Here is a 230,686-nt window from a genome sequence, read left to right as displayed (position 1 = left end):
CGGCGTGTTGCGGGCGACTTCCACCCAGACGGCGGCGAAAGCGCCGAGAATGCGGTTGCCGGAAAGCCGGAACAGCGTCAGCACGATGGCGCAGGAAAGACCGATCACCATCGACAGAATGGCGATCTGCAGCGTCACCACCGCACCGTCCAGAAGCTGCGGCAAAGCCTTCAGCGCCTGATTCCAGTGAAATGTATAGTTGAACATGGGCGTCCCGCCTTTTCAGAAACGATCAACGGCGCGATCATCTTGACCGCGCCGTTTACGAAAAGTCCTGATCAGCGATAAACGCCGTTGACGGTGAGCGAAGGAACTTCGCCGCCAACCCATTTTTCATAGAGTTCGGCGTAACGGCCGGTGCGAACCTGCTGGTTGATGAAGAGGTTCAGGTAGTTGATGAAGCCGTATTCGTCACGGTTGGTGAAGAGCGCGACATAGTCAATGTCATAGGGCGCCTTGCCGACCACGGAGATACCCGCGAACTTGCCGCCCTTGACGTTGGACTGCGCAACCGTTGAGGTGGAGACGGTGGCGTCGATCTGGCCCTGGCTGAGCGCGAGGAACACATCGGCCTGCGTCTGGTACGGACGGAATTCGCCGGTGCCCCATTCCTTGACCGTCTTTTCGAGCGCGATGGCCTCGAACGTGCCGGCAGTCGCGCCGACCGTCTTGCCCTTCATGTCCTCGAAGGACTTGATGCCCGACTTGTCGTTGGCGGTAACGGCCATTTCGAAAGCGAAGTAAGGCACGGTCATGCCGACCGTCTTGGCGCGCTCCAGCGTATCGGAGGTGGAAGCAACGCCCACATCGACGCGGCCGGACATCAGCGCGGGAATGCGCTCGGGGAACGGCGTTTCGACGATTTCAGCGGTAACGCCGAGCGCCTTGGCGAGATCGTTGCAATAATCGACATCGAAGCCGATCGGGTTGTTGGCGTCATCACGCGCGCCCATGGGCGGGAAATCGAGCACGACGGCGCAACGCAGCGTGCCGGACGAAATGATGTCGTCAAGTTTGTCGGCCTTGGCCGGCGTAATAGCGAAAGTGGCGGCCAGGAGGCCGGCGACGATGACCGATTTTTTCATTCTTTATTTGCTCCCACAATTGGTCTGCCCTTGAAGGCGCGGTCACTATTTCCCCATGGCGGCGATAAATCAACATAAAAATACAAGGAGTATACAAAAAGAATTTTTGCATGTGCGAACTGATGAGGTATCGCGGACGATTACGCAAGCCAGCGCGGGGGGAGCGGACAAGGTTGGCGAAACGTCCAGCATCCTCATTCCGTGGTTGTCACAGGAATCTGGCCAGCCCAAATCTTCGGGCTGAAAGAGGCTTTCCGACGCACAGACGCGCCGACCCGGATTTCTGTGACAAGCACAGGAATGACGGCTTAAGGTGTCTTCGCGTTTTGAGAGGGTCACCTTCTGCTCGGACTGAGCTTCATCGAAAAGACACGTTGCAATACTCACGCCTTTGTATACTTTATGTATTCAAAATGTGCGAGCCCTATCGGAGGACTATGATGAGCGACACGACCACTTTGACCATTGAGGCACTTTTCCAGCGGGTCGAGTCGATTTTTTTGAGGGCCGGGGTGAATGATGTACAGTCGGGAGCGCTGGCGCGCGTCATTACTGCCGGTGAGCGGGACGCCTGCAAGTCCCACGGCATCTACCGTATCGAAGGCGCGCTCCGCACCGTTAAGGCCGGCAAGGTGAAGCCCGACGCCATACCTGAAGTGGCTGAAGACGACGCCACGGCCATCGTCAAGGTCAATGCCCGTGGCGGCTTCGCCAACCCCGCCTTCGAACTTGGTCTGCCGGTTCTGGTGGAGCGAGCGAAACGTGCGGGCATCGCTGCACTCGTCATCAATGACTGCACGCATTTCTCGGCGCTCTGGCCGGAAGTCGAGGGCCTTACCTCGAATGGTCTCGCCGGGCTGGTCATGTGCCCGAGCTATTCCACCGTTGCGCCCACCGGCGGCAGCAAGCCGCTGCTTGGCACCAACCCCTTCGCCTTCGGCTGGCCGCGCAAGGGCACCTCGCCTTACGTCTTTGATTTCGCGACCTCGGTTGCGGCCCGAGGTGAAATAGAACTACACCGGCGGGCCGGAAAGCCCCTGCCGGAAGGCTGGGCTCTGGATGCCGACGGCAAGCCGACGACTGACCCGGAAGCGGCCCTTGCCGGCTCCATGCTTCCCTTTGGCGGCCACAAGGGATCGGCCATCGGCACGATGATCGAGCTTCTCGCCGGCATCATGATCGGCGATCTCACCAGCCCCGAAGCGCTCGAATTTCTCGGCACCACCACGCTTGCCCCGACCCATGGCGAGCTGATCGTCGCCTTCTCTCCCGAAGCCTTCGCCAAGGGGCGCCCCGGCGATCCCTTCCAGCGCGCGGAAGTGCTGTTCGACGCCATCATCGGCCAGGGCGCCCGCCTGCCCTCGGGCCGCCGCTTCACTGCACGCGCGAAGTCCGAAAGCGAAGGCATTACCCTCACCGCCGCCGAAATGGCCGGGCTCGACCGGTTGCTGGAGAAGGGGCTGGACGCGGTTTCCTGAGCGCGTTTGGATGTGGAAATAAAAAAAGCCCGCGATCGCGGGCTTTCTCATAACGACAGCGTCACTCAGCTTTCTTTGCGACTGCATAGCATCCCCGCTCCGTCACCCCGGACTAGATCCGGGGTCCAGTGCGATCAAGTCCTTGATCGCGGAAGATTCCTTTCACGGCGCAGACGCGCCGTGGCTGGATGCCGGATCTAGTCCGGCATGACGGAAAAGAGACATCAAATCTCATCACATACAAAAAAGGCCCGCAGTTGCGGGCCTTTTGTTTTTCACGTCAGCGACTGATCAAGCAGCTTTGCAGGCCTGAACCGCACCCGGCAGCTTGCTCCAGTCGGCATACCAGCTGTTGAACAGCTTGAACTGCGCCTCGACATAACCGCGCTGGCTGTCCGTCAGGGCATCGGTTTCGTTGAAGTGCAACGTGTATTCCTTGTCGCCCTTCAGCACCATCATGTGCTTGAAATAGAGAACCAGATCCGGCCCTTCATCGAAGGACGAGAGAACGGCGAGCGCCTGTTCCAGCTCCAGCGCGCGGGCGCGGGCATCGGCATCGCCCTTGGCGGCGGCCTGCGACAGCTTGCAGAGGTGGATGACTTCCTTCGGCAGGACATTGCCGATACCGGTGATGGCGCCGGTGGCGCCGCAATTGACGAAGCCGTGGAAGACGGCGGTATCGACGCCGATCATCAGGGTGACGTCGTCATCGCGGCTGGTGATGTTTTCAGCGGCGTAACGCATATCGGCCGGGCCGCCGAATTCCTTGAAGCCGACGAGGTTCTTGTGCTCGGCGCGCAGCGCGAAAAAGAGATCGGCGCGGGTGGCGAAGCCGTAATAGGGGCTGTTGTAGATGACGGCCGGGATTTCCGGGGCAGCCGAGAGGATGGCCTTGAAGTGGGCCTTCTGGGCGGCGATGACCGAACCGCGCGACAGGACGCGCGGAATGACCATCAGGCCCTTGGCGCCAACCTTCTGGGCGTGAGCGGCATGGGCAACGGCAGAGGCCGTGTTGACCGCGCCGGTGCCGACGATGACCGGAATGCCGGCTTTCACCAGGCGCTCCACGCCTTCCATGCGCTGCTCGTCCGTCAGGAGCGGCCAGTCGCCCATGGAGCCACAATAAACGACGGCCGACATGCCATCGGCAATCAGTTCCTTGCCCTTGCGAACAAGCGCATCGAAATCAGGGGTGCGATCATCCTTGCAGGGGGTCATCAAGGCGGGAATCACGCCGGAAAAAATGCTGGCCGTCATTTCAAGCTCCTAAGGGACATGTTTTTCGGGAATGGACGCACCTCCGCGCCACCCTTTCGACAAGGACATTACAATCTTGTATTTTATTTGTCGACAAGAAATCGACAAGCTACAGATTTATTTCCAGACGCTCGTTTCGCACCAGCAGTTTCTGCACCTGCCGCACGATCTGCTCGGCGTGCTCACGGGCCAGTTTCTCGGAAAGAACGGTATCACGCGCAGCGATAGCCGCGATGATCTCATCATGATCGTCGACGAAACGCTTCGGCAAACGATCGTCATAGGACTGGTAATAAAGCCGGAGGATGCGTCGTCCCTCGTCCAGCAGCCGCTTGAACAGGCTGGTAAAATAGGGATTGCGCCCGGCCTCGGCGATGGAAAGATGCAGGGCGGCATTGGTGGAAATCATCGCCAGCGCATCCTGCTCCTCCACCGCAATGGCGAATTCCGCATTATGGGCGCGGATTCCGGCCAGATCCTCCGGACGGTGATATTGCGCGGCAAGCTGCGTCGTTACCCGATACATCAACACCAGCGCATCGAAATAGGTGTGCATGTTGAGGAAATCGATATTCGACACCATGGTCGAACGGTTCGGCAACGTATCGATCAGCCCCTCGCCCGAAAGCCGCACCAGCGCCTCGCGGATCGGCGTGCGCGACATCTTGAACCTTTCGGCAAGTTGCACCTCATCGATGGGGCTGCCCGGCGGCAGAACCAGATCGAGAATCTCGTCGCGCAGCAGATCATAGACCATCTTCACGCCGGAGCCGCGCTTTCGCTCGGCAGAAGCAATTATATCCGTCATTATCACATCCCTCTTGTCGACATAAAGAGTACTATTATATTTTTTCGCGATCAACGCCGCGCAGCGCCGCAGCATCTTCGAATGGCGGAATAATTGTTCAAAAACAACAAAAAGCCGTCGCGAAAATTGCCCGCGACGGCTTTTGAACGTTCAGTTTGTGGCGTGGACGCTGTTTTTAGGGTATCGCCAACTCAAGAAGGCGATTTAATCAGGACCGCGCTCCTCAAGCCAGCATCAATTGCGCAGGCCGGTGGCAACGACCGAAATCTTGAAAGCGCCGTCTAGCGTTGGGTCGAAAGAAGCGCCCATCACCACATCGGTTTCTTCGCTGACCGCCTCGCGCACCAGCGTCATTGCCTCATCGATCTCGTAAAGCGTCAGATCGTTGCCACCGGAAATGGAAACCAATGCGCCGCGCGCTTCCTTCAGCGACGGTTCGCCGAGCAGCGGGTTGGCAATGGCTGCGGCCGCCGCTTCCGAGGCGCGCTTTTCACCCTTGGCCTGCGCCGTGCCCATCAGCGCCCGGCCGCCATTCTTCATGACATAGCGCACATCGGCGAAATCGAGATTGACCAGGCCTTCGCGCAGGATGAGATCGGTGATGCAGCGCACGCCAAGCGACAGAACCTTGTCGGCCGTCTTCAGCGCATTTTCGAAGGTCGTGCCGGCATCGGCAATGCGCAGCAGGTTCTGGTTGGGGATGACGATGACGGTATCTGCCGTGTTGAGCAGGTTGGCGAAGCCATATTCGGCAGCCCGCATGCGGCGCGCGCCTTCGAAACTGAAGGGAAGCGTCACGACACCGACGGTGAGGATGTTCTTCGCCCGGCAGGCTTCGGCGATGACGGGGGCAGCGCCCGTGCCGGTGCCGCCGCCCATACCGGCGGTGATGAAACACATGTCGTAGCCGCTCAGGTGATCCATGATCTCGTCAAGTGAATCGATCGCTGCCTGCCGGCCAACCTCGGGATCGGCGCCTGCGCCAAGCCCACCGGTCAGCTCGGAGCTGAGCTGCACGAGCCGCGGCGCGTTGGTCTTCTTCAGCGCCTGCGCATCCGTATTGGCGGCGATGAAATCGACGCCGCCGATGCCCTCGGCAATCATGTTGTTGATCGCGTTGCCGCCACCGCCACCGACGCCGACGACGGCGATATTGGGCGTGTTGCGGGCAATGGTGGCGCGCGGAGACTGGGTCATCGTCTTATTCTCTTTCTAAACTCATAGGGTCCCGCGCCGTTCTTTGACTGCGGCACGCGAATGATCGGCAAGGTTCCAGCGCTTCCTCCCCGATGGGGAAAAGAGGCTGTAACGCTTTGAATTTTCATGCCGGCCTTTCACCCCATAATGGCGAAAGAACGGTGTTCCAGGGGGCGAAAGATGCTCCACGGCGACGTTCTCCGACCCCTTCCCCGGATGAAAACCGAACCGAATCAACTGCTTCGCTCTTGTAAGGTGATAGCCGAAAAGGCACACCGTTTACACTCCATTCACTATGTTTATCTCACTTTGGAACGAGTTGCGCCGAGAAGTGTTTGCATGCCGACCGCGCTGGAGCGGCGGGAAATAAAACGGAACCGGTCCCGCCGCTCCGGGTTTAGTTGAAGCCTCGGATGATCCGCAACCGCGATTCAGTTTTCAATCCGTTGCTCTGAAACACAGAATGGAGGCAGGCATATGTTGGCAGACGTCTTGCAAAACGAACCGGGTTTCCGCACGGAACAGCCGCGTGTGCTGATCGTGGAAGACGAATTCCTCATCGCCATGGATATAGAGGATTCCATTTTGCAGGCGGAAGAAGAGGCTGATGTCATCGGTATCGCCAACCGGCTGGAAGACGCCGTGGCGCTTGGCAGCCGAGCCGATATCGCCTTCGTCGACGTCAACCTTGCCGACGGACAGACCGGCCCGGAGATCGGACGGCGGCTTTCCCAAGATCATGGCGTGGTGGTGATCTTCATGACGGCAAACCCCGAAGTCGTCGTCAATCTCGGCATCGGCGCCGGCGTGATCGCCAAACCCGTGCCGCAGGATGCCGTGGAGCAGTGCCTCGCCTATGCCCTTGCCAAACGTGCAGGCGCCCACGCCGTGACGCCCATCGGCATGATGGCTTTCGACTGAGATATTTCCTGAAGACAAGGGCAAGTTTCTGAAAACAAAAAAGCCTGCCGCGGGAGGAGGTGCGGGCAGGCTTTTTGAAAAGATGAACAGCGATATGGGAGGAGGAAAACCGCTGTCCCCGGGGCAATCCTTTGGGAGGAGGAGTAGGATCACCCGCTTTACCAAAAGGATGTGGGAGGAGGTACATCCCTTTCGATGATTGGAAGATAGCATTTTTCTGCGTATTTGACAGGCATAAGCTTGCAGTACAGATATGCATTCAATGCATGGCGATATTCATCGCCTGACGTCGAGAAAACCCCGCCCTTCGGCTGGCACTTCGACATCGCCGGATTATCTGGCGGATATTCGCGGCAGAAGCATCCCATATCCCCAAAACAAAAACGCCCGCTGAGCGGGCGTTTGTGCATTCAAAAGAGGCGATATCGCCTTGATTACCTGCCAACGGCGGCGCGGGCGACGCTGGTGATCTGGCTACGATCGATACCGAGATCGTGCAGTTCACGGGTGCTCATACGGCCGAGTTCGTTGATGGTCTGACGATATTTGCGCCAGTTATTGAAGCTGCGTGCTACGTTCATGACATTACCCTTTCTGAGGTTTAGGTGACGTCAGTAACGTTTTTCGTTCCGGCGTCCTTTGATGCCCCCTATATGCGCTTTTCGATGACGAATTAACAGGCAGAATAAGGCAATCCACCCATGCGCCAGACGCAAGGGTTCCCCATGACGCTTTGCGACGAAAAAGAAACGTGACTAAAATTCAGACGGTTCGCCGGGCCTAGAACCGCCCCCCGCCGCTCAGAACTTGTAGCGGACGCCGAATACGTTGGCGTTTGTGGCGCCTTTCATATTGCCCAGTGTTTTGCCACCGCCGGAACGGTGGTGAAGACGCCAGAAGAATTCCGTCGAAGAATCCTCGCTGAAGGACACGTTGATTTCCGGTCCCAGATAAAACAGGACATTCGCGTTGCCGTTGTCCTTGATTTCCTGTTCCCGCTCGCGGCCACGCTGCGCATCCGTGACGAGGCTGAGGCCGGCGGTAAAGCTCGGCGTGATGAACAGCCGCTCTCCGAGCCTGATCTGCTCGTAACGTGCAACCGGACCCGCCCAGACTTCACCGGTAAAGCCCTTGCCAAATCTGGCGGCGACGCCGATTTCGCCGCCGAGTTTCACGTTGCCGATGTGGTAGGGGTAGAACTGATAGCCGCCGCCCAGAATGGCATTGCGCTCATATTCCACCGGAATGAGGGCTGCACTTTTCAGCATGTCCTCTTTCGTCAGGACGCCGCCGAAACCGAATATCGCTTCGCTCGTCTCCGACGTCATATCTTCTGACGCAAGAGATGACGTTGCCGCCAGTGCAATCATGGCTGCCAGTGACAGACGTGCTGCAATATTCATTTTGCTACTCCTGAACAAAGCCCGCTTACCCAGCCGTCCTCATAGGCATATTCACGGAACGCGAACATACCGTTACCGAACACAATTAATTCAACTTGCGCGGAAACAGGCGGAATCAGCGCAGGAAACGTCTGAAACGGCGAAGCGCGAAAACGAAAAGCGCGGAGCCTATGGCCAGCAGCGCCAACAATTGCGGCCAGACCACATCCAGCCCCGCCCCCCTGAAAAGCACCGATTGCGCCAGTATGACGAAATGGGTGTTGGGTGCGAGAAGCATGATGTACTGGATGATATCAGGCATGCTTTCACGCGGCGTCATGGCACCGGAGAGCACCTGCAACGGCAGCAGGAACAGGATCAGCAGCATGCCGAATTGCGGCATGGAGCCTGCAACGGTCGCAAGGAAGATACCCATCGACGTCATGGCGAAGAGCTGTAACGCCGTTCCGAGCAGGAAGAGCAAGAGCGAGCCTTCGATTGGGATGGCGAGCAGGCCCCTGACGACGACAAACAGCGAAAAAGCAGACGCCACCAGCACGACAAGCCCCATGGACCAGACCTTGCTGAGCATGATTTCCAGCGGCGTGACCGGCATGACCAGCAGATGCTCGACCGTGCCATGCTCGCGCTCGCGAATGAGCGCGGCCCCCGTCAGCACGATCGACAGCATGGTGATGGCGGTGATGATGTTGTTGATCGACCCGAACCACGACTTGTCGAGCTCCGGGTTGAAACGGGAGCGTAGCGTCAGATCCACCGGCACCGACGTCGCACCGCGATAACGGTTGATATATTCCTGAACTTCGCTCGTTACGATGCTCTGCACATAACCTCCGCCGCTGAAAGCCTGGCTCATGCGGGTTGCGTCGATATTGAGCTGGATGGCCGGCTGTTGCCCGGCCATCAGCCGGCGCTGGAAATCCGGCGGGATGTTGAGCGCGAATGTATCGAGGCCCGCATCCATGCGCTTGTCCATTTCCGCAATTGAAATCTGCTTCGGCGGAGAGAAATAGGGCGGATAAAAAGCCGTGCTGATGCGGCCTGAAAGCGGCGACTGATCCTCGTCGACGATGGCGATAGCGGCATTGTTCAGCGTCTCCGGCAGCGCACTGGAGCCGGTGTAAATCTGCAGCGTGAAGGCGTAGACGATGAGCAACAGCAACATGCCGTCGCGCGCAAGGCCGCGCAGTTCCTTGATGCCGAGCTGGAAGATGTTGGACGAAAACAGCTTCATGACGCCTGTTTCCTCAAAAGGGCGGCGCCGGCAATGAGAAGCAGCGGAATGGCAATGAGAAGCGGCAGGAACGAGCCGGAGAGCCCGGCGAAATCCAGCCCCTTGGAGAAGGTGCCGCGCGAAATGGTCATGAAATAGGTGGCGGGATAAATGTTGCCGATAAAGGCGCCCGCCCCCTGCAGAGACGAAACGGGATCGATCATGCCCGAATATTGCGTTGCCGGAATGAGCGTCAGCAGGGCCGTGCCGAAGATCGCCGCGATCTGGCTCTTCATGAAGGACGACATGAGAAGGCCGATGGAGGTGGCGATGATGACATAGAGCAGCGCTCCCGTCGCATAGGCGAGATAACTTCCAGTGAAGGGCACCTGAAAGATGAAGATGGCGAAGGCCGTCAGAAGCAGGAAATTGAGCATGCCGAGGGCGACATAAGGAAGCTGCTTGCCGATCAGGAACTCCAGCCGCGTGGTCGGCGTCACGTATAGATTGACGATGGAGCCAAGCTCCTTTTCCCTGACGACGCTGAGCGCCGCCAGCATGGCGGGAATGAGCATGAGCAGCAGCGGAATGACCGCCGGCACCATGGCGACGAGGCTCTTGACGTCCGGATTGTATCGATAGCGCGTTTCGATGCTGAAACTGCTTTGCGTGGCCGCGCTGCCGTAAATCTCGGCGGCCTTGCGCGCCAGCCATGTCTGGTGCATGCCCTGCACGTAACCGCGAACGGTCTCCGCCCGCTGCGGCATGGCGCCGTCGATCCAGGCGCCCACCTCCACCGTCTTGCCGCGCAACACGTCGCGGCCGAAACCGGGGGGAATTTCAATGGCAAGGCTCAGTTCCCCGTCACGCATCCGCCGGTCCATATCGGCATAATCGCGGATCGGTTCCTTCTCGATGAAATAACGCGAGCCGGCAATGTCGAGCACGTAATCGCGGCTGATGGTGGAATCGTCACGGTCCAGCACCGCGAAGGTCAGGTCCTCGACATCGAGATTGATGCCGTATCCGATGACGAACATCAGGATGACACTGCCGAGCACCGCCAGCGTGCCGCGAATGGGATCCCGCTGCAACTCCAGCGCCTCACGGCGTGTATAGCTGGACATGCGCCTGAAATCGAAAAACCTCTTACGATTGGGTGCAGCATGTTGCGTCGCCGGAACCTGCGCTGCCGCGACAGGAGCGGCGGCAGGCGCCACCTTTTTCACGCCCGAAGCATCCTCGAGATAGGCGACGAAAGCCTCTTCGAGCGTTGCCGCATTGCGGCTCTTGGTAATCGCGTCAGGCGTATCGCTGATCAGTACCTTGCCGGCATGCATCAGCGAAATCCGGTCGCAGCGCTCCGCCTCGTTCATGAAATGGGTGGAGATGAAGATGGTGACATTGTCGTTGCGGGAGAGATCGGCAAGGATTTGCCAGAACCCGTCCCGCGCCACCGGGTCGACGCCGGAGGTCGGCTCGTCGAGGATGAGAATGTCGGGCGAATGGATCATCGCCACCGCCAGCGACAGCCTCTGCCGGATGCCGAGCGGCAGGTCATCCGGCAGTGTCTCCATGACCGCACCGAGATCGAAACGCTCGGCCATTTCGGCGATACGCGGCTGAATGGTTTCTTCCGGCAGCTTGAACAGGCGGGCGTGAAGATCGAGGTTCTGCCGCACCGTCAGTTCGGAATAGAGCGAGAATGCCTGGCTCATGTAGCCGACGCGGTGACGGATCGCCATGTCGCTGGCATCCACCCTGTGCCCGAAAAGCTTCGCCTCGCCTTCGCTGGCGGCCAGAAGCCCCGTCAGCATTTTCATGGTGGTGGATTTTCCGCAACCGTTCGAGCCGAGAAAGCCGAAAATCTCGCCACGCGGAATCTTGAAGCTGACATTGTCGACGGCGGTGAAATCGCCGAAACGCATGCTGAGATGCGACGCCTCGATGGCATAATCGCCCTCACCCGCCACCTTGCGCGGCGCGATATGGACTTCGTGGTAGCCTTCGCGCTTTTCTTCGGGCAGGAGCGCGATGAAGGCGGCATCGAGATTGGGTGCGGAGGTGCGCTCGAGAAGTTCGGCAGGCGAGCCGGTGGCGAGTATTTTGCCGCCATCCATGGCGACCAGCCAGTCGAAACCGGCGGCCTCTTCCATATAGGCCGTGGCGACGATAACGCTCATGCCCGGACGCCCGGCCCGGATGGAATCGATCAGTTCCCAGAATTGCCGCCGCGACAGCGGATCGACGCCGGTGGTCGGCTCATCAAGAATGAGCAGGTCGGGATCGTGGATCAGCGCGCAGCAGAGCCCCAGCTTCTGCTTCATGCCGCCGGAAAGTTTCATGGCGGGGCGGTCGGCGAAGGGCTCGAGGCCGGTACTTTTCAGCAGCTCGGCAATGCGCGCCTGCCGCTCCCTGCCGCCCTGCCCGAACAGCCTGCCGAAGAAATCGATATTTTCGAAGACGGACAGGGTGGGATAGAGGTTTTTGCCGAGACCCTGAGGCATATAGGCGATACGCGGGCAGGTATCCTCGCGGTGGCGCGGATCGGACATGTCGCCGCCCAGAACCTCCACCTTGCCTTTCTGGATGGCGCGCGCGCCGGAGACGAGCGACAACAGGCTCGATTTGCCCACACCGTCCGGCCCGATAAGCCCGATCATCCGCCCGGCGGGGATCTCGACCGATATGTCGGCCAGCGCAATGGTGCTTCCGAAGGTCAAGCGCACATCGGCCAATCGCGCAACCGGTGCTTGCCTGTCATTCGTTGCGGGGGGCGCGACCATGGTGGCCACCCTCACTTGACGAGATTGCGTTCGAGGTTTTCCGGCCAGGCGGCCTGCGGATCAAGCCGGACATAGGCCATGCCGGGCAGCCCGGTTTTGACATATTGGATATATTTCTGCAGCAGCTCCTGCGGGATTTGCGCCCTCACCCGGAATGTCAGCTTCTGGCGTTCTTCTTCGGTTTCGACCGTTTTCGGTGTGAACTGCGCGACATCGGCGACGAAGGAAACCTTGGCGGGGATGGTATATTGCGGGGCGGAATCCAATATCAGGCGCACATCCGAGCCCATGGACGTGCGGCCGGCCTCGGCCGTCGGCAGGAAGAACGTCATATAGACATCGCCGAGATCGACCAGGTTCAGAACCCGTCCACCGGCGGACAGCACCTCACCGGGCTGGGCGATCCGATATTGCACGCGGCCGTCGCGGGGCGATTTCAGCGTCGCATCGGCGATATCCGTCTCGATGCTTTCAATATCGGCCTGCGCGGCATCCACCGCCGCCTCGGCATCGACGATCTGCGCCTTGGCGGCGTTGATTGCGGCATCGGAGGCGGCAAGCGAGGCCTCGGCGGAAGCGAGCGTGGCGCGGGCGGACTGCTCGGCGGCCTCACTGTCATCGACAATCTGCTGCGAGACGGCGTTGCCGGTCAGCAGCTGTTTCGAGCGCGCATAGGTCTTGGAGGCGGAATCGAGCTGGGCCTTGCGCTGTTCCACCACCGCCAGCGCCGAGGTCTTTTCCGCCTCCCGCTGGGCGACAAGGCTGTGGGCCGTATCGATTGCTATTTTCGCACGGCGAAACTGTGCTTCCGCCTGACGTTTCCTCGCCTCCAGTTGCGCCGTATCCATCTGGGCAAGCACCTGCCCGGCCTTCACGAAATCGCCTTCACGCACCATGATGTCCTGAAGGCGACCGGCGGTTTTGGTGGAAATGTCGATCTCGACGGCCTCGATACGGCCGTTACTGGCTACGAAACCGGCGGGAAGTCCCTCACCCTTCAGCTTTGACCAGGAGAAATAGGCGACACCGGCAATAACCAGAATCACCAGACCAACGAGCAAGCCTTTTTTAGACATCCGTCTTCCCCATGAACCCTTCGAATTTCAACCCTAATACGATGAAACCGAAGAAGCCAGCCACCTTTGCGTTTAGTATTCGCACCCGACATTTCTCCTGTTGAGGGAGTGGGCCGGGGTATCGGCTGTTTAGGTGAGGGTCAGTTTTGCGGCTTTGACACAAGTCAAGTGCATGAGAGGTTTCGGGCAAAGGCTGGAAACGCCATGGGAACCATGCGCCGAAAGTGATGGGCAGCATGACATTCCCTCCGTCATGCTCGGGCCTGTCCCGAGCATCTGCTACCTATCAATTTTCGCTACGTGTTTGGATCCTCGGGACAGGCCCGAGGATGACGTCGAATATGGAGAGAGGCGCGTGTCGGTGAACTCGGCCGCAGACGAAACTCCCGCGACTTCCAATTACCGCACCCCCCGCATTCACACCGCCCGCGCCCGCTTCACCTCCACCTGCGTCCATTCCGGCAACCAGTCGCGATGGGCCAGCAGCAGATCGTCCACCAGCGACCATATCTGGTCGAGATCCAGTTCCGCCGCCGTGTGCGGGTCCATCATCGCGGCGTGGAAGATGTGCTCGCGGTTTTCGCTCATCAGCGCCCGCACCGTCAGTTCCTGCACATTGATGTTGGTGCGCATCAGCGCGGTGAGCTGCGGCGGCAACTCGCCGATATAGGTGGGCTGCACGCCGTTATGATCGACCAGGCAGGGCACTTCCGCCGCGCAATCCGATGGCAACGAGGTGATGCAGCCATTGTTGCGCTGGTTGCCGTAAATAACCGAAGGTTCGCCGGTCCAGACCGAGTTGATGATGGAGGAGGCATATTCCTTCGATTGCTTGACCTCGATCTTCTCGGCCGAACGATAGGCCGCCGCCTGCCCCTTCCAGCGCTCGATCTGCTCGATGCAGCGCTTGGGATATTCATCGAGCGGAATACCGAATTTCTCGATCAAATCCTCGCGCCCTTCCTTGATGAAATAGGGCGTATATTCGGCGAAATGCTCGGAGCTTTCGGTGACGAAATAACCGAGCCGCGTCAGCATCTCGTAACGCACCTTGTTGGGGCAGCGCGGGTTCCAGCCGGGTTTTGGCGCACGGCCTTCGCGGTAGCCGCGCACGAGGTCGGGATAAAGGTTCTTGTAGCTGCCATCCGGCTGGCGGTGTTCGAACTCCAGGAAGAACGCCATGTGGTTGATGCCGGCCGAACGGTAGCGGATTTCCTCGTAAGGAATATCGAGATCGTGGGCGAGTTCCATGGCCGTGCCCTGCACGGAATGGCAAAGGCCGACCTGCCGGATCGTCGGATATTTCTCCGCAATCGCCCAGGTGTTGATCGCCATGGGGTTCACATATTGCAGCATGATGGCGTTGGGGCAGACGGCCAGCATGTCCTCGCAGATCTTCCACAGATGCGGCACGGTGCGGAGGCCGCGCATGATGCCGCCGACGCCAAGCGTATCGGCAATGGTCTGGCGCAGGCCGTATTTACGCGGCACCTCGAAATCGGTGACCGTGCAGGGCTCATAACCGCCGATCTGGAAGGCCACGACAACGAAATCCGCACCGGCAAGCGCCTTTTTCTGGTCCGTATAGGTCTCGGCTTTCGCCTTCGCCCCCAATGTCGAAATCAGCTTGTTGACGACGATGGCGCTTTCTTCCAGCCTCTCGCGATTGATATCCATCAGCGCGATGGTGGCCCCCGAAAGGGCCGGACGCTGCAGTACGTCGCCGATGATGTTCTTCATGAACACCGTGGAGCCTGCGCCGATGAATGTGATCTTGGGATCTCTTGCCATATCTACCTCCAGCATTGGGAATTCAAGCGATTTCGAAGGCGGCCCGCACAAGCCGCTGAGTATATTCGGTTTTCGGATTGGTCAGCACATCCTCGACAGGCCCTTGCTCGACGATCTGCCCGCGCTGCATGACGATGACGCGGTGGCAGAGCGCGCGGACCACTTTCAGATCGTGCGAGATGAACAGATAGCTCAGGCCCCGCTCATCCTGCAGCTTGCGCAGGAGATCGATGATCTGCGCCTGCACGGAAAGATCGAGCGCCGAGGTCGGCTCATCGAGCAGGATGAATTCCGGCTCCAGCGCCACCGCACGGGCAATGGCGATGCGCTGGCGCTGGCCGCCGGAGAATTCATGCGGAAAACGCGAGAGGATATTGCCCGGCATGCCCGCCGCTTCCAGTGCATCACGCACCCGGTCTAGCCTCTCGGCCTTGGTTTTCCCAAGGTCGTTGATGATGAGGCCTTCCTCGATGATCTGGCCGATGGTCATGCGCGGATTGAGCGAGGCGAAGGGATCCTGAAAGACGATCTGCATACGCGAACGCAGGGGCCGCATTTCAGCGCGGGAGCGGCCATCCACCCTCTCCCCGTCAAAGATCACCTCCCCGGCAACCGGCTCGTTCAGCCGCAGCAGGGATTGGCCGAAGGTCGTCTTGCCGGAACCAGATTCACCGACAAGCCCCAACGTCTCGTGCCGATTGAGGGTGAGGCCCAGACTGTCGACGGCGATCAGTTCCTTCAGTTCGGGTTTAAACAGCCCGCCGTAACGCATCATGAAAGAGACCCGCACGCCGCTTGCCGTCAGCAGCACGCCGGAATTTTCCGGCAGCGGCTTTGCCGTGCCATGCGGTTCGGAGGCAAGCAGCTTTTTCGTATAGGGGTGCTGCGGCGCTTCGAAGAGCTTTTCCGTGGTGTTATGCTCACGCATCTCGCCATGCTGCATGACATAAACATAATCGGAAAACTGCTTCACGATCGTCAGGTCATGGGTGATGAGAACCACGGCCATGCCGCGCTTCTTCTGAAGATCGCGGATGAGGTTGAGGATCTGCGCCTGCACCGTCACATCTAGCGCGGTGGTCGGCTCGTCGGCAATCAGCACATCCGGATCGTTGGAAAGCGCCATGGCAATCATCACACGCTGCCGCTGGCCGCCGGACAGCTGGTGCGGATATTGCTTCAGCCGCGCTTCCGGCTCCGGTATCTGCACCTGCCGCAGAAGATCGAGCGCCCTCGCCTCGGCCTCTTTCCGGCTGAGTTTCGAATGAACGCGGATCGCCTCGACGATCTGGCTGCCGATCGTATAGATCGGGTTCAGCGAACTCATCGGCTCCTGAAAGATCATCGAGATGCGGTTGCCCCGCAGCGCCCGCCGCTGGCGGCTGGAAAATTTCAGAATGTCGTCGCCGTTGAAACGCACGGTCGCGGATTTCGCAACGGACGCCCGCTTCGTCAAAAGCCCCATGATCGTGCGGGCCGTGACGGATTTTCCCGAACCGGATTCGCCGACGATGGCAATCGTCTCGCCGCGATAAAGCTGGAAGGAAATGTCCTTCACCGCCTCCACCGTGCCGTGCTCCACTTTGAAGGTCACGGCAATGTTGCGGGCATCGATGATGGCGGCGTCGTTTCGGTCATCGGCATCGAAGCGGATGGCGGGCGCGTACGTGTTGTTCTGTGCAGCAGCAACCATATTACGCTCCTCTCAATAGGGATCGACGGCATCGCGCAGGCCATCGCCGAGCGCGTTGAAGGCGAAGACCGTGACCAGCACGAAACCGACCGGCGCGAGAATCCAGGGATAGGAACCGATGACGGAATAGGTCGCCGTATCCTGCAGCATCAGCCCCCAGGAGATGAGCGGCGGCTTGACCGCAAAGCCGAGGAAACCGAGGAAGGATTCGAGCAGCACGACGCTTGGAATATGCAGCGTCACGGCGACGATCACATGGCTCATCACATTCGGCAGGATGTGCTGGAAAATGATGCGCCGGTCCGTGGCCCCGACGGCAATCGCCGCCCGCACATAATCGATGCGCGCCAGCGCCAGCGTCTTGCCGCGCACCTCGCGCGACATCTGCGCCCAGCCAAGCGCCGACATGACACCGACCACGAAGACAAGGAAAACGGTAGTGGGTGCGGTTACCGGGATGAGTGAGGTCAGCGCAAGGTAAAGCGGCAATTGCGGGAAAGCGAGCACCACTTCGACAAAGCGCTGCACCCAGGCATCCAGCGGCCCGCCGAAATAGCCTGATATCAGACCGACACTGGTGCCGATGACGGTGACGATGGCGACGACGCTCAAGGCGATGGCAAGCGAGATGCGCGAGCCATAGATGGCGCGCGAGAGCACGTCGCGTCCAAACTTGTCGGTGCCGAGAAAATGCACCGGCTGGCCGTCGGTCGAGCCGAAGAAGTGACGGCTCATCGGGATAAGGCCCAGCAGCCTGTACTCCGCACCTTTGACGAAGAAGCCGAGATAGACGGGATTGTCGTAATCCGGCCCGACGATGGGTTGGAAGGTGACAGGATCAAGCTCTTCGGTTTCGGCGATGGCATAGACGCGCGGTGCAAGGCTGAAATTGCCGTCCTTGTCGGTGAAGCGCACCACCTGCGGCGGCGAGAAGCTGCCATGGGTTTCGAGCGGGTTCATCGGCGCGAAGAAATCCGCAAAGATGGCGATCAGGATCAACAGCGCCACCAACACCAGCCCGACCATGCCTGTGAAGGAGCGTCTGAGACGCCGCCAGACCAGCGCGAGATAGGTCTCGTTGCCATGGGCGGAACGGTCGGGTTTTGCTGCGGTGGCGGTTTCGGTCTTCATCTCGTCAAACGCCATCATCTCAGGCCCTCCCGAATTCGCGAACGCGTGGGTCGAGCATGGCAAGCAGCATATCGGCGATGATGTTGCCGACGATCAGCGTTGCGGCCAGCACCATCATGAAGGTCGCGGTGACATAGACGTCCCCCACCGCCATGGAGCCGACAATGGCCGGGCCGACGGTCGGCAACGCGAAGATGATCGCGGTTTCGATCTCGCCGCTCAGCATGTAAGGCAGCACCACGCCCTGATACATGACGAGCGGGTGCACGGCGTTCGGCACCGCATGGCGCATGATGACGGCGCCTTCCGAAAGACCCTTGGCGCGCGCCGTCTCGACATATTGCGCATTCAGCGTATCGAGCAGATTGCCGCGCATCACCCGCATATTATAGGCCAGCCCACCGAAGACGGCGATGGCGACCACCGGCCAGACATGGCTGACGAGATCGACAAATTTACCCCACGACCATGGCGCACCGCCATATTGCGGCGAGAAGAAGCTGCCGATCTCCGACACATCGAAATGAAACACCATGAGATAGACGAGGATCAGGGCCATCAGGAAGCGCGGGATCGTCATGCCGAGGAAGGCGATGGTTGAGAGCAGGTTGTCGACCCAGGAATATTGCCGTGTAGCCGCCCAGATGCCGAAGGCGATGCCGAGAACGGACGCGAGGATGTGGCAGACCAGCGCCAGCGCAATGGTGCGCGGCAGGCGTTCGCCAACCACATCGGCGACCGGCTTGTTGTAATAGAAGCTGTAGCCGAAATCGCCGCGGGTGACGATGCCGCCGATCCAGTTGAAATATTGAATGACGAGCGGCTTATCGAGGCCGTGCTCGATGCGATAAGCCTGAGCCTGCGCTTCCGCCTGTTCGAAGGACGCGCCGCCCTGGTTCATCAGCTGCGAGCGGATGTAGTCGGCATAATCGCCGGGCGGTGCCTGAATGATGGCGAAGGTTACCACGCTCAGGATCAACAATACCGGAATGGCGGATGCAACGCGTATCGTCAGAAATCTCAGCATCGAACGGTCTTCCTCGGTTTGGATGGGCCGTGTATCTCCGGCCGCGCTTCACGCGCGACCGGTACCGGGTTTTCTCCGGGAGGAGTTCTAGTTAATCGGTCCGCCCTCACCCGGCTTGCCGGGAAGCTGCTGCGGGAAGAGTTCGTATTTGCCCTGCTTATCCGCCGCGACCCAAAGGCGTTCGCGGATGATGGAGTCTTCAGCCCAGTTGAACATGAAGATCGGCGTGCCCTGCGGCACATTCGAGAACCGCTTGTTGACGATCAGCGCGCCGGGATATTCGGTGAGACCGATCGTATAGAGGTTCTGCGTATAGACCTTCTGATATTGCTTCATCAGTTCGGCCCGCTCGGCATTGTCCTGCGAGGAAATGAACTTGCGCACGAGATCGGCCATCTCCTTCTCGAACGGCATCAGATCGAGTTCCTTGCCTTCAGGCGAGCGGTGGTTCCAGCTGGTGCGCGGGCCGACAGGGGCAAGCTGCTCGGTATTCTGCACCACGGATGAAAGCTCGGTGGAGTTGCGGCGCACCAGCCAGTCGAACTGCCCGCCATAATGGGCAGCATCGCGCTGGTTGGAATCCAGGCTGTTGATGACGACGCGCAGGCCGAGTTTCGCCATCTGGCCGACAAGACCTTCCGCGAGGCTCTTGTCCGTCGCGTAACCGTTATTGACGAGAAGGGTAATCTCGACATTGCGGCCACCCAGCGTTTCCTTCGGGAAATTCAGGAAACCATCGCCGTCCGTATCCTTCAGGCCTATCGAGGCGAGCGCGGCCTTGGCGGCCTCGAGGTTGAAGGGGTAATAAACCGTTGAGGCGCGGTCATAGAAGCTGGTGCCCGATGAAATGCCGCCCGGATAGATCGCCGTGAACGGCCCCTTCACCAGCGAGTCGCCGACTGCCTTGCGATCGATGGCCGATGTGACGGCCTGACGGAACACCTCGTTGCGGTTCAGTTCACGAATGGCCTGCCCACGCTCATCCGGATTGCCCCAGCCATTGGCGGAGAAATTCATCTGCAGATTATAGCCGATGAGCCGCGGCCCGAAGGCAAGACGGGCCGGCGCATTGGGGTCGGCGGCGCGTTTCAGCGAGGCGACGAAATTCTCCGGCTGTTCGAGGTTGGAGAAATCGCCCGATCCTGCCACGGCCTGGACATCACGGTCGGCCCAGGTGGAAAGCTTGTAGTGCACCTCGTTGAGATAAGGCAGCTGCTGGCCCTTCTCATCCACCTTCCAGTAATAGGGATTGCGTCGCAGCACGATGATGTCATCAGGCCGATAAGCGACCGGCACCCATGCCCCCATGACCGGCATGTTCATATATTCCGGCGGGAAAGCGTTCTTGAACTGGTTATAGGTATTCTTGGAATATTTCGGATGCTGCGGTTTCAGGATATGCGACGGCCCGGGGCAGAAGCTCGGATAGGCCATGGTGTAGAGATATTGCTTGGGAAAAGCCGCCTTGAAGGTCCATTCGACGGTGTAATCATCGATCTTTTTAAGGGTCGTTCCCTCACCGAAAGCCTCGGGCGATGCGCCGCCGCCAAGCGGTGAAACATTGGGGTCGACGACCGCATCTTCCCAGTAGAACATCACGTCATCGGCATTGAAGGACTCGCCGTCCGACCATTTCGCGCCCTTGACGAGATGCATCGTCAGCTTGTGGCCATCCTCGGACCATTCCCAGCTTTTCGCCAGATTGGGCAGCGGCTCGGTATCCTTGGCATCCACCTGGAAGAGCGGTGCGGTGCGCGTCAGGCATTCGGAAAGGGCGATATCGATGCCGCCCCAGCCCTGGCTCTGGCCGGCAATATAGTTCCAGCCCTCGGGCCTGCCGCCGACCACATGGCGCATCGTATCGCCGTAAACGCCCATACCGTCGGGCATATTGCCGGTCTTGTAGACCAGCGGTTCTTCCGGCAGGCGCTCTTTCAAGGGCGGCAGCTTGCCGGTCTTTTCGAATTTCTCGCTAACCCAGTCAGGCTCGCTGTAGCTCGGCAGCGCCTTGAATTCGAGGATCGAATCGCGCGCCACATAGTTGATCTTGCCTTCGGCCGGAAATTGCGGCGGCTCCGGCGGCGTGGTGGTCTCGAAGGCATTCGCATTGAGTGCGATCATCGAAACACCGAGACCCAGTGCCGAGATGATACCGATCCTGCGTTGAAGTAACATCGTCATTCCTCCCAAATGGCAGCTCTTCGACCGCCCACCCTCTGTGATCGTTCTGGCCGTGGCGGCGAACTCCCTTCCGCCGCCCGGCCTGTTCCCATGCCTTTTCCTTCAAACAGCCTTTTTCAGCGCCGATTTTTCGGCCCGCAGTTCTTCGATGGAGCGCACATTGCGGCGGGCGGCACCGGCCCAGTCGCGGGTCTTGACCCTGGATTTCGCAAGCCGCTCCTTCGCCGCCGGCACGGCATCGGCATATTGCGGCAGCCAGCGCGCCTGCGCGACGACCATCTCGTCCACCATCTGCCAGACCTCCTCCGGTGTGGCGACGGCACCGACCAGCGGATCGTGCAGCACGGCAAGCTTCAAAAGATCGATATCGCCGCTCACCGCCGCATGCACGGACATGCGCTGCACGTTGATGGAGGCCATGCAGGTGGCTGCGCAGGCTTCCGGCAGGGTTATGCCTGAGACCATGTTGATGCCGAAACGGTCGACGAAACCGGGGGATTCGATGATGGCGTCCGCCGGCAGATTGGTGATGACGCCATTGTTCTTGACGTTGAAATGACCGCGATAGACACGCCCGGTTTCCAGCGCTTCCAGAATGTGGCTCGCATGTTCATTGGAGCGCTTGGCCGGATCGATGGGCTTGGCGGCCGAGGCGAGGAACTGCGGAAACTCGGTTTCGAACCAGTTGCGTGTTTCGGTGGAGTGGCGCAGATACCCCCCGGTTTCACCGTGGATCCAGTCGGACATGTCGATCCAGCGGGCAATCTCTTCCGGCCGCTTGCGATACCACGGCAGATATTCGGACAGATGGCCGTTGCTTTCCGTCGAATAGACGCCGAACCGCTTCAGCACGTCGATGCGCAGTTTCTCTTGCTGCGAGAAGACCGGATGCGCCTCAAAGGCCGCGACCAGCTCGTCCTTGCCGATCTTGCGACCGTTGAGCCTCAGATCGATGAACCATGTCTGGTGGTTGATGCCGGAGCAGATGTAATCCAGCTCGGACACGCTTTTCGCACCGAGAATTTCGGCGATCTGTTCGGCGCCGTGCTGAACGCCGTGGCAGAGACCGACCGTATCCACCTTGCCATATTCGATGGCCGCCCAGGTGTTCATCGCCATAGGGTTGGCGTAGTTCAGGAATTTCGCACCCGGTGCGGCGACTTCGCGGATATCCTTGCAGAAATCCAGAATGACGGGAATGTTGCGCTGACCGTAGAGAATGCCGCCGGCGCAGATCGTATCGCCCACGCACTGGTCGATGCCGTATTTCAGCGGAATGCGGATATCGTCCGCATAGGCTTCCAGCCCGCCGACCCGCACGCAGCTGATAATATATTTCGCGCCCTCCAGCGCCCGCCTGCGGTCGGTATCGGCCGTCACCTTGACGGGGAAACCATTGGCCTCGACGATCTTCTCGAGGATCGCCCTGATCATATCCAGATTGCGCTGGCTGATATCCGTCAGCGCGACTTCAATATCGCGAAACTCCGGCACACACAGGAGATCGGTGAACAGTTTTTTCGTGAAACCGACGCTGCCTGCGCCAATAATAGCGATTTTGAAACTCATAACGCCACCTCTGTTGCAAATCGAACGGGTGAAACGGGCCGCAGGATCGTAAAATGGCGTTGCAGAAAAATACCCGTAAGAATCCCGGAAAACCGGCCTTACTCCCAATTTTTCAGCAGCAATATCCCGCTGGCTGTCTCCTCGGATCGGGATTATGCGTATAATATCGGTAAGGACCAGAGAAGGATTATGCTTTCATGGGTAATTTTGTGCTGCAGGATTTGATCGATCAGGGACCCGGCATGCGAACAGTTTCGCTGCCGCGCGGCCGCCAGACGCTGCACACCATGCCGACCAGCAGCGGTTATGAAATCCGCCGCAGTGGCAATTACGACTGGGACGGGCGCAAACGCGGCCAGACGCCTTTTACCGTGCTGCAATATTGCATCGCCGGACAGGGCAACCTGCGTTACGAGAACCGCCACTATGTGGTGAGGCCGGGCGAAACCCTGCTGCTGCTCATACCGCACAATCACCGCTACTGGCTGGAAGAAGGCAAGGAGTGGGAATTCTTCTGGATTTCCATGAATGGCGAGGAAGCTCTGCGCATTCACCGCAATATCCTCTCCGTCACCGGCCCTATCCTCAAACTCCAGCCCGAGACCGTGGATCATCTTGCCGAATGCTGCTCGCGCCTCGTCAATGGCGCGGAAACGCCAGGTGCCGCCTCCGCCGTCGCTTATGAAGCGGCAATGACGCTTTATGACGATGTCTTCGGTTCTCATCCTTCTTTCGGCGGCGAATATCGCACCATGCAGCAGGTGCTGAGCTACATAGACAGCCATCTCGGCGAACGGCTTTCGGTCAGCGACCTTGCGGCGGTGGCAGGCTTGAGCCGCGCGCATTTTTCCCGCATCTTCGCGGCGAGCGAGGGCCTGTCGCCGGCGGAATTCGTGCTGCAGCGACGCCTGCGCCGGGCGGCGAAGCTTCTCACCTCAGCGGCCAACCTTCCCATCAAGGAGGTGTCGGTGCTGTGCGGTTTCGAGGATCCGAACTATTTCTCCAAGGTCTTTCGCAGGCTCTACGGCACCAATCCGAGCGAATTTCGCACCACCGGCATGTATGCGAGCGTGCGGCAAGGCTGAACGACAACACGACTTCGTTTTGACATTTTTCAGGCGATTAAGGATGGGCCTTGCGCCCTATTTGGAGACCCGCCGAGGTGAAGAGCATAATCCGGACGATCCTCGTCTTTCCGCTTCGGGCGATCATCGTTTTCGCCCTCATCCTCGACGGCATTTTCCGCCCGCTCTACCGGCCCGTCATCAGGGCCATATCCGGACTGACATTCATCAAGCGACTGGAAAGCCGGATCGCGCGATTGCCGCGTCTTGCCATTCTCTTTTGCCTTGCGGTGCCCTTCGCCATCGCCGAACCCATGAAGATCATCGGTCTCGTCCTCATTGCCCATGGCGCCGTCAAGGTGGGACTGGTTCTGACGGTCCTTGCCCATCTCGCGACATTCCTGATCGTCGAGCGTATTTATCACGCCGGCCGGGAAAAGCTCCTCACCTATCCCTGGCTCGCATGGATCATGCGCTATGTACGTTTCGTACGGTCATTTTACGATCGCTTCAAACTTGCAGCGCTGAACTGGGTCAGGCTCCGGCTTTTCGCGTCGCAGCGATGAAAAGTAAGTCGTCCCATTGGGGGCGAACCCAAAGCTCAAAAGGCGACGCGATAGGCCCTACCCGCTTCATTCCCCGCGCGGATACCGCTGGTTTTCCTCCAGCACGTTAAGGTCCATGTGGTTGCGCATATAGCGCTCGGAGGCCTTCTGCAAAGGCTGGTAATCCCAAGGGTAATAAGCGCCGTTGCGCAGCGCCTTGTAGACCACCCAACGCCGTGCCTGACTTTCCCGCACCGCCGCGTCGAAAACCGGGAGCTGCCATCGCCGGTCGATTTCAGCGGAAAGCGATGAGAGAACGTCGCTGAAAGCGGGATCGCCAGCAAGGTTCGTGCGTTCCTTGGGGTCCGCCTCGATATCATAGAGCAACGGCGGATCGGCCTCGCAGACCGATAGCTTGTAGCGGCCGTCGCGAAGGGCGACGAGCGGTGCTATCGAGCCTTCGGCGGCATATTCCATCGGCACCGGGCCACGCTCGCCAGTCCCCGCCGTCAGCGCCGCCAGATCCTCGCCATCCGTCCAGCGTTTGAGCGAGGTGATATCGAGCCCCGCCAGACCGCAGAGCGTCGGCGTGACATCGAGCGTTGAGACCGGCGTGTCGATCAGGGCCGGCTGCCAGCCGGGTGCGGCCACCATCAGAGGCACGCGGGCGGAACCTTCGAAGAAACACATCTTGAACCACAGCCCGCGCTCGCCCAGCATGTCGCCATGGTCGGACAGGAAGAGAATGATCGTGTCCTCCTCCATCCGCGTCGCCTTCAGCACGTCGAGAATTTCGCCGATCTTTTCGTCAATATAGGAGATATTGGCAAAATAACCGCGCCGTGCCCGGCGTATCTGCTCCGGTGAAATATCGAAAGCTTCATGATCGCAGGCTTCCAGCAATCGTTTCGAATGCGGATCCTGCTCGTCGAAGGCAATCGCCGATGTCTGCGGATCAAGCTCGGGGCAGTCTTCGTAGAGGTCCCAGAATTTGCGCCGCGCCACATAGGGGTCGTGCGGATGGGTGAAGCTGACCGTCAGGCACCACGGCCGGTCGTCTAGACGACGCGACAGATCGTAGAGCTTGCGGGTGGCGTGATAGGCCACCTCGTCATCATATTCCATCTGGTTGGTGATTTCGGCAACGCCTGCGCCGGTGACCGAACCGAGATTGTGATACCACCAGTCGATCCGCTCACCCGGCCTGGTATAGTCGGGTGTCCAGCCGAAATCGGCGGGATAAATATCCGTCGTCAGGCGCTCCTCGAAGCCATGCAGCTGGTCCGGGCCGACGAAATGCATCTTTCCTGAAAGGCCGGTGTAATAACCCGCCGCCCGCAGGTGGTGCGCATAGGTCGGAATATCGGAAGCAAATTCGGCGGCATTATCGTAAACCCGCGTGCGGCTTGGCAATTGCCCGGACATGAAGGAGGCGCGAGCCGGTGCGCAGAGCGGGCTTGCGGTATAGGTGTTGGCGAAGCGGACGGACCGCTTCGCCAGTGTTTTGAGATGGGGTGCGTGAAGAAAATCGGCCGGGCCATCGGGAAAAAACGTCCCGTTGAACTGGTCGGCCATCAGGATCAGGACATTGGGACGCGGCATTTCCACTTTCCGGCTTAGAGACCAAGCTTGCCTTTGACGGCGTCCGCACCCGGCTTGCCATCCAGCGTGGTAACGCCCTGCAGCCAGCCGTCCAGCGCTTTCGGATTGGCCTTCAGCCATGCAGCTGCCGCCGCCTTCGAATCCTCACCACCGAGAATGGAGCCCATCAGGCTGTTTTCCATACCGATATCGAATTTCAGGTTCTTGAACAGCGTCGCCGCATTCGGGCATTGCTGCGGCCAGCCGGTGCGGGCGAGCGTATAGACTTCCGCGCCGCCGAAATTCGGACCGAAATAGGCGTCGCCGCCAGAGAGATAGGCGATATCGATCTTCTCATTCATCGGATGCGGCGCCCAGGCGAGGAAGACCACGGCCTTCTTGTCCCTGCCCGCCCGCTCCACCTGCGCCAGCATGGCCTGCTCGCCGGATTCGACGAGCTGCCAGCCCTTCAGGCCGAAATCATTGGCGTCGATGATCTTCTGGATATTCTGGTTGGCTGGCGCACCGGGCTCGATGCCGTAAATCTTGCTTTCAAATTCATCGGCATGTTTGGCGAGATCGGCGAAATCCTTGACGCCCTTTTCCGCCATGTAAGAAGGCACTGCCAGCGTAAACTTTGCGCCTTCAAGATTCTTCGTCATCACCTCGGCTGCCTTGGCGGCGTTCAGATCGTCCACGAAGGATTTCTGCGCCGGCATCCAGTTGCCGAGGAAAACGTCGATTTCGCCATTCTTCATCGCCTGATACCCGATCGGCACCGACAGCGTCTTGACGTCAGCCTCATAACCCAGCGCATCGAGCAAAACGGAAGCGACACCGTTGGTGGCAGTAATGTCGGTCCAGCCGGGATCGCTGAGACGGATCGTCTTGCAGGCCGCGTCATCGGCCGCCTGAAGCGGGGTGGAGAAGGCCGCCACGGACAGAAAGAGACCGGCGGCGATGCGATGCAGATGAGAAATGGTTTTCATTGCGGATCCCGTTTTATCAATCCAGTTTATTGAACACCACGTTGCTTTTGCCTGTGAAGCGGGTATTTTTCGATAGTTAATATAAGGAATTTTAATGTCAGACAGGCCGCTCGATCTGGGATGGATGCGCATTTTCACCGAGGTTGCCCGCCGCGGCAGCCTGACGGCGGCTGCGGCATCCCTGCGGCTGACGCAGCCGGCCGTAAGCTATCAGATTCGCCGGCTGGAGGATGAGCTGGGCGTGGCGCTCATTCGGCGCAAACATCGCGGTATCGAACTGACGACGGAGGGCCAGCGGCTGTTCGAGATCGTCTCGCGCAATGTCGACGCCATCGACCTTCTCGCACAGCAGCTTCGCCGGACGGAGGAACGGCAGACCATCCGTCTGCACACGGACTATGCCTTCTCTTCCTTATGGCTCATCCCGCGCATGCACGGTTTTCGCGCGCTCAACCCAGACATCAACATCCAGATCGTCGCAACGCAGGACCCGCTGGGCCAGGGCAAACACGATAGCGACGTGATGATAATTTTTGGAACGCGGCAGGAGGCGGGCGACGGGGCGGTATTGCTGCTTTCGGAAAAGGTCACGCCTGTCTGCTCGCCTGCCCTGCTGGCCGAGACACCGGCACCCGCAACCGTTGCGGATTTTTCGCGGCGTAAACTCATCCACCTCGAAAACACGTCACAGGCGCATTGGTTCGACTGGGCTGCCTATTTCAAGCATTTCGGCGTGCATCGCGGTGCCGAGCATGATGGCGGCGATATCAGCTTCAACAATTACACCATGGTGGTGCAGGCAACCATTGGCGAACAGGGTTTCGCGCTCGGCTGGGCCGGACTGGTCGATCCGTTGCTTGAGGCCGGCGTGCTGGTGACGGCAGGCCCAAGCCTTGACGCACCGGGACGCGGCTACTGGCTGATGCGGCCGAAAAGCAGCGACAGCGCGGTGAGGAAACTCACCGGCTGGCTGATCGACGAGCGGCGATGACGCCGCCCGCCAGCGCTCTTGGTTCAGATCGGATAATGCAGCGGCCCGTCCTGCAGCGTGACCCAGCGTAGCTCAGTGAATTCCGCAATGCCCGCCGTACCGCCGAAGCGGCCGTAACCGGAAGCCTTGACCCCGCCGAAGGGCATCTGCGCCTCATCGTGAACGGTTGGGCCGTTGATGTGGCAAATGCCGCTTTCGATGCGGGCGGCAATCGAAAGCGCTCTTGCCTGATCCCTGCCGAAAATCGCAGCCGAAAGTCCGAACTCGGTTTCGTTGGCGATGCTCACCGCCTCATCGATGCTGCCGGCCCTGATGATCGAAACGACAGGACCGAAGCTTTCCTCCGCATAGAGCCGCATGGCGGGGGTGACGCCATCGATGGCAATCGCATCGAGCATCGTGCCGGTGCCGCCGCCACCGGCCACCTGCCGAGCGCCCTTGGAGACAGCGTCATCCACCAACGACCGAATGCGGGATGTCGCCTCCGCACTGACCAGCGAGCCGAGCGGTGTTTTGCCTTCACGCGGATCGCCGGCCGTGAGGCTCGACGCTTTCTTGGCGAAGGCCTCCACAAATGCATCGGCAACGCTGTCGAGCACGATGATGCGCTCCGTCGACATGCAGATCTGGCCCTGGTTCATATAGGCGCCGAAAGCGGCAGCCGCGACAGCCGCATCGATATCGGCATCATCAAGCACGATGAACGGCGCCTTGCCGCCCAGTTCCAGCAAAGCGGGTTTCAGATAACGGCCGGCGGTTTCGGCAATCACCCGGCCAACGCGGGTCGAGCCGGTGAAATTCACGCGTCTGACGGCGGGGTGTGCGATAAGCGTATCGACGATCTTTGCCGCATCTTCGGGCGCATTGGAGACGGCGTTGAGCACGCCCTTGGGCAGACCCGCCGAAGCGACGGCTTCAATGATCAGCGCATGGGTGCGCGGGCACAGTTCCGAGGTCTTCATGACAACCGTATTGCCGCAGGCGAGCGGCGTGGCGATGGAGCGCACGCCGAGAATGACCGGCGCGTTCCACGGCGCGATGGACAGCACGACACCGGCGGGCTGGCGCAGCGCCATCGCCATGGTTCCGGGACGGTTGGAAGGGATGACCTCTCCCTTGATCTGGGTCGTCAGGCTTGCCGCCTCCACCAGCATATCGCTTGCCAGTTTGACGTTGAAACCGGCCCAGGCATCGGTTGCGCCGATTTCTTCCTTCATCGCCTGGGTAATGTCAGGCCCGGCGGCGAGAAGCGCCTGCGCGGCAGCCAGAAGCAGGCGGCGGCGTTCACCGGGCGGCGTTGCCGACCAGACCGGGAAAGCGGCCGCCGCGGCATCGGCTGCCCGGGTGGCGTCCTCCACCGTTGCCGCCGCAGCACTCGTCGCCACATCGCCGGTGATGGGGTTGCTGCGTTCGAAACGCTTGCCGCTTGTGGCCGGGCAATGGTCGCCGCCGATGAAAAGATTGACTGTCTGCATGGTCTTCCTCCTGAATTCAGACAATGGCGGCGGTGGTGCCGCCAAGAAACGCCCGTTGCACGGCGGGATCGGCGGACAGGGCCTCAGCCGTGCCTGCCCCGACAATCCGCCCTGCTTCAAGCAAATATCCGCGATCGGCAAGTGAGAGGCTTTCGCGCACATTCTGCTCCACAATCAGAATGGAAAGGCCGCTCTTCTTGATCTCCGCCAGAGCGGCAAAAAGTTCCTGCGTAACGATGGGCGCAAGGCCAAGGCTCGGCTCGTCCAGCAGCAGATAATCGGGTGCCGACATCAGCGCGCGGCCGATGGCGACCATCTGCTGTTCGCCGCCGGACATGGTGCCGGCCAGCTGCTGCCGACGCTCGGCAAGTCGGGGAAACAGCGAAAAAATGTGCTCTCGTGTCGCCTTTTCCGCTAAGCGGGCATGGCGGGGGTTGGCCCCGAGACGGAGATTGTCCTCCACCGTCAGCGCCGCGAAAATTCCGCGTCCCTCCGGCACCAGCGCCACGCCCCGCTCTACAATCTGATGAGCGGGGACAGCGGCAAGCGACGCGCCATTGACGCGCACTTCGCCGGAGACCGGAGCCACCATGCCGCCGACCGCTTTCAGCAGCGACGACTTGCCAGCGCCATTGGCGCCGAGCAGCACCACCGTTTCGCCCTTGGCAACATTGAGCGATATGCCGTCAACCGCGAGATGTTTGCCATAGCGAATTGTCAGTGCATCTATTTCAAGCATGTGCCGCTCCTAGATAGGCGGAAATGACCTGCGGATCGTCAAGCACCGTTGCCGTCGGCCCGTCAGCGATCTTGCGACCGGCGGCCATGACCACGGAGCGCGGGCAAAGCGCGCGCACGGCGGCCATGATATGTTCCACCAGCAGGATCGTCGTACCCTCGGACGCCAGCCGCCGGATCAGCGCTATTCCTTCCTGCAGCTCCGTGGGGTTGAGGCCCGCAAGCCATTCATCGAGAAGCAGAAGCTTCGGTTCGCCCGCCAGCGCACGCGCCAGTTCAAGGCGTTTCTGGTCGATATAGGTTAGATCGCCGGCCGGTATGGTTTCCCGCCCGGCAAGGCCTATTCTTTCGAGGCAGGCGCGCGCGACCTTCTCCGCCTCGGGGCGTGAAAGCCGCTGCGGGCCGAACATGGCCGATACGGCAACGTTTTCGAGCAGGGGAAGCGAAGGCAAAAGCCGCACAAGCTGGAAGGTGCGCGCCACGCCGGCGCGTGCAATCACATCCGGTCGCCTGCCCGCAATCTCCTGCCCTTTGAGCCGGATCGATCCTTCAGTGGGCTTCAGCGCCCCGGAGATAAGGTTCATCAGCGTCGTCTTGCCGGAACCGTTAGGCCCGAGCAGCCCGACGACCTCGCCGGCCTTAATGGTGAGGCCAAGGCCGTCCACCGCCTTCAGCCCGCCGAAGGTCTTGCGGATATCGGTGATTTCGAGAACGGCGCTCATGCGGCTTTCTCCTTTTTGCGCAATTTCTCCAGCGCCGCCAGCACGCCATCCGGCAGCACGAAGACGATGAGGATGAAGAGAGCGCCGAGGATGATGGAAAAATGGTTGGGGAAATTCGCGCCCAGCCACTCGAACAGCAGGAACAGCGGCACCGCACCGAGAATGGGTCCCCAGCGGCGCGTGGCTCCGCCAAGCAGGGCCATGATGACGGTGAGGAACGATACCTGCGGATTAAACACGATGGCCGGCTCGATATAGACCCAGCGCGGGGCCTGAATGGCGCCGACAAGCGTGATGATCGTGGCGGAAAGTACGAAGAGCGTCAGCTTGGTGCGGGCGAGATTAATGCCCGCATGGGCGGCCACGACCTCGTCGTCACCGATTGCCTTCAATGCCAGTCCGAGCTTGCTGCGGTCGATGAGGATTGCCAGCAGGAGAGTGATGACAGCCAGCGCCAGCAATTGCCACAGCACATGCTGCGGCTCCAGCGGCAGGAAAATGTAACGCCCGAGCGTGCCGGTCACATTTACCTCATACCAGGTGATGAGCTGGCGGATAAGCTCGGCAAGGCCAAAGGAAAAGATCACGAAATAAATGCCGGCGACGCGCAGCGTGGAAAGCCCGACAACAAGCGCCAGCGCCGCGCCGACAAGGGCCGCGCACAGAAGCACCAGCGGCCAGGGCAAAACCTCGCTCAGCACCGCAACCGTATAGGCCCCGACACCGAAGAAGGCGACGGTGGCGAGCGAAATGTAACGCGTCGGGCCGGAGAACATCGCCCAGGCGGAGGCAAGCGTCACATAACCGAGAAGGCCGATGATGACGCCGACGCCATAGGCATCGAAGAAGAAAGGGGAAAGCGCCAGCAGCGCGGCTGCGGCAAGGCCGATGAGAAGCGGGATCATTTGCCCCTCCTTGCGAAGATGCCTTCCGGACGCCAGAGCAGCACCACGAGAAAGAGCAGATAGGTGGCGGCAAGCGTGAGGCCGGGATCGACATAAACGAGCACGAAGGTTTCCACGAGACCGAGCAGCAGGCCGGCCACCAGCGCGCCAAGCAGATTGCCGACACCGCCCATGATGACGACGACAAGCGCCTTCATGGTGAAGACCACGCCATAGGAGGCGGAAAAGGTCTGGTACATCGAAATCATCACCCCGCCTGCCACGGCGAGTGCGCCGCCAAGCGCAAAGCCGATCGAGGCCACACGGTTCACATCAATGCCAACCAGCGGCGCGGATTTGGGCGCAAGCGCCACCGCCCGCAGGTTCAGACCCCAGCGGCTGTGGGTGAGCGCCAGATAAAGCCCTCCGCCGATCGCAACCGACAGGCCGAAGGACAGCAGCCGGTTCAGCGCCACGGTCGTGCCGAAAATGTCGACGCCATCGGAGAGATAGGAATAGGAATGGTAGTTGCCGCCGAACGCCACGAGCATGATGCCCTGGATAACGAAGAGCAGCCCGAAGGTCGCCAGAATGGAATCGACTTCCAGACGGCCGGAGCCGCCCGAACGGCGCACCAGCGGCCGCATCATGACCCGGTAGATGACGAAAGACAGGGCGTAACCGAGCGGCACGATGATGAAGAGCGACCAGAGCGGCGACAGGCCATAGCTGGAAAACAGCACGAAGGTGATGAAGGCAGCCGCAATCAGCACCTCGCCATAGGCAAGGTTCATGATGCGGGCAATGCCATATTGCAGCGAAAGTCCAAGCGCGATCAGCGCATAGGTCCCTCCCAGCATCAAGCCGAAGATGAGGGTGGATAAAAACAAGGGAATGTCTCCAGTATGGAAGATGGCCAAAGCCTTCCGGCCGGGATTCACGACCCCGGCCGGCAAAGGCTCACCATTGCGGCTTCGGAATGACCGGCTTGGCCGCGCCTGCGCGGTCTGCGGGCGCAATCGCCACGAAACGGTCGCCCTGCCATTGCCCCGCCCACCAGAGCTGGCGAAGCTGGTTGTCTTCAAGCTTGACCGGGCCGATGACGGTGTCGAAGCTTCCCGTCGAAAGTTCATTTGCCACCGCCGCCTTGTCGAGGCCAACGCGTTGAACGGACTGGGCCAGCATTTCAAGGCTCGCATAGGTGATGGCGCTTGCCCAGCTGTCCGGCTTGGTGCCGATGAAGGCTTCGTGGCGTTTGAAATAATCCTCGATCTTGTCGCTGCTGCCATCGACGCCGCCGATGCTGATCACGCCCTCCTGCTTGCCATCGGAGACCTTCGGGAAGATCGGGAAAGCACCGCCGACGCCGACATAAAGAACCTTCGGGTTGAACTTCGCGGTCTGCGCCTGTTTCGTCACCGCAAAACTATCGGGCGGATAGGAAAAGGCGATGAAGCTGTCCGCACCGCTCGCCGCCGCCTCGTTCACCAACGCGGCGAAATCGGAAGTGCCAACCGGATAGGTCTTGTCATAGGCAAGCGTGAAACCCGCTTCCTTCAGCGCCGGCCGCGCGGCTTTGATGAGATCGATGCCAAAACCGTCAGCCACGGAAATCACCGCGACCTTGTCGTTGATCTGGCCCGCATCGCGCGCAGCTTTCAAAACATCGGCGAGCGCATTGGCATAGTCATGACCACCGCCCAGCATCCAGAAGCTCTTTTTCCAGCGCGCCGCGAAATCGGGCGCCTTGTCGGTAACGCCGGTCACGGCCAGCTGCGGATAACCGAAACGGTCGTAAAGCGGCGCAACGGCCAGATTGAAGCCCGTGCCCCAGGGCGGCAGGATGAAATCGACCTTGTCCTGGCTGGCCAGACGCTCGGTGAACCGCACGGCATCCTCGGCCGAGGACCGGTCGTCATATTCCACCACTTCCATCGGCAGGCGCTTGCCATCGGGCAGGGTCAGGCCACCGACATCGTTGACCTCTTTCACCCATAATTTGTAGTTCGGAATGGTGGTGATGCCAGCACCCGTGGCATTTGCACCGCTTTTCGAAACGGCATAACCGATCTTCACCGAGGTACGGTCCTGCGCAATGGCGTCACCGAAAGATACCGCCGACAAGGCAGCACCGGAGAGCAGGCAGAACAACGTTCTGCGCTTCAGATTATTCATGATGTTCCTCCCAAAGCGCCTTATCGGGGTTGCCGTTCTCCTCAAGGCTTTCCCCTGCGCTGATCAAAGTTTAGCAATGACAGCCACATATAAAATGCACTAGTGTAGCGCATTATTGTACTCTTGGAGGCCGAATGGCGCTGCATAGCCAGATTGCCGGCAATCGCGTGGAGATCACGGCGCGCACCCTCGCCTCGACGCTGCGCATCTCCGAATTCCGGCTGGAATCGGACAGCGCCCATCTGCTTCTCCTGTCCGCCGGGGAAGCGGAAATTCTCCAAGGTGAAAAGACGCTGCCCGTTGTGGCACCGGGGCTCGTCTGGCTGCCCATCGGCCCCGCCGGCCGCCTGCGGCTGACTGCCGGAAGCCGTGGATCGCTGCTGAGGACGAGCGAAATCGGGCTTGCCCATGCGATGCCCACCGGCACGAGCGCAAGCGCCGTGCGCAATATATTGCAGCGTGTTCTGACGCAGGCGCCGGCGGAGAAAGACCGGCAGGAACTTGCGGGTTATCTCGAGACCATCGCCCGCGAAAATGTCCGCGCGACAACCGGTTCGGACACGATCATCGCCAGCCTGCTCTCCGTCACCCTCATTCGCATCTGCCAGCACGCCATAGCCGATATTGCCGCAGCCGTCTCAACGCCCGGCAGCCTCACCGAGCGCTTTGTGCTGCTCGTCAGCCAGCACAAACGCGATCAATGGGGCGTGGAAGATTATGCAAGGCAACTCGGCGTCAACCGCGAACGGCTGGGATTTGCGGTGCGCAAGGCGACGGGGCTTTCGCCACAGGCCTATATTCATCGGGAGCTGCTGTCCGAAGCGCGTGACCTTCTTCTGAACTCATCGCTGCAAGTCGCTGAAATCGCGTTCCGATTAGGATTTCAGGACCCCGGCTACTTCAATCGCTTCTTCACCCGCAACGAGGGCACGTCTCCCGGCCGGTTCAGGAGAACGGCAACGCGAATGCAGAACGTGCCGCCGCCATCTTATGCGGCTTGGCCTTGACCTGACGGACGGCTGAGAATTAGGCCGCTTCCAGTTCCTTGATATTGGCAAGTTCCGCTTCCAGCCTCACAGCCGCCGCCTTAATGTCAAAGGCATTCTGCAAGTTCAGCCAATATTCCGGTGTGGTCTTGAAAAACTTTGCAAGGCGCAAGGCGGTGTCGGCGGTGATACCAAGTTTCTCTCCCGCAATTCGTTCTATGCGGGTGCGCGGAATATTGAGGTGCCTTGCAAGAGCGTAAGCCGACATGCCCAGCGGCTCAAGATAGAGTTCCCGCAGGATTTCGCCCGGATGGATCGGAGGCGATTTACTGATTGTCATGCTCGCTGGCCCTCCTTGGCCGATTTTTCATGAGCCTCTCCACGAGAATGCCAGACTAGTGATAGTCGGTTATTTCCACGCTTTCCGGCCCTGCTTCCGTCCAGACGAAGCAGATGCGCCACTGCTTGTTAATCCGGATCGAATATTGGCCCTCACGATCGCCGGACAGCTTTTCCAAACGATTGCCGGGCGGTGAGCGAAGGTCTCCTACCGTGGTCGCCGCATCCAGGATCGTGAGCAGCTGCTGGGCGCGGCGTACCAGATCGGCGGGAAAGCCCTTCTTCACAGATCCGTCGTCAATCGATGCGGTCAGCTTGTTTTTGAAAGAACGGATCATTGCTGGCCTCGTGATGTTGGTATCATAAACAGATACGCACAGAAGTCAACAGAACCGTATCTTAAAGAGATACGACTTTTGCCGCCCCCGCCACCGTTCGATGCCGCCCGATCGGCAGCATCATCGGCTTGCCCGAGGTCGGATCTTCGATGACCCGGCTTTCGATGCCGAAGACGTGGCGGACATTCTCCTCCGTCAATACGTCCTCCGGCGTGCCGAAGACATGCAGCTTCCCGTCCCTCATGGCGACGAGATGATCGGCATAACGGGCTGCGAGATTGAGATCGTGCAGCACCATGACGATGGTGGTCTCCCGGGCGTGGTTGAGATCGGTCAGAAGATCCAGCACCTCGACCTGGTGGCTAATATCGAGGAAGGTGGTCGGTTCATCCAGCAGCAATATGTCTGTCTGCTGAGCGAGCGCCATGGCGATCCAGACGCGTTGCCGCTGGCCGCCGGAAAGCTCGTCCACCGGCCGCTCGGCCAGTTCCACCGTATCGGTTGCGACAAGGGCTGCGGCGACGGCCTCGTCGTCCTGTCGCGACCAGCGGGCGAACAGGCCGTGATGCGGGTGCCGGCCACGGCTGACCAGATCGGCAACCACGATGCCCTCCGGCGCTATCGGCGATTGCGGCAAAAGGCCCATGCGCCGTGCGAGATCGCGTGAGGGAAGACGATGGATCGATTTTCCATCGAGCAGAACCTGACCGGCGCGCGGCGCAATGAGCCGCGACATGCTGCGCAGCAGGGTGGACTTGCCGCAGGCATTGGCGCCGACGATGACGGTGATCTTCCCGCGCGGAATGGTAAGATCCAGCCCGTCGATGATGAGGTTTTCGCCGTAGCCTGCCGACAGGCCGTTCACGGAAAGGGAGTGGCCGGTCATAACGAGCCTCCGCTGCGGTTGACCCGCACGATAAGGTAAATCAGATAGGGCGCACCGAGCGCGCCGGTAACGACGCCGACCGGGTAACGGCCCGGCAACAGGAACTGGCCGCAATAATCGCCCACCAGCACCAGCGCCGCCCCAATCAGCGCCGCAGGAAGGAGCAGCGAGCCATTGCTGCCGACGATGCGCGCCGCAATCGGCCCGGAGAGGAAAGCGACAAACGCGATGGGACCCGTCACCGCCGTTGCAAAGGCGATCATGCCCACGGCGGCGATGATGACGATGATGCGCGTTCGCCCTACCCTTACACCAAGCGCTGCGGCAGCGTCGTCCCCCAGTCTCAACGCTTCCAGATCGCGCGCACGGCTGAGGAGCAAGCCGCCGAAAAGGATAAGCGCGATGAGGAGCGGCAGCAGTTGCGCGATTTTCGCGCCGTTGACGCTGCCGGTCAGCCAGCGCATCGCCTCCTGCAGCGTCCATGCCGGCGCGACGGAGAGGATATAGGCGATAAAGCTTTCCAGCATGGCTGATACGCCGATGCCGACGAGGATCAGCCGCGTTCCGGCCACACCGTTGCGGAAGGACAGGAGATAGACGAGAAGCGCGACGCCAAGACCGGCGGCGACGGCGAAGACCGAGACCAGCGGCCCGTTCATCTGCAGGACGACGATGGCAAAAACGGCTGCCGCACTCGCCCCGGAACTGATGCCGATAATATCGGGGCTGGCGAGCGGGTTGCGCAGCATGATCTGGAAGGCGACGCCGCCAAGCCCGAAGCTCAGGCCTGCCAGAATCGACAGCAGCGCGCGTGGCAGGCGCAACTGCCCGACGGTGAAGGTTACGCCGGCAATGTCCTCCCCCAGTAGAACGCGAATGACATCGCCGGGCGGCGTGAAGGATTGCCCAAGCATCAGCGTCGTTGCGAAAGCGGCAATCAGAAGCGTCGACAGGGCAGCGATGACAAGGCGACGCCGGCGCTGGCGGGCGTGCCGATTGAAGACGAGATTTTCAATGACGGGAGCGTATATGGTCACAATTCGCGCACCCTCTGGCGTCTAACAATCCCGATGAAGAAAGGCGCGCCGACAAGGGCGGTGACGATGCCGACATCGAGTTCCGACGGCCGCGCCACGATGCGCCCGACAATATCGGCGGCAAGCAGCAAACACGCCCCGCCAAGCGCCGAGAACGGCACCAGCCAGCGATTGTCCACCCCGACGAGCAGACGGCAGAGATGCGGCACCACCAGCCCGACAAAACCGATCGGCCCGCAAATGGCGGTGGCTGCGCCGCAGAGCAGAATGGCGCCGAAGGAGGCTACGGCTCGGGCGACGGCAACATTCTCGCCAAGCCCGGCGGCGAGTTCGTCTCCAAGCGCCAGAGAATTCAGCTTGCGCGCCGAAAGCAGGCTGATGATGAAGCCGGCGGCCAGAAAGGGCAGCACGGTCTCGATACGCTCGAAAGTCGCCCCGCCGACGCCGCCGATCTGCCAGGAGCGGATGCCGCCGGCAATATCGCTGCGTGGCAGAACGACGGCGATGACGAGTGAGGAAAAGGCGACGGAGGTGGCGGCGCCCGCAAGTGCGAGTTTCAGCGGGGTCGCCCCGCCTCGCCCTAGCGAGCCGACAACATAAACGAAAACCGCTGATACCCCCGCCCCGGCAATTGCGACCATGATGAAGGCCTGAGCCGAGGCGATGCCGAACCATACGATGCCGATGACGACGGCGAGCGACGCCCCCATGTTCACACCGAGAATGCCGGGATCGGCAAGGGGATTGCGGGTGACACCCTGCATGATGGCCCCGGCGAGCCCGAGTGCCGCCCCGGAAAGCAGGGCAAGCAGCGTGCGCGGCAAACGTACGGCAACCGCCGCCTCTGCAACCGTCTCGACGCGGCCGCTGAGCCCGCCAACAATATCCGCAAAAGAGACGTCACGCGTGCCGATGGCGACGGACAGCGCACAAAGCAGCGCGAGAAGCGCCAGCACCGCGCCGAGCCAAGCCGTTCGCACGCGGTTGGAGCGGCCGGCGAGCAGCACGGCCGCCGCTTTGCCGGGTCCAGACGTTGTCACTGCGATTTCCCGGAGGATTTATCCGCAGCCTTTGCCAGAAGATCGGCATAGTCCTTCAACACCCACGAAATCGACAGCGGCGTTGGATTGGAGGCGGTGCCGAGCGGGTCTCGGCCCAGCATGACGATGGCATCGTTGGCAACGGCCGGCATGCGGGCGAGAAGCGGGTCGGCCCGCATGGCGTTCAGCAGCGGCTCACTGCCATAGGTCACGACGATATCGACATCGTCGAAGGCATCCACACGTTCAGCGCTGACGCCGGCGGCGAATTGCCCCGGCTTCGTGGCTTCCACAACGCTTTTCGGCGAGGCAAGCCCAAGATCGGCGAAGAACTTCACCCTGGTGTCATTGGCCGTATAGAAATTGACAACGCTGAGATTGGTGGCATCGAGATGGGTGACGAACATGGCTGATTTGCCCTTCAACTGCGGGTGGCCGGCAACGACCTGCGCGATCTCACCCTCGATGCGTTTGATGAGCGCCTCACCTTCCGCAACCATGCCAAGGCCGGCGCTGTTCAGCCGGATCATTTCGCGCCAGTCCGTCGCCCAGGGAGAAACGGGATAGGCAACGACAGGGGCGATCTGGCTCAGCGTATCGTAGTCGGACTGGCTGAGGCCTGAATAGGCGGCAAGGATGACATCCGGCTGCGTCGCCGCCACCGCCTCGAAGTCGATGCCGTCACCCTCGTCGAACAGCACGGGCTTTGCCGCGTTGAGTTCGGTAAGCCGCTTCGCCACCCATGGCAGCAGGCCATCGCCGTCATCATCGCCGAAATTGGCCGCGGCAAAACCGACGGGCACGATGCCGAGCGCCAGCGGCACCTCATGGTTGGCCCAGGCGACAGTTGCGACCCGCTGCGGTTTCTTCGCAATCGTGGTCGTGCCGAAAGCATGTTTGATGACGACGGGATAGCTGGTCGCCTCCTCCGCCGAGGCCATATTCGGCGCGATCAGCGACAGGAAAAGCACAAATACCGGCAGGAGGCAGCGAAACGGGCGAAGCATTGGCGAGCTCTCAAAAGTTCAAAAGTGGATTTGAACTCTCAGCTTCAATTGCCTCCGTCAAGCCCAGGCAAGAAATGCCGTCGCAACAGCGGTGAAATTTCCGGGGTTTTGTACAAAACCGCAAAAAGTTACAATACCGGACAAACTTTCTCAAGTTATTGGGCGCTTTGAGAGTGGGCCGTGGAAGCGGCGATCGGGGCATCAACTTCTGGAACATACCAATGAATATCGAAACCGAAGGCAGACACCGCAAAACCGCGCGACGTCGTTATCAGGACGCGACGCTGCTTGCCTGCACGGCGCTTGTCGCCACCCTGCCCGGCGCCTTGCTGGCGCAGGAAGCTGCCAACACAAACGGCAGCACGGTTCTGGAACGGATCACCATCGAAAGCGGTGACAATGACCAGAAGTCCATCGTCGCCAACCGCACGACGAGTGGCAGCAAGATGGCGACCGATATTCTCGACACACCGGCCTCGGTCTCCGTCATCACCGCCAAGGAAATGCAGCAGCGCGGGGTGCAGAGCGTGGAAGAAGCGCTGCAATATACCGCCGGTGTGACCACGGATTTTTACGGCTCCGACGACCGGTTCGACTATTTCAAGATTCGCGGTTTCGACGCCTATACCTATCGCGATGGGTTGACGCTTGGCCGTCCCTTCGGCGCGCTGCGCGAAGAAACCTATGCCTATGAGCGGGTGGAAGTGCTGAAGGGCGGCAATTCCACCACCTTTGGCGTCTCAGATCCCGGCGGCTCGGTAAATTATTCCACCAAGGTGCCGAAACGCACCCGTTTCGGTGAAGCCTATGTCACCGGCGGTTCCTATGGCCGCGCCGAAACCGGCTTCGACTTTGGCGACAACATCACCAGCGACGACACGCTGTCCTATCGCCTGACCGGCAAGCTCAGAAATGCCGATGCGGAATATGACTATTCCCGTGACGACGAGAAATTCTTCATGGGCGGCCTGACATGGCGTCCCACGGACGTCACCAGCCTTACCGTAGTTTACGATCATCTCAACAAGGATGGCGTTCCGGGCGGCGGCGGCCATCCCGTCGGCTCGCATTTCGACCGGAGCCGTTTCTTCGGCGAACCGGACTACAATTATCGCGGCACCAACCGCAATTCGCTGAGCGTGATGTTCGACCACGATTTCGGCTCCGGCCTGACGCTGAGTTCCAACGCCCGCTACAGCAAGGCGAATACCGATTTCGGTTATGCCTATATCTCGTCCACACCGACCAACGGTTCGACAATCGCCAACCGGTCCTATTTCGGCAACGACACCGAGACCGAAAACTTCCTGATCGACACGCGCCTGCAATACGATACGCGGTTTGAAAATGTCGAAAGCCGCAGCCTCGTCGGCGTCTTCTATAATGACTACACATCCGGTAGCAAAAACTACTTCGGATCGGCCCCAAGCATCAACTGGATGAACCCGGTCTATACCGGGGCACCCTCCTCGGTACCGCTCTTCTCCGACTCGCTGAAAGACGATAAGACCAAGGCGATCTATCTGCAGCAGGACCTGACTTTCTTCGACAGGCTGATCGTCAGCGCCGGCCTGCGCAACGACTGGATCGACACCGACCAGACCAACCGGCTGAACGGCACGACGGCGAGCGGCGACATCAGCGAACTGACCAAGCGTATCGGCGTATCCTACAAGGTCACCAATGAGATCGCGCCTTATATCAGTTACGCCGAGTCGGTGGTGCCGGCATCTGGTCTGACGGTAGAGCCCGAACGCGGCGAACAGATCGAACTCGGCGTGAAATATCGTCCGGACGCTTTCCCGGCCCTGTTCACCGCGTCGATCTACGATCTGAAGAAGAACAACATCACCGTCACCAGCCCGATCACCAGCCTGCCGACGACCATCGGCGAGGTGCGTGTGCGCGGTCTCGATCTCGAAGCCAAGGCGGAAGTCACGGACAATCTCAGCCTGACGGCCGCCTATTCCTATCTCGACGCGGAAATCACTGAAAACGGCACCGGCGGCAATGTTGGCAACCGGCCGCAATTCGTGCCCGAGCATCAGGCCTCGCTGTGGGTCAACTACACGCTTGCGGGCAATGACCATTTCGGCGACATGACCTTCGGTCTCGGCGGCCGCTATACCGGCGCTTATTATTTCGACAATGCCAACAAGGTCGAAACCGGAAGCAGCGTGACCGTGGATGCAGCGTTCAGCTACAAGATTCAGGAAACCGCCTCGCTGGACGTCAATGTTTCCAACATCTTCAACGAAAAACACGTCTCTTACGGCGGGTTCGGCGCTGACTTTTACAATCCCGGCCGGGCGTTTTCCGTAACCTTGCGAAAGACATGGTGAAAATCGATATTAGCAATATTTTTCAATATATTGATTTGTTTTCCTAACACACCACGTCATCCTCGGGCTTGTCCCGAGGATCTAACCACGTCCCATCTAGTCTGAAGTTGGCAGATCTTCGGGACGAGCCCGAGGATGACGTGGAGAGAGGCTGGAGGAATGCGCCAAACCGCTGAACATGGGCGGCGCAGGGCCGACCCGCTATCAAAGCAGCCGGTGCAGCCGTCGCCAGGCGGCCGGCGTGTTGCCCACGGACTGGCGGAAAGCCTTGGTCAGATGGGCCTGATCGGAAAAGCCAAGCTGAGCGGCGATATCGGCCACCGTCAGATCGCCTTCCAGCAGAAGTTTCTGTGCGGCATTGATGCGCCGCTCCAATTGCCATTGCAGCGGCGTCCTGCCGGTGGTCTGGCGAAATACGGTGGCGAACCAGCTTTCCGAAAGACCGACAATATCGGCCATCTCCGCAACCGTCATACGGTCGTCGCCACGCTTTTCGACCTGGGCAAGAAGCTTGTTCAACTGCGCCTGCGTCAGCCTGCCATTGGCCTGCTCCGGCGAAGGGCCGGGAATATCCAGCAGGCCGGCAACGATGCTGCCGACGAGGCTTTCCGCATAGACCGCATGTTTCGAGGGTTCAGCCAGCTCATCGACCAGCAGGCCGGCAAGGGTTTCCACCGAACCGATGTCCTGTATCTCGACCGGACGGCGCAGCGCCGTCATCGCCGCCGAACTGCCGACTGAGGGCGACAGGAAACGCAACAGGCGATCCTTGTGAATATGCAGATTGAGATGCGAGAACCGATGCGTGGCGCTGCTGCTCGTCCACATCGGAACGCCGGCCGGCACATAAACCGCCCGTGTCATCGGCCGCGAATGGTTGGTGAACTCGCCATTGCGGTTGGACATGCTGATGCGCGAGGAGACATCGTTGAAAAAGATCATAATGCGCGGATCGGCGGCCAGATAATAACCCTTGGCTCCCATCTGGCTTTCCGCTTCCCAGAAAGCACTGACCAGCCCGTCGAACTGGCGCCATTTCACCGGCGCAGTGACGCTAATCCCTTCCGTGTGCCAGGTCATGGAATGCCAGAAACTCAATGCGGGTACCGTCCGGTTGTCGGGTCTGGGGTGAGCGTATGGAAAGACGGGCGCACCGCGCCAGTCATCGCGCTCTGCCCCAATAACATGACTTATCAATTCATGTTAATAGCAAAGATCGTTATAAAGAGAAACATTCGCTGACGCGACGGCTCTGGAACCTCTGAGCGAAACGTCCGTTGAACTCCTGACAGGAACGCAACACGGGAGATTCATCAATGGACAGCAAAAAGGAACCGGGCAACTTTGCGGACAAGAAACGCGAAGAGAAGGGCCGTGGCGTCATCGTGGCCGGGCCGGATGCGCACGAAAACGAAAAGAGCGGCAAAGCTCCCTCGGCAAAGGCGGAAAAATCTTCATCCGGCAAACCGATTGCGGCTTCTGACCGGCGGTAGCATGCCGGATCAAGCGGTCGCTGATGCGTCCTCGCCAACCCAGACAGAAAAACACCTCCCCGATCGCTCAGGGAGGTGCATCATCATTAAACAGTCGGCCTTTGCTTACAGAAGGTCGAAACGGTCGGCGTTCATCACCTTGGTCCAGGCGGCGACGAAATCACGCACGAATTTCTCCCTGCTGTCGTCCTGTGCATAAACTTCCGCATAGGCGCGCAGGATGGAGTTCGAACCGATGACGAGGTCTACGCGGGTCGCCGTGTACTTGGCGGCTCCAGTCTTGCGGTCACGAATCTCATAGAGATTGTTGCCGGTCGGAACCCAGGAATAGGCCATGTCCGTCAGCGTCGTGAAGAAGTCCGTCGTCAGCGCGCCGGGCTTGTCGGTAAACACGCCATGCGCCGTACCGGCATAATTGGCGCCGATGACGCGCAGACCGCCGATGAGGACGGTGAGTTCCGGCGCGGTCAGGCCGAGAAGCTGCGCGCGGTCCAGAAGCAGTTCTTCGGGGCTGACGACATAGTCCTTCTTGACCCAGTTGCGGAAACCATCCGCCAGCGGCTCCAGCGGCGCAAAGCTGTCGGCATCCGTCTGCTCGGCGGAAGCATCGCCACGGCCGGCCGCGAAAGGCACGGCAATGTCGAAGCCGGCCGCTTTCGCCGCCTGCTCCACACCGTAATTGCCGGCCAGAACGATCACATCCGCAATGCTCGCGCCGGTTTCACGGGCAATCGGTTCCAGAACCGAGAGCACGCGGGAAAGACGGGCGGGCTCATTGCCTTCCCAGTCCTTCTGCGGTGCAAGGCGGATGCGCGCGCCATTGGCGCCGCCGCGCTTGTCCGAACCGCGGAAGGTGCGGGCGCTGTCCCAGGCTGTCGAGACCAGATCGGCAACGGAAAGGCCAGAAGCCGCGATCTTCGCCTTGACGGCGGCGACATCGTAGCTGGTGGAGCCTGCGGGGATGGGATCCTGCCAGATCAGGTCTTCCGCCGGAACGTCCGGGCCGAAATAACGGGACTTCGGCCCCATGTCGCGGTGGGTCAACTTGAACCATGCACGGGCGAAGACCTCGGAGAAATGGTCCTGATCGTCCTTGAACTTCAGCGAAATCTCGCGGTAGATCGGGTCGACCTTCAGGGCCATGTCGGCATCAGTCATCATCGGAATGGTGCGGATCGAGGCATCCTCGACGTCGACAGGCTTGTCTTCCTCGGCAATGGTGATCGGCGCCCATTGCGATGCACCGGCGGGGCTGTGCGTCAAAGTCCACTCATGCTTGAACAGCATATCGAAGAAACCGTTGTCCCACTTGGTCGGCTCGCTCGTCCACGCGCCCTCGATGCCGGATACCACGGTGTCGCGACCGATGCCGCGGCCCTTGGTGTTGATCCAGCCGAGACCCTGAAATTCCGGGCCTGCTGCTTCCGGATCGGGGCTGAGGTTGGCGGCGCTGCCATTGCCATGCGATTTGCCGATGGTATGGCCGCCGGCGGTGAGAGCGACGGTTTCCTCGTCATCCATGCCCATGCGGGCGAAGGTTTCGCGCATCTGCGCCGCCGTCGCCAGCGGATCGGACTTGCCGTTCACGCCTTCCGGGTTGACGTAGATGAGGCCCATCTGCACGGCAGCGAGCGGGTTTTCCAGCGTCGCGGGCTTGGTCACGTCGCCGTAACGGCCGTCGCTCGGCGCCAGCCATTCCTTTTCATCACCCCAATAGGTGTCCTTTTCCGGAGCCCAAATATCTTCGCGGCCGAAAGCGAAGCCGAAGGTCTTCAGACCGGCGACGTCATAGGCAATGGTGCCGGCGAGCGCGATCAGGTCTGCCCAGGAAATCTTGTTGCCGTATTTCTTTTTTATCGGCCACAGGAGGCGGCGGCCCTTGTCGGTGTTGACGTTGTCCGGCCAGGAATTGAGCGGCGCAAAACGCTGGTTGCCGGTATTGGCGCCGCCGCGGCCGTCAGTCACACGGTAGGAACCCGCGGCATGCCAGGTAACGCGCGCCATCATGCCCACATAGCTGCCCCAGTCCGCCGGCCACCAGTCCTGGCTGTCGGTCATAAGTGCACGCAGATCGGCCTTCAACGCTTCGACATCGAGCGTATTCAGGGCTTCGCGATAGTTGAAGGAGGTGCCGAGCGGATTGGTCTTGGTGTCGTGCTGGTGCAGGATGTCGAGGTTCAGCGCATTCGGCCACCATTCGGTCACCGATTTACCCGAGGCCGTGTTGCCTCCATGCATGACAGGACACTTGCCAGCCGGTTTTGAAGTTGCGTCCATTTCGCCCTCCGATGGGTTTAACAATTAAACGAAATAATCAATTCGACACGTGCAGCGCTGAGAGCCAGAGCCAGCGGCAGGTCATGGGAAAACCGTGCAGCGACGCTGGTGATCTCTCACAGCTACAGCTTCTTTCTGTCATGAAGATGACTAACAGCCGGGTTCCATAATTTCCAATTGTATATTCTAAAGGCTGCGATATGCTGAGCTTATGATTGCGCTCTCCATGAAACATCTCCGTTATTTCGACGCTCTGGCCAAGATCGGCCATTTCGGTCGGGCGGCGGAGGCGTGCGCGATTTCCCAACCTGCACTATCTTTGCAGATCCGGGAACTGGAGGAATTGATCGGTGCGCCGCTCGTCGAACGCGGCAGCCGCCAGATCAGGCTGACCGCGCTTGGCGAGGAATTTGCGGAACGCACCCGGGCCATCCTGCGTTCGGTGGACGAGTTGCAGGATCTGGCGCGTGCGGGGCACGGCCCTCTCAGCGGTCGCCTGCGCATCGGTGTCATTCCCACCGTCGCGCCCTATCTTTTGCCGCAGGTGATCAAGACGCTGACCCGGCATTATCCCGGACTGGAAGCACGCCCGCGCGAGGCGGTGACACAGAAGCTCATCGAAGACCTTCTCGAAGCCCGGCTCGACATGGCGATCGTCGCCCTGCCCGTCTCGGAACCGGCGCTGGAGGAGGTTCCGCTGTTTTCGGAGGAATTCATTCTGGTGCGGCCGATGGAGGATGCGGGCATGCCGGTGCCGAGCGCCGACAAGCTGGGCGAAATGCGCCTGCTGCTGCTGGAAGAAGGCCATTGCTTCCGCAACCAGGCGCTTTCCTTCTGCAGCACGACCAATGCGCCGCCGCGCGTGCTGATGGAAGGCTCCTCGCTCTCCACCCTCGTGCAGATGGTCGGCGCCGGCATCGGCGTCACACTCATTCCGCAGATGGCCGTCGATATGGAGACACGGCAATCCACCGTCTCGGTGTTCCGGCTGGCGGAACCGCGCCCGTCGCGCACCATCGGCATGGTGTGGCGCAAGAGCAATCCGCTCTCGGCGCAGTTCAGCCATATCGCCGAAATCGTCCGCGAATGCGGCCTTCAGAAACTCGGCCAGTCTTGAAGACGACAGACACATCAATATCAGGAAAGCGAATGTGAGCAGGCCGAATTACCGCGATATCGCCCGCCTCGCAGGCGTTGGAACCGCCACGGTCGAGCGGGTGCTAAACGGGCGCGGCGGCGTTCGTGCCGAACTCGTGGAAAAGGTCGTTCTTGCCGCACGCACACTGGATTATCCGCGCACCCTGCCGGAGACCCACCGAGGCCTCTTGCGCATAGAAGTGCTGATGGTACGCCCGGACACCACCTTTTACCGGCGGCTTTCCAAGGCCTTCGAAAGAATTGCGGCAACGCTCGACCCTCTCGTCGTTGTCCACCGCAGCTTCGCCGAAGAGATGAAGCCGGACGAGCTGGCGAGCCGCATCACCGCCGCCGCAGAGGCGCGCGCGGGCCTTATCCTCGCCAGTCCGAGCAGCCCGGCGGTTAGCGCCGCCGTCGAGGCGGCGGTGGCGCGCGGCGTGCCGGTCGTGCATGTCGTCACGCGCGCTTCGGCGGAAAAGGGCGAATTCATCGGCATCGACAATGGCGCGGCGGGACGGACGGCGGCGCATTTCATCACCCGCATGGCACGCCAGCCCGGCCCGGTCATCGCGCTCTGCCATCCGATCTATCAGGTCCACCGCGACCGTATCGGTGGCTTTTCCGATTACTTCCGAGATCGTCCCGGTGAACATCGCTTCGAATGGCTGGGCTTTACCCGCGACGACGAATATTACGGCGCCGAGGCCCTGCGCATGGCGCTCGATCTCTATCCCGACATGGCCGGACTCTATAATGCCGGCGGCGCGAATGCCGCCCTGATCGACGTTCTTCGCCGGCATCCGCGCGGCAGCGAGATATTCTTCGTCGGCCATGAATTGACCGATTATACCCGCAAGGCGCTGAATGACGGCATCATGGATATCGTGCTCGATCAGGCCCCCGAGGCGCAGGCCCGCCGGGCGCTGGATCTCGTCCTTCGCCGGATCGGTCTCACCGATATCGAACCCGATAACGCGCCCATTCGCTCCGTCACCATCACCGCCGAAAGCCTTTGATCTGATTTGATCAAGGAAGGCTTCGGCGTTCGCCGCCCACCCTGCTAATTTCTCTTCAAGGAGGAAAGCCGCAGAGCGCGAGAAGTGCCGGCGGCCATGGCGTGCAGACGCCCTTCTTCATCGTGAAAACTTGCGCGGGCGCATCGAGAGCGATCGTCCGAAGGAGAGCGCTATGGACGATCTGAAATATGGAACGCGTAACAAGCGCGGCGACTGGGCGCCCCACCAGCCGGTGGAAACAGCACCGCTCTTTGCCTTTCCGCCGCGCCTCGTGGCGCTTTTAAAGTGGCTGCCGCATTATTTTTTTCCGTGGAATGCGATCTTCGCGCTTTCTGCAGTCGGCTACTGGGCCTTTGTCATTCCGCCCGTCGAAACCATGGCCACGCTTGGCTTCGGCTGGATCGCCTGGCTTTATGCGGTCAATGCGGTCTGCGTCTTTCTCTTCTACGGCGGTTTCGAACTCCATCTCTATATTCTGAAGCGGCAGGAAAACCGCTTCAAATATAACGGCAAATTTCCCGCCGAACAGAAGAGCAAGGCCTTCTGGTTCGAGAGCCAGAACCTCGACAACATCCTGCGCACCTTCCTTTCCGGCGTGACGATCTGGACCGCCATCGAAGTGGCGATGTTGTGGGCCTATGCCAATGGTTATGCGCCATGGCTCAGCTTTGCCGAAAATCCATGGACGCTCGCAGCCGTGGCGCTCGTTGTGCCGATCATCCACGAATTTCACTTCTTCTGCATTCACCGGCTCATCCACACGCCGCTGCTTTATAAATGGGTGCATTCCGTCCACCACAATTCGGTGAACCCGTCGCCCTGGTCGTCGCTATCCATGCATCCGGTCGAGCATCTGCTTTATTTCGGCACCGCCTTTTATCACCTGGTCCTGCCGTCCAACCCGGTCCTCATGCTTTACCAGCTGCATTATGCGGGTTTCGGCGCGATCCCCGGCCATGTCGGCTTCGACAAGGTCGAGATCGGCGAGGACAAGCTGGTCGATAGCCATGCCTATGCGCATTACCTCCACCACAAATATTTCGAGGTGAATTACGGCGACGCCCTCATCCCGCTCGATAGGTGGTTCGGCACCTGGCACGACGGCTCGGCGGAGGGAGAAGCCCGCATGCAGGAACGCTATCGCAAACGCAAAGAAAAACTCGCGGCCCGCAAGGCGCGCAACACCATCGGGGAGGCAGCCGAATGAACTGGGTTTCAGCCTGCAAACTGGAAGACATCGAACAGGAAGGCGCGATCCGCTTCGACCACGCCGGACGCACCTATGCGATCTACCGCGGTCCGGATGACAGCGTTTATTGCACAGCCGGCCTCTGCACCCATGAGGCCATCCATCTCGCCGAAGGGCTGGTGATGGATTTCGAGGTGGAATGTCCCAAGCATTCCGGCGCCTTCGATTATCGCACCGGCGAGGCGCTGCGGCTGCCCGCCTGCGAAAACCTGAAGACCTATCCGGCGCAGGTGGTGGACGGCGAAGTACGCATCACCATCGGCTAGGCCGGGCTTTCGAGCAGGCCCGAAAGGGCCTCCGGAATGCACCCGGGCGGCCCGGCGCCCCAAGGGAGGACAAACATGAAATCCATCTGTACCATGGCCGCTGTGGCGGTCCTTTTCGCCGGCACGGCATCGGCCGAGACCATCGGCGTTTCAATGCAGAGCTTCGACAATAATTTCCAGACCCTGCTGCGCGAAGGGCTTGGCGCCCGGGCATCGGAGATCGACGGCGTCAAGATCCAGGTCGAGGACGCGCAGGCCGATATTTCCAAGCAGCTCAACCAGGTCAATAATTTCATCGCCGCAAACGTCGACGCGATCATCGTGACGCTGGCAGACACCTCGGCCGCTCCCGGCATCAGCGATGCCGCAGCCAAGGCTGGCATTCCGCTGGTCTACCTCAATCTCGAACCGGACAATGTCGCCAAACTGCCGGAAAAGCAGGCCTATGTCGGCTCACGGGAAACCGATGCGGGGCGGCTGGCCGGCGAAGCGGCCTGTTCGCTGCTCAAGGAGAAGGGAAAGGCCGCCGACGCGCAGGCCTATATATTGATGGGCGATCTTGCCCATCAGGCCTCACGCGACCGCACCTCGTCCTTCAAGCAGGCGCTCACATCCGGCGACTGCAAGGCCGTCACCATCGCCGACGAGCAATCGGCCGCCTGGACACGGACAACCGCCATGGACATGACGACCAACTGGATCACCGCCGGCCGGCCCATCGACGTCGTCTTCGCCAATAATGACGAGATGGCGATCGGCGCGGTTCAGGCGCTGAAGGCGGCCAGCGTTTCGATGGACGATGTGATCGTCATCGGCATCGACGCCACGCCGGACGGTCTCGCCTCCATGGCCGCTGACGATCTCGACGCCACGGTGTTCCAGAACGCCAAGGGGCAATCGACAAGCGCGCTCGATGCCGCCGTCGCCCTGATACGCGGCACGCCGGTCGACAAACAGGTCATGGTTCCGTTCGAACTGGTGACGCGGAAGAACATGACCGACTACGCCAGCCGAAACTGATCCTCCCCCAGCCGGTGCACCCTGAAAAGCGCGCCGGTCCCTTCTTACGGAGATACCATGGACGCAATTGTCATCATCGGCGCCGGCGAGGCGGGCACACGTGCCGCCTTTGCGCTGCGCGAAGCGGGCTTTGCAGGCAACGTCACGCTGGTCGGCACGGAGCCGCACCCACCCTATGAACGGCCCCCGCTCTCCAAACCGCTCGAAGGTGCGGTGCGGATGAAACCCATCTGCGGCGACGGAGCACTGGAGGCTGCCCGCATCTCCTATCGTCAGGGCGTATCGGCGACCCGGATCGATGTGAAAGACCGTCTTGTGACACTTGATGACGGGTGGACGCTCGGCTATGACAGGCTGCTGCTTGCAACCGGGGCACAGCCGCGAAAATTAACATGCCCCGGCGCGGGGCTGGCGCTGGATTTCCGCACCCACGCGGATGCGCAGGCGATTTTCTCCCGCACAAATAGCGGCGCCCGGATTGCGATCATCGGCGGCGGGCTGATCGGAATGGAACTTGCGGCGGTTCTGCGCGGCAAGGGGCTTGCGGTCAACATTATCGAGGCCGCAACACGGCCGCTCGGCCGTGCGGTTCCCCCGCGTTTTGCCGAAAGGATACACAAGCGCCATCTCGAAGAGGGCGTGAATTTCCATCTGGGAAAGGGCGTTTCGGAAATCACGCCGGAAGCAGTTTTGCTTACCGAAGGCGCGCGCGTACCGGCCGATATAGTCGTCTCCGCCATCGGCGTCCTGCCCAATGTCGCATTGGCGCAAACGGCTGGGCTTGCGATCGGAAACGGCATTCTGACCGATGCTTTCCTGCGCACCAGCGATCCCCATATCTTCGCGGCGGGCGATTGCGCGGCCGTCTCGCAAGCCGCCGGCGGACATATCCGGTTTGAAAGCTGGCGCAATGCCCGCAGCCAGGCGGAGGTCGCAGCGCATAACATTCTTGGCGCAAACGAGGCCTTCGCCGCCCTGCCCTGGTTCTGGTCGGATCAATATGATCTCGGCCTTCAGGTCGCGGGCCTGCCGCAGCCGGAGCATCAGAGCGTCACCCGACCGCTGGGCGATGGCGAACTGGAATTCTACCTTCAGGACGGCCGCCTTGTCGCCGCCGCCGGGCTGGGCGTCGGCAACAGCGTCGCCAGAGACATCAAACTGGCCGAGATGCTGATCGTCGCCGGCATCAATCCCGATCCGTCGGCTCTTGCCGACCCCGGCGTCAATCTCAAATCATTGCTGAAAAGCGCACGGGCGGCCTGATGCAGAAGCTGCTCGTCTTTCAATCGCTGTGGGCCATGGAAAGGCTCTCCGGCGACAGCCATGAACCAGGTCTTGAGGAAAACATAGCCCGGATCGCCGCAGCCGGTTTCGATGGCGTCAGCGCGCATTATACCGACCGTGCAGATGTGTTGCGTCTCAACAGCGCGATCCGTGGCACGGGCCTTCGGATTGAAGGTGTCTGCTTTCCGCGCAGTATCGAGGATCTGCGCCACACGTTGGCGCTGGCGCAGGAGTTTCCCGTCAGCCATATCGATCTGCAGGCGGATATCCGTCCGCGCCGGGTGGAAGATTGCCTGCCGCTTCTCGACGGCTGGATGCGGCTTGCCGAAGAGGCGGGCGTTCCCGTCTTCATCGAAACCCATCGCAACCGGATGACCAGCGATCTCCTGTTCACGCTCGACCTTCTGGAACGGCGGCCCGAACTGCCGCTGCTGGCCGATCTGTCCCACTATCTCGTTGCCCGCGAATTCGCCTTTCCAGTCGAAGATGAAAGCCAGCGGCAGATCCGCCGCATCCTTCGCAATGCGCAGGCCTTTCACGGACGGATCGGCTCCTGCGAGCAAATCCAGATCGAGATTTCCTTCGCCCATCACCGCCCATGGGTCGATCTGTTTCTGAACTGGTGGGACTATGGATTCCGCCACTGGCGATCGCTTGCGCCAGATAATGGTGAGCTGGTCTTCACCTGTGAACTCGGCCCCAGCCCCTATGCCATCACCGGCCGGGACGGCAGCGATTCCACCGACAGATGGGTGGAATCGCTGCAACTCAAGACGATGGCGCAGACACTATGGGCGCAAACCGCTCATTCTGCGAGCGGGATCGCGACCGTCTCCGATATCAACCGCTGATCTTATCGCGACGCGGCCTTTGCGGATCTGTCGGTCCATTCGGGTGGCGCACCGAACTTGTCGGCCACCATGCCCTGCAGGCCGCGCGACCGGCCATAGGCATCGCATTCGACATATTTCGGTTTTCCACCCAGGGCGGACCGGATTCGATGGCCGGAGGGGATAGAGAGGTTCAGCCCGTCCGAGACCTTGCCTGTCACCAGAATGCGCGAGAAGTAGTTGGAGAAATCGGCGGCAAGCTCGTAGGCATCCCCGATTTCCGAGACGCGGGCGTTGCCCGTGATGGAATTCGCTCCCTTGGACCAGACGGCCGCAGCGCGCTGGACGCCGGTGCTGTCCACCGCCTCCGCCTCGACGGCGAGGCCGCCAAGCCCGAATGGAAGACGCGGCACGCTGACCGGCAGGACGAAGCCGCTGCCGAGCGTCACGGCCGTCGATACCCCGGCCATGGTCTTATCGGTCGGCACCAGATCGGTGATGACCGTGCGCACCGTCATGTCCGCCGGCTGGCCCAGCGCGGCAATCCGGTATTTATCGCTGAGCGCCACGCAGATGGCGCGATCCAGCGCATTCGAAACAAGGACACGGTCCTTTTCCAATGTGACCCGTGACGAGGCCGCAAAGGAGAAGGTGGTCGGCACGATGGCGACGGTCTTGACGCCGGCCAGTCCGTTGGCGTCCACGAAGGTGCGCGATTTGGTGAACTTGCCCTTGACCGGGCTGAGTTGCGCATAAGAGGTCAGCGTACCGCCTTCCTTGAGCGGCACGGACGTGCAGCCGGACATGATGATGGCAAAGGGCAAGGTGGCGAAGGCGACGCCGCGACTGCGGGAGGCCCTGTCGCCGGAAGCCCGGGCAAACAGACTGCACTGTTGTTTCACTGCACGTACTCCAGTTGGCATGGTTGATCCTGTGCCCCACACGGTACGACAGCGAAAATTGCGGCAACATTACAATTGCCCGCCCCTGAAAGCGCGCGCAACGCAGGATCAGAAACGTAACCGGAAGGTGCTTCCGAAGGCGCTGCTGTCCAGAAAGATTCGCCCGTTATGGTTGGCGACGATCTGCTTGACGAGGCTGAGGCCAAGGCCGGCCCCGGTGCTGCGCGGTGTAACGCGATAAAAGGGCTCGAAAATCCGCTCCCGCTGATCTTCGGCTATCCCCTGTCCCTCATCGGAAACCGCGATCTCGCCACTGGCGAGAATCGAGACGTGGATCATCCCCCTGTTCCCGCCATGGTCGATGGCGTTGCGCACGATGTTGCTGATGGCGCGCGGCAGCGTGAACGGGTTGCCCAGTATTTCATATCGCGCGACCTGCGTTTCGAAGGAGATATCGTAGCCCGCCGCAAGCGCGAGCGGCGCGAGATCGGCAACGACAGTGCGCGCCGTCTCGACGAGGTCCAGCGTTTCGCGCCGGTCGTTCACCTGATCGTTTCTTTCGAAGGCGAGAAGCTGCTCCGTGGTTTCCCCAAGCCGCGCGACATCCTCCATCAGGCGTTGCTGCTGCGGCCCCGGCAGGCCCTCTATCCGGGTCTGCATGATCGCAATCGGCGTTCTCAGCTCATGCGCCGCATCGATGAGAAAACGCTGCCGCGCCCGAAATTGCTCTTCAAGCCGTTCGAGGATGCCGTTGAAGGCAAGGATCAGGGGTACCACCTCCCGCGGCACATCCTCGACCGGAAGCTTCGAGCCCGGCCGGCGCGGATCGATCTCGGGAGCCTTTTTGACGACGGAATTGAGGCCGGCAAGCGCCTCGCGCACGATGCGGGGAACCGAGAAGAACACGGCAGGCAAGATGACAGCCAGGAGGGGAACGTAAATCTTGTAGGTTCCGGCAAGGAGCGCCAAAAACTGCCCCCTCATATGCGTGGTTCCGCCGAACATGACCCTGACGGAACCCCACTTCGTCTCCATGCTTTCAACCAGGGCGACCTCGGAGACGCCCTTTCCGCCGCGAATATCGGCATCCGTCAGCAAATGCAGATACGGCGACAATTCCTCATAAACGGCAGGCACGGCGCCATAGCTCGCCACCCGCCCGTCCAGCGTGGAAGCCACGAACCAGAGCGTTGAGTTCTCCGCCTTCAGGGCCTGCAATGCCGGGCCATTGGTAACGACCAGTCCTTTTTGCGGATCGAGGGAAAGCGATTCATCAAGTGTTGCCGACAGGTCGTCCCAGAGGGCAATATTGGGCGAAAGCATCGTCATGCCGTAAAAGCAGAGACCGATGATGACCACGGCAATCATGGCGGAGACGACGACGCTGAGCTGCCAGCTCAGTTTCCACCACAAGGACGAGTTGGAGGTGCCCTGCGCTTTCATGCCTCTTCCTTCAACAGATAACCGATGCCGCGAATATTATGGACGCCAACGCCTGCGGAGGCATCGAACAGGCGTTTTCGCAGCCGCGATATATGCGCGTCGAGCGCATTGGACTGGATCTCTTCCTCGTAATTGTAGACGGCCGCCTCAAGCGTGGAACGCAGCACGGATTTGCCCTTGCGCTTTGCCAGCGCAACGAGAATCGCAAGCTCGCGCCTTGGCAGATCGAAGGGAGCGGAATTGATCGTGACGCTGAGATGGAGCGGATCGATAACGATGCGGCCGGCTGTGATTTCGGCCGGCGCAAGATTTGCCGGCCGTCTCAGAACCGCACGCACCCGCGCCAGCAGCTCACCGACGAGAAACGGCTTGCCGAGATAGTCGTCGGCGCCGCCATCCAGTCCGGCGATGCGGTCTTCCGGTTCGTTCAATGCCGTCAACAGTATGATCGGCGTGTCAATGCCGGCGTGGCGCAGCTGCGGAATGAAGGCAAGTCCCTCCCCGTCCGGCAGGCGGCGATCAAGCAGGATGGCGTCATAGACGTGCTGGCGCGTCAGCTCCATCGCATCGCCGAGCCACATCGTATGGTCGATGACGATGCCCTGCCTGCCGAGCGTCGCCGTCAGCGCATCCGCCATTGCCTTTTCGTCTTCGATCAACAGGAGTCTCATGCGTCACCGTCCCTTCGCATTCCCTTGTCTGCCAGAAAGGTTGCGGCAGTATTGCGGCAAAGAAGACACCTGAGCATTTCCAACCCCGTGCATGTCCGTTTCCACTCCGAAAAGGCATGAAATCAGGGCGATGGAACATCAGACCCTGCTGTTTAAGCAGCTGCGTTCGCAAGGGTAATGCTGCTGCAATTATGGACACCTATCCAGATGCCATACGCCTCAAGAGAGGCAATGTAACCGCCTGAGCGGCGGTACCGGTATGGAAAGGATTTCAGCATGTGGGTGAAGAGAACCATCAAGGCGGGGATCGCGCTTGCAGGTTGCGTTCTCGTTGTCACCGCTCTCGATCCGGCGCGCGGCAGTGTCGATGCGAATGAGCGTGTCAAAGGCATCGTGAACGGGCTCGTCGAGACTGCCGCGATGAGCCCGGCAGGCACTCCGTTCGAACTGACGGCGACCGAAACGGCGAAGATCGGCACGCGCCCGATGGTGGAGCGGCTTGGCATCAGCGGCGAACTTCAGCCCATCACCCGTGTGGTGATCCGCGCCCGTGAAGCCGGCAAGATCGTCGAGATGAATGTCCGCGACGGAGACGCGGTACAGGCGGGCGAGCTGCTCGTGCGTTTCGAAACCGACGAGCTGCAATCGACGCTTTTGCTGCGGCAGAGCGACCGGGATGCGGCCGAGGCCGAGCTGATGCTGGCAATGCAGGCCCTGACGAGAACCGAACAGCTTGCGCTGAAAAACATCGCTTCGGCAGAACAGCTCGACAAGGCGAAAAGCGATGTGGCGGTGAAGACGGCAAGGCTCCAGAGCCTCTCGGCGCAGGCGGATATTGCACGCCTCGCCCTTCGCAATGCCGAAATCCGCGCGCCCTTCGGCGGCACCGTCACCCGGCGGCTTGCCGAGGCGGGATCGCGTGTCGGTGCGGATGGCGAGCTTCTCACGCTGGTCGATACCAGCGTGCTGGAGGCGAAGGTTCTTGTCGCGACGCGCGATGTTCCGCGCGTCGCCCTCGGCCAGACGGCGGAACTGGAAATTGACGGCCTTGGCGGCCAGATCGTCAAAGGCACGGTCGACCGCATCAGCCCGGTTGCCGAAGACGGCACCCGCTTCATCGCCGTCTATCTGCGGCTTGCCAATCGTGACGGCCGGCTGTGGGGCGGAATGTTCGCCAGCGGATCGATTCTGCTGCGCGAGAAAAACGATGCGCTCGTCGTTCCCGCCATCGCGCTGCGCAAGGATGAGGCCGGTTATCATGTGCTCAAGGTGCAGGACGGCCATCTTCGCCGCCAGACAGTCACGGTGGGAGCGCGCTGGAACGGCGGCAACCTGATCGAGATTGCCGCCGGGTTGAAGGATGGCGAGACCATCCTGACCGCGCCGCTTCCACAATTGCGGTCCGATATGGCCGTCACCGTCGACAAGGCAGGCTGAAATGTTCTTGACCCGCATATCCGTTACCCATCCCGTTTTCGCCACCATGATGATGGTGGCGCTTCTGGTTATGGGCGCCTTCTCCCTGCAACGGCTTGGGCTGGACCAATATCCCAATGTCGACGTTCCCGTGGTGGTGGTCGTCACCTCTTATCCCGGCGCGACGCCGGAGACGGTGGAAACCGAGGTGACACGCCCGGTCGAGGATGCGCTGAACGCCATTGGCGGTCTCGATGAGGTCACCTCCACCTCTTATGAGGGGCGCTCCGTCGTCGTCGCGAAATTCAAGCTCGAGGTCCGCAGTTCAGCCGCCGCGCAGGAGGTGCGCGACAAGATCGCCGCCATCGAGGCGAATTTTCCCGAAGACGCCAAAAAGCCCGTCATATCGAGGTTCGACCCCGCCGCCGAGCCGATCCTGTCGGTGGCGATCAGTTCGACATCGCTCGATGTGCCCGCCCTCACCAGCCTTGCCGACCAGAAGGTGGTGCGGCAGTTGACGACGGTTGCCGGCGTCGGCCAGGCAACGCTGGTCGGCGCGCGCAAACGGCAGATCGATGTGACAATCGACGAGACGCGCATGCGCGCCCTTGGAATCGGCATCAACGAGGTGGTGAATGCGCTGCGCACCGGCAACAGCAACAGCCCGGCCGGAAGCGTCGTCGATCCCGTCTCCGAACGCACGATCCAGGTGCAGGGGCGTATCGAGAAACCGCAGGCGCTGCTGGATATGGTCGTGGCAAGGCGCGGCGGCGCGGCCATTGCGCTTCGCGATGTCGCAACGCTTTCCGAAGGGGCAGCCGATGCCGAAAACCGCGCCCTCTATAATGGCCAGACGGCGCTGGCGATCGACATCGTCAAGGTTCAGGACGCCAATACGGTTCAGGTCGCAACAGATGTGAGGAAGCGCCTCGATGCGCTCAATGCCGAGCTTGCCCCGCAGAACGTGCAATTGCGCATCGTCACGGATGCGTCGATACCCATCCGCGAATCCGTCAATCAGGTACAGACGACGCTGATCGAAGGTGCGGCGCTCGCCGTCGTCATCGTCTTCCTGTTCCTCAATTCCTGGCGCAGCACGGTGATTACCGGGCTGACATTGCCGATAGCAATCATCGGCACGCTCGCGGTGATCCATGTCCTCGGCTTCACGCTCAATACGCTCAGCCTGCTGGCGCTGACGCTTTCCATCGGCATTCTGGTGGATGACGCCATCGTGGTGCGCGAAAACATCACCCGCCATCTTCACATGGGTAAATCGCATCTGCGTGCGGCCCTCGACGGCACCAATGAAATCGGGCTTGCGGTAATCGCAACAACGGCGACAATCGTGGCAGTTTTCCTGCCGGTCGCCTTCATGGACGGCATTGTCGGCCGGTTTTTCTACGAATTCGGCGTCACCGTTTCCGCCGCCGTCCTGATCTCGCTCTTCGTCGCCTTCACGCTCGACCCGATGCTGTCCAGCGTCTGGTACGATCCGGACGCCCAGCCCGATGCGAAGCGCGGGCCCGTGGGCCGCCTGATCGCCCGTTTCGACCACGGCTTCGAATGGATGGCCGGGCAATATCGCCGTGCAATCGGCTGGACCCTGCGGCATCGGCTCGTCACCCTGCTTGTCACGTCGGGCATCTTTATCGGCAGCCTGTTCATGGTGCCGCTGGTCGGCACGGAATTCGTTCCGAATGCCGATGAGGGCCGCTTTCAGGTCAATATTACCGCGCCGGTCGGCTCTTCGCTGGACTATACGACAACGAAGGTGCGGCAGGTCGAAAAGGCGCTGAAGGAATTTCCGGAAGTCGAGACGCTCTATTCCACCGTCAATACCGGCGGCGCCGCCGGAAAACATCGCGCCGCCATATTGGTGGGGCTGGTGCCGCTCGATATGCGGAGCCGAACCCCGCTCTCCCTTGCCGAACCGGTTCGCAAACGCCTGTCAGCCATACCCGGCATAGAGGTCACGATCCTGCAGAATGGCCTTGGCGGCGGCGAAAGCCCGGTGCAGCTCAGCATCCTCGGCGACGACCGGGCGGTCCTCGAAAAAATCGCCACCGGTCTGGTCGAAGACATGAAGAAAATCCCCGGACTCGTGGATGTGACCTCCAGCGCCAAGGATGTGACTTCCATTCTTTCGGTCCGCCTGAAGCCTGCGGCGGCGAGCGATCTCGGCATTGCCCGCTCCGATCTTGCCGCAGCGCTTTCCCCCCTCATCGGCGGCGAGGATGTGTCGAAATGGACGGATGCGGACGGCAACAGCTACGATATCGTCATCCGCCTGCCCGTCGAGCGGCGGTCCGATGCTGCAGGTCTCGGTGAATTGATGATCGCAACCGGCCGCACGGCCGCGAACGGCGCGCCGCTGATGGTGCGTCTCGATCAGGTCGCCGATATCGGCATCATGCCGGCCCCCGCCGAAATCCGCCGTATCGACAATCGCCGCGAAATACTGGTTTCGGCCAATATCGCCGGCCGCACGCTTGGCGAGGTGACGGAGACGTTGCAGGGCCTGACCGCCGGTCTTGACCTGCCGAACGGCTATCGCATCCGCTTCGGCGGTGACGCCGAAACCATGCAGGAGACCATCGGCCACATGGCCACGGCGCTTACCATGGCCGTCATCTTCATCTATATCGTGCTCGCCTCGCAATTCGGCAGTTTCATGCAACCGCTCGCCATCATGGCGTCCCTGCCGCTTTCGCTTGTCGGCGTCCTCATCGGGCTGATGGTGGCCGGCAGCACGATCAACATGTTCTCGCTGATCGGCTTCATCATGCTGATGGGCCTCGTGACCAAAAACGGCATCCTGCTGGTCGATTTCGCCAATCGCGAGCGGCGGCGTGGGCTTTCGCTGAACGAGGCGCTGGAAAATGCCGGCGTCATCCGCTTCCGCCCGATCATCATGACGACGCTTGCGATGATCTTCGGCATGATCCCGCTTGGTCTCGCCGTCGGCGGCGGTGGCGCGCAGCGTGCGCCGATGGCTCATGCGGTGGTTGGCGGCCTCATCAGTTCCACGCTGCTGACCCTGATCGTGGTGCCGACCATCCTGTCCTATATAGACAGCATCGTCAGGCGTTTTGCCCGCCTGTTGCCGAAAGCGCCGGATGAAACGGGGCATTCGAACCATCAGGCGGAACCTTCCCAAAAGCAGCCGGCCTGAAAAGGCCGGTTTTGCATCTATGGGGCTGCCGTCACCTCAGCAGGAGAATGGCGGCTGGCCCCGCCAGAAGCACGGCGAGGACGATGATGGGATGGAGATAACGCAATAAAAAGCGGAGAGCGGAACGACATGGTTTCATGCAACGGCACCTGACGACAATCATCAGGCAAGGTTGGAGAGGGCCCATTGCGGCGGCATTACAGTCCTGGGCACAGGAGCGGATGCCGGACGGGTGCGGTTACGGCCTCTCGCTGCCCTGACGCTTCTTTTTGCCCTTCGGACGAAAATCGACAAGAAGCGACTTCAGTTCGATATCGCGAACGCGCCTTGCCGCCTCATCCGGGCGCACCCATTCCAGCAGGCGTTCACCGCGTTCCTTGAAACTGGTTTCCGCCTCCGTCACCTCTATCTGGAACACATCGACCATGCAGGGAACGACATCGCCATTGTCTAGCATCTTGAGATAGGTATAGCGGCCAACCGCATTCTTTTTCACCCGGCCCCGCACGCCGGCCTCCTCCCACGCCTCGATTGCCGCCGCCTCGTGCGGCTTCTTGCGTTTCATCGGCCAGCCGCGCGGAATGATCCAGCGTCCGCTGGTACGAGACGTGACGAGGAGGATTTCAACATCCTCGCCATTGCCGGTATAACGGAAGCAGAGCGCGGCATATTGCTGCCGGAAAGCGCCTGTGAAGAGCTTTTCCGGAACCGCAGCAAGCTGCTGGAGCAATGTCAGTGCACGAGCCGGGCGGGTTTTCCGGCTTTTCTTGGTGGGTTTCATATCCGTTGATAGTGCTGATTTTCCGGGTTGCATCAATGCCCCGCGTGCATTTATGACAGTTTTATGACAATCACCCCACACAACTAATAAAGCGCCATTGAGGGCCAATTCGCATGATGAGTATTTTTCGCAAGCTGATGCCGCGCGAGGACCGTTTCTTCGACATGTTCAGCAAACATTCCGAAACCGTCATCAAAGCGGCCGAGGCCCTTGACCAACTATTGAGCGGCATCGACGTCGAGAAGAACTGCGACCTCATCGTCGCCCTTGAACACCAGGCGGACGACATCACCCGCGAGGTGCTGCTCGCCGTCAGGCGCAGCTTCATCACCCCCTTCGACCGCGGCGACATCAAGGATCTCATCCAGTCGATGGATGACGCCATCGACATGATGCACAAGACCGTCAAGACCATCCGTCTTTTCGAGCAAACGGAATTCGATCCGCTCATGAAGGAAATGGGGCATGAGATCGTGCGCGCAGCCGGCCTCATCGCGGAAGCCATTCCGCTTCTCAACAAGGTCGGCACGAATGCGCAGCGCCTGTCATCCATCGCCGAAGAGGTGACCCGCGTTGAAGGCCGCTCCGACGAACTTCACGATCTGGGTCTCAAGGACCTCTTCCGCCGCCACGGCGCAAGCGGCAATGCCATGGCCTATATGATCGGCAGCGAGATCTACGGCGAACTCGAAAAGGTCGTCGACCGCTTCGAGGATGTGGCCAACGAGATCAGCGGCATCGTTATCGAGAACGTCTGATGGATGTCGCACTTGCCCTGCCGCTGCTAATCGGCCTTATCGCCATCGCGCTGTTCTTCGATTTTCTGAACGGCCTGCACGATGCCGCCAATTCCATCGCCACCATCGTCTCCACCCGTGTGCTGCGCCCGCAATATGCGGTCGCCTGGGCGGCCTTCTTCAATTTCATCGCCTTCCTGTTCTTCGGCCTGCATGTGGCCGAAACGCTCGGCACCGGCATCATCGATCCGGCCATCGTATCGCCGCAGGTGATCTTCGCGGCGCTGATCGGCGCCATCGTCTGGAACATCGTCACCTGGATTTTCGGCATTCCCTCCAGCTCGTCGCACGCGCTGATCGGCGGGCTCGTCGGTGCGGGATTTGCGAAGGTGGGTTTCAATTCCATCGTCTGGTCGGGCCTGCTGAAGACCGTCGGCGCCATCTTCATGTCGCCAGCCATCGGCTTCTTCCTCGCCCTGCTTCTGGTGCTCACCGTCTCCTGGCTGTTCGTGCGGCAGACGCCCTTTGCCGTGGACCGCACGTTCCGCGTGATGCAGTTCATCTCCGCCTCGCTTTATTCGCTGGGACACGGCGGCAACGACGCGCAGAAGACCATGGGCATCATTGCCGTGCTGCTCTTCAGCCAGGGACATCTGGGCGAGAGCTTCTACGTGCCCTTCTGGGTGGTGATTTCCTGCCAGTCGGCCATGGCGCTCGGCACGCTGTTCGGCGGCTGGCGCATCGTCCATACGATGGGATCGAAGATCACCCGGCTGAACCCGATGCAGGGTTTCTGCGCCGAAACCGGCGGTGCGCTGACGCTGTTCGGTGCAACATGGCTCGGCATTCCGGTCTCCACCACCCACACGATCACCGGCGCCATCGTCGGTGTCGGCGCTGCCCGCCGCGTCTCGGCGGTGCGCTGGGGCCTTGCCGGCAATATCGTCATCGCCTGGATCGTGACCATGCCGGCGGCTGCGCTGATCTCCGCCGCGGTTTACGGGCTGACGTCGCTGTTCGGCTGACGCTCCATCCCTGCCCCGATTTGCCGCTCCTCCCGGAACAAAAGCCACCCCGTGGCTGTTGTTCCGGGGGACCAATGCGGATTGCGGACATGGCACGGCAGGTTTTCTGGAAGGGTTATCTCAAGCTGTCGCTGGTGACGGCCTCCGTCTCGCTGACACCCGCGACGACGGAAGGCAACAAATACACCTTCCACATCCTCAATCGCAAAACCGGCAATCGCGTCGAAAGCCGTTATGTCGACAGCATCACCCACCGACCGGTCGCCGCCAAAAACCAGGTAAAAGGTTTTCCCCGCGCCGAGGACGATTACATTATTCTGGAGGATGACGAGATCGATGCGGTAGCGCTGGAAAGCACCCGCACGATCGATATCAAGACCTTCGTGCCAAAAGGATCGATCGACTGGATCTGGTACGACCGTCCGCATTTTCTGCGCCCGGAAGACAAGATCGGCACCGAAGCCTTCAGCGTCATTCGCGAAGCCATGAAGGTGAACGATGTTTTCGGTATTGCGCGCCTCGTAATCTACCGTCGCGAAAGGGCTGTGCTCCTCGAACCGTCGGGGAAAGGCATCATCCTGTGGACGCTGCATTATGGCGAAGAGGTGCGCGAAAGCATTGACGCGCTGGAGCCGAAGATGAAAATCGACCGGCCGCTGCTGGACGCCATGGAAAAACGCATCGGCAAACAGGTGACGGGTTGGAAACCGGCTTTGGTGCAGGACCCCATTCAGAAGAAGATCAAGTCCCTGCTTAAGACCAAGGGCGACGAGGTCTCCTCCTCGAAAAAGAAAACCGGCACGAAGGCCCGCACCGGCGGCAATGTCATCAACATCATGGATGCCCTGAAGAAAAGCCTTGCTTCCGAAAAGAGAAGCTGAGGCTCGACGCCTTCAGCGGGCCTTTTTCGGAAGCGGCTCGGCAGCGGCAAAAAATCCATCCCAAGGGTCTTTTTTCAGCGCGGAAAGACGCGCGCCGATATTGTTGACGGTGAAATGGGCCGGGCCGATCTCGGCAGTGAGTTCCGACCATTCGAGCGGTGCTGAAATGGCGGCGCCCGGCCGGGCACGTGTCGAATAGGCCGCAACCGCCGTATTGCCCCTGCCATTGCGCAGATAGTCGATAAAAATGCGGCCTTGCCGTTTCGCCTTGGTGGCGACGGAGAGATATTTTTCCGGCTCGGCCTTCGACATATCCGCCGCCATGGCCTTGGCGAAGGCCTTGACCGGAGCCCAGCCCGCCTGCGGCTTCAAGGGTGCGACGACATGCAGGCCCTTGCCGCCGGAGGTCTTGACGAAAGCGGCAAGCCCGGCTTCTTCGAAACGCCGCTTCAGCTCCAGCGCCGCTTCGATCACCTCTTCCCACGCCACATCCTCGCCGGGGTCGATATCCATGGTGATCATGTCCGGCTTTTCCCAATTGGCGGTGGTCGCGCCCCATGGGTGGATTTCGAGCGCGGCGGATTGCACGAGCGCCATCAAGCCATCGAAATCGGTGATGCGGATCAGCGGTTCTCCGCCCTTGTCCTTGGGATCCTTGATTTGCTCGACGGCCTTGTTGATGCCGCGCCAGGCGTGTTTCTGGAAAAATCGCTGCCCCTCTATGCCCTCCGGGCAGCGCAACAATGCCAGCGGCCTGTTAACGACAAAGGGCGCCATGTGCCGCCAGACCTGCGCATAATAGTCGGCAAGCCCCTCCTTCGTCACGCCGTCCTCCGGCCAATAAAGCCGGTCCGGATGGGTGAACTTGATCTTCGATTGCGGCGCCTGGGTATCGGACACGGCCTTCTCCTCGCGTTCGATTTCTGCTGCGGGCTTATCTTCGTGCAACCCCCGGAAGGAGGCGTGACGCAGATTGCCATCTCCAGACCATGCACGAAACTCCACTTCCGCCACCAGTTCCGGCTTGACGAAATGAAGATCGCGGCGGGCAAGCGCGGTGAGTTTCTCACCGAACGGGCTTTCTTTGCGCTCAAGCGGCTTCAGGCGGCCAAGCAGCATCTCCGCCACTTCACCCGTATAACCTGTCCCGACACGGCCGACATGGCGCAGCTTGCCATTTTCATAAACGCCAAGCGCCAGCGATCCGATGGCATGGTCGGATGTGGAAGAGACGGTATACCCCCCGATGACGAATTCCTGTCGCATCGAGCATTTGGATTTTACCCATTCGCCCTTGCGGCCCGAAACATATTTGCTGTTCCTGACTTTGGAAATGACACCCTCGAGGCTGAGCCGACAGGCATGGTCCAGAACAAGCGCGCCGCTTTCCTCAAAATGCTGGCTGTAACGCAGATGGGGGTCACCCGCTGGCAGCAACTTTTCGAGCAGCGCCTTTCGTTCGCTCAATGCCGCACCGCGCAGATCGCTGCCATCGAGATAAAGAAGGTCGAAGGCATAAAATACGAAGCGGTCGCTGCGCCCTTCGCTCAGATCCTGCTGCAAGGCGGAGAAATCGGAGGCCCCGCTGTCGCGTTCGACGACGATTTCGCCATCGATCAACACCGTTTCCACCGGCAGCGCCCTGAGCGCTCCTGTCACGGCCCGGCCGAATTTCTCCGTCCAGTCCAGCCCGCTGCGGGTCAGCAATTGAATCTTGCCCCGATCGACGCGCGCCTGCAGACGATAGCCGTCGAATTTGATTTCATGCAGCCAGCGATCTCCGTTGGGCGGTTTCGGCTTGAGCGTGGCGAGCGCCGGCGGCACGAAAGATGGCATGGCCAGTTTGCGTGCGCCTTTAGGCAGCGCATGCGCCTGTTTCCTGCCGGAGGCAGAAGCCACGGTCTTTTTCGATACCGTTTTGGAGTTCCATGTATCCTTCGGTTTGGCTGCAACTTCCGCGACACTGCGCCCGGTCTTTACGGATTCCGGCCGTTCTTCGAGAATATCCGCGCCGCCCTTATGCCTCGCCTCCTCGTCATCGCCTTTGATAAGCAGCCAGTTCTCCCGGCTTTCTCCGGGCTTTCCGTGCATGCGTACCAGATGCCATCGGCCTTTGAGCTTTTCGCCGTCCAGTTCGAATTCCAGATGGCCTTTGCGATAACCTTTCCGGGCGTCGCCGATCGGATGCCAGGTGCCGCGATCCCAGACGATCACGGTGCCGCCGCCATATTGTCCTTTCGGGATGACGCCCTCGAAATCGCCATAGCTGAGCGGATGGTCCTCGACATGCACGGCAAGCCGCTTGTCCTCAGGATCGAGGCTCGGCCCGCGCGTCACCGCCCAGCTTTTCAGCACACCGTCCATTTCCAGCCGAAAATCATAATGCAGACGGCGGGCATCGTGTTTCTGTATCACGAAGCTAGAGCCCTGCTGTTCGGCCGTCGTCCCTTTGGGCTCCGGCGTCTTGTCGAAACTGCGCTTGGCGTTATAGGTCTGCAATCCCATGGATCAGCTCGCTTTCCGCGGTGCCTTCCGGCCCGCTGCCGTCGCCCTTTTTCTGCCGCCCGCTTCGGCCCCCGCGCTGCGACGCAGGGCCTCCTTGAGATCAATGATATTGTCTTCCTTGCGCGGCGGCGGCCTGGCGATTTCCCGGCCTTCGATCTTGGCTTTCACGAGTTCTGCGAGTGCGTCATTATACCGATCGCTATAGTCTGCCGGGTCAAATGTGCCCGCACGCTTTTCGATGATGTGACCGGCCAGCTCCAGCATTTCCTCATCGAACTCGATATCGGGGATCGACTTGAAGATGGATGTCTGCGAACGGACCTCGTAGCTGAAATTCAGCGTCGTAGCGACGAGAGCCTTACCGCTCGGACGGATCAGCAGGACACGGTTGCGGCGGAAAAGCACCGCTTCGCCGAGAGCTGCGACATTCTCGTCGTCCATTGCCCTGGCAAGAAGCGTCAGCGCCTCTTCGCCGTCCTCCCCGCTCGGCGCGAGATAATAGGACTTGTCGAAATAAAGCTTGTCGATCTCGTCACAGGGCAGGAAGTGCCTGATGCGGATGACCTTGTCGCTTTCCGGCATCAGCTTCGCAATCTCGTCTCCCTCGATGACGATATGGTCGCCATTGTCGAGTTCGTATCCCTTGACCTGATCTTCGCGAAGAACCGCCTCGCCGGTGTCGCTGTCGACATATTGCCGCTCGACGCGGTGGCCGGTCTTGCGGTTGACGATATTGAAGGAGATTTTCTCCGCCGAGGTCAGTGCGGAATAAAGGCCGACTTCGCAGTTGAAATCGGCAAAGCTCAGATGGCCCCTCCAGCTCGCTCTCCGGTTCATGTCCGTCGTCCCTCGTCATCGCTGCGGGAGGACATGTCTCCGCGTCGGCCCTCGGCCAGAATGCACTCGATGGCGGGCACATCCGCCTCCGCCAGAACCGGCACCGGGTCGGACGCCATAGCTTCCAGCACCTCCGGCGACAGCCCGCCATTGCGGATAACCCATTCCATGGCCTCACGGGTCTGCCGCTCCGCTTTCAACTGCGCATAAAGCGCCAGTATCAGCCGGTCGCGAACATCGAAGCTCTTCAAACTTCTGTCTGAACGTTCTGCCTGCCGTTTCATCTCGAAATCCTCAAAGGCCCATCCGGCATTGGCGGACATCGCCTCAGGCAATGCCCCTGCCGCCGGTCACGCCATAAACCTCGCCATTGATGAAGCTTGCATCCTGCGATGCCAGCAGCACATAGACGGGCGCCAGTTCCACCGGCTGTCCGGGGCGGCCGAAATCGCTGTCCTTACCGAAATTCTTCACCTTCTCGTCCGGCTGGCCGCCGCTCGGCTGAAGAACCGTCCAGAACGGGCCGGGAGCGACGGAATTGGCGCGCACACCCTTTTCGATAAGCTGCTTTGCAAGCGCTTTCGTATAGGCGACGATGCCGGCTTTGGTGGTGGCGTAGTCCAGCAGGATGGCGGAGGGCTCATAGGCCTGTATCGACGCCGTGGTGATTACCGACGACCCCGGCTTGAGGTGGGGAACGGCCGCCTGCGCAATCCAGTGCAGGGCATAAAGATTGGTCTTCATGGTGCGGTCGAAATCGTCGGTCGACAGTTCCTCTATATCGTCGCGATATTGCTGCCTTGCCGCGTTGATAACCAGAATATCCAGCCCATCGAGATCACCAGCCGCTTTCTCGACCAGTTCGCGGCACCAGACCTCGTCGGTAATATCACCGGGCAGCGCGACCGCCACGCGGCCTTCCGCCTCAATGAGCGCCACGACTTCCTCCGCGTCGGATTCTTCTTCCGGAAGATAGGAGATCGCCACATCCGCGCCTTCCCTTGCAAAAGCGATGGCGACCGCACGGCCAATGCCTGAATCGCCGCCGGTTATCAGCGCCTTGCGCCCTGCAAGCTTGCCGGTGCCCTTGTAGCTTTTTTCGCCATGATCGGGGAAAGGCGTCATATTCGTTACCAGACCCGGCATTTCCTGGGTTGGGGTCGAAAAAGGCGGGCGCGGATACTGGCTGCGCGGGTCCTGTGGCTCGAGGCGGTCTGTCATCGCGGTCTCTCCCATAGATAGGTGTCCATCCGTGGCGCATTCGCTGACACAGCAGGCATATCGCCCGGTCGGGCTGACAGCGGCATGGACGCGCCACACGCTAACCTAACGATCTGCCTTGGCTCTCGTTCCATCGGACATGGGAAAGGAGGGCGACGACACCATTGTGCCGCCGCATCTCTTATCAAACGGAATGTTTCTTCCGTGTGGTGGCGCTGACGACCTGGGCGGGCGCGGCATCCGGTTTGCCGAAGAGATAGCCCTGCGCCTGCGCGCAACCCTCATCGACCACCATGCGGTATTGCGCATCCGTTTCAATTCCCTCCGCCGTCACCGGCAGATCGAGGCTGCGGCCGAGGCCGATTACCGCGCGCACGATGGCGCGGGCGTTGTCATCGTCGCTCATGGCGGCGATGAAGCTGCGGTCGATCTTGATCTTGTCGAAGGGGAAGCTCTGCAGGTTGCTGAGCGAGGAATAACCGGTCCCGAAATCGTCCATGACGATGGCGACGCCGAGCGCCTTCAACTGGTTGAGGATGATCAATGTCGCCTTTCGGTCCTTCAGAAGCGCGGCTTCGGTGATTTCCAGTTCCAGCCGGTTGGGCGAAAGTCCGGTCTGCATCAGCACGGTGCAGACGACATGGCCGAGATTGGCCAGCGAAAACTGCAATGGCGAAACGTTCACCGCGATCTTCAGGTGCGGTGCCCAGCCGGCCGCCTGACGGCAGGCCTCGCGCAGCACCCATTCGCCGAGCGAGATGATGATACCGCTCTCTTCGGCAATCGGAATGAAGACATCCGGCGGCACCACGCCCCGTGTCGGGTGCTGCCAGCGCACCAGCGCCTCGTAACCCACGACCTGGCCGCATTCGACTGACAGCACCGGCTGATAATTCAACAGCAACTCGTTGCGATTGATGGCAAGCCGCAGATCCGTTTCGAGCTGGCGGCGTTCGCGCGCCTCCTGGTCCATCACCGGGTCGTAGAAGGCCAATATGCCTCGCCCGCCCATCTTGGCGCGGTAGAGCGCCAGATCGGCGGCGTGCATGATGCTTTCATCATCCTTCCCGTCCCGCGGGAAGACGGCGATGCCTATGCTGACGCCAACGGAGGTCGGATCGTTGGCAACATTCATCTTCAGTGCAAACATGCCAAGGATCGTCTCGGCGAGCAGGCGCGCCTCTTCCGCCCTGGTGTGCCGGGTAGTCAGGATGACGAATTCATCGCCGCCGAGACGGGCGACAACATCCCCTGCCCTTGCGCATTCATCGAGAATGGCGGCGACCTTTTTCAGGACGCGATCCCCCTCGGCATGGCCGAATATGTCGTTGACCGCCTTGAACCGGTCGAGGTCGAGCGCCAGCAGCGCGAATTCGTCCTCCTCGTCGCAATGCTCGATCTGCTGGTGAAGACGGGTTTGAAACATGGTGCGGTTGGAAAGGCCCGTCAGGACGTCGTGGCGGGCGAGATATTCGATTTCCCGCTGCGCTTCGCGCTTTTCCGTCAGGTCGCGAATGGCCATCACCTCGCAGGGGCGGCCGCGATATTCGATCGTTCGTACGCCGAGTTCGAATATCTGCGCCTGCCCGGCGCGCTCGTGCACCGCCTCCACCGGTGCATGGCGCGGCAGATAGACGGGTTGTCCGTCGATGGCCTTGAAGAGATCGTCGGGGTTTTGTCCGACCAGCGACGCTTCTTCCCGGCCCAGAAGGCCGGCAAAACGGGTGTTAAGCTCCACGATCCGCCCATCGCGAACGACGGCGAGACCATCGAGCGTCGCATCCACAAGACCCTTGAGATCGACAAGGTAACGATCCACAAGAGCAGCGGCGGCGGTGGTGGACAGGATCAGGAACGTGACGCCGGAAATGGCGCAGATCATGATCAGCCGGGCGACATTGTCGGGATCAGGCCCCGATACGGACGGATCCGGCGAAAGCACCGTGGCCGACATGGCCGTGAAATGCAGCGCGCAGATCGCGAAAATCGCCGATCCGGCCGGCGCGGCGATGCGCTGCCAGGAGCCGAGGCGGCGAAAAAGGAAAAAGGCGAGGAGAAAAAACGCCCAGGCAACCGCAAAACCGCCCAGCACCGGCCCCCACCGATAGCTGATCGTGGCGGCGACATCCATTCCCGCCATGCCGACGAAATGCATGACGGCAACCGACAGCGTGACCAGCGTGCCGACGATCGCCGGGCTGTAAGCGGCCTGCGAACGGCTGGTGAGCGCCAGCCAGAAACCGAAAACTGCAAGAACCGCCGAAAACGCCGTCAAGGCGAAATCATAACCGATCGGCACCGCGCCCTTATAGGCGAGCATGGCGACGAAATGCGTGGCCCAGACGCTGAGCCCTCCGGCAAAGGCGGCAACCAGCACCCAATAGGGCTTGCGGCCAGCCGGACTTTCCTCCGCACGCAATAAAAGATGAAAAAAAGCAAACATGCCAAGCAGGCAGATAACAGCCGCAAGAAGCACGACCGCCCGGTCGTGTTGTACGACAACGCATTCCAGAACCGTGAACATGACGCACTCTCCCAGCCTCTGAAGAACCGCTCACGGTGGCACTATGGGAGTGGTTTATTTATAAATCTCTAATGCAACTATTGATAAATGGAACGATCTGTCCTGCAACGTACAGAAAGGAACGGGCCGCACGCGGCAGCCCGTAACTTTTTCGCGCGCGGCCCGGCCGGGACTATAGGAAAAGCCGTTTATTTCCAGCTTCGATAATCGGCTGCGGTGCATCCGAAAGGCGCCGGGCCATCGGAGAAACGCTCCTGCAGACGGGCGCATCCCCACTCGTTAATTGCTGCGGGCATCATGTTGTTGAGGTCCATGCCGGGCGAGTTGAACTGCGACGGGGCGCTGGTGACGTACCACAGCCAGTAACCGATAACCGCGACGACGATGACGGCCACGATGGCAACGAAAGTCCCCAGTCTGCGCAGGAGGTTCGGCCCTTTCGCACTCGTCGCACCCGGAGCCGAGGCGCCCTCCGGTGTCTGGTTCGCGAGCATCGGGGCAAGCGATGCGAGGGCCTCCGCCCTTTCCTGCTCCGATAGCTCGATCCGCTCCAGCCGGTCGTCGAGCAGAACCGGCAGCGCGGTCTTGCCGTGCCAGACTGCCAGCGCAACATCGTGTTTTCCGTTATGGCCAACGACGACCGGAATTCGCCCCCTCTCCAGATGGGTGAAGGACTGCCGCTTGGTCTTGTCTTCTCTGACCGTATCGGCATAGGTGACAAAGAGACGGCTGCGCTTTTCGGCAACCGCCGTCAGCGCCACCGGAATGACGGTCAACGGTGCGGGTTTGCGCAGCTGCAGGCGAACCCGCAGGACCCGGATAAGCGTGAACAGCATCGCCAAACTGCCGAAGCCGAGCAGGGCAACGAACACCCCAAGTGTGATGATGCGGTTCCAGAGCATGTCGAGGCCCAGCGAAATCGTAGCGAGTTCCGGGTTCTTCGCGGAGATGACCAGTCCGGTTTCATAATCGCCGGAATGGAAATCGACGAACATGACCTCGACATCCTTCTTGTAGCTCACGCCCGCATGGTCATAGGAAAGATCCGCCTCACAGGTCGTGAAGATCGCCTTGCGCGTCTTGCAGCTACCGCTGATATCGCCGTTTTCAATCTCCAGCGGATCTTTGCTGATCTGATAGTCGCGCAATATGCCCGGACCTTCGGCGACGAGCATGACGGCCGTGATGACCAGAAGCACCGGAATGGAAAAATAATAGGCTGCCGGCACTGAAATGACGCCACGTTTGAGGCTCAGCGGCCGAGACGGAAGTTTTATCTGTGCAAGGTTCATGGTCATCAACGCATTCTTCGGGAGGTGGGTGAGCGGAGTTCACGACTCTCGCCCGATGGAAGGAATAGTCAACGGTCGGTCTAAACCGATGAAGTCCTTGAGAAAACCCCCTGAAATTACTGGATGGCGTGCGACAACCACCTGCTGCGACTAGTTTCGTTTCCGCGAAGAGCCGGAGGAGCGTCATGGAGGACGCTTTCAGGGGTACGGACCTAACCGCCAATAAAAAAACGGGCGGTAAAACCGCCCGTCGCAGGTTCCAAAGACTATAGTTTGCCCTTAGTCCTTCGTAACTTTTTCCAGCCGGGTCGTCTGGCTGGGATGACCCACATAATCCTTCACGCGCGCATTCAGCACGATCGGCTCAAACCTCTCGAACATCGGCAGCACCGCCGGCTTCTGGGCGACGAACATTTCCTGCATCTGGGTGTAGATTTCTCCACGCTTCTTGGCGTCCGGCTCCAGCGAAGCCTTTGCCGTGAGCGCCGTCAGTTCCGGAATGTCCCATGCCGAGCGCCAGACGAAATTGCCGGCGTTGTTGGCGGCCAGCGAATTGTCGGGGTTGCTGGAGAATTGCTCCATCGAGCCCAGCACATTCGGCATGTAGGCGCCGGTCTGCGGAATGAGCAGATCGAAATCCCGCGCGCGGTGGGCGGCAATCACGTCCGAACCGTTACCCTGCTGGATATTGACCTTGATGCCGATCTGGCTGAGTGAGGCCTGGATCGCGGTGGCGAGATCGATACGCGGCGTTTGCGCAATCGTCTTCAGATTAAGCGTGAAGCCGTTCTCATAACCGGCCTCCTTGAGGAGCGCCTTTGCCTTCTCCACATCGAGCTTCCAGTCCGGGCTCGGAATGGCGTATTCGAAGTTTTCCGGCACCGGCACCGTGCGCGCCCGGCCATAGGGGCCCATGATAGTCTTTTCCATGCCCTTGTAGTCGATGCCATAGGCAATCGCTTCGCGGACCTTGGGGTTGGACAAAGGTTCCTTGCCGGCATTCATGGACAGGACGTAAAAGCCGCCCGTCGGCACGCGCTGGATCTGGAAGCCTTCCTTGTTGTTGAAGGTTGCAAGGTCGGCAGCCGTCAGCGCACTGGCGATGTCGATATCGCCACGCTCCAGCATCAGGCGCTCCACCTGGCTTTCCGGCACATGCCGCACGATGACGCGGCGCATTTTCGGGCTACCGGCCACATAATTCTTGTTGGCCTCGAGAATAATGATTTCATTCGGTGACCAGCGATTGAGCGTAAAGGGACCGGAACCGGCGGAATTGGTTCTCAGCCAGCCATTGCCCCAGTCGCCACTGCTTTCATGCGACTTGAGTTCCTTGCTGTCGACGACGCTGGCGATGACCATGGCCAGACGGTAAAGAAGCAGCTCGGACGTCGTTTCGCCGGAAAGATCGATGCGTACCGTTTTTTCATCAGGCGCGCTCACCAGCTTGTCGACATTATCGGCATTATAACCAACGCGCTTGAGGTTGGCTGCGGCCGCCTGGTTCATCTTCAACAGCCGGCTGAGCGAATAGACGACATCTGCCGAGGTTACCGGATTGCCCGAGGCGAAATTGGCCTCGCGAAGATGGAAGGTGATGCCTTTGTCATCTATCTCCCAGCGCTCGGCAAGCTGCGGTGAAACCTTGCCCGAACCATCGACCGAAATCAGACGGTCATAGAGGTTGGACATGATTTCGTTGGCTTTTCCTTCGGTGGCCTGATGCGGATCAAGCGACAGCACCTGAGCCAGCGAGGTTCCGATGACAAGCTGGTCATTCGGTGTTTTGGCCACGGCCGGCGCTGCCTGCACCAGCATGGCGCCAAGGGCCGTGGTGAGTGCGAGACGGATCAATGATTTTCTCATACCTGCTCCTCCTACAGATCGGTAATTCACGTTTGGGAAAAAGCCCGCGACGCAGCGGGGCGTCGCGGGCCAGAACGGTCAAAGATGTTTGTTATCAAGCGCTTCTATCAGCGCGGCGATGTAGCCGTAGCAGAAGGCGAAAGCGACACCGACGGCATCGCGCCCGGCAATCGTCGGCACATGGTCTGGCATGATCATGTAGCGATAGCCGAGTTCGTGATAGAGTTTCAGCGAACGCACCATGTCCATGTCGCCCTCATCGGGGAATGTCTCCATGAAGGAGAGTTTGCCGCCGCTGATATTGCGGAAATGGACGTTGAAGATCTTGTCGCGGCTACCGAACCACCTGATGATGTCATCGATCTCCTCGCGCGGATTGTCGAGCATTTCGCCGATCGACCCCTGGCAGAAATTCAGGCCGTGATAGGGGCTCTCGCGCATCTGCACGAATTTCTTCAGCCCTTCGACCGTGCCGAGAACGCGGGTGACGCCCCTGTAGCCCGGCGGTGTATAGGGGTCATGCGGATGGCATGCCAGGCGCACACGGTTGCTTTCGGCCACCGGCACCACACGCTCGAGGAAGTAATCGATGCGTTCCCAGTTCTCGTCTTCGGAAAGAACGCCCGCGAGACCCGGCGCTGCATCATGGTCCGCCTTGTCCCAGCGCCAGGCTTCATTGAGCGAGCCGCCGCGGCCGCGCTCCATTTCTGTGCGCGGAATGCCGATGAGGTTGAGATTGTATTTCGCGGCAGGGATTCCGGCCCTGGCGATATTCTCTATCATCGTGCAGACTGCATCGATCTGCCGGTCGCGATCAGGGCCGGCAAGCAGGATATCGGGATACGATGCCTGTTCGATGGGCCGCGAAGGCAGCGGCAATTGCACCATGTCGAGAACGAGGCCAAAGCTTTCGACCTTGTCACGGTGGCGCTCAAAGTCCTCGAAAGTCCAGCTCGCGGGCTTTCCGGGCGGATCCGCGTTGATATTTTTGACGCCGAGCTGCGCCCAAACCTTAAAATCCTCGTCATCGCGCGCAGCAACCTGGGTGCCGACATACATCGATTCTCTCCTCTCTCCATGCAAGTCATCATATGACATCGCATGAAATAAGATGAGTGTCGAGATGCTATTGCGCTTCTGACAGCAACCTGTATCGGCGCTGGCTCGCAAGCATATGTTCGCGCATGGCTTTTCGTGCCGCTTCCGGATCCTGCTCGACGATGGCGCGCAGAATTGCCTCGTGCTCGGCCTGCACTTTGCGAAGATAATTCGCGTCACCGGTTTCCGGCAGCGTCGGGAACTGCCCGCGCGGGATCGAGCGCGAACCGAACTGACGCAGAGCCTCCAGATAGAAGCGGTTATTCGTGGCGATCGCGATGGCCGTGTGAAACTCGTAATCGGCATCGACGGTGGTTTCACGCGCATCGATGGCCCGGGCCATTTTCCGGTGCGCCGCAGAGATTGCGGCCTCCTGCTGGGCGGTGCGGCGATAGGCGGCGATTGCCGCTGCCTCCCCTTCCGTCGCAAGCCGGAACTCCAGCATTTCCAGCGTTTCCGCAATGGTTCCGACTTCGGATTGCGTCAGTTTCACGCCAGCCCATTCACTGGCATTGCTGACGAAAACCCCCTTGCCCTGGATGGGAACGACATAGCCGGCGGAACGCAAATCCGCGATCGCCTCGCGAACCACGGTGCGGCTCACGCCGTAGCTGCGCTCAAGCTCCGGTTCGGTGGGAAGTTGATCACCGTTTTTCAGTTTTCCACTGCGAATTTCTGCGCTGAGATTATCGATGATCTGTTGTGCCCGCCTCTCCCGCGGCCTCGTTTTGTCGCCCATCATGCCACTCTTCCCTCTTGCAGAATACGAATCCCTTCGCTACTCATATTATGACATAGCCGCACGTCATATGTTTTCATGTTAGCTCAGGGAGGAGTTGGGATGAAGTACCATCAAGAGTTTTTGCAAAGGAGAATTGCGCGTCTGCGGCGAGCAGCGTGCAAAGGCTCCACTGCCGACAGCGTTCTCACATGGAAGTGCGGCCAGCAATGACGGAAATCTCACTGCGCGGGCTTGGACATCGTTTTCTGCAACTGATCGTCAGCCTCTTCATCCTGCTCTGCATCACCTTCATCATCGGCCGGGTCATGCCGACCGATCCGGTCGGGGCAATCGTCGGCGAACTTGCCGACCCCAAGGCCTATGAGGCCATGCGAGCGCGGCTGGGGCTCGACCTGCCGCTATACCAGCAATTCTTCATCTATCTGCGCGGGCTGCTGCATGGCGATTTCGGCATTGCGATCCTGACCGGAAACCCCGTTACCCGCGATCTGGCGCAGGCTTTCCCCGCCACCTTCGAACTCGCCACGCTGGCGATCATCATCTCGACGGTCGTCGGCGTCCCACTCGGTCTCGCCGCCGCCCTCTTCCGCGACACCTTCATCGACAAGTTCGCGCGCGTTTTTGCGCTGGTGGGACATTCGATACCGGTCTTCTGGTTCGGCATCGTCGGGCTGGTGATTTTCTACGCGAACCTCAACCTTGTCGCCGGCCCCGGCCGGGTCGATGTCTTTTACGAAGGCCTCGTTGAGCCGAAGACGGGATTGATGCTCGTCGACACCCTCCTTGCGGGCGAGACGGAAATCTTCTGGAACGCGCTTGGACACATCATCCTGCCGGCGATCATCCTCGCCTATATGGCCATGGCCTATATTACCCGCATGACGAGAGCCTTTACCCTCGAACAGCTCAGCCAGGATTATGTCATCGCCGCAAGGGCCAAGGGTGTCAGCCCCGCACGCACCATCACCCGCCATGTGCTGCCCAACATCGCCGTGCAGCTCATCACCGTGCTGGCGATCTCCTATGGCAACCTGCTGGAAGGCGCCGTGGTCACGGAGATCGTCTTCTCCTGGCCCGGCATCGGCCAATACATGACGAATGCACTGCTCATCGGCGACATGAATGCGATTCTGGCCGCCACAATCGTCATCGGCTTCATTTTCATGTTGCTCAACTTCCTCGCCGATCTGGCCTACACCACGCTCGATCCCCGTACACGGGAGGCCGCACGATGACCGATATCGCGCACAACAATACCGTTGATCGTCCCAGCGCCCTGTCGCGCATCTCGACCACCACCGCGCGGACACTTCGGAAGCTCGCGGACGAACCGCTTGGAATGTTCGGCTTCGCCATTCTGGCCATTCTGGTTCTGGTCGCCATTTTCGCACCGCTCATTGCGCCTTACGATCCTGCGCGCCAGGCTCTGGAAAACGCGCTTCAGCCTCCCAGCTGGACACATCTGGCCGGAACCGACGAATTCGGCCGCGATATTTTCAGCCGGCTCGTATACGGCACCCGCATCACCATCCAGACGGTACTGTCGGTCTCGGTCATCGTCGGTCCTATCGGCCTTGCCATTGGCGTGATGGCCGGTTTCTTCGGCGGACGAACCGACGCGATCCTGATGCGCGCGACCGATATCGTCCTGTCCTTCCCCTCGCTCGTGCTGGCGCTTGCCTTTGCGGCCGCCATGGGCGCCGGCCTCGGCACGGCGATCATTGCGATCTCGTTGACGGCATGGCCGCCGATTGCGCGTCTTGCCCGTGCGGAAGCGCTTGTCGTGCGCAATACCGACTACGTCGCCGCCGCCCGCCTCTATGGCGCCTCGCCGCTGCGCATCCTGTTTCTGTACATTGCGCCGATGTGCATTCCCTCGGTCATCGTTCGCCTGACGCTGAACATGGCCGGCATCATCCTGACGGCCGCTTCACTCGGCTTCCTTGGTCTCGGAGCCCAGCCGCCGCTGCCGGAATGGGGCGCGATGATCTCCAGCGGCCGCAAGTTCATGCTCGACTACTGGTGGGTCGCCGTCATGCCCGGTATCGCCATCCTGCTGACGAGCCTTGCCTTCAACATCGCCGGCGATACGCTGCGCGACCTTCTGGATCCGCGTCATGCCCGTTCCTGATAGCTCCCCCATCCTTTCGGTCCGCGACCTCAATGTCCGTTTCGGCCGCAACACCATTCCAGCCGTGTCCAACGTCAATTTCGATGTCGGGCGCGAAAGGGTCGGCATCGTCGGTGAGTCCGGCTCGGGAAAATCCACCACCGGCCGGGCCGCCATGCGGCTCCTGCCGAAAAGCGCCACGGTGACGGCGGAGCGGATGGATTTCCTGTCCGAGCCGCTGCTCGAAAAATCCGAGCGGCAGATGGGCGCAATCCGCGGCAGCGACATGGCGCTTATCATGCAGGACCCGCGTTATTCGCTGAACCCGGTGCTGCCCATCGGAAAGCAGGTGGCGGAGGCCGCCGAACTGCATCTGGCGCTGACCGGAAAGGCAGCGAGAGGTGCAGCACGGGACATGTTGCTGCGCGTGCGCATCAACGATCCCGACCGCGTGATGGCGCTTTATCCGCACCAGATATCGGGCGGCATGGGACAGCGCGTGATGATCGCCATGATGCTGCTCGCAAAGCCCAAGCTGGTCATTGCCGACGAACCGACCTCGGCCCTCGATGTCAGCGTCCGCAAGGATGTGCTTTTGCTTCTGGACGAGATGGTGCGGGAGAATAATTCCGGCCTGATCCTCATCAGCCATGACATCCGCATGGTCGCGGCCTTCTGCGAGCGCGTGCTGGTCATGTATGGCGGGCGCGTCGTGGAAACGCTGACGAAGCTGGAGGATGCGCAACATCCCTATACGCGGGGCCTGATCGCGGCGATGCCCGATCCCCGCAATCCGGTGCGGCGTCTCAAGGTGCTGGACCGTCAGGCCATCGATGCGGAGGTGATGCGATGATCACGGTAGACAAGCTCGACGTCGTCTATGGCGCAAAGGAAAACCGCAATCACGTCGTGCGCGGCGTCAGCCTCACGGTCAACAGGGGTGAAACGCTCGGCATCGTCGGTGAGAGCGGCTGCGGCAAGTCGACCTTGCTGCGGTCGCTGGCGGGGCTGGAGGCTGGCTGGACCGGCTCCATCAGCTTTAACGGCAAACCGGTCGGCAAGACCCGCAGTCGCGACGAACTGAAACTGGCGCAGATGGTGTTTCAGGACCCCTACGGTTCGCTGCACCCGCGCCACCGCATCGGCCGGGCTCTCGCCGAACCGATCCGCGCCATGGGACTTGGCGATGGCTGGTCGAAAGTGCCTGCCGCCCTGCAACAGGTTGGCCTGCCCCCACATTTCGCCGAGCGCTTCCCGCATGAACTTTCCGGTGGCCAGCGCCAGCGCGTGGCAATCGCCCGCGCGCTGATCCTCGAACCGCCGATCCTGCTGCTCGACGAGCCGACATCCGCGCTCGACGTCTCCATCCAGGCGGAAATCCTGAACCTGCTTGCCGACCAGCGCGAAGAACGCGACCTCACCTTCGTTCTCGTCAGCCACGACCTCGCGGTCATTGCCCATATGTGCGACCGTGTGCTGGTCATGCAGAACGGCGATTTTGTCGATGAGCTGACCAAGGCCGACCTTGAAGCGGGCGTTACCCATTCGGCCTATTCAGGCGAGCTGTTCGAAAGCAGTTTCCTGTAACGATCACCCATAACGCTCACACCGGGCGGCCATCCACGGCCGCCCGCCTTCTCCCGTGGCGCAATTTCGGCGATTTCGCCTGCCCGGCAGCGGCCAATCGCCGACAGGGGACGAGCGACCTTTTGGGCCGATAAATCTCACCACCGACTGCGCGCAAACCACCGGAACAATGCGTTCAGCATTTGTTCTGGATTGCTGTTTGAGTCTTTGCTAATCATTGCAACGACAGGGCAGACAATGGCCGGACATTCCGACGACTGCCACCTCTGAACAAGGTTCTCACCCGTGGGGACAGGCAGGTTATCTAAGGATTGCTGGCATGGCGGTTGCCTATCTGGAAAAGCTCAACGAACAGCAACGCAGGGCGGTGGAGCATGGCGTTGGGCTGGCGGAAGGGCACACGGCCGGACCGCTGCTGATCATCGCCGGGGCCGGTTCGGGCAAGACCAATACGCTCGCCCACCGTGTTGCGCATCTGATCGTGAATGGCGCCGATCCCCGCCGCATTCTGCTGATGACGTTTTCCAGACGTGCCGCCACGGAAATGTCGCGGCGGGTCGAGCGTATCTGCAAACACGTTATCGGGGCGAATTCGGCAATCATGACAGACGCGCTGGCCTGGTCCGGCACGTTTCACGGCATCGGCGCGCGCCTGTTGCGCATCTATGCCGAGCAGATCGGGCTCAACATCGATTTCACCATCCACGACCGCGAGGATAGCGCCGACCTGATGAACCTCGCCCGGCACGAGCTGGGTTTTTCCAAAACCGAAAGCCGCTTTCCAACAAAGGGTACGTGTCTTGCGATCTATTCGCGCGTGGTGAATTCCCAGACGCCGCTCAAGGAGATATTGCGCCAGCATTATCCCTGGGTCGCCAACTGGGAGAGTGAACTGAAAGAGCTGTTTGCAGCCTATGTCGAGGCCAAGCAGGTCCAGAACGTGCTCGATTACGACGATCTTCTGCTCTACTGGGCCCAGATGGTCAGCGACCCCGTTCTTGCGGACGATATCGGCAACCGCTTCGACCATGTGATGGTCGACGAATATCAGGATACCAACCGGCTTCAGGCTTCGGTGCTGATGGCGCTCAAACCCGGTGGCCGCGGGTTGACCGTGGTGGGTGACGATGCGCAGTCGATCTATTCCTTCCGGGCGGCGACGGTGCGAAACATCCTCGATTTTCCGGCTTCCTTCAGCCCTGCTGCCGACATCATCACGCTTGACCGCAACTATCGCTCGACGCAGCCAATCCTTGCGGCCGCCAACGGCGTCATCGATCTGGCGCGCGAGCGGTTCACCAAGAACCTCTGGACCGAGCGGCAGTCGCTGGAGCGCCCGAAACTCGTGACGGTGAAGGACGAGACCGAACAGGCGAATTTCATCATCGACCAGATCCTCGCCAACCGCGAAACCGGCATGACGCTGAAACAGCAGGCCGTGCTGTTTCGCACCTCCAGCCATAGCGGCCCGCTCGAGGTGGAACTGACCCGCCGCAACATCCCCTTCGTCAAATTCGGCGGCCTGAAATTCCTGGACAGCGCCCATGTGAAGGACATGCTGGCCGTGCTGCGCTTCGCACAGAACCCGCGCGACCGCGTCGCCGGTTTTCGCTTGCTACAGATGCTGCCCGGCATCGGCCCGAAGAAGGCCGGCAATATTCTCGATGCGATTGCGAAAGACCCCGAACCGCTGCTTGCCCTTGCCGAAATTCCGCCGCCGCCGAAGACCGGCGACGACTGGACGACCTTCACGCAAATGCTGGTGGGCCTGCTACAGGCGCCGAACGACTGGCCGGGCCAGATCGGGCAGGCGCGACTGTGGTACGAACCGCATCTGGAACGCATCCATGAGGATGCGGACACCCGCAAGGCCGATTTGCTCCAGCTCGAGCAGATCGCCGGCGGCTACCCCTCACGCGAGCGCTTTCTGACCGAGCTGACGCTCGATCCGCCCGACGCCATCAGCGATCAGGCCGGCGTGCCGCTGCTTGACGAGGATTATCTCAGCCTCTCCACCATCCATTCGGCAAAAGGCCAGGAATGGCGCTCCGTCTTCATTCTGAATGTGGTCGACGGCTGCATTCCCTCTGATCTCGGGGTCGGCACCACGCAGGAACTGGAGGAAGAACGCCGGCTGCTTTATGTCGCCATGACGCGCGCCAAGGACAGCCTGTCGCTGATCACGCCGCAACGTTTCTTCACCGGCGGGCAGAACCAGCAGGGCGACCGGCATGTTTACGCCGCAAGAACCCGCTTCATCCCGGCGACATTGCTGCAATTCTTTGAAACGGCAACCTGGCCACTGGTGTCGGCCGCCGCTTCCGAGCGCAGCGCGCAGCAGATCCGCATCGATGTGGGTGCGCGGATGCGCGCCATGTGGAAGTAAAAGCGGGGCGCTCACCCCGCTCTCATGACTGGCGATGTCAGAACTTCACGCTGGCCGTCAGGCTGACATTGAAGGGCTCGCCTACGGCATTGGCATAGCTGGTGGAGCCGATGGACGAGGTATAATAGGTCTTGTCGAAGATGTTCTTCAGATTGAGCTGCAGCGTCACCGGCTTTTCGAACTGAAGCGTGTAGGTGGCGAAGGCGTCGAAGACCGCATAGCCCGGCAGATTATAGGAATTGTCGTTGATGCCGGCGCGCTCACCCACCGCCCGCACACCGCCGCCGACGCGCAGCGTATTGCCGTTCGGACCGACCTCGCCGACATCATAGGCAAGGAAGAGCGAGCCGGTGTGGCGCGCCACATTCGGCAGGCGCTTGCCGGCATAGATGGGATCTTCGAGCACGAGCGCATCCGTATAGGCATAGCTTGCGATGACATCGAGATCGTCGGTCAGGCTGCCGGCAATATCGACCTCCACACCGCGCGAACGGACGAGGCCGGCGGCCTTCACCGTGGAGACGCCGCCGACATCTTCCGAATAGGCGACATTGCGCTTGCGGGCATTGAACAGGGCGATATTGGCGTTCAGCCCGGCGAAAAGATCGAACTTCGCGCCCACTTCATAAGAAACGCCCTCTTCCGGATCGAGCCCGCCATAATAGGCGCCGATGGATGATTGCGGACGGAAGGTCTTGGCCACATTGGCATAGAGCGAGGCATTCGGAGTGAGCTTGTAGACGAGGCCGGCATTGGGAATGAGCTCGCCGCCATCCTTCTCGGTATTGACGACGAAGGGACGGCCCTTGCCGGCATAGATGTCGTAATACTGGTAACGCAAACCGCCGACCGCGATCCATTGATCGTTAAGGTGCAGGGCGTCCTGCATATAGATCGAGGCGGTGGAGAGCTGTTCCGTCTGGTCGCTGTCGACCGCCCTTACCGTGGTGCAGACCGGCAGGCGGCCATAAACCGGATTGTTGATGTTGAAATTCGTGGAATTCGCGCATCGCAGCATGTCGGTGCGCAGGGTATCGCTGTAATCGTAAGACGCGCCGAACAGCAGATCGTTGCGCAGCCCACCGATTTCCGCCTCGCCCGTCAGATCCGCTCGCAGCGCGTGATTGTAAATCGTCGAATATTGCGTCGCATCGGCCCGTCGCGTCACCTGCCCGGTGCGGGAATTATAACCCATCACGCGCGCCTGATTGTCCGAATATTCGTTGCGGCTATAGGCGTAATTCAGCGACAGCTTCCAGTCATCGGAGAGTTGGCGGTCTATGGCGATGCTCGCCAGATCGGATTTGCCGTCGGTGATGTTATAGGCTTCATCGAGGCGCAGGCGGCGGCTGACATTGATCGCCTTGCCGGTCGCCGGATTGAAGATCGTGCCGCGATCGAACGGCACGCTGTAGTCCTCATGCATATAGGAAACCGTAATATCGGTGTCCTCGCCGCTCCATTTTAGCGAAGGCGCGATCAGCCAGTTCTTCTTCTCACCGAAATTACGCCAGTAATCGCTGTTTTCGCCCTCGCCGATCAGGCGATAGGAAAAATCCGTACCCGCAATCGGGCCGGTCACATCGAAACCGCCTGATGTGCCATACTTGCCCGCCCCATAAGCGGAAAAGCGCGAATAGGCCTGCGCCGTGAACGTGTCTTCCGGCTTCTTCGTCACGACATTCACCATGCCGCCGGGATCGAGGATACCATAAAGTGTGGAGGCAGGTCCCTTCAGAACTTCCACCCGCTCGACCGTATCGTTGAAGGAATGCGGCAGCGCCGTCTTCAACCCGTTGACGAGGATGGACCCGTCGCGATTATCGCCGAAACCACGGCGGATGACGGCATCCTGCGTGCCGCCGAGCGTATTTGCCTGGGTGACGCCGCTGACATTGGCCAGCGCATCGTCCAGCGAGCGCGCCTGCTGGTCGCGCAGCACCTCAGCCGTCACCACATTGACCGATTGCGGAATATCGAGGAGCGGCGTTTCGGTGCGCGTCGCCGTGCCCGTCGTCACCGGCTGATAACCGCGCGCACCTTTTTTGACATCCGCATTGACGGTTATGGTTTCGAGCACCGTCGTTCCATCAGCATTTTTCTTCGGCGTCGCACTCTCCTGCGCGAAAGCAGGCAGGGCGACCCCGGCCAGAAGAAACGCCAGTAGCGCCCGCAAGCGCACCCCAATGATCGTCGAACCGTCATGCATCTGTCTTGTCCCCGGCTGTCCCAAATCGTCATCGCGACGATACACCGCTCTTTCAATTGATGAATGTAGTAGTCAACTTTATTTCCGCTTCAGCGGGGCAAAACGTCGGTACCGAAGGGTGCATTCGCGCTTCCTGGCGTGTCATTTCAGCCTATGACAGCCGCTTTTTGTTCAAATCGACCGGCAAAAACCGCTTTTTCGAACGCAATATACTTGACTACTACAGTCATCAATAATTCTGGTGGCAACGCATTCAGACGGTGACGAATTTGAACGACGGCATGAGACCCATAAGCACGGATACAGGCCTTGCGGCGCAGGCAATCGAGCTTGCCTATGGCGACACGCCGGTGCTTGCGGACATGTCCATCAATGTCACGCCGAACCGCTTCACCGTTCTGCTTGGCCCGAACGGTTCTGGAAAATCCACGCTTCTCTGCGCGCTTGCCCGCCTGCACCGGCCCGCACGGGGCCATATTCTTCTCAACGGCAGCGATATCTTCCGCCACCCCACCAAGGAGGTGGCGAAGAAGCTCGGCATGCTGGCGCAGCAGAACCATACGCCGGAGGGGCTTTCGGTTTTCGATCTCGTCTCCCGCGGCCGTTACCCGCATCAGGGATTTCTGAAGCAATGGAGCGAGGAAGACGCCCGCGCAGTGGAAGAGGCGCTTTCGGTGACTGGAATGTCCGAGCTGGCGGAAAGAGCAGTCGACAGCCTTTCCGGCGGCCAACGCCAGCGCGCCTGGATCGCCATGGCGCTGGCCCAGCAGACGGATATAATTCTTCTCGACGAACCGACGACCTTTCTCGATCTGCACCACCAGATAGAGGTGCTGGACATGCTGGCCGGCCTCGTCACCCGCCACAACCGTACGATCGTGGCGGTGCTCCACGACATCAATCTTGCCCTGCAATATGCCGATCACCTGATTTTTCTGAAGGACGGGCGGCTGCGGCACCGGCTGGAAACGGCAGCGGCGTGCGATGCCGGCATCATTGCCGATGTCTTCGACATAGCAGTTGCCCAGCTCACGCATCCGGTCACGGCACGGCCGGTATTTCTTCCCCTGCCCGGACGGGCCGGCGCGGCATGAACCTTACCGGCACCAGCAGCGGAAGCACCCTTGCCCTTAGAGAGCGAGCCTATGGCCGCACACTTGCGGCAGCGCTTCTCCTGCTGCTCACCATGCTGCTTCTGGTGCTGGCGCATATAGCCACCGGCCCGCGCCCCATTGCGCCGCACGTTCTGCAAGACCTGATATTCGCTTATGACGCCCGCAATTTCGACCAGCAGGTTTTGATGCGCCTGCGCCTGCCGCGTTTGCTGGCTGCGATGCAGGCCGGGGCCTGCCTTGGAACAGCGGGGCTTCTGCTGCAAACCCTGCTTCGAAATCCGCTCGGCGAGCCGCATATTCTGGGGTTGAATGCCGGGGCAAGCCTTGCCGTCGTTCTGGCGACAGTGATGCCGCTCGGGCTGATCGCAACGCCGCTGTTCCGCCCATTGCTGGCGGCGACGGGTGCGGGCATCAGCTTCTCGCTCGTGCTTCTCCTTGCTTCCGCCGGGCGGCAGGGGCTGACACCGGCAAAACTCGTCTTTTGCGGCATTGCGCTTTCCACGCTTGCCGGAACCCTCACCTCCGCCATCCTCATTCTCAATGAAGAAACATTGCAGCAGATGCGTTTCTGGCTGGTGGGCGATACGGCCGGCGTTTCGATCACAACCATCGCCGCCGCCCTGCCCGCGGCCGCGATCGCGCTTATCCTCGCTTTCGCCGCCGCTCCCCGGCTCGATCTTCTGGGGCTGGGCGAGAGCGCTGCCGCAGCGCTCGGTGTGCCGGTCCGTTCGACGCGGATTCTGGCGCTTGTCTCCATATCGCTGTTCTGCGGCGCGGCCATCGCCGTCGTCGGTCCCATCGGCTTCGTCGGTCTGGTGGTGCCGCCGCTCGTCGCGCGCCTGAAAACGGGGCGGCTTCTGCTTGCCATACCCATCGCTGCACTCGGCGGCGCGGTTCTGTTGATCGCCGCCGATCTCGCCGCCCGCCTCATTCTCCTGCCGAAAGAGCTGCCCACCGGCGCAATGACCGGCCTTGTCGGCGCGCCGGTGTTTCTCTGGCTGGTGCGCAGGGTGCTGAAATGAACCGCTACCGGGTTCTCCGACTGGGGCGCTTTTCCGTCCGCGTCATGCCGTCGCGGCTCGCCATTCTGCTGGCGCTTTTCCTCTGCCTCATGCTTGTCGCCCTGTGGTCGCTCAGCGCCGGCAGCCAGCATATCCCCGCCGCCGCCCTGTGGTCGCTTGTCACCGCAACCAACACCGATCCCGCCATGACCGACGCGGTCGTGGTTCTCGACTTCCGGCTCTCGCGTCTAGCGATTGCGATGGTGGCCGGCGCCATGCTCGGCATTGCCGGCGCCATCATGCAGGCCACGACCCGCAACGGCCTTGCCGATCCCGGCCTGCTCGGCGTGCGCGAAGGCGCATCCCTTGCCGTGCTGGGTTGCCTGTTCCTGCTGCCTTCCCTGCCGGTCATGTTGCGCCCCGTTGCGGGCATTGCCGGCGGCATGGCAAGTGCCGCAATCGTTCTGACGCTCTCCGGCGCAACCTCGCGCCTGCGCTTCGTTCTGACCGGTATCGGATTTTCATGGTTTTTATCAGCTTTGCTTCTTATCCTCATGGCATCGCTCGATATTCGCAATTTGCAGACAGCGATGATCTGGATGGCCGGCAACTTGCAGGGCGCAAGCTGGACCGCCGTTTCAATCCTCTCCGTCATCCTCGTCATCGCCCTTGGCCTTTTGCTCCTGACGGCGCGCGCCGCCGACGTGCAGGCGCTCGGCGATCATGCGGCGACGGCGCTTGGCGTCCATGGCCGTCTCCTTTCGGTGCTTCATGTCACGCTTGCCGTCACCCTCACCGCATCCTGCGTTTCCTTCACCGGCAGCATCGGTTTTGTCGGCCTGATCGGTCCGCATATCGCCCGGCTTCTGTTGCCCGGTAGCTCCTGTCCCGGGCTTGTCTTGGGCGCAGGCCTGACAGGCGCAACTCTGGTCGCAGCGTCCGACACCATCGCCCGAACCGCCTTTTCACCACTGGAGCTGCCGACCGGCCTCGTTCTTTCCGCCGTCGGCGCACCCACGCTGCTTGCTCTTCTCTGGTTTCACCGGCATCGCCTATAGGTCCCCCATGCGCAAAACACTTCTCGCCCTTCTCCCGGCCGCCGCTTTTCTCCTCGGCACAGTCACCGCTCAAGCCGAGGAGACCAGCCGAAGCTTTACCGACGACCTCGGCCGCAGCGTTTCCATTCCGGCAAAGCCGAAACGTATCGTGACGCTGCACGATATCGACCTCACCATTCCGCTGATCGAGCTGGGCGTGACGCCTGTGGGCAGCCATGGCCGCATGGGGGCGGACGGCAAACCCTATCTGCGCTCCAGCGCCATTCTGACCGGTGTTGATTTCGACAATAGCGACATCGCCTATATCGGCTCCATCAATGCCGATCTGGAGGCGATTATCGCCCTCAAGCCCGATCTCATCCTGACCGAACCTGATCGCGCCACTCCCGTTGAAAAACTGACGCAGATCGCACCCACCGTCGCCATCGACAATACCAAAGACGGCGCACCGCATATTTACAAAGTGCTGGCCGAGCTGACGGGCACGCAGGCGCGTCTTGCCGTGCTGGACCGGCGCTATCGGGCACAGATCGAGGCGCTGAAGGCATCTGTCGATACCGGCGCCATTACCGTTTCGGTGTTCCAGCCGCTCAACGGCAAGATCAGCGTCTACCACACCTATCGCGCGCTCGGGCGGGTGCTGCGGGATGCGGGGTTTCGTTTCCCCGCCATCATCGACGCCATTCCGGATGGCGACCGTATCGAGATCAGCGCCGAACGCCTGCCGGAACTCGATGCCGATATCATCTTCGATCCCTATCGCTCCGATACCGGCGCTTCGCCGCAGGCGGAAATCGACATGATGGAAGCCGTGATGCCGGGCTTCTGCAATTTTCTTGAGGCCTGCCGCAACGGTCGGTACATCCTCCTGCCGCGCGAAGAAGCGATTTCCAACTCCTATGCCGCACTCAGCCTCATGGTCTCCGCCGTCCAGTCCCATTTGACGGTGCGGCCAGCGCAGGAAAAGTGACAGCAACCACCACTACGGACAAAAGCGCTTGCCTGCCGGCGTGGCGCGCTGCTAATTCGTGAAGAAGAGTAGAAAACTCAGCTTCACGGAAGAACCCATGCCGGCTGGCGAAACGCAGACATCAAGGCTTCGGCGCACCGACCGTTTCGGAGAGCAGCTGCGCAAGCGCCGCGACCGCCTGTCGCCGGGCCTGCTTGCAGTTGCCGAATATATTGACGGCCACCGCCATGCGGTTCTCGCCAAATCGGCGCTGGAAATCGGCTTCGAGACCAATACATCCGATGCGACCGTCATCCGCGCCATACAGGCGCTTGGCTTCCAGGGGCTGGTCGATCTCAAGGAAACGCTGGAGGCCTATCTGGGCGTGACGGATTCGCCCGTCGAAAAAATGGCGGCGACGACAAAATCCATATCGGGCAACTGCGATGCGGCAATAGATTTCGTGCTCGACAATCAGAAAAACACGCTGGAGATGCTTTCAAGCGCAGAAAACCGCGAAGCCATGGCGGCGGCCGTGCGGCTTCTCTCGCAAGCACGCGGCATCGGCGTGCTCGGCATCGGAGCCTCCGGCATCATCGCCACCTATGCCGCAAGGCTATTCCAGCGCTCGGGCGTCCATTCCTATGCGCTCAACGCCACCGGCATCGCGCTTGCAGAGCAGTTGCTCGAGCTTGAAAACGGCCACGTCCTCATCATGCTCCTGCACGGCCGCGCCCACCGCGAAGCGCAGACCGCCATAGCCGAGGCAGGCCGCCTCGACATCCCAATCATCATGCTGCTCGGCCAAGAAGACAGCGTGCTGAAAAAACACGCCAACGCCAGCCTCTTCCTGCCCCGCGCCAAAAACGAAGGCGTGGCGCTCCACGCCCCCACCTTCATCGCCATGGAAACCATGGCCCTTGCCCTCTCCGCCGCCTGCCCCGAGCGAAGCCTTGAGACGCTGGAGCGACTGGTGGAGCTGCGGGCGTCGATCAGGCCGCATAAGCGGGTTTAAATTACAACGACACTGTCAAGCTCAGAATGTCGATGTACCGTTAAGTCGGTACCCTTATTTTGTTGCTATCTTGAATTGTCTTAAGTATCTCTGATGCAACGTTTCGCCATGTTCGCATTTGCGGCTTAAATTCAGCAATCTTGGCTTTCAGAGAAGCGTATTCACCCGGCTCCAACAAGAGTTTGCGAACCAGACACGCCAATTCCTCAGGTTTTTCCGGGTCGAAGTAAAGCGCGAGCGTTCCACCTGCCTCCCGCAAGGCAGGTACGTCCGCGGCAAACGCCGGCGTCCCGCACCATAGAGCCTCACTGATCGGCAGACCCCATCCTTCCATCCTGCTCGGCAAGACCAAGCCGTAGGCATTTTCGTACAGTAAGCGTAATTCCGCCTGATTAGGATTAAGCACGAAGTGAAATTTGTCGGCTATTGGCCGGAACTTCTCTTGCTTTAAAAATTTTTCAACCCTTTTCCGCCTCGCGCCAGCTAACACCAGTGCGGGCGGAATAACACCTGATTCCTGCAATTCCAGCATGGCCTCAACAACGCACTCCAAGTTTTTGCGGCCATTGTAAATGCCGACACCCAGCAGATAGCGATCTTGAGGTGGCTTCTTGTTGATCGGCTCAACTGTCTCACGAAGCTCGTTGCAAAGCGGTACAGCCACCACATCGGGTACTGGCGGCAATGTGCCAACATCTGAAAAATGCGCTACCTCCCGCGCCGTAAATTCAGAATTTGTCAAAATCAGTGCGGATGCCCCGATAGCGACCTTGTTATCGTGAATGAAATTCCGCGGAAATGAAAACTGATTCCGATGTGTGAAATCATGCAACGGAATCATATCATGGAGCATCGGAATAAAGATGGCTTTTTCACCGCGTTGGTTCAATGCCATGAGGTAGTCGGACATGATTTTCGGCCTCCCTAGCGAGACCAGAATCTGTCCGTCCAGGTCGACCTCTCGGACGGCCCCCGCCGGAATGGTTGCCCAGCGTTTGCGATTGCGATGCTCAACTATTGTGCGCACAACACCGTAGAACAGAGACTTTAGAAAATTCGTGTCGAAAAGGTTCTGCCGCAGGCGCACAGGGGTCGCGCTTGAAGGAACGTTTGGATCCAGAACACCCGTTGGCGATGCGTCACCGGTGCGCGGAAACACTTCAAAAAAACGACGATGCAACGGTGAGTAGATGACATATCTTACGGATTTATCCAGCAAGGTCAGCTCATAAGCGACCTCCATCACGGTTCTTGCAATTCCGTAATATTTGAATTTCACTCCTGAATTCAGGAACAGTTCCGACAGATCAAAAAAAACTTGGGGCATTTACCGTCCTGCCTGACGGACGTATCCGTCATAAAAAACATTGGATTGCAAAAGCTTACGGGCTTATATGCCGCGCCATTGTCGATCGCCCACCACTTAGTTCGGGATATAGATTTTGAACAGCGCACTTGTCAACGGCAAGAACCTTCGGGCTGTGCAAAACTAGATGTTTCACACCAACAACCAATCCAAGAACTACTCACATCTAGTGCCCAGCAAAACCAGTGTCCTTGGGCACCACCACCGGAGGGAGATTGACACTTGACGATCACCCATTTAAGTGCACTACACCAATTTCGGATTAGACGTGCCTCGGCATTTGGAACCGGTGTTAAGCTTTGAGTTTTCTGAATATGAAACTTGGGCGTATCATATATGAGCGTTACACAGAACATCACGCCGCTGATTTGGGTTTGTTTGCCTGACGTGATAACACTCGCCAACTGCAGTTTTTGCACCAATTAGGAATATCGCTGTGATCGGATCATTTTTGTCGCAAAACGACAAGAAGCTGCTGGTACGACTGTTCAAAGAGAACTTCAAGAAGCATGTTGGCTGGTACTCCATGGCAATCGCGGCCATGGTTGTCGTTGCCGCGACGACATCTCTTAGCGCCTGGATCATGCGCGATATCGTTAACAGCGTTTACCTGAAGCGTGGCTTCGATGTCGTTCTTGAGATTGCGTTCGCGGTCGCCGCGATCTTCATCGTCAAGGGGCTCGCCACCTTCGTGCAGAGCTATTATCTAAGCAAGGCTGGTAATAGCATCGTAGCGGAGCAACAGCGCAAGATTTACGACCGGCTTCTGAAACAGGGGGTTTCTTTTTTTCAGAACTTGCCGTCCTCCGAGCTACTCATTCGAGTCACCTATAACGCTCAGGCTGCGCGTAGCGTCATCGACACGATCGTAACGTCGTTTGTCCGCGATCTCTTTTCGCTTATCGGACTCATAATCGTGATGTTTGCCCAGAACTTTCTTCTGAGTGCGATCTCAATGATTATCGGTCCTCTTGCGATTTTCAGTGTTCGCCTTGTTCTGCGGCGCGTCCGCAAAATCATGGAGGCGGAACTTGCCTCGTTGGGTGAAATCGTTAATGTCGTGCAGGAGACCAGCATAGGCGTGCGCGTTATCAAGGCGTTCTCGCTCGAGAAACTGATGCGCCAACGCATGGACAAAGCGGTATCGGATGTCGAGCATCGCGCAAATGGCATAGCGAAACTTGAAGCGGCGACAAGCCCGATCATGGAGACGCTCTCTGGCCTGGCGATTGCAGTTGTCATCGCCGTTTCCGGCTACACAGTCCTTGAAAAAGGCGGTTCTCCGGGCGACTTGATGGCCTTCATCACTGCCCTGCTACTTGCTTATGAACCGGCAAAGCGTCTTGCACGCATGCGCGTCCAGATCGAAAGTGGCATGATCGGTGTGCGTATGATGTTTGAGGTTCTCGATGCTCCACTGACTTTAAGCGAGAAAAGCGACGCCGCACCGCTGCCAAAAGCAAGCGGCGATGTGGAGTTGAAAAACGTTGGCTTCGAATACGTTTCCGGTCAGCCCGTTTTGAAAGACGTCAGTGTCCTTTTCGAAGGTGGAAAGATGACGGCACTCGTTGGGCCTTCAGGAAGCGGCAAATCCACAATTATAAATCTGATTATGCGCCTTTATGACCCGCAAAATGGGTTGGTTGAGATCAACGGCATGGATTTGCGCGACGTGTCCTTCGCCAGTCTGCGGGAGCATGTATCCTATGTGGGTCAGGAAACATTCCTGTTTTCCGGCACTGTAAAGCACAATATTTCCGTCGGTCGTGACAACGCTACGGAAGAGGAAATCGTTGCTGCGGCCAAGGCCGCCAATGCACACGACTTTATCATGAAGATGCCCGAGGGTTACGATACCAAGCTTGGTGAAAACGGCTCCGGTCTGTCCGGCGGTCAGCGGCAGCGCGTCGCGATCGCGCGAGCCATGCTTAGAAACGCGGATATTTTGATCCTTGACGAGGCGACAAGTGCCCTGGATTCCGAGTCCGAAGCGCTTGTCCGAGATGCTCTGGAGCGCCTCACGCTCAACAAGACATCAATCGTCATCGCTCATCGTCTTTCCACTATTAACAGGGCAGACAAGATCGTCGTTATGGACAATGGCGAAGTTGTAGAACAAGGTAGCCGCCGTGAACTGCTCTCGGCGGATGGCCTCTATAAGCGCCTGCACAGCATTCAGTTCGATGCGGATGTAGCTTAAACTTAGCAGATCTATAAGGCCGCGTTGGAAAGGTTTTGTTGTGAAGGAACACTCTCGAAAGATCACGCCGGTTCTTCTGGCCGGCGGCGCTGGTTCGCGGCTTTGGCCCGTATCGCGCGATCAGTTGCCCAAGCAGTTTCAGCCGCTGGTCGGCAATCTTTCGACCTATCAGCAGACGCTGCAGCGGGTGGGCGACAAGAGCCTTTATGCCGAGCCGCTGGTGATCACCAATGAGGATTTCCGGTTCTTCGCCCGCCGTCAGGCCGAAGAGATCGATCTGCCGGCAACCGTGGTGCTGGAGCCCGCCCGCCGCGACAGCGCCGCCGCCATGGCCGCCGCTGCCGTGCTGGCCGAGCGCCGCGAGCCCGGATGCCTGGTGCTGGCGCTTGCCGCCGACCATGTGGTGCTCGATGCCGACAAGTTTTCAGAGGCCGTGAAACTCGGCGCAAAAGCCGCCGATCAGGGCAATATCGTCGTCTTCGGCCTGGTGCCGACCGAACCGCGCACCTCCTACGGTTATATCAAGCCGGGTGATGCGATCGATGGCGAAAAAGACCTCAGCACCGTCGACGCCTTCGTGGAAAAGCCGGATATGAAGACGGCGATCTCCTATCTGGAAAAGGGTTATCTCTGGAATTCCGGCAATTTCCTGTTCCGCTCCGATGTGATGATCGCCGAACTGAAGGCCTTCGCCCCGGAGATTCTTGCGGCGGTGACGCAGGCGGTCGAGCAATATGAAAGCGACCTCGGCTTCGTGCGCCTGCATCAGGCAAGCTTCGAGGCTTCCCCGAAAAACTCCATCGACTATGCCGTGATCGAGAAGACCAGACGCATGGCGGTGGTGCATGGCCATTTCCGCTGGTCGGATATCGGCAGCTGGGATGCGATCTGGGAAATTGCCGGCAAGCGCGGCAACGACAATGCGCTGGAAGGCAACGGCGTCTTCATCGATTCCGAAGGCTGCCTCATCCATTCGACGCAATTGCTGACGACGGTGGTTGGCGCGAAGGACATGGTGGTGGTGGCCACCAAGGATGCGGTTCTGGTGGTGCCGAAAAACCGGGTGCAGGATGTGAAGGGTCTGGTGGAGACGCTGAAGGACGGCGAGCACGCACCGCAGACGCAAAGCCACAAGCGCGTCTATCGCCCCTGGGGTTATATCGAACACATGTATGTGGACGAGCGTTACCGGGTGGGCCATATCACGGTCGATCCCGGCCACCGCATCTCGTTCCAGAAACATTATCACCGCTCGGAACACTGGATCGTCGTCAAGGGCACGGCGACGGTGACGATCGGCGAAGAGACGAAGTTGCTGACGGAGAACCAGTCGGTCTATATCCCGATCGGCCAGCCGCACCGGCTTGCCAATGAGGGGCAGATCCCGCTCGAACTGGTCGAAATCCAGACCGGAGCCTATATCGGCGAGGATGATGTCATCCGCATCGAGGACGATTATAAAAGGAAGTGACGAGCGGATATGCTGCGGATAAAAGCGGCGATCTGGATTTCCCCTCCCCGATAAATCAGCGCCCTTCTGGCAGAACGATCTTCTGCGCCCTCTACCCTCTGGGGGGCGGCGTAAGCGCCGCGTCAAGTTCACGTAGCCAGGCATCTGCCGATGCGTCCGAAGGCATGCGCCAGTCGCCACGCGGAGACAACGAGCCACCGGAGCTCGTTTTCGGACCATTCGGAACTGCGCTACGCTTGAACTGGCTCGTTTGAAAAAAGCGCCTTATGAAGACTCTCAGCCACGACCTGATGGTTTCCAGGTCATAATCCCGTCGGTCAGTATCCGCGAAGTCGGATGGCCAGTTACCCATTTTGACATCCCTCCAGGCGTGCCACGCAAGAAAGGCAATCTTGGACGGCCTCATTCCATATCGTACCGTGTAAAAGAGATTAAAGTCCTGGAGCGCATAGGGCCCGACGAAATCTTCAGTCTTCTGACTTGGTGCATCTGCATCACCTGGCACCAATTCTGGGCTGATTTCGGTCGACAATATATTCCGAAGAACTTCGGAAGCTTCCTCACCGTAAAGACCGCGCGCCGCCACCCATCGAATAAGATGTTGAATAAGGGTTTTGGGAACCGAGCAATTGACATTGTAGTGACTCATATGATCACCCACGCCATATGTTGCCCACCCGAGAGCAAGCTCGGAGAGATCACCCGTGCCAAGGACAATTGCGTTGTGCCGATTTGCCAGCCGGAAAAGAAGCGAGGTCCGGGCTCCCGCCTGAACATTTTCAAAGGTGATATCGTAAATTTTTTCACCTTCGGCGGCAGGATGACCGATATCTCTCAACATCTGCATCGAAGCTGGACCTACGTCGATTTCATCCGCCGTCACTCCCAAAGCCCGCATCAAGCGCCATGCATTCGATTTCGTGGTGTTGGTTGTCGCGAAAGCTGGGAGGGTCCAGGCAAGAACATTGGAGCGAGGTAGCTTCAACAAATCCATGGCGTGGAGCGCAACCAGAAGGGCGTGAGAACTATCCAATCCACCGGAAACGCCTATAACCACGCGTTCGATCCCACTGGCCTTCAAACGACGGGCAAGGCCTTGAGACTGTATCTGAAAAGCTTCCTCGCAGAGAGCATCAAGCTGACTTTTGTCATCTGGAACGAAAGGAAAGCGGGCAATTTTTCGCTGCAAGCCAATATCGTTTGCGGAGGGCTGAAGATGAAAACCAATATGCCGATAATCTTTTGGTGCAAGATCGCGCCGATTCGCGACAAGGCTACCATTCCGCAACCTTTCCGCTGCGAGAAGTTCAAGGTCGATATCCGTGACGATCATGCCGGCGCTGGTAGAAAAACGCTCAGATTCTGCCAAAAGAGTTCCAGCTTCATAGACCATTGCATGGCCGTCCCAAGCGAGGTCGGTGGTTGATTCACCAAATCCTGCCGCGGAATAGAGATATGCGGCATTGCAGCGAGCGGATTGCACGCGGCATAACGCGTGACGTTCGGCGGACTTGCCGATAATTGCATTGGAAGCTGAAAGGTTTGCAATAACAGTGGCGCCCGCAAGGGCAGCGAGGGACGAAGGTGGCGTCGGCACCCAGACGTCCTCGCAAATCTCAATCGCCAGCACGAAATTCTCTATATCCTGCGCAGCAAACAAGAGGTCCGTTCCGATCGGAACCGTCGTCCCCAAAAGCTCAATCGTCGCACCTCCTTCAACGATTGCGCCTGATGCGAAGTGCCTTGCCTCATAAAATTCGCGATAATTCGGCAGATAGGTTTTAGGGACGATACCCAAAAGACGACCGCGGTGCACCACGACCGCGCAATTAAGAAGGTGTCCCTGCCAGCGCACCGGCATTCCTACCAGAATCAGAGGTGTGAGCGTCTCGGTGCGCTTTCGCAGCAGTTCGAGAGCTGCTTCCGCCTCATCAAGCAGCGTTTGCTGATGCAGCAGATCATCAATCGAATAACCGGTCAAGCCGAGCTCGGGGAGGACAAGAAGACCAACCGACTGTTCGTCTGCTGCCTCCAATAGCGGTATCGTGGCTGCAGCATTCGCCAGAGGCGAAGCGGGCGAGACCAGATGCGAAGCAACGGCACAACGAAGAAAGCCCTGCGCGTAAGCCGAAGAGAAAGTCGTTGGTGTCACCTGTTTATTACGCGTCATCGTGTTCACTTGCATTCATGCCACCATCAGCAACCACTCCAATGAGAAGCCAGGAGGGGCGCACCCAAAATAAGGAAGAAAAACGCGGACGCCATTGTTTCCAATTCAGCAAAACCGCTTCGACGACGCCCTGCGCAGCACTTTGCTCCGCCAGGATCGAAGGATCCGGACAAAAATCATGCCACATGACAAGCCCACCGGGCCGAACCACCTGCAAGGCCTTTTCAGTGTCGTTGGCCACGACATCAGCCGTGTGACCGCCGTCGATCAGGGCGGTGTCGAAGAAATCGCTATCGAAAGCCGAGGTATCAAACTCTCTGCTGTCGATCAGTAGCTGCGTGACCCGTGAAGCCAGTCCTGCTTCGCGATAAAGGCGTCCAATTCGATTTCCACCATCCGTAACGCCCGATGCGTCTGAATACAAAGAACGCCCCTCGGCATCCTTTTCCCCTTCGGGAAGATTGAGTGTCCACACGTGTGCTTCGGAATGCTGTAAGCAAAGCCGCGCACCAAACCCCTCCCAGGTTCCAAATTCGAGGTGATGCTTTGGGCGAAAGGCGCGGTAGAGTTGCTGCAACACCTTCGCATCATGCACTTCCATGCGAAACTGCGTGAGCGGCATGTTAACGAGGTTTATCGGAGCGCGGAACGAGCAATCCAAACCGAGGCGTTCTCCCAACATATGAGCGTCAACGATTTCGAGCTTGTCTTCAGGCACATCGAAACTCGATGACGGGAAACCCTTGGCGGCCTCACTCAAGGCGATCTCTTTTTGTAAAGGATTCATCGAAGGCGACGGTGTCGCGTTGCGTCGAGCTTCGGCTTGCAGCACAACTGGCTCACTGAAACGTACTCTTGCCACGCCAGGCAGCGTAGGACCCTTTCTGATAACAATACCGCGCAGGTCCTCAACGTTATCAAGAGCTATAGCAATGGTCGCTTCCCCACCTGGGAGCACAAAAGCTTCCGATCCGATGAGTTCTGAAAAACCTTCTCTTACGCAAAGAACTCCAATATCTGCTCCGGACACGCCGACCGACAGGCGCACGATTGCCGGCCCTTCACAAACTGGTTGCACTTTCCAGATCAGGCCATAACCCCAGGCAGGTGCATCAATAATCAGATCACCAGTTTCCTCATCCACAACACCCGCGCCAGTCGACTCGAACGTAGCAGCAACGTCAGCCGCTGATGCAGCCGTCGCGACAAGAACCGGCGAAACATAGACAGGTTCCCGTTCATGTATAAGCCTCAGACCATCAACTGCAACGGGTACGCCTTCAGGACGACGCAAGAGGAAATTTTCGCCATCCATCACGAGAGCCTCGTGATAGCCGACTGATGCCAACCACTCGAGTGCTTGCGAGACGCTCTGCTTTCTTTCCGCCAACGCGTGGTTGAGTTCTACAAGAACCCAAGGGTTAAATTTATCGAGTGTCTGAAGAGACCCTTTCAACACTTCGAGATCGAAACTGTCGACATCAACCTTGAGAAGATCAAGCCTGTCCCACTCCAGACGCTGCATTTCCGCGTCCACTGTAGAGAAAGGAAACTCCTCTACCTCCGCGGGACTGCCCCATACGCGGAATATCGCATCTCGACGGTTCCCTTCCGTCTCTCCCATAGCGATCTGCCGGACTTCGACATTTGAAATCCCATTAAGCTCGAGATTATGCCTGAGCATCCGATGTGTTTCGGTCGGCTCGAACGCGACGACAAAACCTTCCGGCGCACAACGGCCAAAAAGGGCGGAGTAATAACCGATATTGCCCCCGACATCAAAAATCCGCCAATCGCGACCGATATTGCGGACACACCACCGTTTTGTCTGCATCTCACAATAGGGATAGTAGCCTCGCATATGCGCGTAATAGGATCCGAGACGAATTGGCTCCGCCTCGGGAACCATCGTCCAGATCGGAGCCAGATCGAGCTGGATAGCAGGGGCCGAAGCTTCAACATCCAGACCCGGTTGAGATTCGGCGGGGTGTTGCTGTTCAAAATCCGAAGTGTGCTCGGGTCGCGAGCCAGACGGCGAGCTGAGGAAGGATTGTACAATGTCCCTGATCGATCGCCGCATTTATTTCCTCCACTGTCATAACTTTGAGATCAAAAGTTTCAAGATCGTCATGATCAGCGACGCCTACAGGACGACAACCCGTCAGGGCAAAAAGATGCGCGCGCCCGCAGCCCTGATTTCCGCTGACTGTATAACTGCCAAAGCCAATTGCCTGCTCCGCAACATAACCAGTCTCTTCTCGCAGCTCTCGTAGCATAGCCCCGACGGCATCTTCACCGGGCTCCACATGGCCAGCCGGAAAGGTCATGGAATAACAACGCGCGCCGTGCTTATATTGCCACAACGTTAAAATACTGCCGTCCGCCAGAATGGGCACGGCTATCGAATAATCAGGCAAGTGAACTTGGTGATAGTCGTCGACAATGCGGCCATCCGGTAGCGATACAGCCTCGACTGAGAGCGTTACGAAGGGAGACACATAGAGCTCCCTCCGATTTTTGACGGACCAGGCGTTATTCATTGCTGTTTCCGCACCCCGAATTGTCAAACGACTTTCAAAGAGTTCGCGTCAATCTTACTCAGACTCAAATGGGCTTAGCAGTTATCAGCAAATGCCATCCCAAACTCTGCTCAAGCGCACGGAACAATTCCGGCGGCATAGTTTCAAACCAAGGTTGCCGCACATATTCATACTTGACATATTGTTCAATCTGGTAGGGGAAAATGTGGTCCTGCCGAATTTCGGTTGCTTCAAAGCAGCCAGAGAGAAGCTCTTGAACGTCGCGCTCATCGTACGTAAAAGCAATCGGGCACCCTGACTGTGCTTCCGGTTGATCGAGACCAGCTTCAATCATAGCAGCCTTCCAAGACCGCTTTGCATAAAGCATTATCCTCAACTCACCATCCGGCTTGATAACTTTTCGGATTTGCTCGATTACACCTCGCGGATTGGGTGTATGATGAATAACACCAAAAGAGTATACCAGATCGAAATTGTCCTCTGGAAAACCTTCCGTGAGCGATTCCGCATTCAATTGCTGCAAACTTCCGGTTTGTCCAAACACTTCAAACCGTGTCTTGGCGATAGAAAGGCTGGCTTCCGAAAGCTCGATACCAGAGTATATCGCACCGCTACGTGCAAAGTTGACTGCATCAGTACCGATGCCACACCCAACTTCCAGTACCTTCTTGCCATTCCAAAGCGAGAATTCTGCAAATCCGGGAATGTGTGGTTCAACAAAGTACTTCCGGGCTTCTACTTCATCGAAATATTCTCTCGTGCCCACTTCGAGTTTTGAATGTCGAACATTGCAAGGGCGACGATTCCAGTACTCTTTTACGTCATCAATGGTTGCATGGTCGGTCACAGGTGAATCCTTTTATTGAATGATGATAGCAGTTCAGTTACTTAGGTGTGTTTCAACCAGGCTACGCATCAGCAAGTCGAACCCTTTTTACAGTTACACGTTCGAGGGCGACGTTGGATTTTCCTACTGAGTGAAGACGCACTTCAATAGGAAGAGACAAATCTCGCGCCGCAATTTGAAGCGGTAGCGAGATAATTTTTCTAGGGCCAAACAATTTGATTTTTACGACTTCGGTCGTTCTTTCGCCCTGCATAATTTCTAGGTGCAGCTTCGATGTTGGAGAGTGGTTCCAACTTCTACTAAGACTTATATCAACTCTATAATTACCGGGCATCAAATTAGCATAAGGCCCATAAAATATATGTCCGCTAGCACCCGTTGAACGAATTATATTCCCATCTTTCTTCCCAGCAGAACCCGGGAACATTTCGGTAGTCCAATCCTGAGAGTCGACAAATGCTGACCTAAGCAAATAACCGTGCCGCAGCCTAGCAGAAAAAGGCGTTCTGCTGCAGCCAACGAAGCGCTGCATAAGCGATTCGAAACTATTATGAATCGCATTCACGCCGATAATTCGGCGCGGTTCTTTATTTCCTTCCAAGTGATCCCGCTCGTTTGTCACGACGGTATAAAATTGCTCCATCAACGCAGCCGCTGCGTCGCCCTCTACTTTTTTCGGGAGCCCAAAGTTGATTATAAAAGTGTCTGCTTGACCGATAGCTTCCCCATCGTCTTGCCAGTGAGACACATCAGTCAGAAATCCCAAATGTCGCCAACAGCTCGTGAAGAGGTCGTATATCCTATCCTTGGGGCCAAGCCAGACGAGATTAGTATTTCTCGGAGCATTCGCAAATAGATCAACAAGAAATGGAAGTACATGCTCCGGCGTTCCAAGTTCCAGATCGTAAGATTCCGGTCGATATCTTGCTTCAATTAACCCCTTCAGAGGCTGATCGATAGCTTTGCCAAGCGCCTGACGATACGCCATATTCACGGTGTCAGTCAGCCTGATCTCTTCCAGATCAATGCCAGCGAGGCCCCAAGTTTCTGATTGATCCGGTATCTCCTGCTGCTGGAGATTGTGGTAAAAATCGTCAGCACTATTTTCAACGCTCTTGTGTGCATGAGCAGGAGTGGTCTGACGGGTGTGATCACAATGATAGCCAAGAACGAAAGGTAAAGCGTCCTCAATCTTGCCATGGCGCATAACGAGACGCTTTGAAATATTCGCGTCCACATGCCAACCCAAGAGCATCCTTTCGTCGAAACCGTGGATGGAAAAAAGGTCGTCCCGCTTTATCAGCTGAAAATCACCGGGAGCGTCGTAGAGGATGGAGTCCATCCCGTACACAACCTCATTCAAATAAAATTTTTCTCCCGCCTCGCGGGTTTCAGCTATAACCCCGGCCGGATCAAGCCGGTCGAAGCTCTCCCATAGTGTTTCAGGTATCTCGAAACGCGGCGCGCAGTAAAACCCGTCCTTCAGCGCTGCCAACTGCTCCGAGAGGGATTGCGACCCCCGCGGAACGAATATCATGTCCGTGTTGGTCGACAATATCCAGCGATTTGCAGGATTGGACCGTCTGACGGCAGCGTTGCGCGAAATGGGTTCAAGGGCCTTCAGATGCGTACGTGATGCGAAAAGCTGATTGTGAAGACTGGGCCTTATGCGGATAATCCGCAAAAGGCGCTTCGCACGATCCGTCAGCGTGTCACAGATCGCCTCCGGGAAGGTAGGGAAATCGTCCGGCGTGTTGTAATCTACGAAAAGAATTTCATCATTTTCATCAGTTAACACTTCCGCCATGCAATTCAGGCTGAGAGCAGCCCGCTTGTGGAGATTATAGCCGTAGCTGTCGTTCCTTCCGTAGAGGACGATCGATATCATGGCATTACCCGGTTGTGTTTCGCCGCTGCGGCATCTAAGAGCCAATCCCCCATACCGGGCCTGATCAGCGTTATTGCGGCTGAGAGCTTTGCGGCGTCAACGACGCGCCACGGGTCAATGACCGCCTTGGGCCCTGCTGCCGCGATATCGAGATTGCGATAGGCTTTCCACGGCGTCACAATGGCGACCACATCTGCTCCCGCCATGGCGCTTTCCGCATCCATCTTGATCACAATGCCGTCGGCAATTTGATCCGGAAGGCTGACAAGCGCTTGCGGATCCGTAATCCGCACACGATAACCTATGCTAATCAGCTTGTGGGCGAGCGCCAGTCCCTGGCTTTCCTCAATCACCGGCGTTTCCGGCTTATAGGAGAGGCCGAGAATGGCAACCTGCGCCCCTGGATCAGCCGATGCCGATATGGCCCGAACAAGTCGTTCGGTCTGATGATCATTGATTACATCCGTCGCTTCTGCGAGATCCGTACGTGCACCCAGGCTGCGTCCAAGTGCAGCAAATGCCTTATTATCACGCGGGAAACAAGGACCACCATAACCGATGGCTCCCTTGATGTATTTCTTTCCTATACGGCTATCTGCACCGAGAGCATCCGTCACCACGTCTGCATCTGCACCATCGAGATGGTCGCACATGTCTGCGATCATGTTCGCATAGCTGATTTTGGTGGTTACGTAGGTGTTGACGGCGATCTTGCAAAGTTCCGCATTGACCCAGTTCATGCGCTGGAATTCGGGACCGCTCTCCGTCGAGCCACGGTAGACGCTCTCGAGCATATCCCCGGCCTTGGGGTCGCTTTCGCCAATGAGAATCATGTCTGGATAAAGCATGTCGCGAACGACGGTACCGAGCGCGATGAACTCCGGATTATAACACAAGCCGAGATCCGAACCCACTGTGCGACCCGATGCACGTTCAAGCGTTTGCCTCAGAACACCGCCCGTAGAACCAGGCATAACAGTGGAAGTGACAACCACGTTGTGATAACCGATCTTGTCATGCAATGCAGCGCCGATGCTCTCAAGAGCGGAGATCACATAATCATTGCGGAAAAATCGGTCCGGCCCACTTGGCGTCGGTACGATGATGAAAGTGACATCCGACGAAAGCACTGCCTCCCGCATGTCAGTCGTTGCCCGAATGCGCTCACCATGCTCGGTGATCAACTCCTGCAGCTGCGGCTCGGGAACTGGTGCTACACCACGATTGATTGAATCCACGAATGCGGAATTCAAATCCATACCAATGACGTCAAAGCCCTTTTTGGCAAAAACGGCGAGCATGGGCGCACCAAGTTTGCCCAGGCCTATAACGGAGAGTTTCGGCTTCATCTTCATATCTCGCTACGGATCGGGCCGTTGGCCGTCACTTGTTTTTTCCACGCGCAAGCTCGGCCTGGCGCGCAATCCAGGGATAGGTGCGGGCCAGGCCCTGCTCAAGCGTAAGGCTTGGCTCCCATCCCAACTTCTCCCGAATGAGGTCATTATGGGAATTGCGCCCACGTACACCTTGCGGGCCAGGGATATTGCGAATTTCGAGATTCTTGTTGGCAACCCGCATCGTAATCCGGGCAAGTTCATTGATCGAAACCATTTCTTCCGAGCCAATATTCACCGGCCCAGCGAAAGTTTCGCATCGAGTCAGCCGCAGAGTCGCCTCGAGGCACTCATCAACGAAGAGGAACGACCGTGTCTGTAGGCCGTCACCCCAAATTTCGATTGCACCGCCGGATTCAGCCTCTGCGACCTTGCGGCAGAGCGCGGCCGGCGCCTTCTCGCGTCCTCCGACCCAGGATCCTTCCGGACCGAAGATATTATGATAACGCGCGACACGGCATTCCATGCCATGGTTGCGGTTGTAAGCGAGATAAAGACGCTCGGAAAACAGTTTTTCCCAGCCATATTCGCTGTCCGGATTTGCCGGATAAGCGCTGTCTTCCCGCGTTACTGGAGCATTCGGGTCCGTCTGATTATGTTCGGGATACATGCAGGCCGAGGAACTGTAAAAGACCCGCTTTATATTGCGGCGAAAACAGGCATCCAGGACGTTGAGATTGATGGTAGCCGAATTATGCATGATATCGGCATCGTTCTCGCCCGTAAAAATATACCCCGCGCCGCCCATATCGGCAGCAAGCTGGTATACTTCGTCAAATCTGCGATCGATCACCGCACGACAATTGGATTGCTCCCGAAGGTCTGCGATGACGAAATCGTCAGCCTCCGTTGCGGCATATTCCGGGTATTTGAGGTCAACCCCCCTCACCCAAAAACCTTCGCGTTTCAGGCGCTTGACCAGATGTGCGCCGATAAATCCACCTGCTCCGCAGACGAGTGCCGTTTTCATGTGTCTCTTCCCAACAAGAAAAATCCGCAATTATGCGCCCGCAGGAGCTATCAGATTATGTTGGAAGTTTTCAATAGGTTTCGGATTATTTTCGATCTTTTCAGAATGTTTCTGCGTTAACCGGCCATCAATTGATTGCGCGATCCCGCCCTATGCGGTAGGACGCCCCGAGCAGAAAAAACGGCGCCCCACGGCATCCAAGGTCGCATAAATGCACGATAGCGCCCTCTTCTATCGGGACCCGCTGCAAAAAATGTGCTACAAAAGAGCGATGAACCGTTGAATTTCGACACTCGAAAAATTCTCGTCGTTGACCTAGACGGAACCCTTCTCCGAACTGACATGCTATACGAGAACTTCTGGTCGGCTTTTGGCTCGGATTGGCGGTGTCTTTTCAGCGCGATCTCGGCATTGCCGCGTGGGCGTGCCCACTTGAAACGTCACCTAGCATGTGCGGCAACGGTCGATGCCCGTTTCCTTCCTTACAACACGAAGGTACTGGCCTATATCAAAAAATGGCGACGTGCAGGCGGGCGCACCGCTCTTGTCACCGCTTCTGACCAACAAATTGCACAAGGGATAGCCGACCACCTGGGTATCTTTGATGAGGTTCACGGCTCTGACGGCAAGCGAAATCTGAAAGGCGCCACGAAAGCTGCATTTTTGGAAGAACGTTTCGGTGAAACAGGCTTCTTCTATATGGGGGACACTGCTGCTGATTTTCCCGTCTGGGAACGCGCAGAAAAAGCGATCACGGTGGATGTACCTAGGAAAGTACGCACAAAAGTCGAGGCCCTTTGCGACACAGTGGAGCATCTCCAAAGCGAGAAAGAGATTATTAGGCCTTACATCAAGGCCCTCAGGCCTCATCAGTGGTTAAAGAATCTCCTCGTAGTTGTTCCAATGCTTGCCGCGCATCAGCTCGATGGGCCGACAATTGCTTCCTCGACAGCGGCTTTTGTGTGCTTTAGCCTTATAGCTTCCGGCGTGTATATCTTGAACGACTTGCTTGATCTTTCTGCAGATAGAGCACACCCGCGAAAACGAAACCGACCGTTTGCCGCAGGCACCGTTCCCATCGCACATGGAACCTTGATGGCGGGAGCGCTTGTAGGTTTCGGTTCTTTTCTCGCAATTTTTATAGGCTTGAAATTTCTGGCAGTCATGATCGGCTATTATTTGTTGACGACCGCTTATTCGCTCCACCTTAAGCGATTGATTGTTGTTGATATCTGCATGCTTGCCGCACTTTATACGATAAGGATCTTTGCCGGTTCTGTAGCAACGTCGATTGGCATCTCAATCTGGCTGCTGGCGTTTTCTGTTTTCTTCTTCTTGTCGCTAGCCGCTATCAAAAGGCAGGCCGAGTTAATCGACAGCGCAGCGCGGGGCGATCTGAAACCGAGTGGCAGAGGCTATCACGTCGATGATTTGCCTATAATCTCAATGATAGCGATTGCTGCTGGTTACGTGTCCGTGCTCGTGATGACGCTCTATGTCAATTCTCCCGCCGTAGTGCGGTTGTATGCCTGTCCGGAGGCGCTGTGGGGTGTCTGTGCGATACTGCTCTATTGGATCACTCGCGCCGTGATGATGGCACACCGAGGCTTGATGCATGACGATCCAGTGGTCTACGCAGCTAAAGACGGCACCAGTCAAATATGCGCAGCGATAATATTGGCCTTCACGCTGGGAGGTGCATTGTTATGACACTCGGCATCCTGACTCTCAGATATGCGATATTTGCCGTTATCGCCATTTTCTCAAACCTTGCAACGCAACGGATTGTTCTTCAGGCTGGAACTACAGAAATCCATTTTTTTGCAGCAATCGGAATGGGAACGATCGTAGGTCTTGTTATAAAATATGCGCTCGACAAGCATTGGATATTTTACGATCAAAATATGGGATTGAAGAACAACAGCCGAAAATTCACGCTTTACACAGTGATGGGGTTTCTTACTACTCTAATATTCTGGGGGGCTGAAACGGTTTTTTGGCTAGTCTGGCAAACCAATTTCATGCGCGAAGTCGGAGCTATTATGGGATTAATCTTGGGATACATTATTAAGTACAATCTCGACAAGCGTTTTGTCTTCAATGACAAAAACAAAGAAATCGGACTATGAAAATATCCGGCTGGGGTCGATACCCGTTGATAGAGACCCGGCTTTATTTTCCGCGCGATGTGGAAACGCTGCGCGGCTTGCTGAATTCCAAGCACAGCGTAATAGCGCGAGGGAATGGCCGTGCCTATGGCGATAGCGCGATTAATCCGTTCAGCACCATTTCAATGAAGTATTTTAATCGCATGCTTTCTTTCGAAACCCGGACTGGTCAACTTGTGGCCGAGGCCGGAGTGTTGCTGAGCGACGTGATCAAGACATTTCTACCGAGGGGTTGGTTCCCCATGGTGACGCCAGGAACCAAATTCGTTACCTTGGGGGGCATGATCGCCGCTGACGTCCACGGCAAAAACCACCACAAAGAAGGCAGCTTTCGAACGTGTGTCGATTGGATAGATGTCCTAGACGCGAATGGAGAGATTATCCGATGTTCCCGGGATATGAATATTGACCTCTTCGAACACACTTTGGGCGGCATGGGGCTAACCGGGATCATTCTGCGCGCAGCGCTGCGCCTCCGACACGTCGAAACATCGTGGATAAGGCAAACAACCGTGCCTGCTCAGAACCTGGGGGCGGCAATGGAAGTCTTCGAAAAACACAAGGATGCCACTTATTCAGTCGCCTGGATCGATTGCCTTGGGCGCGGAAAGAATTTGGGACGGTCCCTGATTATGTTGGGTGAACATGCGTCGATATCAGACCTCCCTGCGGAGCATGCGAGCAAACCATTCGCGCAACCGCAGAAACGTCAAATCAAATTACCTATCACTTTGCCATCCGGCATATTGAATCGAGTAAGTGTAAGTCTATTCAACCAATTTTACTATAAAAATGGAGCCAGAAAGAACGGCGATCACCTTGTCGATTGCGATTCATATTTTTATCCCCTAGATGCGGTACTTGGCTGGAATCAAATCTATGGTCGGAGCGGCTTCGCGCAGTTTCAATGCGTACTGCCTCTTGATTCTTCCGAAAAAGGTATTTGCGCCCTGCTTGACGCAATTTCCGTTGCCGGAGCCGGCTCTTTCCTCGCCGTTCTCAAGAGACTTGGTCCGCAAAACAGCAAGTTTTCCTTTCCCATGGAAGGTTACACCCTTGCCCTCGATTTCCCGATATCCCGGAAAAATCTTCGTTTGCTGCACCGTCTGGATGACATCACCGTTGAAAATGGCGGGCGTTTCTATCTGGCAAAAGACAGCCGTATGTCGGCCCAAACACTACACACCTCGGATGCACGCGTAGAAAAATTCGTACAGAATAGGGATGAGAATGGCTGGAGAAACCGCTTTATTTCATCTCAGGCAGAAAGGCTCTCCATATGACGAAACCGTCTGTACTCATTATTGGTGCTCGGTCGGATATTGGCAACGCTGTAGCTCATAAATTTGCCGCAAAGGGATATGCTATCCAACTGGCAGCACGTAATGCCGAAAGTCTCGACACTGAGAAACGCGATATCGAACTTCGTTACGGTGTTGGGGTCACGTTGCATGAGTTTGACGCACTTTCCATAGAAACCCATCAAGAATTCCTAAACAACCTTCCCCAATTGCCTGAAATTGCGATATCTACCATCGGGCTGATGGGGCACCAGAAAGAAAGCGAAGCCGATCCCATCACTGCAAGCCATATTATGCGCAGTAACTATGAGGGCCCGGCTAGCATCTTGGCCCTTCTTGCCAACCGCTTCGAACAACGTGCTTCGGGTACGCTGGTCGGGATTAGTTCTGTTGCTGGGGAGCGGGGTCGCGCAACTAATTATATCTACGGCTCCGCTAAAGCTGCTTTCACCGCATTTCTTTCAGGCTTGCGCAATCGCCTAGCCAATCGCGGCGTCCATGTGGTTACAGTTTTACCGGGATTTGTTGCGACCAAAATGACAGAGGGGATGGATTTGCCAGCGGTCCTGACAGCCAGTCCAAATGAGGTCGCAGTTGCGATAGAGCGCGCCGTTCTGCGCAAAAGAAACATCGTCTACGTACGTCCTGTTTGGCGGCTGATCATGTTAATCATCCGCAATATCCCCGAGCGTCTTTTTAAAAAGATGAAGATATAAAGATCATATATTCATACGTTTATTCGCGAAGATAACACACCTGATCGCAATCAGGTCAATACCGGCGCAGCCCTTACATAGCAATTAAGACATCGTCGCTGGAACGGCGACGGAGAAACAACCAATGGGAATGATTTGGCAGACAACTGAACCGACAGCGCCTAAGAGCGCGCCAGTAATGGAAAGCATGGCTGCGGTCTTCTCCTTTCTGGCGCCGTTTCTAGCTGGTTTCAGCTTTGTAATGAACCATTTCTATGTGTCAGGTGGCTATCTACACGATAGCGGTTGGTTCGCCGCGTTGATGTGGCACCCACAAGATTTTAACCTCACCAATCCATCTGTTATCGACAACAATTCTTTCTACAGCACGCATCTGTCGCCAGTACTTTACGCCATCGGTCTGCTTAGCTTTTTCTGGCCTTGGGGACCGATAACATGGTTTGGCAGCTTTCAGGGCGTGATTCTCGGTGGCAATGGCCTGATGGCGTGGATTGTTCTGGGCAGAATATCATATTTTGTGGGAAAACCGCTTTGGCGAGCTCTTCTGGCGCTGGCTTTCGCCTTCAACGGTTTAGCCATGTTTATTCTGGCATATCCGCATATCGAGGGGTTGGGCGCACTAATGGCCTGCGCGTGTCTCGCCGCCTTCTTTAGCGGCAAGCGGCAGTTGGCGGCACTGTTTTTGCTGCTAGCGCTATCGGTGCGCGAAGATATGGGTTTCCATATCGTTGCACCGCTCGGGCTTTTGTGGGTATGGACCATGTGGAACAACCGCCGTGTGACAGCAGGAAGCGATATACTGACGTTACTACTGCCGGCGTTCAGTCTGTCGCTGGCAGCCGTGCTGATCCGCAACTCGCAATTCCCTGCCGATGGCGCATTTACCCGCATTTACACTGGTACGCCACCTTACGCGCACCTGACGTGGTCACTGATGCAGGAGCGGATTGCCATCTTGTTTACACAGCGGCTCTATCTAGTGCAGCCTGCGGTAATTGCTTTGCTGGCAACGATCGCCTGGCGTAATCCCATACCTCTTTTCGGTTACGTGGCCTATATTCCATGGTCGCTTCTCAACTTCACTGCATTGAGTGATGCTGCTGGCCAAATGGACGTCTATTACCCCTTTCCCTTTCAAATCGCCATTTTCTGGTTTCTGTGGTGGAGCGGAACAGCGCGAATATCAGACCTTACGGCACCCATTACGCTTCGGCAGCAGGCAAGCATAAAGATATTGGTTCCGCTATTTTTGATAGCCGGTATTGCCATAAGCTTTCCCTGGAGTACCCTTCTCCCGGCTTGGGATGGCAAAGCAGTAAGAGCCACAGATAGCGCAGCGGATAACATCGAGCGAAACCGTCCTCTCTTGGGGCGCATCAAGGTCGATCCGGCAATGCTTTCGCTACGGCCACGTGCATTTTTGCAGGAAGACGACCTTGATAATCCAAATAGTGACAACAACCCACCCGAAACTCTAATTTGGCATACTAACAGTATCAGCATCGCCAAAATACGCCACCAGTTGGTAAACTTTGAAGCCGAAACGCTGTATTGGATTGCCGGAACGCAATTCTATCTCGCCTCACATCTGCCGCGTCAGCAACTGGAAAGTACTGGTCTATCATTGCAGCCCGTGATGGACAGCAACCTGTTACCGCTAATGAAAACGCGTTATGGTCCAGTGAAAGACCCCATTCTCGATCTGGCCGGGACTGGAAGAAAACATAAGTTGTATGGCCCCGGAATGGTGCTGTCACCAGGCGAATACCGTATTGAAATGGATGCGCTAATTTTCGATGAGCGCGCCGACGAGGCGGTAGTCGAGGTATACAGTACAACAACCGGCCTCGTCACCTCAGCGCCCCTGCTGCGCGGGCCACACGGCCATCCCACCACGACCCGCCTCGAATTCACAATCGGGCAGCAGGATCAGGGCAGCTGGGAATTTCGAATTGCCGGTAATAATTTATACGGCATTCGAGTTACTGGCGTCCGGCTCCGCTCCGCAGGTCAAGGCGGAAAAACCTGATCGTTGAACCACCGTTGTATGCATATTCAATATATAGGTGCACACGGCCTGCCACCCGTAATATTTTCAGTTTTCAGCATCTTCAAGTCTACTAAGTACAGATAAAAGCAAGTCCGTAGATCTCTCCCAATTGAATTGGTCCCGAATTTCGCTCGCTATTCGGCTTCGGACACTCATGTCCGGTGGGAAGTTAGCCAATTGATACATGGCATTCGCCCAATCCTGCGGTTTATCCGGCTCACAAAAAACCACCATACCAGGCAGCAATTCTGTCATGGCAGGTCTCGCACTACATATGCAGGGAACTTCAAGCCTCAACGCCTCTAAGGGAGGCAAACCAAAACCTTCATATAAACTGGGGAAAAGCAGCCCTTTGGATCGCTTCAATACTCTAGCCAACTGTCCGTCCGTCAGGCGACCGATCGGATGTATTCTATCTCCGCTATCAGAGGCCAACTCCGCGGAAAATCCCTTCGGAGATTTTCCGACAACGACCAGATGATAATCCCTGACATCCCTGAAACCCATCGCCTTAATTACGACGTCAATATTTTTGTGGTAATCGTTAGAACCTATACAGACGAAGTATGGAGCATCAGGCGTAAGCAAATCCACACTCTCGTCTTCATGCCAGTCCAAAATATCAACACCATTATAAACGACGTGTATTTTTTCCTCAGGAATACCAATAATTCGTGAAATATCTTTCGAACTGCTTTCGCTAACTGTCACGATGACATCAGCGCTTCTAATCGTATGGACGTATCTTTGTTTCCATTCGCTAATAGTTGATTTTTGAAATATGCTCTCAAATAGCAAAGGAATAACGTCGTGCACCATAACGACGGATCGAGAAGGTAACTCGGTTGGGCACCAGTGGACAGACGAGAAAAAATGAATAGGTTTTTCGCAAACCGGCCTAACATCGAACGTTGAGAGTGCCTCTCGCTTTATTAATTCCTTCAATATTTCACGAGCAACTCTACCAACACCTCGCCTGTCAACGAAAGTCGCAGTACTATACTGAATATTAAGTCCCTGAACACATAAGGGAAAATATTCAGGACTATCGAGAGCTTCAGGTGACCTCGAGACCGTTCCTTGCTTTGGAAAGCGCTTCCGTATCGCTCTTCGTATCATGCGCTCGGGATTAAGCGAACGAAGCGTCGCCCTAAAACCACTGTCGCTTTTCACTTTTCCATCGCCGATTCGGACACCATTCGATTGTGCCGATATAACGTTATTTGCAACACGGTTAACTACCTCCTGGGCATATTTTGAAGCCAACAGGTGGTTGAGTTCTTTAGCAGTTTTTAGCTCATCCTCGTGGTTCAGAAGATCAAGGGCCATTATTTGCCTTTCGAAAGAGTGACCATAATTTTTGTGCCCCCAGTATTGTCTTTTTAGCTGATCGACAGCGTAAAATCGCTATCCCATTTAAAGCCTGAGAATAAAATGAAAACCCAATTCAAAAATCACATTTCTGCTATTCCTCTACGGCTATGGGCATCATCTCCACCCACTGACCGCCAGCACGGCCTCTGCCTCATATATGGCGCAGACGATGTGATAAAACGTGCTTGCCGGCGCCGGTTCGTCGAGCATCGGCCTGTCGGCCGGCCATTTGTCGAACCACAGGCCCTTGACCGGCGTGTCGAGGAAAGGCTGCAGCGCGCCGATGGCGCTGAGACCGGAGGCGAGGTAACGCTGACGCTCCTCACCGCCCGTGACGCTCGCAAGCCGCACCGAAGCCTTCAGCCATTCCGTCTGCGGCCATAGCCGCGCCAGCCCGTCATGCACCGAGAAATCGTCGTAGAGGCTCATGATCGCCACCTTGCGGCGCGGGCATATGCCGTGTTCTTCGCCGATCTCGAACAGGCGTTTTGCCTTGCCGATCGCTTCATCATTCCCGCGCAGGCTGCCCCAGCGCACCAGAAGCCAGGCCCATTCGAACTGGTGCCCCGGTTCCATGATCCGGCCTTTGTCGCTGTCATGCGGTGTCCAGTCATGGGCGAAGAATTCGCGCAAGCCGCCATTGCCGCCATCGATGAAGCGGTTAAGCGCAAGATCGGCGATCTCGTCGGCCAGCGCCGACCACGGGCCGTCCGGGTCCTGCACCTCCCAGGCCAGCATCGCCTCGAAGAGATGCATGTGCGGATTGGAGCAGAGCGGCGTGCGCGGCGGGTTCGCTTCCTCGAAGCCGGCGACCGGATGTCTGTAGTCGCGTTCGAGGATGGCAAGGATATCGAGCGCCCGGCCGCGCATCTCGTCCCGGCGCTCGGGAAGGCTTGCAGCCGCCTGTGCGGCGGCAAACAGCGCAAAGGCCTGATTGTAGAGATCGAAGGAGGGATCGATCAGCCGGCCCGTCTGGTCGGCAAGGTTGCCATAAAGGCCGTTTTCAAGGCGGTAGACCTTCTCGAACCAGGAAAGCCCGTGCAGGAGCGCGTCTTTCCAAGGTCCCTGCCAGCCGTGCTGGCCGGCGGCGGCGAAACAATAGGCCTGACGCGGCTGCACGCGGGCGCGGCGGTCATCGGAAAAAACCGGTTTCGCATCCTGGCCAAGACGTTCGTAAAAGCCGCCATCAGGCCGGGCCGAACCCGCCTCCCACCACAGGGGCAAGGCGTCCTCATCCAGCCATTTGCGTAATCTTCCGATCTCTTCGGCAAGCGTCTGCGCGATGCTCGGAAATTGCAATGTCATGCGTCAACTCTCTGTTCTACGTCGTGGTACGGACGAATACGCTAAGGAAACCCAGAAGCAAACGCTTGAATTTATGTTTTGTGACGCTGTCAACCATAAACACTATTCATTTGCTCTCCCATTAACCCCGCACAATGCCCCTCGCCCGCACATGCTTAAAGTCGGCGATGTTGTCAAACCCGGCATTGATGGCCTTGGCAGTGAGCGCCAAATCGTGACAACATTTTGGCGTTCGAGAACAACGGGGACCATGGACGCAATGGTGGCAATCGAAAAACTGGCGAAAAGCTTCATCACAGCGAGCCGCGAGGGGGCGAAGATTTCTCTGGCGGCGGTGCAGGCGGAGGGTCTCATTCCTGCTACGCTTGGAGAGGCTATGGCGGTCCAGCGGGCTTTTGCTGAAAGTTGGGCAGAACCGGTTGCCGGCTGGAAACTGGCGATCCGCGCGGATGGCGAGGCCATTGGGGCGCCCATGTTCGATTGTGTGCGGGTCGGTGAAGCCAATGCCGCTTCTTTTCCCCATGACGGCACCGAAGGCATCGAGGTCGAGATCTGCTTTACGCTTTCGGCGGATATTCCCGCGGCGGCGGCGGGACCGCTGACCAGGGAGGACCTCATAGGATTTATCGACAAGGTCCACCTTGGTGCTGAACTTCTCCGCTACAGGCTAGTGGAGAAAAATCAGGTGCCGTTTCCGCTTTTTCTCGCGGATCGCCTCGCCAACCACGGCTTCGTCATTGGCCCGGAAGTCGATAAGCACATCGTGGATGTCTTTGCCGGAAATGGCGAGAACCTGCCGCAGCTCACCGTCACCGAGGGGTCGGTATCGCTGTTCGATGCCGGGGTAAAACATCCGAATGGCGATCCGCTCGCGCCGCTGGTCGCCTTTGCCAATGCGGCATTCAACACCGGCGAAATGCTCAAGGCGGGCAATGTCGTAACGACGGGCAGCCTTTGCGGCGCGATACCGAGCACACTTGCCGGCGAAACGCATATTGTGCTGAAATCGGTTGGCGCCTTCACGCTGTCCGGTCCGAGACCATAGGCGTCCGGTCCGCCGGACGCTCTTTTTTTTCAGCCTCCTGCCGTCTTCATCCCCGCCGCGACTTCCGATGCCATCGGAAGGTCATTTCACCCGCCCGTGCTCGCCGAGAAAATCGAGCAGGGCCCGGATGCGGGCGGGAAGCGGCCCGCGCTGGCCGACATAAACGGCATGAAACATCTCCGTCTCACCCGTATCGAGGTGATCGAGCACGGAGACAAGCCGGCCGGCGGCGATATCCTCCCGCAGGGTGAAGGCGGCAAGGCGAACCAGCCCGACACCGGCAAGGGCAAGACGGCGAAGGCCCTCGCCGTCGCTCACCTGCACGCGCCCCGTCGCCGGAATGACGACGGTCTTTCCGGCATCCCGCAACGGCCATCCATCGACTGACCGGGCGTAACCGAATCCGAGCCGATTGTGATGTTCCAGATCTGCCATGGTTTGCGGCACGCCGCAGCGCTCCAGATAATCCGGGGCGGCAGCAATGATCATCCGTGTCTCACCGAGTTTCCGGGCAACGAGAGTTGAGCTTTTGAGCGGCCCGGCGCGCACCGCGACGTCCATACGTTCCGCAAGAAGGTCAACCACCATATCCGTCTGGACGATATCGAGTGTGATGCCCGGATGAAGCGCCAGAAACCGCGGCAGGATGGGCGCAAGAATATGCGCTGCATAAGAAGCGCTGGTGTTGATCCGCACGCGGCCGACAGGCTGCTCCCCCTCACCGGCGGCGCGTTCGGCCTCTTCGAGATCGGCGAGGATGCGGGTGGCCCTTTCATAGAAGGCGCAGCCCTCGGGCGTGATCTGAAGCTGTCGGGTGGAACGGTTGAGCAGGCGCGCGCCCAGGCGGCTTTCCAGCCGTGCGATCAGCTTGCTCACCGCCGAAGGCGTCATGTTCGCCGCCGCGGCCGCGCGGGAAAAACCGCCGAGTTCGACGACCCGCACGAAGATTTCCATCTCCCCTGCCCGGTTGATCTCCAGTCGCGCCATGATGACTTCATCTCACAAGTGATAGTATTTTCGGCATTCTATTTCATTGAAGAGCGAGCGTCTATCTTCAGACAGCGATTGAAACGCATCGCAATCTTCATCTGCCAGATCATGACGGGATGGACAGAGCGCGGCGCTGCCAGAGCCCCGCCCGCGACCATTTCGAAGCAACAAAGGAACGCCCCATGGAATATCGCCATCTCGGCCAATCCGGCCTGAAAGTGCCGGTCTTGAGTTTCGGCACCGGAACCTTCGGCGGCGCAGGCCCGCTCTTCAGCAACTGGGGCAATTCAGACGCCACCGAAGCCCGGCGCCTGATCGATATTTGCCTGGAAGCCGGCGTCAACCTGTTCGATACCGCAGATGTCTATTCCAATGGCGCATCGGAGGAAGTGCTCGGCGAAGCCCTCAAGGGAAGGCGCGACAGTGTTCTGATCTCAACCAAAACCAGCCTGCCGATGGGCGACGGGCCGAACGAGGCGGGCTCGTCCCGCTTCCGGCTGCTGCGCGTGGTGGATGACGCCCTGCGCCGACTAAAGACTGACTATATCGACATCCTGCAACTCCATGCCTTCGATGCCTTTACACCGGTCGAGGAAGTGCTGTCGACGCTCGATACGCTCGTCCGCTCCGGCAAGGTGAGATATACCGGCGTCTCGAATTTTTCAGGCTGGCAGATCATGAAATCGCTTGCCGTCGCGGATCGATATGGCTGGCCGCGTTATGTGGTCAATCAGGTCTATTATTCCCTGATCGGCCGGGATTACGAGTGGGATCTGATGCCGCTCGGCGCGGATCAGGGTCTTGGCGCAATGGTCTGGAGCCCGCTTGGCTGGGGGCGGTTGACGGGAAAAATCCGCCGCGGCACACCGCTGCCTGAAGGTAGCCGCCTGCATGAGACCGCCAGCTTCGGCCCGCCGGTTAATGATGAACATCTCTACCGCGTCATCGATGCGCTCGACGCTGTTGCGGAAGAAACCGGCAGGACGGTGCCGCAGGTCGCCCTCAACTGGCTGCTCAGACGCCCGACTGTTTCCACGGTCATCATCGGCGCGCGCAATGAGGAACAGCTTCGCCAGAACCTCGATGCCGTGGGATGGGAACTGACGTCCGCACAGGTAGCGAAGCTGGACGAGGCCAGCGAGACGACTGCTCCCTACCCGCATTTCCCGTATCAGCGCCAGGAGGGCTTTGCCCGGCTTAATCCACCGGCCGTAGCGCGTCAGACTATGCCGTTCTAAGGCAGGATCAGGCCGCCAGCAGTTCAGGCGGCCTGACAGATGATGGGGAGATTCAGCCCGCTTCGTTGGCGGAGCCTGCGTCCACCCGGCCCGAAAACCAGTTCGCCAGGATTGCACCGGAAATATTGTGCCAGACGCTGAAAATGGCGCTTGGAACCGCGGCGAGAGGCGAGAAATAGGCCGTTGCAAGTGCCGCGCCAAGGCCCGAATTCTGCATGCCGACCTCGATCGCAATGGCCTTGCGTTTGGCAAGCGACAGGCCCGTTGCCTTTGCCGCGAGGTAGCCGAGGAGATAACCTAGCCCGTTATGCAGGACGACAACGGCAAAAATCATCAGTCCGGATTGGGCGATGGACGCCTTGGATCCTCCCACCACCGCCGAAACGATGAGGACGATGCCGATGACGCTTACCAGCGGCAATGCCGGAACGGCGGTCTTGACGAGACCGGGCAGCAGCTTCTGCAGGGCGGCGCCGAGAGCGAGCGGAACCAGAACGACCTTGACGATGCTGAGGAACATGGCCCAGCCATCAACCGGCAGGAACTGGCTCGCAAACAGCCAGACGAGGAACGGCGTCACCAGCGGCGCGGCAAGCGTGGTGACCGAGGTGCAGGCAACGGACAAGGCGACATCGCCCTTGGAGAGATAGGTCATGACATTGGATGATGTGCCGCCCGGGCAGCAGCCGACCAGAATCACGCCGGCAGCGACTTCCGGCGGCATGGGAATAATGCGGGTGAGCAGCACCGCCAGAAGCGGCATTATGAGAAACTGGCCGAGCACGCCTATCGTCACATCGAACGGCCTTTTTACGACCTCCCTGAAGTCATCGACCGAAAGTGTGAGGCCCATGCCGAACATGATGATCGACAGAAGCGTGACGATCCAAGGCGCAATCTGCTTGAACGTATCCGGAAAAAAGAAGCCGAGCACGGCGAACAGGATGACCCAGGCGGCAAAGGTCTTGCCTACAAAAGCCGAAACGGCTGCCAGTGTTTTCATTTCCATACTCCCAAGATGATCATGAAACCCCGTCTAGACTCCTATGGTGCCCTGTCAAGGTCATTACTCCGTTGTTAGAGCGATCGAAAACGATCCATCGGCCGCGATACCGCCGTCGCCGCAGGGCTGCAATTTGGACGAAGGCTCATCTATCCGCTTCTCGTTGCTCCTAAGATATCCAAGGGCCTGCGATACAAGGTCCGATGCAGATGCCGGACTGCCTTTTCATCACGCTTCCCGTTAGACCGGGTCGAACATACCCATGAACTCCGGATCGGCGAAGTAGACAAGCTTTTCAGCAAAAACCGGTCGTTGTCCGGCAAGGAACAGCAGCTGTCCTTTTGCGGGCATATTGCGCACCTCATCAGGGGTGAGCAGCGGCCGGCCGGTATGCTGTTGGCTATAAGAGATCCCGGTCTTATCGGAATCGAGCGCTCTCGCCATAGTCTGGAACACGACCGTTTCCTGTCCGAGCAAATCAGAGATTAGACGGGCGCTGTCATGATCGTTGACGCCGAAGACCTGCAGCACGCCGGCGTTTGACAGGAAGGTTCCAGCGCGGTGACCGTATGTGGCACGCAGCTGATGGACGTCCTGGAGGATGGGCCAAAGCTGGACACCATAGCCTGCCATCAGACCCATCGCGCGTTCGACTGGTGCCAAATGCCCAAGGGATGCAAACTCATCGAGCAGATAAAGAACCGGTGTCGCCGGCTTTGTCCGATCGCGAGCCATTTCGAGCAGGCTTTGCGAGACAAGCAGGCGCAGCCAGCGCGAATAGGTCGAGAGGCGGTCAGGCGGAAGAACGAGGAACACCGTTACGTTATTGCGCTTGAGATCGGCAAACCGGAAATCCGAACGGCTGAGCACTGCCGTCATGCGCGGTGAATCAAGAAAATGCGTATGGCGTTGAGCCGCGGACAGAACGCCTGCGGCTTCGCGATCGGATTTTCCGAGGTGGCGGTTTGCGGCACGAGCGACAAGACCGCTTGCCGCATCGCTTTCCTGCATACGCTTGAGCAGTGCTGCGAAGTGTTCAGGAGCAAGGGTAAGATAGTCTCGAAGTGTGGCGAGGTGCCTGCGTCTCAAAGGCTCCGCTGCGACGATCTTGAGCAGCAATCCGGCAATAAGAGCTTTTGCTTCCTCGTTCCAATGCGCCTCTCCAGCCATTCCCGGTTCATCGAACACGAGAGCGTCGGCAAGGGTACTGGCGTCTTCCGCGACATCGAGGCTGAGGGGATCGAGCATAACCAAGGGGTTGAAGGCTGCCGAGGGTCTCCCGGTGACACCAAAAGGATCGAGCACGTAAACCGGACCGAACTTCTGGCGCGCACGGCCGGTGATCCTTGCATTCTCGCCTTTTGGATCGACGCAGATCACGGAACGGTCGGCGGTCAACAGATTTGGGATGATCGTGCCGATACCCTTGCCGGTACGCGTCGGCGCCATTGTGAGGAGATGGGCTGGACCGTCATAGCGCAGAGGCTTTGCCGTTTTCGTATCACGACCGATCAGGAGGCCGGAGCCGGATGCGGTGAGAGCGGCTATCTCCTTGTCGGTCGCAAAGCGGGCGGAGCCGTGGGTATCATCGTCACTTTCCCCGAAATGCAAAATCAGCGCGCTGGTGATGAACCGGAAGGTGATGACGGCAAGCGCCAGCAAGGTGACGAAATCGGGGAGGATGTAGACAAGCGAGCCGCGCCCGAAACCCGTTTGCTCGAGGAAATGACGGCCACCCATGCCCATCATAAACGTGACGATGAAAAGGATGACGACAAATCCGAGAAGCGGTTTCCAGATCCGGAACGGCATGGCGATCAATGCCAGAACTGCCCAAAGCGGATCACGTGCGGCGGCTCGCATCATGTTTTTGAATGCGTCCCGGACAAGTCGCAATCGGTTCATGGAGCACCCTGCCCGCTGTCGCCACACTCTCCTGTGCTCGGCAGCCCTGGTTCGATCAGATCGGCAAAGAGCGCCTTGTCATTGTCGCGTGTCAGAAAACCCGGCAGTTCGCGGCGCAGCCATTCACCAAGCTGCTGCTTAAAATCCTGATCATTCGAGGTCTCCAGGTGATGCAGAACGAGCGACCCTATCAAGACCTTGCGGCGCGTATCGTTGTTGCGCTCGGTTTTTGAAAGCCGTGCCTTGAGCGCGGACCGTTGCGCCTCCAGTTCAGCCAGGCGCTGTGCGATGGTTTTCCTTGCCACGATTATTCCTTTCGATTGCGGCCGCACCGGAACTGCCGCTGTCGACCACGGCTTCGCTCCTGAAAGGCAGACCAGTTTCTATGAGGAGATCGACATAGCGATTGTAAGAGGAGGTTGGACCCTGTGGTTCATGACGCTGCGGTGGCTGCTCCATGAGCTCAAGATTATTCTGCCACCAGTGAAGCTTAGTCGCTAGCGTTCGCGGCCCGTTCCAGCCTGGCAATATGTTCCTTGCAGACCGTGTTGACGAGATCGTAGAGGATGGACGTTCTGGCAGTCAGCCAGGTCAGAGCCTCCTCGGTGATTTCGTAATGGTCGGAATAGCGGGCCTTCACATAGGCTTCGTTCAGCGTATTGAACCACGACTGATAACGATGATGATCCCGCGGCCAGGCCTCGGCAAGACGGATATCCTGCCCCTCTGCCAGCCCTCGCAAAAACTTCAGATTGTGGCTCGCAGGGCTATAGTTGGTAAGGGTCAAAAGCAGAGTGGAATAGGCCTGTTCTATGGATTGGTGCAGCATGAAAGCTGTCTCTTTCCAATCACCATCTTTCAGCCCGTACAGGACGTGCTTGACGAAGAATTCAGCAGTGCGAGAGCGAGCCGAAAAATGCTTTTTGGCAACCTCATGTGCCTGTTGCATCGTAAGGCTTTTGGGCTCAGCGAGTTCTCTGTCATCAAGCTCGTAAAGAGCTATGCCATCCCGTCGGATATCGCTGAAGAAGTATTGCCCTTCCTGCAGGAAATTGCTGATCTCGCGAGCGCCATGGACAATGAGGCTCACGGGCGTCTCAATCTCCTTGTCCCACATCAGCCGGTCTGTCGCCTTGTCCCAGTATTTGGGATCGGCAAGTTCCTTGTTGCTGACGATGACGAGAATGTCGAAATCCGAGCGATAACCTTTCGACGTATGCGGTTCATCCACCCAGGTGCCACGCGCGTAAGAACCAAACAAAATGATTTTGAAAATCTGTCCATCTTTCTTGGCGTCAGACTTCGAGCGCTCCACCAGATCAGCAAACTCTTCCTGAATAATTCCGACGACACGCGCGAGTTCGCGTTGCTTTCGTTCCGGCAAATGTTCAAGGCTGGTCTTCATGTCTGCTCCGTTTCTGGACGGTATCCTCTATGGGCCATTGTAAACTTCTTTGAAACTCCGATTTTTGGCAGCCGCCAATCGAATGCCTGTCTTACCGGACTATCCACTGCGCGTTGCCTGCGCCCGCTTCTGTTTGTCGAGCCGCCTGCAATGGTTTCTTCCGCTCGCCCAGCTTCCCTTGTCCCTCGTCCGTTGTGCGGTCAGCCGGCGCTCGCCCTTCCTAATTGATGTGTTTATTTCTCCTATTCAAACACGAGCAATGACCGATTGGCGACTACTACTTTTAGTAGTCGCAATGCCCATTCGATGTTGCTAGCGTCGCCACCGGTAAACAGACAAGGGCGCACTTACGACTTGCACCGCAGTTGAGCGCTGAATTTCCCCGTTTGCGGATCGGAGATTTCGTTTGGCGATTTATCATCTCAGCACCAAACCGGTCTCGCGCTCATCCGGCCGCAGCGCTGTGGCATCTGCCGCCTATCGTTGCGCGATTCTTCTCACCAATCACCGCGATGGTCTCGTGCATGATTTTACCCGGAAAGAAGGAGTGGAGCACATCGAGATCGTGCTGCCGGAAGGTCTTTCTGCCGATTGGGCCTTGGATCGTTCGGCTTTGTGGAACGCTGCCGAGTTTGCAGAAAAGCGCAAGGATGCCCGCGTTGCCCGCGAATTCGAAATCGCGCTTCCGCGTGAGCTTTCGCCAGAGGGGCGACTGAAGGCTGCACGCGCCTTTGCCCAGGATCTGGCAAACCGCTATGGCGCGGCAGTGGATTTTGCCATCCATTCGCCAGGCGAGCATGGTGACATCCGGAACTACCATGCGCATGTGCTGATGACGACGCGACAGGTTGGCAGAACCCGCCTTGGCGAGAAAACTTTTCTGGAGCACAAGAACGCACGGCTGTTGGCAAACGGTATGGCGACGACCGACATGCAGCTTCAAGATATCAGGCAGTCATGGGAAGGCATCGCCATCCGTCAGCTTCAACGCGAAGGCCTGGACGTTCGCATCGATCATCGCTCCCTTGCTCAGCGCGGTCTTGAGTTGTCGCCGACCGGGCATATGGGCGTGCATGCCTCGCAGATGGAACGGCGAGGCATGGCCGTCGAGCGCGGCCGGCTGGATGACAAGGCAGCACGGCGAAATGCCGAACTGATCCGCCAAAAACCGGAACAGGTTTTGTTGCTGATCAGCAATGAAAAGAGCGTGTTCGATCGACACGATATCGCCAGGACCCTGCATCGCTATATTAACGATGACGCCCAAACGTTCCGAAACGCTTTTGCGGCTGTTATGGCATCACCAGCGCTCGTCGAGCTTCAGGCTGAGCGCATCGATCCTGAAACAGGTGACGTTTCCAATGCGCGCTATTCGACCCAGGAGATGATCGACCTGGAACTCGCGATGGCGCGGTCGGCCAAGCGGTTGCATCAGGCACATTGCCATCGGGTTGATCCCCGCCATGTCGAGCGCGCAATGGAAAGGCAGGATAGCTCTCTTCGGAAAAGCTCCGGCGGAATGGTGGCTGCGAGCGATCCACCAGCAGGATTGTCGGACGAACAGCGTCATGCGATCAAACATGTTACGGGCCCTAAAGGCATCGCGGCTGTGGTCGGGTTCGCTGGTGCGGGAAAGTCCACCATGCTGGCAGCCGCCCGTGAGGCGTGGGAGGCTCAAGGTTATCAGGTCCATGGTGCGGCGCTTGCCGGAAAGGCAGCCGAGGGTCTTGAGGAAAGTTCCGGAATTCAAAGCCGCACCCTGGCGTCATGGACTTACAGCTGGAACCACGGCCGGGGCATGATCGGCAGCAGCGACGTGTTCGTCATCGACGAGGCCGGCATGGTAGGAAGCCGGCAGCTTGCCCGGTTCATCGGCGAGGCTGAAGAGCGCGGTGCAAAGATCGTTCTTGTCGGCGACCACGAGCAGCTCCAGGCAATCGGCGCGGGTGCACCCTTCAGGGCGATTGCCGAGCAGATTGGCCATGTCGAACTTTCCGACATTCGCCGCCAGCGCCATGATTGGCAGAGACAGGCATCGGTTGCCTTTGCGACCCATAAGACGGCCGAGGGCCTCGCCGCCTACCGGGATCACGGCGACATTCACTTTGCGGAAAGCCGCGACGCGGCAATGGCAAAGATCGTGCGTGATTATGTTGCCGACAGTGAGAAGCGTGCCGATGGCACCCGGGTTGCCATGGCGCATCGCCGTGCCGATGTGCGCGCCCTCAATGCCGCCATCCGTTCCGAACTTCAAAGCAGACAAAGGCTGAAGCGCAGCCCCGGGCTGAGCGCCGGCCCGGACCGTGGGGATGGTGAGGACCGTGGGAAAAGTGAGGACGGTGGAGAACTCACGTTCCAGACCAATAACGGCAAACGCGCCTTCGCCGCCGGTGACCGGATCATATTCCTCGAAAACAACCGCGACCTCCGCGTGAAAAACGGCATGCTTGGCACGGTCGAGCATGTCGAAAAGGGCAAGATCATCGCCCGGCTCGATGGTCGAAGCGGCGATAGCGTCAGCATTCTGACGGACAGCTACCAGGCGATCGACCATGGCTATGCAACGACCATCCATAAAAACCAGGGCGCGACGGTCGATCGCGCCTTTGTGCTGGCGTCCCGCACCATGGACCGGCATCTGACCTATGTTGCCATGACCAGGCATCGCGACAGCGTGCAGCTCTATGCCGACAGCCAGGAGTTCACCAAGGCCGGCCGGCTGGTTGATCACGGCGTTGCGCCCTATGAACACAATCCGCAGTCACGCGAGAGCTATTTTGTGACGCTGGAGAATGACAAGGGCGAGCGGCATACAGTGTGGGGCGTTGATCTCAAGCGGGCCCTGCAGGAGGCGTCACCACAGATCGGGGACAGGATCGGACTACAGCATGAAGGCGCCACGCCTGTCACGCTTCCGGACGGTACGCAGGCCGAGCGCAATGCATGGCGCGTCGTTACGGGTGATGAACTGGCCTACCAGCAGCTGACAAGCCGCCTGTCGCGTTCCGGCGCGAAGGAAACCACGCTGGACTATGTCAGGGACTTTGCCGAGCGGCGGGGTATCGCGGAGCAGCTCGGGGTCAAAAGCGAGATTGAACTTGCTTCCGGCCGTGATGAGCGTCAAGAGCTCTTGTCCCGCGCGGCCCATCCGGTGCGGGAGCAGCAGGACCGGCCATCAGAGCGTCAGCGGGTTTACGAGGAACGTGCCGGCGATCTGGTCGGCCCTGTTCGCCGCGAAGATCGTCGCAATCCGTTCGCCCGAAAACTTGATGGCGATCGGCAGGGCGACCGGACGGAAGACAATAAAGGATATCGCCGCATCCGGTGGTCCGATCTCATGTCGCAAGACGGCGCCATCCCTGCCCCAACAGAAGCCGCAGGCCAGCAAAATTCTCTGGAACCGGGTAAGCGAGCTCCGCTGGTGCCAGCCATCACCCGATACAAACGCAGCATCGAAGAGGTGGCGCAGCAAAGGGCGATGTCCGTTATCGATCAACAATTCGATACAGTGGAATCTCTCATGCGACACGTATTCCGTGATCCGGTCGAGGTCGCCGCGAGACTGCGCACCGCGATGACTGAGAAGGAAGGCAACGGCAATATCATGGCGAAGGCCATGGCCGCGCAGCCAGAACGCTTCGGGGAGCTACGCGGCAAGTCAGGTCTGTTCGGAAACAACGGGGAGCGGAAAGAGGCGCTGCACTATGCCAGGTCTCTCTCTGCCCATATCGGCTATGTCTCCGAGGCGTGGAAGCGCCGGCTTGGAGAAGAACGGAATAGCGAACAATGGCAGCGCGAAAAGCGTGACGTGATCGAGGTGCCCGGCCTCACGCCCCGCGGTGCCGAAATCCTTGCGAAGATGGAGAAGATGCCGGTCGAGAGGCGAAGCAAGTTCATCAAAGAGCTGCGATCGTTACCTGAGGGCCGAGCCGCGCTCGATGAGGCAAAGCTGGTGGCCGAAGCGCTCACCCAGCGGTTCGGAAGCTCCGATCCTCGCAGGATTGCCGAAGAGCTTGCAGCACGCCCGGAGTTCGCAAGGCAGGCCGAGCAGATCCAGACAATCGCCCGCATGGTGCATCGAACACGCCATGCAGAACTCAGCCATGACCACGCGCTGAGACGGCAGCTCAATCGGTCTCGCGGGCTTGGATTGAGCCGATAGTAGGGGCACGGAACGATCGCTGATTTGTCGGGCTTACGGCGTCGAGCCTTTGGCCTACCTGCTGCTCTCAGGCCGTGAAGCTACAAGGCCTGAACGGCCTCAGCTTGTCGCTTACATTCTGGATATCATCTTCATTAGATTAAATGCCTGCCCCTCTAGCCGATGGAACGGCTCAGTGCCAGCCGCACACCTGCGCCTACCTCTTCAGGTGAGCTGTCTGCGGACAAGTGTACATAGTCTTTCTCTCGCCGAAGGGTTGGACCGAACCCGTCGCCCCGCTCGCGCTTTGTAGGACGAATCGTCATCTCGCCGGCCTTGACCTCGACATCGCAGTGCAGCATGCCTTTAAATAGCGCGCTTTTGGTCTTGTAGCCATAAGTCTGCATTAAATCCGCCACCCAGGCGGCGTAGCGCTCCTCAATTTTTGAGTTTTTTGATAATTCAATATCTTCGTCGGGATGGACAAGCCTGCTCTTGGCCAAAGCTGACAATACGACAGAACCTATTTCAAAATCGCTTGTGTCAGGTGGCAAACGACAACGTAAACCCTTTGGGTCAGCGATAAGAAGCCGCCAGCCCGACATTGTGTTTACCGCTATGAACCTCTGGTTCATGAAAACACCACATGCTTGGCGTTTCTCTGGATCTTTGATCATTTGATACCTGTTAGGTCGTGTTGACAAAGTTACATCAGGCGCTTGTGATCTCCGATGACGGAGATATGCTCAGGGAATGATGACTTCTCCTTGTCCTGTCTACCTTTTCAGAAGCGCAGGTTTCGCCCCATCCGGCGATACAGTGGTCAGCGTTGCGCCGCTGGATTGCGTTGTCGCAGTTTACGGTAACGGAGGTGTCATTGGCGAAGGTGGCCTGTCTTCGGCCTTTGGCGGGGCGGCAGTCTTCAAGAACGATGCGTCCGGAGATTGCTTCGTCGGCGTATGGGGAGCACGCAACGCCTCACGTTTCCGCAAGGAGCTTCGGGCTCATATGCAGATTGCGGTTCACAAGGAAGCGCCAGACGCGCGGCTTTCTTTCTGGGGAGCGGAGAAAGAGCGCCCTAAGCCTGTGCGCAAATGAAGGGCAACCAGAGTTTGGCTGAGGCCAACGCCAGGAAGCCAGCAAACGACATCCTCGTCTTGTCATAGCGCGTAGCGATGCGCCTGAACTGCTTCAGCTTATTGAACATGCGCTCGATGCGGTTCCGGTCTTTGTATGCAACGTAATCGCAAGGAGGTGAGCGCTTCCGCGTCGAGCGCGATGGGATGACAGGACGAGTGCCATGCAGCAGGAGTTCTTCGCGAATTGCATCCGCATTATATCCCTTGTCCGCCAGCATTTTGCGCGGTCTGCTGACGGGAATAGCAAGAAGTTGGGGAACGGCCTTGTAATCTGATGCCTCACCGCCGGTCAGGACAAAGCCGAGAGGGCGTCCCTGACCGTCTGCTCGGGCGTGTATTTTTGTCGTAAAGCCGCCGCGTGAATCGACCAAAAGCCTCCTTATCAGTCCCCCTTTTGCGCCAGCAGCCTGCGAATGACCGCGAACGGTCGTGCTGTCGATCATATGCTGCCAGTCGTCGGTTAAGCCAAGCTCCACAAGGGTCTCAAGCAGAGCGTCCCAGACGCCTTGCTCAGCCCACCGTTGGAAACGGACATAGACAGAGTTCCATTTGCCGTAACGTTCGTGCGTGTCGCGCCACGGGCAACCAACGCGCAGGACATGCATCATCCCGTTCAAAAAGCGCCGATTATCGTGAGCGGGCCGCGATTTGCGTCCCCGTTCTCTGGGTAGGAACGGCTCGATTACACGCCATTCCTCGTCACTCAAATCGCCTCGCGCCAATACTGCCTCCTAAAAAGCAGTCTTGAATCACGCTTCAGCCGATTTGGAATCCACTTTGTCAACACGACCTAGCGTGGATAAGTTTTAATGTCCGGTCGAAAATGGAGGCTGTTCAGATTTATCAAAATTATCTATATAAAAATTGAGCATCTCCAGAAGCTTTATTACTTCCGAATTTTCGCCTCCAATTCTTGTCTCGAATTCAAATGCACCTATGCCATTCAGCACTTCATTTAAGGAAGACGACAGAATAGTTAATTCTTTTCTACTAAATTCGATGCTGATTTTAGCGTTCTTAATTGGCGTTTCCGAAGGGTTCATTGTCCTTACCTCATGTTGTCAAAATACAATTTTCCGTTCTTTGGTTGAAAAATAGTCCCACCGTCTCCTGCTTTGGGGTTGTGTATAATTACCGATTGATACTCGTCGTTCCAGTATGCCGTTCTACCACCACCCAATGCCTTTACATCTGAAGGTTTCCTCATTGTTTCGCTGATAAAGTCGGCAAGTTGCGCCCTAGTTCGTATGCCCATACCAGCCAGTTCGCCTTTTTCAAGTATATGCTTTTGGAATGCGTGACCATCAGCAATTTGTTTCGAAACAATTTCGATTTCTTTGCTGCTGAGCGAGCCGCCTGCCTTGATACCCACGACTCCAATGATTGCTGCGGTAGTGACCCCGACGAGGAGTTTGAGGTCTTTGGTATCCTCAAAGGAAAGACCGTGTTTGGCAGCAATGTCGGCAATCGCCCGCTCGCTGGCCTCCTTGCCCAACGTGCCGGCTGCCGCAAGCGGCTCGAACGCTGCCTTGTATTCCTTGTAGCCTTCCTCACCGAGCGTCAGCCTTATCGTGACATCCCGGATGAACGAGGCCGACATACCGATCGCCTGGAAACCCGCGACCAGCTGTTCGTCCGAACCAACCTTGCGTAACTGTGCCGCAAGTATTTTGACGCTGCCCGGCAGTTCACCCTTGCCAGCCGCACCGGTCACATATTTCTCGGTATAGGTCTCCATCAGCGTCGCCAGCATCTGTATGCAGGCTTCACGCTCATTCGCCGTCAGTTCAGCGATCTCCTTGCCGTTTTTGTCGAACAGGACGCATCCAGATGCATAGGCCGGCGTGAACAAAAGATCGAGGAGATTGAAGCCTTGCCGGCCCGCGCAGGTCGCAAGCGCTGCGATATCGAGTGTGCCGGAATCCAGCGCTTTGGCGACTTTACGGGCTGTCGCCAATTCATCCGGCGTCAGATCACCGGAAGCCGCAAGCTTCGTCCCCAGTGCCTCGAAGGCGTCGCCAAGAGCCTTGCCGACGACGTTGATCCCCTCTGCCGCAGCCTTCAGGCTGTTGGTTGAAAGATAGAAATCGATGCCGACATGTTTGTCCTTTGTGATCTCATGAGCCTTGCCCGGATCACGGTTGAGTTCGGAGAGAGGATTTGTTTCACCGTCGTGCTCAAGTGCCGCCTGCTGGTCGGGATTGCGAACGACGATGTCCCCAGGGCCGACGGTGGCGCGGACGCTCTGGCGGGTATCATCGAGCTGATAGCTGCCTTCGAGCGTGCTGTTGCCGACCGGATTGGCATCGGTTCCTTTGCCGCCGGTGAGATCGAGGCCGAGATTGGCGCTGAAGCCCTCATACTGCTTCTGGCCCTCGAAGTTCTCATGGGTAAGCGTGCCTGTGTCGAGAGTGAGATCGCCCGAGCCGGAGACGATCTTGCCGGCACCGAGATGGGTATTGCCGCCGACGGTGACATTCATCGTGTCCGCGGAAACGAGACCAGACTGCTCGGAAACCCAGTTCGTCGACCCGGACCCCGCACCGCCACCGATCTGAATACCGGAGATGAGGCTCTTCCCCCCGCCGAGGCTAAAGCCGCCAGAGGTGGATTTGTTCGTGGTCTCGCCGGTATCGGGAACGGAGACGATGGTGAGATCGCCGCCGATGTCGGCCGTCACTGTCTCACCGGCAACGAGCGCACCGGCGAGCGTCGTGTTGTTGCCGGACTGGATGACGATGTCGCCGGTACCGCTGACGTGGCTGTTGATCTGGGTAGTTCCGTTGGCGTTCGCCTTGGCCGTGGACGCACTGGCGCCGCCTGTCAGCCCGACGCCGACGCCACCCGACAGGCTGACGCCGCCGCCAATGCCGATACTGGCGCCGGCGGACGTGCTGCTGGACGACGAACTCCGCGTCGCCTCGGCGCTTTTAAGGGTAATATCATTGCCGGCCGAAAGCGTGATATCGCCGGCCTTGTCGTCGGCGCTGTCGACCGGCAGGCCATAAGCATCATAGCCGGCCGAGATTTGCACGCCATGGCCGGTGATATCGCCGGATGCGGCTTCGATCGTTACCGAGCGGCCGGCATTGATTTCGGTGAGAACGGGAACAGAGCCCGTCCCCGCCGCCTTGTCTTTTGTATAGGTGAAGCCGGCGGTGAGCGAGGCCGAAGCGACATTGCCGTTGACGACAGTGTCGAGCGCATCATAGGCCTTGAGCGATGCAAAGGCAGCATTGGCGGCAGAATAGCCGTCGTTGATGGTCGTAAGCTTCTGCGCCGCGTTGCCGACGCTGTCGGCAGCGCTGACCAGCGAGGTCGAGACTGATAGCGTCACGCCGGCAAACATCTCCTCATGCATGTGTTCGTAGTTGGACTTGTCCTGCGCCGAGAGAAGGTTGACGTTACGGTCTGCGAGGATGGCAACATCACGCTCTGCGGACACCTCAGCCGCCTGCAGGTTAGCATCACGACCTGCTGATATCGTGAGGTCACGACCGGCAAACAGGATGGATCTGGCGTTAGTCTCTGATGACTGGCTGGTCTGATCGACCGACTTGCCGTAGCCGATACCGATCGATGCGCTGCCGTTGCCAGATTTCACCTGAATGCCGAAGCCCGAGCGTTTTTCCTTCTCCTGCGATGAGGCACTTTCAGCCCCGGGAGTGATATTGACGTCGCGGGCTGCCTCCAGCGCGATGTCGCGGCCGGCCATGATGGAAGAGCCGATCACATTGACGTCGTTTTCGCGCGCCGTAAGAGTGACATCGGTTCCAGCGCTCAGCCCGGAGCCAACGTTAAGACCGGACGATTGGCTCCTTTCTTTCTGCTCCTTGCCCCATAGCGAGAGGAAACCACCGCCGGAACCGGCGAACAGACCGGACTTCTTGCTCGAGCTTTCCAGCGCATGCTGTTCCTCGGCCCCGATGATGGCGACGCTGTCGCCCGCAACGCCGATCGCATCGCCTGCCGTCACATTCGAGCCGGCGATGACAGCGTTGCCGCCAGCATCCAGCTTGATATTGCCGGACGCGGAAAGCTCGGAGCCGACTGTGGCTTCATCATAGTTGTACTGCGTCGAGCTCTTTTTCGAGAGAAAGCCCTTGGATGAGGAGCTCTGCTCGAACTCCGCCGTATTCTTGCCCGACGCGATCAGCAGATCGCCGCCCGCGCTGACATTGATATCGGCTTTGTCGGTCTCGTCGCCGGCAGTCACCTTCGAGGCGGAGACGACGGTATCTCCACCTGAGATGATGGACACGCCCTTCCCACTGCTAACCGATGATCCGACGACGGTCTGCGTTTCCGTGTGGCTCGTCGTCTGTTTGCTTCCGCCGAACAGACCGCCCTTTTTCCTGTAGGTGTAATCTATCGTGGTGGTGTCGATGGCCTCAGCGATTGTCACATCGCCGGTCGCTTTCAGACCGACCGTTCCATCAGCGGCAATCGTGCTGCCGATGACGTTGAGGTTACCACCTGCATTGGCTGAGACCGATCCGCCCGCGGTGATCTCGGAGCCCTGACTTGTGGTTCTGACAACTGTCGTAGAACTCCGCTTGTCGCGCAAAGTGCTGGTCGTTGACCGTTCGGTGACGGAGATATTGATGTCTCCATTCGACGTCAGGCCGAGATTGCCGCCGGCCGTCACCTTCGCATTGGCGAGCAGAATGCTCTCGTTACCCTTCAGCGAGGCATTGCCACCCGCCGTGAAGGTGCCGCCGATTGCCGCGATCGACGAACCGAAAACGCTAAGATCACCAGTCGATGCAATCATCCCTGATGTTGCAAGCAGGCCGGTATCGATCGTCACCTGATTGCCCGCGATCAGCGCGCCCGCAGAATTCAATCTTTCCCTGTCATTGGCGGCGAGATGCAGTACCGGCGCAAGAACGGTCGTACCGTTCACCGTCTGCCACTCATAAACGACGACGGATTCGGTGAGGCTGGCGATCTCTTCAGCCGTCAGCGGTTGGCCGAACTGGCGCTGGCTCGCTCCCAGATAGGCGGCTCCGTTATCAAGCAGCTGCTTTATCTGGGTAATCGAATCCTGCCCCGTAAAACCGGAGCCTGTCGCCAGCCTGAGCTGCTGCTCAATATATTGGTTCTCGAAATAGGCGTCACCAAGGAACTGGACCTGGCGATCCGGCTGGTAGCCAATGCGGCCAAGGAAATAGCTGGAACCGTAGAATTTCGAGACGTCGAGGAAGGCGGCGCGGGTTTCATAGAGAAAGCTCTGGCCAGGAATGGTGCCGCCAAAACCGCCGGACTGTGGGGTGGCGACGCCGCCAAGCGTGAACAGCGCACCGCTTGCCGTCATACTGGACAGCAATGCGGTCGGATTGTTCGAAGGCGCAGGCGCTGCAACGGCAACACGGTCGGCGATCGTTCCGGCCGAAGCCGTATTGTTGACGGCAGCAAAGCCGGTGATACCAAGTGCTCCGCCCGAGCGGATTGCCGCTGGAACCCCACCGATCGCCTCTACGCTTTCCACGGTTCGTCCGGGGCCGATATCCTTTGACGCATCCCGCGTTCCAAACGGGCTGGGGCCAGGCATGGAAACCTGATATGAGAATTCATGGCCTCCGGTATCGCCGCTGTCCCGCCTTTCTTCCCACTGGAAGATGACATCAGGATAATATTGGCAACCCGAGCTTTGATTGCAGTTGACCGACGTCGTGCGCTGCAGCTGCAAGCCGAGATTTGTCAGCGTGCCTGTGCCAACTAGCGTCATGCCGGAGCCGGCTTCAATGTTGCTATAGGCATTGGTAAGATCCACGGTATCGACAAAAAGCGTATTACCCGCCTTGATTGTCGCCGCGGGGCTTCCAGCCGATGTGAGGCGGTCCTCGGTCACATCACGATAGACATGGCGAATGGGGGCACCAATGACGAACTGCTTATCAGCAAAAGAGACGGAAGATGAACAATCTCCACACAGGCGTGCATAATAAGTGTCATAAGCCGACACGAGTGCGTTTGAGATTTGCTGGCTCGTATAGGTCGGAGCCACGCTTTTCTCGTTACGCAGATTTGCCGTCAGGATCGAGATATTGCGACCAGAGGAAATCAGACCTGAACTGTTGACCGTAGCAGCATTGCGCGCGCCAGAAGCACTTCCAGCAATTGTGAGGTCACGACCTGCGACAATCGCCCCCTGATCATTGGCCAGCACGCCGCCCACGAAAAGTGCCGCGTCGTTACCGGCATAGATGAGCCCCGTGGCGGTGTTGGTCAGGTTGCCGGCGATATTGAGTGTAAGATCATTGCCAGCAGCCAACTGACCGGAGTTGCCAAGTTGTGAAAGCGACAGCGTCAGATCATGGGCCGCCAGAATATTGGTAGCGCCATTCGCAGCAAGGCTACCTGCTGTGATCGCGATGTCACCTGACCCCTGAACGGAACGAGCTGTGCTGCTCGCGGTGACAGCATTGAGCCGCGCACCGGTCAGATCTGTCGTTCCAGATGAGGTGAGATCAATGCCACCTGACGTCAGCGTGCTGTTGGTGAGATTGATATTATTGGCATTGATGTAGAGCGTGCCGGATGTGGCAAGTCTGCTCCGGTTATTGGAAAGGTCGGCATTTTGCTGCCTGATCCTGATGTCGCCGCCGGCGGCCGTGCGTTTATCGAAGCTGATGACACCATTTGTCGAAGACAGCAAAACGTCTCCGTTTGCCTCCAGACTGTCATAGCGGATGTCACTGCCAGCCGAAGCCTGCAAATTCCCTTCTGCAAGCACGAGCCCGGAAATCCCCAGATCAAGGCCGGAGAGCAGAGCCAAATCACCTTTCGAAAGGAGTGAGCCCGCCGTGATCGCTCCTGAGGCCGCCGTAAGTGACATCGCCGCGCCAGACTGGGCCGTGCCGCTGATGGCAATGGAGCCAGCCCCCGACCATAGCGAAACCGGTCCGGCAGCCGACGCGTCGGCCAAGGCAATACGCCCGTCTGCCAGAAGGTTGAGTGCGCCACTCGCCCCGAGAGTACCGGCGACATCGATGAAGCCTGCTCCGCCATTGATCAGGATATCCTCTTCTGCACCGATAGAAGCGACCCTGGCGTCCTTCCCCGCCTTAACCGACACTGATTTTTTCGAGGTCAGACGACCGGCCGAAACACTCCCCTTCGAAGAGATGCTGACGCCGTTATTGCCGGAGGTATTGCCGATCGAAATTTTACCGTCTGCCGACAGCGAAAGCTCCCCGGCATTGGCCGCCATGTCGCCGCGCATGCGAACGCCGGCACCTTTTTCCGTGACAACCATCTTGATGCGGCCGGCCTGCATGGCCCCGAGTGCTGAACCATCGATTGCGTATTCAGGTGTTCCGGAGGTGGCATCGAGCGCTGTTGCCTCCCCGGTGGCATAATCGAACTTGCTCTTGCCGGCGGTCAGGCGCAGATCCTCACCGTAGATCGTTCCGTCGATCTGGATGGTACGGGACACGACATCGAACAGACTGACTGCACCATCACCAAGCGCAAAATTCCCACCCCCAGGGCCGAAAGTGACATCCCCTGCGTTGACCGTGAATCCATTGAGACGTCCATCGGTGCCGATGTCAGGTACACCCGTCGTCAGCGTGGCTCGTGGCGTGTTGATGAAACCGCAGCCGTCGCAGGTGATCCCGTTCGGATTGGCAATGATGACATCGGCCCTGCCACCGAACACTTCGGTTGGACCGAGAAGCGAACTGCGGTTTTGCGACGTGACCTCATTGAGGATGACCGTGGCGGAACCTTTGCCTTGAAGGTTTGGATTGCCGGGTGTCACGCCACCCAGTTTCGACGTACCGATCTCACCATTGAAGTTGTTGAGAATGACCCCCGGTGTGCCGACGTTGAAGTTGTTGTATTTGTTGTGCGACAGACCTTGGCTGTTGGGTCCGACGATATCAATGAGCGGCACTCCGTTCGGAGCAGCCCCTATCCCGGGGCGATTTGCCAAAGATCCTCCAACTTCCGGCGATATGTCCTGTGCGTGAAGAAGCGCTGGCTGAAGCAGGAGCGTAAAACTGACAACGGTGGCAATGATTTTTTGAGCCAGCGTCCCAGCACCAGCGAGCAACGCGAGGTCGATTGTCTTGCGTGGAAGACGCTTAAACTGTGATGTCATTGTTGCTCGCCTCTCGTGGCAGACGGAATTTGGGGCTTAGCGGTCTTTTCTGCTCGTGTCGGCCGGGGATGGCTTGCTGTCGAGTTTCTTGTAGACATCTGCCAGCTTCGATTGCGGAGCTGGGCATTTTTTGCTTCTGGCAATCTCGGCAAGGACCTGATTGCGGTTACGCAAGGCGTCGATCTCCAGTTTTTCCGGCGATTTCGGATCCATGAAAAAAAGGGCCGGCCAGAACAGAAGAACACCTGTCGCACCAAGGATCACGTTTTTACCCTGCGCGTCGGATCGTTCTTTCACCGTCGCCAGCACCTGCCGCTCGTTGGCCTCGAACTCGCGCTTTATGCCGGCGCAGTCGAAAGCACTGTCGGCCGGGTTGGTCGAAGACACCGGATGTGCCGCCCGGCCACCGCAACCGGAAACGACAATGGCTGTCGCCACCATGGCGGAGACGAGAGATAATTTAGGGGTGCGAAAAGAAGAGTTGATCATAATATTCTCTTTTGAAGCCTACCAGCGTGCCGTCACGCTGGCGAAAATGAGATTTCCGCGCCCGCCATTGACGCTGCTGGAAAATGCCTGGGAGTAGCCAAAATCGGCGCTGATGTTTCCCCCCACGAGTTTTGCACCAACGGTCCAGCTCGCGAGGTGGCCGTCGGGGATATCGAAGCGATGCTGCGAGAACACCCGGCCGTAATCGAGACCGAGGTAGGGGCGTAGCTCGCCCAGAACGGGCGCAAGAATGGTGCCCTCCCATGGCATTGTCCGCCAGGTCAATTCGTTGCGGCTGAAAAACCCGTTATTGCCGAATATGACGCCTTCCCTCAGGCCGCGTGCGTTGCTGGGGCCACCAAGGCCGATCTGTTCTGCGCCAAACATGTTATCGGGCGAATATTGGGCATTGAGGAGCGTGGTTAACTCGAACCGCTGGCCAGCCGCCTCGAACGGCCGCGTCGCGCTGACGGTCGTGTTGAGTTTCAGGAACCGAGGATCGGCCGTGCCGGCTCCGGGCTCTCCGGCCTCCACCGCGTCAAAGAGATCGAGACCCTTATCAAGGGCAAAATCGAGGGCGATGACGCCACCCAGTATTCTTTGTGAACGCGACAAGCCCAGAGTGCCTATGGTGTATCGGCGGCTTCCGACCTCAATCCGGTTACCGAGAAGGAAGTTGTCGGTCTGCTTGTAGGTGAGACCGCCTCTGAGGGTCGTGATGGAGTCCTTGTCGCGCAGAATGACGCGGTCGATGCCAAATCCAACCTGACCGGAATTACCGGAGGTTTCGATAGACCCGAAATTGCCGGGGATGGCGCTGTCATATTCGTACCAGGAACCATTCGCCGAAAACGTCCAGTAGCCATAGGGTACGCTTGTATTGACCGAATAACTGTTACTGCGCCCGCGACCGTCATCATCCCAGGGGTAGTCCGGGCCGCTACGCCCATAAGATAGCCCCAACTGATCATTGAGACCCAAGAGGTCATCGAAACCCAGGGAAATATTGCTTTGGGAGTAGCCGGTGCTTTGCTGGCCGAGACTATTATTGGAAATGCTCACGTACCAGGGTTTGCCCGGCTTGTTCTCGACGTTGAGAATGGATGTACCATCCGTTTTTCCCGGCAACATCGAAGTCTTGGCGTTATTGGACGACAGACGGTTGATCTGGTCCAGCCCCTGCTCAACATCACGAATGTTGGCAACCTTTCCTTTCATGCCGGGAAAGGCCGTGGCGAATGAACCGTTCTGCTCGGCCGGTTGACCATTGAGGTAGATATCCGCGATCGTGCCTTCGACAACGACCAATCTCAGCAATCCTGTTCCGGCAATATCCTGCGGCGGAACATAGGCGCGTGACGTCACGAACCCCTTGTCTAGATAGATGTCAGTGATGGCCTTGAGGAGGGAGGTGATGTCGGCAACGCCGACGCAACGATCGTTGAAAGGCCGCGTCAGTGTTCCAAGCGTAGCGGCAGACAGATTCGCCGCACCTTCGATCTCCACACGGGAGATATCGAAGCATAAATCATCGGGCTTCGCGTCGCCTCGCGGTGCCTCGCCCTCACGGCCAATGACACTATCAGGGGTTATCTGTTTCAGGTTTTCAAGCCGCTGCAACTGCTGTTGCTGATCCTGTTGGCGGGAAAAATCATCGGCGGGCGACTGGGCACTTGCCGGTTCTGCCGCGAGCAGTCCCGCCAAAAGCAGGGTGGTGACGGCCCATTTGGAACTGTTGGGCGCGGCCCTCGAATTACCCAAGGTATTCCGCTCTGCCTGGATAGCGATCGGGGAATAAGCGGAAACTCGAACCGCCATCACAATTGCGAGACAAAAATCAGGAGGAAGTGGCGATCGGAAACCAGTAATGAAAGCAGCGAGGGGCATGTTTAGGAGGCCTGCATTTGAAATGAAGTTGGTCGCGGCAATGCCGCTCATGCTTCACTGTGCAGCCGTCCTTGCTGTCGATCCCTACCGGGTTAATAGATCAGATCATCTGATCCAAGAAGCGTTAAAGTAGTATATTTTATTACGAAACGATAGTCGTAAGTCATTTGCTCAAAGAGCCGCGCACGTCAAAAATTCACGTAATAATCAATCCTACCAACGTCATGGCAAGATTATCATTTTTCATCCGTGATTTTTCACGACAATCCGCCGAATTTCCCCGCTATGGATCCTTTGATTCAAATAACAACCAGAAGTTATTGCAATACGTATCACCCTGCAAGCCCCTCACAGGTACCAAAGTTAAGGAAAACTAAAATTGCTTCGCAGCCGGCGACATATTTGGGCAATGAGATGGCTCGATCTCGATCGCCGAATTCGGAGTTCATCCAGTGGTCAACCATTGCGGTTGCGGACTAACAAAGGGAATGTTTTAGCCTCACTCACCCCCGGTCCGAGCATTGCGGAGCGCAAACGTCTTCAGGTTCGGGCGGGCTCCCACAATTCCACGGGATTGCCTTCCAGGTCGTGTATCCGGCGAAACGTCCAACCTCCGAATCCCATTCGGCCCGAGTTTCAACCTCTACACCTTCGTCCGTGAGCTTCGCGATGAGGGCATCGAGATCATCCATTGCTGTTCAGCACTGTCGAAATAATCGCTGTCTCTGGCGAAAGGCCCAAAAATCGTCATTCCGGCGTCCTGCTGCCATACCGATTTATGCAGATTGTCGATGCCGAGATGTTTCTTATACCATTCAACCAGGTCAGGGACATCTGCTGCTCTGAAGAATACGCCACCAATTCCAACGGCTCGGCCATGAATTCCTCCCGCTTTGCGAGAACGGACGCAATGTTGCGCCGCCGCGGCGGCAATATCAGGCAGGACCATTGATTACGCCGGTCTCAAATCGCGAAAGGTGAGCTTTGGCACTCCGAAACATTCATCCGTTACTCCGACTGGCGCGCACGACACAGCGCGAAAAAACCGCTTGACCTGAACCATGGTTGAGGTCCTAGAAGTACTGTCACCTTGTTTTCGCAAGGCTCTTTCCATGCTCTTGAGCGAACAGTTGACAAAGGATACCCCATGGCTTTCCAGCTTCCCGACCTCCCCTATGCCCATGATGCGCTCGCCCCCTCGGGCATGTCAGAGGAGACGCTGAAGTTCCATCACGATCTTCACCACAAGGCCTATGTCGATAATCTCAACAAGGCGATCGTCGGCACCGAATGGGAAAACAGGAGCCTCGAAGAGGTCGTTCGGGGCACCTATGAGAAGGGTGCGGTGGCGCAATCCGGCATATTCAACAATGCCTCCCAGCACTGGAACCACAATCTCTTCTGGGAAATCATGGGGCCGGAAAATCATGCGATCCCCAAGGTGCTGGAAGATGCGCTGACGCAGTCCTTCGGCTCGGTCGCGCTGTTCAAGCAGAATTTCGCCCTCTCCGGCGCCTCCCAGTTCGGTTCGGGTTGGGCATGGCTGGTGGTGGATACCGACGGTTCGCTGAAGATCACCCGCACTGAAAACGGGGTCAATCCGCTGTGCTTCGGGCAGAAGGCGCTTCTTGGCTGCGATGTCTGGGAACACAGCTATTACATCGATTTCCGCAACAAGCGCCCCGCTTACCTCGAAAACTTCCTCGACAATCTGGTGAACTGGCAGGCGGTCGCCGCCCGCCTTTGATTTGAGCCCCACCGATCCGGCCGGTCCCGCTGCCCTGGGCGGCCGGCCGGATCAGGCGCAGCCGGACAGCCGCCGTCCGGCTGCAACTCTCTTCGAGCGTCTCAATGCCCTATGTCGTCACCGAAAACTGCATCGCCTGCAAATACATGGACTGCGTGGAAGTCTGTCCGGTCGAATGTTTCTATGAAGGCGAGAACATGCTCGTCATTCACCCCGATCAATGTATCGACTGCGGGATTTGCGAGGCCGAATGTCCCGCCGCCGCGATCCGGCCGGATACCGAAGCGGGGCTGCATGTCTGGCTCGACCTCAATCGCCACTATTCCGGTATCTGGCCGCGCGTGCACGAGAAAAAGTCACCGCCTGACAATGCCGACATCATGAATGGCGCTGCAGCGAAGATGTCCATTTTTTCGAAAAATCCGGGAGCGGGCGGTTAGCTCGGCACATCATGTCTCATAATCTCAGGCTGATTGATGGTGGTGTGGTCAATCACGCGCATGTTCCGCCGAAAGCTTGCGCCTCTCCGATGATCTCTCCGCGTGAATTCAAGGATTCAATGGCCGGCCTAACCTTCACCGTGGCGGTGGCCGCTGCCTGCCACGCCGGAGAGCGGGTTGGACGCACAATCACCTCCTTCATGCCGCTCAGCGCAGAACCGCCGCTTCTGATGATCTCCATCGACGCCAGCAGTCGCATGGTCGATCTCATCGCAGCGAGCCGACGCTTCTCCGTTGCGGCACTGGCTAGAGGACAGGAGGAGGTTGCCGATGTCTTTGCGGGCAAAGGAAATCACCCGGACCGGTTCAGCGTTGGGGACTGGGATGCCTGGCCGTCAGGAAGCCCCAGACTTGCCGATGCGCTTCTGTCCATGGACTGCGAACTTGTCGGTTCCATCGATGCCGCAGACCATATACTGTTCGTGGGCGCCATAACCGAAGCAATATCGGATCGGCTGCGCAAAGCCCTGCTCTGGAGCGAACGCGCCTATACCGGCACGGATCAACGTCACTCCCTCTAGATGGTCGGAAAAGGCTCCTGCCGTCGCCGTGACCTGCACGGCTGAAGAAAATCCGCGCAGTCAGTGCCTGTCGCTGTTCGCACGGGCAAAGCTGCCCGGAGCGACACCCGTTCTCCTGCGGAAAGCGGTGCTGAATGCGCTGGCGGATTCATAACCGATCTCATCCGCAATATCGTCGAGCGACTTCCGCCCGCGCATCAGCGCGTCCCTGGCAAGCGCCATCCGCCAGCGGGCCAGATATTCAACCGGCGCGCAGCCGAGCATTTCATGAAAACGCGCCGCGAAGGCCGAGCGCGACATGCCGGCGATGCCGGCAAGTTCGGCGACAGTCCAGTTCGCGCGGATATTGGCGTGCATGGCGGACAATGCGCGCGCAAGCCCCGGCAGACGCATTCCCTTCACCAGTCCCGCCGGAATTGCCTCGTTGGCCGCATTCGGCCGACGCAGCACTTCGACCAGCAAAACCTCCAGCATACGCCGGATGATCAGTTCTTTGCCCGCATCCTCGCGCGTGCATTCTTCCGCCAGCAACTCGATCAGACGCGCCAGCCGGGATGCTCCGCCCTCTTCCTTTTTGACTCATGTATTTAAACCCAATCTGTGAACGGCCGCGAACAAATGCATTCACAAATTGCAAAACTGTGATTTTCTCCGTTTTGCGCGCAAAATACCATTTCCAAGTGCAGAACGACAGGGAAAAAATGGGAAAAGGGACTTCCCGGAACGACATAGCTCATGCTCTCATATTCCAAACCGAACTCGACCGGTCACCGCGAGTACACGGTTCAACGAACACTGGACTTCTACGGGACCATCCGAACTTATCGTTTTGAAACTGACGGAAAACGAGAGATCCGTCTCGATGAGGGGATTACCCTAAGCGTAAGCAACAACATCCTTATTTATACCCAGATCGGTGGCCCCATTGGTTTCTCAGGCGAAATATCAGCGCTGAGGGTAAAATACGGCCTGACTGATAACTATCGTGACCTGAATTTGTCGGCCGAGTTGGACAAGAAAATGTGGCTCGTCGATACGCAAAATGATGGCGGCGTGATTTCCTATAGCGTCAACAACCTGAAACAATTGCCCCACGTGCCGGGAAGTCAGAGGGCAGCACCGAGAGAGCAACTGATTGCGTCACCTTTGAAGGGACCAGGTATTTTGGTCGCTTCTGGATCACTGGTTCACAATGTAGCGGCGCGCTCAGATGATTCTTCCGATGTCGATGTTCAACAGGAAGACGAAGACATGCCAAGAGCGATGGCTTTGTGCCCGCAAGGCCAACCCTGCCACTGGTCTATTAATTGTGGCATGACCGTCGATTGCTTTTGTGTTCCCAGTGGTAGGCCATATGGAAAGTTTGCTTATTTTGAGTGCTGAATTGCAGGAGCGACCCGTGCAAGCTACCCGACTTCTGCCGAAGGATCAGGCTCCGCCGTTAAGAGTAGGTGGCCCCGCCGCCGTTCTGACAAAATTCGATCGATTGAGCTTCGTAGTTTTGTGGAATCTTGACTGCGGCGGATGCCTTCCTATCGTCCAGGAACTCGCTGAGATCGGTGCTGAACATAACGTGCCGTGTCACGGTGTCGCGGTAATGGTACGGGATACGAACGCTTGCGCATTGGCTATCGAGCAAGGGGCGTCAAAAGCGATACTTGCCTTGGAACAACCCGGCTCGCAGAGTTCGGCGTTATTCCGAGGGTTGGTCACGAGGACGTGGCTGGAGGCGAGTGGACAAGGCGGCCTACCCGCGGGTTTTGTGATCGACAGCTCGAACTCAATTATCTGGATGGGAGACCCGAACGATCTAAAAGCGGATCTTCCATCCATCTTCGACGGAAGCTGGAATGTCGATGCCGCGAGGGAACGATGGGCATCACGGGTGGCCACCAGCGATGTCAGAAAGCTCCAATTGGGCCGGGATCTGTTTGACAGACTTGCCTTCGGAGATTTTAACGAGGCGCTTGAAATCATCGAAATTATGGAACGTGAGCTGCCATCCGTCTCGGGTGAAACTGATTTTTGTATTTTCAAACTGACGGCATTGATCGGATTGGACTACGATACCGCAACAGAATTTTACGAGGATTGTTCGGCACAGTTTATCGGAAACGTCCAAGCTCAAGCCGGATTGGCGAGTTGCATTTTCGCCCGGATGCCATCCAATAAAAAAGCCCTGTCCATTGCGATTTCGCGACTGACGGCCACAGAGGCGACTTTGCAAAACAACACCGATGGCCGTCTCGAAACGGACTATCTTCGTATCACGCTCAGTTTGACGCTGGCAGACGCGCATAAACGGTATGGTTCGAATGAAGCAGAGGATTACTTCGACCGCGCGTTGGTTATGTCGCAGACTGAAAAGGTCCCAGAGCGCGTTCGTTTGAGGATCGCCAATGAAATAGAGAGAATTCAGAATATCAATGTTTGACGTTTGGGCATATGATCCGAAACAAAAACCAAACCGTTTTTGAGCGCGCAAATTGGACACGAAAACTTATTATTCAAGCCGGTGGTTTTCCATTTTTGGAGCGGCAATTTTACTTCCTATGACATGGGTCCTATTCTCTATTTCGACGTTGAGTCATATTTCAGGTGTCTTCTTCGGTCTGCTGTCTTTGATGTTTGCTTGGTTCTCGACGATTTACCTTTCTAGCATATTCAGACGCTCCAAGGTCACCCTCGCGCCAGAAGGGTTCACGGTTCGGCGCGTGTTAAGCAAGCCTGTTTTTGTCGCGTGGCAGGATGTGAAGTCAGTTCATACCATATATATTCGGGGTTTCTTTCCAGTCGTTACATGGCATCCCAAGCGAAAGCCCGAACGGTCACCTGTGTTGAGTTTTTTATTCGATGGTCGAGCGTTCCCGGTCCGCTCAGGGTTTTATGCAAACTCTTTTCTCAAAGAGTTAGAGAAGTTTCACGAGGCTTATGGTGGCCCACACGGCCAAGCGCTCGGAGACCATTAATTCGATACGTGCTGGACATTCGACAGAGCGACGTTCTTGGTCGGGCAGACGCGCCAAATCCTCGTCCAGTTTGCTCAGCCGTATTCATCCATCGAGGTTGATTTTCGTCCTGTTGGTTTGTCCAAATCAGGAGCGTAGCGTATAAAAAGCTTTCCGAGGAGAAGAACCGTGGATTTGTTGAACACGCCGCCTTTGTCAGCTAGTTGAGTGTCATGGAGGTTCGGTTGCCGGCGTTATCATACTGGTAGATCCCGGAGTTGCCCGTAGGATTGGCGTCTCCTCGAATTCCGCCGACGCTGTCGTATGTATAAGTTATCGTTCCCGGTGTCGCAGCTTCGGCGAGTTTAGGCGTAGGTAGAAAAAGATAGCTCACAGCCGCAGTCACGACCGCTGCCGTGCACGTAAGGTAGGGCAAATATTGCCGGATCACTGAGGCACGGTGGGTCATGCGAACTCCTGAAGTTAGCGGGGAACTCTCGCAAATATTGCCATTTGAGATCAGGCATCGATCATAGTCCGGAAATGTGTGAAATTCAATCCATCCGTGTAGTCGCTAACTTAATATTCTTTTCTCTAAATACGCGCCACACGATTTGTCTGGCGGATTCGGAAAAATTATATTTTAAATCAATTAGTTGCTGCGAGACTTCGAGTAATTTTTGAATATTTCTTGATCCTGTGTTTTAGCTCAAAGAATATTGAATTCGCGGCCTCAAAATAAAAAATCAACTAAGGATTGACAACGCTTCCGTCATCAGACACCGTATGATCATGTACTAATGAACTTTGGGGGATAGTACATGACACTCCATGCTAAAGCACGAGCCATGCTTGTCGCCGTCACGTTGACGGGGGCATGCACTGCATCCGCACAACAGGCATCAATTCCCGATCAACCGTTAATCGGCAACCTGAAGATGCCGTCGATGACGCCGGAGCAGGCCGAAGAGGTTCTCAAATCTCGAAAACTGCCCCCAATTGACCCAGTGCCTGTCGCGGCTCAGTCGCGAACGGGCAATCAGCCGCTCATGAAATTTAATATCAAAGCTATACTTGGGCATGAGTTGCCGGAAGGCGATACGACGCCACACGGCATGAAGCGCGCCGATTTCGCTATTGCTTCACCCGACGCGCCAGCGCTGGAAAGCAAACTGCGCAACGATGCGCTAGGCCCTGACATTATCATGCGCCCCCTGCCTGCAGGGACCGCCGTTGAGGAAAAGCCTCCGGTAATCGGGCTGCCCTAACCAATTCGTTCCGATCCCGCAGACTTATCAACACTCAAGATCATCAGACCTGTCTAACTCAACGTTGGAGTTCCGGCGATGCGAAGCTGTGCCTTTTCATGCGGAAGATTAATGCTCGCGTTCGTATTGGCCATTACCTCTTTCGTGACAGCGTTCCTGATCCCGACAGAACCAGTCCGGGCGGCTCCCGGCGTCGTCACGCTAAGTTGCACGCCACCGGCAGCCGATCCCGAAATCGCGGAACTGGCCCGGGCGTTGAATTACAACTTAAGTCAAATCTACGAGTACATTTACTACAACATCGAGTTCTCGCCGACCTTTGGGCTCAAAAAAGGGGCATTACAAACACTTCTCGACAAGCGGGGAAACAATGCGGACCAGAACCAGCTGTTCGTGACGCTTTTGCGTCAGTCCTGCATCACGGCAAACTTCCGTTATGGCAATGCCAATCTTTCCGGAGCAGCAGTTTCGAATCTGCTCGGCGTCGATGATGACGCGGCATTGATTGATCAGGCGCTCGGAAACGGATCTATTCCCAATTGCATCCGCATGACGGTTGGCGGCGCATGTGTGACATCGGGACTCAACCCGGCACAGGTCACGCTTACGATGCTGAACACGGAAGCGACCGTGGGCACGACAACGTACAGACTTGATCCATCATTCAAGTCTTTCCAGTACTATCAGCCGATAGATGTCGCGGCGGCGATGGGTTACGACCGTTCGGCGTTTCTGACTGCGGCGACAGCCGGATCTTCGACCGTCTCGGGCTTGCCTGCAGGTGTCACCTCGCTCAAGAACGTCAACAAGACGAATATCAGTACTCAACTGAACACATACGCAGCTACGCTCGCCAGCTATATCGGGACCAATCACGCTGCCGCATCAATGGCCGAAATCTTCGGCGGCCGCGTTATCACAAATACCAACTATGGCTCGACATTCGACCCGCTGACCTCGACGTGCAGCGAGATATCAGCATGCGGACCAGCGACGAATTCACTCCGCACTGCAATCACGGTCGCAATCTCGGACAATGGTACGAGCCCGACGGTTACGAAGACCTACTTCACCGATGAAATCGCTGGCAAAAGGCTAACGCTAACCTACAGTTCGTCCAAACAACCGATCCTGAAACTCGACGGAACAACAGTGGGCACCGGCACCGCGACGGCTGCAACGTCCCAAACCATTACCTTCACCGTCTCGATGCCATATGCCACCCTGTTCAACAATTACAGCGTCACGGGAAGAGTGTCCGTCGGTACCACTTATGCATATGTTCTGGTGCTCTCGGCCGGTGAGATCGGTCGAGACGCAGTGACGCGTTTTCAGAGAAAGGTTTCAGCGGCGGTAGCGAGTGGTGCGGCATCCACATCCGAGGAGGTAATGGGCGGAAACCTTGCGACCATTAGCGCAGCTTTCTTTGCGCAAGCCTATGAGAGCTCGAGGGTGGCCGACACCTTGTTCAACATCGCAAGAACTGCCCATGCTGATATGGGTATCGTCGGCTGGAACAGCGGCGCGTATATCGATATTCGTGCGAGCCTTGGAAGTTCCAACAAGAAGAAGGCGAGCGTGTCCGATGCGACATGGGCTGGCCTTTTTTATGCTGCCGCAACGCGTATTGCCACGCTTGAATCCTCCACGGTTAAACAGATGCAGTCCGTCGAAGCGGTATCGACGCCGCGTATGTTCGACTACACGAATGGAGCCGGCGCGGGCTTCATTGAGGCAAACGACTCGAACTGGCTTTCGGTTGTCAGACCGCTCCTCAGCGGATGGGCGACTGCCGATCTAAACAACATCGACGCGTTCTTCGCAGCACCGAGCAGCGGGGTGAGGACGCTCGTAATTCCGCAAAATGGCTCCCGAACCGTCAACGCGTGGGTCGGGAATGGCTACTACCAGAAGGAAGAGGTGTATTCGGGCAGCACTTATGTCTCAAGTGCGTATTCAGCGAGGATCGCAGGCGGCTATAAAGGAGGTTACTCTTCTGTACAGACGTCTTTGCGAAACTCCTTTGCTGCGAGCGCATTGACAAACCAGACACAATTCCGGCCGCCGTCGTCTTTAGATCCGATAGATCTTCGTTCGGGGAGTTTCTATTATGACCACGATGATATTTTCGTGGGCTCGCGCGCCTTTCCTTTCGGGCTGACAGTGTCACGGAACTATGACTCTGGTCGCCGCACTAGCAAAACAGCCCTGGGATATGGCTGGCGACACAATTTCATGCTTTCTGCTTACAGAGACAGCGATCCGTACGAAGCTTTTGGAGATCGCAACCCGCTGGCCGCGGTGACGACGGTTGCAGCATCCTACGTCATCGGTGACGTGCATAGCTCTACAGCCACGCCTGAGATAACCCGCGCTGTCACGGCTTCGCTAGCTGCCAGCTGGCTGATGGATCAGTTGGTTGAAAATGCCGTTACCGTTGAGACCAATGAAGGAACACGACGGTTTGTGCGAATTCCAACCGCGTCTGGAACGTTCACCTATGTTCCCCCACCCGGCGACGGTTCGACATTGACTCTGCCCGCGACAGGTAATGCGGCTGTCATCACTGATAAAAACGGCATCGTCACAACCTTTGATACAGATGGCTTTATCGCTTCGTGGAAGGACAAGAACAACAACACAGTCACTTTCACCTATGCGGGATCGGGGGCGAGCAAGAGGCTATCCACCGTCGCAAACGGCATGGGTCGCACGCTGACTTTCAGCTACAACAGCTCAAATCAACTGACGGGAATTACCGACGGAACGCGAACAGTAAACTATACCTACGATTCTGCCGGAAATCTGGCCACGTTCAAGAACGCCCTAACCGCCACGACGACCTATGATTATACCGCCGGTCTTGGGCTTCTCACCAAGGTCTTCAACCCGGCATTTCCGGCATCGCCCTTCGTTACCAATGCTTATGATCCATCCGGCAAAATCCTCACCCAGACCGATGCGCTCAATAACGTCTGGTATTATATGTTTGCCAATGGTTTCCGGGGGCAGGAGGTCGATCCCCTCGGGAATACCCGGGCCCTGTACTATGACCGAAATGGAAACCTTACCGACGACATCGATCAAGCCGGGGGCCATTACATCTACAAATATGATGGCGTTGGCAGGCGCATTCGCACAATCCGGCCGCTCGGGAACTATACGAGCTACACATATGATACGAAATCAAACATCCTGAACCAGACAAAAACGCCGATTCCTGGCTCACTAGACCCACTGACCGGGCTGCCAATGGCTCCGATAACCGAGAGCTGGACTTACACGGCTCTCTCAAAGCCCGATACCTATACAGACCCACGCGGCGGTGTGACGACCTACACCTATGACAGCAATGGCAATCAACTCACCGTCACTCAGCCTGCCGTCTCCAAGCCCGGTGTTTCCGGCACAGTTCAACCTGTGACAACGACGACATACAACGCGCGTGGTCTGCCGTTGACGATCACCGATCCCGAAAGCCGGGTGACCGCCTTCACCTACAACACGACGAACTTCAACCTGCTGACGAAGGTGGAGGATTCCGGGACTGGCCGACTGAACCTGACAACGACCTATACCTATGACACGGTTGGCAACCAGATCACCGTAAAGGACGCGAAGAACAACACGACGACCAATGGTTACGACAATGAAAGACGGCTCACCCAGATCACCCCACCGTCTCCATTCGCGGCGAGCCTGACGCAGTATGTCTATGACACGAATGGAAACAGAACGGATGTAAAGCAGGCAACGGGTATTTCCGGAAGCCCTTGGCTCACCACGACGACCGCATACAATGCCGCGAACAAGCCAACAGTCGTCACCAAACCCGATAGTAGTACGTCGACGACGGCCTATGACGTGGTTGGTCGTGTTTCAACAGTCACGTCATCGTCCGGACGACAAGTGTTGACGGCCTACGATGCCGTGTCACGCATTACACAAATTACCGATCAGGTTTCTGGAGCGCTCGACCCGTCGATTACTGCCAACCTCGGACCGGTCGTGCGAGAAACACGAACATACTTTCAGGGTGGATTGCTTGCGACTCTGAAAGACGGCAAAAACAACACGCTGACCTATCAGTATGATGGCTTCGAGCGGCAGGCGCGGATAAATTATCCCGATATCGCAACCGTTCCGGCTGACTACGAATTCCTTGTCTATGACAAGGCCGACAACCTGCTTGCCTTCCAGCGTCGCGGTGGCTCCCAGATCTGGTACACATATGACGCTTTGAACAGACGATTGAGCAAGGCACCGACAAGCGCGGCCACCATAAGCTATGGATATGACTATAGTGGGCGCATGCTTGCAGCGACGAACGGATCGAGTTCGAGTTCGTCTCTGACATTCGGCTATGATACAGCAGGGCGGCAAACCAGCGAAGTGAGTGGTCTCTTCAGCACCAGTTCGTTTGTTTTGGATGCCAACGGAAATCGAACAAGATTGACTTTGCCCACCTCGGTCGGTACCGCCAACGTTTTCTCGTATGAGTTCGATAATCTGAACCGATTGACGAATGTCTATAACGGCACGGTATCTGCGGCCAATCGTGTCGTCGGTTACACTTACGATACGGTCGGCCGGCGCTCTGCCTCTTCATATGGGCCGAGTTCGGCTCCGGTAAGCTCGACGTCCGCGACCTTTAACGCCGTCAGCCTTCCCGCAACTATCAATTATACATGGAATGGTTCGACGCTTGGTCTTACCTACGCGTACAATGCGGATCAGCAGCGGAAAAGTCTGACGGCGACCGACGACACGTTCTTACCGTCCGGGCTTGCGGCGCTGACAAAATCTTACACGTCGAATGTTCTCAACCAGTATAGCGTCGTATCGGGAACAACCCACACATATGACTCACGCGGCAATCTGACGTCCGACGGCACATGGACTTTCGGTTACAATACTGAAAATCAGTTGGCGACCGCGACCGGTTCCGGCCAGACCATAACCTTCGCTTACGACGCCCTCGGTCGACGCTTCCTGAAACATGTGACCGTCGGTTCCACGACAACGACGACAGGCTGGCTTTCTGTCGGGGATCAGGAAATGGCCGAATATTCCGGCGTTGGCACGATCTCTATCAATCGGCGTTTTGCCTATGGGGTGGGGCTGGATGAGCCCATCGCCAGCTTCAGCACATCAAACGTTCCAACCTACCAATTTAGCGACGCGCTCGGATCGGTGATCGCGCTGACAAACTCCGCGGGTCAGGTCGTTGAGAAGCACGCTTATACAGCCTATGGTATTGAGAAAGTAACCGGCACGAACACTGCTGCTTACCGATTTGCGGGACGGCGGTTGGATCTGGAGACCGGGATCTACTACAATCGTGCGCGGTTTTATTCACCTACGCTTGGGCGATTCCTACAACCGGATCCGATTGGAACTGATGATGACGTTAATCTATATATTTATGTTAAGAATGATCCTGTCAACTTGGTGGATCCCCTTGGATTAAGCGCGGCAAGCTACGACGTTGCAGCCGAGTTTGGGCATGGATCAAGGCATGTTAATCCGGCAATAGTCCCGGGCCTGCAGAGTGCGATCAGTAGAGCGCTCCCACAGACAATGCCGATGGGGATATATGGTGTGGGCGTGATATACTATGGAGGTCAACCGTATGAATTTAGGTATTACGGCCTCGGTAGTTACGTAAATGTTGGAACGTACTTTCCCATTGTGAGATGAGGTAGGGCACTTGTATGTCACGGGACTTGAGCGACGAAGAAAAAAAGCTTTTGCGCACGTTGGTTGGAGAGCGACCGCCGTTTGCCGTAGAATTTGAAAAACAGTTGGAGGGCTGTCTCGCCGATGAAGTGGAGGATGGAGGGTTAGAACTCAAACCCGTTAGAGGCAATAGAATTAAAACTCATGACACTGTCCTTGGAAGTGGCTCGATCTATGATGTTGACGGCGTGCCAGTAATATTTGATCTGCTTCAGTACGATGGATACATTGCTAAATTACTCATTGAAAAAGCAGATTCCAGTCAAATTAAGAGCGTTTTAGATTACCAACAGGTTATGGCACTAGGATATGGAAGAGGGATCACTTTGGAGCGGTAGTCTCATCAACAAAGAAGCAATGAAGGCTGCCATTTTGCAAGGGCATGTTCAACTTGGACCTGAAAAACCCGTAAGCTATCTTCCGCTCAACACGATTGAAAATATGTTGGGGTTAACTGTCGACCGGTACCGAGAAATGCTTCGGGCAGGAGGCAACGAAAGCATGCTATTCGAGGATCAGCAATGCGCGATAAACTCGGGTGCGGTTTACGGTTATAACGTTCCGGCATTGGGAGTACTGCTCAGGCAGTTTAATTCAATACTGATTGCAAATGGCTGGCCGGATGCGCCGGAGCAATTCGTCGAAAAAATTGCACGCAACTGGGTTGAAGACGTTGACGCCCCTCTTCTCTTAATAATCCGCGCCGCATTTGGAGACAACGGAGATTAAACGCGCGACTTTGTGCGTAATGAGCGAATGGCACTGGGATCACTCAGGCCGCTAACGACCGGGAGATAGAAAAAGACGCATATAATCACCATTAAAAATCGCGTTCGCAAAAAAGCTGGACCGTATCGACGTGAGCATTCCTTCCAACGCAACTGAGGGGGCCCGGCTTAGCGGCGCTTGTAGAGAACGAGCTGTACAAATACTTCGCAGGCACAGTCCTCGTATTCCGCTCACGCAAGGTGGATCGCCCGAAGCTGATCTATGGGAAGATAGCGGACCGGTGATAGCCTACAGCACTTCTCGTTTCCGAATCGAACTCTCAAAGGAGATGGAACTGGCTTATGTCCACTGAATCAAGCGACGTCTCAATTGCTGAGCCATCATCCTTATAAACTTCCAACTCATGGAGCTTACCCTCTACGACATGCAGAAGGACATTCACGGCAGGACGATAATCCACACCTTCCGCATCAAAGTAATATCCCTCCGTGGGAAGCCGCTGTTGTAAATTGGCGAGTGGGCCGGACACCCTAAACAGGAGGCTACCTTCTGCGTCTATAGCTGACACTCTCGCTGTTTCCAGCTGACTGCGTAGAGCTTCCGCTACAAGAAACCCTTTTTGCCAGTAACAGCTCAATGAGCTGACGTTCGCTATTGGTCAGATCACGCCACGCCTGAGCGCTTTTGAAGCGACCCCATGTCGGCAATCCGCACGATCTTCGACACCAATAGTTTCGGTGGTCCCTATGACGCAGGGGATAATCCCGCAGATGCGAAAGCGCCGATCAGGCACCATCATCAACGTCACATCCAGCGCCACGCTCGCCTCCTTCCCGCTCGCCGCCGCCTACAGGCCAATCCTCGAAGGCTTCGCCAAACGGGCCATGACGACCAGCGAAGGCGATGTTGCCGAAGCGATCTGGAGCGCCGTCCTTGACCTATCCGGCCAGCTTCGTTTTCCCGCAGGTCCTGACGCAATTGCGCTGTCTCGGGTGAACTGACGATCGATAGCGGCCTGACCGGACATTGCTCGGTTGCGGCGTTTCAGCCGGCGATATGCAGATGGCAGATGTTTCAGCACATCTGCCATCGACTTTACCAAAGGTCACGCAGGTTCCGCCAGCACTCTTCCCGTAATCTCAGGCCACAACCCCTCCGTCACCGCCATCAATGCCGGCGTTGCGGCGGCGACCCACGGGATGCCGCTACCGGGGCGTATTCCGATACGGACATCGAGACCCGCTTCCCTTGCGAGAACGACGCCGCCGGCGATATCCCACATGGTGGTCAGCTTCTGCAGATGGCCGTCGAAGATGCCGCGTGCGGCAAAGGCAAGGCCGATCGATGTCGAGCGGATGGATTCCACTACCCAGCCCGCATGCCGAAGCCCGACGTTGAGGGCCGCCACCTCCGCGGCATCGGCAGCGGCGCTGTCTCCGAGCGACATGACCTGCACATCCTCGAAAGGCACGTGGCGGGCAAGCGGTTTGCCGTTGAGCATCAGCCCGGTCCCATCAGCCGCCGCGTAGATATCCCCGAAGACCGGGATCGCGACAATGCCGAGTTCCGGCCGGCCACTGCGCACGAAACCGAGCGAAATGCCCCAGAGCGGCGAGCCGCGCAGGAAATTGGCGGTGCCGTCGATGGGATCGATGATCCAGTAGGCATCATCGGCCACACCGCCCATTTCTTCGCCCAGCACGGCTTCGCCCGGAAACGCCGCGGCCAGCCGCTCGCGGATGAGTCTTTCGACCGTAGTGTCGGCTTCCGAGACAAAGTCCTGAAAACCCTTCGTCCGGGTGACGATGGCATCGCGCGCCTCGAAAAAGCGAAGGGCAAGGCCCATCGCCTCCTCGATGATGGCAACTGCGCCTTCAAGACGTTCGCTCATCGTGCCCACGCTCTGCCTGTCACACCCGCACCCGCGTTCAACCAGCCGGTGAAGGCTTCCACCTCATCCGTCTGGATCGCACCGACGCCGGCCTCGGCGAGAGCGCCCCACACGGCTTCTGGGTCTGCCAGTGCGCGCGTGTCGTTGAAATCGAGGCAATGGGAGACGTCGAGCGTGTTGATCCAGAGACGGATATTCTGGCGCTCCATCTCGGCACGACCTTCGGCCAGATCGGCTATATCGGTGAATTTCACCTCGATCATCGGCGCACGCAACGCCTCGATACGGCGCAAATCTTCGGCGAACTTGCCCTTCCGCACCGGGAACATCGGCATATGCGGGATCTTGCCAAACCAGTCGGCATCCAGCACCTCGAAACGGCCCGCTTCGGGATCGATATCTGTCTTGACCAGCACCTGATCCTCGACGCCAAGCCGCAGCACGGTTTCCATGACCTGCGGCAGATCGCGGGTGAATTTCGTGTCGATATTGACGGTGATCCTGCCGCGCGCCTCTTCCAGCAATTCTTCCAGCGTCGGCACGCATTCATCGGTCACGTCAGCCGCATCGCCGCCCGCACCGGCCTTCAGCTTCGCTGCGCGGACCACCTCGAACGACAGCGCGCTCACGGTTCCCTTGCCCGTCGTGGTGCGGTCGAGCGTTTCGTCATGAATGACGACCAGCCGGCCATCGGCCGTCGCCTGTGTGTCGATTTCGATCATCTCGACGCCGGCCGCGACCGCAGCGCGGACGGAGGCAAGCGAGTTTTCGGCAGTGGCCGTCCAGAAACCGCGATGGGCGATGGTCAGGATGGCCGGATTGTCGCGCGAGCAGAGTGCGAGCACATTGCAGGGATTGGAGGTCTTTCGGGAGGTGGCAAGGGTCTGGTGCATGGTTTTCACTTTCGGACGTTGCAATTACCGGGTTTGGCTGCCCGGATCAGATTTTTCCCATGCCCGCCGCCATCAGATCGTCGCGCAGGATGCGGCCGGCGATGATGAAAACGACGAGTGCGGGAAGAAGCAGGATAAAAGAGACGATGGCGGCGAGCGGCAGCTGCATCGAATAGGGATCGAGATACATGTAGAGCTTGATCGGCAGGGTCTCGACGACAGGCGCGCCGACGATGAAGGACTTGTCGAATTCCTCGAAGCTGCCGATGAACGACATTAGCCCGCCGGCCAAAAGCCCGGGCACCGCAAGCGGCAATATGATGTGAATGACGATGCCGACTGTGCCCGCGCCGAGCGAGCGCGCGGCATGGATGAGATCGTCGGGAATGGTCTCCAGCGCCGCTGTCATCAGCCGGATCATCAGCGGCAGGGTGCCGACGATCTGCACGAGAATGACCCCCGTTACCGAATAGGCGAGACCGAAAAGCAGGAATACCTGACCGATGCCAACGGCGACGACGAGCCCGGGAATGATGATCGGCGCCAGAATGAAGATTTCCACCAGCCGTTTCAGCCGGAAGGGAAAACGCGCCATGGCCCAGGCGGTGGGCAAGGCGATGGCCGCAGTCAGGAAGGTGACGACGATGGCGATGAGGATGCTGTTGACCGCAGCGCGGATGAGGCTGCCATCGCTCAGGATGCTCGCCCAGCGCGCCGTGGTGTAATCCTTCGGCACGATGAGCGGTGGCGACCAGCCGTCGGCAATGCTCCAGAGAAACATCAGCGCCAGCGGCACGGCGATGGCGAGCGTCAGCGCGCCATACAGCCCGATCGAGACAAAAATCCGGTCCTCGGGCGTGAAGGCGCGGCGGCGGGGAGTGATGGCGGGGTCGATGGTGATAACACTCATCATGCGTCTCCTCGGTTTTGCCCGGGGCCGATGCGGGATGTGAGGGAATAATAAAGAATAAGCACGCAGACCGCGAAGAGGCTCAGCACCATGCCCATGGCATAGACCTGGTTGAAACGTCCCTGGTTGAATTCCTTGACCATCAGCACCGAAAGCGGCCGAGCCGTCGGCGGACCGACGATGTCGGGGATGGCGTAAGAGCCCATGGAACCGATGAAGGTCAGAAGAATGGCGGCGGTGATGCCCGGCATGGCGAGCGGCACTTCCACGAAGAAGAATGTCTTCAACCGCGAAGCGCCAAGCGTGCGCGAGGCGTAACGTATATCCTCGGGAATGGCGGCAAAGGCGCTGGTGATGATCAGCGTCATGAAGGGTATCTGCTTCCAGACGCTGGCGAGGATGACGCCGACGCCCCAGTCGTCGCGTACGAGCTTGGGCAGTTCGAGCCCGAGCGGCGCGACCAACCGGTCGAGGAACCCGCCCCTTTCGAAAACGACGATCACCATCAGGCCGACGATGATGCCCGGCACCGCCATCGGCAGCTTGTAAAGGCCGCTGAACAGTTTTCGCCCGAGAAAGCTCTTGCGTATCAGAAGCGCCAGCGGCACCGAGGCCGCAAGCGAGACGATGACAGGCATGACGCCGTAATAGATGGAGGTCGTAAGACCACGGATCATCGACGCGCGGGTGAAAATCCGCTCATAGAACATCAGCGTGAAACTGCCATCCTCCTGCCTGAAGCTGCCGATCAGCGCCGACAGCAGCGGCCCGCCGAAGAAGACCAGAAGATACCCAACGCCCGGCAAAAGCAGGAATAGAAGCTGGGCCCGCTTGTTTCGAAGGAGCCCGGCCATCATGCCGCCTCCCCCGCCATCCTGTCATCGAGAAGATGGACCGAACCGGGAAATTGCAGGGCCACCCTTTGCCCGGCGTCGATCAGGGTTTCCGCGCCGGACTGGCTGACCCTTATCTGGCGGCCGCCGATCTCGACCGTATAGAGCGCATTGGCGCCCATGAAGGAAACAGCGGAAACCGTGCCCTCACCGGCCTGATCGGCACGGATCTGGATATTTTCCGGACGAACGGAAATCTGGACATTGCCGGCGGCAACCCGATCAAGCGTCACGGACTGGCCCCAGGGCAATTGCGCCTGCTGGCCCTCAGCGGAGACCGGCAAAAGATTGGTTTGGCCGAGGAAGCCGGCGGTAAAGGCGTGTTTGGGTGAGCGGTAAAGCTCGAGCGGCGTGCCGATCTCAACCACCCGACCGGCATTCATGACGACGATCCGGTCCGACATCGCCATGGCTTCGGCCTGATCATGCGTCACATAAAGGCTGGTGGCGCCGATGCGGCGGTGAAGCTCGGTCAGCTCATGGCGCAGCGTATCGCGAAGTTTGGCATCGAGATTGGAAAGCGGCTCGTCGAACAGAAGCAGGCTCGGCTGCATGACAATGGCGCGCGCCAGCGCCACCCGCTGCTGCTGGCCGCCGGACAATTGCCGGGGCATGCGATCCACCAGACCGGTGAGATTGCAGATATCAAGCGCATGGGCGATGCGGCGGACCCGCTCATCCTTCGCGACCTTCTTCATCTTCAGCCCGAAGCCGAGATTTTTGGCGACCGACATATGCGGGAAAAGCGCATAGGACTGGAACACCATGGCGATATCGCGCGCTTCCGGCGGCGCCTGATCGATGCGCTTGCCGCCGAGCCGGATTTCACCGCCCGAAGGTTGACTGATACCGGTGAGGATGCGCAAAAGCGTGGACTTGCCGCAACCCGAGGGCCCAAGAATGGTGACGAATTCGCCCCGCTCGACGGCGATCGACACGGGATGAAGCGCCCGGCTCGCCCCGTAGTCCTTGCAGATATTGCTGATCTCAAGTTCGCTCATGGCGAGCCTCCCTCATATTTTTGACCAAGGCTATCCGGACCGTGCAGCCACTTGCGGCACACGATCCGGCAATCCTTGTCGCGTTACTGGTTGAGGACTTTTTCATCGAGCGCTTCGGCAAGCGCTGTCGACATGTCCCAGAAAGCCGGCAGCGACAGGCGCGGATAGACGCTCTGGGGCAGCACATGCTCCTGCACAGCCTTCGGCATCAAATCGTTGGTGACATCGGCGCGTGGAGAACGGGAGGCCTTGTTTTCCAGCTTCCAGAGCTGGAATTCCTTACTCATGGCCATATCGATCAGCAGCAGCGCCGAAGCGACATTGTTGGCGTTGGCCGGCACGAACATGGCGTCCCCAGAGCCAACCTGGCCCTTTTCCAGAAGCGTGACGCGGAAACTGTCGGGCAATTGCTTGGTGCCGAGGAAGCTCATGACCTGATCCTCCCAGACGGTGCCCATGTAAAGCTGCTGATTGTTGATGAGGTTGAGCGTATCGGCATTGCCATTGGTCAGCTCAGCCACGGCCAGAAGACGGCGGTAATAGTCCCAGACAGGCGTAAGGCACTCGGACTCCATCGCCCAGTCTTCGGCCTGCTGCAGCGTCTGGTTATAGTCGGTCAGCTGCTTGCGGCAGTCGCCGGTGAGATAATTGAGAGCCACCGAATAGATAAAACCGCCGCCCGAGCCGCCCTTGGCCGGCAGGGTGACGCCAAGCCGCTTGGGGTTCTTTTCAGCCCAGATGAGAAGATCCTCGAAGCTTTTCGGCACATCCTCGGCCTTCACGAAGGCGGAATCGTAACCTATTGCGGTCTGGTTGAGATGCACCAGCGGGAAGCTGCCGCCATGCGCCTTGCCGAAGACGGTTTCGGCCAGTTCCGGATTGTAGTTGGCCATGTTCGGCAGGATTTTCGTCAGCGCAATATTGCCGACAACACCCTTGGCAGAGAGCAGCGGATAGCTGCCGCCACCGGCGAAATAAGCGTCGACGGGCGAATCCTGCCCTGCCGCGTGCACCGCGATCAGCTGCTGGTTCGCCTGATCGCCCTTCACGTCGCTATAGGCGACCTTGATACCGTATTTGGCTTCGAAACGGGTGATCAGTTCCTTCCACGTATCGGCAAAACTGCCGGCGAAATTATACATCGTCACCGAGCCCTCGGCTTTGGCGGCGGGAACGACGATGTCGTAGAAATTGTCGCGCGTGACCTTCGAAAGATCGAAGTCGAGGTTTTTCATATTGCTGTCAGCGGAAAGGCACGGCGCTGCCGTCGTCGCCAGCGCAAGCGTGGCGATCGCAAGAAATTTCATGCGCATTGAATGGTTCCTCCTGGGGACCCGTTGTAGACCGGCCCCTTATTAATACACTCTAAGTGTAATATTTGTGACAGTCCAGTGAAAAATGCTGTCGCAAACCAATGCCCCGTGTTGCCGCTGCCCCGCACAGCCGTTATCCAAGGCCATGACAACAGATCAGACGCCGCACCAGACCTTCGATCGCCAGCCGCTTGCCAGCGAGAATGAGCGTCTCATTCTGGATATCGTGCGCCGCCATGGGCCCATCGCCCGCGCATCGATCACCGGTCACACGAACCTGACGCAGCAATCCGTGCATCGGCTGATCGAAGGTCTGCTGGAGCGCGGGCTTCTGCGAACCGGCGCGCCGCTCAAGGGCACGCGCGGCCAGCCGAGCCCCACCATCGAACTGGTGCCGGAAGCGGCCTATTCGCTTGGCATTTCCATCAACACCGACTCCGTGGTGATCTGTATCGCCGATCTTCGCTGCGACGTGATCGTCGAGGAAAAACTGAAGATGCTTCCGGAGGACCGGGAGGAGACGCTTGTCGCTTTGTCTCTGGCCCTCGACAGGCTGCTCTCGGAACATCGCATCCCGCGCGAGCGCCTGCTTGGCCTCGGCTTTTCAATGTCCGGCTTCTTCGTGTCTGAGGACCGCGCCTTCAATGCGCCGGAGCCCCTGCGCGACTGGTCGCTGATGGACCTGAAGCCGATCCTTGAGAAACGGTTCCGCCTGCCGGTCTGGCTGGAGAACAACGCCACCACCGGGGCGATCGGAGAAAGCCTTCGCGGTGTCGGCTCCTGGTGCCAGACCTTTGCCTATCTGTCGTTCAATTACGGTTTCGGCGGCGGGTTGATCCTCAGTGGCCAGCCGTTTCACGGCTTTCATGGCAATGCCGGCGAATTCAGCGGCATATACAGCCCGGATGAATCGCCCAAACGCCCGGCCCTGCAATATCTGATCACCACCTTGCAGAAAAACGGGGTCGATATCCATTCCATCGAGGCGCTTCACCAGCGGTTCGACCCCGCATGGCCGGGCGTCGAGGAGTGGCTCACCGAGACGATGCCGCAGGTGGACAGGCTGGTGGCGAGCCTGATAGCGGTTCTCGATCCGCAGGCTATCGTCTTTGGCGGGCAATTGCCGCGTGCGCTTGGCCGGATGATGATCGAACGCACGCACATGCCCTCCCGGCGCGAACATCGTTACGGTGTCGGCCCAAAGGAGGCGAAGCTGGTTCTCGGCGAGGCTAAGGGCGATCCCTCGGCTCTCGGCGCGGCGCTGTTGCCGCTCAGGGTGCGTTATTTCCTGTAACTCAGCCCAAGCGGCCTGATGTAATCCCGCAACAATCATCACGGAAACGTGAGCCTGATTTCGCCCCCGGTTTTTTACTGGTTGGCAGCTTGCATCCGAAGGCGATAAATATGATTAGAAATATCATGTTTATCGCGACATGACGCAGCATATCCGCCTGCTTCATGCGCCAGGCCAATACGTCACCGGGTCGATTGATGAGCAAAGCCCTGTTACAGGTTCTCGATGCCGAGGAGGAAAGCCGCCTGATGCGGTTTTTCCGTCGGCGCCTGCAGAACCGGGAAGACGCTGCCGACGCCATGCAGGAAACCGTGCTGCGGGCGCTGGAGGTTTCTCATGCGACGCTGATCGACAATCCTCAGGCCTATCTCTTCCAGATCGCCCGGTCCGTCGCCCGCCTGACAGCCATTCGCCAGTCGCGTGAGCGGCCGTTATTCGCACCTTACGAAGCGGGCTTTGCCGTTGCCTGCGAAGAGCCGGGGCAGGAGCGGATCGTCGCCGGGCGGCAGCACCTTATTTTAATGGCGCGGGCCATCGAGGCACTGCCCAAGCGTTGCCAGCAGGTCTTCGTGCTCAGCCGCCTGCATGGCCATTCCAACGGCGAAATCGCCGCCCTTCTCGGCATTTCCCGCAACATGGTGGAAAAACACATCATCAAGGCGCTGCTGCACTGCCGTCAGGTCCGCGCGCACATAAAAATGTAGACCGGCATCAGGTGTTCGCATCCTTTTTCACTCTATAAGGGAAAAGGACCACATCTCAGCACGCAACAAACGGCAGATCAGGACATGAACAAGCGCCCGGACGGTCTGAAGGATAACGGCTTGACCGATGACGGTCTGGCCGAAGAGGCCGCGCTGTGGGTGGCGCGCATGCAATCGGCAGACGCGACAGAAGCAGAGCGCGAGGCGTTTCATGTCTGGCTGCGGGCCGATGCCGCCCATGCCAGCGCCTATGAGGACATGCGGAGCCTCTGGGGTGAGCTTGGCGATATCGAGCTTGCGCCGGTCGAGCAGCGAAAACGGCGCGGACCTCGCCGGGCAATGCTGGCGGGTGTTGCCGGTCTCTGCCTCATCGGGCTTGCAGCGCTGTTTGCGGAGAAAAGCGGATTGAAGGATCGCTGGCAGGCGGATTATTACACCGAAATCGGCGAAACACGCCTGCTTTCGCTGGAAGACGGCAGCCGCATCAGCCTGAACACCGACACGGCGATTGCGGTTCATTATTCGCAAAAGGAACGGCGTATCACCCTTCTTCGCGGCGAAGCCTATTTCGATGTCGCCAAAAACCCGGAGCGGCCTTTCATTGTCGAGGATGGAGCGCTGACAGCAAAAGCGCTCGGCACCCATTATTCGGTGCGCACCGGCAATGGCGCGCTGCCGCAGGAGGTGCAGGTGGAGGAAGGCCGGGTGGAAGTGACCACAGGCGCCGAGATCGCCGTGCTGACGCCCGGAGAGGCCGTGACCCTTGGTGGCGACGGCAGGCTGGTGCGCGCCCGCAAGGATGTCGCCAACAGCATGGCCTGGCGCGAAGGCAAGCTCGTCTTTTCCGGCCAGCCGCTGCGCGAGGTTCTCGATATTCTCTCGCAATATCGCCGGGGCCGCATCGTCATCCTCGATGAGGCGGCGGCGAGGCAGCACGTCTCCGGCATCTTCGACCTCAAGGACACGGATCAGGCGCTCACCATTCTCGAAGAAAGCCTTCCCGTTTCGGTATCGCGGCTTTCCGGAATGCTGGTTTTCGTCCGCTCCCGATAAAATAACTTTTTTCGCAGATCCGACGTCAGGAGTCGGCCCGCCTTTTCACTCTAGGCAATCAGGACCCGTTTAAGCGGGGGGCATGAGATCACGAGTGAGAGGGAATGACATGAATTTGGGCAAGCAGGCACGCGGCTGGTTCTGGCTGACGACGACGGCGATCATCGGGGGTATCGTCGCCGCAGGTCCGGGCGCCACGACCGCCAGCGCGCAGACAACGCCCGTCGCAAGCGGCGCACCCGCCACCGTCACCGTCTCCATTCCCGCAGGGCCGCTGGAAAACGCCATTCTCAGCTTCGGCCGCCAGGCCAATCTGCGCATGGTCTACCCCTCCGCGATCACCAGGGGCCGCAGCACGGCCGGCGTCAAGGGCACGCTCAGCGTATCGGCGGCCGTCAGCGGGCTTCTGGCCGGATCGGGACTGAACTACGCATTGGCTGGCGGCAACACCGTCCGCATTTTCGATCCCGCCAGCCAGACCGGCGAAAGCGGCGGTTCGGCTGCCGCCGGCAGCACCCTGCTTGCGCCGATCACCGTGCAGGGCACCGGCCTTGAAGGCGCCAGGGGCATCATCGAGAGCAATGGCTATGTCGGCAAATCCGGCCGCACCGCCACCAAGACCGATACGCCGGTTGCCGAAACCGCCCAGTCGATCACCACCGTCAGCCGCAAGCAGCTCGATGACCTGAAGCCGCAGAACCTCTCGGAAGCGCTGAACTACACGCCCGGCGCGCGCATCGGCCAATATGGCGCGGAGCCGCGCTTCGACGCCTTCAAGGTGCGCGGCACCGATCTCAGCACCACCGGCATCTTCCGCGACGGCCTGCGGCAGGTCAGCAGCCAGAACGGCAGCGCCCGGCTTGAGCCCTATGGCGTGGAAGCGGTTTCCATCCTGCGCGGTCCCGCCGCCTCCATCTATGGTGCCAGCAGTTCCGGCGGCATTGTCGATATCATCTCGAAACGCCCGACCGAAGAGACGCTGCGCGAGGTGGAGCTGCAATATGGCTCCTTCGGCCGCGTTCAGGGCGCTTTCGATCTTTCCGGCGCCGTCGATGACGAAAAGACCATGCTTTACCGCCTGACCGGGGTGGCCCGCGACGGCCGCAACGAAATCAGCGCCATCAAGGACGACCGGCTGTTCATCGCGCCGGCCTTCACCTTCCAGCCGGATGCCGGCACCAAGCTGACGCTGCTCGGCGAATATATGGACAGCACCACCGGCGGCACCTGGGGATACATCAACAATTACGGCAGCGACGGCAAGTCGATCGGCGCGACGCCGGTTTATGGCGGCGATTCCCGTTTTAATGATTTCGAGCAGAAACAATGGCGTATCGGCTATGAGTTCGAGCATGAAATCAACGACAACGTCACCTTCTACAGCAAGGCGCGTTATTCGGCCCTTTCGGCCGACCAGCAATGGGTCTTCGCCAACTATCCCGGCATCACCATCGAAGACAATGAAGGCGTCTCCGCCGACAATTACCTGAAGACAGAATTCGACACAGGCCCGGCGAAACATACGCTGCTGACCGGTATCGACGTCAGCCACATGTCCTACACCTCGAAACAGGGCAATGGCACCAGCCCCTTCACCGACACCTTCACCTATGTGCCTGATGTGTCGCTGATACTGAAGCAGAGGATGAACACGCTCGGGATCTATGCGCAGGATCAGGTCGAAATCGACCGCTGGCGCCTGACGGCCGGCATTCGTCACGACTGGCTGGACACCGAATATCAGGCCCAGACCGTCGGAGGCGCAACGGCTCCCACCTATGACGGCGATGAAACCAAGACGACCGGCCGCGCCAGCCTCGGTTATGTCTTTGACAGCGGTGTGATGCCCTATGCCAGCTACGGCACCTCCTTCGTCGCCAATCCGGGCGTCATCATCACCACCGGCACGGTAACGGGTCAGGCGCAGCCGACTGTCGGCAAGCAATATGAACTCGGCGTGAAATATGCCCTGCCGCAATATAACGCCCTGCTGAGCGCCGCCTTCTTCAATCTCGATCAGGACAATGCGACGGTCTACGAGACCTCGTCCGGCATCAACCTGCTGCGCCAGCTCGACCTGCGCTCGCGCGGCGTGGAACTCGAAGCCACGGCCTCGCTCGACAATGGCTGGAGCCTCATCGGCTCCTATTCCTATAACGACGTTGAAATCACCAAACTGACGTCGGAAACGGTGGGCAAGCAGCTCAATTCCTCGCCCTATCACACCTTCTCGCTGTGGGCCGATTACGAGTTCCAGAGCGGCGCGCTCGAAGGCCTCGGCATCGGCGCGGGGCTGCGTTATGTCGGATCGAGCTTCGGCGACAACCAGCACACGCCCATTCTCGACAATGAGGCCCGCACCTTCGTCGATGCATCGCTGCGCTACGATCTCGGCAAGGCCCTGCCCTCGCTGGAAGGCGTGAAACTGCAGATCAACGCCACCAACCTTCTCGACGAGGTGAAACAGGTCTGCACCACGGGCTTCTGCTATTATGACGAAGGCCGCAAGGTCGTCGGCAGCATCCGGTATCGCTTCTGATGCTGCAGCAGAACCCTGCCACAACCAAGCCGTCGCCGGCCGCCGTCTTCGTGGCGGTCGGCGGGCTTTATGTCGGCCAGAGCGTGATTGGCGGGCTGACCTTTCTCGGCCTGCCGGCGGTGCTCAGAACCGCCGGGCTGCCGCTGGACCAGATCGGCCTGCTTTATCTCGTCGTTCTGCCCTGGGCGCTGAAATTCCTCTGGTCGCCGCATGTGGAGCGTTACCGGCTGCCGCCCGTCGGCAGGAACCGGTCGCGGGTGATCGTCGGCACGGGCATCGCCGCCTGCGCCTGCGGCCTCGCTGTTCTTGCTTTCACCGGCCCGTCGCCGGTTTCCGTCGCAATCGCCATCCTGTCGGTAATAGCGCTGGTGACGGCGACCGTCGACATCGCCTGCGACGGCTACGCGGTCGAAACGCTGGCGGAAGAGCATCATGGATGGGGCAATGCCGCACAGGTGGGCGGCTCCTATCTCGGCTCCGCCATCGGCGCCGGCCTGTTTCTGGTGCTGGTGGAGCGCGCCGGCTGGACGAGCGCCACGCTGGTCATGGCCGCGCTCGTCATCCTGCTCGCGCTCCCCTTCCTCTTCGGCCCGGCGGCAAGAACGGTTACGCAAACACGGGACCACCTGCCATCGATCAAAAACGCGCTCAAGCGACGGGAAGTCCGCACCGGCCTTCTGGTCGCGGCCGTTTATGTCGCCGCGCAGAAATGGGGTCTGGCAATGCTCGGCCCGTTTCTGGTCGATTACGGTTTCGATCTCGCCACCATCGGCGCGCTGAATGGCGTGGGCAGCATGATCGTCGGTTTCGCCGGCGCGCTGCTCGGCGGCACGCTGGTACGCCTCTACGGGGCGTCACGAATCCTGCTCATCGCCATCTTCGTGCAGACGGCGCTGTTGTGCCTTTTCGCCTATTTCAGCGTTCATCGCGATATTTCGCAATGGGTCGTCATGGCGGTTGCGGTGGCTAGCTCGTCGGGCATCATGTCCATCGGCTTCGTCGCGCTTTACGCCTGCTTCATGGGCTGGTCCGACCCCCGCCAAGCCGGGGTCGATTTCACCCTGTTCCAGTGCATGGATGGCGTTGTCGGCATGATCGGCGGGCTGGGCGCAGGCGCGATCGCCGAAAAATTCGGCTATCAGGCCTCCTTCATCATTGCCGCCATCGTTTCAGTGCTCGCCGCACCGGTCATCTTCCTGCTGATGCGGCGGCAGGACTCTTGAACCGAACCTCCGGGCGCGGCGGCTTCAACCGCGCCCGGCAGGCCTCTTGCATCGCCCTATTCCACCACCACAGACAGCGCCGAACCGGTATAGACCGGCCGCAGCTTCACATTGCCCGCATCTATCGAGGTAAAGGTTCCGGTCAAGCCGTTGGCGGAGATCACGTCGAACCGCGTGCCGGCGGCCGGCGCGCCGCCATCGAAAGCGAGCTTCAGCGTCGCGCCGTCCAGCACCGCATTGCCCTTGATCCGAAGCGCAGCCTTCTGCGGGTCGACCGCCAGCGTGCCGCCCGACTGCGCATAGTCGCCGCCGATGACAATATCCGTCTCTCCGCCGAGCGAAAGCGTGCCGCCGCTGACCAGCACGCCGCCGGTTCCAAGCGCATCGGCGGACGACGCCACCAGCGTTCCCTCCCTGAGAATGGTGCCGCCGCCATAACTGTTATGGCCGCCAAGCGTCAGCGCTCCGCTGCCGGATTTGACGAGACGCCCTGCCCCGGCAATATCGTTCGTCCATCTGTCCGCCGCATTGAACCCGCCGGCGGCAGCGTCCATCGTCACCTCGACATCGCCGTCAAACGCGCCGTAACCGCCGGCGGCAGCGACCAGATTGATGCGGCCCCAGCCATTGCTGTCATCCAGCAGCGGATAACCGGCCTCGATGCCGGTGGAAAACAGCACGGCCCGGCGCTGGGCGGCATCGAGATAGGGCAAACGTGTCTCCAGCAGGACTTCCGCCCCCTTCGGCACCACCATCGGCGCATCGCCTGCGGCCCTGTCGCGGCTGAAGGAATAGGTCATGCGCCTGCGATAATCCGCCCCGTTCTTCGTCGCATCGGCAAATTGGTCGACATCCGGCTTTACGCCATGGGCGAAATCGATGAGCGACTGGCCCTGCGGCAGGCGTTTTGCGAAATAGGCCTGCAAGGCCGCATGCGCGGCCTTCTTCACCTCGGCATTTTTCGGGTCCTGCAACATGGCGGCGGCCATGGCGGTTGCGGTGATACGGCCGCCGATCACGTCGAGCGGCGAATGCATGCCGGCGACGATGCGGCTCTCGCCGAGTTCGGAGGCAGCCGTCAGCAATTCGGAAAAGCGCTCCGGCACCGCATAGGCATAGGCGATGGCGGCCAGATAGGCGGCATTGGTGTGCCCGCTCGGAAAACCGCCATCCTTGCCGCGCCCGCGATTTTCCCGCGCATATTTCAGCGCCGGCACGATGACGCCCGGATCGCTGTCATGGCTTTCGAAGCTGCGGTCGCCAATCGTCTCCTTGCCGGTCTCGATCACTTCGCCTTTGTCGTTCATGCGCCAGGGCCGAGGTGAGGAATAGAAATACTTCGCCGGCGACGTCGTGCCCTCCGGGCCGCGGATCACCTTCATGAAGGCGACGAAATCCTTCAACTCGCTATCGGCTGCACCCGCCTCGGTGCCCTTGTCGTCTTCCTTGCGGGTGATAACCTCGTTCGGGTCGAAATCCGTAAGCGTATGATTGATCGTCGTCGTCGCGCCCGCCCCTTCGCGATACCAGGCGGCAAGCGGCCCCATGCCGTCGATGACGCTGTAACCCTGCGAACGGCGATCATTCATATAGGCTTCGAAAGCGGCAGCGCGCGTGCGGTTTTCACCCGTCACGGACAGCACGTAACGCATGTTTTCCTGCCAGACGGTGGGATCGACTATCTTCACATGGCTGAAATCCGCCGGACCATCGCCATTGGCGCCGCCATCCGCCCATTTTTCATCGCCAAGCGTCCAGATGCGGTTGAAACCGGTGAGGATTTCAATGATCGGGTTGTCCCGGTCATCATAAGCGCGAACCGCCTCGCCCTTCTCGTTCTTGCCGGTCTGGTTGCGATAATTGTCGGCAAGCGGCAGCGGATATGTTGCCGCCGGTTCCGGCACCGTTATGGCATAACCCTCACCTGCCGGCCCGGTGCGATCGAACGCCTGCGCGCCCGGAACCAGAACCAGCAATGCGACGGAGGCGAGCAGGCTCGAGCGTGCGGAAAAGAAAGACGACATCTTCAGTCTGGCCATGACGAATCCTATGATTTTCAGCGAGTGACGCGTGACGAAAAGAGGCGGCGCGGCGTTCCGCGCGCCTCATCGTCAGGTTTAAACGGAGCGTATTTCAGTTTTTCGATGGGCCGCCGGGAACGGCTCCCTGCGGCAGTTCCTCCAGCGAAAATGCGCCGTCTTCGGAAAGAAACGGCGCGATATGCCCGGAGCGCCACTCCGGGCATATCCTTCGAGAACTTCATCATTCCGCCGGAGGCGGACGGTCGGGCCGTTATTTCTTGACCGCGACAGCCTCGTTGATCTTGGCGACGTCATCCTCCAGAACCTTGTAGGTCTGGTCGAGCGTCAACTCGCCGACGATGAGCTGGCTCATGCGCTGCACGATCTGCTGATACATGGCGCTGCCGCCCTTGGCGCGTTCGAACTCACGGGCGGCCTGCGGCACGTTCTTCTTGTTGTCGAGGAAGACCTTCATCGCCGCCTTGGCGTCTTCGCTCTTCAGCTTGTATTGCGGATCGACGATCTCCGCGCCGGTCAGGATGACGTAGTTCTCGGCGATTTCCCGCTGCACCTTTTCAGAGCCGAGGAATTCGATGAAGTGAGCCACATCTTCGGGATATTTGGTGCGCTTGAAGCCGACAATGGCGGTGCCGCCGGGCATGGCGTAGCATCCGGCCTCGCCGCAGGGCGCATTGATCGCCGTCCATTCGAAACTGTCGCCGATCTTGTTCTGGAACGGATTGACCATCCAGTTGCCGGCCAGATAGGTCACGACATTGCCGTTGACGAACTCGTCACCCATGTTCTTGTACTGCGAACCGCCGGCCGCACCCCACATTTCCTTGGGGAAGCTGCCATTCTGCGTCCATGAATAGATATCGGCGATGTATTTTTTCGCCGCATCGTCAGGGAAGCTGAACTTGCCGTCCTTCACATAGGTCGCGCCATAAGCGAAGGCGCCGCCGGAGAAGCGGTGGCCGGAACGGTCCATGGTGAAGGGAATCTGCACTCCCGTCGCCTTGGCGACACGGGCGGAAGCCTCAACGATCTCGCTGAATTTCGCGGTCGGGCCGGGCAAGGGTTCGCCCGCCTGCTCGAACAGCGTCTTGTTGACGAAGGGCAGGTTCAGCGTCTGCGACGCCATGTAACCGTTGATCGACTGCGGATCGTTGACATTCGGCAGGCGGAGCTGGTTGAGGCTGGAACCGTGCAGCTTCGCGAAGGCTTCCGCATCCTTCATATAGGGGCGCATGTCGAGATAATAGGGCGCAAGCTGCCAGTCGGTGATCTTGGCGATATCAGGACCTTCGCCCACCGCCAGCTGCACCGGCAGCTGCTTGGAAACCGCGTCATAACCCGAAGACACGAAATTGATCTTCACACCCGGATTGGCCGTCTCGAACTCCTTGCTGAGTTCCGACATGCGCTGCACATAACCCTGGTCGTCATCCGTAAAAAGGAAAGTAATCGTGCGGGTCTCGGCCTGGGCCGTCGCAAGACCGGCGACAGAGGCTACCACAAGGGCGCTGACGCCCGAAAACAATTTCATCATGCTCATCCTCCCAATGAAAATATTTTCATAAATCGAACGGAAGCTCCTCTGCTTAATTCGATTTATAATGTTTTGCGGCTTGACAGAATAAACGTCAAGCTGTTTGTTTTATAGAAATCGCACAAATCGACGCAGAAAAGCGAAAACCGGTTTGTGAAAATAATTTCATAAAGATCGACGGGAGGCGATCCATTATGACGGATGGACCATTTGCGGCGAACGCGTCGCAGCCGACATATACCGTCGCAAACGGCGAAACGGTGACCGCCTGGATCGTCTCCGATCTGGTGGAGACGTCGTTCCCCGGCACCGCAGCCCCCGCCGAAGACCGTGTGAACTATCGCTTCATCAACGGTTTCGTGGATGTGGGCGACCTGCCCTGCCGCAAGGCCTTCCAGCAGACCATGATCGGCCGCGATATCGCACCCGATACCAGCTGGCCGGTATCGCACCTCAATCTGCCGGGCTCCAATCGCCGTGTCGAATTCACGGGCTTCTGGCATGTTCCCACCCATGTGCAGCGCTGGCTGAAGGGCACCTTCCGCAGCGAGGTTGCAAGACAGGCGCATTTTCGACTGCGCACCTGCGGCGGCGTCCGCATCTGGGTAGGCGGCGTCGAACAGGTCCGTTTCGAACCTTTCATCCGCAATGTCGAAAGCAGCCGTGACATCACGCTCGATCTCGCAGCCGGCGATAACGAAGTGCTGCTGCTCTGCGAGGATCTGGCGGAACGCGACATCATCTGGTTCTTCGAGCTTGAGGTCGTCGACGCCGTGCCGCTGACCGTCGTGCTGCCCGTGCCGCTCGACCGAGAAGAGACGAAGCGTCTCGCCGCGCTGGTGCGCGATGTTCGCCCGGCGCGGGACGTGTTTTCCGGCACGGCCCTCGAACTGGTCTTCGGGGCGGCACCCGCAAACGACCTGCCGGTGCACATCGCCGTCAAAAGCCATGGGCATGAGCGCGCTTCGCTTGCGGAAGTCGACACCGTGCTGAAGGCCGGGCAATCCTCGCTGACGGTCCCCGAAACGACAGGCATTTCGGACGGATATCACGGTGTCAAAATCACCATGGGTTCGGGAGCGGGAACGGTAACCCGCGTCATCGACGCGGCTTTCATGCATGACATAGCGCCGGAAGCATCCAATGGTGATATCAACGGGCGAAAAAAGGCCGCCCTGTCCTTCAGCGCCCGTTTCGGTGCCTGGCGCATCGGCCGCGCGCTGGCGATGGTCGCCACCGGCAGCGACGATATCGAGACGATCGTCGGGATCGTCGATGCGACGCTGCATTCCATCGATCGGCGGGAAGACTGCTCCGATTTCGTGATGATCCCACTTCTGTGGCTGGTGCGCGCCTATGGCGACCGCCTGCCGGCCGAGATGCGGGCGCGGATCGATGCCTCGATCCTCGGCTATCGCTACTGGGTGGACGAACCAGGCAATGACGTCATGTGGTTCTGGAGCGAGAACCATGTTCTCTGCTTCCACACCAGCCAGTTATTGGCTGGCGAATATCTGCCGGATGCCGTCTTCACCGCCTCCGGCCGCACCGGCAGAGAACAGGCGGCGCTGGCGGCAGACCGGCTGGAGCGCTGGTTCGACAGCGTCGAGGCACATGGCCTCGCCGAGTGGAACTCCGCTGCCTACTATCCGGTGGATTTCATCGGCCTTCTCGCCATCGAACATTGGGCGGGACCAGAGCTTGCCGCCCGCGCGCGCCACCAGATCGATCTCATCTTCGAAATGATCGCGTTGCACACGCTCGGCGGCGTTCCCTCCGGTTCGCAAGGGCGGGCTTATGACAAGGAGCTGCGCGCCGGGCCGCTGACGGAACTGGCGCCCTTTGCGCAGGTCGCCTTCGGTCAGGGCTGGCTGAACAATGGCGTTGCCTCGCTGCCGATGTTCTGCTGCGGCGATTACCTGCCACCGGCGCATCTCGCCGCCCTTTCACAGCTGGAGGCAGGCCGCATGGTCGAGGCGCGTTATGCGCAGGGTCTGGAGCCCGGCAAGCTCGTGCTCTTCAAGAACGAGGCCGCCCAGCTTTCCACCGTTGTCGATCACAAGACCGGCCGCAAGGGCCATCAGCAGCACGTCATGGACATCAAGCTTGCCGGCCACCCGATGGCGCGGCTCTGGGTCAATCATCCGGGCGAAGACGATCCGTGGGGCACCCAGCGCCCCTCCTATTGGGCGGGAAGCGGCATCCTGCCGCGCGTGGCGCAACATCGCGATCTGGCGATGTTGATCTTCGATACGCAGGATCACCGCAACGACTGGACCCATGCCTATCTCGGCCGCGACGGGCTGGAGGAGGTGCTGGTGGAGGGCAACTGGCTCATCACCCGCTCGGGCCGAGGCTTTGCCGCGCTTTATGCGACGAACGGGCTTCAGCCCATCGCTGCCGGCGCCACCGCCAATCGCGAGATCAGATCGCCCGGCCGCCGCGCCGGCTGGGTCGGCATCATCGGCTGCGGGAATGTCGAGGAGTTTGCCCGTTTTCGGGAAAAAATCCTCGCCACGCAGATCAGCTTCGATGCCGAAAGCCGGCTGCTCTCGGTCACGCCGCCAGGCGGAGCTGAGCTTACCCTGACCTGGGACGGCGCATTCACCATTGGCGGGCAGGCCATGGCCTTCGACCACGACCAGCCGCAACCAAAAATCACCTTCGACAGTGCCGACCCCGCATCGGGCGGCGCGGCACAACCATTCTACTCCTAAGCGGAATTGACAGATGAACCAGCCAAGCATGGAAAAAGACACTCTCAGGACGACGATCGACAATGTCGCCGCCGCCTTCAGCCGCCTCAAGGGCATTCAGGAAGGTCTGGTCAGCGGCAGTTCCGATGGCAAGATCCAGTTCGATGAGTGGGACTGGGAAGTGGGCGTCGGCCTTTACGGTTTCCTGCGCCGGGCGCTTGCCGCCAACGACCGGAAGGCGCTTGACGACCTCGTGACATGGTATGGCTGGCAGATCGAACGAGGCCTGCCGCCGCGCCAGATCAACAGTTCCGCTCCGATGCTGCCGCTTGTCATCCTCACCGAACATGTCGACCGGCCGGATTTCCGGGCGCTGGTGGAAGACTGGGCCGACTGGCTGGTGCATCAACTGCCGAAAACCGAAGATGGCGGCTTTCAGCATGTCGTCAAGGAGCGGCTGAATGAGGGCGAACTCTGGGACGACACGCTGTTCATGGCATGTCTGTTCCTCGCCCGCGCCGGCGTCGTCTGCAAACGTCAGGACTGGATCGACGAGGCGGTCTACCAGTTCATGATCCATACGCGCTATCTCTCGGACCCCGTCACCGGGCTCTGGTATCACGGCTGGACCTTCAACGGACGCCATAATTTCGCTGACGCCTTCTGGGCACGCGGTAATTCCTGGATCACCGTCGCCATTCCCGAACTCTTCGAACTGGTGCCGACGCTTGGCGAAAAGGACAGGCGTTTCCTCGCCAATGTGCTGGCAAGCCAGGTGCGGTCGCTCAGGCAATATCAGCGCGAGGACGGTATGTTCCACACGCTGCTCGATGACCCGACCTCGCCGGTCGAGACATCGGCGACGGCCGGCATCGCCTATGGCATTCTGCGCGGCATCGAGGCCGGCATTCTCGGCGAAGAAAATCGCCCGCATGCGGAACGCGCGCTGAAGGCTGTGCTTGGCAATATCGACGATGAAGGCGTCGTCCACGGCGTTTCCGACGGCACGCCGATGGGCCACGATCTCGACTTCTACCGCCGCATTCCCAATCTGCCCACGCCCTACGGGCAGGCACTGACGATGCTGCTCCTGATCGACGTTTTTCTGAAAAGGCCAAAGGCATCGTGAGCATCATGAACATCAGTCAGGACATCACAGTCGCGGCAGGTGGCCTCGATGCCACGGCAGCCATCCAGCAGGCTATCGACACCGTTTCAGCCGCAGGCGGCGGGCGCGTGTCTCTCTCGGCCGGGCGTCACGTCAGCGCCGGCCTCAATCTCAAAAGCGGCGTGGAACTGCACCTTGCCGAAGATGCGGTGCTTGCCCCCGTTTCCGATTACGACGCCTATGCCCTCACCCGGGTTTCGGTGATTGCCGAAGATTCCGATCGCGGCATGATCATTGCCAGGGGCGCGCATGACATCGCCGTCACCGGCCCCGGCCGTATCGAGGCTGGCGGTGAAAACTTCATCGTTGGCGACGACAAGGCCATGGGCACCTATGTCCCGGCAAAAAAACGCCCACGCGTGATGGTGCTGGAAAGCTGCCGCAACGTGCGCCTTGAAAACCTTTCCGTCAGTGGTTCGCCGATGTGGACGCTGCATATGGTCGATTGCGAAGACCTTCATTTCCGCAATCTTCGCATCGAAAACGACCGCCGCCTGCCGAATACCGACGGCATTGTGCTCGATGCCTGCCGGCGCGCCCTGATCGAGGATTGCTTCATCTCGACTGCCGATGACGGCATCTGCCTGAAAACCAGCGCCGGGCCGGATGGCAAAGCTGTCGGCGCCTGCGCCGATATCACCGTTCGCCGCTGCACCGTTTCCAGCATGAGCTGCGCGCTGAAGCTCGGCACGGAATCCTTCGGCGATTTCACCGATGTCGCGTTCGAGGATTGCAAAATCGTCCAGTCCAATCGCGGCGTCGGCCTGTTCTCCCGCGATGGCGGCGCAATGCGCAACATCCGCTTTTCAAGGATCGAGACCGAATGCCACGAAACGCCGGGCGGCTTCTGGGGTTCGGGTGAGGCTGTCACCGTCACCGTCGTCGACCGCCGCCCCGAGCGTCAGGCCGGCAGCGTCGACAATCTGGTTGTGGAAGACTTGAGCGGCTCGATGGAAGGCGCGATCAACCTCGTCGCCACATCGAAGGCCGGCATTCACAATGTCCGGCTGGAGCGCATCACGCTGTCGCAGCAGCCGGGCAAGCTCGGCACCGGCCTGCAATACGATCTGCGCCCCACAAATGCGGATATTGCGCCAAGCCCCCATGCCGCCGGCCGCGCCAATGCCTGGACGCAGGATGCTGAGGGCAGGATCGTCGGAATGGAGGATTATCCCGGCGGAATGCCTGCGGTCTATCTTGCCGGCGTGGAAGGATTTGCGGCGCGCGATGTCGCTATTAAAAGAACGACGCCCTTGCCCGAGGGCTGGAACAGCCAAGAGATCGTCGCGACGACGAACTTGCCCGAAGGGAGCAGGTGATGGGAAGTCTGAAACTCGAAAACCTCAACAAGGCGTTCGGCGCCGTTCATGTGCTGCATGACATCGATCTCCAGATCGAGAACGGCGAGTTCGTCGTTTTCGTCGGCCCTTCGGGCTGCGGAAAATCGACGCTGCTGCGCATCATCGCCGGTCTCGAGGATGTCACCTCCGGCACCATCGGCATTGGCGGGCGCGATGTCAGCGCGCTGTCTCCGGCCGAGCGCAAGATCGCCATGGTCTTCCAGTCCTACGCGCTTTATCCGCATATGAGCGTGCGCAAGAACCTTGCCTTCGGCCTGGAAAACCTGCGTTTCAAGCGGGCGGAAATCGAAAGCCGCATCAACGAGGCGGCGCGCATGCTCGCCATCGAGCCCTATCTCGACCGCAAGCCGAAACAGCTTTCCGGCGGTCAACGCCAGCGCGTCGCCATCGGTCGCGCCATCGTGCGCGAGCCGGATATTTTCCTGTTCGATGAGCCGCTATCGAACCTCGACGCGGCGCTGCGCGTGCAGACGCGCGCCGAAATCACCCGCCTGCACCGCGATATCAAGACGACGATGATCTATGTTACCCACGATCAGGTGGAAGCCATGACCATGGCCGACAAGATCGTGGTGCTGCGCGCTGGGCGCATCGAGCAGGTGGGCAGCCCTCTCGAGCTTTTCGACAATCCGCGCAATCTCTTCGTCGCCGGGTTCCTCGGCTCGCCGCGCATGAACATCCTCAAGGGCACCATCACCAAGGGCAGCGACGGCAGCATCGCCATCGACGCCGGCTACGGTGTGTCCCTGCCCTGCCTCGTCGATCCGGCAGCCGTCAGCTCCGGGCAGGCGGTTCTCGCGGGCATTCGCCCCTCGCATTTCACCATCTCCGACAATGCCGGCTTGCCCTTCGAGGTGCAGTATCACGAAAGCCTCGGCACCGAGACCTATCTCTACGGCAATCTTCAAGGCGAGAAAGAACAGATCATCGTGCATCAGGCGGGCCATTTCGCCCCCGCTTCCGGCTCGGTGCTGAAGATCATGCCCGCACGGGAAAAGGTGCATGTCTTCGATCCCACCACCGAACTGGCGTTGCCGCGCCGCGACAGCGAAGGGAGAGGTTAGCATGGCCAATCCGAAGCTTGCGAGACTGTCCGACCGTGCGCTCGATGCCGTGATGGCGATTGTCGAAGTGCCGCTCAACTTCATCGAGCGGCTGATCGGCAAAAGGCGCATGCCCTATATTTTCCTGATGCCGAACCTCGTTCTCTTCGGCATCTTCACCTTCCTGCCGATTGCCATTGCCGTCGGTTACGCCTTTACCGGCGGCACCGAACTCCTCATTACCGACCGCCCCTTCGTCGGGCTGGAAAATTTCGGCAAGCTGCTGGATTGCCAGAGCTACATGGACCCCGGAAGCTGCCGGGAATCGCTGTTCTGGACGGCCATCTGGAACACTTTGTGGTTCGTCGGTTTCAACGTCATCGCCACGCTGCTGGTCGCGCTCATCACCGCCCTCATCCTCAACCGGGCGATTGCCGCGCGCGGTTTCTTCCGCGCCATGTTTTTTTACCCGGTCCTGCTGTCGCCCGTCGTCATCGGCCTCATCTGGAAATGGTTCCTCGACCGCAACGGCCTGCTCAACGCCTTTTTCCAGATGCTCGGCGTGCCGCCGGAAATCTTCCTGCTGGATGTCGGCTGGTCGCGTTTCTTCGTTGTGGTGGTCTCGGTCTGGTTCCATATGGGCTTTTATACGCTGATCCTGCTCGCCGGCCTTCAGGCCATCCCGAAGGACCTCTATGAAGCCGCCGCCATCGATGCCGCATCGCCCCGGCGCACCCTGCTGCGCATCACCCTGCCGCTGCTTGGGCCCAACCTGCTCGTCGTGCTCATCCTGCTTATGATCCGCTCGGTGCAAATATTTGACGAGGCATGGGTTCTGACCAATGGCGGCGGGCCGGGCACGGCCAATACATTCGTGGTGCAATATATCTACCAGATGGCCTTCGGCAGCGATCTGAGGCTCTTCGGCCTTGCATCCGCCGCATCGGTTCTGATGGGCCTTGTGCTTCTCGCGCTGACGCTCGTGCAATTGCGCCTCGGCAAAAAGATGGAGTCCTGACCATGTCCAACGCCGTCTCCTTTCTCACGCGCACCCGCCGCCCCGGCCGGATCGGCCTTACCGATATCCTGTCATGGGTCTGGCTCATCGGCGGCACGCTCGCCGTCCTCATCCCGGTCGTCTGGGCCGCCATGTCATCGCTGAAACCGGAAGCCGAAATCACCCGGTTTCCGCCGAGCCTCCTGCCGCGCGCCGCCGTGCAGGTGGACGTGCAGGGTTACGACAAACCTCTCAGCCTCTGGAAAGCCCCCATCGACGGCATGGAGCGGGAAATGGCCATGGTCCGCCGCATCGGCCTGAAAGCCCAGATGGTCGATCCCGCCAATCCCGGCCCACCCGTCAGCGTCGACACGCGGGAAATAACGCCTGTCCAGAAACTGACTATCGCGACGGAGAACTTTACCGATCCGCTGACCCGCTTCAGCTTCCTGACCTTCCTCAAGAACTCGGTCTTCGTCACCTTCGTCGCAACCGTCCTGACGCTGATCGTCAACGCCATGGCCGCCTTTGCCCTCTCCAAATACCGCTTCCGCGGCGAGAAGGCGATCTTCGTGCTGATCATCTCCACCCTGATGATCCCGCTCACCGTCGTCATGGTGCCGGCCTATCTCGTCATCGTCGGCGTCGGCCTCGTCGACAATCTCTGGGGTGTCATCATCCCGACGGTTGCGACGCCGACCGGCGTGTTCCTGCTGCGGCAATATATGCTGACCATCCCGGACGAGCTGATCGAGGCAGCCCGCGTCGATGCGGCAAGCGAATTCCGCATCTTCTGGCGCATCATCCTGCCGCTGACGGCGCCGGCGCTTGCGGTTCTCGCCATCTTCTCGGTGCTCTGGCGCTGGAACGACTTCCTCTGGCCGCTGATCGTTCTCAGCAGCCGCGAGAACTTCACGCTGCAGGTTGGGCTGAACGCCTTCCAGGGCGAGTTCTCGGTGCAATGGCACTATATCCTCGCCATGACCTTCCTCAGCCTGGCGCCTGTTACCGTCGTTTTCCTGTTCCTGCAGCGTTACATCACGACAGGCATTGCCGGCACGGGGATGAAATAAGGAGAGTACGAGCGTTGCGGTGAGACAGCAGGCCGTCACGATTGGAATGTTAAAGCCCCTCCACTCGTCATTCCGGCCTTGAGCCGGGATCCAGCCGTCGCGCGTCTGCGCGGCGAAAGGACTCTTTTCAGCCCAAAGACTTGGGCTGGCTGGATTCCGGCTCCAGGCCGGAATGACGGGAGAATTAATCCTCTGGAGTTTGTTCAGCGGTCAACAAATGACGACACTCCAACACCCTACTTCGGCGGCGACGCTATGCTGCCCCTTAACACCAGTCGACAACCGAGTTCCAGCCGGTGCGCCGGGCGCGTGGGATCGGCCGCCACAAGCCGCTGTTCCAGCAGCGCAAGCGCCGCGCCGCCCAGCCTGTCGGCGGGCAACTGGATGGTGCTGAGCGGCGGCGCACTGAAGGCCGCCGGCATGATATCGTCAAACCCCAAGACCGAAACATCGTCCGGCACCCGGATTCCGGCCTCCGTCAGGGCCTTCAGACAGCCAAGCGCCAGATTATCGGCGGCGCAGAAGATCGCCGTGGCGTTTCTGAGCGGCCGCTGTTCGGTCAGCAGGCGGCGGATGGCGGCCTCACCCCATTCCGGCTCGTAGCTCTCCACCTCGATGACCATATCGGCGGGAACAGTGAGGCCTGCCGCGAGATACGCGTCGCTATAGCCATCGTAACGGCGGCGGATCGTCGTGCGCCCTTTCCAGGTGATGTGCAGAATATTGCGATGCCCGAGGGAGAGCAGATGTTCGATACCGAGCCGCGCACCAAAACGGTTCTCGGCGGTCACCGTATCGACGATCATGGCCGGGTCCTCGCCATTGATCAGCACCACCGGCCGCGCAAGCGCAGACAGCGCCTCGACCAGTTGCGGCCTGTCATCGTTCAGGATCACGATACCGTCGACATTGTCGGCATCCGCCGCCGCCGCAACCGCAACCGGGTCGAGCCTGCTCGTTGTGCTGACATAGGGAACGATGCGAATGCCGCGCCGCTCGCATTCACGCCTGAAGCCGTTCAGCATCGTCCAGCTGACCATGTTGAGATCGCTCTGCGGTGCGGCATCATTGGTCATGGCCAGAAGCACGACGCGCAAAGTGGCGATCGTCGCCTTCTGTCGCCGGTTTTCGAGATAACCGAGCGTGCGTGCCGCCTCCAGCACCCGCTCGCGAACCTGCGTGGTCAAGGGTGCGGTGCCGTTGATGGCGTGCGAAGCCGTGCTCAGCGAAACATTCGCCTCCCGCGCCACGTCCTTAAGCGTCGTTTTCCTGTCTATTTTCATAAAGGGGAAATTCAACCACTCTACTTCGGACGGTGCGGGCAGAAAGCCTGCCTCACGCAGTCGATCTGAAGAATACCCGTGCCTGTTTGCTGCTCTCTCGTCGCTCGAAGACTACAGCATCATCCGTAAATGCGGAATTGATTTCTCTGGGTTTTTAATCCCCCGCAAGAAACGCCGCCCGCAGCGAACCGCGGGCGGCGAGGCGGTCAGAGCGCCTGGGAGATATGGTCGATGCTGCTCTTTACGGCAGCGGCCGGATCCTTCAGCTCGTGCACTTCCGTCGCAAAGGGTTCGAAGCTGTAAGGTCCCTTGTAACCGGCCGCCTCAAGCGTCCTGATCTGGGCTATATTCTCCAGCCGGTCGTCGCCATCCACCAGAACGCGGTGGGCGTCGAGCATGTCGGCTACGGAGACGGCAGGATCGATCACGCCGGAAATGTGGACCAGCCCCGTTCGCTCCGGGAAGAACTCCGTCTCGCCCGCAAGGTGATGGTGGAAGGTGTCGTGCACCAGCCTGTAGACATCGCCGCCACCGGCCGCATCGATGGCCCTGATCGCTTCGGCCTTGGTGCGCAGCGACGAGACCGGGAAACCGAGCGGCTCGACGAAACCGATCAGGCCGCGTTCCTCAAGGATCGGCTTCATGGCCTTCAGCGCCGTGACGAGATCGTCAAAGGACACCGGCGTACCGTCGTTGAGCGGGCACATCACCAGCGCTTTCGCGCCGCTCGCCGCCGCATAATCGGCCATGGTAACGGCCCGCGCAGGCAGGTCGCCCGACCAGACGTTGAAGGGATAAAGCGCATTGATCGAGATGATCGTCACGCCGGCCTTTTCGGCCGCCGCCTTCACGGCCGCCGGCTCAACCGTGCCGACGATGTTCGGCAGATCGTTGCGGATTTCGACTTCGGTAAGGCCAAGTTCGCGGGCTGTCGCGAAGAATGCCTCAAGGGAGAGCTTCGGCGCGGTGATGTGGTTGATGGCAAAACGCATGAAAGACCTCACTGATAAAGGGCGGGACGGGTGGGAAGCTTGATTTCAACGGCTGCCCCGTCCGTTTCCTGCGCGGCCACGCAGGCGTCGGAGGTGATGGCGGCCACGTAGCCGTCCCAGGCGTTGGGTCCCGATGCCGTGCCCTTCGCCGCCGCATGGATGAAGTCCTGCAATTCCACATCGTAGCTGGCGATGAAGCGGTCTTTCCAGTCGGTGAGGATATCGTTCTGCAGCTTGGCGCCGAGGCGGGTCTGCACCGACATCGGCTCCGGCAGGCTGGCAATGCCGTCCTCGCCCACCACCTGGCACTGGATATCATAGCCATAATGGCAATTGACGAAGATTTCGACGTCGATGATCGTGCCCTTCTCCGTCTCCAGAATGACGATCTGCGGGTCCTTCAGCCGCGCATGGCTTCTGGCCGCCGAACGGGGAAAGAGAACCCGTGCCGAAACATAGTCATCGTCAAGCAGCCAGCGCAGCACGTCGATCTCATGGATCATCGTGTCATGGATCGCCATCGGGGTGACATATTGCTCCGGAACCGCCGGGTTGCGGTGGGCGGCGTGCACCATGATCGGCGCGCCGATCCTGCTATCGACGGCCTGTTTCAGCGCCACGTAACCGGCATCATATCGGCGCATGAAGCCCACCTGAACCAGCCGTTTGCCATGCGCCACCTCGGCGTCGACGATGCGTCTTGCGCCTTCCGCCGTTGTCGCCAGCGGTTTTTCGCAAAAGCATGGCTTGCCGGCGGCGATTGCCGCCAGCACATATTGCTCATGCGTGGCACCCCATGAGGTGACGAGCACGGCATCCACATCCGGCGATGCGATCAGCTCTTCACCGGTGGCGAAAACGACGGCATCCGGGGCGATGTCGTTCTTGACCGCCTCGGCCGAGGCGCGGTTGACGTCGCTCAGCGCAACGATCTTCGCGCCGCCCAGAACCTTGTTGATACGGCGGGCGTGATCACGCCCGATTGCGCCGGTGCCGACGACACCAATTCTGACAGTCATTTGAAAAACCTCATTTCCAGTACTTGGCGACGTATCGCCGGGTTTCGCTGAGCATGAACCGCGCGCTTTCATCGACACGATCTTCCCAGGCAAACACGCAGTTCGAAAGCACGCCGTCGAATTTCATGTCGGCGAGCGTCGCAAAGAAGGTCTCCCAGTCGATCTCGCCCTGGCCGAAATCGGTATGCTGGTGCACCCTGACCTTGGAACCGGGGGGATTGACGATGTAACGCAACTGCGACGACTTGTTGTGGTCATAGGTATCGGCAAGGCGCACATGCACCAGATGGCCCTCGGTCGCACGCAGGTTAGCCACCATGTCCGGCCCGTAAAAGAACGTGTGCGGCGCGATGAAGGAGGCCTTTACCGCCTTGGAATTGATGGTCTTGATGATGTCGATGGCAGGGGCGATCTCCTCGATCCAGTCTTCGGGATGGGCCTCCAGCGACAGCACCAGACCTTCCCGTTCGAGGATCGGCACCAGAATATCCATGGCGCGGAAGAACTGCGCTTCGCAGGTTTCCGGGCGATGCAGGCCGGAGCGGTCGTTGAGGCTGCGATCCGGCGAGCCGCCGCGGCCGAATTCCGAAACGAACATCGGGCATTCCATCTCGACGGCTATCTCGATGGCGCGTTTCCAGTTGTCGATCGCCACCTCCCATTCGTCCGGATAGGGGCTTGCCCAGCGATACATGGGCTGCAGCGTCGCAAGGCCGACACCATGGTCCTTCAGCGCCTTTTTGAATTCGGCGACGCGTTCGGGATAGACCTTCGGCCGGGTCCACCAGGAGAAGAAATCCGGGCGGGGTGAAAGTTCGACGTAATCATAGCCGAGTTCGGCAACCTTGCGGCAGGTCTCGGCCAGCGAGAGGTGTCGGAACATGTGGGGGTCGAGCGTATGTTTCATGGCTGTTTCCAGTGGAGTGATAGACGGACCGGGGCCGAAGCCCCCGCTTATTTGGCGTAGGCGGTCATGTTTTCCGGGGTGACGAGTTCGAAGGGCACCCAAAGCGTCTTCTCAGTGCTTTGCCCGGCAGCGGCCTTCACCGCCGTCTGAACCGAGACCTCGCCCTGCTTCGTCGCATTCTGGTAGACGGTAATATCGAGATCGCCGGCCTGCATGGCGGCAAGGCCGTCCGGCGTGGCGTCGATACCGGCGATGACGACATCCTTCATGGAAACGCCCGCCGCCTTCAGCGCCTGCGCTGCGCCGATCGCCATTTCATCATTGTTGGCAATGACGGCATCGAACTGGATGCCCGCCGTCAGCCAGGAGGAAACGAGGTCCTGCGCCTGCGTGCGGCTCCAGTTCGCCGTCTGCTTTTCGAGGATTTCGATCTTGCAGTCCGGCCGGGCAAACACCGTTTCCACATCCTTGGTGCGCACCAGCGCCGCATGGTTTTCCAGAGGTCCCATCAGCACCACGGCCTTGCCCTTGCCGCCCATCAGCTTGCAGGCGGCTTCCGCCTCCATGGTGCCGGAATCGAGTTCATTGGAACCGACGAAGGCCGTGCCGTCAGGCAGGCCGGTTTCCAGTTCTGCCGGCGGGTGATTGACATAAACGAGCGGGATTTTTGCGGCGGATGCGGCTTTGGTGATCGCCGAGGTGGCATCGCCATCGACCGCGTTGACGATGATCGCATCGACACCGTTGGCGATGAAGTTCTGCACCTGATTGAGCTGTTTCGAAGGATCGAGCTGGGCGTCCTCCACCAGAAGCTCGATGTTCTTGTCACGCCCGGCCTCAGCCCTGATGCCGTTCAGCAAAATCGTCAGGAACGGATTGTCGAACGATGTCATGGAGACCGCAACACGGGTCTCGGCAAGGGCAGGCGTTGCGAAAATGCAGAGCGCAGTCGCCATCAACAGGTTTTTCAAAGTCTTTCCTCCCGCGGAAAATCTCCGCTGGTTCAATCGCACTGATATCGCTGAAGCCGGAATATCCTCCCCCCGCCTCCAGCGTCTTCGGTCTGTCACGTCATTCTCAGGCCCGAACGGGTCTCAGTTCTTGGCCTGATAGTCCTTGAGGTTTGCGGGTGTGACCAGTTCGAAGGGTACGAAAACCTTCTTGTCCACCGCATCCCCCTTTGCCAGTTTCAGCGCCGTATCAACCGCGCCCTTGCCCTGACCGGCGGCATTCTGGAAAACGCTCACATCCAGCTCGCCCGCCGCCATGGCGGCCAGCGCGTCCTGCGTGGCGTCGATGCCGGCGATGATGACGTCATCCATCGACCGGCCGGCCGCCTTCAGCGACTGTATCGCGCCGATGGCCATTTCGTCATTGTTGGAAATCACCGCATCGAACTGCACCCCGGCCGAAAGCCAGTTGGTCATCAGGTCCGAGCCTTGAGTGCGCGACCAGTTGGCGGATTGTTCCTCGACAAGCTTGATGAAGCTGCAATCGGGCGTCGCCACCACGTCCTTGATATCCTGCGTGCGCATGCGGGCCGCCTGGTTGGAAAGCTCGCCCATCATCACCACCGCCTTCGCTTCCGCCTTGCCGGCCACCTTCAGCAGTCGGCAGACTTCCTGCGTCTGCAGGGTGCCGGACTGCTTTTCATCGGAGGCAACGAAGGCCTGTTTTTCCGGCAGGCTGTCGAGGTTGACCGGCTGGCGGTTGACATAAACGAGCGGAATGCCGGCGGCAGCGGCAGCCTGCGAAAGCGCCACGGTCGCATCCGTATCCACCGGGTTGACGATGATGGCGTCGACGCCGGCGGCGACGAAGTTCTGCACCTGGCTCAACTGCTTGCCGACATCGTTCTGCGCATCCTCGATCTGCAGCGAAACGCCGTTCATGCCCTTGGAATAATCGATCATGCCGTTGCGCAGCACGGTCAGGAAATTATCGTCGAACAGGGCCATCGAAACGCCGATGGTTTCCGCCGAGGCGGTCGTCGCCAGCATGGTGGCGAGCGCTGCAATCGCGAAATGTCTTTTCATGTCGTTCTCCTCCAAAACCCTTGAAAAGAACCGGCTGCACGGTTCAGCGCCCTTCGCGCCGCCACCGTTTTCCGGCAAAAAATACCCGTCGCCGCGAAGACAAGTCCGCAGCCTGAAGCAATCCGAAACATCGTTATTATCGTGGATCAGCCTCCTGCCCGCTCCACACGCAGGCAAGATTTCCCAGTCCCGGCCCGGCGTCAACGGGTCAGCGGCAATCGAAACCATCAAGGCTGATAGAAAGAGACGCGGAATTTATGATAGAATCTATCAAACCATCAAAGGCTTTCAGGAACCCACAGATGGGCGGGTACAAACCGCTGTCCCGGCGTTTCCGCCATGCCGTGTTCAATGCTGTGAACCATGGTGGCGATGAGGTCCGCGCATAACTCACGGAGCGGCGTCTGGAATATGCCACTGATACGCTTTTCCAGCAGCGCCTGACGGGATTCGGGCGTCAGTTCATTCACAAGACAGACGATGGCCTCCTGCCGGTTTTCCTGCTGCAGGGCCTCGATGACGCCTTCCATGCCGCCGCCGATGCAATAGATGCCGACCAGATCCTTGTGCTTGGCGATGGTGTCCATCACCAGCTCATAGGTTAGCCGCCGGGTTTCCAGCGTGATCAGCGCATCCATCACCTCGAATTCCGGCGCATATTCCCGCATATAGCTGCGAAAGCCGGTTTCACGCAGCGAATGACCGTGAAAACGGTGGCCGCCGAGCAGCAAAAGCACCTTACCCCTGCTACGCGCCAGCCGCGAGATCATCCAGGCCGCCGTGCGCCCGACTTTCATGTTGTTGGCGCCGAGATAAGCTTCCCGCACCCCCTGCGCGAAATCCGAAAGCAGCGAAAATGTCGGAATGCCCTTCGCCTTCAGGGCCTCGACGGCGGCGGTGACATCGTGATGGTCCGGCCCCGTGGCCGCCACGGCCTGCACGCGGCCCTTCATCCCCGTCAGAAGGGCCGCAAGCTCGCTCGGCTCGCCCGACTGGGCGAATTCGATGCGCAGATTGAGATGGCGATCCCGGACGTTGCGCGCCGCAAGCTCCAGCTCGTCGGCGAAGGTCTGGTAGAAGGCGTGCCGCTCCTTGCGCAGGATGATGCCGAGACTATAGGACGGCAGATCGGCCAGCATGCGCTGGCGAATGATGTTGGTGGCGTGAAAACCGATCTTCTCCGCCGCTTCGAACACCCGCCGCGCGGTTTCCTCCCGCACCGGCAGTCGGCCGTTCAGCACGCGGTCGACGGTGGCGACGCTGACGCCGGCGGCTGTCGCAACATCTGTGATGGTCGGACGTTTCATGCGGGCACCCCGTAGACGGAAAGATTCCTGTCATATCTCGCAAAACATGTCACGGATCATGATGGAATCCAACATGTGCAGAGGGATAAGAGCGTGGAGTACTTTATCAGGGAATAATCGACCGGGAGCCGCATCGCAGGGCCGGCTTGCTTGGCCCAGCACGCCTCCTCCCCTCATCTCTGTGCTTGTCACAGAGATCCAGCCAGCCCAAGTCCTTGGGCTGAAAGGAGTCCTTCCGCCGCGCAGACGCGCGTCGGCTGGATTCCTGTGACAAGCACAGGAATGAGGGGGGCTGGGATGTGTCAGAGCGAAAAAATCACCTGCCGAGTAACCTGAATGGCAACTGTCACACGTAAGGAAGCTGCGGCAGCGGGCATTCGTACCGTTTTACGGCGGCATTAGCACCGTTATCACGATGCTGAAGCCGCTATCCCGTCAGACCCGCTCCAGCGCCACGGCGATACCCTGCCCGACGCCGATGCACATGGTGGCGAGCGCAAGACGCTTGCCGGTCAGCGAAAGTTCGAGCGCCGCCGTGCCGGCAATGCGCGCGCCGGACATGCCGAGCGGATGACCGAGCGCGATGGCGCCGCCATTGGCATTCACCCGCGCATCGTCATCCGCAATGCCGAGCTGCCTCAGCGTCGCAAGGCCCTGGCTGGCGAAAGCCTCATTCAGCTCGATCACGTCCAGCTGCTCCTGCTTCAGCCCGAGCCGGGCCAGCAGCTTCGCGGAGGCCGGGGCCGGGCCGATGCCCATGACACGCGGCGGCACGCCGGCGGCGGCACCGCCAAGAATACGGGCAATCGGCGTCAGCCCGTATTTCTTCGCGGCTTCCGCCGATGCGACGATGAGTGCGGCCGCGCCGTCATTGACGCCTGACGCATTGCCCGCCGTCACCGTCGCGCCCTCGCGCCTGTTGACCGGCTTCAGCTTCGCCAGCGCTTCAAGGCTGGTCGCGCGCGGATGCTCATCCTTCGAGACCACCAGCGGATCGCCCTTGCGCTGCGGGATGGTCACGGACACGATTTCCCTGTCGAGGCGACCATTGGCCTGCGCGTCAGCCGCCTTCTGCTGGCTGCGAACGGCGAAGGCGTCCTGATCCTCACGGGAGACCTGATAGTCAATGGCGACGTTATCGCCGGTCTCCGGCATGGAATCGACGCCATATTGCGCCTTCATCAGCGGGTTGACGAAACGCCAGCCGATGGTGGTGTCGTAGATTTCGGCATTGCGCGAAAAGGCGCTCTCCGCCTTCGGCAGAACGAAAGGCGCGCGACTCATGCTTTCGACGCCGCCGGCGATCATCAATTCCGCCTCGCCCGATTTCACGGCGCGGGCGGCTGCGATGAGAGCATCCATGCCCGAACCGCACAGCCGGTTGATCGTCGTTCCGGTCACCGAAACCGGCAGGCCGGCGAGCAGCAGCGACATGCGTGCGACGTTGCGGTTATCCTCGCCCGCCTGATTGGCGCAACCGAAGATCACATCCTCGACCGCTTCCCAGTCGACGGACGGGTTGCGCTCGACAAGCGCCTTCAGCGGCACCGCGCCGAGATCGTCGGCCCGCACCGAAGAAAGCGCGCCGCCGAAGCGGCCGATGGGCGTGCGGATATAGTCGCAGATGAATGCGTCGGTCATCGGTTTTTCCTCAAAGTTCCGGAGCGACGAGATCGGCGACCTCGCCATCGACCGCCAAAGGCGCGCCGGTCATGGCCTGCAATTCATCGAAGGTCATCGCCGGCAGTTTTTCACGCAGCACGAAACGGCCATCCACCACGTCGATGACAGCATGGCTGGTATAAATGCGGGTGATGCAACCGACGCCGGTCAACGGAAAGGCGCATTTTTCAACGAGCTTCGGTTCGCCGTTCTTGGTCACATGTTCGGTGATGACGAAGACCTGCTTGGCGCCATGCACCAGATCCATAGCGCCGCCGACGGCCGGCACGCCCTTGGAGCCAACGCGCCAATTGGCGAGATCGCCATTCTGCGCCACCTGATAGGCTCCGAGGATCGCCACATCCAGATGCCCGCCGCGCACCATGGCGAAGCTGTCGGCATGGTGGAAGAAGGCCGCACCAGGCTTCAGCGTCACAGCCTTCTTGCCGGCATTGATGAGGTTCCAGTCCTCTTCGCCTTCCGGCGGCGCTTCGCCGAAATTCAGGATGCCGTTTTCGGTATGGAAGATCGCCTGACGGCCGGGCGGCTGGTAGCGCGCCACCATTTCGGGAAAGCCGATGCCGAGGTTGACGTAAGCGCCGTCCTCGATGTCCTGCGCCGCACGCCATGCGATCTGGGCGTTGGAAAGCTTGATATCTTCGCGGGTGTCGATGGTCTGGGTCATGCGTAGGCTACTCCGGCGCGAATGAGGACTTCTTCCTGTTGCGGATCGGGGATTTCCACGACGCCGTTCACGAAAATGCCTGGCGTGACGACATGCTCCGGATCAATCTCGCCGGCTTCGACGATCTTCGAGACCTGCGCGATGGTGGTCTTTGCGGCCATGCACATCAGCGGGTTAAAATTGCGGCCCGCCTTGTTGTAGGTGAGGTTGCCATAGGTGTCGCCAAGCTCCGCCTTGACGATGGCGAAATCCGCCTTCAGCCAGCGTTCCTGCACGTAAGACCGCCCGTCGAATTCGGCAATCACCTTGCCTTGCGCCAGTTCCGTGCCGAAGCCGGTGGGGGTGTAGAAGGCCGGAATGCCCGCGCCGCCGGCGCGGATGCGCTCGGCAAGCGTGCCCTGCGGCACCAGTTCCAGCTCGATTTCGCCGGCCAGATACCGGTCGGTGAAAGCGCGCGGATCGGAAGAGCGCGGGAAAGAGCAGATCATCTTTTTGACCATGCCGGCGTCGATCATCGCGGCAATGCCGATGCGGCCGTTGCCGGCATTGTTGTTGATGACCGTCAGGTTCTTCGGGCCCTTGTCGATCAGCGCATGGATCAGCTCGATGGGCGCGCCAGAGCCGCCGAAACCGCCGATCATGATCGTCGCACCGTCACCGATGCCGGAAAGCGCATCTCCAGCGCTCTTGATTGTCTTGTCCATTAAAACCTCCATCCAGCCGGACGGATGGAACCCGCAAGGCTGCCTGACCGTGAGGTAAATCCGAAACCGGCTCGACGGCAAGGGTTTTGTGCGCTATATGATTTTTGTTCGTATATCGCACAAATGGAGCCGCGACATGGCTGTCAGCGAAAGAGACATGATGGGCGGTCTCGCCAAGGGATTGCGGGTGATCGAGGCCTTCAGCGCCGAGCGGCCGCGCCTGTCGATTTCCGATGCTGCCGAGATTGCCGGGCTGGACCGCGCCACGACGCGGCGCTGTCTGCTGACGCTTTCGGAACTCGGTTATGCCGCTTATGACGGCAAGTTCTTTACCGTGACGCCGAAGGTGCTGCGGCTTGGCACCGGCTGTCTGGCCACCATGCCGCTGCCGCGCATCGTGCAGCCGCTGCTCGACCGCCTTTCCGAAGAGATCGGACAGAGCACCTCCGTTTCCATTCTGGATGAGACCGAGATCGTTTATGTCGCCCGCGCCGCCCAGCAGCGGGTGATGTCGATTGCGCTGATGCCGGGTTCGCGCCTGCCCGCCTATTGCACCTCCATGGGCCGCGTTCTTCTTTCGGCGCAGACAGCCGAGCAGCAGCGCGACATTCTCGAAGCCTCCCGGCTGGTGGCGCGCACGGAAAAGACGATCACCAGAATGGACGCCCTGCTCGCCGAAATCGAGGCCACCGGCCATCGCGGTTATGCGCTGATCGATCAGGAGGTCGAGATCGGCCTTCGCTCCATCGCGGTGCCGCTGAAAACCATACGCGGGCAGACGGTGGCCGCCCTCAATGTCGGGCTTGCCGCCTCGGTCGCCTCGATGGAGGACCTCGTGGAGCGATACCTGCCCGCGCTTCTTGCCGTTCAGCGGGAACTGGCAAGAATGCTGGTCTGAAGCGGCACCTGCCGCGCCCCGGAATCCCCCATTTTCCGCTGCTCCGCCAGCCGCCAGGCGCGCGGGGTCATGCCGGTCTCGCGCTTGAAGAACCGGTTGAAATAAGCCGGATCGGCAAAGCCCAGCCCCTCCGCAATCATCTGCACGCTGGAAACGGTAAAGATCAGCTCCTGCTGGGCGATCTCGATCTGACGCTTAGCGATCAGCCGCTGCAGGCTGAGGCCGGAAACGGAACGAACCAGACGATTGAGGTGCGTCTCGGAAAGACCGAGCTTCTTCGCATAAAACTCCGCCTTTTGCGGCTCGCGAATATGGCGTGCAATCAGTGACAGCAAAAATTCGAAACGCTGTTCCGCAAGACCTTCTCCGGTTCCTTCCAGCAGCGGCCGCGCCGCCCGCGCCAGAAGCGCCGTCACGATTGCCAACTGACCTTCGATGATGGCATCCCGGCCTGTCTCGCGTGTTTCATATTCTGCGGAAATCTGTTCGAACCCGCTGCGCAGGCGTTCGCCATCGGCAAAATCCCGCAGCGGCAACAGGACAGGCCGGTGGAAATTCCGCAGCAACAGCGCCTGCACCGATGCCGGCAGGGCGCCCGGCAGCACGGTAACGATCACCCCGCCAATATCGCGCGAAAACCGGAAGCCATGTTCGAACCCCGGCGGCACGACAATGGCGACCGGCGGGCGGATCGCCTCGATGCGACCATCCAGCAGCGCATCGCCCTCGCCGCCCCAAATGTACAAGATTTGCTGAAAGGCAGCGTGACGGTGCAGGCCGATTTCAAAGCGGTGCAGGCTGCTTCTGGAAAAAAGCGTCTCGCAATGAAAGCGAAAATCAGTGCCTTGCACCGCTTCTTCGCCATACAAACCCTCACTTGCAGCAAGCCGCATGTTCCTTCGCTCCTCCGCACAATGGTCGGATTGTGCAATTTGCCGATCAGAAAGTCCATTGAGCTTGCCGCATCCCTTGGTCAATTTCTTGATAGGAGACAAGTTCGGGAGGAAACAAATGCGCACCCAGGTCGTCATCATCGGCTCCGGCCCCTCGGGGCTTCTGCTTGGCCAGCTTCTGGCCAGAGAAGGCGTCGAGACCGTCATTCTCGACCGGGTCAGCAAGGATTACATTCTCGGCCGTGTCCGCGCCGGCGTGCTGGAAAAAGGCACGGTGCAGCTCATGGAAAAGGTCGGCGCGGATAAACGCCTGCGCCGGGAAGGCCTGCCGCATGACGGATTTTCGCTGACCTTCGACGGCCGCGACCACCGTATCGATCTCTTCGACCTGACCGGCGGCAGCCATGTGATGGTTTATGGCCAGACCGAGGTGACCCATGACATGATGGATGTCCGCGAAGCGGCAAACCTTGTGACCATCTACGATGCCGGCAATGTCGAACCGCATGATTTCGATGGCGCAAGCCCCTATGTCACCTATCAGAAAGACGGCGTAACCCACCGGATCGATTGCGATTTCATCGCCGGCTGCGACGGCTTCCACGGGGTGAGCCGCAAATCGGTGCCGCAGGGCGCGATCAAGGAATTCGAGAAGGTCTATCCTTTCGGCTGGCTCGGCATTCTGGCCGAGGTGCCGCCCGTCAACCATGAACTCATCTATGCCAACCACCCCCGCGGTTTTGCGCTCTGTTCCATGCGCTCGCACACCCGCAGCCGTTATTACATTCAATGTTCGCTTGATGACCGGCCGGAGGACTGGAGCGACGAGCGTTTCTGGGACGAAATCCGCCGTCGTCTGCCGGAAAACCATGCGGATGTGATGGTAACCGGCCCGTCCTTTGAAAAATCCATCGCGCCGCTCCGGTCCTTCGTCTGTGAACCGATGCGGTTCGGAAGGCTGTTTCTGGCCGGAGACGCCGCCCACATCGTGCCGCCGACGGGCGCCAAGGGTCTCAACCTTGCGGCCAGCGATGTGCATTATCTGAGCGAGGCGCTGATCGAATTTTATCGCGAGAAGTCCGAGGCCGGCATCGACGGCTATTCGCAGAAGGCGCTTTCCCGCGTCTGGAAGGCCGTGCGCTTCTCCTGGTGGATGACGACGATGATGCATCGTTTTCCCGATACCGGAGATTTCGGCCAGCGCATTCAGGAGGCGGAGCTGGACTACCTCGTGCAATCGCGCGCCGCTTCCACCGCGCTTGCGGAGAATTATGTGGGGCTTCCTTATTAGGGGCTGCCCCAGACACGCGGCTTTTATCTCTACCGTTTCCACACCCGTCACCCCGGACCTGATCCGGGGTCCAGCGCGATCAAGTCATTGATCGCAAAAGACTCTTTTCACGGCGCAGAACGCGTCGCGGCTGGATTCCGGCTCAAGGCCGGAATGACGAAGGAGAGGTTCTCAGACTTTTCCGACCCCCACCCTCATCTCAAGAACCGGCCTCCGGCCTACCATCCAGCAACTCGCCCGCCGCCTCGCGAATAGCCTGCATCAGCAGCGAAAGCGGCAGCGAGGGCTGCGTATCGGCCCTCACCGTCAGCCCCACCGGGCCACTGGTATCGCCGGTCTCGACGGGCAGGATCGCCAGAATACCATCCGCCACATCGGCCGCCACCACGCCTTCCGAGATGATCCAGATCGCATCGCTGGTGCGCAGGAAGGCGCGGCCGAAGGCGTCGGACACGGTTTCGATGCGGATCGGCAGGGCCGGCACGCCGTTGGCGATCAGGAACTGCTCGACGACGGGGCCGATGACGGATTGCCGTGTCGGCATCAGCACCGGATATTCATGCAGGTGATCGAACACCGAAAGGCCGGGCGACAGCAGCGGGTGGTCGGCGCGCACCACGAAGCGCACCTTTTCCGAATAGAGATGCTCGAAGGAAAAGCCCGCCATTTTCTGCGGTGCAGCCAGACGGCCGACAACAAGATCGAGATCGCCGACGCGCAACTGCTCCAGCAGCACGGCGTTTTCGCCCGTCACGATCTTCACCGGGCTGCCGGTTTTTTCGGCCAGAAAACCGGCCATCGCCTTCGGCATGATGCGAACAGATACCGTGGGCAGAGCGCCGACCCGCACCGGCGGACCGGCGCGCGCCGCCTCCTGCGATACCGAATCGACCGCCTGCCTGAGCGCCGTCATCGTCGCGCCTGCATGGCGCAGAAAGACCTCGCCATAACGGCTGATGCGGATGCCGCGCCCTTCCCGGTCGAACAGCGACACGCCGAGAATATCTTCCAGTTCACGGATCGTCTTCGTCACCGCCGGCTGGCTGACATGCAGGATTTCCGCAGCCCGAATGACGCTTTTCTGCCGCGCCACCTCCACGAAAGTCTGCAGGTGGCGGAACTTGATACGCTGATCGACCATCGCTCATATAATCCACAGGTTATGATTTTCATCGATAATGTCATTTTACTTAACCGGAACCCGCTTGCAATATCCCCGGCAGGAGGAGCACATCATGCATTTTCTGCGCTGCGGCGAGACCGTGATCCATTACCGCGTCAGGGGATTGGACACAGGCAAGCCGATCATCGCCTTCATCAATTCGCTCGGCACCGATTTCCGCATCTGGGATGCGGTCACCGAAGCACTCGGCGATGATTATGCCTATGTGCTGCACGACAAGCGCGGCCACGGGCTCTCGGATGTCGGGCACGCTCCCTATTCCATCGACGATCATGCCGGCGATCTGATCGCACTCCTCGATCATCTTGGCGTGAAGAGCGCGATCATCTGGGGCCTGTCGGTGGGCGGCCTGATTGCGCAGGGGCTTTATGCCCGCCGTCCCGATCTCGTCCGCGCTCTGGTGCTCAGCAACACCGCCCACAGGATCGGCACGGCCGAGATGTGGAACGCCCGCATCGACAAGATCGCCGCGGACGGCCTCGTCTCGCTGGTGGACCCCGTCATGGAGCGCTGGTTCACACCCGCCTTTCGCCAGCCAGACAATGCCGCCTATGCCGGCGCGCGCAACATGCTCTCGCAACAGCCGGAAGCCGGCTATAGTGGCACCTGCGCCGCCATCCGCGATGCGGATTTTACCGAAAAGGCCGGGCGCGTCGCCGTGCCGACGCTTTGCGTGGCGGGCGATCAGGATGGCTCCACCCCACCGGAACTGGTGCAGTCGCTGGCGGATCTCATGCCCGCAAGCCGTCTCGTCACCATCGCCGGCTGCGGCCACATTCCCTGCCTTGAACAACCGCTCGCCTACGCACAGGCAGCCTCCATTTTTCTCAAGACCTTGCCGGAGCATTGACCGATGGCGGACCATATCGACAAGAACGAACGTTTCGAACAGGGCATGAAAACCCGCCGCTCCGTGCTCGGCGACGCCCATGTGGACCGGGCGCAGACCATGACGTCCGGTTTCGACCAGCCTTTCCAGCAGCTCATCACCGAAGCCGCCTGGGGCACGGTGTGGTCCGGCAACCACTGGACGAAGCGCGAGCGCTCGATGGTCACCATCGCCCTGCTCGCCGCACTCGGGCAGGACGAAGAGCTGGCCATGCATGTGCGCGCCACCGCCAATACCGGCGCCACCGAGGCGGATATTCGCGAGGCGCTGCTGCATGTGGCGATCTATGCCGGCGTGCCCGCCGCCAACCACGCTTTCAAAATCGCCAAGCTTGCCCTGGCCAGCATGAAAGTCGATAGTTCCCCTGATAATTCTGGCACTGATAATTCTGGCGATGAGGAGGAGACGAAATGAGCAACCAGCCGCCGGAAACCGGACCGTTCTTCGCACGCAACCGCGATATTCATCCGCTCGCCTATGCGCCCGGCTACAAGACCTCGATCCTGCGCTCGCCGCAGCGTGCGCTGATTTCGCTGGAAGGCACCAAGAGCGAAATCACCGGCCCGGTCTTCGGCCATGGCATGCTGAACCCGCTGGATAACGACCTCATCCTCAACTATGCCCGCCCCGGCGAAATGCCGGTCGGGCCGCGCATTCTGGTGCACGGCCGGGTGCTGGACGAGCGCGGCCGCGGCGTGGATGGCGCGCTGGTGGAATTCTGGCAGGCCAATGCCGGCGGCCGTTACCGCCACAAGAAGGAAAGCTACCTCGCCGCCATCGATCCGAATTTCGGCGGCGTCGGCCGCACGATCACGGATGAGAACGGCTATTACTGGTTCAAGACCATCCAGCCCGGCGCTTATCCCTGGCCGAACGGCGTCAATGACTGGCGGCCGGCCCATATCCATTTCTCGGTCTTCGGCCACGGGTTCGCCCAGCGGCTCATCACCCAGATGTATTTCGAAGGCGACCCGCTGATCTGGAAATGTCCGATCGTCAAGACCATTCCGGATGAGGATGCGATCAGAAGACTGATCGCGCCGCTGGACATGAATGCGACGCTGCCGATGGACATGCTGGCCTACAAGTTCGATATCGTTCTACGCGGCCGCCGCTCGACCATTTTCGAAAACCGCATGGAGGGCAACTGACCATGGTTCAGCCGCTCAACTATCTCAAGGAAACCGCCTCGCAGACGGCGGGCCCCTACGTGCATATAGGCTGCACGCCGAATTTCGTCGGCATCGAGGGCGTGTTCGAGAAGGATCTCGGTTCCGGTCCGCTTTATAACGACAAGGCCCGGGGCGAACGCATCAGCGTGCGCGGCACGGTTTATGACGGCGCCGGAATGGCGCTGAAGGACGCGCTGATCGAAATCTGGCAGGCCGATACCGACGGTTATTACAACAGCCCCAGCGAAACGCGGGGCAGGGCAGATCCGAATTTCATCGGCTGGGGCCGCTCGCCCGGCGACATGGATACGGGCGAATTCGTCTTCGAAACCATAAAGCCGGGCAAGGTGCCGTTCCGCGACGGCCGGCCGATGGCGCCGCATATCACCTTCTGGATCGTCGCACGCGGCATCAATATCGGCCTGCAGACCCGCATGTATTTCCCGGAAGAACAGGAGGCCAATGCCGCCGACCCGGTTCTTGCCCGCATCGAGCAGAAAAGCCGCATCGCCACGCTTGTCGCCAAAAAAGAGGAAGGCAACGTCTATCGTTTCGATATCCGCCTTCAGGGCGAAGGCGAAACCGTGTTTTTCGATATCTGACGCATATCGCGCAAAAGTGTGCAGCGGTTTTGCGCGATATGCGCAAAAGAAAGCGAGACGGAAGATGAGCCTTTCCCCCTTCGAGCATCCGTTTTTGTCAGGCCTCTTCGGCGACAGCGAGATCGTCGAGCTGTTTTCGGCAAGAGCGGATATCGACGCCATGGTCCGTTTCGAGACGGGGCTGGCGCAGGCGGAAGCGCAGGCCGGCATCATTCCCGAGGATGCGGCGGAAGCAATCGTTTCGCGGCTTTCGGACTTTGCCGCCGATATGACCGCGCTTCGCCATGGCGTCGCGAAGGACGGCGTCGTGGTTCCCGAACTCATCCGGCAGATGCGCGCGGCGGTCGCCGGCCAGGCGGCGGACAGGGTGCATTTCGGCGCCACCAGCCAGGATGTCATCGATACGAGCCTGATGCTGCGGCTGAAGGCTGCGGCGGAAATCATCTCCGCCCGGCTCGGCCGCCTGATCGATACGCTGGGAGACCTTGCCTCCCGCGACGGCCACAACCCGCTGACGGGCTATACCCGCATGCAGGCCGCCATCGGCATCACCGTCGCCGACCGGGCGGCGAGCTGGACTGCGCCGCTGGAACGCCACCTGCTGCGGCTCGAAAGTTTTACGCAGAGCGGCTTCGCCCTGCAATTCGGCGGGGCGGCCGGTACGCTGGAAAAGCTTGGCGACAATGCCGCAGCGGTGCGTACCGATCTCGCAAAACGGCTCGGCCTTGCCGACAGGCCGCAATGGCAGAGCCAGCGCGACGGCATCGCCGAATTCGCCAATCTGCTCTCGCTGATCACCGGCGCGCTCGGCAAGTTCGGGCAGGATATCGCGCTGATGGCCGAGCTCGGTGCGGAAATCCGCCTCTCCGGCGGCGGCGGCTCCTCGGCCATGCCGCACAAACAGAACCCGGTCAATGCCGAAACGCTGGTGACGCTCGCACGCTTCAATGCCGTGCAGATATCCGCCCTGCACCAGTCGCTCGTGCACGAACAGGAAAGATCCGGCGCGGGCTGGATGCTGGAATGGCTGTCGCTGCCGCAAATGGTGACGGCAACGGGCGCCTCGCTGCTGATCGCCGAGCGATTGGCCGAGCAGATAGACAGGCTGGGCACAGGCGAAAACTAGAGCATTTCCAGGAAAAGTGGAACCCGGTTTTCCGTCCGGAAATGCGTCAAAACAAAGAGGTGGAGTGTTTTCGCGGTTCGAAGAAAAGCGAAAAAACTCCAGCCGCAGGGCCGGTCGATTTCGTGCGCAGACAGGGTTTTCGGGCACTGCCGAACGGCGGGCCGGAAGCAGCATGACGACGCGTGGAAAGCGCTTGCGCTTTTCCGCATTAGTCATTGATAAAAAAGACTTTATTCAGAAATCCAAAAAATGAAAAAACAGCACGAAAGCTGCTTTTTAACCGGACATGCCGCTTGACACAAAAATGAACTAACTGGTACAAACATTAAGATTAACAGCCTGCCGCCGACAGGGGTTTTGAAGCCTGCGGCGGCAGTGAACGACAAATGGAGGGCTTTGGCGCCGCAAGGTTTCCAAAGCGATGCGGACAAGGCGAAACGCCTGTCCGGACCCGAACGGGTTGGGAGGAAGAATGTCTTACAGTCTCGATTTTTCGGCGGTCATAGAGCGCCTGCCCGAGCTGCTTTTAGCCTGTCTGGCGACGATCGGCCTTGCGATTGCCGGCATGTCGCTCGCCACCGTCATCGGCGTTCTGGGCGTCGTCGCCCGCCGCTCGCGGTTCAAGCTGCTGCGCGGCCTCGTCATCGGTTTTGTGGAAACAATCCGCAACACGCCGTTTCTGGTGCAGATATTCTTCATCTTCTTCGCCCTGCCGCAGATCGGCATCAAGCTCAACCCGACGGTAACGGCCATCATTGCGCTGGCTCTGAACGGCGGCGCCTATGCGATTGAAATCATTCGCGGCGGGGTCGATTCCATTCCCAAGGGCCAGGTCGAGGCGGGGCTTGCGCTCGGCCTTCACCGCGCGCAGATTTTCCGGCACATCATCCTGAAGCCGGCGCTGCGGGCGGTCTATCCCTCGCTCACCAGCCAGTTCATCATGCTGACGCTGACCACCTCGGTCTGCACCTCGATCGCCGCTTACGAGCTGACCTCGGTGGCACAGAAAATCGAGGCGGATACCTTCCGGTCCTTCGAGGTCTATTTCTCGATCACGCTGCTTTATCTGGTCATTTCCTCGCTGATGATGGGCATTTTCTCGCTCATCTCCCGCGCATCCTTCAGCTATCCGGTCAAGTGAGGAAAAGACAATGGCATCCATCGGTCCCAACGAACTCTTCTTCCTGCTGCAAGGCCTGAAATGGACGCTTGCGCTGACCATCATCGGCTTTATCGGCGGCGGCGTCTTCGGCCTTTGCGTGGCGCTTGCCCGCGTCGCGGACAGCCCGGCGATCCAGCGCGTCAGCACCGGTTACATCGCCGTCTTTCAGGGCACGCCGCTCCTGATGCAGCTTTTCGTGGTCTATTACGGCGTGGCGCTTGCGGGCCTCAATGTCGATGCCTGGATTGCGGTCGCCATCGCTTTTACGCTGCATGCCAGCGCCTTCCTCGGCGAAATCTGGCGCGGCGGCATCCAGGCGGTGCCGAAAGGCCAGACGGAAGCCGCGAATGCGCTCGGCCTGCATTACATCTCGCGCATGAAGGACGTGGTTCTGCCGCAGGCCTTCAAGATTTCGCTGCCGGCCACCATCGGTTTCCTCGTGCAGCTCATCAAGGGCACCTCGCTTGCGGCCATTGTCGGCTTCGTCGAGCTGTCGCGCGCCGGCCAGATCGTCTCCAACCAGACGTTCCGCCCACTCACCGTCTTCGCCCTCGTCGGCGTCATCTATTTCCTGATCTGCTGGCCGCTTTCCCTGTGGGGCGCCAGCGTTGAAAAGCGGCTGCAGACCGCAACCCGCTAAGTCCATGAAGATCTCATCAGCTTTGTAAGGAGGAGCAAAAGATGAAAACCACCAGCATGAAATTCTCTCGCCGCGCCCTGCTCGCGCTTGCCGCGGCAACGGTTGCCCTGCCCTTCGTCGCACCGGTCGATGCTTTCGCCGGCACGGTGGAAGAGGCCAAGGCCAAGGGCAAGGTCGTCATCGGCATTCAGGGTGACAACTCGCCGTGGGGCTTCGTCAATTCCAGCGGTGTGCAGGATGGCCTGGATGCCGATATCGGCAAGGCCTTTGCCGATTATCTCGGCGTCAAGGTTGAGTTCGTACCGCTCGCCGTGGCCAACCGCATTCCCGCTTTGCTGACCGGCAAGGTCGACCTCTTGTTCGCAACCATGGGCATGACGGCCGAACGCGCCAAGACCATTCAATATTCCAAGCCCTATGCCGGCAACGTGCTTTCCGTCTACGGCCCCAAGGACAAGAAGATCGGCGGTTATGACGATCTGACCGGCATCGCCGTCGGCGTTCCGAAGTCCAGCGCCATGGATACGGCAATCACCGCCGGCGCCGGTTCCAAGGCCAATATCCTGCGCTTCGACGATGACGCTGCCAATATTCAGGCGCTGATCTCCGGCCAGGTCGAGGTTGTCGGTGGCAACCAGTTCTACGGCGACCGCCTGAACAAGGCTGCCGAAGGTAAATACGAGCCGAAATTCGATCTGACGACGCTTTACAACGGCGCCGGCACCCGCCCCGGCGAAAAGGACTGGAACGAAACCGTCAACGCCTTCCTCGACAAGATCAAGTCCGACGGCCAGCTCGCCAAGATCTACGACAAGTGGATGAAGCGCGAAGTCCCGGCCTTCCCGGACAGCCTGCCCGACATCCCGTTCACCGTGAAGTAACGGCGGGTTCCGTCTGGATTTGGGAGGAGGAAACAATGAGAATCTTGAAAACCCTGACGGGTTGGCGAGCAACCCTTGCGGCGGGACTGGCGGCAGCTTTGCTGCCGGTTCTGACGCCGGTGGCGGCAGATGCGAGAACGCTTGACGAGGCAAAAGCCAGCGGCAAGGTCGTGATCGGTATCCAGGGCGATAATGCGCCCTGGGGTTTCATCAATTCCACCGGCGTTCAGGAGGGTTACGACGCCGATCTTGCAAGGGGATTTGCGGATTATCTGGGGCTGAAGGTGGAATTCGTGCCGCTTGCCGTCGCCAACCGCATCCCTTCGCTTCGCACCGGCAAGGTCGATGCGCTGTTCGCATCGATGGGAATGACGCCGGAGCGGGCGAAGAACGTGCAATATGCGCAGCCCTACGCGCATAATGTCATGTCGGTCTATGCCACCAAGGACAAGAAGATCGCCGGTTTCGACGATCTGACCGGAATGACCGTCGGCGCACCGAAATCCAGCCCGATGGATACGGCTTTGACCGCAGGAGCTGGCACCAAGGCGAATATCCTTCGCTTCGATGACGACGCCGCCACCATTCAGGCGATCCTGTCGGGCCAGATCGAGGCGATCGGTGGTAACCAGTTCTATGGCGACCGTCTCGCGGCTGCCGGCGGCAAGGACTACGAGGTGAAGTTCGACCTCGTGACCCTTTACAACAGCGCTGCCACACGCCCCGGCGAAAAGGACTGGAACGAAGCGCTGAACGCCTATCTGGACAAGATCAAGGCCAATGGCGACCTCGAAAAAGTCTACGCCAAATGGATGAAGCGCCCGGTACCGCAGTTCCCGGCTTCGCTTCCCGACATTCCCTACACCGTCAACTAACACTGCTGCCAAAGCATGAAGGAAAGTTCCATGCCGCAATCCGCCGCTCAGGCTCCGCTGATCGCCCTTGAAGGGGTGGGAAAGTGGTATGGAGCCTTCCACGCGCTTAAAAACGTCAACATGACGGTTCGCAAGGGCGAAAAAATCGTTCTTTGCGGGCCGTCCGGTTCGGGCAAATCCACGCTCATCCGCTGTATCAACCATCTGGAAGAAATCCAGGAGGGCAAGATCACGGTTGAGGGAACGACGCTGTCGGATTCCAGCCGCGCCATCGATGCGGTTCGCCGCGAAGTGGGCATGGTGTTCCAGAGCTTCAATCTCTTCCCGCACAAGACCATCATGGAAAACTGCACGCTCGCACCCATGCGGGTGAAGGGCCTGTCGAAAGCCGATGCGGAGGCGACGGCGCGCAAATATCTGGAGCGCGTGCGCATTCTCAACCAGGCAGACAAGTACCCGGCCCAGCTTTCCGGCGGCCAGCAGCAGCGTGCGGCCATCGCCCGGGCGCTGTGCATGGAGCCGAAGGCCATGCTGTTCGATGAGCCGACCTCGGCGCTCGACCCGGAAATGGTGAAGGAAGTGCTCGACACCATGATCGGCCTTGCCCGCGACGGCATGACGATGATCTGCGTGACCCATGAAATGGGCTTTGCACGGCAGGTGGCCGACCGGGTGATCTTCATGTCGGAAGGCGAGATCATCGAGGAAGGCCCGCCGGAGGAATTCTTCCGCGATCCCAAGCACCAGCGCACGCGCACGTTCCTCGGCGAAATTCTCGCCCATCACTGAGGTTCGCGCGCTCTTAAGACAGGCGGGGATAATCCCGCCTCTCCCACACCGTCCGATGAGCGACACGTGATCATGACAGAGAAAACATCCTTCAAGGTCGGCCTGATAGGCGCCGATATACAGCTTTCCAAATCGCCCGCGCTGCACATGCGCGAAGGGGCGGCTCACGGCCTCGATTATTCCTACGAGCTGGTGGATGTCACCGCCCGCAAGCTGCCGCCGAGCGCCCTTCCCGACCTGCTGGATGAGCTGGAAGCGCGCGGTTTTTCCGGCACCAACATCACCCATCCCTTCAAGCAGGCCGTTATTCCGCATCTGCATAAACTATCGGACGATGCCCGCATGCTGGGCGCGGTCAATACGGTCGTCTTCCGGGACGGACGCCGCATCGGCCACAACACCGACTGGTACGGCTTTTACGAAAGCTTCGTGCGCGGCCTGCCGGATGCGCGGCGTGACCGGGCGCTTCTGGTCGGCGCGGGTGGCGCTGGCGTTGCGGTGGCCCATGCCGCATTGAAGCTCGATATCGCCCGTCTCGACATTTTCGACCGGGATTTCCCAAGAGCGGAGCAACTGGCCCGGGAACTCAATGCCCGCTTCGGCGAGGGCCGCGCGCTTGCCGTCAAAGACCCCGCCGCCTCCCTGCCCTTTGCCGATGGCCTGATCCATGCCACGCCGATGGGCATGCCGGCCCATCCCGGCATGCCGGTTCCGGCCGATCTCATCGAACGGCGGCACTGGGTGGCCGATATCGTCTATATGCCGCTTGTCACCGAGCTATTGGCAACGGCGGCGAAAAAGGGCTGTCGCACCCTGCCCGGCGGCGGCATGACGGTGTTTCAGGCTGTTGGCGCATTCCGCCTCTTCTGCGGCCGCGAGCCGGATGCCGGGCGCATGACGGCGCATTTCACCGAGCTTTGTATGGCGGAGGGCGTCGCATGAGCCTTTTCACTGTTCTGAACGGTCCCAACCTCAACCTGCTCGGCCAGCGCCAGCCGGAAATCTATGGTTATGAAACGCTCGCCGATATCGAGGTCAATTGCCGTGGGATCACTGATGCCGCCGGCCACGAGCTGTTTTTTGCCCAGAGCAACCGGGAATATGAGCTGATCGACTGGATTCACGAAGCCCGCGGCAAGTCCGCGGGCATTGTCATCAATCCCGGCGCCTTTACTCACACCTCGGTCGCGATCCTCGATGCGCTCAATGCCTTCGAGGGGCCGGTGATCGAGGTGCATATTTCCAACATCCACAAACGCGAGGTTTTCCGGCACCACTCCTATATCTCGACCCGCGCCGAAGGCGTGATCGCCGGCCTCGGCATCGATGGTTATGAGGTGGCGCTGCGCCACCTCATCAATCGCCTCTCCCGATCCGCGTAATATGCTCGGGCATCAATACATAGCGCAGCAACATCTCCGCCACATGCGCAGACAGCGCTTCCTGGCCGGCCTCGCTAAAAAGCGTGTCGCCAAAATTGAACGAAAAAGTCTCCGTGTTCGAGACGTTATAAAAAGACAAAGCACTGATCTGCCAATGCAGTTCAAGAGCGTCCAGTCCGGGCCGAAACACGCCGGCATCCTGCCCGCGCTTCAATATTCGGCGCATGATTTCAATGGCCGGTCGGTTGACGTTGCGGATCGCTTCGGAAACCCTGATATGCCTGCCGTGGTGAATGTTTTCCGTCATCACCATCCGGACGAAAGCGGGATTGCGGCGGTGGTGCTCGAAGGTAAACCGACAGAGCTTCTCAAGTGCGGCGACCGGCTCGAGATCATCCAGCTCAAGACTGCCTTCGCCGCCGCGCACCTGCGCATAGGCTTCCTCCAGCACGCGTTTGTAAAGGCCTTCCTTGTCGCCGAAATAATAATAGATCATGCGCTTGGACGTACGCGTGCGCGCCGCAATCTCATCGATGCGGGCGCCAGACAGGCCATTCTGCGAAAATTCCTCCATCGCGACGGAAAGAATATCCCGGCGCACCCCTTCCGGATCGCGCTTCGCCTGCCGGGTATCGCGGGTGCCTTTGGAGGTCGTGCTTTTGCTCATGCTTCATTCCCTGGACGGGGCTGGCTTCTGGCTGCGTCCCCTTTATTAACCAATCAGTACATAAGGCTGGAAAGGAAGGCAATATGGCGAGCTATGACACAATAAGACACGGCATGCCAATGCGCACATCCATTGCAACCGTATCGATCAGCGGCGAATTCCCCGAAAAGCTGGCGGCCATCGCCAAAGCGGGCTTTTCGGGCGTTGAGATTTTCGAAAACGATTTTTTGACCTACGACGCCTCGCCGCGCGAGGTGAAGGCCTTGGCCGCCGATCACGGGCTGGATATCACCCTTTTCCAGCCGTTTCGCGATTTCGAGGGCATGCCGGAGCCGCACCGGAGCCGCGCTTTTGAAAGGGCCGAGCGCAAATTCGACATCATGGGCGAACTCGGCACCGACCTGATGCTGATCTGCTCGAATGTCTCACCGGTCTCGCTCGGCGGCATCGACCGCGCCGCCGCCGATTTCCATCAGCTCGGCGAGCTTGCGGCAAAACATGGCGTGCGCGTCGGTTACGAGGCGCTGGCCTGGGGTCGCCATATCAGCGATCACCGCGACGCCTGGGAGGTGGTGCGCCGCGCCGATCACGCCAATGTCGGCATCATCCTCGATAGTTTCCACACGCTGTCGCGCAAGATCGACCCCAATTCGATCCGCTCCATTCCCGGCGACAAAATCTTCATCGTGCAGCTTGCCGATGCGCCGCTGATCGACATGGACCTGCTCTACTGGAGCCGCCACTTCCGCAACATGCCGGGCGAAGGCGATCTGCCGGTGGTGGATTTCATGCGCGCCGTGGCCGCAACCGGCTATAGCGGCCCGCTGTCGCTCGAAATCTTCAACGACCAGTTCCGCGGCGGCTCGGCCCGGCTGCTGGCCGAAGACGGCCACCGCTCGCTCATCAACCTCATGGACCAGGTGCGCCGTCTCGAACCCGACATCCGCATCGATGTGCCCGCCATGCCGGAACGGGTGGAGACGGAAGGCGTGGAATTCGTCGAATTCACCACAGCACCGGAAGAAAAACCCAATCTGGAAGCCCTTCTCGCCACGCTCGGCTTTGAAAACACCGCCCGGCACCGCAATCGCGATGTCGATCTTTATACGCAGGGCGATATTCGCATCGTCATCAATACCAGCGATGGCGGCGACAGTTTCGCGGGAGCCTCCTATTCCATCCACGGCACCAATGCCTATGCCTTCGGGCTGAAGGTGGATAATGCCGGGGCGGCCCTTGCCCGAGCGGAAGCGCTCGGCGCGCCCACATTCGCCGAGCCGCGCAAGTCAGGCGAAGTCGCCGTTCCCGCCATTCAGGGCGTGGGCAACGGCGTCATCTACTTCCTCGACGGCTCACCGGAGCTTTCCTCCATCTGGGACAATGAATTCGTGCCCACGGAAGGCCGAACGCCGGAAGGCGACGCCGGTCTCAGGCGGATCGATCATCTTGCGCAAACAACGCATTACGATGAAATGCTGACCTGGCTTTTATTCTACACCTCGCTGTTTGCGACGCGGCGCACACCGATGGTCGATGTGGTCGATCCGGGTGGGCTGGTGCGCAGCCAGGCGATTGAAAGCGTGCCCTCGCCGCATTTCCGCCTGACCATGAACGGTGCGGACAATCGCAAGACTTTCGCCGGCAAATTTCTGGCCGAGGGCTTCGGCACCAGCATCCAGCACATCGCGTTTGCCACCGACGATATCTTCGCCACCGCAAAAGCCTTGCAGGCGCGCGGTTTCCACGCCCTGCCGATCTCGCGCAATTATTACGACGATCTGGAAGCCCGTTTCGGGCTGGAGCCGGAGTTTTCGGACGCGCTCAGGGCCGCGAGCATTCTTTATGACCGCGACGACAATGGCGAATATTTCCAGATCTACAGCCGCACCTTCGGCGAGGGTTTCTTCTTCGAAATCATCGAAAGGCGCGGAGCCTATGGCGGTTATGGCGCGATGAACGCCCCCTTCCGCATCGCCGCACAAAGACGGCTTGCGCCGCCGGTCGGCATGCCGAAGGAATAACTCCCGGCGCCGAAATACGATCGGGGAAATCTAATCAGGCCGCAGCCAGCAGGAATGCCGCTGCAGCCTGTTTTCATTCACGCCAATGTCGTTATCTCATAGTCGCGTGGAATGGCGGAGGTCGCCGTGAACCACTCGGACGCCCGCGTCCGCTGCTGATGGAAATCGAAGGCGGCACGGTCGGCGAAAAGCTCCTCCACCTGCCAGATCAGGGGATCGTCTGTCTCGGACACCTCGAAGGAAAGACAGCCGGGTTCCGCTCTGGTCAGACGCAGATGTTCGGGAAGGTGGCGTCGCACCAGTTCGACATCATCCTTGGACAAGCACCGTAAAAAGCCCCTCAGCCTGACTGCACCTGCCTTGTTGTTCATGCCCGGCATTCCCATTCCTCATCGTTCTTCTCAAAGGTTTTTAGCGACAATAATCGTGGAATACACGCATCATTGCGAAGCATTCTTCAGGAATCCGCGCTCAAAATCGGTGCAGCTGCGCATTTGTAGAGCAGTACACAAAAATTGTTCAACACTCTGGACATGATTGTTCGGTTTTGTTAGCTTTTTCGCAAAACAAGGGTGGGGAATTAGAGTTACATGCGCATCGTCGAATCTGCGGCCAACGCAAATCATCCGGCCGGTACCGATGAGGTTGCCTGCGGCGCTTCGGTGACATCGAATGTGCCGTGTCCGCGGGCGACGGCCAATGCGCATTTTGCCGACAAAGCGGCCTGAAGACATGCAGTTCTTCGCGACATTCCCGTCCCTGCCCATGGCGTCGCCCAGCACGCGCCTGCCCGAGACATTTTCCCCTTCCTCATTTTCACATGGCCGCGCCAGCTTTGCCGCGCAGGCCACGCCGGAGACGCTGACATGACTGCCGCACCCGCAAACGCCCTCCTCTCGGTCGAAGGCCTGAGCGTCGAGTTCGGCAATAGCCGCGTCGTGGACGATATCTCCTTCAGCGTCGAGCCCGGCCGCACGGTCGCGGTCGTCGGCGAATCCGGATCGGGAAAATCGGTCACCTCGCTTTCCACCATGCGCCTTGCCGACATGATGGGCGCGACCTACCCCACCGGCAAAATCCTGTTTGAAGGCAAGGACTTGCTGAAGGCGTCTCAGAAAGAGATGCGCGCGATCCGCGGCAAGGAGATCGCCATGATCTTCCAGGAGCCGATGACCTCGCTCAACCCCGTCTTCACCATCGGCGACCAGATCTGCGAAGTGCTTGTGCTGCATGAAAAGATGGGCAAGCAGGCAGCGATGGCGGAAGCACAGAAGCTGCTCGAAATGGTGCGCCTGCCCGATGCGGCCGAACTTCTGAAACGGTATCCGCACCAGCTTTCCGGCGGCATGCGCCAGCGCGTGATGATCGCCATGGCGCTCGCCTGCCGGCCGAAGCTTTTGATCGCCGACGAACCGACGACGGCGCTTGACGTCACCATTCAGGCGCAGATCCTCAACATCATGCGCGACCTGCAGAAGAAGCTCGGCATGGGCATGGTCTTCATCACCCATGACATGGGCGTGGTGGCGGAAATGGCCGATGACGTCGTCGTCATGTGGAAGGGCAAGAAGGTCGAGGAAGGTCCGGTCAAGGATATCTTCGCCAATCCGCAGCACCCTTACACGCGCGCCCTGCTTTCCGCCGTTCCGCGCCTCGGCAGCATGGAAGGCGAAGAGTTTCCCAAGCGCCTGCCGCTCACCGTGTTGCAGGACGGCCAGCCGGTCGTGGTCGGTGAGGAGCGCGTGCAAAACACCGCGAAATATGACGCCAAGCCGCTTTTGTCGGTCAAGGACCTGTTCGTGCGTTTCGATATCCGCAAGAACCTGTTCGGCAAGGCGACGCACCGTTGCAGCGCCGTGCAGAAGGTGAGCTTCGATATTCACGCCGGCGAAACGCTGGCGCTGGTGGGCGAATCCGGTTCCGGCAAATCCACCATCGGCCGCACCATCCAGCAATTGCAGACGGCCATCTCGGGCGAAATTGCCTTCAATGGTCGCAGCTATTCGCAGATGTCGGCGGCGGAGCGTTTCCGCATGCGCCAGGAAGTGCAATATATCTTCCAAGACCCCTTCGCCTCGCTCGATCCGCGCAAGACGGTCGGTTTTTCGATTGCCGAGCCGATCAACACCCATGGTTTGATCAACGATCAGAAGGCCGTAAAGCGGCGTGTGGATGAATTGCTGGAGCGTGTGGGCCTCAGCTCCGAACATGCCGCGCGTTATCCGCACGAGTTTTCGGGCGGCCAGCGCCAGCGTGTCTGCATTGCGCGTGCGCTGGCTTCCGATCCGAAGCTCATCATCGCGGACGAGGCGCTCTCGGCGCTCGATGTCTCCATTCAGGCGCAGATCATCAATCTGTTCATGGATTTGCAGGCCGAGCGTGGCCTCGCTTATCTCTTCATCAGCCATGACATGGCGGTGGTGGAAAAGATGAGCCACCGCGTCGCCGTGCTTTATCTCGGCCAGATCATGGAAATGGGCAGCCGCCGGCAGGTGTTCGAAACGCCGACGCATGATTATACCCGCCGCCTGCTTTCGGCCGTGCCGGTCGCCGATCCGACCATCGAGCGCCGCATCGCCATGATCGAGGGCGAAATACCCAATCCCGTGCGCCGTGTCGGCGATGAGCCGGCCATTCTCGCCCATGAGGAAATCAATCCGGGCCACTTCATCGCGAAGAGCGCCTGAATAACAACCAGACCCACAACCATCTGAAGAGGAACAGGTAGATGACAATGATCAAGAAGGGGATGACGACAACGTTCGTCGCACTTGCCATGGCCGCCACGGCCTTTATCGCCGCACCGGCTTTCGCCGCCGGCAAGATGACCATTTCCAGCCCGCAGGACCCGGGTAGCTGGGATCCGATCGACACTTTCCTCGTGCAATGGGCGGCGGTCGCCACCAACATCTTCGATGGCCTCACCTATCGCGGCCCGGACCTGAAGGTCGTGCCCGGCCTTGCCGAATCCTGGGAAGAGCTGGATGAAGGCAAGCGCATCCGCTTCAAGCTGCGCCAGAACGTCAAGTTCCACAATGGCGAACCCTTCAACGCCGCCGCCGTCAAGTTCACCTTCGAGCGCCTTCTCGGCGAACAGGGCGCCAAGGGACCGCAGCGCTCCAACTATGTCGCCATCGAAAGCGTCGATGTCATCGACGATTACACCGTCGACATGAAGCTGAAGGCGCCGGATCCGGTGCTGCTGACCAAGCTTGCCGGTTATGGCGGCATGATCGTTCCGCCTGCCTACATCAAGGAAAAGGGCGAGGACAATTTCAACCTCAACCCAGTCGGCACCGGCGCATTCAAATTCGTTTCCTACGCGCCGAAGACCAATATCAAGCTGGAAGCCAACCCCGATTACTGGGGCGGTGCGCCAAAACTTTCCGAGCTTGAATATCGCTTCATCGCCGAGCCGGCGACCGCCGTCGCCGAATTGCAGGCCGGCCGCGTCGATCTCGTCATTCCGCCCACCATCCCGATCGGCATGATCCCGGTCATCGAAGGCGATTCCAAGCTTGAGATCGTCAGCGTTCCCGGCCCGACGGTCGACGCGCTGCGTTTCAACACCCGTGACGGCATTACCGCCGATCCGAAGGTGCGCAAGGCGATCATCATGGCCGTCGACCGCGGCACCATCGTCAAGTCGATCCTCGCCGGTCAGGCATCGGAAATCGCAAGCTTCCAGAGCGCGCTGTCCTTCGGTTACGATCCGGAACTGAAGCCGCTGCCTTACGATCCGGAAGGCGCGAAAAAGCTGCTTGCGGAAGCCGGCGTCAAGGCAGGCGCGGCGCTGCAGATCGATATCCGCGGCAATGACGCGACGATGAACGAGGTGGCGCAGGTCATTTCCAGCTACCTCTCCATGGTCGGCATCACCGCCACCATCAAGCCTTACGAAACCAACGTTCTGCTGAACGACATCATCCCGCAGGGCAAGACCGGCGCGATGTTCCAGCAGAAATGGGGCGGCTGGACCTTCGATTACGACAACACGGCCTATTCCATGTATCACTCGGGTGAAAAGTGGAACCCTTACGACAAGGACGAAAAGCTCGACAAGCTGCTTGAATCCCAGCGTCCGCTGACCGACCGTGCCGAGCGCGAAAAGATTCTCAAGGAAATCGGCAGCTATACCGCCGACCGCGCGCTGGAAATTCCGCTTTACAACACGAATGCCATTTACGGCATCAACAAGCGGGTCAAGGGCTTCGTCGCACCGCCGGATAACCGCCTGAAGCTGACCGACGTCACCGTCGAATAAGCTGGTTGATCCTCTCATAAGTCGCCTTGCCCGCCACGCGCGGGCAAGGCAGAACTTCTCTTCAAGGTAAAAAACGTGGCCGGTTTCCTCATCAAGCGATTGCTGCAGGCGATTTTTGTCGTCATCGCCATCACCCTTCTCGTTTCTTTCGCCATTCGCCTCACCGGCGATCCCGCTGTCACGATGTTTCAGGGCGGTGGCAGCATGACGGAAGACGATCTGGCGCGCATTCGCGCAGCACTCGGCACCGACCGGCCGTTCTTCGTGCAATATTTCAGCTTCCTGAAGGGCCTCGTGACGCTCGATTTCGGCCGCAGCTTCACCGGCAGCACGCCGGTCTCGCGCCTCATCGCCGATGCCCTGCCCGCCACGCTGCTCTTGGCCTTCATCTCCATGGCAGTGTCGATTGCGCTTTCCATCCCGCTCGGCATCAAGGCGGCGACCTCGCGCGGCAAGGCGGCCGATCAGGTGATCCGCATCTTCTCGCTCATCGGCCTGTCCTTCCCGAATTTCTGGCTCGCCACCATGCTGGTGCTCTTATTCTCCATCACGCTCGGCTGGCTGCCGCCAAGCGGCATGGGCGGTTTTGCCAGCTACATCATGCCCGCCGTCACCATGGGTGTCATCCTGACGGCAACCAATGTCCGCCTTGTGCGAACGGCCATGCTCGATACGCTGCGCTCGCAATATGTCATGGTGGCGCGCGCCAAGGGCCTCAGCGAAAACAAGGTTCTCTACAAACACGCGCTGCGCAACTGCGCCATTCCGCTCATCACCTATTTTGGCCTGCAATTCGGCGGGCTGCTCGGCGGCATCGTCGTCATTGAGCGCGTCTTCAACTGGCCGGGCCTCGGCACGCTGGCCTTCGATGCGGTCGGCGCGCGTGATTATCCCGTGCTTCAGGCCGTCATCACCGTGCTGTCGCTGATGATCGTCGGCATCAACCTTCTGGTCGATATCGCCTATGGGCTTGTCGATCCGCGCATCCGCACGGAGTAAGTGACGATGGCTGCCAAAACCTCGCGTCTCGCGCGCTTCACCAATCTCGAATTCATCCTCGGCGCGTTCCTCACGACGGTCATCTGCCTTGCCGTCGTCTTTTCCGACGTGCTGTTTCCCGGCGGCGCGGACAAGATCGACCTGATGGCGCGCCTTGCCAAGCCCTTCGCCAATGCCGCCCATCCGCTCGGCACCGATCCGCTGGGTCGTGATGTGCTCGCCCGTGTCGTCGCCGGCGGCAAGATTTCGCTGCTGGTCGGTTTCACGTCGGTCATCGGCGCGGTCATCTTCGGCGTCGCGGTCGGCCTGGTCGCCGGTTATTATCGCGGCTTCTGGGATATGCTGGTCATGCGCTTTGCCGATATCCAGCTCGCCATGCCCTTCATTCTGCTCGCCATCACCTTCATCGCCATTGTCGGCGGCAGCCTCACCAACACCATCATCCTGCTGATCGTGTCGCAATGGGTGCAATATGCCCGCCTCGTGCGCGGCTCGGTGCTGACGCTGCGAGAGCGGGAATTCATCCTTTCCGCCCGCGCCATCGGCGTAAAGGACTGGCGCATCATTCTCCAGCACCTGCTGCCGAACCTCATCGGCCCGGTCATCGTGCTGATGACGCTCAATGTCGCCAACAACATCCTGCTTGAAAGCAGCCTCACCTTCCTCGGCCTCGGTGTCGATCCGACCATTCCGAGCTGGGGCGGCATGCTGGCGGATGGACGGACCTACTTGCAAACGGCATGGTGGGTCAGCGTCTTCCCGGGTCTTGCTATCCTTCTGACGGTGCTTGGCCTCAACCTTCTCGGCGACTGGCTGCGCGACAGCCTCGACCCCACCGGCAGAACCTCGAGGTAACAGCGATGAGCCAGATTTTCGACCAGACTTTCGAACGCACGCTGGATGCGCTTCTCGCCAATGCCGAGCCCGGCCAGTCCTTCGAGGCATGGAGCTTCGATGATGCCAAAAGCCGCCGCGAAGCCGAAAACCGGCTGAAGAAAAAAGGCGTCAGCGCCCGCATCCGCAGCGCCTACAAGCCGCTTCTCTTCACCTTTCTGGAAGAGATCAATCTGGATGGCGTCGACACCATAGAGGTGCGTTACCCGGTGCACACCAACGCGCCCGCCAATCGTTTCCGGCTGGAAGCCTATCCGCTGGCGGCTCTGGTGGGCGATGCGAAGATCGACTTCGTCGCCCGAAAAGATGACGCCTTCCATTATGATGTTACCCTGAACCGCAACGGCAAGAAGGAAACCCTGAAGATTCTGGCGCCAAACCGGGTGCACACCGATATCGTCGGCGAAACCAATGTTTCACCCACGGGCTGGTTCCGGCTTGCCGGCGACGCTGTGGGTGAACGGCTGGAAACGGATTACGAACGGCTTTTCGAAGCGGCGATCCATGCCGTCGCCAACCATGGCTGGGGCGATGAAGAGCCCTATTTCGAGGAACTGAACATCCACGTCGCGCATCCGGCCGAAGATCTGCCGCTCTCCCTCGGCGATGAGGTCGTCAGCCTGCGCGAAGCCCTGCATGAGGATTTCTATTTCTCGCTTTTGGAGTTCTTCCAGAAGAAATCCGGCCGGCCGCTGGGTGACCGGGGCCTGAAGCCCGGCCAGATCGTACCGGAAATCGTGAAAAGCGAAGGTGAAGTCTCCGTCCGCATCGAGGCCCGCACGCTCACCACCGCTTTTCTCGATGGCCGTGAACAGCAGATCGATACGGCCAGCGAACCGGTTGCGGCAGGCCAGCTCGCGAAGCTGCTTGAAGAAATCGGCGGCGAGGCCTTCGAGGCCCGCTCCCGTTCCGGCCGCATTCTTGCCGCCCGTTATGTCGCCGGCAGCGATGCCGCGGTGATGATCAGCGGCGGCCAGCATCCCAACGAGACGACAGGCATCGTCGGCGCCATCCGCGCCGCGCGCAAACTCGCAGAGCGCAAGGGCGCACATTTCACCATTTCTCCGCTGGAAAATCCGGATGGTTACGCCCTGCATCAGCGGTTGAGAGCCGACAATCCGCGCCACATGCATCACGCGGCGCGTTACACGGCGCTCGGCGACGATCTCGAATATCGCACGCGGGAGAATTCGGGTGTCCATCTCAACGAGAAGGCAATCCGTTTCAGGGCGCAGGAAATGAGCGGCGCCAGCCTGCATGTGAACCTGCACGGTTATCCATCGCATGAATGGACCCGGCCGCTTTCCGGCTATGTCCCGCGCAATTTCGCCATGTGGACGCTGCCGAAGGGTTTCTTCCTCATCATCCGCCACCATGCGGACTGGGAAAGGCAGGCCGAAGCCCTGCTCGACCGGGTGACGCGCCATCTCGGCGCCATTCCCGGCCTGCTCGATTACAACAACCGACAGATCGCTCTTTATGAAATCCACGCCGGCGAAACCGGTTTCCGCATCATCAACAGCTTCCCGTGCCTGTCCTCCGTCGACGACCGCCACACCGTGCCGATGACGCTGATCACCGAATATCCCGATGAGACGATCTACGGCAACGACTTCATCACCGGCCACACCGCACAGATGGAAACGGTTCTCTCCGCCTATGATGCCTGGCAGGAGATTCTTGTCGGGGAAGTGGCCTGATATTGCAGGCCGCCCTCGATGGGCGGCCTATTTTCCTGCCGTGCCGGCGAGTTTTTGGTCCCGCTGCTTCTGCAAAAGCCTCTTGCCCTTGCTCAGAATATGCAGATTAGCGGCATCAAGCTTGTTGTACCCGGCCTGAATAATATCGAGATCAGCAACGTGACCGATTGCTGCCAGCTCATGCATCACGTCGCCAATAGCGACATCGACACTCGGCTTTTGCAGGTTGACCACATCCTCCACCGCAGCATGCATGCCTTGCGCGTCTCCGCCCATGACGTGATACAGCGCCAGCGCCTTGCGAAGAAATGCTTCACGGCGCTCGATCTTATTGTTGAGTATACTTTCGCCAACGCGATCTCGCATCAACTCAACAACTCTATTTTGATATTCGCCCATCAGACACCAAATAAAGTTCACAATATGCTTCGCGAGGCTACAAACAATCCCCTTAGAACTGGTTAAGGCACGAGGCTTGCGCGGGTATGACCGTCATTTTCGAAACATGTCACAAAAGCTGGTTTTCATGAGGAAGCATTTCGATACCACGTGCCGCGAAAACACCGGTCGTGATGGCTGCGGCGGCGCTATACATTGAGAATCACGGGATGATCACTATTGTGCGATCTTACATGAGACAAACCCGGCGAGACGGGTATTGATAACCGTCAGGTTATTTATCACCCCCCTTATTTCATTTTACTTTGGCCACCGCACTCATCAATCTGGCAGTCTGGATCGGTGGATGGGAGCCACGGGTCAATTGGGAGGAAATCATGAAATTACGGATCACCGCCGCCATCGCGGCCATCTGCTTCAGTACTGCCGCTTATGCCGATACGATCAAGGTGGGCGTGGTCGGTCCGTTCTCCGGCCCCTTCGCGCTGCAGGGCAAGAACTTCAAGGCCGGCATCGATGCCTGGTTCGCCCTTCACGGCAACAAGGTCGGCGACGATACGGTCGAGGTCGTCTATCGCGATGTGCCGCAGGCCGATCCGGCGCAGTCCAAGGCGCTGGCGCAGGAGCTGGTGGTCAAGGAAGGCGTGCAATATCTCGCCGGCTTCTATTTCACCCCCGACGCCATGGCCGTCACGCCTTTGCTGAAGCAGGGCAATGTGCCGATGGTTATCATGAATGCCGCCACATCGGCCATCGTGACGAAAAGCCCCTATGTGGTGCGCACCTCGTTCACCACCTGGCAAACCTCCACCCCCATCGCCAAGGTGGCCTTTGATGGCGGCGTGAAGAAGGTCATCTCGCTGGTCAGCGATTATGGTCCGGGCGTCGATGCCGAAAATGCCTTCAAGGCGGCCTTCACCGCCGCCGGCGGCGAGGTTGTCGAAAGCATCCGCATGCCGCTTTCCACCAATGATTTCAGCCCGATCATGCAGCGCGTGAAGGATTCCGGCGCGCAAGGCGTTTTCGCCTTCCTGCCGTCGGGCCCGACCACGCTCGGCTTCGTCAAGGCGTTCAACGATAACGGCCTGAAATCCGCAGGCGTCAAGCTCTTCGCGCCGGGCGATCTGACGCAGGAATCCGACCTGCCGGCGCTCGGCGAAGCCGCGCTCGGCATGCAGACGACCTTCCATTACGCCGTCTCGCATGATTCGCCTGAGAACAAGACCTTCGTGGAGGCCGCCGCCAAGGCCATCGGCAATCCGAAGGAACTCTCCTTCCCTTCCGTCGGCGCCTTTGACGGCATGTATGTCATCAGCAAGATGATCGAGGCCACCGGCGGCAAACAGGATGCGGAAAAGGCGGTGGACGCGGTGAAGGGTCTTTCCTGGACAAGCCCGCGCGGCCCTGTCAGCATCGATCCGGAAAGCCGCCACATCACGCAGAACATCTATCTGCGCGAAGTGGCCAAGGGCGATAACGGCAATTATTACAACAAGGAAGTCCAGACCTTCGAAAAACAGGGCGATCCGGGCCTCGCCGCCGCGAAGTAACCGGCGACACGGGCCTCGCCGCCACAAAATAACGGCAGTTTGTAAAGACTTTCCGGGCCGCCCGTCGCGGCCCGGTTCCGGCCCGGATGGGTATTGCAGCACCGGGAGGAGCTTTTCAGCATGCAGACGGTCTTCAGCATCCTTGTCGATGCGCTTGCCTATGGCATGGTCCTGTTCATCATCTCCATCGGCCTTTCGGTGACGATGGGGCTGATGCGGGTGGTCAATCTGGCGCATGGCGCCTTCGCCATGATCGGCGGTTATCTCGCCTCCTATGCCGCCCATGGCCTCGGTCTCGGTTATGCCGTGGCGATCCTCGTCGCCATCGTCGGCACCATCGTCATCGCCATACCGCTTGAGCGTTTTCTCTATCGCCGCATCTATGGCGCGCCGGAGCTGACGCAGGTGTTGATGACCATCGGCATCACGTTCTGCATCATCGGCATCGCCAATTTCGTCTTCGGGCCGACGCTGAAGACCATTCCCCTGCCGCAGCAGCTGGCCGGCCCCACCGATCTTGGCTTCCGCACCATCGCCACGCATCGCATCTTCGCCATTGCCTGCGGTCTCGCCGTGGCCGGCGCGCTGTGGTTCACCTTCGAAAAGACCGCCTTCGGCATCAAGCTGCGCGCTGCTGTCGATAATGCCGCCATGGCGGCCGCACTCGGCGTTCGCACCGAGGTTATCTATGCCGTCAGCTTCGCCATCGCCGTCGGCCTTGCCGCCATGGGCGGCGTCATCGGCGCGGAATTGCTGCCGGTCGAACCCTATTATGCGCTGCGCTACATGGTGACCTTCCTCGTGGTGGTCTCGGTCGGCGGCGCGGGCTCCATTCCCGGCGCGCTGATCGCCTGTCTGCTGCTCGGCGCCATCGATACGACCGGGCGTTACCTCGCGCCGGAATATGGCGAATTCTTCTTTTACCTGGCGGTCATCGTGATCATCACGCTGTTCCCGCGCGGCCTTCTCGGAAGGGCGAAATGAGATGGCGGTGCTCATGAACGACGTGACTGAAACGGCAGAAATCCCGAAGGCGCGCTCGCCGCTGCGCACGCTTGCGGGACCGCTCCTCATCATTATCGCCGCCATTGCCGGTTATTACCTGTTTCCGGATAATCTGGCGCTTCTGACCCGCATCATCGCTATTGCTCTCCTGGTGCTGTCGATCGATCTCGTCACCGGCTATTGCGGCGTCGCCACGCTTGGCCATGCCGCGCTCTTCGGTGCGGGCGCCTATGCCGCCGGCATCGCCGCCGCCCATTTCGAGATCACCGATCCGCTGCTGATGACCGTGATCGGCGCGGCTGCGGGCGGCGTCGCCGGGCTGGTCTCCGGCACGGTTCTCTTGCGTGCCCACGGCCTGCCGCAGCTCGTTCTTTCCATCGCCGTCATCCACCTGTTCCATGAGGCGGCCAACAAGGCATCCGGCTGGACGGGCGGCAGCGACGGTCTTGCCGGCGTCTCCCCAGACGCGCTGTTCGGCACCTTCGAATTCGATCTTTTCGGCCGCACCGCCTATATTTATGGCGTCTGTCTGCTGCTCGTCGTCTTCCTCGCCCTCAGGGTCGTGGTCAACTCGCCCTTTGGCATGTTGTGCCGTGGCGTCAAGCAGGACAGCATCCGCATTCAGGCCATGGGCGGCGCCGTCAACGGCACGATTTTGAAGATGTTCGTCATATCGGGCATCGTCGCCGGCATTGGCGGTGCGCTCAACGCCATTTCCACCCAGGTCGTCGGCCTCGACAGCCTCAGCTTCACGCTTTCTGCCGAAGCACTGGTCATGCTGGTGCTCGGCGGCGCGGGCTCGCTTTACGGCGCGCTGATCGGCACCGTCACCTTCATGTGGTTCGAAGATGTCGTTTCCGCCGCCAATCCGTTCCACTGGCTCACCATTGTCGGCCTGCTGCTGATTGCCGTCGTGCTTTTTGCGCCGCGCGGGCTTTATGGCGCGGGTGAACAGATCATTGCGCGCATCCGTGGAGGTCGCAAATGAGCGCCATTTTCGAAGTCTCCGGCCTCAAGAAGAATTTCGGCGGCCTCGTCGTCACCAACAATGTCTCGCTGTCGCTTTCGCCGGGAGACCGCACGGTGCTGATCGGCCCGAATGGTGCCGGCAAGACCACCTTCGTCAATCTCGTCACCGGCAATATCAAGCCCTCGGCCGGCACGGTGCGCATTGCTGGCGAAGACGTGACCGGCCTCAGCGCCAGCCAGCGGGTGAAGCGCGGCCTCGTGCGGTCCTTCCAGGTCACAAGGCTGTTTCAGGACATGACCCCGGAGGAACACGTAGCGCTTGCCATTCTCCAGCGCGAAGGCAAGACTGGCCGGATTTTCGGCCGTTACCGCGCCATGCCTGCGGTGATGAGCGAAGCCCGCGACATTCTCGGCACGCTTGGCCTTCTCGCACTTGCCGAAACAAAGGTGCGCGAAATCGCCTATGGCCAGCAGCGGCTGATCGAGATCGCGCTTGCCATGGCGCTTCGCCCGAAAATCCTGCTGCTGGACGAACCGGCCGCCGGCGTGCCTTCCACGGAAACCGCGCGTATCGAACAGGCGCTCGACCGGCTGCCGGCCGATCTCGCCATATTGATGATCGAGCACGACATGGATCTGGTCTTCCGTTTCGCCAAACGCGTCGTCGTTCTGGCGGCCGGCGCCGTCATCTTCGACGGTTCGCCGGAAGACGTCACCAGCAATGCGGAAGTCCGCCAAGCCTATCTGGGAAGTTACGCCGATGCCCGCAGCGCCGCTTGAAATCGTCAACCTCACCGCCGGTTATGGCCCCACCCGCGTCATCGAGGGCCTGTCTCTTTCCGTGCCGTCGGGCTCGCGTTTCGCCGTGCTCGGCCGCAACGGCGTCGGCAAGACCAGCCTCTTCGCCACGCTGGCCGGCCAGACGAAACGCTTTGCCGGCGATATCCGCATCGGCGGGCAGGACATCGCCGCTTTGCCAAGCGCTGCCCGCGCCAAAGCCGGCCTCGGCTACGTGCCGCAGACCCGCGATGTGTTTCCCACCCTCACCGTCGAGGAAAACCTGTTCGTCGGCCTCAAGACCCGGCCGAAATCGGCCATCGAGGAAGCCTACACGCTGTTTCCGCGCCTGAAGGAGCGCCGCCGCAATCTCGGCTCGCAACTTTCCGGCGGCGAACAGCAAATGCTCTCCACCGCCCGCACGATTCTCGGCCAACCGCGCGTGCTGCTTCTCGACGAACCGCTGGAAGGCCTCGCCCCCGTCATCTGCGAGGAGCTGATGGCCGCCTTCTCCAAACTGGCGCAATCGGGTGAAATGACCATTCTCCTCGTCGAACAGCGCATCCAGATGGCCATCGACTTCGCCGACCACGCCATCATCATGGAACGCGGCCGCATCGTCTGGGAGGGGCCATCCAGCGACCTTGCGGAAAACCCGGATATTATCGATACGCATCTTGGCGTTGGCGGGTTGCATTGAGTCCCCACCACCACCCTCATTCCTATGCTTGTCACAGGAATCCAGCCAGCCCAAGTCCTGGGGCTGGAACGAGTCTCTCGCCGCGCAGACGCGCGTCGGCTGGATCCCTGTGACAAGCACAGGGATGAGGTGAGTGTGTGGTGACCGTCAATGGTTGATCATAGTGCGTGGGTCACAGGCCATGCAAATGAGCGGATATATCATCCCACTCCGGGTTCATGCTTTCGATCAGATTGAGCTTCCATTGCCGCGGCCATTTCTTGATTGTTTTTTCGCGCGTAATAGCGCTCGTCAACAGGTCGTATTCCTCGAACCACACGAGCATCTTCACGCCATATCGCGAAGTAAAGCCGGGTGTTAGTTCATTCTGATGTTCGAAAATCCTGTTCGGCAAATCCTTCGTCACACCAGTATAGAGCGTGCCGTTTCGTTTGGATGCTAAAATATAAACGTAACCCTTCATGTAAATGAACGTGCATCTTTCTCGATTACTTCACAAGGGAAAACCCGCGCTCCCCTCATTCCTGTGCTCGTCACAGGAATCCAGTCAGCCCAAGTCCTTGGGCTGGAAGGAATCCCCTCGCCGCGCGGACGCGCGGCGGCTGGATCCCTGTGACATCCTCGGGCTTGTTCCGGGGAACAGGGATGAGGAGAGTATGCTGGCCATTACTGCCCCAAATGCCGTCCATCACTCATACCTTAAAAAACCCAATGGAATAAAAATTCCACTGCAGTTAAAGTGCACACGATTTCAGTCTGCACAAAGGAACGACAATGACGGCAATCGAGGCGCCAGAATCCGTAAAGGCTTTTGAGGAGCGGCTGCTCCAGGTCGCGGAGGGTTTGCCGAAACGATTGCGGCAATGCGCCGATTATGTCGCCTCCAATCAGGATCGCATCGCCGTTTCCACCGTCGCTGAAATGGCGGAAGGGGCTGGCGTGCAGCCCTCGGCCTTCATGCGTTTTTGCCAGATCATGGGCTTTTCCGGCTTTTCGGAAATGCAGCGGCTGTTCCGCGATTCCTATGTCGGCGGCTGGCCGGATTATGCCACGCGGCTCGACCATCTGCGGGAGAAGGGCGATGAAAGCGCATCCGGCCTGCTTGCCGAATTCGTAGAGGCCGGCCGTTCCTCACTGGAAATGCTGCTGAAATCGGTCGATACCCGCCAGCTTGACGAGGCGGTTTCGGCGCTGGCGAAGGCGCGCACCGTGCATATCATCGGTCTGCGGCGGTCCTTCCCAATTGCCAGCTATCTCGCTTACGCCTTCGAGAAGATGAAGGTGCCGGCGGTTCTGCACAGTGCGGTCGGCGGGCTCGGCAATATCAGCGCCATTTCCCGTGACGATGCGCTGATAGCGATCACCTTTTCTCCCTATTCCGCAGAAACGCTGGAGCTGGCGGAAAACGCCCGCGCCAACGGTATTCCGGTCGTCGCCCTTTCCGATTCCGCCGTCAATCCGCTGCGCAAATCCGGCGCGACGCTGCTGACCGTCACCGAGATCGATTTCGGCGCGTTCCGCTCGCTTTCCGCCACGCTCTGTCTGGCCATTACGCTGGCCGTGGCTGTGGGAACTCGCAAAACAGCCTGAATATTTTTATTGAAAACGGAAAAAATAGAATTTATGATCCAAATCCATGAAACGGGCATTCCATAATCGTCCGTCTCGTGACGAACGAAAATGAGCGGAGGAGGCTCATCGGAGCGGGATGGCGAAAGATGCGGGCGATCGTCGCCTGAATGCTGCTCCAGACATGTGAGGCAGACCGTACCGAGGTGCGGTGCTAAGGAGGAACCTTTTGAAAAAACTTGATCTCATCACGATCGGGCGCTCGTCTGTCGATCTGTACGGCTCGCAGGTCGGCGGCCGTCTGGAGGACATGGCCTCCTTTGCCAAATATATCGGCGGCTCTCCCACCAATATCGCAGCCGGCGCTGCCCGCCTCGGGCTCAACAGCGCCGTCATCACCCGCGTTGGTGATGAGCATATGGGCCGCTTCATCCGCGAACAGCTGGTGCGCGAAGGCGTCGACGTGCGCGGCGTAAAGACCGATCCGGAGCGGCTGACGGCGCTGGTGCTGCTCGGCATTCGCGACCAGAACCAGTTCCCGCTGATCTTCTATCGCGAAAACTGCGCCGACATGGCGCTCAGCGAAGACGATATCGATCCCGCCTTCATTGCCGAAGCCGGCTGCGTCTGCGCCACCGGCACGCATCTGTCGCATCCGAAGACGGAAGCGGCCGTGCTGAAGGCGCTGAAACTCGCCCGCGAAAATGGCGCGAAGACCGCGCTCGATATCGATTACCGCCCCAATCTCTGGGGTGTGGCCGGCCATGGCGATGGCGAGAGCCGTTTCGTCGAATCACAGAAGGTCACCGCCAAGCTGCAATCCACCCTGCATCTCTTCGACCTCATCGTCGGTACGGAAGAGGAATTCCACATTGCCGGCGGCTCCACCGATACGCTGACGGCGCTGAACGCCGTGCGCAAGGTCTCGAATGCGACGCTGGTGTGCAAGCGCGGGCCGATGGGTGCTTCGGTTTTCGCCGGTGAAATTCCTTCCAGTCTCGATGATGGCGAAACTGGCGAGGGTTTCCCGATCGAGGTCTTCAATGTTCTCGGTGCGGGCGATGGCTTCATGGCCGGGCTGTTCCGTGGCTGGCTGCGCGGCGAAGACTGGCCGACAACGCTGAAATACGCCAATGCCTGCGGCGCTTTCGCCGTTTCCCGCCATGGCTGCACGCCCGCCTATCCGAGCTGGGAAGAACTGCAATATTTCTTCAAGGCCGGGATTCGCAACAGGGCGCTGCGCAAGGACGAGGCGCTGGAACAGGTGCACTGGTCGACCAACCGCAAGGGCGACTGGGACACGATGCGCGTCTTCGCCTTCGACCACCGCATGCAGCTGGAAGCCATCGCCGACGAGCTTGGCGTGAAGCACGAGCAGATCGGCGCTTTCAAGAAACTCTGCCTTCAGGCCGCGCAGCAGGTTGCCGGCGACAGGCCGGGTTACGGTATTCTCTGCGACGGCCGCCTCGGCCGTGACGCCCTGTTTGCCGCCAGCGGCTCGGGCCTGTGGATCGGCCGCCCGGTGGAATGGCCGGGTTCGCGCCCGCTGACGCTGGAACCCGATCTCGGCAAGGATTTTGGCGGGCTTTCGGAATGGCCGCTTGAAAATGTCGTCAAGGTTCTGTGTTTCTATCATCCCGACGATACGGATGAGATGCGCGCCACGCAGGAAGAGACGGTCATGCGCCTGTTCCAGGCGACACGCCGCAACCGGCTGGAAATGCTGCTGGAGGTCATTCCCTCCAAGGTCGGCCCGACCGACGATTTGACCGCCGCCCGCATCATCGAGCGCTTTTACGAGATCGGGGTCTATCCCGACTGGTGGAAGCTGGAGCCGATGAAGACCCGTGCTGCGTGGAAAAACGCCTGCGACGCGGTGCATCGCAACGATCCTTACGTGCGGGGCATCGTCGTTCTCGGTCTCGACGCACCGCAAAGCGAACTGGAGGAGAGCTTCCGCCTTGCCGCCGGTTTCGATCTGGTCAAAGGTTTCGCCGTCGGCCGCACGATTTTCGCGGATGCCGCCCGCAGCTGGCTCGGTGGCAAGATGACCGATGAGGAAGCGGTAAAGGATATGGCGCAGCGCTATACCAGCCTGTGCCGCATATGGGATGAGGCGCGCGCCAAAAAGGGAGAGGCAGCGTGAAGACAATCAGATTGACGGCTGCGCAGGCCATGGTTCGTTACCTGGCAGCGCAGATGAATGAACACGGCGAAACCTATATCGCCGGCATGTGGGCCATTTTCGGCCATGGCAATGTCGCCGGCATCGGCGAGGCGCTTTATGGCATCCGCGACGAACTGCCGACCTATCGCGGCCAGAACGAGCAATCCATGGCCCATGCGGCCATTGCCTATTCGAAGCAGCTGCGCCGCAGACGCGCCATGGCGGTCACCTCCTCCATCGGCCCGGGTGCCGCCAATATGGTAACGGCGGCTGCCCTTGCGCATGTCAACCGCCTGCCCGTGCTGTTGATCCCCGGCGACGTCTTCGCCAATCGCGGCCCGGACCCGGTGCTGCAGCAGCTGGAAGATTTCGGCGACGGCACGATGACGGTGAATGACTGCTTCCGCCCTGTCAGCCGTTATTTCGACCGCATCATGCGGCCGGAACAGTTGCTGACAGCGCTTCCCCGCGCCATGCGCACCATGACGGACCCGGCCGATTGCGGCCCGGTCACGCTCGCCTTCTGCCAGGATGTGCAGGCGGAAGCCTATGATTACCCCGAGAGTTTCTTCGAAAAGCGTGTCTGGCGTCAGCGCCGTCCCGAGCCCGACGTGGTGGAATTCGATGAAGCCGTCGCTACGCTCAAGGCGGCGAAGAACCCGATTATCGTCGCCGGCGGCGGCGTGCATTTTGCCGGCGCGACCGAAACGCTGAAGCGCTTTGCCGAAACCCACTCCATTCCCGTCGTCGAAACGCAGGCCGGCAAATCGGCATTGGCCTGGGATCACGATCTCAATTTCGGTCCCGTCGGCGTCACCGGTGCGGAAAGCGCCAATATCATCAGCGAAAAGGCCGATCTCGTTTTCGGCGTCGGCACCCGTTTTCAGGATTTCACCACCGGCTCCTGGGCGCTGTTCAAGAACCCGAACCGCAAAATCCTGGCGCTTAACGTTCAGCCCTATGACAGCGCCAAGCACGATGCGATCAGCCTGACGGCGGATGCGAAGATCGGACTAGAGAAATTGTCGGCCGCCCTCGGCAGCCACCGTTTTGCAGCGCCGGATGCCGGTCTCAAGGCGGCATGGTTTAAAAAGGCCGATGCCGATACGGCGGCGCCGGGCGAGGACAATGCCAACAGCCTGCCCACCGACATGCAGGTCATCGGCGCGGTGCAGCGCCAGTCGCGTGACAATACCGTCGTCATGTGCGCCGCAGGCACCATGCCGGGCGAGCTTCACCAGCTGTGGAAATCCAAGCTGCCGCTCTCCTATCACATGGAATACGGCTTCTCCTGCATGGGTTATGAAGTGGCCGGCGGCCTCGGCATCAAGATGGCGGAACCGGACCGGGACGTGATCGTCATGGTCGGCGACGGCTCCTACATGATGATGAATTCCGAGCTTGCGACATCGGTTGCCATGGGCGTCAAAATCACGCTCGTCATCACCGACAACAGAGGTTACGGCTGCATCAACCGCCTGCAGATGGAAACCGGCGGCGCGGAGTTCAACAATCTCTACGCCCACACCAACGTCAACCCGATCGCCATCGATTTCGTGGCCCATGCCGGCTCGATGGGGGCGGATGCACGCAAGGTTTCCACCATTACCGAGCTGGAAGAGGCGCTTGCCGCGGCCCGCGCCTCCAGCCGCACCACCGTCATCGTCATCGATACCGACCCTTACCCGACGCCGCAGGCCGGCGGTCACTGGTGGGATGTCGCGGTGCCTGAAGTTTCCGACCGCGCCGAAATCGGCCCGGCCCGCGTCCGTTATGAAAACCATGTCAAGGAAAGACAGTAAGATGATCCGTTACGGAACCAACCCGATTGCCTGGTCCAACGACGACGACCGCACGCTGGGCGCGCATATCAGCCTCGAACAATGCCTCGATGAAACCGCCAGGATCGGTTTCGACGGCATCGAGAAGGGCCACAAGTTCCCGACTGAGCCGGAGGGCCTGAAGGGCGTGCTTTCGCCGCGCGGCCTCTCCTTCGTCTCCGGCTGGCATTCGCTGAACCTTCTGACCGATGACATCGAATCCGAAAAGAAGGCGATGCAGCCGGCGCTTGACCTGCTGAAAGCCATGGGCTCGAAGGTCATCATCGTCTGCGAGACCTCCAATGCCATCCATGGCGATGACAACAAGGCGCTGGTCGACCGTCCGCGCCTTGCGGCCGAGGACTGGGCGAAATTCGGCGCGGGCGTCGAGGCGCTGGCCGCCTTTGCCGCAGAACAGGGTATCACCCTCGTTTATCACCACCACATGGGAACGGTGGTCGAGAGCGAAGAGGAAATCGATCTCCTGATGAAGCATACCGGCCCGAAGACGCATCTGCTGCTCGATACCGGCCATTGCCTGTTCGGCGGCGGCGATCCCGTGCGCGTCGCCCAGAAATACATGGGTCGCGTCGGCCATATCCATGCCAAGAACGTGCGCCCTGCCATTGCCGATCAGGTTCGGGGTGAGCGGCTCTCCTTCCTCGAAGGCGTGCGCCGCGGCGTGTTCACCGTTCCCGGCGACAGCGAAGGCGGCGTGAACTTCCCGCCGGTGCTGAAGGTCGCGGCCGAGCATGGTTATAGCGGCTGGCTGGTGATCGAGGCCGAACAGGACCCTGACGTGCGCAACCCCTTCGAATATCAGAGCCTCGGGCTGAAATCGCTGAAGGCTTTTGCGCGCGAAGCGGGGCTGGACAAGGCTCAGGCTGCTTGAGCTGAGCGGAGGGCATTCGTCCATACGTCCTAGAATCGTATGTTCCGGTGCAACCCCTCCTCCCTCATTCCTGTGCTTGTCACAGGAATCCAGCCGACGCGCGTCGGCGCGGCGGAAAGACTCCTCTCAGCCCAAGGACTTGGGCTGGCTGGATCCCTGTGACGAGCACAGGGATGAGGGAAACGCGGGAATAGCCGCCCGATAAATTGAACGACTGACCAAAAAGGAACACCACCATGACCTCACTTCTGCGCAAGCCGGTCGCGACCAGCGGCAAGGTGCACGATATCACGCCCCAAAGCGCGGATTGGGGTTATGTCGGTTTCGGCCTTTACCGCCTGAAGCCGGGCGAGACGGCGGCGGAAAACACCGGCGATACGGAAGTCATCCTCGTGCTGGTCGAAGGCAAGGCGACGATTTCCGCAGGCGGTAAGGAATTCGGTGAACTCGGCGACCGCATGAATGTGTTCGAACGCAAGCCGCCGCATTGCGTCTACGTCCCCGCAGGTTCCGAATGGTCGCTGACCGCCACGAGTGATTGCACCGTCGGCGTCTGCACCGCACCCGGCGAAAAAGGCAGCCGCGAGGCGCAGCAGATCGGTCCCAATGGCGTGCAGCTGACGGAGCGTGGCAAGGGCGCCAATACGCGTTACATCTTCCCCATCGCCATGGAAGAACGCGATGTGGCCGACAGCCTGCTGGTAACGGAAGTCTTCACGCCATCCGGCAACTGGTCGTCCTATCCGCCGCACCGGCATGATGAGGATAACTATCCCGATATGACCTATCTGGAGGAGACCTATTATCATCGCCTCAACCCGGCGCAGGGTTTCGGTTTCCAGCGCGTCTTCACTGAGGACGGTTCGCTGGACGAAACCATGGCGGTGTCGGACGGCGATGTCGTGCTGGTGCCCAAGGGCCACCACCCCTGCGGCGCGCCCTATGGTTATGAGATGTATTATCTGAACGTGATGGCCGGGCCGATGCGCAAATGGCGCTTCAAGAACCACCCGGATCACGACTGGATTTTCAAGCGGGATAATCCGTAAGGCATTTCAGGCAAACACCGCCGCCTCCTCATCCCTGTGCCTGTCACAGGGATCCAGCCAGCCCAAGTCCTTGGGCTGAAAGGAGTCTTTCCGTCGCGCAGACGCGCGTCGGCTGGATTCCTGTGACAAGCACAGGAATGAGGGGTCTGCGGAGGTATATCTCGACTCTACGTTGGAGCTGAACCAACGCATCCAAACAATTGAATTAATTCAAATAATCTCGGGAGGAGAATACCATGGCCGCTCTTGGCGTGGGCCTTATCGGCACCGGTTACATGGGCAAATGCCACGCGCTGGCGTGGAACAATGTCACCAGCGTCTTCGGCGATGTGGAACGCCCCCGCCTCGTGACGCTCGCGGAAGTAAACCACGAGCTTGCCGCGAAGAAAGCCGCCGAGTTCGGTTTTGCCCGCTCGACAGGCAACTGGCGCGACCTGCTTTCCGATCCCGAGATCGACGTCATCTCGGTCACCACGCCCAACGCCTTCCACCCGGAAATGGCGATTGCCGCCCTTGAGGCCGGCAAACATGTCTGGTGTGAAAAGCCGATGGCGCCCGCCTTTGCAGATGCGGTGAAGATGCGCGATGCGGCGCGGCGTTCCGGCAAGGCAGCGGCGATGGGCTACAACTACATTCAGAACCCCGTCATCCGCCATATCCGCCGCCTGATCGACGAAGGCGCCATCGGCAGGGTCTATCACGTCCGCGCAGAAATGGACGAGGACTTCATGGCGGATGCCACCCAGCCCTTCTACTGGAAGAGCGAAGCTTCCTCCGGTTATGGCGCGCTGGACGATTTCGCCGTGCACCCGCTGTCGCTGCTCTTCGCCCTTTTCGGTCATGCCGAAAGCGCCATCACCGACATGGTGAAGCCTTACGAAACCCGGCCGCTTGCCGGCGGCGGCGACCGCGCCGTCGAGACACATGACCTCGCCAGCGTGCTGCTGAAACTCGAAGGCGGCATTTCCGCCGTGCTCATCGCCAACCGCTCCGCCTGGGGGCGCAAAGGCCGCATCGCCATCCAGATCTACGGCTCCACCGGCTCGATCCTGTTCGATCAGGAGCGGATGAACGAGTTCCAGCTTTACACCACGGATGGACGCCCGGAAGAACAGGGTTTCCGAACCATCCTCACTGCGCCGCACCACAAGCCCTATGACCGCTTCATCCCCGCCCCCGGCCACGGCCTCGGCTTCAACGATCTGAAGGTGATCGAATGCCGGGAACTGATCGCGGCTACCGAGGGGAAAAAGGCCCATATCATCGATTTCGAGGAAGGGCTGAAGATCGAGCGCAGCATTCACGCCATGGCCCGGTCGTTTGCCGAAGGGCGATGGGTGGGAAGCTCGGAGATTGCGGAATAGATGAAAGCAGTCGTGGGGTGGCGGCAAGGCCGCCCCACTCCACGTCATCTACCGAGGGGTTGGCGATAACTTTGCCGCCCCCGCGGCGTCATCCTCGGGCTTGACCCGAGGATCCATGGTTAGGCTGGGTTGTGGATCCTCGGGTCAAGCCCGAGGATGACGAAAGAGAGGGTAGAGCCTTCGTTCTAGTCTAGACGTCGAAGGCTGCTGTTCGCAGCCCTCGCCCCTTCCCCAAAGCCTCACCCCTTAACCGGCGTTTCCGGCACCGGCGTCAGCACCTTGCCGTCCCTGAACCAGCCGAGAATATTGTCAGCCACCAGATCGGCCATGGCGTTGCGCGTCGGAACCGAGGCGGAGGCGACATGCGGCAGCAGGGAGACATTCGGCAGCGACAGGAAGGCTTCCGGCACCTTCGGCTCGGCATAGAACACATCGAGACCGGCAGCGCCCACAGCACCGCTCTTAAGCGCCTGCAAAAGCGCATCCTCATCGACGCTGGAACCGCGCCCGACATTGATGAACACGCCCTGCGGCCCAAGCGCGGAGAGGATTTCCGCATTGATCGCCTTGTGCGTTTCCGGCGTGCCCGGCACGATGCAGATGAGGATATCGACGGCTTCCGCCATCTCCTTCAGCGAGCCGTAATAGGTGTAGGAGAGGCCATCCCGCTTGCTGCGGGTGTGGTATCCGATCCCCACCTTGAAAGGCTCCAGCCGCTTGGCGATTTCCTGCCCGATGCGGCCCATGCCAAAGAGACCCACCTTGCGGCCGCGCAGCGAAAACGGCGATAGCGCGAACGGGCCTTCACCAACCCATTTGCCGTCGCGAAGCCAGGTCTCGGCCTGATAAAGACGGCGCACGGTGTTGATCAAAAGCGCAATCGTCGTATCGGCCACCTCGTCGTTCAGCACGTCAGGCGTATTCGTCACTACAATGCCGCGCGTTGCGGCATGTTTGGCATCGACGCCGTCATAACCCACGCCGAAATTGGCGATGATCTCGAGCTTCGGCAGCGCATCGATCCACTTTGCGTTGACGACGCCGGAAACGGCGATGGCATTGACGCGCTCGGCCACACCATCAGGCAGAACCGGCTCGGCACCGGCAGGCACGGCCACGATCTCGACCTTGCCTTCGAGGCGTTCGAGAACGCGTGGGTTTATCTTGCCGGGAACGAGAACGACGGCCTTTTTGTCAGACATGAGCGGATATTCCTCCTGATAACATTCCGATAGCCGGAGCAGGTTGCAGGCGAACCTTTCGCCATCCCGCTCCTCTGGGCGGCGATCTTTTCAAACAACGGCGGCCGTGAAAAGGGCAATAAGGGGATGCTATGGGGGCAGACGGAAGTTTCATGCCGATTTTTTGCGGCGCCCCTCACCGTCATGCCGGACTTGATCCGGCATCCAGCCAGCCCAAGTCTTTGGGCTGAGAGAGTCTTTTTCACCGCGTAGACACGCGGTGGCTGGATTCCGGCTCAAGGCCGGAATGACGGAAAGGTGCAATGCACAGAATGCGCACCATTTCCCATCGTCGGAAGCCTCACACCCGCGGCCGCACCGGCCCGGTCGATTGCCGGATGCGCATTTCCGGCTTGATGAGGTGAATGCCGTCAGGCTCGTGGCTGCCCGCCAGCCTGTCCAGCAATGCGCGGGCCGCCAAGCGCCCCACCTCGGCCTGACCGTTGGAAACGGTGGTCAGCGCCGGCGTGGCGATGGCCGCCTCTTCCAGATCGTCGTAGCCGGTGACGGAAATATCGACGCCCGGCACCAGACCGGCGCGGGAAATGCCGTTCATGAGACCGATCGCAACGAGATCGTTCCAGCAGACGGCGGCTGTCGGCTTCTGCGGCAGGGAGAGGAAATGCACCGCCGCCTCGAAACCGCCCTGCTTGGAGCGCGGGCCGGGAATGCGCAGGTTCGGATCGACCTCGATGCCGGCCTTGCGCAGCGCATTGACATAACCCTGATAACGGTCACGGCCCGTCGATGTCTGGTCGGTGCCGCCAACCATGGCGATGGTGCGGTGGCCGAGGCTGATCAGGTGATTGGTGGCCAGCGAAATGCCGTAGCTGTCGTCGCCGCGATAGGTCGGCATGTCGACGCCATCCATGGAACGGGCCACCAGAATGGCGGGCATGCCGTTTTCCTCGGCCAGCGTCATATCCTCTATCGGCGTGCCGATGGCCGGCGACATGATGATGCCGTCGGAACCGAGTTGCAGCAGCGTTTCGATGAAGGTGCGCTGTTTTTCTACCGAATCGTAATGGTTGGAAAGAATGAAGGTCTGGCGGCTGCGGTCCAGCTCGCTTTCAATGGCTTTCAGAATTTCCCCGTAAAACGGGTTCATCACATCATGGAACACCACGCCGACGATGCCGGAACGCGAGGTGCGCAGGCTGGCGGCGCGGCGGTTATAGATATAACCCAGCGCCCGCGCCTGTTCCTTGATCTTGTCCCGCGTATCGGCAGCGACCAGCGGGCTGTCGCGCAATGCAAGAGAAATGGTGGCGGTCGAAAGACCGAGGCTTTCGGCAATCGTGGACAGTTTGACCTTTTGGGCCACGGCATTCCTCCCCAAACGCGTGTCAATGACGGATGGCTCCGTTTAAATTGCAATTAAACAATTTAAACAAAATCCGCAACCCGTTTAAGAAATACCCACAAAACAGATGGTTCTTTTAAAAATTTCAGCAAAAATTATTGAAGATTGGCGTCTATCGCCTTCAAGAGTTTAACGATGTTGCGCACATCCTTGGCCGAAAGCCCCTCGACGGCTCTTGCGCCGCAATTGGCGATGGAAACATTGATGTGTTCGACGCTTTTCAGACCCGCTTCCGTCAGCTTCACCAGCGTCACGCGGCCATCCTCGTCGTCGCCGCTGCGTTCCACGAAGCCCTGGGCTTCCATGCGGCCGATAGTGCGCGTCATGGTCGGCGCCTTGACGCCGAGTTTCTGGGCGATCTGCCCCGGCGTGAGGCTGCCTTCCTGCGCCAGCGCCAGGATAACGCCGTCTTGGCCCGCATAAAGCCCGCTTTCGGCAAGGCTGTGGCTCAGCGCCGTGCGCATGGAGCGGGCCGCCTGGGTGATGGATTGCGCCAGTTCCTCGGGGTTGAAATTCTCATCCCGTTTTTTGGCGTCCTTTACCTTCTTGCCGCCCTTTTCCTTCTTGGCGCTTTTGTCCTTATGCCCGGTTTTGTCCTTGCTCATATGCGAGTGCCTTTTACCCTGTGGCGGAACCGATATATGTTGCTGGAAATCCTTAACGAATGCACGCGCGGACTGCCATATGCCAAACTCATACACGCATTATCACGACGAAAACGTAACAGACCCGCATCTTCGCGCAACAGCTGCAATTTCCGTGCTGCCGCTCGGCGCGCATGAACAGCATGGGCCGCACCTGCCGTTCGAGACCGATACGCTGATTGCCGAAGGCATCGCCGCCCGTCTCGCCGCCGCCCTGCCCGCCCACCTGCCCGTCTCCTTCCTGCCGGTGGAACCGGTCGGCTATTCCATCGAACACATGAATGTGCCGGGCACGAAAACGCTGCGTTACGATGAGGCCATCGAGCGCTGGCTCGGCATCGCCGAGGCGGAATATAAAAAGGGCGTGCGCAAATTCGTGATGCTGAACGCCCATGGCGGCAATTCACCGCTGATGACCGTCGTCGCCACCGAGGCCCGCGCCCGTCTCGGCATGCTGGCGGTCGCCACAAGCTGGACCCGTTTCGGCGTGCCGGCGGATATTGTGAAGCCGGAAGCCAAGGCGGTCGACATCCATGGCGGCGATATCGAAACATCGGTCATGCTGGCGCTTCATCCTGAACGGGTGGCGATGCAGAAGGCCGCAAACTTTCCCTCCCGCCAGAGCGATTTCGCCAGCCGCTTCAAACACCTGCGCGCCTATGGCCCACATGCCTTCGGCTGGCTGATGAGCGATCTGAACCCCGATGGCGTTGCCGGAAACGCCGCCGCTGCCACCGCGCAAAAGGGCGAAAGGCTGATTTCCCACGCCGTAAAAGGCCTTGTCGAACTGCTTGAAGATATCCACGCTTTTGACATAACGTTATTTCATAACAAAATTTGAGTGCCATGGCCGAATTCGGCCAAAATCTCTTTGAACTGCCAGGACGTCGCGCCTATATGGACGACGACACATCTTCCTGAGGCCTGACGGCCTCTCTCCACGCGGGGTTTTCCATGACCGAAACAGCTATAGCCAAGCCCATTCCAGTCACCGTCCTGACGGGATATCTCGGCGCCGGCAAAACGACGCTTCTCAACCGCATTCTCTCCGAAAACCACGGCAAGAAATACGCTGTCATCGTCAATGAATTCGGCGAGATCGGCATCGACAACGATCTGATCGTCGAGTCCGATGAAGAAATCTACGAAATGAACAATGGCTGCGTGTGCTGCACGGTGCGCGGCGACCTGATCCGCGTCGTGGAAGGCCTGATGCGCCGCCCCGGCCGTTTCGATGGCATCATCGTCGAGACGACAGGTCTTGCCGACCCGGTTCCCGTCGCCCAGACCTTCTTCATGGATGACGACGTGCGCGCCAAGACCGAGCTTGACGCCGTCGTTGCCCTGGTTGACGCCAAGCACCTGCCGCTGCGCCTGAAGGACAGCCGCGAGGCCGAAGACCAGATCGCCTTTGCCGATGTCGTCATCGTCAACAAGACCGATCTCGTTTCGCCGGAGGAAGTCGCTCGCATCGAGGATATCGTGCGCGCCATCAATCCTTCCGCCCGCATCTACAAGACGACGCGTTCAGGCGTCGATCTCGCCCGGGTTCTCGACCAGGGCGCCTTCAATCTGGAACGCGCGCTCGAAAACGATCCCCATTTCCTCGAGCATGGCCATGAGGATCATGTCTGCGGCCCTGATTGCGACCACAATCACGATCACGGCCACCATCATCACGACCATGACCACGATCACGGGCATCATCACCACGATCATGACCATGGCCACGATCATCACCACCATGGCGCGGTTTCGCCGATCCACGACGTGACGGTGCAGTCGGTCTCGCTGCGCGGCGGCGAGATGAACCCCGAGCGGTTCTTCCCGTGGATCCAGAAGGTCACCCAGACCGACGGCCCGAACATCCTGCGCCTCAAGGGCATCATCGCCTTCAAGGGCGATGCGGAACGTTACGTGGTGCAGGGCGTGCACATGATCATCGAGGGCGACCACCAGCGCCCGTGGAAGGAAGACGAAAAACGCGAAAGCCGCCTCGTCTTCATCGGCCGCGAACTGGACCGCGAGAAGCTGGAAAAGAGCTTCAACGCCTGCCTCGCGACGGCCTGATCGCTCTCCCTCTTTCACCCCGGCCCTGAGCCGGGGTGTCACGTTTCCTTCCCTCATCTCTGTGCTTGTCACAGAGATCCAGCCAGCCCAAGTCCTTGGGCTGAAGGAACTTTTCTCGCCGCGCAGACGCGCGTCGGCTGGATTCCTGTGACAAGCACAGGAATGAGGTTGAAGGGATGTAAAGCGGTTCCGCTTTTGCCGGAAATGCTCTAGAACCATGCCAGCCAGCGGGAATGACACCCCCGCCCATCCGACACAGATACGAAAGACCGATGCCCCATGCCGACTGTTGCCCCGCTTGATATCGAAGGCCACGTGGTCTCGACCCATTTTCTCGGCGACATTCCCCTGTTTGCCACCGCCGCCGGCACCATTCACCGGCTGGATGGCGGCGAGAAGGTGACTGAGGCGCATGACGGACTTCTGACCTGCGTGCGCGATCCCTATAGCGCCACGCTGCTTTCCGGCGGCGAAGACGGCCGTGTGCTGCGCATCGGCCATGACGGCAGCATCGGCGAAATCGCCAATGTGCCGCGCAAATGGGTGGGCGTCGTTGCCGGCGGGCCGCAGAAGGCTGTCGCTTATGGCGTCGGCAAGTCCAGCTTCGTGCGGCTGTCGGACGGCACGGTCAAGGAATTCAAGGAAGAGCGCACGGTGGAGGCCATCGCCTTCGCGCCCAAGGGCCTGCGCATTGCGGTGGCCCGTTATAACGGTGTGACGCTGCACTGGGTGGCGACCGCCGGCGATCCCGTCGATCTGGAATGGAAGGGTGCGCATACCGGCGTCACCTTCTCGCCCGACGGCAAGTTCCTCGTCACCACCATGCAGGAAAACGCCTTGCACGGCTGGAAGATGGAGGCCACCAAGGGCGGCATGGAAGCCCGCCACATGCGCATGACGGGTTATCCCGCCAAGGTCAAATCCGTCTCCTGGTCGGCAAAGGGCAAATGGCTCGCCTCTTCCGGCGCGCCGGCCGCCATCGTCTGGCCGTTTGCCGGCAAGGACGGCCCGATGGGCAAGGCCCCGGAAGAACTCGGCAGCCGCGCCAACATCATGGTCACCAATGTCGCCTTCCATCCGGTGGAAGATGTGCTCGCCATCGGCTTCATCGACGGCATGATC

190 protein-coding genes and 3 pseudogenes (2 of these 193 only partly in view) are annotated in these 230,686 nt (G+C 59.3%); 96 read left to right on the top strand and 97 right to left on the bottom strand.

What is annotated here, in order from left to right:
* Both ACQZ60_RS16690 and ACQZ60_RS16685 read right to left on the bottom strand, forming a co-directional pair.
* On the bottom strand, positions 1 to 207 hold the 5' portion of the coding sequence (locus ACQZ60_RS16690; protein ID WP_078053901.1) for an amino acid ABC transporter permease. It extends 459 nt beyond the left edge of the window; only the first 207 of its 666 coding nucleotides appear in the window; its start codon is at positions 205 to 207; the stop codon falls past the left edge of the window.
* 71 nt (positions 208 to 278) lie between these two features.
* Complete coding sequence (locus tag ACQZ60_RS16685) at positions 279 to 1,085, bottom strand: ABC transporter substrate-binding protein (RefSeq protein ID WP_003521709.1); 807 nt, start codon at positions 1,083 to 1,085, stop codon at positions 279 to 281.
* Positions 1,086 to 1,525: 440 nt separating this feature from the next.
* Between ACQZ60_RS16685 and ACQZ60_RS16680 the strand changes: the two genes are divergently transcribed.
* Positions 1,526 to 2,563: an Ldh family oxidoreductase gene (locus ACQZ60_RS16680; protein WP_448735665.1), complete on the top strand. Its 1,038-nt coding sequence runs from the start codon at positions 1,526 to 1,528 to the stop codon at positions 2,561 to 2,563.
* 291 nt (positions 2,564 to 2,854) lie between these two features.
* Here the strand turns inward: ACQZ60_RS16680 and ACQZ60_RS16675 are convergent, their stop codons facing one another.
* The 3 genes from ACQZ60_RS16675 to ftsZ all read right to left on the bottom strand — a co-directional run bounded on the left by ACQZ60_RS16675 (position 2,855) and on the right by ftsZ (position 5,825).
* Positions 2,855 to 3,820: a dihydrodipicolinate synthase family protein gene (locus ACQZ60_RS16675; protein WP_003521712.1), complete on the bottom strand. Its 966-nt coding sequence runs from the start codon at positions 3,818 to 3,820 to the stop codon at positions 2,855 to 2,857.
* Between the two features lie 109 nt (positions 3,821 to 3,929).
* Positions 3,930 to 4,628 carry a GntR family transcriptional regulator gene (locus ACQZ60_RS16670; protein WP_031234148.1) on the bottom strand — a complete coding sequence of 233 codons (699 nt, stop codon included), beginning with the start codon at positions 4,626 to 4,628 and terminating at the stop codon, positions 3,930 to 3,932.
* 234 nt (positions 4,629 to 4,862) lie between these two features.
* Positions 4,863 to 5,825: a cell division protein FtsZ gene (gene ftsZ / locus ACQZ60_RS16665; protein ID WP_003521714.1), complete on the bottom strand. Its 963-nt coding sequence runs from the start codon at positions 5,823 to 5,825 to the stop codon at positions 4,863 to 4,865.
* A 477-nt stretch (positions 5,826 to 6,302) separates the two neighbouring features.
* Here ftsZ and ACQZ60_RS16660 point away from each other — a divergent pair, with 477 nt between their 5' ends.
* A complete protein-coding gene (locus ACQZ60_RS16660) occupies positions 6,303 to 6,746 on the top strand; it encodes a response regulator (protein WP_065657684.1) in 444 nt (147 codons plus the stop codon).
* A 434-nt stretch (positions 6,747 to 7,180) separates the two neighbouring features.
* Here ACQZ60_RS16660 and ACQZ60_RS16655 read toward each other — a convergent pair whose 3' ends face one another.
* From ACQZ60_RS16655 to melA (ACQZ60_RS16605), 11 genes are all read right to left on the bottom strand, one after another.
* Complete coding sequence (locus ACQZ60_RS16655; RefSeq protein ID WP_003521716.1) at positions 7,181 to 7,327, bottom strand: DUF1127 domain-containing protein; 147 nt, start codon at positions 7,325 to 7,327, stop codon at positions 7,181 to 7,183.
* A 219-nt stretch (positions 7,328 to 7,546) separates the two neighbouring features.
* Positions 7,547 to 8,149 carry a hypothetical protein gene (locus ACQZ60_RS16650; protein WP_448735664.1) on the bottom strand — a complete coding sequence of 201 codons (603 nt, stop codon included), beginning with the start codon at positions 8,147 to 8,149 and terminating at the stop codon, positions 7,547 to 7,549.
* A 115-nt stretch (positions 8,150 to 8,264) separates the two neighbouring features.
* On the bottom strand, positions 8,265 to 9,383 hold the full coding sequence (locus ACQZ60_RS16645) for an ABC transporter permease (protein ID WP_059756311.1): 1,119 nt from the start codon (positions 9,381 to 9,383) through the stop codon (positions 8,265 to 8,267).
* On the bottom strand, positions 9,380 to 12,148 hold the full coding sequence (gene rbbA / locus ACQZ60_RS16640; protein WP_448735663.1) for a ribosome-associated ATPase/putative transporter RbbA: 2,769 nt from the start codon (positions 12,146 to 12,148) through the stop codon (positions 9,380 to 9,382). The genes ACQZ60_RS16645 and rbbA overlap by 4 nt, the downstream gene beginning before the upstream one ends.
* 11 nt (positions 12,149 to 12,159) lie before the next feature.
* Entirely contained in the window at positions 12,160 to 13,224 is a 1,065-nt protein-coding gene (locus tag ACQZ60_RS16635) for an HlyD family secretion protein (RefSeq protein WP_448735662.1), read from the bottom strand.
* A 417-nt stretch (positions 13,225 to 13,641) separates the two neighbouring features.
* On the bottom strand, positions 13,642 to 15,015 hold the full coding sequence (melA, locus tag ACQZ60_RS16630) for an alpha-glucosidase/alpha-galactosidase (protein ID WP_080853436.1): 1,374 nt from the start codon (positions 15,013 to 15,015) through the stop codon (positions 13,642 to 13,644).
* 22 nt (positions 15,016 to 15,037) lie between these two features.
* Complete coding sequence (locus tag ACQZ60_RS16625) at positions 15,038 to 16,708, bottom strand: ABC transporter ATP-binding protein (RefSeq protein WP_448735661.1); 1,671 nt, start codon at positions 16,706 to 16,708, stop codon at positions 15,038 to 15,040.
* A 12-nt stretch (positions 16,709 to 16,720) separates the two neighbouring features.
* The gene (locus tag ACQZ60_RS16620) at positions 16,721 to 17,857 is read right to left on the bottom strand and encodes an ABC transporter permease (RefSeq protein WP_448735660.1); all 1,137 of its coding nucleotides are present in this window, start codon (positions 17,855 to 17,857) and stop codon (positions 16,721 to 16,723) included.
* A 1-nt stretch (position 17,858) separates the two neighbouring features.
* Positions 17,859 to 18,866 (bottom strand): ABC transporter permease, encoded by a 1,008-nt coding sequence (locus tag ACQZ60_RS16615; protein ID WP_078053910.1) that lies wholly within the window; start codon positions 18,864 to 18,866, stop codon positions 17,859 to 17,861.
* An 87-nt stretch (positions 18,867 to 18,953) separates the two neighbouring features.
* On the bottom strand, positions 18,954 to 21,041 hold the full coding sequence (locus ACQZ60_RS16610) for an ABC transporter substrate-binding protein (RefSeq protein ID WP_065657676.1): 2,088 nt from the start codon (positions 21,039 to 21,041) through the stop codon (positions 18,954 to 18,956).
* 108 nt (positions 21,042 to 21,149) lie between these two features.
* Complete coding sequence (gene melA, locus ACQZ60_RS16605) at positions 21,150 to 22,616, bottom strand: alpha-glucosidase/alpha-galactosidase (RefSeq protein ID WP_020811642.1); 1,467 nt, start codon at positions 22,614 to 22,616, stop codon at positions 21,150 to 21,152.
* Positions 22,617 to 22,813: 197 nt separating this feature from the next.
* Between melA (ACQZ60_RS16605) and ACQZ60_RS16600 the strand changes: the two genes are divergently transcribed.
* Together ACQZ60_RS16600 and ACQZ60_RS16595 are read left to right on the top strand one after the other, a co-directional pair.
* A complete protein-coding gene (locus tag ACQZ60_RS16600) occupies positions 22,814 to 23,701 on the top strand; it encodes an AraC family transcriptional regulator (RefSeq protein ID WP_080858040.1) in 888 nt (295 codons plus the stop codon).
* Positions 23,702 to 23,778: 77 nt separating this feature from the next.
* Entirely contained in the window at positions 23,779 to 24,246 is a 468-nt protein-coding gene (locus ACQZ60_RS16595; protein ID WP_448735659.1) for a hypothetical protein, read from the top strand.
* Between the two features lie 66 nt (positions 24,247 to 24,312).
* On the opposite strand, the gene betC is transcribed toward ACQZ60_RS16595, so the two are convergent.
* A complete protein-coding gene (gene betC / locus ACQZ60_RS16590; RefSeq protein WP_448735658.1) occupies positions 24,313 to 25,827 on the bottom strand; it encodes a choline-sulfatase in 1,515 nt (504 codons plus the stop codon).
* Between the two features lie 14 nt (positions 25,828 to 25,841).
* A complete protein-coding gene (gene choX, locus ACQZ60_RS16585; protein WP_142846082.1) occupies positions 25,842 to 26,795 on the bottom strand; it encodes a choline ABC transporter substrate-binding protein in 954 nt (317 codons plus the stop codon).
* 94 nt (positions 26,796 to 26,889) lie between these two features.
* On the opposite strand from choX, the gene ACQZ60_RS16580 reads away from it, so the two are divergent.
* Positions 26,890 to 27,786 (top strand): choline sulfate utilization transcriptional regulator, encoded by an 897-nt coding sequence (locus ACQZ60_RS16580; protein ID WP_448735657.1) that lies wholly within the window; start codon positions 26,890 to 26,892, stop codon positions 27,784 to 27,786.
* Between the two features lie 23 nt (positions 27,787 to 27,809).
* Here the strand turns inward: ACQZ60_RS16580 and ACQZ60_RS16575 are convergent, their stop codons facing one another.
* The 6 genes from ACQZ60_RS16575 to ACQZ60_RS16550 form a co-directional block, all read right to left on the bottom strand.
* Positions 27,810 to 29,261, bottom strand: coding sequence for an aldehyde dehydrogenase (locus tag ACQZ60_RS16575; protein ID WP_448735656.1), 1,452 nt, complete (start codon positions 29,259 to 29,261; stop codon positions 27,810 to 27,812).
* Between the two features lie 16 nt (positions 29,262 to 29,277).
* Entirely contained in the window at positions 29,278 to 30,000 is a 723-nt protein-coding gene (locus ACQZ60_RS16570) for an ABC transporter ATP-binding protein (RefSeq protein ID WP_080858034.1), read from the bottom strand.
* Positions 29,993 to 30,721: an ABC transporter ATP-binding protein gene (locus tag ACQZ60_RS16565; RefSeq protein WP_448735655.1), complete on the bottom strand. Its 729-nt coding sequence runs from the start codon at positions 30,719 to 30,721 to the stop codon at positions 29,993 to 29,995. Before ACQZ60_RS16565 ends, ACQZ60_RS16570 begins: the two co-directional genes overlap by 8 nt.
* A complete protein-coding gene (locus ACQZ60_RS16560; protein WP_448735654.1) occupies positions 30,718 to 31,626 on the bottom strand; it encodes a branched-chain amino acid ABC transporter permease in 909 nt (302 codons plus the stop codon). Before ACQZ60_RS16560 ends, ACQZ60_RS16565 begins: the two co-directional genes overlap by 4 nt.
* Positions 31,623 to 32,495 carry a branched-chain amino acid ABC transporter permease gene (locus ACQZ60_RS16555; RefSeq protein WP_020811624.1) on the bottom strand — a complete coding sequence of 291 codons (873 nt, stop codon included), beginning with the start codon at positions 32,493 to 32,495 and terminating at the stop codon, positions 31,623 to 31,625. The genes ACQZ60_RS16560 and ACQZ60_RS16555 overlap by 4 nt, the downstream gene beginning before the upstream one ends.
* A gap of 70 nt (positions 32,496 to 32,565) precedes the next feature.
* The gene (locus ACQZ60_RS16550; protein ID WP_448735653.1) at positions 32,566 to 33,780 is read right to left on the bottom strand and encodes an amino acid ABC transporter substrate-binding protein; all 1,215 of its coding nucleotides are present in this window, start codon (positions 33,778 to 33,780) and stop codon (positions 32,566 to 32,568) included.
* 134 nt (positions 33,781 to 33,914) lie between these two features.
* Here ACQZ60_RS16550 and ACQZ60_RS16545 point away from each other — a divergent pair, with 134 nt between their 5' ends.
* Entirely contained in the window at positions 33,915 to 34,787 is an 873-nt protein-coding gene (locus ACQZ60_RS16545) for a helix-turn-helix transcriptional regulator (RefSeq protein WP_448735652.1), read from the top strand.
* A 19-nt stretch (positions 34,788 to 34,806) separates the two neighbouring features.
* Here ACQZ60_RS16545 and ACQZ60_RS16540 read toward each other — a convergent pair whose 3' ends face one another.
* From ACQZ60_RS16540 to ACQZ60_RS16515, 6 genes are all read right to left on the bottom strand, one after another.
* Positions 34,807 to 35,106, bottom strand: coding sequence for a HigA family addiction module antitoxin (locus ACQZ60_RS16540; protein WP_209788714.1), 300 nt, complete (start codon positions 35,104 to 35,106; stop codon positions 34,807 to 34,809).
* 55 nt (positions 35,107 to 35,161) lie between these two features.
* Positions 35,162 to 35,443: a type II toxin-antitoxin system RelE/ParE family toxin gene (locus tag ACQZ60_RS16535; RefSeq protein ID WP_035264269.1), complete on the bottom strand. Its 282-nt coding sequence runs from the start codon at positions 35,441 to 35,443 to the stop codon at positions 35,162 to 35,164.
* A 61-nt stretch (positions 35,444 to 35,504) separates the two neighbouring features.
* Positions 35,505 to 36,329 carry an ABC transporter ATP-binding protein gene (locus tag ACQZ60_RS16530; protein WP_448735651.1) on the bottom strand — a complete coding sequence of 275 codons (825 nt, stop codon included), beginning with the start codon at positions 36,327 to 36,329 and terminating at the stop codon, positions 35,505 to 35,507.
* The gene (locus ACQZ60_RS16525; RefSeq protein ID WP_448735650.1) at positions 36,326 to 37,366 is read right to left on the bottom strand and encodes a FecCD family ABC transporter permease; all 1,041 of its coding nucleotides are present in this window, start codon (positions 37,364 to 37,366) and stop codon (positions 36,326 to 36,328) included. The genes ACQZ60_RS16530 and ACQZ60_RS16525 overlap by 4 nt, the downstream gene beginning before the upstream one ends.
* Entirely contained in the window at positions 37,363 to 38,406 is a 1,044-nt protein-coding gene (locus ACQZ60_RS16520) for a FecCD family ABC transporter permease (RefSeq protein WP_448735649.1), read from the bottom strand. Before ACQZ60_RS16520 ends, ACQZ60_RS16525 begins: the two co-directional genes overlap by 4 nt.
* On the bottom strand, positions 38,403 to 39,413 hold the full coding sequence (locus ACQZ60_RS16515) for an iron-siderophore ABC transporter substrate-binding protein (protein WP_375021669.1): 1,011 nt from the start codon (positions 39,411 to 39,413) through the stop codon (positions 38,403 to 38,405). Before ACQZ60_RS16515 ends, ACQZ60_RS16520 begins: the two co-directional genes overlap by 4 nt.
* A 221-nt stretch (positions 39,414 to 39,634) precedes the next feature.
* Here ACQZ60_RS16515 and ACQZ60_RS16510 point away from each other — a divergent pair, with 221 nt between their 5' ends.
* The gene (locus tag ACQZ60_RS16510; protein ID WP_448735648.1) at positions 39,635 to 41,755 is read left to right on the top strand and encodes a TonB-dependent siderophore receptor; all 2,121 of its coding nucleotides are present in this window, start codon (positions 39,635 to 39,637) and stop codon (positions 41,753 to 41,755) included.
* A 204-nt stretch (positions 41,756 to 41,959) separates the two neighbouring features.
* Here the strand turns inward: ACQZ60_RS16510 and ACQZ60_RS16505 are convergent, their stop codons facing one another.
* Positions 41,960 to 42,853: a helix-turn-helix domain-containing protein gene (locus tag ACQZ60_RS16505; RefSeq protein ID WP_448735647.1), complete on the bottom strand. Its 894-nt coding sequence runs from the start codon at positions 42,851 to 42,853 to the stop codon at positions 41,960 to 41,962.
* A 218-nt stretch (positions 42,854 to 43,071) separates the two neighbouring features.
* On the opposite strand from ACQZ60_RS16505, the gene ACQZ60_RS16500 reads away from it, so the two are divergent.
* Positions 43,072 to 43,248, top strand: a complete 177-nt coding sequence (locus ACQZ60_RS16500; RefSeq protein ID WP_174000681.1) for a hypothetical protein — start codon at positions 43,072 to 43,074, stop codon at positions 43,246 to 43,248.
* A 105-nt stretch (positions 43,249 to 43,353) separates the two neighbouring features.
* Here ACQZ60_RS16500 and katG read toward each other — a convergent pair whose 3' ends face one another.
* A complete protein-coding gene (gene katG / locus ACQZ60_RS16495) occupies positions 43,354 to 45,525 on the bottom strand; it encodes a catalase/peroxidase HPI (RefSeq protein WP_174040587.1) in 2,172 nt (723 codons plus the stop codon).
* 211 nt (positions 45,526 to 45,736) lie between these two features.
* Here katG and ACQZ60_RS16490 point away from each other — a divergent pair, with 211 nt between their 5' ends.
* The 7 genes from ACQZ60_RS16490 (at position 45,737) to ACQZ60_RS16460 (ending at position 52,348) form a co-directional block, all read left to right on the top strand.
* On the top strand, positions 45,737 to 46,642 hold the full coding sequence (locus ACQZ60_RS16490; protein ID WP_174040585.1) for a hydrogen peroxide-inducible genes activator: 906 nt from the start codon (positions 45,737 to 45,739) through the stop codon (positions 46,640 to 46,642).
* Between the two features lie 34 nt (positions 46,643 to 46,676).
* On the top strand, positions 46,677 to 47,678 hold the full coding sequence (locus ACQZ60_RS16485; protein ID WP_448735646.1) for a LacI family DNA-binding transcriptional regulator: 1,002 nt from the start codon (positions 46,677 to 46,679) through the stop codon (positions 47,676 to 47,678).
* A 172-nt stretch (positions 47,679 to 47,850) separates the two neighbouring features.
* Positions 47,851 to 48,885, top strand: coding sequence for a sterol desaturase family protein (locus tag ACQZ60_RS16480; RefSeq protein WP_174000675.1), 1,035 nt, complete (start codon positions 47,851 to 47,853; stop codon positions 48,883 to 48,885).
* Positions 48,882 to 49,193, top strand: a complete 312-nt coding sequence (locus ACQZ60_RS16475; protein WP_020809312.1) for a MocE family 2Fe-2S type ferredoxin — start codon at positions 48,882 to 48,884, stop codon at positions 49,191 to 49,193. The genes ACQZ60_RS16480 and ACQZ60_RS16475 overlap by 4 nt, the downstream gene beginning before the upstream one ends.
* Positions 49,194 to 49,268: 75 nt before the next feature.
* The gene (locus ACQZ60_RS16470; RefSeq protein WP_174040582.1) at positions 49,269 to 50,213 is read left to right on the top strand and encodes a substrate-binding domain-containing protein; all 945 of its coding nucleotides are present in this window, start codon (positions 49,269 to 49,271) and stop codon (positions 50,211 to 50,213) included.
* A 57-nt stretch (positions 50,214 to 50,270) separates the two neighbouring features.
* Positions 50,271 to 51,476 carry an NAD(P)/FAD-dependent oxidoreductase gene (locus ACQZ60_RS16465; protein ID WP_448735645.1) on the top strand — a complete coding sequence of 402 codons (1,206 nt, stop codon included), beginning with the start codon at positions 50,271 to 50,273 and terminating at the stop codon, positions 51,474 to 51,476.
* Positions 51,476 to 52,348, top strand: a complete 873-nt coding sequence (locus tag ACQZ60_RS16460) for a sugar phosphate isomerase/epimerase family protein (RefSeq protein WP_448735644.1) — start codon at positions 51,476 to 51,478, stop codon at positions 52,346 to 52,348. The genes ACQZ60_RS16465 and ACQZ60_RS16460 overlap by 1 nt, the downstream gene beginning before the upstream one ends.
* A 2-nt stretch (positions 52,349 to 52,350) precedes the next feature.
* Here ACQZ60_RS16460 and ACQZ60_RS16455 read toward each other — a convergent pair whose 3' ends face one another.
* The 3 genes from ACQZ60_RS16455 to ACQZ60_RS16445 form a co-directional block, all read right to left on the bottom strand.
* On the bottom strand, positions 52,351 to 53,229 hold the full coding sequence (locus tag ACQZ60_RS16455; RefSeq protein ID WP_448735643.1) for a DUF3313 domain-containing protein: 879 nt from the start codon (positions 53,227 to 53,229) through the stop codon (positions 52,351 to 52,353).
* A gap of 108 nt (positions 53,230 to 53,337) precedes the next feature.
* Positions 53,338 to 54,672: a sensor histidine kinase gene (locus ACQZ60_RS16450; protein WP_448735642.1), complete on the bottom strand. Its 1,335-nt coding sequence runs from the start codon at positions 54,670 to 54,672 to the stop codon at positions 53,338 to 53,340.
* On the bottom strand, positions 54,669 to 55,343 hold the full coding sequence (locus ACQZ60_RS16445; RefSeq protein ID WP_125146890.1) for a response regulator transcription factor: 675 nt from the start codon (positions 55,341 to 55,343) through the stop codon (positions 54,669 to 54,671). The genes ACQZ60_RS16450 and ACQZ60_RS16445 overlap by 4 nt, the downstream gene beginning before the upstream one ends.
* Positions 55,344 to 55,619: 276 nt before the next feature.
* Between ACQZ60_RS16445 and ACQZ60_RS16440 the strand changes: the two genes are divergently transcribed.
* Positions 55,620 to 56,780, top strand: coding sequence for an efflux RND transporter periplasmic adaptor subunit (locus ACQZ60_RS16440; RefSeq protein WP_448735641.1), 1,161 nt, complete (start codon positions 55,620 to 55,622; stop codon positions 56,778 to 56,780).
* A gap of 1 nt (position 56,781) precedes the next feature.
* Positions 56,782 to 59,934, top strand: coding sequence for an efflux RND transporter permease subunit (locus ACQZ60_RS16435; RefSeq protein ID WP_448735640.1), 3,153 nt, complete (start codon positions 56,782 to 56,784; stop codon positions 59,932 to 59,934).
* A gap of 238 nt (positions 59,935 to 60,172) precedes the next feature.
* Here the strand turns inward: ACQZ60_RS16435 and ACQZ60_RS16430 are convergent, their stop codons facing one another.
* Positions 60,173 to 60,715, bottom strand: a complete 543-nt coding sequence (locus ACQZ60_RS16430; protein ID WP_448735639.1) for an NUDIX hydrolase — start codon at positions 60,713 to 60,715, stop codon at positions 60,173 to 60,175.
* Between the two features lie 113 nt (positions 60,716 to 60,828).
* Between ACQZ60_RS16430 and ACQZ60_RS16425 the strand changes: the two genes are divergently transcribed.
* From ACQZ60_RS16425 to ku (ACQZ60_RS16415), 3 genes are all read left to right on the top strand, one after another.
* Positions 60,829 to 61,473 carry a DUF47 domain-containing protein gene (locus ACQZ60_RS16425; RefSeq protein ID WP_065657646.1) on the top strand — a complete coding sequence of 215 codons (645 nt, stop codon included), beginning with the start codon at positions 60,829 to 60,831 and terminating at the stop codon, positions 61,471 to 61,473.
* Positions 61,473 to 62,477 carry an inorganic phosphate transporter gene (locus tag ACQZ60_RS16420; RefSeq protein WP_003521775.1) on the top strand — a complete coding sequence of 335 codons (1,005 nt, stop codon included), beginning with the start codon at positions 61,473 to 61,475 and terminating at the stop codon, positions 62,475 to 62,477. Before ACQZ60_RS16425 ends, ACQZ60_RS16420 begins: the two co-directional genes overlap by 1 nt.
* An 89-nt stretch (positions 62,478 to 62,566) precedes the next feature.
* Complete coding sequence (gene ku, locus ACQZ60_RS16415; RefSeq protein WP_448735638.1) at positions 62,567 to 63,358, top strand: non-homologous end joining protein Ku; 792 nt, start codon at positions 62,567 to 62,569, stop codon at positions 63,356 to 63,358.
* A 12-nt stretch (positions 63,359 to 63,370) separates the two neighbouring features.
* Here the strand turns inward: ku (ACQZ60_RS16415) and ligD are convergent, their stop codons facing one another.
* From ligD to ACQZ60_RS16370, 9 genes are all read right to left on the bottom strand, one after another.
* On the bottom strand, positions 63,371 to 65,863 hold the full coding sequence (gene ligD, locus ACQZ60_RS16410) for a DNA ligase D (protein ID WP_448735637.1): 2,493 nt from the start codon (positions 65,861 to 65,863) through the stop codon (positions 63,371 to 63,373).
* 3 nt (positions 65,864 to 65,866) lie between these two features.
* Positions 65,867 to 66,700, bottom strand: a complete 834-nt coding sequence (ku, locus tag ACQZ60_RS16405; RefSeq protein ID WP_448735636.1) for a non-homologous end joining protein Ku — start codon at positions 66,698 to 66,700, stop codon at positions 65,867 to 65,869.
* Positions 66,697 to 66,984: a hypothetical protein gene (locus ACQZ60_RS16400; RefSeq protein ID WP_448735635.1), complete on the bottom strand. Its 288-nt coding sequence runs from the start codon at positions 66,982 to 66,984 to the stop codon at positions 66,697 to 66,699. Before ACQZ60_RS16400 ends, ku (ACQZ60_RS16405) begins: the two co-directional genes overlap by 4 nt.
* A 43-nt stretch (positions 66,985 to 67,027) precedes the next feature.
* The gene (locus tag ACQZ60_RS16395; RefSeq protein ID WP_448735634.1) at positions 67,028 to 67,921 is read right to left on the bottom strand and encodes an SDR family oxidoreductase; all 894 of its coding nucleotides are present in this window, start codon (positions 67,919 to 67,921) and stop codon (positions 67,028 to 67,030) included.
* A 184-nt stretch (positions 67,922 to 68,105) separates the two neighbouring features.
* Complete coding sequence (locus ACQZ60_RS16390) at positions 68,106 to 70,445, bottom strand: bifunctional diguanylate cyclase/phosphodiesterase (protein WP_448735633.1); 2,340 nt, start codon at positions 70,443 to 70,445, stop codon at positions 68,106 to 68,108.
* Between the two features lie 188 nt (positions 70,446 to 70,633).
* Positions 70,634 to 71,737: a hypothetical protein gene (locus ACQZ60_RS16385; protein WP_443406568.1), complete on the bottom strand. Its 1,104-nt coding sequence runs from the start codon at positions 71,735 to 71,737 to the stop codon at positions 70,634 to 70,636.
* Between the two features lie 279 nt (positions 71,738 to 72,016).
* A complete protein-coding gene (locus tag ACQZ60_RS16380) occupies positions 72,017 to 73,555 on the bottom strand; it encodes an ABC transporter substrate-binding protein (RefSeq protein WP_223215586.1) in 1,539 nt (512 codons plus the stop codon).
* 126 nt (positions 73,556 to 73,681) lie between these two features.
* Complete coding sequence (locus ACQZ60_RS16375; RefSeq protein WP_003521785.1) at positions 73,682 to 74,662, bottom strand: mannonate dehydratase; 981 nt, start codon at positions 74,660 to 74,662, stop codon at positions 73,682 to 73,684.
* A 67-nt stretch (positions 74,663 to 74,729) separates the two neighbouring features.
* Positions 74,730 to 75,443: a FadR/GntR family transcriptional regulator gene (locus tag ACQZ60_RS16370; RefSeq protein ID WP_080858006.1), complete on the bottom strand. Its 714-nt coding sequence runs from the start codon at positions 75,441 to 75,443 to the stop codon at positions 74,730 to 74,732.
* A gap of 206 nt (positions 75,444 to 75,649) precedes the next feature.
* Between ACQZ60_RS16370 and ACQZ60_RS16365 the strand changes: the two genes are divergently transcribed.
* The 5 genes from ACQZ60_RS16365 to ACQZ60_RS16345 all read left to right on the top strand — a co-directional run bounded on the left by ACQZ60_RS16365 (position 75,650) and on the right by ACQZ60_RS16345 (position 81,526).
* A complete protein-coding gene (locus ACQZ60_RS16365) occupies positions 75,650 to 76,678 on the top strand; it encodes an ABC transporter permease (protein WP_448735632.1) in 1,029 nt (342 codons plus the stop codon).
* Entirely contained in the window at positions 76,675 to 77,574 is a 900-nt protein-coding gene (locus ACQZ60_RS16360; RefSeq protein WP_020809292.1) for an ABC transporter permease, read from the top strand. The genes ACQZ60_RS16365 and ACQZ60_RS16360 overlap by 4 nt, the downstream gene beginning before the upstream one ends.
* Positions 77,561 to 78,406, top strand: a complete 846-nt coding sequence (locus ACQZ60_RS16355) for an ABC transporter ATP-binding protein (RefSeq protein WP_020809291.1) — start codon at positions 77,561 to 77,563, stop codon at positions 78,404 to 78,406. The genes ACQZ60_RS16360 and ACQZ60_RS16355 overlap by 14 nt, the downstream gene beginning before the upstream one ends.
* Entirely contained in the window at positions 78,403 to 79,140 is a 738-nt protein-coding gene (locus tag ACQZ60_RS16350; protein WP_078053560.1) for an ABC transporter ATP-binding protein, read from the top strand. The genes ACQZ60_RS16355 and ACQZ60_RS16350 overlap by 4 nt, the downstream gene beginning before the upstream one ends.
* 319 nt (positions 79,141 to 79,459) lie before the next feature.
* Entirely contained in the window at positions 79,460 to 81,526 is a 2,067-nt protein-coding gene (locus ACQZ60_RS16345; protein ID WP_448735631.1) for an ATP-dependent helicase, read from the top strand.
* Between the two features lie 37 nt (positions 81,527 to 81,563).
* Here the strand turns inward: ACQZ60_RS16345 and ACQZ60_RS16340 are convergent, their stop codons facing one another.
* The gene (locus tag ACQZ60_RS16340; RefSeq protein ID WP_448735630.1) at positions 81,564 to 83,735 is read right to left on the bottom strand and encodes a TonB-dependent siderophore receptor; all 2,172 of its coding nucleotides are present in this window, start codon (positions 83,733 to 83,735) and stop codon (positions 81,564 to 81,566) included.
* A 281-nt stretch (positions 83,736 to 84,016) separates the two neighbouring features.
* Between ACQZ60_RS16340 and ACQZ60_RS16335 the strand changes: the two genes are divergently transcribed.
* The 5 genes from ACQZ60_RS16335 to ACQZ60_RS16315 all read left to right on the top strand — a co-directional run bounded on the left by ACQZ60_RS16335 (position 84,017) and on the right by ACQZ60_RS16315 (position 88,873).
* A complete protein-coding gene (locus ACQZ60_RS16335; RefSeq protein WP_448735629.1) occupies positions 84,017 to 84,829 on the top strand; it encodes an ABC transporter ATP-binding protein in 813 nt (270 codons plus the stop codon).
* Positions 84,826 to 85,872, top strand: coding sequence for a FecCD family ABC transporter permease (locus ACQZ60_RS16330; protein WP_448735628.1), 1,047 nt, complete (start codon positions 84,826 to 84,828; stop codon positions 85,870 to 85,872). Before ACQZ60_RS16335 ends, ACQZ60_RS16330 begins: the two co-directional genes overlap by 4 nt.
* Positions 85,869 to 86,909 (top strand): FecCD family ABC transporter permease, encoded by a 1,041-nt coding sequence (locus ACQZ60_RS16325; RefSeq protein ID WP_448735627.1) that lies wholly within the window; start codon positions 85,869 to 85,871, stop codon positions 86,907 to 86,909. The genes ACQZ60_RS16330 and ACQZ60_RS16325 overlap by 4 nt, the downstream gene beginning before the upstream one ends.
* Positions 86,910 to 86,916: 7 nt before the next feature.
* A complete protein-coding gene (locus ACQZ60_RS16320; protein WP_080858000.1) occupies positions 86,917 to 87,879 on the top strand; it encodes an ABC transporter substrate-binding protein in 963 nt (320 codons plus the stop codon).
* A 97-nt stretch (positions 87,880 to 87,976) separates the two neighbouring features.
* Positions 87,977 to 88,873 carry a MurR/RpiR family transcriptional regulator gene (locus ACQZ60_RS16315; RefSeq protein ID WP_448735626.1) on the top strand — a complete coding sequence of 299 codons (897 nt, stop codon included), beginning with the start codon at positions 87,977 to 87,979 and terminating at the stop codon, positions 88,871 to 88,873.
* A gap of 40 nt (positions 88,874 to 88,913) precedes the next feature.
* Here the strand turns inward: ACQZ60_RS16315 and ACQZ60_RS16310 are convergent, their stop codons facing one another.
* On the bottom strand, positions 88,914 to 90,200 hold the full coding sequence (locus tag ACQZ60_RS16310; protein WP_448735625.1) for a glycosyltransferase: 1,287 nt from the start codon (positions 90,198 to 90,200) through the stop codon (positions 88,914 to 88,916).
* A 475-nt stretch (positions 90,201 to 90,675) separates the two neighbouring features.
* On the opposite strand from ACQZ60_RS16310, the gene ACQZ60_RS16305 reads away from it, so the two are divergent.
* Both ACQZ60_RS16305 and ACQZ60_RS16300 read left to right on the top strand, forming a co-directional pair.
* On the top strand, positions 90,676 to 92,439 hold the full coding sequence (locus ACQZ60_RS16305; RefSeq protein ID WP_174000638.1) for an ABC transporter ATP-binding protein: 1,764 nt from the start codon (positions 90,676 to 90,678) through the stop codon (positions 92,437 to 92,439).
* Positions 92,440 to 92,479: 40 nt separating this feature from the next.
* Positions 92,480 to 93,910 carry a mannose-1-phosphate guanylyltransferase/mannose-6-phosphate isomerase gene (locus tag ACQZ60_RS16300; RefSeq protein WP_448735624.1) on the top strand — a complete coding sequence of 477 codons (1,431 nt, stop codon included), beginning with the start codon at positions 92,480 to 92,482 and terminating at the stop codon, positions 93,908 to 93,910.
* 91 nt (positions 93,911 to 94,001) lie between these two features.
* Here the strand turns inward: ACQZ60_RS16300 and ACQZ60_RS16295 are convergent, their stop codons facing one another.
* The 7 genes from ACQZ60_RS16295 to ACQZ60_RS16265 form a co-directional block, all read right to left on the bottom strand.
* Complete coding sequence (locus tag ACQZ60_RS16295; protein WP_187772256.1) at positions 94,002 to 96,095, bottom strand: NAD(+) synthase; 2,094 nt, start codon at positions 96,093 to 96,095, stop codon at positions 94,002 to 94,004.
* Entirely contained in the window at positions 96,070 to 98,160 is a 2,091-nt protein-coding gene (locus ACQZ60_RS16290; protein ID WP_448735623.1) for a class I SAM-dependent methyltransferase, read from the bottom strand. The genes ACQZ60_RS16295 and ACQZ60_RS16290 overlap by 26 nt, the downstream gene beginning before the upstream one ends.
* Positions 98,078 to 98,620, bottom strand: coding sequence for an NUDIX hydrolase (locus tag ACQZ60_RS16285; protein WP_149148198.1), 543 nt, complete (start codon positions 98,618 to 98,620; stop codon positions 98,078 to 98,080). The genes ACQZ60_RS16290 and ACQZ60_RS16285 overlap by 83 nt, the downstream gene beginning before the upstream one ends.
* Positions 98,621 to 98,684: 64 nt before the next feature.
* Positions 98,685 to 99,467, bottom strand: a complete 783-nt coding sequence (locus tag ACQZ60_RS16280; protein ID WP_246669695.1) for a class I SAM-dependent methyltransferase — start codon at positions 99,465 to 99,467, stop codon at positions 98,685 to 98,687.
* 61 nt (positions 99,468 to 99,528) lie between these two features.
* Positions 99,529 to 101,355: a hypothetical protein gene (locus ACQZ60_RS16275; protein ID WP_448735622.1), complete on the bottom strand. Its 1,827-nt coding sequence runs from the start codon at positions 101,353 to 101,355 to the stop codon at positions 99,529 to 99,531.
* Entirely contained in the window at positions 101,352 to 102,704 is a 1,353-nt protein-coding gene (locus ACQZ60_RS16270; protein WP_448735621.1) for a UDP-glucose dehydrogenase family protein, read from the bottom strand. The genes ACQZ60_RS16275 and ACQZ60_RS16270 overlap by 4 nt, the downstream gene beginning before the upstream one ends.
* Before the next feature lie 34 nt (positions 102,705 to 102,738).
* On the bottom strand, positions 102,739 to 103,719 hold the full coding sequence (locus tag ACQZ60_RS16265) for an NAD-dependent epimerase/dehydratase family protein (protein WP_174000623.1): 981 nt from the start codon (positions 103,717 to 103,719) through the stop codon (positions 102,739 to 102,741).
* A 279-nt stretch (positions 103,720 to 103,998) separates the two neighbouring features.
* Here ACQZ60_RS16265 and ACQZ60_RS16260 point away from each other — a divergent pair, with 279 nt between their 5' ends.
* The 5 genes from ACQZ60_RS16260 (at position 103,999) to ACQZ60_RS16240 (ending at position 109,933) form a co-directional block, all read left to right on the top strand.
* Entirely contained in the window at positions 103,999 to 105,429 is a 1,431-nt protein-coding gene (locus ACQZ60_RS16260) for a UbiA family prenyltransferase (protein WP_448735620.1), read from the top strand.
* Positions 105,426 to 105,848 (top strand): GtrA family protein, encoded by a 423-nt coding sequence (locus ACQZ60_RS16255; RefSeq protein WP_448735619.1) that lies wholly within the window; start codon positions 105,426 to 105,428, stop codon positions 105,846 to 105,848. Before ACQZ60_RS16260 ends, ACQZ60_RS16255 begins: the two co-directional genes overlap by 4 nt.
* The gene (locus ACQZ60_RS16250; protein ID WP_448735618.1) at positions 105,845 to 107,170 is read left to right on the top strand and encodes an FAD-binding protein; all 1,326 of its coding nucleotides are present in this window, start codon (positions 105,845 to 105,847) and stop codon (positions 107,168 to 107,170) included. Before ACQZ60_RS16255 ends, ACQZ60_RS16250 begins: the two co-directional genes overlap by 4 nt.
* Positions 107,167 to 107,904: an SDR family oxidoreductase gene (locus ACQZ60_RS16245; protein WP_448735617.1), complete on the top strand. Its 738-nt coding sequence runs from the start codon at positions 107,167 to 107,169 to the stop codon at positions 107,902 to 107,904. The genes ACQZ60_RS16250 and ACQZ60_RS16245 overlap by 4 nt, the downstream gene beginning before the upstream one ends.
* Before the next feature lie 124 nt (positions 107,905 to 108,028).
* Positions 108,029 to 109,933, top strand: coding sequence for a hypothetical protein (locus ACQZ60_RS16240; protein WP_448735616.1), 1,905 nt, complete (start codon positions 108,029 to 108,031; stop codon positions 109,931 to 109,933).
* A gap of 66 nt (positions 109,934 to 109,999) precedes the next feature.
* On the opposite strand, the gene ACQZ60_RS16235 is transcribed toward ACQZ60_RS16240, so the two are convergent.
* Both ACQZ60_RS16235 and ACQZ60_RS16230 read right to left on the bottom strand, forming a co-directional pair.
* Complete coding sequence (locus tag ACQZ60_RS16235; protein WP_448735615.1) at positions 110,000 to 111,283, bottom strand: glycosyltransferase family 4 protein; 1,284 nt, start codon at positions 111,281 to 111,283, stop codon at positions 110,000 to 110,002.
* A gap of 159 nt (positions 111,284 to 111,442) precedes the next feature.
* Positions 111,443 to 112,633, bottom strand: coding sequence for an AGE family epimerase/isomerase (locus ACQZ60_RS16230; protein WP_448735614.1), 1,191 nt, complete (start codon positions 112,631 to 112,633; stop codon positions 111,443 to 111,445).
* A 259-nt stretch (positions 112,634 to 112,892) separates the two neighbouring features.
* Between ACQZ60_RS16230 and ACQZ60_RS16225 the strand changes: the two genes are divergently transcribed.
* Positions 112,893 to 113,678, top strand: coding sequence for a 2-keto-4-pentenoate hydratase (locus ACQZ60_RS16225; RefSeq protein WP_448735767.1), 786 nt, complete (start codon positions 112,893 to 112,895; stop codon positions 113,676 to 113,678).
* An 81-nt stretch (positions 113,679 to 113,759) separates the two neighbouring features.
* Here ACQZ60_RS16225 and ACQZ60_RS16220 read toward each other — a convergent pair whose 3' ends face one another.
* Complete coding sequence (locus ACQZ60_RS16220; RefSeq protein WP_448735613.1) at positions 113,760 to 114,665, bottom strand: LysR family transcriptional regulator; 906 nt, start codon at positions 114,663 to 114,665, stop codon at positions 113,760 to 113,762.
* Positions 114,666 to 114,850: 185 nt separating this feature from the next.
* Between ACQZ60_RS16220 and ACQZ60_RS16215 the strand changes: the two genes are divergently transcribed.
* Positions 114,851 to 115,906, top strand: coding sequence for an aldo/keto reductase (locus ACQZ60_RS16215; protein WP_448735612.1), 1,056 nt, complete (start codon positions 114,851 to 114,853; stop codon positions 115,904 to 115,906).
* Positions 115,907 to 115,958: 52 nt separating this feature from the next.
* Here ACQZ60_RS16215 and ACQZ60_RS16210 read toward each other — a convergent pair whose 3' ends face one another.
* The 4 genes from ACQZ60_RS16210 to ACQZ60_RS16195 all read right to left on the bottom strand — a co-directional run bounded on the left by ACQZ60_RS16210 (position 115,959) and on the right by ACQZ60_RS16195 (position 120,219).
* On the bottom strand, positions 115,959 to 116,909 hold the full coding sequence (locus tag ACQZ60_RS16210; protein WP_127757195.1) for a bile acid:sodium symporter family protein: 951 nt from the start codon (positions 116,907 to 116,909) through the stop codon (positions 115,959 to 115,961).
* Positions 116,910 to 117,149: 240 nt separating this feature from the next.
* Complete coding sequence (locus ACQZ60_RS16205; RefSeq protein WP_448735611.1) at positions 117,150 to 118,814, bottom strand: type IV secretory system conjugative DNA transfer family protein; 1,665 nt, start codon at positions 118,812 to 118,814, stop codon at positions 117,150 to 117,152.
* Positions 118,811 to 119,119, bottom strand: a complete 309-nt coding sequence (locus tag ACQZ60_RS16200; protein ID WP_448735610.1) for a mobilization protein — start codon at positions 119,117 to 119,119, stop codon at positions 118,811 to 118,813. Before ACQZ60_RS16200 ends, ACQZ60_RS16205 begins: the two co-directional genes overlap by 4 nt.
* Positions 119,120 to 119,304: 185 nt before the next feature.
* The gene (locus ACQZ60_RS16195) at positions 119,305 to 120,219 is read right to left on the bottom strand and encodes a nucleotidyltransferase and HEPN domain-containing protein (RefSeq protein ID WP_448735609.1); all 915 of its coding nucleotides are present in this window, start codon (positions 120,217 to 120,219) and stop codon (positions 119,305 to 119,307) included.
* Between the two features lie 406 nt (positions 120,220 to 120,625).
* Here ACQZ60_RS16195 and traA point away from each other — a divergent pair, with 406 nt between their 5' ends.
* Entirely contained in the window at positions 120,626 to 124,381 is a 3,756-nt protein-coding gene (gene traA / locus ACQZ60_RS16190; RefSeq protein WP_448735608.1) for a Ti-type conjugative transfer relaxase TraA, read from the top strand.
* Between the two features lie 155 nt (positions 124,382 to 124,536).
* On the opposite strand, the gene ACQZ60_RS16185 is transcribed toward traA, so the two are convergent.
* The 7 genes and pseudogenes from ACQZ60_RS16185 to ACQZ60_RS16155 form a co-directional block, all read right to left on the bottom strand.
* Complete coding sequence (locus ACQZ60_RS16185) at positions 124,537 to 125,037, bottom strand: contact-dependent growth inhibition system immunity protein (protein WP_121490448.1); 501 nt, start codon at positions 125,035 to 125,037, stop codon at positions 124,537 to 124,539.
* Positions 125,038 to 125,438: 401 nt separating this feature from the next.
* The gene (locus ACQZ60_RS16180; RefSeq protein WP_448735607.1) at positions 125,439 to 126,221 is read right to left on the bottom strand and encodes an IS5 family transposase; all 783 of its coding nucleotides are present in this window, start codon (positions 126,219 to 126,221) and stop codon (positions 125,439 to 125,441) included.
* An 84-nt stretch (positions 126,222 to 126,305) separates the two neighbouring features.
* The gene (locus tag ACQZ60_RS16175) at positions 126,306 to 126,542 is read right to left on the bottom strand and encodes a hypothetical protein (RefSeq protein ID WP_155246237.1); all 237 of its coding nucleotides are present in this window, start codon (positions 126,540 to 126,542) and stop codon (positions 126,306 to 126,308) included.
* Positions 126,543 to 126,547: 5 nt separating this feature from the next.
* Positions 126,548 to 133,609, bottom strand: a complete 7,062-nt coding sequence (locus tag ACQZ60_RS16170) for a hemagglutinin repeat-containing protein (RefSeq protein WP_448735606.1) — start codon at positions 133,607 to 133,609, stop codon at positions 126,548 to 126,550.
* A gap of 36 nt (positions 133,610 to 133,645) precedes the next feature.
* Positions 133,646 to 134,050 carry a hypothetical protein gene (locus ACQZ60_RS16165; RefSeq protein ID WP_374997074.1) on the bottom strand — a complete coding sequence of 135 codons (405 nt, stop codon included), beginning with the start codon at positions 134,048 to 134,050 and terminating at the stop codon, positions 133,646 to 133,648.
* Between the two features lie 66 nt (positions 134,051 to 134,116).
* Complete coding sequence (locus ACQZ60_RS16160) at positions 134,117 to 136,036, bottom strand: ShlB/FhaC/HecB family hemolysin secretion/activation protein (protein ID WP_080857965.1); 1,920 nt, start codon at positions 136,034 to 136,036, stop codon at positions 134,117 to 134,119.
* A gap of 489 nt (positions 136,037 to 136,525) precedes the next feature.
* Positions 136,526 to 136,868, bottom strand: a pseudogene (locus ACQZ60_RS16155) (VOC family protein).
* Positions 136,869 to 137,132: 264 nt separating this feature from the next.
* On the opposite strand from ACQZ60_RS16155, the gene ACQZ60_RS16150 reads away from it, so the two are divergent.
* The 3 genes from ACQZ60_RS16150 (at position 137,133) to ACQZ60_RS16140 (ending at position 138,753) form a co-directional block, all read left to right on the top strand.
* Positions 137,133 to 137,732: a superoxide dismutase gene (locus ACQZ60_RS16150; protein ID WP_080857964.1), complete on the top strand. Its 600-nt coding sequence runs from the start codon at positions 137,133 to 137,135 to the stop codon at positions 137,730 to 137,732.
* A gap of 104 nt (positions 137,733 to 137,836) precedes the next feature.
* Positions 137,837 to 138,172: a ferredoxin FdxA gene (fdxA, locus tag ACQZ60_RS16145; RefSeq protein ID WP_080857963.1), complete on the top strand. Its 336-nt coding sequence runs from the start codon at positions 137,837 to 137,839 to the stop codon at positions 138,170 to 138,172.
* Between the two features lie 11 nt (positions 138,173 to 138,183).
* On the top strand, positions 138,184 to 138,753 hold the full coding sequence (locus ACQZ60_RS16140) for a flavin reductase family protein (RefSeq protein WP_162934234.1): 570 nt from the start codon (positions 138,184 to 138,186) through the stop codon (positions 138,751 to 138,753).
* Positions 138,754 to 138,813: 60 nt separating this feature from the next.
* Here the strand turns inward: ACQZ60_RS16140 and ACQZ60_RS16135 are convergent.
* Positions 138,814 to 139,320 (bottom strand): annotated as a pseudogene (locus tag ACQZ60_RS16135) (helix-turn-helix domain-containing protein); the annotation flags it as partial.
* A gap of 168 nt (positions 139,321 to 139,488) precedes the next feature.
* Between ACQZ60_RS16135 and ACQZ60_RS16130 the strand changes: the two are divergent.
* From ACQZ60_RS16130 to ACQZ60_RS16105, 6 genes are all read left to right on the top strand, one after another.
* A complete protein-coding gene (locus ACQZ60_RS16130; RefSeq protein WP_080857962.1) occupies positions 139,489 to 140,136 on the top strand; it encodes a hypothetical protein in 648 nt (215 codons plus the stop codon).
* Positions 140,108 to 141,187 carry a hypothetical protein gene (locus tag ACQZ60_RS16125; protein ID WP_162934233.1) on the top strand — a complete coding sequence of 360 codons (1,080 nt, stop codon included), beginning with the start codon at positions 140,108 to 140,110 and terminating at the stop codon, positions 141,185 to 141,187. Before ACQZ60_RS16130 ends, ACQZ60_RS16125 begins: the two co-directional genes overlap by 29 nt.
* A 1,335-nt stretch (positions 141,188 to 142,522) precedes the next feature.
* Positions 142,523 to 142,969, top strand: a complete 447-nt coding sequence (locus tag ACQZ60_RS16120) for a hypothetical protein (RefSeq protein WP_162934232.1) — start codon at positions 142,523 to 142,525, stop codon at positions 142,967 to 142,969.
* Between the two features lie 111 nt (positions 142,970 to 143,080).
* Positions 143,081 to 148,669 carry an RHS repeat-associated core domain-containing protein gene (locus ACQZ60_RS16115; protein WP_174013886.1) on the top strand — a complete coding sequence of 1,863 codons (5,589 nt, stop codon included), beginning with the start codon at positions 143,081 to 143,083 and terminating at the stop codon, positions 148,667 to 148,669.
* A gap of 26 nt (positions 148,670 to 148,695) precedes the next feature.
* Positions 148,696 to 149,046, top strand: a complete 351-nt coding sequence (locus ACQZ60_RS16110) for a DUF6984 family protein (RefSeq protein ID WP_125146017.1) — start codon at positions 148,696 to 148,698, stop codon at positions 149,044 to 149,046.
* Positions 149,018 to 149,437, top strand: a complete 420-nt coding sequence (locus tag ACQZ60_RS16105) for a hypothetical protein (protein WP_125146018.1) — start codon at positions 149,018 to 149,020, stop codon at positions 149,435 to 149,437. Before ACQZ60_RS16110 ends, ACQZ60_RS16105 begins: the two co-directional genes overlap by 29 nt.
* 319 nt (positions 149,438 to 149,756) lie before the next feature.
* Here the strand turns inward: ACQZ60_RS16105 and ACQZ60_RS16100 are convergent, their stop codons facing one another.
* Positions 149,757 to 149,966, bottom strand: coding sequence for a hypothetical protein (locus tag ACQZ60_RS16100; RefSeq protein WP_420868492.1), 210 nt, complete (start codon positions 149,964 to 149,966; stop codon positions 149,757 to 149,759).
* Positions 149,967 to 150,131: 165 nt separating this feature from the next.
* Between ACQZ60_RS16100 and ACQZ60_RS16095 the strand changes: the two are divergent.
* Positions 150,132 to 150,438: pseudogene (locus ACQZ60_RS16095) on the top strand (SDR family NAD(P)-dependent oxidoreductase); the annotation flags it as partial.
* Between the two features lie 104 nt (positions 150,439 to 150,542).
* Here the strand turns inward: ACQZ60_RS16095 and ACQZ60_RS16090 are convergent.
* From ACQZ60_RS16090 to ACQZ60_RS16065, 6 genes are all read right to left on the bottom strand, one after another.
* The gene (locus ACQZ60_RS16090; RefSeq protein WP_080857958.1) at positions 150,543 to 151,328 is read right to left on the bottom strand and encodes an inositol monophosphatase family protein; all 786 of its coding nucleotides are present in this window, start codon (positions 151,326 to 151,328) and stop codon (positions 150,543 to 150,545) included.
* Positions 151,325 to 152,221 (bottom strand): glycerophosphodiester phosphodiesterase family protein, encoded by an 897-nt coding sequence (locus tag ACQZ60_RS16085; protein ID WP_080857957.1) that lies wholly within the window; start codon positions 152,219 to 152,221, stop codon positions 151,325 to 151,327. Before ACQZ60_RS16085 ends, ACQZ60_RS16090 begins: the two co-directional genes overlap by 4 nt.
* A 46-nt stretch (positions 152,222 to 152,267) precedes the next feature.
* The gene (locus tag ACQZ60_RS16080; RefSeq protein ID WP_125146020.1) at positions 152,268 to 153,131 is read right to left on the bottom strand and encodes an ABC transporter permease; all 864 of its coding nucleotides are present in this window, start codon (positions 153,129 to 153,131) and stop codon (positions 152,268 to 152,270) included.
* On the bottom strand, positions 153,131 to 153,985 hold the full coding sequence (locus ACQZ60_RS16075; RefSeq protein WP_080857955.1) for an ABC transporter permease: 855 nt from the start codon (positions 153,983 to 153,985) through the stop codon (positions 153,131 to 153,133). The genes ACQZ60_RS16080 and ACQZ60_RS16075 overlap by 1 nt, the downstream gene beginning before the upstream one ends.
* Positions 153,985 to 155,025, bottom strand: coding sequence for an ABC transporter ATP-binding protein (locus ACQZ60_RS16070; RefSeq protein WP_080857954.1), 1,041 nt, complete (start codon positions 155,023 to 155,025; stop codon positions 153,985 to 153,987). The genes ACQZ60_RS16075 and ACQZ60_RS16070 overlap by 1 nt, the downstream gene beginning before the upstream one ends.
* A gap of 83 nt (positions 155,026 to 155,108) precedes the next feature.
* Positions 155,109 to 156,338: an ABC transporter substrate-binding protein gene (locus tag ACQZ60_RS16065; RefSeq protein ID WP_080857953.1), complete on the bottom strand. Its 1,230-nt coding sequence runs from the start codon at positions 156,336 to 156,338 to the stop codon at positions 155,109 to 155,111.
* A gap of 145 nt (positions 156,339 to 156,483) precedes the next feature.
* On the opposite strand from ACQZ60_RS16065, the gene ACQZ60_RS16060 reads away from it, so the two are divergent.
* From ACQZ60_RS16060 to ACQZ60_RS16040, 5 genes are all read left to right on the top strand, one after another.
* A complete protein-coding gene (locus ACQZ60_RS16060; protein ID WP_448735605.1) occupies positions 156,484 to 157,632 on the top strand; it encodes an ROK family protein in 1,149 nt (382 codons plus the stop codon).
* 197 nt (positions 157,633 to 157,829) lie between these two features.
* Complete coding sequence (locus ACQZ60_RS16055) at positions 157,830 to 158,336, top strand: RNA polymerase sigma factor (RefSeq protein WP_078053153.1); 507 nt, start codon at positions 157,830 to 157,832, stop codon at positions 158,334 to 158,336.
* 84 nt (positions 158,337 to 158,420) lie between these two features.
* Positions 158,421 to 159,389: a FecR family protein gene (locus ACQZ60_RS16050; RefSeq protein WP_078053154.1), complete on the top strand. Its 969-nt coding sequence runs from the start codon at positions 158,421 to 158,423 to the stop codon at positions 159,387 to 159,389.
* Between the two features lie 109 nt (positions 159,390 to 159,498).
* The gene (locus tag ACQZ60_RS16045) at positions 159,499 to 161,928 is read left to right on the top strand and encodes a TonB-dependent siderophore receptor (protein ID WP_448735604.1); all 2,430 of its coding nucleotides are present in this window, start codon (positions 159,499 to 159,501) and stop codon (positions 161,926 to 161,928) included.
* Positions 161,928 to 163,151 carry an MFS transporter gene (locus ACQZ60_RS16040; RefSeq protein ID WP_174037753.1) on the top strand — a complete coding sequence of 408 codons (1,224 nt, stop codon included), beginning with the start codon at positions 161,928 to 161,930 and terminating at the stop codon, positions 163,149 to 163,151. Before ACQZ60_RS16045 ends, ACQZ60_RS16040 begins: the two co-directional genes overlap by 1 nt.
* Positions 163,152 to 163,207: 56 nt before the next feature.
* Here the strand turns inward: ACQZ60_RS16040 and ACQZ60_RS16035 are convergent, their stop codons facing one another.
* Positions 163,208 to 165,190: a phosphatase PAP2 family protein gene (locus tag ACQZ60_RS16035; RefSeq protein WP_338808824.1), complete on the bottom strand. Its 1,983-nt coding sequence runs from the start codon at positions 165,188 to 165,190 to the stop codon at positions 163,208 to 163,210.
* Between the two features lie 253 nt (positions 165,191 to 165,443).
* Entirely contained in the window at positions 165,444 to 166,724 is a 1,281-nt protein-coding gene (locus ACQZ60_RS16030; RefSeq protein ID WP_031233411.1) for an ABC transporter substrate-binding protein, read from the bottom strand.
* A 194-nt stretch (positions 166,725 to 166,918) separates the two neighbouring features.
* On the opposite strand from ACQZ60_RS16030, the gene ACQZ60_RS16025 reads away from it, so the two are divergent.
* From ACQZ60_RS16025 to ACQZ60_RS16000, 6 genes are read left to right on the top strand one after another with little or no spacing between them, the layout of a single operon-like run.
* The gene (locus ACQZ60_RS16025) at positions 166,919 to 169,441 is read left to right on the top strand and encodes a hypothetical protein (protein WP_448735603.1); all 2,523 of its coding nucleotides are present in this window, start codon (positions 166,919 to 166,921) and stop codon (positions 169,439 to 169,441) included.
* A gap of 13 nt (positions 169,442 to 169,454) precedes the next feature.
* Positions 169,455 to 170,549 carry a beta-galactosidase BglB gene (gene bglB / locus ACQZ60_RS16020; protein WP_004433483.1) on the top strand — a complete coding sequence of 365 codons (1,095 nt, stop codon included), beginning with the start codon at positions 169,455 to 169,457 and terminating at the stop codon, positions 170,547 to 170,549.
* Positions 170,550 to 170,554: 5 nt separating this feature from the next.
* On the top strand, positions 170,555 to 171,907 hold the full coding sequence (gene pglB, locus ACQZ60_RS16015) for a polygalacturonase PglB (RefSeq protein ID WP_448735602.1): 1,353 nt from the start codon (positions 170,555 to 170,557) through the stop codon (positions 171,905 to 171,907).
* Positions 171,907 to 173,013, top strand: a complete 1,107-nt coding sequence (locus ACQZ60_RS16010; RefSeq protein ID WP_448735601.1) for an ABC transporter ATP-binding protein — start codon at positions 171,907 to 171,909, stop codon at positions 173,011 to 173,013. The genes pglB and ACQZ60_RS16010 overlap by 1 nt, the downstream gene beginning before the upstream one ends.
* A 1-nt stretch (position 173,014) precedes the next feature.
* Positions 173,015 to 174,010 (top strand): carbohydrate ABC transporter permease, encoded by a 996-nt coding sequence (locus ACQZ60_RS16005; RefSeq protein WP_448735600.1) that lies wholly within the window; start codon positions 173,015 to 173,017, stop codon positions 174,008 to 174,010.
* A gap of 2 nt (positions 174,011 to 174,012) precedes the next feature.
* Complete coding sequence (locus ACQZ60_RS16000) at positions 174,013 to 175,062, top strand: carbohydrate ABC transporter permease (RefSeq protein WP_020808844.1); 1,050 nt, start codon at positions 174,013 to 174,015, stop codon at positions 175,060 to 175,062.
* 236 nt (positions 175,063 to 175,298) lie between these two features.
* Here ACQZ60_RS16000 and ACQZ60_RS15995 read toward each other — a convergent pair whose 3' ends face one another.
* The 10 genes from ACQZ60_RS15995 to ACQZ60_RS15950 all read right to left on the bottom strand — a co-directional run bounded on the left by ACQZ60_RS15995 (position 175,299) and on the right by ACQZ60_RS15950 (position 185,657).
* Positions 175,299 to 176,345, bottom strand: a complete 1,047-nt coding sequence (locus ACQZ60_RS15995; protein ID WP_448735599.1) for a LacI family DNA-binding transcriptional regulator — start codon at positions 176,343 to 176,345, stop codon at positions 175,299 to 175,301.
* Between the two features lie 206 nt (positions 176,346 to 176,551).
* Positions 176,552 to 177,337 carry a TIM barrel protein gene (locus ACQZ60_RS15990; protein WP_448735598.1) on the bottom strand — a complete coding sequence of 262 codons (786 nt, stop codon included), beginning with the start codon at positions 177,335 to 177,337 and terminating at the stop codon, positions 176,552 to 176,554.
* Positions 177,338 to 177,345: 8 nt separating this feature from the next.
* Complete coding sequence (locus ACQZ60_RS15985; protein ID WP_448735597.1) at positions 177,346 to 178,356, bottom strand: Gfo/Idh/MocA family protein; 1,011 nt, start codon at positions 178,354 to 178,356, stop codon at positions 177,346 to 177,348.
* A 10-nt stretch (positions 178,357 to 178,366) separates the two neighbouring features.
* Entirely contained in the window at positions 178,367 to 179,263 is an 897-nt protein-coding gene (locus tag ACQZ60_RS15980; protein ID WP_448735596.1) for a sugar phosphate isomerase/epimerase family protein, read from the bottom strand.
* Positions 179,264 to 179,310: 47 nt separating this feature from the next.
* Positions 179,311 to 180,219, bottom strand: coding sequence for a sugar ABC transporter substrate-binding protein (locus ACQZ60_RS15975; RefSeq protein ID WP_162936118.1), 909 nt, complete (start codon positions 180,217 to 180,219; stop codon positions 179,311 to 179,313).
* 138 nt (positions 180,220 to 180,357) lie between these two features.
* Positions 180,358 to 181,299, bottom strand: coding sequence for a sugar ABC transporter substrate-binding protein (locus ACQZ60_RS15970; RefSeq protein ID WP_448735595.1), 942 nt, complete (start codon positions 181,297 to 181,299; stop codon positions 180,358 to 180,360).
* A gap of 278 nt (positions 181,300 to 181,577) precedes the next feature.
* Positions 181,578 to 182,606 (bottom strand): LacI family DNA-binding transcriptional regulator, encoded by a 1,029-nt coding sequence (locus tag ACQZ60_RS15965; protein WP_059758408.1) that lies wholly within the window; start codon positions 182,604 to 182,606, stop codon positions 181,578 to 181,580.
* A gap of 435 nt (positions 182,607 to 183,041) precedes the next feature.
* Entirely contained in the window at positions 183,042 to 184,247 is a 1,206-nt protein-coding gene (gene pcaF, locus ACQZ60_RS15960; RefSeq protein WP_065655333.1) for a 3-oxoadipyl-CoA thiolase, read from the bottom strand.
* A 10-nt stretch (positions 184,248 to 184,257) separates the two neighbouring features.
* Positions 184,258 to 184,953, bottom strand: coding sequence for a CoA transferase subunit B (locus ACQZ60_RS15955; protein WP_059758412.1), 696 nt, complete (start codon positions 184,951 to 184,953; stop codon positions 184,258 to 184,260).
* Complete coding sequence (locus tag ACQZ60_RS15950) at positions 184,950 to 185,657, bottom strand: 3-oxoacid CoA-transferase subunit A (RefSeq protein ID WP_448735594.1); 708 nt, start codon at positions 185,655 to 185,657, stop codon at positions 184,950 to 184,952. Before ACQZ60_RS15950 ends, ACQZ60_RS15955 begins: the two co-directional genes overlap by 4 nt.
* A gap of 136 nt (positions 185,658 to 185,793) precedes the next feature.
* On the opposite strand from ACQZ60_RS15950, the gene ACQZ60_RS15945 reads away from it, so the two are divergent.
* Positions 185,794 to 186,555 (top strand): IclR family transcriptional regulator, encoded by a 762-nt coding sequence (locus tag ACQZ60_RS15945; RefSeq protein WP_269832824.1) that lies wholly within the window; start codon positions 185,794 to 185,796, stop codon positions 186,553 to 186,555.
* Here the strand turns inward: ACQZ60_RS15945 and ACQZ60_RS15940 are convergent.
* On the bottom strand, positions 186,525 to 187,448 hold the full coding sequence (locus ACQZ60_RS15940) for a helix-turn-helix domain-containing protein (RefSeq protein ID WP_020808857.1): 924 nt from the start codon (positions 187,446 to 187,448) through the stop codon (positions 186,525 to 186,527). The two genes, ACQZ60_RS15945 and ACQZ60_RS15940, sit on opposite strands and share 31 nt — an antisense overlap.
* Positions 187,449 to 187,566: 118 nt before the next feature.
* On the opposite strand from ACQZ60_RS15940, the gene pobA reads away from it, so the two are divergent.
* Positions 187,567 to 188,739 carry a 4-hydroxybenzoate 3-monooxygenase gene (gene pobA / locus ACQZ60_RS15935; RefSeq protein ID WP_448735593.1) on the top strand — a complete coding sequence of 391 codons (1,173 nt, stop codon included), beginning with the start codon at positions 187,567 to 187,569 and terminating at the stop codon, positions 188,737 to 188,739.
* Positions 188,740 to 188,938: 199 nt separating this feature from the next.
* Here the strand turns inward: pobA and pcaQ are convergent, their stop codons facing one another.
* Positions 188,939 to 189,880, bottom strand: a complete 942-nt coding sequence (pcaQ, locus tag ACQZ60_RS15930; RefSeq protein ID WP_448735592.1) for a pca operon transcription factor PcaQ — start codon at positions 189,878 to 189,880, stop codon at positions 188,939 to 188,941.
* Positions 189,881 to 189,974: 94 nt separating this feature from the next.
* On the opposite strand from pcaQ, the gene pcaD reads away from it, so the two are divergent.
* The 12 genes from pcaD (at position 189,975) to aroQ (ending at position 199,440) form a co-directional block, all read left to right on the top strand.
* Positions 189,975 to 190,772, top strand: a complete 798-nt coding sequence (pcaD, locus tag ACQZ60_RS15925) for a 3-oxoadipate enol-lactonase (protein WP_448735591.1) — start codon at positions 189,975 to 189,977, stop codon at positions 190,770 to 190,772.
* A 3-nt stretch (positions 190,773 to 190,775) separates the two neighbouring features.
* Positions 190,776 to 191,225 carry a 4-carboxymuconolactone decarboxylase gene (pcaC, locus tag ACQZ60_RS15920; protein ID WP_135397455.1) on the top strand — a complete coding sequence of 150 codons (450 nt, stop codon included), beginning with the start codon at positions 190,776 to 190,778 and terminating at the stop codon, positions 191,223 to 191,225.
* The gene (pcaH, locus tag ACQZ60_RS15915) at positions 191,222 to 191,962 is read left to right on the top strand and encodes a protocatechuate 3,4-dioxygenase subunit beta (protein WP_448735590.1); all 741 of its coding nucleotides are present in this window, start codon (positions 191,222 to 191,224) and stop codon (positions 191,960 to 191,962) included. The genes pcaC and pcaH overlap by 4 nt, the downstream gene beginning before the upstream one ends.
* Positions 191,963 to 191,964: 2 nt before the next feature.
* The gene (gene pcaG, locus ACQZ60_RS15910) at positions 191,965 to 192,585 is read left to right on the top strand and encodes a protocatechuate 3,4-dioxygenase subunit alpha (protein WP_448735589.1); all 621 of its coding nucleotides are present in this window, start codon (positions 191,965 to 191,967) and stop codon (positions 192,583 to 192,585) included.
* Between the two features lie 64 nt (positions 192,586 to 192,649).
* The gene (locus ACQZ60_RS15905; protein WP_448735588.1) at positions 192,650 to 193,711 is read left to right on the top strand and encodes a 3-carboxy-cis,cis-muconate cycloisomerase; all 1,062 of its coding nucleotides are present in this window, start codon (positions 192,650 to 192,652) and stop codon (positions 193,709 to 193,711) included.
* A gap of 472 nt (positions 193,712 to 194,183) precedes the next feature.
* Positions 194,184 to 194,852, top strand: coding sequence for an amino acid ABC transporter permease (locus ACQZ60_RS15900; protein ID WP_020811502.1), 669 nt, complete (start codon positions 194,184 to 194,186; stop codon positions 194,850 to 194,852).
* A 10-nt stretch (positions 194,853 to 194,862) separates the two neighbouring features.
* Entirely contained in the window at positions 194,863 to 195,513 is a 651-nt protein-coding gene (locus ACQZ60_RS15895; RefSeq protein ID WP_448735587.1) for an amino acid ABC transporter permease, read from the top strand.
* A gap of 41 nt (positions 195,514 to 195,554) precedes the next feature.
* Positions 195,555 to 196,394 carry a transporter substrate-binding domain-containing protein gene (locus ACQZ60_RS15890; protein WP_020810443.1) on the top strand — a complete coding sequence of 280 codons (840 nt, stop codon included), beginning with the start codon at positions 195,555 to 195,557 and terminating at the stop codon, positions 196,392 to 196,394.
* 35 nt (positions 196,395 to 196,429) lie between these two features.
* Entirely contained in the window at positions 196,430 to 197,269 is an 840-nt protein-coding gene (locus ACQZ60_RS15885) for a transporter substrate-binding domain-containing protein (RefSeq protein WP_059758439.1), read from the top strand.
* A 30-nt stretch (positions 197,270 to 197,299) separates the two neighbouring features.
* A complete protein-coding gene (locus ACQZ60_RS15880) occupies positions 197,300 to 198,058 on the top strand; it encodes an amino acid ABC transporter ATP-binding protein (protein ID WP_003505500.1) in 759 nt (252 codons plus the stop codon).
* A gap of 72 nt (positions 198,059 to 198,130) precedes the next feature.
* Positions 198,131 to 199,000, top strand: a complete 870-nt coding sequence (locus tag ACQZ60_RS15875) for a shikimate dehydrogenase (protein WP_448735586.1) — start codon at positions 198,131 to 198,133, stop codon at positions 198,998 to 199,000.
* Positions 198,997 to 199,440, top strand: a complete 444-nt coding sequence (gene aroQ / locus ACQZ60_RS15870; protein WP_448735585.1) for a type II 3-dehydroquinate dehydratase — start codon at positions 198,997 to 198,999, stop codon at positions 199,438 to 199,440. The genes ACQZ60_RS15875 and aroQ overlap by 4 nt, the downstream gene beginning before the upstream one ends.
* On the opposite strand, the gene ACQZ60_RS15865 is transcribed toward aroQ, so the two are convergent.
* Positions 199,415 to 200,107: a TetR/AcrR family transcriptional regulator gene (locus tag ACQZ60_RS15865; RefSeq protein ID WP_448735584.1), complete on the bottom strand. Its 693-nt coding sequence runs from the start codon at positions 200,105 to 200,107 to the stop codon at positions 199,415 to 199,417. The two genes, aroQ and ACQZ60_RS15865, sit on opposite strands and share 26 nt — an antisense overlap.
* 119 nt (positions 200,108 to 200,226) lie before the next feature.
* Between ACQZ60_RS15865 and ACQZ60_RS15860 the strand changes: the two genes are divergently transcribed.
* Entirely contained in the window at positions 200,227 to 202,128 is a 1,902-nt protein-coding gene (locus tag ACQZ60_RS15860) for a bifunctional sugar phosphate isomerase/epimerase/4-hydroxyphenylpyruvate dioxygenase family protein (RefSeq protein ID WP_448735766.1), read from the top strand.
* A gap of 77 nt (positions 202,129 to 202,205) precedes the next feature.
* Here the strand turns inward: ACQZ60_RS15860 and ACQZ60_RS15855 are convergent, their stop codons facing one another.
* Positions 202,206 to 202,508, bottom strand: coding sequence for a putative quinol monooxygenase (locus ACQZ60_RS15855; protein ID WP_142781375.1), 303 nt, complete (start codon positions 202,506 to 202,508; stop codon positions 202,206 to 202,208).
* A 319-nt stretch (positions 202,509 to 202,827) separates the two neighbouring features.
* Between ACQZ60_RS15855 and ACQZ60_RS15850 the strand changes: the two genes are divergently transcribed.
* The 6 genes from ACQZ60_RS15850 to ACQZ60_RS15825 all read left to right on the top strand — a co-directional run bounded on the left by ACQZ60_RS15850 (position 202,828) and on the right by ACQZ60_RS15825 (position 209,985).
* Positions 202,828 to 202,998, top strand: a complete 171-nt coding sequence (locus ACQZ60_RS15850) for a hypothetical protein (protein ID WP_271045623.1) — start codon at positions 202,828 to 202,830, stop codon at positions 202,996 to 202,998.
* Positions 202,995 to 204,815, top strand: a complete 1,821-nt coding sequence (locus tag ACQZ60_RS15845; protein WP_448735583.1) for an ABC transporter ATP-binding protein — start codon at positions 202,995 to 202,997, stop codon at positions 204,813 to 204,815. The genes ACQZ60_RS15850 and ACQZ60_RS15845 overlap by 4 nt, the downstream gene beginning before the upstream one ends.
* A 41-nt stretch (positions 204,816 to 204,856) precedes the next feature.
* A complete protein-coding gene (locus ACQZ60_RS15840; protein ID WP_448735582.1) occupies positions 204,857 to 206,392 on the top strand; it encodes an ABC transporter substrate-binding protein in 1,536 nt (511 codons plus the stop codon).
* A gap of 75 nt (positions 206,393 to 206,467) precedes the next feature.
* Positions 206,468 to 207,391 (top strand): ABC transporter permease, encoded by a 924-nt coding sequence (locus tag ACQZ60_RS15835; protein ID WP_448735581.1) that lies wholly within the window; start codon positions 206,468 to 206,470, stop codon positions 207,389 to 207,391.
* A 6-nt stretch (positions 207,392 to 207,397) separates the two neighbouring features.
* A complete protein-coding gene (locus ACQZ60_RS15830) occupies positions 207,398 to 208,246 on the top strand; it encodes an ABC transporter permease (protein WP_035226139.1) in 849 nt (282 codons plus the stop codon).
* Between the two features lie 5 nt (positions 208,247 to 208,251).
* On the top strand, positions 208,252 to 209,985 hold the full coding sequence (locus tag ACQZ60_RS15825) for a M14 family metallopeptidase (protein WP_448735580.1): 1,734 nt from the start codon (positions 208,252 to 208,254) through the stop codon (positions 209,983 to 209,985).
* Between the two features lie 27 nt (positions 209,986 to 210,012).
* On the opposite strand, the gene ACQZ60_RS15820 is transcribed toward ACQZ60_RS15825, so the two are convergent.
* Positions 210,013 to 210,384 carry a hypothetical protein gene (locus tag ACQZ60_RS15820; protein ID WP_035263262.1) on the bottom strand — a complete coding sequence of 124 codons (372 nt, stop codon included), beginning with the start codon at positions 210,382 to 210,384 and terminating at the stop codon, positions 210,013 to 210,015.
* Between the two features lie 377 nt (positions 210,385 to 210,761).
* On the opposite strand from ACQZ60_RS15820, the gene ACQZ60_RS15815 reads away from it, so the two are divergent.
* The 5 genes from ACQZ60_RS15815 to ACQZ60_RS15795 all read left to right on the top strand — a co-directional run bounded on the left by ACQZ60_RS15815 (position 210,762) and on the right by ACQZ60_RS15795 (position 215,385).
* On the top strand, positions 210,762 to 211,934 hold the full coding sequence (locus ACQZ60_RS15815; protein ID WP_031233687.1) for an ABC transporter substrate-binding protein: 1,173 nt from the start codon (positions 210,762 to 210,764) through the stop codon (positions 211,932 to 211,934).
* Positions 211,935 to 212,054: 120 nt separating this feature from the next.
* Positions 212,055 to 212,918: a branched-chain amino acid ABC transporter permease gene (locus ACQZ60_RS15810; RefSeq protein WP_003519826.1), complete on the top strand. Its 864-nt coding sequence runs from the start codon at positions 212,055 to 212,057 to the stop codon at positions 212,916 to 212,918.
* Between the two features lies 1 nt (position 212,919).
* The gene (locus ACQZ60_RS15805) at positions 212,920 to 213,927 is read left to right on the top strand and encodes a branched-chain amino acid ABC transporter permease (protein ID WP_020809644.1); all 1,008 of its coding nucleotides are present in this window, start codon (positions 212,920 to 212,922) and stop codon (positions 213,925 to 213,927) included.
* The gene (locus ACQZ60_RS15800) at positions 213,924 to 214,688 is read left to right on the top strand and encodes an ABC transporter ATP-binding protein (protein WP_020809643.1); all 765 of its coding nucleotides are present in this window, start codon (positions 213,924 to 213,926) and stop codon (positions 214,686 to 214,688) included. Before ACQZ60_RS15805 ends, ACQZ60_RS15800 begins: the two co-directional genes overlap by 4 nt.
* A complete protein-coding gene (locus ACQZ60_RS15795) occupies positions 214,669 to 215,385 on the top strand; it encodes an ABC transporter ATP-binding protein (RefSeq protein WP_020809642.1) in 717 nt (238 codons plus the stop codon). The genes ACQZ60_RS15800 and ACQZ60_RS15795 overlap by 20 nt, the downstream gene beginning before the upstream one ends.
* A gap of 172 nt (positions 215,386 to 215,557) precedes the next feature.
* On the opposite strand, the gene ACQZ60_RS15790 is transcribed toward ACQZ60_RS15795, so the two are convergent.
* The gene (locus ACQZ60_RS15790) at positions 215,558 to 215,848 is read right to left on the bottom strand and encodes a GIY-YIG nuclease family protein (protein ID WP_020809641.1); all 291 of its coding nucleotides are present in this window, start codon (positions 215,846 to 215,848) and stop codon (positions 215,558 to 215,560) included.
* Between the two features lie 311 nt (positions 215,849 to 216,159).
* Between ACQZ60_RS15790 and ACQZ60_RS15785 the strand changes: the two genes are divergently transcribed.
* The 6 genes from ACQZ60_RS15785 (at position 216,160) to ACQZ60_RS15760 (ending at position 224,246) form a co-directional block, all read left to right on the top strand.
* Positions 216,160 to 216,975, top strand: a complete 816-nt coding sequence (locus ACQZ60_RS15785) for a MurR/RpiR family transcriptional regulator (protein ID WP_003519830.1) — start codon at positions 216,160 to 216,162, stop codon at positions 216,973 to 216,975.
* Positions 216,976 to 217,183: 208 nt separating this feature from the next.
* Positions 217,184 to 219,100, top strand: coding sequence for a bifunctional 5-dehydro-2-deoxygluconokinase/5-dehydro-2-deoxyphosphogluconate aldolase (locus ACQZ60_RS15780; protein ID WP_020809639.1), 1,917 nt, complete (start codon positions 217,184 to 217,186; stop codon positions 219,098 to 219,100).
* Positions 219,097 to 220,923, top strand: coding sequence for a 3D-(3,5/4)-trihydroxycyclohexane-1,2-dione acylhydrolase (decyclizing) (gene iolD / locus ACQZ60_RS15775; protein WP_035263259.1), 1,827 nt, complete (start codon positions 219,097 to 219,099; stop codon positions 220,921 to 220,923). Before ACQZ60_RS15780 ends, iolD begins: the two co-directional genes overlap by 4 nt.
* Before the next feature lies 1 nt (position 220,924).
* Positions 220,925 to 221,833 (top strand): myo-inosose-2 dehydratase, encoded by a 909-nt coding sequence (gene iolE, locus ACQZ60_RS15770; protein ID WP_448735579.1) that lies wholly within the window; start codon positions 220,925 to 220,927, stop codon positions 221,831 to 221,833.
* 236 nt (positions 221,834 to 222,069) lie between these two features.
* Positions 222,070 to 222,882 carry a 5-deoxy-glucuronate isomerase gene (gene iolB / locus ACQZ60_RS15765; protein ID WP_448735578.1) on the top strand — a complete coding sequence of 271 codons (813 nt, stop codon included), beginning with the start codon at positions 222,070 to 222,072 and terminating at the stop codon, positions 222,880 to 222,882.
* A gap of 236 nt (positions 222,883 to 223,118) precedes the next feature.
* The gene (locus tag ACQZ60_RS15760; RefSeq protein ID WP_448735577.1) at positions 223,119 to 224,246 is read left to right on the top strand and encodes a Gfo/Idh/MocA family protein; all 1,128 of its coding nucleotides are present in this window, start codon (positions 223,119 to 223,121) and stop codon (positions 224,244 to 224,246) included.
* A 239-nt stretch (positions 224,247 to 224,485) separates the two neighbouring features.
* Here the strand turns inward: ACQZ60_RS15760 and ACQZ60_RS15755 are convergent, their stop codons facing one another.
* From ACQZ60_RS15755 to ACQZ60_RS15745, 3 genes are all read right to left on the bottom strand, one after another.
* Positions 224,486 to 225,448: a 2-hydroxyacid dehydrogenase gene (locus ACQZ60_RS15755; RefSeq protein ID WP_448735576.1), complete on the bottom strand. Its 963-nt coding sequence runs from the start codon at positions 225,446 to 225,448 to the stop codon at positions 224,486 to 224,488.
* A 340-nt stretch (positions 225,449 to 225,788) separates the two neighbouring features.
* Positions 225,789 to 226,811: a LacI family DNA-binding transcriptional regulator gene (locus tag ACQZ60_RS15750; protein WP_003505469.1), complete on the bottom strand. Its 1,023-nt coding sequence runs from the start codon at positions 226,809 to 226,811 to the stop codon at positions 225,789 to 225,791.
* 134 nt (positions 226,812 to 226,945) lie between these two features.
* Positions 226,946 to 227,455, bottom strand: coding sequence for a MarR family winged helix-turn-helix transcriptional regulator (locus tag ACQZ60_RS15745; protein ID WP_035263256.1), 510 nt, complete (start codon positions 227,453 to 227,455; stop codon positions 226,946 to 226,948).
* A 79-nt stretch (positions 227,456 to 227,534) separates the two neighbouring features.
* Between ACQZ60_RS15745 and ACQZ60_RS15740 the strand changes: the two genes are divergently transcribed.
* From ACQZ60_RS15740 to ACQZ60_RS15730, 3 genes are all read left to right on the top strand, one after another.
* Positions 227,535 to 228,335 (top strand): creatininase family protein, encoded by an 801-nt coding sequence (locus ACQZ60_RS15740; protein WP_448735575.1) that lies wholly within the window; start codon positions 227,535 to 227,537, stop codon positions 228,333 to 228,335.
* 113 nt (positions 228,336 to 228,448) lie between these two features.
* On the top strand, positions 228,449 to 229,564 hold the full coding sequence (locus tag ACQZ60_RS15735) for a CobW family GTP-binding protein (RefSeq protein WP_448735574.1): 1,116 nt from the start codon (positions 228,449 to 228,451) through the stop codon (positions 229,562 to 229,564).
* 279 nt (positions 229,565 to 229,843) lie between these two features.
* Positions 229,844 to 230,686, top strand: the 5' portion of a protein-coding gene (locus tag ACQZ60_RS15730) for a WD40 repeat domain-containing protein (RefSeq protein ID WP_004433450.1). The gene runs 150 nt beyond the window's last position; the window shows 843 of its 993 coding nt (coding positions 1-843); it begins with the start codon at positions 229,844 to 229,846; its stop codon lies beyond the right edge, outside the window.

Source organism: Agrobacterium sp. 22-223-1, from assembly GCF_053522385.1.
Note: the sequence above shows the minus strand (reverse complement) of the source record. Positions and strands in the feature narration are given on the sequence as shown.

Excerpts from the sequence above, each read along its gene's own strand:
- ACQZ60_RS16685 (WP_003521709.1), bottom strand. The coding sequence starts at position 1,085 with ATGAAAAAATCGGTCATCGTCGCCGGCCTCCTGGCCGCCACTTTCGCT.
- ACQZ60_RS16680 (WP_448735665.1), top strand. The coding sequence starts at position 1,526 with ATGAGCGACACGACCACTTTGACCATTGAGGCACTTTTCCAGCGGGTC.
- ACQZ60_RS16675 (WP_003521712.1), bottom strand. The coding sequence starts at position 3,820 with ATGACGGCCAGCATTTTTTCCGGCGTGATTCCCGCCTTGATGACCCCC.
- ACQZ60_RS16670 (WP_031234148.1), bottom strand. The coding sequence starts at position 4,628 with ATGACGGATATAATTGCTTCTGCCGAGCGAAAGCGCGGCTCCGGCGTG.
- ftsZ (WP_003521714.1), bottom strand. The coding sequence starts at position 5,825 with ATGACCCAGTCTCCGCGCGCCACCATTGCCCGCAACACGCCCAATATC.
- ACQZ60_RS16660 (WP_065657684.1), top strand. The coding sequence starts at position 6,303 with ATGTTGGCAGACGTCTTGCAAAACGAACCGGGTTTCCGCACGGAACAG.
- ACQZ60_RS16655 (WP_003521716.1), bottom strand. The coding sequence starts at position 7,327 with ATGAACGTAGCACGCAGCTTCAATAACTGGCGCAAATATCGTCAGACC.
- ACQZ60_RS16650 (WP_448735664.1), bottom strand. The coding sequence starts at position 8,149 with ATGAATATTGCAGCACGTCTGTCACTGGCAGCCATGATTGCACTGGCG.
- ACQZ60_RS16645 (WP_059756311.1), bottom strand. The coding sequence starts at position 9,383 with ATGAAGCTGTTTTCGTCCAACATCTTCCAGCTCGGCATCAAGGAACTG.
- rbbA (WP_448735663.1), bottom strand. The coding sequence starts at position 12,148 with ATGGTCGCGCCCCCCGCAACGAATGACAGGCAAGCACCGGTTGCGCGA.
- ACQZ60_RS16635 (WP_448735662.1), bottom strand. The coding sequence starts at position 13,224 with ATGTCTAAAAAAGGCTTGCTCGTTGGTCTGGTGATTCTGGTTATTGCC.
- melA (WP_080853436.1), bottom strand. The coding sequence starts at position 15,015 with ATGGCAAGAGATCCCAAGATCACATTCATCGGCGCAGGCTCCACGGTG.
- ACQZ60_RS16625 (WP_448735661.1), bottom strand. The coding sequence starts at position 16,708 with ATGGTTGCTGCTGCACAGAACAACACGTACGCGCCCGCCATCCGCTTC.
- ACQZ60_RS16620 (WP_448735660.1), bottom strand. The coding sequence starts at position 17,857 with ATGATGGCGTTTGACGAGATGAAGACCGAAACCGCCACCGCAGCAAAA.
- ACQZ60_RS16615 (WP_078053910.1), bottom strand. The coding sequence starts at position 18,866 with ATGCTGAGATTTCTGACGATACGCGTTGCATCCGCCATTCCGGTATTG.
- ACQZ60_RS16610 (WP_065657676.1), bottom strand. The coding sequence starts at position 21,041 with ATGTTACTTCAACGCAGGATCGGTATCATCTCGGCACTGGGTCTCGGT.
- melA (WP_020811642.1), bottom strand. The coding sequence starts at position 22,616 with ATGAGTTTCAAAATCGCTATTATTGGCGCAGGCAGCGTCGGTTTCACG.
- ACQZ60_RS16600 (WP_080858040.1), top strand. The coding sequence starts at position 22,814 with ATGGGTAATTTTGTGCTGCAGGATTTGATCGATCAGGGACCCGGCATG.
- betC (WP_448735658.1), bottom strand. The coding sequence starts at position 25,827 with ATGCCGCGTCCCAATGTCCTGATCCTGATGGCCGACCAGTTCAACGGG.
- choX (WP_142846082.1), bottom strand. The coding sequence starts at position 26,795 with ATGAAAACCATTTCTCATCTGCATCGCATCGCCGCCGGTCTCTTTCTG.
- ACQZ60_RS16580 (WP_448735657.1), top strand. The coding sequence starts at position 26,890 with ATGTCAGACAGGCCGCTCGATCTGGGATGGATGCGCATTTTCACCGAG.
- ACQZ60_RS16575 (WP_448735656.1), bottom strand. The coding sequence starts at position 29,261 with ATGCAGACAGTCAATCTTTTCATCGGCGGCGACCATTGCCCGGCCACA.
- ACQZ60_RS16570 (WP_080858034.1), bottom strand. The coding sequence starts at position 30,000 with ATGCTTGAAATAGATGCACTGACAATTCGCTATGGCAAACATCTCGCG.
- ACQZ60_RS16565 (WP_448735655.1), bottom strand. The coding sequence starts at position 30,721 with ATGAGCGCCGTTCTCGAAATCACCGATATCCGCAAGACCTTCGGCGGG.
- ACQZ60_RS16560 (WP_448735654.1), bottom strand. The coding sequence starts at position 31,626 with ATGATCCCGCTTCTCATCGGCCTTGCCGCAGCCGCGCTGCTGGCGCTT.
- ACQZ60_RS16550 (WP_448735653.1), bottom strand. The coding sequence starts at position 33,780 with ATGAATAATCTGAAGCGCAGAACGTTGTTCTGCCTGCTCTCCGGTGCT.
- ACQZ60_RS16545 (WP_448735652.1), top strand. The coding sequence starts at position 33,915 with ATGGCGCTGCATAGCCAGATTGCCGGCAATCGCGTGGAGATCACGGCG.
- ACQZ60_RS16540 (WP_209788714.1), bottom strand. The coding sequence starts at position 35,106 with ATGACAATCAGTAAATCGCCTCCGATCCATCCGGGCGAAATCCTGCGG.
- ACQZ60_RS16535 (WP_035264269.1), bottom strand. The coding sequence starts at position 35,443 with ATGATCCGTTCTTTCAAAAACAAGCTGACCGCATCGATTGACGACGGA.
- ACQZ60_RS16530 (WP_448735651.1), bottom strand. The coding sequence starts at position 36,329 with ATGACCGGCCACTCCCTTTCCGTGAACGGCCTGTCGGCAGGCTACGGC.
- ACQZ60_RS16515 (WP_375021669.1), bottom strand. The coding sequence starts at position 39,413 with ATGCTTCGCCCGTTTCGCTGCCTCCTGCCGGTATTTGTGCTTTTCCTG.
- ACQZ60_RS16510 (WP_448735648.1), top strand. The coding sequence starts at position 39,635 with ATGAATATCGAAACCGAAGGCAGACACCGCAAAACCGCGCGACGTCGT.
- ACQZ60_RS16500 (WP_174000681.1), top strand. The coding sequence starts at position 43,072 with ATGGACAGCAAAAAGGAACCGGGCAACTTTGCGGACAAGAAACGCGAA.
- katG (WP_174040587.1), bottom strand. The coding sequence starts at position 45,525 with ATGGACGCAACTTCAAAACCGGCTGGCAAGTGTCCTGTCATGCATGGA.
- ACQZ60_RS16490 (WP_174040585.1), top strand. The coding sequence starts at position 45,737 with ATGATTGCGCTCTCCATGAAACATCTCCGTTATTTCGACGCTCTGGCC.
- ACQZ60_RS16480 (WP_174000675.1), top strand. The coding sequence starts at position 47,851 with ATGGACGATCTGAAATATGGAACGCGTAACAAGCGCGGCGACTGGGCG.
- ACQZ60_RS16475 (WP_020809312.1), top strand. The coding sequence starts at position 48,882 with ATGAACTGGGTTTCAGCCTGCAAACTGGAAGACATCGAACAGGAAGGC.
- ACQZ60_RS16470 (WP_174040582.1), top strand. The coding sequence starts at position 49,269 with ATGAAATCCATCTGTACCATGGCCGCTGTGGCGGTCCTTTTCGCCGGC.
- ACQZ60_RS16465 (WP_448735645.1), top strand. The coding sequence starts at position 50,271 with ATGGACGCAATTGTCATCATCGGCGCCGGCGAGGCGGGCACACGTGCC.
- ACQZ60_RS16460 (WP_448735644.1), top strand. The coding sequence starts at position 51,476 with ATGCAGAAGCTGCTCGTCTTTCAATCGCTGTGGGCCATGGAAAGGCTC.
- ACQZ60_RS16450 (WP_448735642.1), bottom strand. The coding sequence starts at position 54,672 with ATGAAAGCGCAGGGCACCTCCAACTCGTCCTTGTGGTGGAAACTGAGC.
- ACQZ60_RS16445 (WP_125146890.1), bottom strand. The coding sequence starts at position 55,343 with ATGAGACTCCTGTTGATCGAAGACGAAAAGGCAATGGCGGATGCGCTG.
- ACQZ60_RS16440 (WP_448735641.1), top strand. The coding sequence starts at position 55,620 with ATGTGGGTGAAGAGAACCATCAAGGCGGGGATCGCGCTTGCAGGTTGC.
- ACQZ60_RS16435 (WP_448735640.1), top strand. The coding sequence starts at position 56,782 with ATGTTCTTGACCCGCATATCCGTTACCCATCCCGTTTTCGCCACCATG.
- ACQZ60_RS16430 (WP_448735639.1), bottom strand. The coding sequence starts at position 60,715 with ATGAAACCCACCAAGAAAAGCCGGAAAACCCGCCCGGCTCGTGCACTG.
- ACQZ60_RS16425 (WP_065657646.1), top strand. The coding sequence starts at position 60,829 with ATGATGAGTATTTTTCGCAAGCTGATGCCGCGCGAGGACCGTTTCTTC.
- ACQZ60_RS16420 (WP_003521775.1), top strand. The coding sequence starts at position 61,473 with ATGGATGTCGCACTTGCCCTGCCGCTGCTAATCGGCCTTATCGCCATC.
- ku (WP_448735638.1), top strand. The coding sequence starts at position 62,567 with ATGGCACGGCAGGTTTTCTGGAAGGGTTATCTCAAGCTGTCGCTGGTG.
- ligD (WP_448735637.1), bottom strand. The coding sequence starts at position 65,863 with ATGGGATTGCAGACCTATAACGCCAAGCGCAGTTTCGACAAGACGCCG.
- ku (WP_448735636.1), bottom strand. The coding sequence starts at position 66,700 with ATGAACCGGAGAGCGAGCTGGAGGGGCCATCTGAGCTTTGCCGATTTC.
- ACQZ60_RS16400 (WP_448735635.1), bottom strand. The coding sequence starts at position 66,984 with ATGAAACGGCAGGCAGAACGTTCAGACAGAAGTTTGAAGAGCTTCGAT.
- ACQZ60_RS16395 (WP_448735634.1), bottom strand. The coding sequence starts at position 67,921 with ATGACAGACCGCCTCGAGCCACAGGACCCGCGCAGCCAGTATCCGCGC.
- ACQZ60_RS16390 (WP_448735633.1), bottom strand. The coding sequence starts at position 70,445 with ATGTTCACGGTTCTGGAATGCGTTGTCGTACAACACGACCGGGCGGTC.
- ACQZ60_RS16385 (WP_443406568.1), bottom strand. The coding sequence starts at position 71,737 with ATGAACCTTGCACAGATAAAACTTCCGTCTCGGCCGCTGAGCCTCAAA.
- ACQZ60_RS16380 (WP_223215586.1), bottom strand. The coding sequence starts at position 73,555 with ATGCTGGTGCAGGCAGCGCCGGCCGTGGCCAAAACACCGAATGACCAG.
- ACQZ60_RS16375 (WP_003521785.1), bottom strand. The coding sequence starts at position 74,662 with ATGTATGTCGGCACCCAGGTTGCTGCGCGCGATGACGAGGATTTTAAG.
- ACQZ60_RS16370 (WP_080858006.1), bottom strand. The coding sequence starts at position 75,443 with ATGATGGGCGACAAAACGAGGCCGCGGGAGAGGCGGGCACAACAGATC.
- ACQZ60_RS16365 (WP_448735632.1), top strand. The coding sequence starts at position 75,650 with ATGACGGAAATCTCACTGCGCGGGCTTGGACATCGTTTTCTGCAACTG.
- ACQZ60_RS16360 (WP_020809292.1), top strand. The coding sequence starts at position 76,675 with ATGACCGATATCGCGCACAACAATACCGTTGATCGTCCCAGCGCCCTG.
- ACQZ60_RS16355 (WP_020809291.1), top strand. The coding sequence starts at position 77,561 with ATGCCCGTTCCTGATAGCTCCCCCATCCTTTCGGTCCGCGACCTCAAT.
- ACQZ60_RS16350 (WP_078053560.1), top strand. The coding sequence starts at position 78,403 with ATGATCACGGTAGACAAGCTCGACGTCGTCTATGGCGCAAAGGAAAAC.
- ACQZ60_RS16345 (WP_448735631.1), top strand. The coding sequence starts at position 79,460 with ATGGCGGTTGCCTATCTGGAAAAGCTCAACGAACAGCAACGCAGGGCG.
- ACQZ60_RS16340 (WP_448735630.1), bottom strand. The coding sequence starts at position 83,735 with ATGCATGACGGTTCGACGATCATTGGGGTGCGCTTGCGGGCGCTACTG.
- ACQZ60_RS16335 (WP_448735629.1), top strand. The coding sequence starts at position 84,017 with ATGAGACCCATAAGCACGGATACAGGCCTTGCGGCGCAGGCAATCGAG.
- ACQZ60_RS16330 (WP_448735628.1), top strand. The coding sequence starts at position 84,826 with ATGAACCTTACCGGCACCAGCAGCGGAAGCACCCTTGCCCTTAGAGAG.
- ACQZ60_RS16325 (WP_448735627.1), top strand. The coding sequence starts at position 85,869 with ATGAACCGCTACCGGGTTCTCCGACTGGGGCGCTTTTCCGTCCGCGTC.
- ACQZ60_RS16320 (WP_080858000.1), top strand. The coding sequence starts at position 86,917 with ATGCGCAAAACACTTCTCGCCCTTCTCCCGGCCGCCGCTTTTCTCCTC.
- ACQZ60_RS16315 (WP_448735626.1), top strand. The coding sequence starts at position 87,977 with ATGCCGGCTGGCGAAACGCAGACATCAAGGCTTCGGCGCACCGACCGT.
- ACQZ60_RS16310 (WP_448735625.1), bottom strand. The coding sequence starts at position 90,200 with ATGCCCCAAGTTTTTTTTGATCTGTCGGAACTGTTCCTGAATTCAGGA.
- ACQZ60_RS16295 (WP_187772256.1), bottom strand. The coding sequence starts at position 96,095 with ATGCAAGTGAACACGATGACGCGTAATAAACAGGTGACACCAACGACT.
- ACQZ60_RS16290 (WP_448735623.1), bottom strand. The coding sequence starts at position 98,160 with ATGCGGCGATCGATCAGGGACATTGTACAATCCTTCCTCAGCTCGCCG.
- ACQZ60_RS16285 (WP_149148198.1), bottom strand. The coding sequence starts at position 98,620 with ATGAATAACGCCTGGTCCGTCAAAAATCGGAGGGAGCTCTATGTGTCT.
- ACQZ60_RS16275 (WP_448735622.1), bottom strand. The coding sequence starts at position 101,355 with ATGATATCGATCGTCCTCTACGGAAGGAACGACAGCTACGGCTATAAT.
- ACQZ60_RS16270 (WP_448735621.1), bottom strand. The coding sequence starts at position 102,704 with ATGAAGCCGAAACTCTCCGTTATAGGCCTGGGCAAACTTGGTGCGCCC.
- ACQZ60_RS16265 (WP_174000623.1), bottom strand. The coding sequence starts at position 103,719 with ATGAAAACGGCACTCGTCTGCGGAGCAGGTGGATTTATCGGCGCACAT.
- ACQZ60_RS16255 (WP_448735619.1), top strand. The coding sequence starts at position 105,426 with ATGACACTCGGCATCCTGACTCTCAGATATGCGATATTTGCCGTTATC.
- ACQZ60_RS16250 (WP_448735618.1), top strand. The coding sequence starts at position 105,845 with ATGAAAATATCCGGCTGGGGTCGATACCCGTTGATAGAGACCCGGCTT.
- ACQZ60_RS16245 (WP_448735617.1), top strand. The coding sequence starts at position 107,167 with ATGACGAAACCGTCTGTACTCATTATTGGTGCTCGGTCGGATATTGGC.
- ACQZ60_RS16240 (WP_448735616.1), top strand. The coding sequence starts at position 108,029 with ATGGGAATGATTTGGCAGACAACTGAACCGACAGCGCCTAAGAGCGCG.
- ACQZ60_RS16235 (WP_448735615.1), bottom strand. The coding sequence starts at position 111,283 with ATGGCCCTTGATCTTCTGAACCACGAGGATGAGCTAAAAACTGCTAAA.
- ACQZ60_RS16230 (WP_448735614.1), bottom strand. The coding sequence starts at position 112,633 with ATGACATTGCAATTTCCGAGCATCGCGCAGACGCTTGCCGAAGAGATC.
- ACQZ60_RS16225 (WP_448735767.1), top strand. The coding sequence starts at position 112,893 with ATGGTGGCAATCGAAAAACTGGCGAAAAGCTTCATCACAGCGAGCCGC.
- ACQZ60_RS16220 (WP_448735613.1), bottom strand. The coding sequence starts at position 114,665 with ATGGCGCGACTGGAGATCAACCGGGCAGGGGAGATGGAAATCTTCGTG.
- ACQZ60_RS16215 (WP_448735612.1), top strand. The coding sequence starts at position 114,851 with ATGGAATATCGCCATCTCGGCCAATCCGGCCTGAAAGTGCCGGTCTTG.
- ACQZ60_RS16210 (WP_127757195.1), bottom strand. The coding sequence starts at position 116,909 with ATGAAAACACTGGCAGCCGTTTCGGCTTTTGTAGGCAAGACCTTTGCC.
- ACQZ60_RS16205 (WP_448735611.1), bottom strand. The coding sequence starts at position 118,814 with ATGAACCGATTGCGACTTGTCCGGGACGCATTCAAAAACATGATGCGA.
- ACQZ60_RS16195 (WP_448735609.1), bottom strand. The coding sequence starts at position 120,219 with ATGAAGACCAGCCTTGAACATTTGCCGGAACGAAAGCAACGCGAACTC.
- ACQZ60_RS16185 (WP_121490448.1), bottom strand. The coding sequence starts at position 125,037 with ATGATCAAAGATCCAGAGAAACGCCAAGCATGTGGTGTTTTCATGAAC.
- ACQZ60_RS16175 (WP_155246237.1), bottom strand. The coding sequence starts at position 126,542 with ATGAACCCTTCGGAAACGCCAATTAAGAACGCTAAAATCAGCATCGAA.
- ACQZ60_RS16170 (WP_448735606.1), bottom strand. The coding sequence starts at position 133,609 with ATGACATCACAGTTTAAGCGTCTTCCACGCAAGACAATCGACCTCGCG.
- ACQZ60_RS16165 (WP_374997074.1), bottom strand. The coding sequence starts at position 134,050 with ATGGTGGCGACAGCCATTGTCGTTTCCGGTTGCGGTGGCCGGGCGGCA.
- ACQZ60_RS16160 (WP_080857965.1), bottom strand. The coding sequence starts at position 136,036 with ATGAGCGGCATTGCCGCGACCAACTTCATTTCAAATGCAGGCCTCCTA.
- ACQZ60_RS16150 (WP_080857964.1), top strand. The coding sequence starts at position 137,133 with ATGGCTTTCCAGCTTCCCGACCTCCCCTATGCCCATGATGCGCTCGCC.
- fdxA (WP_080857963.1), top strand. The coding sequence starts at position 137,837 with ATGCCCTATGTCGTCACCGAAAACTGCATCGCCTGCAAATACATGGAC.
- ACQZ60_RS16140 (WP_162934234.1), top strand. The coding sequence starts at position 138,184 with ATGTCTCATAATCTCAGGCTGATTGATGGTGGTGTGGTCAATCACGCG.
- ACQZ60_RS16130 (WP_080857962.1), top strand. The coding sequence starts at position 139,489 with ATGCTCTCATATTCCAAACCGAACTCGACCGGTCACCGCGAGTACACG.
- ACQZ60_RS16125 (WP_162934233.1), top strand. The coding sequence starts at position 140,108 with ATGGAAAGTTTGCTTATTTTGAGTGCTGAATTGCAGGAGCGACCCGTG.
- ACQZ60_RS16120 (WP_162934232.1), top strand. The coding sequence starts at position 142,523 with ATGACACTCCATGCTAAAGCACGAGCCATGCTTGTCGCCGTCACGTTG.
- ACQZ60_RS16115 (WP_174013886.1), top strand. The coding sequence starts at position 143,081 with ATGCTCGCGTTCGTATTGGCCATTACCTCTTTCGTGACAGCGTTCCTG.
- ACQZ60_RS16105 (WP_125146018.1), top strand. The coding sequence starts at position 149,018 with ATGGAAGAGGGATCACTTTGGAGCGGTAGTCTCATCAACAAAGAAGCA.
- ACQZ60_RS16090 (WP_080857958.1), bottom strand. The coding sequence starts at position 151,328 with ATGAGCGAACGTCTTGAAGGCGCAGTTGCCATCATCGAGGAGGCGATG.
- ACQZ60_RS16085 (WP_080857957.1), bottom strand. The coding sequence starts at position 152,221 with ATGCACCAGACCCTTGCCACCTCCCGAAAGACCTCCAATCCCTGCAAT.
- ACQZ60_RS16080 (WP_125146020.1), bottom strand. The coding sequence starts at position 153,131 with ATGAGTGTTATCACCATCGACCCCGCCATCACTCCCCGCCGCCGCGCC.
- ACQZ60_RS16075 (WP_080857955.1), bottom strand. The coding sequence starts at position 153,985 with ATGGCCGGGCTCCTTCGAAACAAGCGGGCCCAGCTTCTATTCCTGCTT.
- ACQZ60_RS16070 (WP_080857954.1), bottom strand. The coding sequence starts at position 155,025 with ATGAGCGAACTTGAGATCAGCAATATCTGCAAGGACTACGGGGCGAGC.
- ACQZ60_RS16065 (WP_080857953.1), bottom strand. The coding sequence starts at position 156,338 with ATGCGCATGAAATTTCTTGCGATCGCCACGCTTGCGCTGGCGACGACG.
- ACQZ60_RS16060 (WP_448735605.1), top strand. The coding sequence starts at position 156,484 with ATGACAACAGATCAGACGCCGCACCAGACCTTCGATCGCCAGCCGCTT.
- ACQZ60_RS16055 (WP_078053153.1), top strand. The coding sequence starts at position 157,830 with ATGAGCAAAGCCCTGTTACAGGTTCTCGATGCCGAGGAGGAAAGCCGC.
- ACQZ60_RS16050 (WP_078053154.1), top strand. The coding sequence starts at position 158,421 with ATGAACAAGCGCCCGGACGGTCTGAAGGATAACGGCTTGACCGATGAC.
- ACQZ60_RS16045 (WP_448735604.1), top strand. The coding sequence starts at position 159,499 with ATGAATTTGGGCAAGCAGGCACGCGGCTGGTTCTGGCTGACGACGACG.
- ACQZ60_RS16040 (WP_174037753.1), top strand. The coding sequence starts at position 161,928 with ATGCTGCAGCAGAACCCTGCCACAACCAAGCCGTCGCCGGCCGCCGTC.
- ACQZ60_RS16035 (WP_338808824.1), bottom strand. The coding sequence starts at position 165,190 with ATGGCCAGACTGAAGATGTCGTCTTTCTTTTCCGCACGCTCGAGCCTG.
- ACQZ60_RS16030 (WP_031233411.1), bottom strand. The coding sequence starts at position 166,724 with ATGATGAAATTGTTTTCGGGCGTCAGCGCCCTTGTGGTAGCCTCTGTC.
- ACQZ60_RS16025 (WP_448735603.1), top strand. The coding sequence starts at position 166,919 with ATGACGGATGGACCATTTGCGGCGAACGCGTCGCAGCCGACATATACC.
- bglB (WP_004433483.1), top strand. The coding sequence starts at position 169,455 with ATGAACCAGCCAAGCATGGAAAAAGACACTCTCAGGACGACGATCGAC.
- pglB (WP_448735602.1), top strand. The coding sequence starts at position 170,555 with ATGAACATCAGTCAGGACATCACAGTCGCGGCAGGTGGCCTCGATGCC.
- ACQZ60_RS16010 (WP_448735601.1), top strand. The coding sequence starts at position 171,907 with ATGGGAAGTCTGAAACTCGAAAACCTCAACAAGGCGTTCGGCGCCGTT.
- ACQZ60_RS16005 (WP_448735600.1), top strand. The coding sequence starts at position 173,015 with ATGGCCAATCCGAAGCTTGCGAGACTGTCCGACCGTGCGCTCGATGCC.
- ACQZ60_RS16000 (WP_020808844.1), top strand. The coding sequence starts at position 174,013 with ATGTCCAACGCCGTCTCCTTTCTCACGCGCACCCGCCGCCCCGGCCGG.
- ACQZ60_RS15995 (WP_448735599.1), bottom strand. The coding sequence starts at position 176,345 with ATGAAAATAGACAGGAAAACGACGCTTAAGGACGTGGCGCGGGAGGCG.
- ACQZ60_RS15990 (WP_448735598.1), bottom strand. The coding sequence starts at position 177,337 with ATGCGTTTTGCCATCAACCACATCACCGCGCCGAAGCTCTCCCTTGAG.
- ACQZ60_RS15985 (WP_448735597.1), bottom strand. The coding sequence starts at position 178,356 with ATGACTGTCAGAATTGGTGTCGTCGGCACCGGCGCAATCGGGCGTGAT.
- ACQZ60_RS15980 (WP_448735596.1), bottom strand. The coding sequence starts at position 179,263 with ATGAAACATACGCTCGACCCCCACATGTTCCGACACCTCTCGCTGGCC.
- ACQZ60_RS15975 (WP_162936118.1), bottom strand. The coding sequence starts at position 180,219 with ATGGCGACTGCGCTCTGCATTTTCGCAACGCCTGCCCTTGCCGAGACC.
- ACQZ60_RS15970 (WP_448735595.1), bottom strand. The coding sequence starts at position 181,299 with ATGAAAAGACATTTCGCGATTGCAGCGCTCGCCACCATGCTGGCGACG.
- ACQZ60_RS15965 (WP_059758408.1), bottom strand. The coding sequence starts at position 182,606 with ATGAAACGTCCGACCATCACAGATGTTGCGACAGCCGCCGGCGTCAGC.
- pcaF (WP_065655333.1), bottom strand. The coding sequence starts at position 184,247 with ATGACCGACGCATTCATCTGCGACTATATCCGCACGCCCATCGGCCGC.
- ACQZ60_RS15955 (WP_059758412.1), bottom strand. The coding sequence starts at position 184,953 with ATGACCCAGACCATCGACACCCGCGAAGATATCAAGCTTTCCAACGCC.
- ACQZ60_RS15950 (WP_448735594.1), bottom strand. The coding sequence starts at position 185,657 with ATGGACAAGACAATCAAGAGCGCTGGAGATGCGCTTTCCGGCATCGGT.
- ACQZ60_RS15945 (WP_269832824.1), top strand. The coding sequence starts at position 185,794 with ATGGCTGTCAGCGAAAGAGACATGATGGGCGGTCTCGCCAAGGGATTG.
- ACQZ60_RS15940 (WP_020808857.1), bottom strand. The coding sequence starts at position 187,448 with ATGCGGCTTGCTGCAAGTGAGGGTTTGTATGGCGAAGAAGCGGTGCAA.
- pobA (WP_448735593.1), top strand. The coding sequence starts at position 187,567 with ATGCGCACCCAGGTCGTCATCATCGGCTCCGGCCCCTCGGGGCTTCTG.
- pcaQ (WP_448735592.1), bottom strand. The coding sequence starts at position 189,880 with ATGGTCGATCAGCGTATCAAGTTCCGCCACCTGCAGACTTTCGTGGAG.
- pcaD (WP_448735591.1), top strand. The coding sequence starts at position 189,975 with ATGCATTTTCTGCGCTGCGGCGAGACCGTGATCCATTACCGCGTCAGG.
- pcaC (WP_135397455.1), top strand. The coding sequence starts at position 190,776 with ATGGCGGACCATATCGACAAGAACGAACGTTTCGAACAGGGCATGAAA.
- pcaH (WP_448735590.1), top strand. The coding sequence starts at position 191,222 with ATGAGCAACCAGCCGCCGGAAACCGGACCGTTCTTCGCACGCAACCGC.
- pcaG (WP_448735589.1), top strand. The coding sequence starts at position 191,965 with ATGGTTCAGCCGCTCAACTATCTCAAGGAAACCGCCTCGCAGACGGCG.
- ACQZ60_RS15905 (WP_448735588.1), top strand. The coding sequence starts at position 192,650 with ATGAGCCTTTCCCCCTTCGAGCATCCGTTTTTGTCAGGCCTCTTCGGC.
- ACQZ60_RS15900 (WP_020811502.1), top strand. The coding sequence starts at position 194,184 with ATGTCTTACAGTCTCGATTTTTCGGCGGTCATAGAGCGCCTGCCCGAG.
- ACQZ60_RS15895 (WP_448735587.1), top strand. The coding sequence starts at position 194,863 with ATGGCATCCATCGGTCCCAACGAACTCTTCTTCCTGCTGCAAGGCCTG.
- ACQZ60_RS15890 (WP_020810443.1), top strand. The coding sequence starts at position 195,555 with ATGAAAACCACCAGCATGAAATTCTCTCGCCGCGCCCTGCTCGCGCTT.
- ACQZ60_RS15885 (WP_059758439.1), top strand. The coding sequence starts at position 196,430 with ATGAGAATCTTGAAAACCCTGACGGGTTGGCGAGCAACCCTTGCGGCG.
- ACQZ60_RS15880 (WP_003505500.1), top strand. The coding sequence starts at position 197,300 with ATGCCGCAATCCGCCGCTCAGGCTCCGCTGATCGCCCTTGAAGGGGTG.
- ACQZ60_RS15875 (WP_448735586.1), top strand. The coding sequence starts at position 198,131 with ATGACAGAGAAAACATCCTTCAAGGTCGGCCTGATAGGCGCCGATATA.
- aroQ (WP_448735585.1), top strand. The coding sequence starts at position 198,997 with ATGAGCCTTTTCACTGTTCTGAACGGTCCCAACCTCAACCTGCTCGGC.
- ACQZ60_RS15865 (WP_448735584.1), bottom strand. The coding sequence starts at position 200,107 with ATGAGCAAAAGCACGACCTCCAAAGGCACCCGCGATACCCGGCAGGCG.
- ACQZ60_RS15860 (WP_448735766.1), top strand. The coding sequence starts at position 200,227 with ATGCGCACATCCATTGCAACCGTATCGATCAGCGGCGAATTCCCCGAA.
- ACQZ60_RS15855 (WP_142781375.1), bottom strand. The coding sequence starts at position 202,508 with ATGCCGGGCATGAACAACAAGGCAGGTGCAGTCAGGCTGAGGGGCTTT.
- ACQZ60_RS15850 (WP_271045623.1), top strand. The coding sequence starts at position 202,828 with ATGCGCATTTTGCCGACAAAGCGGCCTGAAGACATGCAGTTCTTCGCG.
- ACQZ60_RS15845 (WP_448735583.1), top strand. The coding sequence starts at position 202,995 with ATGACTGCCGCACCCGCAAACGCCCTCCTCTCGGTCGAAGGCCTGAGC.
- ACQZ60_RS15840 (WP_448735582.1), top strand. The coding sequence starts at position 204,857 with ATGACAATGATCAAGAAGGGGATGACGACAACGTTCGTCGCACTTGCC.
- ACQZ60_RS15830 (WP_035226139.1), top strand. The coding sequence starts at position 207,398 with ATGGCTGCCAAAACCTCGCGTCTCGCGCGCTTCACCAATCTCGAATTC.
- ACQZ60_RS15825 (WP_448735580.1), top strand. The coding sequence starts at position 208,252 with ATGAGCCAGATTTTCGACCAGACTTTCGAACGCACGCTGGATGCGCTT.
- ACQZ60_RS15820 (WP_035263262.1), bottom strand. The coding sequence starts at position 210,384 with ATGGGCGAATATCAAAATAGAGTTGTTGAGTTGATGCGAGATCGCGTT.
- ACQZ60_RS15815 (WP_031233687.1), top strand. The coding sequence starts at position 210,762 with ATGAAATTACGGATCACCGCCGCCATCGCGGCCATCTGCTTCAGTACT.
- ACQZ60_RS15810 (WP_003519826.1), top strand. The coding sequence starts at position 212,055 with ATGCAGACGGTCTTCAGCATCCTTGTCGATGCGCTTGCCTATGGCATG.
- ACQZ60_RS15805 (WP_020809644.1), top strand. The coding sequence starts at position 212,920 with ATGGCGGTGCTCATGAACGACGTGACTGAAACGGCAGAAATCCCGAAG.
- ACQZ60_RS15800 (WP_020809643.1), top strand. The coding sequence starts at position 213,924 with ATGAGCGCCATTTTCGAAGTCTCCGGCCTCAAGAAGAATTTCGGCGGC.
- ACQZ60_RS15795 (WP_020809642.1), top strand. The coding sequence starts at position 214,669 with ATGCCCGCAGCGCCGCTTGAAATCGTCAACCTCACCGCCGGTTATGGC.
- ACQZ60_RS15790 (WP_020809641.1), bottom strand. The coding sequence starts at position 215,848 with ATGAAGGGTTACGTTTATATTTTAGCATCCAAACGAAACGGCACGCTC.
- ACQZ60_RS15785 (WP_003519830.1), top strand. The coding sequence starts at position 216,160 with ATGACGGCAATCGAGGCGCCAGAATCCGTAAAGGCTTTTGAGGAGCGG.
- iolE (WP_448735579.1), top strand. The coding sequence starts at position 220,925 with ATGATCCGTTACGGAACCAACCCGATTGCCTGGTCCAACGACGACGAC.
- iolB (WP_448735578.1), top strand. The coding sequence starts at position 222,070 with ATGACCTCACTTCTGCGCAAGCCGGTCGCGACCAGCGGCAAGGTGCAC.
- ACQZ60_RS15760 (WP_448735577.1), top strand. The coding sequence starts at position 223,119 with ATGGCCGCTCTTGGCGTGGGCCTTATCGGCACCGGTTACATGGGCAAA.
- ACQZ60_RS15755 (WP_448735576.1), bottom strand. The coding sequence starts at position 225,448 with ATGTCTGACAAAAAGGCCGTCGTTCTCGTTCCCGGCAAGATAAACCCA.
- ACQZ60_RS15745 (WP_035263256.1), bottom strand. The coding sequence starts at position 227,455 with ATGAGCAAGGACAAAACCGGGCATAAGGACAAAAGCGCCAAGAAGGAA.
- ACQZ60_RS15740 (WP_448735575.1), top strand. The coding sequence starts at position 227,535 with ATGCCAAACTCATACACGCATTATCACGACGAAAACGTAACAGACCCG.
- ACQZ60_RS15735 (WP_448735574.1), top strand. The coding sequence starts at position 228,449 with ATGACCGAAACAGCTATAGCCAAGCCCATTCCAGTCACCGTCCTGACG.